Raw genomic sequence first — 199522 nt, 5'->3', positions numbered from 1 at the left:
CTCCGAAATTCCGCCCTTTTCGCCCAAAATCCGCAGTTTCCGATTTTACACTGAACGCGCCGATTCCCTGCATGGACACTGCAAAGAAATCCGCCGCCGAAGGCGCATAGTTGCGACTGCCGATCTGCAAAACGGCTACCGGATTCGTGCCGAATCTGGCGCATATCCCATACCGCCTAATGCGCGGCAAACGCGCCAGAGAAGCGCATGAGTTTCAACAATGGCCACGCCGTCAACATGCGCTGGCCGTGCAAGCATCAGAAAGCCGCAGGCGTCTCTATTCGCTGCCAAAGTCGCGACGGTGGAAGCGGACGAGCGGCCCGCCGGAGCAACCGCCAAGAGTCTGGCGTAGGCGGGCCGCTCGTCTGCGGTGAGGTAGTTTCGTTTATCGTTCCCGTGGCGACCAGTCATCGACCGCCAGTTCGGCCGCGAAGTCATGGGCGTCGTTCAGGGCGGAGCAGTGTCGTGGCAGTTGGGGCGAAAAATGCAGTTGGGATTGTAACGCCGCGCAGGCCAAAGCGCCGTTGGCGACCGAGGCTACGATGCCGACTGGTTCTTCTGCCTCTACATGCGCTTGCGTTCAGCCTTCGCTGAAGGCGCGAGCGGCTTCAGCGGTGTCGAGTGCTTCTCGCAGGAGTTTGATCTTTCCGGCCTCGGCGATAAGCAGGCCGGCATAGATTTGCCGGTAGGTCTTGCCCGTGTCGGGGACAAGCGCTTCGACATGATATTCGGCGAAGACCCTATCCGGGGTGTCGATCCAGACCGTGAGGTTCTTAAAGGCGAAATCCGGCACCTTCGCGAGGAGGCCCGCGATCAGCTTCTCGATCGCCGCCGGCCCTTGCGCATGAGCTTTCACCCACGGCAGCTCCAGCACGCCATCGTCGGCATAGAGCGACGCGGCCACGGCGGGGTCTTGGATATTGTCCAGATAGCTCTGGAGCAGTTCGCGCGCATTCTCCATTTGTTCAGTCCTTTCGGCGTGTAGCGATCACTATATTTGCTGGACGGGCTGCGCCCACGCTATTATATAGCGTTCACTATACGATGCGGAACCCGGCGACGATGGCGCGTCCACGCAAGCTTGATCTCGACCATGCTCTCGACGTTGCGACCGATCTGTTTTGGCGCAACGGCTATGAGGGCACGTCGCTATCCGATCTGACAAAGGCGATGGGCGTCACACCGCCCAGCTTCTATTTTGCCTTCGGCAGCAAGGAGAACCTGTTTAGGCAGGTCTATGAGCGCTATCGCGTCGGCCATCTCGCTTACACCTCCCGCGCGCTGGAGGAGCCGACTGCGAAGGAGGTCGCTGAGCGCCTTCTCTACGGCGCTGTCGAAGCGCAGACCGCGCCCGATCATCCGCCGGGCTGCATGGGCGTGAGCTGCGCGAGCCCAGGTCCGACGGGCAGCGATCCGATCCGTGATGATCTGATCGAAAGGCGACGTCTCGCCTGGGTCGGCCTGCGCGATCGTTTTGCAGCGGCGAAGGCGTCCGGCGACCTTCCGCCCGACACCGATGTCGATGCGCTTGCACGGTTCATAAATGTGGTCGGGCTTGGCATGTCGATCGAGGCGCAAGGCGGCGCCACCCGAGAGGAACTTCAGCGCGTGGCACGCATAGCGATGACCGCGTTGTCGGCCCCTGGAGGCATTTGATGGACCGCCTCGACGTGATGCGCTTGTTTGTTCGTGTCGTGGATACGGCAAGCTTCTCCAAAGCCGCCAAAGCGGAGGGAGTGGTTCAACCGACTGTCAGCAAGCACATCGCCGGTTTGGAAGCGCGCCTCGGGACTCAATTGCTCCGCCGCACTTCGCGCGGTTTGAGCCTGACTGAAGACGGCGAGGCTTTCTACGAATCGGCAGTCCGCTTGTTGGATGAGTTTGAGCGAGCCGAAGCGCGCGTCGGCAGCGGTCAGGTGTCGCCAGCGGGCCGCATTCGCGTGGCGATGTCGGCGGGCTTTGGACGCATGCATGTGCTTCCGCGCCTGCCGGCTTTCTTCGAGCAGTATCCCAACGTAACGATCGAGACCGACATCACAGACAGGTATGTCAACCTCATCGAGAATCGCATCGATGTCGCAATCAGGATCGGCTCGCTGTCGGATTCAAGTCTTGTCGCACGGAAGATTGCGACCGGGGAGACGGCGCTTATTGCCTCGCCCGATTATCTTGGACGGCGAGGAGAGCCGAGCACGCCGGCCGATCTCGCGGATCATGACTGCGTTACTTTCATGTTCGGCGGCGCCGTCAGGCCATGGGAGTTCTTGGGGCCTGATGGCCCGATGACCGTGGAGCCGGCAGGGCCGGTGAGAACGAGCGACGCCGAACATGTTCGCGTTGGCGTGCTGTCCGGCCTCGGCATTGCGCAAGCGCCTGCCTGGCTCTTTGCCGACGAACTGGCCACGGGCGCCGCAACGCGCATTCTAGAGAGCTACGCGCCGCCACCGCATTCGATCTATGCCGTCAGCTCTGCCGGTAGGCTTCAATCCAGTAAAGTTAGGGCGTTCATCGATTTCTTGGCACAGGCATTCGCCCAGGACGCTAGCCTGCGTCTGCGCTAGCGGCACATTCCGCCCCGGAATAGTTCGTATTCCCTATCAAGACCTACTGACGTTGGTTATGCGCGCCCACTTGCGCCGCTGTAACCCAGAGCGGCGGATCGTCGGTGTCACACTCCGATCGTGAGCGCGCTGGCAACGATACGGGAGCGCCTAGTGGCGGTAGCAGCGCGAATCCACGAGCATGGTCCTCCGAGCGTGCTGACCGTCGAAAGCGTGAAGGTCGGGACGCCGGGCTCTTCTGAAGTGCGCCTCCGCCAAACTGAGATCGGCCTCAATTTCGTTGACACGATGTTTCGTGATGGCACCTTCCCGCTTCAGCTCCCCGCAGTTCTCGGCATCGAAGGAACAGGCGTCGTTGATATTGTCGGCTCGGGCGTGACGGGGTTTCAGCCGGGCGATCGTGTCGCCTATTTTTACGCGCCAGGCAGCTACGCATCGGCGCGTTTAGCACCCGCCGACGCTCTGCTTCGCTTGCCAGAGGACATCAGCGAAGAGCAGGCGGCAACCTTTCTTGGCAAGGGACTGACTGCCTGGATGGCGCTTCGCCTTCTTCATCGCGTGGAGTCCGGCGAGACGATTCTCGTGCAAGGCGCCTCTGGCGCCACCGGAACGATCGTAACGCTGTGGGCGAAGGCTCTCGGTGCGACAGTGATTGCCGTGGTAGGGTCGCGCGAGAAACTTGGCGCCGCCGCGCTGAACACGGACGCGGCGCTGTGGTCTGGCGATCCGGAATTTCAATCCAAGGTGCGCGCCTTGGCGCCGGACGGCGTAGATGCCGTATGTGAGTTCGTCGGCAAGTCGACGATCGCGCAGTCCGTGGCGTCGCTGCGCCGCGGCGGCGTGCTTCTCACGATTGGCGCCGCGTCTGGGACTGCCGACCTCGACCAAAGCCAGTTGGCAGAGCGTCGCATCCGCGTCGCCGGAGGAAGCACCGTCCGCAACGTAAGCGGCGACTTGATCGCACAAGCGACCAACGAGCTGTTCGATGCCATTCGCTTGGGCTACTTCGCTTCCGTAAAGGCTAAGCGCTATCCGTTGCAGGCAGTTGCGACAGCGCATGCAGATATTGCCGCGCGGCGCATTGGGGGTCCGGCGCTGCTTATTGCGTCGCGCGACCTGGAATGAGCGCCGGGAAAGGCGTCGATTCCCGCATCTGGCTTCTCGCCCTCGGCGCATTCGCGACAGGCACCGACGCGCAGATCGTGGCCGGCATATTGCCTCATCTGGCCCGAGACTTGTCTGTGGGCCTCGGCACGGCAGGCATGGCCGTCGGCGTCTATTCGGTGGCTTACGCGCTTTCAGCGCCGATTCTCGCGGCGCTGACGGTGCAGTTCCGCCGCGATCGCGTCGCCGTAGCGTCTCTTGCCGCTTTCACGCTGGCAAATGCGCTTTGTGCGGTTGCCCCGAGCTTCACCGTGCTCGTCATCGCGAGGGTTCTTGCCGGCATTTTCGGCGGCTTGTTCATTCCCGCAGCCTACGCTCTCGCCGGTGAGTTCGCGCCGGCCGAGCAGAAGGGGGCGGCGCTCGGCCGTGTGGCGGTTGGAATCACGGGTGCAATTGTTGCGGGCGTGCCCCTTGGCGCGTGGGTGGGGGCAAACCTCGGTTGGCAAGGGGCATTCTGGTTGGTCACGGCGATATCCGCAGCAGCGGTTGCGGCTATCGCCATATGGATTCCGGCGCCGGGAGCGGCAAAGGCGCCAGCGACTCTCCTCGGCCGCTTTAAACCGCTCGTGCATCCGGCGATATTGATAGCGTTGCTTCCAACCTTGCTGTGTCTCAGCCTCAATGGCGGCGTCTACACCTATCTCGGCGCGCTGGTTCTCGCGCACGGCTATCCGACCAGCATGGTTTTGATTGCATTCTTCTCGTTCGGGCTCGGGGCGCTCGTCAGCAGCCAAACCGCCGGCCGGATCATCGATCGCTTTGGCCCAATCCCGCCCATGGTTCTCGCGTTGTTCGTCGGCGTTGGCGTGGCGCTGGTCTTCCCGGCCGCCATGAGCGCGGCTTGGTCAACGTGTCTCGCAAGTTTTGCTTTGGGCGCGGCGCCGTGGCCGGTCGTGCTCGGCCAGCAGCGCCGCCTCATGTCGCTTGCGCCGGAGCATGTCGAAGTCGTGCTCGCGCTCAACAATTCGTTTGTATATTTCGGTGTCGCTGCGGGCGCGACGTTCGGCAGCATTCTTCTCGAAAGAGGCTTCGGCCTCGACGCCATCCCCGCGTTTGGCGGGGCGTTTCCGGCCGCCGCTTTACTCGCTTTGATCGCGAGCGAGGCGTTCAATAGGAGGCGCGAAGAGAAGGACCGAAACTGAGCGCGGAGTTTTTTGACCTGTGGCGTGGGCCGTCACGCAGAGTCGCGCTTGCCAATGCCAGGGCCGGTCTCGCCTTTCAACTGTTGGACGAGCGAATACAAATTGCCGACACCCCAATGGTCGGTGATCTTGCCGTCGCGGACGCGCATGGCGTCGACGGCTTCAAAGTGAACCTCGCGGCCGGTGGGTTCAATGTCAAGGAACGTGCCGCGGTGTGTGCCGTAATAGACCTTGTATGTTGTGACCAAGTCACCGTCTGCACTCTGCCAATGGATTACGGCGTGGAAATCCGGGAAGGCCGCGCGCAGACCCTGGTAGAGCATGAGAACGCCGGCTTTATCGGCGCCGACGCCGGGCTGCGGCGTGTGGTCGACGAAGGCGTCATCGAAGAGTTTGTCGAACAGCGCCCAATCGCCGGCGCCCTGCACCTCCTCGGTATTGCGTCTGACGATCGCCTTGGCGGCCTCCGATCCAACAGTGGGCATGCGTCTGCTCCTCGAGCCGAACGCCTGTGCGTCCACCGCTGGAAGTGGTGCTTGCGGCGGAGATAGAAAGTCAGCGTCCGGAATAGAATGCATTCCGGCATGGAATGCTGGCGGCCGTGCGAGCAGGCAAGCCGGAGAGCGTAGCCGCCCGCACGACGCATGACATCAGCTCCCATCGGTATTCCAAGTCAGAATAGGATGTATTCTCAGGCAAAGCCTTCAGAATGTGCGCGCTGCGGCGCACCTCATGCTCGTGGAGCCGTTTCGGCCCACGTTCAGATGAACCGAGGGCCAAGCATATGGGGAAGCTAGACGGAAAGGTTGCGGTTATCACCGGCGGCAGCAGCGGGATCGGACTCGCGACCGCGCAGAAGTTCGTCGAGGAAGGCGCCTATGTTTTTATCGTCGGTCGCCGACAAAGCGAACTCGACAAAGCGAAGGGGCTGATTGGCCGCAACGTGACCGCTGTTCAGGGTGATATCGCCAATCTCGATGACCTTGATCGTCTGTATGAGACCGTGAAAGGCGAGAAGGGATCGCTCGACATAATCGTCGCGAATGCAGCATTCGTCGAACTCGTCACAATTGCCGATGTCACCCCCGAGCATTTCGACAAGACCTTCAATATCAACGCGCGTGGCACTTTCTTCACGGTGCAGAAGGCGTTGCCGTTGCTGAAGGACGGCGGGTCGATCGTGATCGTGGCCTCGACCGCGCACTTGATCGGCTCACCGCCTCACACGACCTATTCCGCTTCCAAAGCGGCGCAGCGCTCGTTCGCGCGCAATTGGGCGGCGGATCTCAAGGCGCGCGGCATTCGGGTCAATTCCCTGAGCCCCGGCCCCGTCGATACGCCGATCATCGACGGCCAGGTGAAAACCGCCGAGGAAGCCGCCGCTATGCGCCAGATGTTCGCCGACATGCTTCCGCTTGGTCGCATCGGTAAGCCAGAGGAGGTCGCGGCCGGTGTTCTTTTCCTCGCCTCAAGCGACAGCAGTTTCACGACGGGCATCGACCTGGTCATTGATGGTGGCCAAACGGGCATCTGACATAGTCGCGCGCCGCCCGCGGCAACCCCGTGTGCCGATTTGGCGGCGACGCGGAGGTGACTCGTGACGCCGAAAAATCCGATGTCCGAATTTCCCTACAACCGGGCGCTCATCGTTGGCGTCGGACCCGGCGTCAGCGCCTCTCTCGCGCGTCGTTTCGCGTGCTTGGGGGTCATCGTCTGTCTGGCCGCGCGCAACACCGACAAGCTCCGCGCGCTTTCGGACGAGACGGGCGCGGCGACCTACCATGTCGACGCGGCGGATGCGCAATCGATGGCGAAGCTCTTCATGGAGGTGGATGCGGATATTGGGCCGCCGGACCTCGTTGTTTACAACGCCGCCGCGCCCCTTCGCGGCAACCTCGCCGATCTGGAGCCGAGCGCGGTGCAGGCTGCGATCGCGACAACAGCCTTCGGGGGCTTCCTCGCTGTCCACCATGCGGCGAGGCGCATGGAGTCAGCGGGTCGCGGCGCGATCGTGCTGACCGGAAATTCAGCGAGCATCAAGGGCTTTCCAGGTTCAGCGGCGTTCGCGATGGGGAAGTTTGCGCTCCGCGGTCTTGCGCAGAGCGCCGCGCGCGAACTAGGCCCCAAGGGAATCCACGTCGCGCATGTGATCATCGATGGTTTCATTCGATCCGAACACCGTCCTGATCCCCCCGAGAAGCCCGACAGCACGCTTGACCCGGACGACATCGCGCAGAGCTACGTCGACCTCCTGTGTCAGCCGCGCAGCGCGTGGAGCGACGAACTGGTGGTGCGGCCATGGGTCGAAAAATACTAGGGCAACTGCCCATGGCGAGGCTCATTCCACGCTGGAATAGATCGTATTCTTCTACGGCCTCTACCGACTTTCTCGGCCAGCCCACACGTTTGTCGCTGGGAGCGCCCGTTGCCTGTTCAGAAGAGGGATTATGTCAAAGCTTGATGGGAAAGTCGCCATTATCACTGGCGGCAGCAGCGGCATCGGCTTCGCAACCGCCAAGCGGTTTGTGGCCGAGGGCGCTCGTGTTTTTATTACCGGGCGCCGTGAAAACGAGTTGAAGAAGGCGGCGCGCGAGCTTGGGCCGCAAGTCACGGCGCTTCGCGGTGATATCGCTGAGCTGGAGGACCTCGACCGCATCTACAAGAAAATCGCCCACGATGCCGACGAAATTGACATCGTCGTCGCCAACGCGGCCTTCGTGGAACTTCGCAGCCTAGAGGAGTCCGAGACCGCGCACTTCGACAAGATATTCGGCACGAACGTCAGAGGGACGTTCTTCACCGTTCAAAAAGCGCTGCCCCTGCTCCGGAATGGCGGGAGCATCGTGCTCGTGACGACATCGGGCCACGTCAAAGGCGTGCCGACCTATGGCAGCTATTTGGCGACGAAGGCCGCGCTGCGAGCATATGCACGCACCTGGGCCGCGGAGCTGAAAGACCGCAAAATCCGTGTCAACACCGTAAGTCCGGGGCCGATCGACACTCCCATTTTCGAGACCGTCCATAAGCGTAAGGATTTGGCCGACGGCGCCAGGGAGGCGTTCAAGAGCGCTATTCCGATGGGACGTCTTGGCACAGCGGATGATGTCGCCGCGTCGATTCTCTACTTAGCGAGCGACGATAGCAGCTTCACGACGGGCTTCGATCTATTCGTCGACGGCGGGCTCTCCCAGTTCTGAGAGAGAATATTCCTTCTGGGAATAGCTCGTATTCCGAGCCGCCGCCTTCTGGGATGGAACAGACATCACGAGATTCTCGCACACGCCACCGTAACGGCGCGGCGCACTTTTCTGGAGAAGTATATGACGAAATTGGCTGGCAAGGTCGCTGTCATAACTGGCGGAAGCAGCGGCATCGGGCTTGCGACCGCCAAGCGTTTCGGGGCCGAGGGCGCGCGGGTCTTCATCATGGGGCGCCGGCAGGCGGAGTTGGACAAGGCCATAGCGCAGATCGGCGGCAATGCGGTCGCGGTCCAGGGCGATGTGACCAAGCGCGGCGATATCGTGCGCCTCTACGACACGGTCAAAGAACAGGTTGGGCATCTTGACATCGTGTTCGCCAACGCCGGCGTGGGTGGCTTTACCCCGCTCGGCGAAGTCACCGACGAGTCGTTTGACGCAGATATAAACCTCAACCTCCGCGCCGTTCTGTTCACCGTGCAGGAGGCGTTGCCGCTTCTCCGTCAGGGTTCCTCCGTGATTCTCAGTGGATCAATCGCCGGAGCGAAGGGCTTTCCGGGAATGTCGGTCTACGGCGCGGCGAAAGCCGGTGTGCGCTCATTTGCGCGCACCTGGACGGCGGAGTTGAAGGCACGCGGCATTCGAGTGAACGTGCTCAGCCCCGGTCCGGTCGCGACGCCTCCGTTTCAGGCAGCGCCCAAGGAGGCGCAGGATCAGTTCGCCGAGGCGGTGCCGATCGGGCGCGTTGCGCAGCCCGAGGAGATCGCCGGCTTGGCGCTGTATCTCGCGAGCGACGAGTCCAGCTTCGTTGCCGGCTCCGAATTTTTCGTTGATGGCGGCGTCGCGCAGATATGACGCGAACCACGCCATCCATTTTCGATCCGGTTCGCCTGGGCGATCTGGAACTGCCGAACCGTGTGATCATGGCGCCGATGACGCGCAACCGGGCCATCGGCGCCGAACGAGCGCCGAACGTGTTGATGCGCGAATACTACAGCCAGCGAAGTGGCGCAGGTCTCATCATCAGCGAAGCAACGTCGGTGTCGCCGTCGGGCGTTGGCTATCCTCACACGCCGGGCATCTGGTCAATTGAGCAAACGGCGGGCTGGAAGTCCGTCGTCGAGGGCGTTCACGCGGCCGGCGGGAAAATCCTGCTCCAGCTCTGGCACGTTGGCCGCCTTTCCGATCCGATCTATTATGATGGCGCTCCACCGATCGCGCCGAGCGCTATTGCCATGGATGGGACCGTAAGCTTGCTGCGGCCCACTCGGCCTTATCCGATCCCCCGCGCGCTGGAGGCCAAAGAGATACCCGCGATCGTCGGGAGTTTTCGGAGTGCCGCTGCGAACGCAAAGGCCGCTGGATTCGACGGCGTCGAGATACATGGCGCGAACGGCTATTTGCTCGACCAGTTCCTGCAGGACAGCTCGAACAAAAGAGAAGACGCCTATGGCGGCCCGATCGAGAATCGCGCGCGCCTCCTTCTAGAAGTGACGGACGCGGTGACGGCGGTTTGGGGGCCAGGGCGGGTCGGCATGCACCTCGCGCCGCGTGGTGACGCCCAGATCAACGGCGACAGCGATCCGGAGCAACTCTTTGGATATGTCGCGGCGCAGCTCGGCCGGCGTAAGCTCGCCTTCATCTGCACACGCGAGGCGCCGACGGGCGCGCGCTTCAGCCCTGGGCTCAAAAGAGCCTTTGGCGGCGCTTATGTTGCGAATGAGGGGCTCACGTTTGAGACCGCGAGCGCGCTGGTTGCATCGGGCGACGCGGACGCCGTCGCTTTCGGCAAACCGTTCATTTCCAATCCGGACTTGGTGGCGCGCTTTCGCGCGGGCGAGAGGCTAGCGCCGTGGAAGGAGGATACCTTCTACGGCGAAGGCGCGGCCGGCTATACGGATTATCCAACGGCCGCCAAGAATGCTGAGGAACGATTGTGAGCGGGCTGGATGTGGAAATCTGGTCGGACATCGCATGTCCGTTCTGCTTGGTCGGCAAGCGGAATTTCGAGGTGGCACTCCGGTCCTTCGAGCAAAGCGCGGAGGTGAGCGTAACGTGGCGCAGCTTTGAACTCGATCCGGGTGCGCCCGCTGCTTACGAGGGTGACGTGTGGGACAATATCGCCCGCGCCTACAATATCGCGCGGGACGAAGCGATCTCCATCAACATGCGCACACAGCGCCTCTTCGCCGAGACGGGGATCGAGGCGAGGTTCGACCTTGTCTGTCCCGGCAATATGTTCGACGGCCACCGCCTGATTCACTTTGCGCGATCCCGCGGTAGGCAGGATGCGATGAAAGAACGTCTGCTGCGCGCCTACTTCGCCGAAGGCGAGTTGATCGCCGACCATGATGCGCTCGTGCGCCTGGGCGAAGAGGTCGGCCTAGATGCTGGCGAAGTGACGCAAATGCTGGCTACTGACGCATTCGCGGAAGATGTGCGCTCCGACGTGGCGACGGCGCGGCGGCTTGGCATCACTTCAGTGCCGCACTTTGTCGTGGACCGTTCTTTCGGCCTGGCGGGAGCGCAGCCACCGGAGGTCTTCCTGTCGCTGCTGAAGAGGGCTTGGAACGAGCGCCCGCCGCTGCCCGAGAGTGCGGGCGGCGAGGCTTGTGGCGTCACTGGCTGTTAGTCCGGATAATTGTCAGCGTCCGGAGGTCGGAGGGGCCGAAGGACACCTTTTGCGGCGAGGCTTGGTCGCGCCGGGCAAGTCCAGCGCATACGCGAACTTAGACGCTCTGTCGGGACGTGGTCGGATCATGATGGACCGGCCCGGACTTGTTGTTGGGGGTCGGAAGTCCTCGTAACGCGAAAGAACCTGCGGCTCTACGGACCATTCCTAGACAGTGTCGTCAGGAGGAAGCCGCGAAGTGTATGCCGCGAGAGAATAGAACGTATTCCGGCTCACGGCCTTCTGCCCATCGCATCGCGGCAACACCTAATTCGCGCGGCCGAAATGTTTTCGGCACCTGCGGCGAGAGAGGTTATCTATGTCGAAGTTGGATGGGAAAATCGCCGTCGTCACCGGCGGCAGCAGCGGTATCGGCCTCGCTACCGCCAAACGGTTCGTTGACGAAGGCGCGCATGTCTTCATCACCGGCCGACGCGCGGCCGAGTTACAGAAAGCCAAGGATCATATTGGGCGGAACGTCACCGCCGTCCAAGGCGATATCGGCAATCTCGATGACATCGATCGCTTATATGCGACGGTGAAGGCGGAGAAAGGCGCGCTCGATATCATTGTCGCCAACGCGGCCTTCGTCGAGCAGGTCAAGCTTGCCGACGCTACGCCTGAGCACTTCGACAAGACTTTCAACGTGAATGCGCGCGGCACCTTCTTCATCGTCCAGCGCGCCCTGCCTCTGCTGCGACGTGGCGGCGCAATCGTTTTGATCGGATCGGCCAACTGGACGAAGGGCCTGCCCGAATACACCGTCTATTCAGCCACCAAGGCGGCGATGCGGTCCTTTGCTCGCAGTTGGGCCGCGGATTTGAAAGATCGGGGCATCCGCGTGAACAGCGTGAGCCCAGGCCCCGTCGACACGCCGATTATCGATGGGATGGTCGCTACCCCAGAACAGGCGGCCGAGCTTAGGGCGGCTATGGCCGCAGCGATGCCAATCGGGCGGATCGCGCGTCCCGAAGAAATCGCGGCGGCGGCGCTTTACCTCGCCTCCGACGAAAGCAGCTACTCTATCGGCGTCGACCTCGTCGTCGATGGCGGTTTTAGCCAGCTCTGACCAGGAACGGCTAGCTCGCCATGATCGATGAAACAAATAGCGCAGTAGCGCTCGCCGTGCTGGCGGAACGTCATCCGGGCGAGAGCCGCGTGGCCGTCATACCGGACGACATCGCGCGGCTTCGGGGCAAGATCGCCTTTAGGGTGGAGCGCGGCGCTGGAGCGCGCGCAGGTTTCGACGATGCGTCATATGCAGCCGCTGGCGCGATAATTGTCGAGCACGCGCAGGCGCTGGCGTCTCCTACAATTGTCGCTGTGCGCGCACCGGAGCCGTCCGCGTTGCAACGTGGCGCAGTGCTGATTTCGCTCGGTGGTCGCGACGCGGCGCTCGGGCGGCGCCTGAGTGAGATGGACATCGCGCATCTTGGTTTGGAGCGCATGCCGCGCATCACCCGCGCGCAAAGCATGGATGTTCTCTCCTCGCAGGGTTCTATTTCGGGATACGCTGCCGTCATCGAAGGTGCGCGCACGCTCGGCGTGCTGTTGCCGATGATGACAACGGCGGCCGGGGGCATCAAGCCAGCCAAGATGATCGCGCTCGGCGCAGGTGTTGCTGGGTTGCAGGCGATCGCGACAGCGCGACGACTTGGCGCAGTAGCGCATGGCTTCGATGTGCGCGCCGCCGCGCGTGAGCAGGTCGAAAGTCTTGGCGGACGCTTCGTGTCCGTCGAGAGCCCGGCCGACAATGCTGATGCTGCTGGCGGCTATGCGGCCGAGCAGACCGCCGCCACGCAGCAAAAGCTTCGGGAAGCGCTCGCAGCGCATCTCTCGTCGATGGATCTCATTATCACCACAGCACAGGTGCCGGATCGCCGCGCGCCGATACTTATCGACGACCACACGGTTGCGGGATTGAAGCCCGGCGCGGTCGTTATCGATCTGGCGGCGGAAAGCGGCGGCAATTGTTCGCTGACTGCCCCCGACGAGGTCGTTGAGCGGAACGGTGTCCGCATCTTCGGGCCTACCAATCTTCCGAGTCTGATCGCGAAGGATGCCAGTCGGCTCTTCAGCGGCAACATCCGGGCATTGCTCACGCATCTGCTCCAAGTAGACGCGCGCTTGGTGCTCCGGCCGGAGGACGAAATCACCAACGCCTTGCTTGGTTCATCCCTGCGTATGGCAGTCTAACGGGAATGCACTCATGACATCCACCACGATTATGCAGTTGTTCGTTTTTATGCTGGCCGGCGTCGTCGGTTTCCAGATGATCACCCGCATTCCCCCATTACTTCACACGCCCCTCATGGCGGCCACGAACGCGATGTCCGGCATCTCGCTTGTTGCCTCCATCGTTTTGGCCGGCGCGGATTACGGTGTGACTGCAACGATCCTTGGAACCGTCGCTGTGGCAGCCGCCATGGCCAACGTCGTGGGGGGCTTCCTGATCACGGATCGAATGCTCGCCATGTTCAAACGCGCGCCCAGCGCACCGATCACTTCTGACGCTGGTGGAGCGTGATGAGCGAGTCCTTGATTCAACTTGCCTACATAGTCGCGGCGTTCCTTTTCATCGTCGCGCTGAGGTCACTCGGCAAACCCGACAGCGCCCGGCGCGGCATGCAACTCGCCGCCATGGGGATGTTGATAGCGATCGTCGCGACGCTGTTCGAGGCGCGTGTCATCTCCTACCAGTGGATCGCGGTTGGCGCTGTCGCAGGAACGATCATCGGCTATCCGCTCAGCATGTGGGTTCCGTTGACGGCGATGCCGCAACGGATCGCCTTCAGTCACGCATTTGGCGCGCTCGCGGCAACACTTGTCGGCGTCGGGGAATACTTGCACTGGCGATCGGCGGGAGGAGTCGGGCAAGCGCAGGCGATGGCGCTTGGATTTGAAGTCCTGTTTGGGGCGCTCACTGTCACGGGCAGCCTGATGGCGTTCGGCAAACTACAGGAAATTCTGCCCGGCCGCCCGATCACCTTCCCACTACAGAACGCCTTTAATATCGCGCTGATCGTCGTTGGTATCGCAGCGCTCGGCTGGCTCGTAATCGATCCATCGAACATCGTGGCCGCCGGCGCCCTACTGGTCATCGGCCTTACGGTTGGCGTTCTGCTTGTGCTGCCAATCGGTGGCGCCGACATGCCAGTCGTCATCTCGCTTATGAACTCGTATGCGGGGCTCGCGGCAGCCGCGACCGGCTTTGCGATCAACAGCAACATTCTCATCGTCGTCGGTGCGCTTGACGGCCTGTCGGGGTTCATCCTGTCGGTCGCGATGAGCAAGGCGATGAACCGTTCCTTCGCAAATGTCCTGTTCGGAGCTTTCGGGTCGCCCGGAACAGCAAGCACCGAAGGGGCGGCATCGACTGTGGGCGGCGAGATGACGGCGATCTCGGCGGAGGATGCCGCGCTACGCATGGCTTATGCTGAAAGAGTCGTGATCGTGCCGGGCTATGGCCTTGCAGTGGCGCAGGCGCAGCACCAGGCCCGCGAACTCGCCGACCTCATCGAAAAGCGAGGGGGGGACGTTCGTTTCGCCATTCACCCCGTCGCTGGTCGAATGCCCGGCCATATGAATGTGCTGCTGGCAGAGGCCGGTGTGCCCTACGACAAGCTGATCGACATGGAGGACATCAACGGGCGTTTCGCCGAAACCGACGTGACGTTGGTGGTCGGGGCCAACGATGTCGTCAATCCAGCGGCGAGAAACAATCCGGCGTCGCCGATTTTCGGGATGCCGATCTTGAAAGTGGATGAGTCTAGGTCGGTCGTTGTTCTGAAGCGCGGCAAGGGCACAGGATTCTCGGGGGTCGAAAACGATCTGTTCGTCGATCCCAAGACCTCCATGCTGTTCGGTGACGCGAAGCAATCGCTGCTGAGCCTCGGCCTTGAGGTGAAGAACGCATGAGCGATACGGTGTCGAATCCGCCATCGAAGTTCGCGCTTCCTGTCATCCTTCTCGCAGTCTTCGTGATGCCAATCGGGATATCCGGGACGGCGGTAGCATTGCCAGGAATCGCGCGCGATTTGGGCTCGAACCCCGCGCTGCTGCAGGGAGTGGTGAACGGCTTCAATGGGTCGTTCGCCGTTTTCATGCTGGTGTGGGGCGTTCTGTCGGACCGGATCGGCTATAAGATCACCTTCGTGATCGGAGCCGCGCTCATGGTCGTCGGTTCCGTGATCAGCGCGGCGGCTCCGTCCTTGCTGATACTCGATGTCGGGCGGGTGGTATGCGGCATCGCAGGCGCGGCGGTATTCGCCGGGGCATCGGCCACTCTCTCGAATGCCTTCCCGCCTGCCGTTCGTGGTCGGAATTTCGCGATTTTCGGGTCTACTCTTGGTCTGGGCGGCACTGTCGGGCCAACGCTCGCCGGGTGGCTGATTCCTGTTATCGAATGGCGGGGAATCTTCCTCCTGTATGGTGCCGTCGCGGCAGTCGCCTTCTGCCTGAGTCGCCATGTTCCTCATGCGCCTCGTCCAGAGACCCCGGCTGCGAAGGCAATCGACTTCTCATTGCTGCGAAACCCGACCTTCCTCGCGTTTGCTCTGGTCCCGGTCGCTGATGCGATCGGCTTCATGACACTCTTCACCTACCTCCCGGTGGCGTTGAGTGCGCAACACAATATGGATGCGCCCACCGCCGGGTCACTTCTGCTCCTGATGACGGTGCCGATCTTCGCGAGCCCGCTCCTGGTGGCAATGATCATGAAGCGCTTCCCCTCGGTGACCGCGATGTCGGTCATCTATGTGTCGCTGGGCGTTTTGCTAATCGGTGATTTCGGCATGTTCCTCTTGGAACCGTCGCTCCCGATCATCTGGATCGTGGTCCCCATGATCCTTCTCGGCTTTGGATGGGGATTGCCCGCAGGGCTTGTCGACGGCGCGGCGATCGGAGCGGTGCCGCGGGAAAGCAGCGGGACCGCCGCCGGCGTGTTGAATTTCTTGCGACTTGGCAGCGAGGCAATCGCGATTGGCGTCTACGCGGCTGCGATTCATTGGGTCATCGGCGGCGTCGTCAACGATCCGGCGCTCGCGGACCAGGTGGCCGCTGGCAATGGCGGGCATGGCGATGCTTATGCCGTGGCATTTCGCACGGTGCTTTGGGTGCTCATCGCGCTGACAGCCGCGACAGCGGTCGCGATTGCTGTGTGCCATCGTCTTAGTCTTAGGCGGGGGGCTGCGTGATGGATGCAACCCCGGCACACAAATGCGGCAGGTTGACAGACAACCCGCTTCTGCGTGGCCGCATCCCTATGGTCTCGCTCGTTCATACACTTACTGTCGCCGAGCATTTGAACTTCCGACATGCGGCCAACGCTCTTGGTGTCAGCCAGTCCAGCGTCAGCACACGGATTAAGACGCTTGAGGAAAACCTTGGCATCCTTCTGTTCGAGCGGCACGCGCGCGGCGTCCGGCTGACCGAAGCCGGCCGGCATTTCGTCGAGCGGGTGACGACCGGCATCGGCCATCTCGATCACGCCGTCAGGACGGCCGGCATGGTCGCGCGCGGCGAACACGGCCGCTTGCGCATCGGCATCCATGCGCTGATCCCTGGCAGCTTCCTCGCCAACCTGCTGGAGCAATACCGCGAACAGCACCCGGGCATCGAGGTCGAGATCGCCGAAAAAACAGCCCGCGATAGTGTCATGCAGCTTCGCGCCGACCGGCTCGACGTGACATTCATGGCGGGCTCGCCCGAGTTTCCTGATTGTCATTCCCGGCGGATATGGCGTGAACGGCTCATGGCCGCGCTGCCTTCACGCCACCTGCTTGCCGAGGGAACGGGCGTCACTTGGGCCGATCTGGCGAGCGAGACATTCATCGTCCGCTACGGTGGCACCGGGCCGCAGGTGCGTGACCATATCGTTCTGCGCCTTGCCAGCGGCTGCCCCGACCTCTCGATCCTGCGCTTCGACGTTGAGCGCGGCACATTGCTATCTATGGTGGCGCAGAGCTATGGCGTTACCATCGTCGGCGAGGCGACATCGCAGATTCACGCGCCCGGCGTAACTTTCCTGCCGATTCTCGACGAGCCGGAACCGCTCGCGTTCTCCGCAATTTGGTCTCCACACAACCGCAGCCCCGCGCTCCGAAACCTCCTCGACCTCGCGGGTAAGATGAACCGATCAGGCAAGGCGTAATATCATTGCCGAACGCACCGGCAGGAATTTGCAGAGGTATCTGCCACAGGGACATGGGCTGCCGACGCCCACGTAGCGGATTGGGAAAGTTTAAGTTGTGCCGAGGCGCGGAATAGACCGTCACCATAAGCTGATTTCTGCTAGAATCCGGTGCTATGAATCACCGCCCCAAACCCTCTGACGTCATGCGGGCCAAGCGCCCCTACCTCTATTCCGATAGCACCAATACGGATGCTTATCGGCTGAGCAGGTCAGAACTTAGCCATCATTTGGACACTCTGACTGATCGCAATCAGCACAAGGACTTTGAGAACTTCGCTCGCCAGCTTTGCGAGCGCGAAATATGCCCCAACTTGCGGCCGCAAACAGGACCGGAGGGTGGCGGAGACGGTAAGGTTGATACGGAGACCTATCCTGTAGATGGTCAGATTGCCGAGCGATGGTTCTTCGGGGATCGGGCGGACGGCAAAGGGAAATGGGGCTTTGCTTTCAGCGCAAAGAAAGATTGGGCAAACAAGGTCCGCTCAGATGTCAAAGGCATTGTCGAGACCAAGCGAGGCTATGAGAAGATATTTTTTGTTTCCAGTCGCCCAACGCGTTCCAAAGATCGGCTTCGGGTCGAGGACGAGCTGCGGGATACCTACGACGTTCCAGTGACCATCCTAGACAGGGAGTGGATTCTTGATCGCGTCTTTTCACATGGCCACAAAGACCTAGCCTTTGAATGCCTCGCGGCGGGAGAGCATGATCCAGATAGCGTTCAGCTTGGGCCAAATGACTTTAAGAATCAGCAGGCACTTGCGGAGATCGAAGAAGCCTTAGCACGCATGGGCAATACGCAGCCCGACTACACGCAAGCCGTTTCGGATACCTTTGAGGCCGCCATTCTTTCCAGGCGCCTGGAGCGGCCCCGATTTGAAACCGAAGGCCGGTTTCAGCGCGCAATCGAATTCGCGAAAAAATATGGCGCAAGCTATCAGCATCTGCGCGCTATCTATGAGCTGGCCTGGACACGGTTTTGGTGGTTTGACGATATTGAGGCGGCGCAGGACCTTTACGAGCAAGTTGAGGACCTCGCGTTCGCCACTGACCATGCCCAACATGTTAGCAAGGTTTGCAATCTGCATCAGTTGCTTGTGGGCCAGGTACTGCCCGGTCTTCAAGATTCAGAGTCCCTGAAGCTTCCAGAACGGTCTTCTCGCCTGAAGAAGAAGCTGGTTGCATTAGCTGGTGAAAAGGCCAGGCCGAACAACGCGCTTTATGCTGAAGCGCTCCTCTGGCTCTTTCGACTCAATGAGAACGCTCTGGAAGGCAATCGCGAAGACTTTGATGATATCTGGATTGGGCTGTCCAGCATCATCGACAGAGCTGCGGGATTGGGCGAGTTTCCTGCTGAAATGCTGGATTCGGTTATTGAGGCTCTTTCTCCTTTGGCCCCTGACAGCTCAGAGTTTGACACGCTCATCGAAAAACTCGCCGAGTTTATGGCCGAGCGGAGCAAGGAACTCAAAGCTGCTCGAATCTATCTTTCCCAAGGGGAGCGCAAGCTCGACGCTGAAAAGCCTATAGAAGGCATCAAATTCCTCGGGCGCTCCGTCGTCAACTTCATGAAGGAGGAAAGTCGTGAGGAACAGGGCCGCGCGCTCTATTGCCTTGCCGTCGGCTATCGCGGCGCCGGACTTCTATGGGCCGCAAGAGGAGCCGCGATGGGCGCGATCACCCAAGTATGCGCCCAGGCCGAGCAGGATGGCGAGATACCCGTAGAAGCGGTACCAACATTCAGCTTATTCACGATGATCGCGCTTCAACTGGGGCATGTGGCGGACTTTTTAAGCGGGATACAATTCCTTCGCGCTGCCAACAATGTATTGCCGCTCGACGATGCGAGCCGAGAGCGACTATCCAGGAAAATTCTTGAATTTGATCAGTTGCTGTCGTGCTTGCTATCGGTAATTTCAATCGACAACATAAAGCGGCTGACGGAGCTTCCCGACGTTTTTGAAGCGCTGCACCTCTTTACTGCCCGTATGGTTCTGCTCTACCGGCTGGGGCACCTGGACATATTGAAATCCGATGGCTCCATTCCTGAGGGCACAGAGGATTCCGACATCCACGATATGATGTCGATGATAGCCGCGCAGCCCGCATCCCGCGATCTGCCAAAACATATGGTTTTGCTGGGCAGCGATCTTACGAAGATTGAAGCACGAATTATGGGTATCAATTTTCAGATCGTGGCGGAGGGCGATCGGAACGGATTTCTGCTAGCCGAGGCGCACATTTCATTTCTTGAGGCATTCCTTTCCACGCTTCTCAATTCCGAAGCGTTCGCGCACAGGGAAGGCTTGCAAGTGGAAATCACACAAGCCGGTTCATTGAGCGAAGCGGGGATTGAATTTAACGCAACTCGCGGAAAAGTGGCAGTTGCATTGCCCGCTACCTGGGATGCGTCCGAAGTGGACAACCATGCGGAACTGAACGAGCATCTTGTAGAATTCGGCACTCATGTCCTGGTGAATTGCATCGTTCTGCGGGATCATAAAAAGGTGCTTGAAGAACTGCTGGGAATTGAGCGCGCTTTCGAACGCGCGATGCTGTTTTATCGAACGGGAATGTCACGCAGTCGGGCGTTAGGTGGCGATGTTGGCCAAATTGCGGACTGGAGCCACTTGGTCAAACGAACTTATTCGTTCCGGGAGGACGCCCCGCAAATCGAACCGAAAAAGCTGGCTGAGCAGCAGGGTGATGAAAACGCGAGGCTCGGTCTTGGCGAGTTGAATAGCCACCGCGATTTATCAGTTAGCTCAATTATCAACCAGCCACTCTGGGACAAAGCGGGGTGGCAGGGAATGATGTATGGCTATGTAGGTCCTGGCCAACCGCCGCTATTGGGTCTGATTTTCAGCAACGCCGAGATGGCGAATGCCATATTCGAAGAATGGCAGGATCGGTTCGGACGCGACGATGCGAATGACGAGATACGCATCAGCATTATCAAAGGAATCGACAGGAAAAATCCATATTACTATCGAGGCTGCATTAGCCGAGATATGGATGCGATCGCGAAGAATGACGCAAGGCGATTCATAAGTGTTGCTCGCATGACCACCATGACGGTAAGCGATCACAATAATCTAGAATTGTTCCTGCGCGCATTTTTGGCACTCGGCTACTACTTCCTTCTACCCGCGATCTTCGATGATGAGGGACAGCCTAAACTCCTTCCAGAGCGGGCAATTTTGAAGCGAAAGCTTAACGTGCGCGATGCCTGGGAAATCGGTCGTCACGATCTGGATTCTATGGCTGTTACACCCAAGGACGATGTCATTGTCCCAGATCACGAAAAATCGCCTCCGGTGCACGAACTTTTCGAATGGCGCCGAGAAATGGAATCCCGTCAGAAATGAGTTCGCGATGTGATTATGGACGAGCCCGTATGCTTCACGCAAAGCTAACGATCGCCATGCCGAAATTGTAGTCGCCGCCATTTCCGTTTCCTCCCCGAAATCGTTGACACGTGCGGCATACGGGGTGCGAGATGCGTTGGCGCTTACCATCGTTTTCCGAAAGCAAATCGATAACGAAGAGGATCAGGTCATATTTCTGATAGTTATGTCAGTTAGTTATCTCTGATTTCATGGTGATAATTAGAGGGCTATAGCGTAGACGTATTTATCATTTCCGTCTGGAACGGCGCTCCATATTACGATACGATCGAAAGCCGCGGTTCTCCGCGGCTTTCGTCGTTTTGGGCATGGTTGAAATCGCAGGGCGCGGTTGCCGTTTTGCGTGTCGTTGCAACTGAGAAACAAATTTACCGAGGCTCACATTCGAGTAGCCATTCAGCAGCTCGCCCGACGCGCGACTTCGTAATATATTCAGCCAAAACAGATCATTCTTCCTGTTTTTGCTGCTTCTACGACACTCAAAGTCAATTCAAGCGTTTTGGTTCCGCCCTGCGCATCAATTATTGGAGAAGCATTACGCTGGATGACGTCAATGAAATGGCGCAATTGCGGCACCAGCGGATCGTCTTGCGGAGTGATCACGCGGTGGGCGAGCAAAGGGTGGCCCCATTCCTGGGCGGTCTCGTGCCGCCATAGCTCAAGCCGCGGCACGGAAAGCGATCCCTCCGTGCCGCCGAAGAAGTAGCAGACCTCATCGGTCTGGGCGTAGAACTTGTTCTCGCCCGATGTCATCTCCCAGCTCCAAGGCGACGAGACGGTATCGGAGAGACTGAGCGTACCCAGCGCGCCATTCGCGAAGCGCAAGATGATGGCGGCGCTGTCCTCGACGGCGAACCCACGCATCGCGCTGGAGGAGACCGCCTGCACGCTGACGATTTCGCCACAAAGATTTCTGAGATCGTCGATGGCGTGAACCAGGTTGATCAGGATAACGCCGCCGCCGGCCTCACGCCTCCAGGCGCCGGCCCCTTCGAAATATCCACTGTCGGGCTTATGAAACCAGCAGAAGGCATGAACGACGGTCATGCGGCCCAGACGGCCGGATGCGATGATCTGCTTGGCCCGCCGGATGAGCGGGCTGTGGCGCCTGTGGTGCCCGACCAGCACGGCGACGCCGGTTGCTTCAGATGCCTCGACAAGCGCCTTGGCCGCTGCGAGATCATCCGAGACGGGCTTCTCCACGAGAACGGGAACGCCGCGTTTGACCGCAAGAAGCGCCCCCGGGACATGCAGCTTGTTGGGAGTTGCGAGAACGATGCCGTCAGGCTTGTCGTGCGCGAAACAGGCTTCGATGTCCTCGAAGTGTGCAACACCCATGGATTGGGCGAATTCTCGTGTTTGTGGCGATGGGCCGATGATCGCCGAAAGAGACGCTCGGGGCTCTGCGACAATCCGGGAGATATGCGCCTTGCCGATCGCGCCGGCCCCTGCAACGGCGATCCTTATGGTTGTCTGCATCGACGGCTCTCCCTCTGAATGTCGTTGCGGTGAGCGGTTAGGGCGACGAAATCGTTTCGAAATTCGCAAGGACGCGCGCCGGGTCGGGGTCATGGCCGGTAAAAAGGCGTATCTGTTCGATCGCCTGATAGACAACCATGCCGCCGCCGTTCCGGGCGGTCGCGCCAATGGCCCTGGCCTGCCGTACGAGTGCGGTTTCGCGTGGAAAGTAGATGAGGTCGAACACCCAAAGGTCCTGGCGGAGCAGCGTCAGCGGCAGAGGCGAGCCGGGATGAGCGTCCATTCCGATCGGCGTTGCGTTGACGAGGCCGTTGGCGGACTCGACGGCCCGGTCGATATCGCGTCCTTTGACGACCCGTCCTGCCCCGAACAGATCGCGGAGCAACCTCAGCGCGTTGTCCAGGCGGGCCTCATCGGGATCGAAAAGCTCCAGCCGTTCCGCGCCGGCCTTCAGCGTGGCAAAGGCTGCCGCCACGCCCGCGCCGCCTGCGCCCAGCTGCACGATCCTGCCGGTTGCCACGCCGCCCATTTGGCGCCGCAACGCTTCGGAGAAACCCTGCCAGTCAGTGTTGTGGCCGATACGCCGGCCATTGCGGAAGGTAACGGTATTGACGGCACCGAGCGCCTGTGCGTCATCCGACAACGAGCCCATCAGCGACACGACGGCTTGCTTGAAAGGATGCGTCACCGCCAGACCATCGAAGCCCAGGCGTTGCGCATTTTCGACGATCTCCGGCAGCGCTGCGGCATCGAGCCGGAGGGCGGCCAAATCGATAAGCCGGTAGACATATCGCAGGCCGAGTGCCTGCCCCTCGCTCATATGGATTTCGGGCGCAAGAGAACCCTGGATGCCCGTTCCGATCAGGCCGACAAGGAATGCGGGCTCAGCCGTCATCGAACCGTTCCTCCAATGGCCTCGTTCAGTGATGCGCCAGTATTTCGCCCAGGAACGCGCGTGCCCTGGGGTGTTGCGGACGCAGGAAAAAGTCCGCAGGGCTCGCCTCCTCGACAATCGATCCGTCGGCCATGAAGACGACACGATCTGCAACTTGTCGTGCGAAGCCCATTTCGTGCGTCACGCAGATCATGGTCATTCCCTCCTGGGCAAGACTGATCATCGTGTCCAGGACCTCCTTGACCATTTCCGGATCCAAGGCGCTCGTCGGTTCGTCGAAGAGCATGACTTTCGGCTCCATGCACAAGGCCCGGGCTATCGCCACCCGCTGCTGCTGGCCGCCGGACAATTGCGCCGGGTATTTGTCCGCCTGTTCGGGAATGCGAACCCGTGCGAGATACTTTCTCGCCAGCCGCTCGGCGTCGGCTTTTGAAGCCCCTTTGACGCGTATGGGGGCAAGCGTGCAGTTCTGCATGACGGTCATATGCGGGAAGAGATTGAAGCTCTGGAAAACCATGCCGATCTCCCGCCGGACCGCATCGACCGCCTTGCTGCCGGTTTCCAGACTGAATCCGTCCACGATTATCGAGCCCTTCTGGAAGGCTTCAAGTCCGTTGATGCAGCGGATCAGAGTCGATTTGCCGGATCCCGAGGGGCCGCACAGGACGATCTTTTCCCCTTTCCGGACGCTGAAATTGATGTTCTTGAGCGCCTGGAACACACCGAACCATTTGTTCACGTCGGTGAGCCGGATCAAAGGCGCGTCATTCTCGATAGGCATTGCCATTGATGGTTCCTGTTTGCTCGTTTGCCGGAAAGTGGCGCACGCCCTGCGTGTGGCGTGCGCACTCTGGGGCAATGCCGTTCGACTATTGGACGGTGTACGGAATGCCTTCCATACTTGCAGGGAATTCGGGCAGCGGCAGCTTCATCCATTTCTGATAGAGTTCTGCGAGCTTGCCGTTTTCCTTCAGCTCATCAAGAAAGGCGTTTACTGTCGCGTTCATTTCCTTGTCGCCGAGAATGGTGCCGGCGCCGTTCCAGCTCTGTGCGAGGATGAGCTTGTCCTCATAGAGGCCCGGACGCAGTTCTTCGAACCGGTCTATGAAGAACTGGTTCGCACCGATCGCCTCGACCTGGTTGGAGAGCAAAGCCTGGATCGTTGCCGAGTCATCGTCGAAGCGAAGCAAACTGCTCTCGGGAACCAGTTGCAGCAACTCCCGCTCCTGCGAGCTCGACTTCTGCGCTCCAAGGGTCAGCCCTTTCAGGTCGTCGGTCGACTTTATCTCCAGCGTTTTCGGCGCAAGCACCGTAACCCTGTCGCCAGCGTAGGGCTGCGAGTACTGAACCGATTGCGCACGCTCCGCGGTCATCGCGAGCGTCGCGAAAAGCACGTCCACCTTCCCGGTATTCAGCGACGGGATGCGGTCTGCGCTGGCCATGCTGACGAACGATACGGGCACGCCCAGCTTTTCCCCCAGCAGGCGAGCGATATCGGCGTCGTAGCCGTCATTCTCACCCCGGGTGTTCAAGAAGCCGAACGGAGGGTTCGCACCCTGTACACCGACGATGAGCCGCCCGCGCTCCTTGATCCTTTCAAGCGTCTGGGCCTGGACACCGCTGACATTCACGACCACCGCAACCGCGGCAGCGGCAAGCATGGAGACCCATTTTCCGTTTTTCGATTTGAAGAAATTCATACTCATCTCAGGCTCCTCACAGGACCTGGCCTTATCCGATCGCCAGGTGATTTTGCGGCACTTGTCCTTCCTCCCGAGGTAGCGCCGTTTCCCTCGGTATTGTTTCTCGGCCGAAAGGGACTTCGTCGGTTCTATCGGGTTCCGACCGAGAGTTTCTTTTCCAGAGCCGAACCGAGAAGCGACAACGGCCAGCACATCAGGAAGTAGATGATGCCGACCAGTCCGTAGACCGGCAGTGGCTGGAAGATCTGGTTCGAGATGATCTGCCCGCTTCGCGCGAGTTCGATGAAGCCGACGATCGACGCCAGCGACGTGCCCTTGAGCAATTGCACGAGAAAACCGATCGTTGCCGGAGTCGCGATCTTGAGAGCCTGCGGCAACACCACGTCCCGCATGCGTGAGACATAGTGCAAGCCCAGGGCGTTCGCGGCTTCGAACTGCCCCTTGGGCAGCGCCTGGATGGATCCGCGCCAGATATCGCCGAGAAACGCGCTCGCATGGGCCGTATAGGCTAAACCCACGGCGACCCAGGGATCGATGGCAACGCTGAGAAGGCCCACGCCATAGTAGAAGACGAAGAGCTGCAGGAGCAGGGGCGTTCCCTGAAACAGGGCGATATAGCCCTGGGTGACCAAGACGAGCAGCCGGGAGGCGGACGTGCGCGACAGAGCCACGATCAGGCCCATGAGGCCACCGCCGACAAAGCTGAGAGCAGTCAAGGCAATGGTCCATTTGAGACCTTGAAGCAGGAAGAAGAGCTCCTGTGGACCTATATTGGACATGGCTCCCTCCTACTTGACCGGATAATCGAACGAGCGTCGGCCGATTGCGGCGAAGAACGCCATGACGATCCAGGAAATCGCGAGATACATCAGCGTGATGACCAAGTAGATTTCGAGGCTGCGGAACGTCTCCGAATCGATGCGCTGGGCGACTGACGTCAGTTCGTATGCGGCTATCGACGAGCAGATGCTGGATGTCAGGGTCAGCATGATGAACTGGCCGGTCAGAGCCGGGTAAATGGTTCGCAACGCCGGCTTCAATATGATGAAACGAAATATCTGCCCCTTGCTGAGGCCCAGGGCGAAGCCGGCCTCCGTTTGCCCCTTCGGTATTGCGTCGACACCGCCGCGGATGATCTCGATCGCATAGGCTCCGCCGTTCACGCCGAGAGCAATCACGGCGGCGGACGTGGGACTGATGCGGATGCCCATGAACGGCATGGCGAAGAACAGGAAGAAAATCTGGACCAGAAACGGCGTGTTGCGGATAAGCTCCACGAATGTCATTGCGATCCAACGCAACGGCGGGACGTTCGACCGGCGCATCAAGACGCCGATGAGGCCGATGACCATCGCCAGCGCCATCCCGCTGGCGGCAAGCACGAGCGTTGCGACGCATCCCCACAGAAGATCCGGGAAGCGGTCGAAGACGACGGAGAAATTGAGTTTATACATCGGCTGAATGCCATCCCTGTCGTTTCAGCAGCCTCTTTTTCGGCGCAGCCCGGCACTTCAGAGAACGGCGTCGCCGCGTTCCACGACAATGCGCGTGCTTTCCGCGCAAGGAATTTGCAGCGATCAGCTTCAATGACTGCCCTCCCCTGTCGGGGCTGTTCCCACGCGCCCCGCCCGGCCTTGGCTCGCGCGAGCGCCGCGCATTGAGCCTTCCGGCCGATTTTATTCTGGTTCGTTACGCATACCGGGAGACCGGTGCCTGTTAACGGGTCTTCGGCAGCTCGATTCCGGCGAGATTTTCGAAGTAGCGCACAAGCTGCGTCTGGTCGGCGTTTTCATCCAGTTCACGGCCCACCTTCTCGAACAGGTCGCGGATAAGGCGGGTCATTTCTACCGGGGTACCGAGCCGATCCGCTTCGTCGATCGCCGCGGTCATGTCCTTCTTGACGGTGGCGATCGACGAACCGAAATCGAAATTGCGGGTGAGAACGTTCTGCGGCACCACCGTGTGGGTCAGTTCGTTCCTGCCGGTCCCGCTGTTCACCACTTCGAGCACCTGCTCCGGGTCGAGGCCGGCCTTGCCGCCGAAAACCAGTGCCTCGGCTGCAATCGTCAGATTGGCCGCGGACATGATGTTGTTGATCAGCTTCATGGTTTGCGCCTGACCGACGCTATCGCCGAACGGCACGATCTTGTTGCCATATGCCGAAATGACCGGTTCGACCTTCGCAATCGCCTCCGGCGGCCCCGACAGCATGATCGTGAGCGTTCCGCTTGCCGCGCGAAGCCGTCCTCCGGTCATCGGCGCGTCCACGGTGAGAACCCCCTTGGCGGCCAACGCCTGCTCGATTTCGCGCGCGAAGGATGGCCCCACGGTTCCCGTGATCACGCATATCCCCATGCGCGATCCTTGCAGAAGGCCGAGCGGCCCGTTCAGGATATCCCAATGGGATTGAAGTGTCGGCAGACACAAGAACACGATATCAGCCGTTTCGGCCAGGTCCTTGGGACTGTCGCATATCCGCGCACGCGCCTCGAACGAACCGGAGCGCTTTTCGTCGATGTCATAAACGGCTATCCTATGACCCGCCTTCACGATGTTCTCGGTGATGGGAAACCCCATCGCGCCCAACCCGGCAAAACCAATCATCACCTCTGACGTCATTGAAATTCTCCGGTATTCTTCGCCCAAGGCGCCGAGCGGAACGAATGTCATTGCTAGTGCCGGCCGGCGCTAGTACAGACCGGCTGTCGCCCCGCCGTCGACAGAGATCGAGACGCCCTGAATGTGCCGGGACTGCGGGCTGCAGAGAAAGCTCACGAGGTTGGCCACGTCCTCCGGCCGGCCGAGACGCTGGATTTTCTCGCGCTCCGCCATGGAGGCTATGATCTCCTCCTCCGTCTTGCCTTCCAATTCGGACCGGGTCCTGGCGATATCATGCAGTCGATCCGTGACGGTCGTGCCGGGGTGGATGGCGTTTACGACCACGCCATCCCGCATGCCCTGCTTCGACAAGCCTTTGGTAAAATTGGCGAGGGCGGCATTGACGGCGCCACCGATGAGGAAGTCCGGATCGGGCGTGCGGGCGAAACCGCCGACAATGTTGACGAGATTGCCCTTCGATGCGGCGAGAAGCGGCCACAGCGCCCTGGAGATCCGCATGGCCCCAAAGAATTTGAGTGCAAAACCGTCCATCCAGGTTTCGTCCGAGAGCGTCAGGAAAGATCCGCCTTTCGTTGCGCCCGCGCTGTTGACCAGCACGTCCACTTTGCCGAAATGTTGCATGGCAGCTTGCTTGACCCGCTCCGCCGCCGACGGTTCGGCCAGGTCGGCGGCACAATATTCAACGCGTGTGCCCGCACTCCTTACAGCGGTCGCAGCCTCCGCGAGCTTCGTCTCGGAACGCGAGACGAGAAGAATGTCCATGCCGTCGGATGCCAGCCTGGCTGCCACGGCGCGGCCTATCCCGCGGGAGGAGCCGGTCACGACGGCAATGCGGTTGCGGGTTTCACTCATCTTTTCCTCCATCAGTCCGGTACGATAGGTTGTACCGTGCCATCCTCCGATCCCACGCAGAAGAACACCATCACATTTTACATATAATTACAAGATCAAACTTGCATGCCGACGAACTTGGCTATTACAAGTATGGATCTGTCGGCTTGTGAAGCCCATCGATCAAGGGAGGAAGGAAATCCCCATGGACACGAAATCGACCAAGGAAGCCGCGAGAAAGTTGGCTGCGGCCTGGCTGGAGCGCTCGTCGCTGACGGAGATGCTCGCGGATGATCTGCGGCCAAAAGACAGGCAGGAGGCATACGCCATCCAGGACGAGATGGCCGCCATTATCGGCGAGCCGGTAGGCGGCTGGAAGATGGGGGCCACGAGCCCCGCCATTCAACGCCGGGAAGGACATTCGGGGCCGATCATCGGGCGCGTGTTTCGCGGCACCATCTTCGAGAGCCCCGCAAGCCTGCCTGCCGCCATGTTTCCCGATGCGCGGGTGGAAGGGGAGTTCGGCATCCGCTTTCTCGAAGACATGCCGCCGCGCCAGCAGCCGTACAGCGTTGCGGAGATTGCGGCCAAGGTGGAGTTGGTGCCGACGATCGAAATCATCGGCAACCGTTTCCCGAAGGGGCCGGACGCGCCCCGCCTGACGACCCACGACGAGATCGCCGACAACGGCACCGGCATGGGGCTCGTGATCGGAAAGGGAACGAGGAACTGGTCCGCGGAACAGATCCAGAATTTGACCATCAACATGTCGGTTGATGGTCTGGGGCCGGCGGAAAACGTGCTGGGCGACGACCGGTGCATTCCGCTGGAGGTGGCGGCGGAAACGGTCAACATTCTATCCCGCCGCGGCATCACGCTCGAGGCCGGGCAAATCGTATCGACCGGTGGCTGCACCATCCCCCAGCATGTGGCCCGAGGCTCGAGTTTCGTTGCCGATTATGGCGAACTGGGGCGGGTCGAAGGCACGTTCGTCTGAACGGGGTCGCTCTGATCCGCCGGACCGATCGGCGGATCAGAGCGACAGATCCAGCAATTTTCCCTCGAACACGCGCGCCCGTGCATTGGCGATGTGGGTTTCCATGGCCTTCTGGGCACCCACGGCATCCTTGGCCATGATGGCCTTGGTGATGGCGCGATGCTCGGCGATCACGAAATCGATCGCCCGGTTGGGCCCGGTCAGGCAGGTGCCGCCAACTCTCATGCCGATGGTGATGTGTTCCCGCAGCGCCGTCAGGAACTGCGTATAGTACCTGTTGTTCGCTGCCCTTGCGACTGCGAAATGGAAATCGAAATCGGCGCCGCCTTCATAGTCCGAGTTTCTCGCCGCCGTCTCCAGTCGCTCGGCGGCGGCCTTGATCTCGGCGATGGCGGCGTGATTGGCCCGAAGCGCCGCGTAATATGCAGCATCCCTTTCGAAGGAAATCCTGACTTCGTAGCAGCGCTGGATATCGGCGATCGTTCCGACTGCGCCGAAGCCGACCACGGGCTCGTGGCTGCTCACCTGCACATAGCTGCCCGAACCCTGGCGCGAATAGATGAGTCCGTCGTTGCGCAACCGCTTCAGGGCCGTGCGCACGACAGGCCGGGAGACGCCATACTCATCGGCCATCTCGTTCTCGCTGGGCAGGCGTTCATGCTGGGCAAACTCTCCCGAAGAAATCTTGCTGAAAAGCTTGTGATAGACATGGTCGCTCAGATCGACGCCCTGCCGTGCAGGAACGGACGACGCCTTTTCGACACCTGCAGGCTTTGTCGTTACAGGGGTGTCCATCGTCTCCTCTCGGTTCACCAAATCCCGTATTCCGGTCCGTTTGCCGCGGCCTTCCCATAGAGGGCGACCTCCCGGAAGCATACCCCGACATTGGTCGAGAATAAAGCCAAGCGGGCGATTTGGCGATGACATATTGAAAAGGTATCCTGCAACATGTTTTTATGGTTGTAAAAATATGTAGCATATTGTAACTAGCGTATCAGCCGATGGTGTTTGAAAGCGGAGAGGCCGCAATGCCTGTGGAGGAAGACAACGCCTATCAATGGGTTCCGACACCGGAACTGATCGCATCCACGCGACAGACCGAATTCCTCAGGCGGAACGGGTTGCGGACTTTCGAGGATATGGCGGAATGGAGCGAGCGGGATCCGTCGGCTTTCTGGGACGCGGTGATCCGCTATGGGGATCTGCAGTTCTACGAGCCCTATCACACCGTCATGGATGTCAGCGGCGGCATCGAATGGGCCCGCTGGTGCCTCGGCGGCAAGACGAACATGGTCTTGAACTGCATCGATCGGCACAGGAACACGCCCATCCATGACAAGACCTTCCTGATCTGGGTTTCTGAAACGGGTGACGAACGCACCTATACATACCGGCAGTTCGATGAACTGGTGTGCCGCTTCGCGTCGGTGCTGAAATCCCTGGGCGTCGGCATCGGGGATGTGGTCGCGCTCTACATGCCGCTGGTGCCGGAGGCCCTGGTCGGCTACTTCGCGACCGTCAAGCTCGGCGCTGTGGTCATGCCCCTGTTTTCGGGATTCGGGGCGGGCGCCGTGTCGGAGCGCCTGACGCTCAGCGGCGCCAAAGTCCTCCTGACGTCCGACGGCACCCTCCGGCGCGGCAAGCCTGTCGCGATGAAGGCTATAGCCGACGAGGCGGTGGGTGACCTTCCGATCAGCATCGTCACGGTCGACCGCCTGGGCCTTCCGTGCGGATTCAGGGATGGCCGGGACCATCGCTGGCAGGATCTTGTCGATGCTGGCGATCCGTCCTGGCCGACCCAGCCGATGGTGGCCGATTCACCGGCGGTCCTGCATTACACGTCGGGAACCACGGGGCGCCCGAAAGGGGGCATCTATACCCACATCGGCCTCGTCACCAAAATGGTCCTCGACCATGGAATCCTGACGGATTTCCGCGAAACCGACCGGCACTTCTGCATGGCCGACATGGGATGGATGGTCGGCTCGAAGCTTGCGACCCTGCCATCCGTGCACGGCGGCAGCCTCGTCATCGCCGAAGGCACGCCCGACTATCCGAATGTCGACCGCTATTGGCAGATTATCGAACGGTACAAGGTGACCAATGTCGAGCTTGCGCCGGCGTTGATCAGGCTGCTGATGACCTATGGCGACCAGGAGGTCACGAAGCATGACCTTTCGTCGCTCAGGATCGTGCTGACGGGCGGCGAATCGTGGACGGAGCGGCCCTGGCGCTGGCTGTTCGAGGTCGTCGGCAAGAAGCGGGTGCCTATTCTCAACAGCGCCGGCGGCACGGAGGTCAGCGGCTCCATCCTCAATTGCGATCTCCACCATCCGCTGAAGATCGGCTCATTCTCCATCGCCATCCCGGGGATGGGGGCCGACGTCGTGGATCTGGAAGGCAACAAGGTGCCTCCCGGCGTTTTTGGCGAACTGATCATGCGGCAGCCCTCCATCGGGCTCATCAAGGGTTTGTGGAACGAGCCCGAGCGCTACATCGACAACTACTGGCAGAAAATTCCCGGCGTCTGGGTGCATGGCGACTTTGCTTCCCGCGATGCCGACGGGGACTGGTTCCTTCATGGGCGATCGGACGACACGCTGAAGGTGTCCGGCAAGCGCGTGGGTCCCTCCGAAATCGAGAACGCCATCATGAATACGGGCCAGTTCAGGGAATGTGCCGTGATAGGACAGCCCAGCGAAAGCAAGGGCACGGCCATTATCGCGGTGTGCGTCCCCTTCAAGCAGGGATCCGACACCAGAGAGCTCGAGCGCCTGGCTTCCGATGCCGTCGCCAGGGAGCTCGGAAAATCGTTCAAGCCGGAGCGTGTCCTGATCGCCGCGGATCTGCCGAAAACCCGCAACATGAAAATCATGCGCCGAGCGGTCCGTGCCGCCGTCAACGGCGATCCCACGGGAGACACGTCGTCCCTTACCAATCCCGAGGCAATCGAGGCGATCCGCGCGCTGGCGCATGGATAGGCGGAGGACATCATGTACAAAGACATCCTTTACGCGGTGGACCGCGATATCGCGCAGATCACCATCAATCGCCCGCATGTCCTCAACGCCTTCACCCCCGAGACGCTGGACGAGATGCAGGATGCGCTCGCTGCCGCCGGTGAAGACAAGTCGGTGGGCGTCGTCGTCATTACCGGCGCGGGAGAGCGGGCGTTCTGCGCGGGTGGCGACATCAACTGGGAATCGACGGCGGAATTCCAGTCCCACGAATACGAACTGCATAACCACATCATCGATTGCCCCAAGCCGGTCATCGCTCGCGTGAACGGATATGCGATCGGCGGCGGCAATCACATGGCCTATGTCTGCGATCTCACGATAGCGGCCGACCATGCCATTTTCGGGCAGAACGGTCCCCGGGTCGGCTCGCCGGCCGCCGGATTTACGGTTGCATATGCGGCGGCCGTGCTGGGGCAGAAACGGGCCCGCGAAATGTGGATGACCTGCCGCCGCTACAGTGCGCAGCACATGATGGACTGGGGCCTGGTCAACGCGGTCGTGCCTTATGCCGAGCTGGACGATGAAGTCCGCCGGTTCGCCGACGGTCTCCTGAAGGCCTCTCCGTCCGTCCTGAAGCTGCTCAAGGCCAGCTTCAAGGAAGCGGTCAGGCCGATCGTCGGGTTGCGGCAGGACGACATGGGCCGCAAGCACATACCGGGCTATTTCGACACGGACGAGCAGCAGGAGGGCATTCGTGCCTTCAGGGAAAAGCGTGCGCCAGATTTCCGGCGTTTCAGGTAAGCGAGCCGGGACGCCATCATGAAAATAGCCAAAGCCGAAACGATAGCGCTGGGAATTCCATTCACCCACGGCGCCGAAACCGCCGGTTTCCGCGGCCAGAACTGGTCGCGGATATTCATCACCTTGATCCGCCTCGAGACCGATCAGGGCCTGGTGGGCTGGGGCGACGCGTTTTCCTACACGTGCTGGGGCGCGGTGAAATCAGCCTTCGACAGCTGCATCGCCCCTCTCGTGGTCGGCCGCAATGTCGGCGATATTGCCACCTTCATGCGGGAGGTTGCGCAGCCGCTGCATCTCTTCGGACAGAACGGCGTGATGCAGTATGCTCTTTCGGGCCTCGACATCGCCTTGTGGGACCTCAAGGCGAAGGCCGCAGGGACGCCGCTGCGGAACCTGCTCGGCCCCGGCCGCCATGAGACGGTTCCGGGCTACGCGAGCCTCTTCAAATACAACGATACGGATGTCGTTCGCGACATGTGTCGCCGGTCCCTGGCCATGGGTTTCAGGTCCGTGAAACTGCATGAAATGACGGTGGACAATGTCAGGGCGGCGCGGGAAGTTTGTGGACCTGCCACGCCCCTGATGGTGGATGTGAATTGTCCGTGGACGCCGGAGGAGGCCCTCCAGAGAGCAAATGCTTTCAAGGAGTTCGATATTCTCTGGCTGGAGGAGCCGCTCTATCCGCCTGACGACTACCCGGCGCTCGCGCAACTCCAGTCGAAAAGCGGTGTGGCTCTGGCGGCGGGAGAAAATGCCTGCGGCGCCGGCGAGTTCTCCCGCATGATAGAGGCAGGTGCCGTCACCTTCGTTCAGCCGAGCGTCACCAAGGTCGGAGGGATCAGCGCGTTCCTGGAGGTTCAGGCTCTTTGCGAAGCCAGGAACATCCAGATGAAGCCGCATTCGCCCTATTTCGGACCCGGCTTCGTGGCGACGGTCCATCTGGCCGCGGCCGGCACGCGCACCACGCTTGTGGAATGGTTTCTGCTCGACCTCGAAGCCAGCCTGTTCGGCGATAGAATGTTGCCCAAGGGCGGCAATTTCGAACTCAATCCCGGCCCCGGTCTCGGCGAAGGCCCGGATCCGGACGTCATCCACGACTACCGACTGGAGGTCGCCTGAGAGGAGCACGTGATGCGCTTGCGATCGCTATTGTTTGCGCCAGGAAACCAACCGAGGAAATGTGCCAAGGCTTTGGCCGGTGATGCCGACGCCGTGTGCCTGGATATTGAAGATGCCGTTCCCGAGGCTCAAAAGGCCGAAGCGCGCACAGCTATCGGCACCCTTCTGCAGGCCGGGCCCGAGCGGCCTTTCTACGTTCGGGTCAACGGCCTTCACAGCGATCACTCCTTTGCCGACTTCAAGGCCGTCGTGCGACCGGGTCTGAAGGGCATCGTATTGCCGCGCTGCGAAACGGCGGCCGCGCTGGCTACCGTCGATTGGTTGCTGTGTGCGCTCGAAACGGAGGCAGGTCTGGAACGCCATGCCATCGAGGTCATACCCACGATCGAAACGGCTTCGGGCGTGGCCAATCTCGGCGAATTGCGCAACCTTCCGCCTCGCTTCAGGCGCCTGTCTTTCGGCGCCTGGGACTACACGCTCGATACCGGCATCACCTACCGCAAGGATGAGGCCGATCTCCATCATGCGCGCGCGTCCATCGTCATGCAGTCCCGCGCAGCCGGGCTGGAGCCGCCGCTGGACACGTCGTTTCCCTGGATCGGCGACCTCGAAGCGTTGAGCGCGTCTGCCGCCCTGGCGAGGGACATGGGATTCGCCGGCAAGGCCTGCATCCATCCGGAGCAGGTTGCGATCGCGAATGCTGCCTTTACCCCGTCGGCGGAAGAACTCGCGGAGGCAAGGGAGATCGTGGATGGCTTCCGGGCGGCCGAGAGAATCGGCGAGGCGGCGGTGAAAGTCCGCGGACGGTTCGTCGATTATCCTATATACGAGAAGGCTCGTCGCCTGCTGGAACGGCATAGGGAGGTCTGATCGATGCGGCCGAATCTCTTCAAGGAACGACTTGCGAAGGCCGAGCCTCAGTTCGGTCTTTGGCTTGGATTGGCTAACGCCTATACGGCGGAGATCTGCGCGGGCGCAGGGTTTGACTGGGTGGTGATCGACGGGGAGCACGCACCCAATGACATCCGGTCGACCCTTGCGCAGCTCCAGGTCGTACAGGGCGCCGGCGCGCAATCCGTGGTCAGGCCGCCTTACGGTGACACCCCTATCATCAAGCAACTGCTCGATATCGGATGTCAAAATCTGCTGATTCCCATGGTCGAGACCGCCGCCCAGGCGCAGGCGATCGTGGCCGCCGTTCACTATCCGCCGCGCGGGGTGCGTGGCGTGGGAAGCGCGCTCGCCCGGGCGTCGGACTTCAACCGCATCCCGGACTATCTGGACCGGGCAGGAGCCGGCATCGGATTGCTGATCCAGATCGAAACCAGGCGAGGCGTGGAAAACATCGATGCGATCCTCAAGACGGAAGGTATCGACGGCGTCTTCATCGGGCCTTCCGATCTCGCTGCCGCGTTCGGCCATCTGGGGCATCCCGACCATCCGGAGGTTCAGGCCGTGATAGCCGAACTCGCCGATACCCTGAAAAGGGCGGGTATGCCCTTCGGAATCCTGGCGACGGCGGAAGCAGCGGCCCGACGATATCTGGAAATGGGCGCCAATTTCGTTGCGGTCGGAACGGATGTCGGCCTGCTCGTGCAGGGGTTGCAGCAGCTATCGGCACGGTTCAACCGGGCGACTGCGCCGTCGGCGCCATCGGGCTACTGACCGATCTCGACACCCTGCTCTACCCCCGCAGGCCCTGCCCCCGCCTGCGGCAGATTCTGCCGGTCGGCGGCGCAGACGAGGAGTTCGCCATAGGCGCGGCAGTGCGCGTCGCGATCGGGAATGGCCTCCCGGAGCCCGTCGCTTGCGCTCGGCAGCAGGACGCGGGCCTCGCCATCCCTGAACGGTGCCCTTGCGAACTGCTCGTCGGCGCACGACGGCGGCCGCTGCCAACGGGCGACGTACATCGTGTTGACGGGCAGAGCCGTTTCCGACGCAATCAGTATCGTGGCGACGGCCCGCACCTTCTCCTCCTCGCTCATGCCGCAAGCGAAACCGGGTATCAGGGTGAGTTCGCGGCTGTCGGCGAAAACGCGACGCAGGTTGGCGGCGTCTACCGGCCACTCGACGAACGCATGCCCCTCCAGATACCACATCAGCCCCATGCGCATCTCCACCGTGTCCCGAAGCTGAAGCAGCGCCGCGACCACGACGAGGCTCAGGCCAAGCCACTTCGGGCGCAGATGCAGCGCACCGAGCACCAGCGCGACCAGCAGGATGTAGGTGACGGCCCAGAACATGCGCGCCGACGACCTGAAATTGTCGAGGATGGCATTCGTCGGGTACACGTCCATGAACACGAGCGAGCCGATGCCGATGTTGTTGGAGAGAGACAGCACCCCCAGGCCGAGCGCGACCAGCAGAAGGCCCGCATGCCGGCGGAGCGGTTCTCCCAGCGACCGCGCCCGGAGCACGACGACCGTCAGCAGAAGAAACAGGATGCCGATGCCGAGGTAGTTATAGCCCTCCCACTCACTGCCCGGCGTCGTCTCGACCCGCGGCAGATCGAAGCGCAGCAGGGACGACCACGAGGGCCAGAAAGGGGAGAGCAGGTTCATGGCATAGGCGCCGAAGTGCCCCCCTCCCTGCGCGCCGGTGTAGCCGAGCACCTTGGCGACGAGAAGGGACGATGCCGCGAACGCGCCCGCATAGAGGCCCTGCGTCCACCACGTGCCATCGCGCCGCACGAGCGCCGTCACGGGAACCGCGAGCAGGATGGCGCTCGTCATGAAGAACAGGTACGGATGCACGAGAAGCGCCACGACGTTCAGCAGCAGCGCCGCCAGCCACCGCAGCGCCGTGCCGTGCCGCGACAGGTGAAAATATCCCCCCACGGCCAGCAGCAGGAGGAAATGCCCCGTCAGGGCGGCATGGCCGAAACGGTTCCACCACGCGGGGATGCACAGGGAAATGACGGCGATGCAAATCGCGGGAACGAGGCGCTTCTCCCCCGCCGCCCGCAGGCACCACACGGCGGCGACGGGCTGGAGCGCGAGGCTGATGGCGTACCACAGCAGGATGCCGTGAAACCCCTCCGGCAGCAGCCCGCGTATGGATTTCAGGATGATGGCGAAAATGGGGATCGCGTCGACGAAGGCGATGTTCGTGCCGTCAGGGGTGCCCAGATTCGCGGCGGTCAGCAGCGGCCAGCGCCAGTCGTCGGCGATGAAATACCGCTGTCCGGCGATATGCTGCGCCGCGTCGAGGAGGGGAAAGCCATCCGGCGGCGCAGCCGGGAAGATGAGCGCGGCCGGAAAAGTCAGCCGGCAGAAGTAAAGCCCCAGCGCCGCAGCGCCCGCATAGGCGATCAGCGCGACGACCGGCGGCGGCAGGCGAGGCCAGATCTCGTCCGTCCAACGTGGCTGCGCCACTGTCTGTTCCATCATGAGCGCCCGCATTGATGATCCGGATTCGGCCGCATCGCCATCGATGTCGTGGACCGGCTGGCTTGTGGCACAGGAGCATGAGCCTGTCAAAGCGGCAGCCGTCGCGGATCGCCCCTGGGGCCACGACGGAACAGGCGTGAAACGTCAGCTCGTCTCCCCCGCGATCTGCCGGGCTTCCGCCTTGATCGGCTTGTACTTGAAGACCGCGCGGATCACGCCGTGATCGTTGGTGCCGCTTTCCTTGTGGTCGTCGAAGCTGAGATGATCGTTGTTGACGGTCATGCCGTCGAACATCCACAGCCGGCGGCGGCTGTTGTCGTAAAATTCCTCGCTGACCAGGATGTGGTCGAGGGATTCCATCATGTCCTGGAAAATGTGGGTGTAGTACACGTCGCGCGTCGAACGGTATTCCTGCAGCGTCTGCGCCGTATAGAGGCTGACATCGCCGCCGCCCATGGAATCGCCGACGAGATAGCGTGGCTGCTCGGTCAGGATATTGGCCGTGTTGCTGTTCTGCGCGTCGTTGATGTCGCCGAGCACGACGACCGGCGTGCGCGTGCCCTTCATCTGCTCCGTCAGCATGAAACGCAGCGCCGCCGCCTCGGCGGTACGGCGGATGGTCGAGATCGCGGCGCCGAGGTTGTTCTGGTGCTTCTTGTAGACCTCGTCCGCCTTGAACCAGTCCTCGCGATAGACCTGTGTCGGGCTTTTCGATTTCAGGTGGCAGACATAGACATGCACCGGCTCCTCGTCCTCGCGCGGGCTCACCGTGAAGTGCAGCACCGGGCGGGAGAAGCGGTCGATGTTGACGCTGATGGCCGGCGTCTGCGGATCGTCGCCGGAACTTCTCAGAATGAATTCCTCCGGAAACTGCACGATCCATTCCGGCTCGCCCACGAGCAGGCCCTTGCGCACGATGGCCGCGCAGACGATGTGCGTGCCGACGGCGTCTTCCGGGACGAGCAGGTCGTATTCCCCGGCAAGGCCGGAGGCTTCGAGCGCGCGTGCGATCGACTCCCGGTGCCAGAGTTCCTGAAAGCCGAAGATGTCCGGCCGAAGCTGGCTGATGGTGCGCTGCGTCCAGTCGATCTTCCTGTCGTACTGCGCCTTGGTCCAGCCCTCCCGGTTGGTATAGATCGCCACGCCCGGCTCATTCAGATTGTAGAGGTTGAAAGTACCGATGCTCATGCGGGTAAGCTTCATGTCCGCCTCCTGCTATAACATCAAACCAGAAAGTGCGCGCACTTTCTGGAAAAATTTGATGCATTAACAAATGGATAGAGCGGCGGCGCGATTCCGGTCGAATGTTCCGCGGCTCCAGCCCCTCCAGATGCGATTCAGCGGGCACGACGATATCTCGGTTTCACGGGGGATGGCACCCCCTGCCCCGCCATTGCGACCCGGGCCGAACGCCCCGGCCGCCAAAATTCGGGCGAGGAAGCGGCATTGATGCGCGCCGGACATAAAAATACCGTTACCGGGCGGCATGGTGCGGACATGGATTTGCTGATTCCCTTTCTCGCCGGCGTGCTGGCTTATCTGTTATTCCGCCATTGGCTCAATAGTCGGGAGCGCTGACCGCCGGTCGCGCTTCCGGCGACCGCGGCCCGATCGCATGTCGATATCGGGGAGCGGGATGGCGTGCGCGCGGACAGCGCGACGCCGCCGGCCTTGCCGGAATCCCGAATTGAATCAGCTTCAGGGTTCCGCTGCGGCGATTTCGAGCGAGCGTTCGACGAGGGCGCGCAGGTCGTCGCCGACGCCGCCCGCGCAGCCGATCACCGGGCCGCCGTCGAGAAGCCCCGCGCCCGCGGGGGGGAACGGGGCCGTCCATCCGCCCGCCTCCCGGATCAGCAGCAGGCCCGCCATGCAGTCCCAGGCGTTGATGTGCGGCTCGTAATAGCCGGCAAGGCGGCCGCTCGCGACTTCCGCCAGCATCAGCGCTCCGGAACCGCTGCGCACGAACATCCCGCCCGCTTCGAGAAGAACGCGGATGAAGGCCGCGATGCGGCCGGCCGGAATGCGGAAATTGGCACCGACGCCGACGAGGGCCGAGTCTATGAAGGCGGCGGCGTCGACGCGCATCGGCCGGCCGTTCAGGAACGCCCCGCCGTGCTTGCGCGCCACGAAAAGGTCGCCCGTCGTCGGCCTGTGGATCAGGCCCAGGACCGTTTCCGGGCCGTCCATCACCGCGATCGAGATGCACCACTGGTCGAGCCCGTGCAGGAAGCAACTGGTGCCATCGATGGGATCGACCACCCAGAGGAAGCCCGAGGAACCGGCGACGAGCCCCTGTTCCTCGCCGAGAATGCCGTCGTCGGGAAAGACCTGGCCGATACGCCCGCGGATCAGCTCTTCCACCGCCCTGTCCGCCTCGCTGACGACATCCTGTCCGCCGAGCTTGGCCTCCGTCCGCAGGGACGAAGGATCGGCGAAGAAGGCGAGAGCCGCCCGGCCGGCGTCGAGGATGACGTCTCTCGCGAGGGCAAATCGCGGATCGTCGGGAAATTCGCTGATCATGGCTTCCTTGGAATCGGGCGGGGACGACATCAGGCGGGAACGAAACTCTGGCGGACGACCAAATCCGGGATGATGCGCTCGTAGGCGGGCGGCATGTCGGGCTCCGCGAGGCGGCGGCCGATCAGTTCGACCGCGCGGTCCGCCATGGCGATGGGGTCCTGGCGGAAGGTCGTCAGGCGGTAGCTGAGCCATGCGGCCTCCGGCACGTCGTCGAAGCCGATGACGGCCACGTCGCGCGGCACGGCGAGGCCGAGCTCCAGGCGGATGACATCCATCACCCCGAAGGCGATCTGGTCGTTCGCGCAGAAGACCGCCTGCGGCCGTTCCCCGCCGGCGAACAGGACACGCGCCGCGTCACACCCGCCTTCATAGTCCGAATCGGCGCCGCGTCCGATGGTGACACTGGCACCGAGACGATCGGCCTCTGCCTGGAAGGCGGTTTCGCGCTCGCGGATGCTCGGCGTGCCGGACGCCGATCCGGCGATGGCGAGCCGCGTCCGTCCGCTCCGCACGAACGCCGCCGCCGCCTTGCGCGAGGCTTCGGAATTGCCGGCACGCACGTGATCGGCGCCCGGTTCGGAACGGCCGATGACGACGAGCGGCTGACCGTTGCGGCGGGCGAGATCGAAGAAGCTTTCCGGCGGCGAGCCGGACAGGATCACGGTCGCCGCCGCCCGGTGGCCGATCAGCGTGCGCTGCGCCGCCAGCAGTTCCGTCTCGGTCTGGCCGGTGTTGATGAGCACCGGGATGTTGCCGCGCGCGATGAGCGCCTTGGCAAGCGCCGCGGCGAGATGGGCGCGGAAGCCGACTTCCGGCTTCGTCGCGACGATCCCGACCAGCCGGCTCTGGTTCGCGAGCACGCCGCGCGCCAGATCGTTCACCTGGTAGCCGAGCTCGCGGGCGGCCGCGAGCACCCGCTCGCGCGTCGCCGGGGCGACGCTCGCGCCGGGCGTGAAGGTGCGCGACACGGCCGACCGGGACACGCCGGCGCGTTGCGCCACCTGCTCGGCGCTGACGAAACGCATGCGCGGCTGCGGCTTGCCGTCTCCATCGACCATGCCCGTCTCCTCAGTGCCCGACGCGCGACAGGACGTCCGCCTTCAGGAATCGCTCGACGACGAGCATAAAGACCAGCGACGGGATCAGCAAAAGCAGCGCGGTGATGGAGGCGATCTGGTAGTTGCCGCCGGCGCCGGCGGTGTAGAGGAGCAGCGGCAGCGTCGTCACGTCCGGCGCGCCGACGAAATAGCTGCCGGTGAACTCGTCAAGGCTTTCGAGGAAGACGAAGATGGCGCTCGCCATCAGCCCCGGCGCGGCGAGCGGCAGCGTGATGTCGACGAAGGCGCGCAGCCGCCCGGCGCCGGCACAGCGCGCCGCCTGCTCCAGCTCGAGGTCGACGGCCGCGAAGGCCGCGGTCGCGATCCAGACCGCATAGACGAGCCCGTGCGAGACGTGCACCAGCACTACGCCCGCGATCGTGCCGTTGAGGCGGATCTCGTAGAAGATGCGCGCGATGTTGACGTAGACCGTGAGGTTCGGAAAGGCCTGCGGGATCAGGAAGGCGAGCAGGATCAGGCCGCGCATCGGCAGGTTCAGCCGCGCCAGAGCGTAGCCGGCCGGAATGGCGAGCATGAGCGAGACGACGACCGTGAGAACCGCGACGATGAGCGAATTCTGCAGCGATTCCATGGCACCGCCGCGCGGGGCGAAGACGTTTTCCCACGCGCTGAATCCGTATTGCAGCGGCAGCGTGTGCGGAAAATACCACTTCTCGGCCACCGTCCACAGCAGCATGTTGGCGAGCGGCCCGAAGATGAAGAAGGCGAGAACGCCCAGGATCAGGCCGCGCGGCACCCACCAGAGCGCGGGCGCGAGCCCGGCGAGGGACAGGGAGGAACCGGACCTGACGGAAAGGGATTTGGCCGGCATGCTCATGCGCGTTCCTTCATGCTCTGGCGCAGATAGATCCAGGCGACGGAGGCGGCGAGCGCCAGCGATATCAGGCCGAGCGCGTTGGCGACCCCGTAGTCGCCATACGCGTTGACGCGGAAGGCGATGTCGGCCGTCAGCATGGTGGGCGACTGGGCGTTGATCATCAGCGGCACGGACAACACCGACATCATCGTCACGAAGGACAGGATCAGGCCGACGGTGAGCGTCATCGTCACCTGCGGCACCAGGATCTCGAACAGGATGCGCGGCTTCGATGCGCCGAGATTGCGGGCGGCCTCGATCGTCTCGCGGTTCACGGAGGCCATGGCGCCGGCCACGAGCAGCGCGACGAAGGGCGTCTGCTTCCAGACGAAGGCGATCACGATGCCGCGCCAGTCGAGAAAGCTCTGCGCCTCCAGCGGCGTGATCAGGCCGAGGCCGATGGCGACATTGTTCATGATGCCGTTCTTGGCCAGAAAAGTGCGCAGGATCTGCCCGACGACGATGAAGGGAATGAAGAGCGGCCAGCGGTAGAGCCAGCGCAGGATGGCGACGGCGATCGGATGCTCGCCGAGCGTGAGGTAGCCGCCGATGGCGATCGCGGCCAGGCCCGTCAGGATGGTCGACAGGCTGACGATCAGCATCGTGAACACGATATCCCGCCTGTAGAGATCGACGCTCTTGGCGAAATTGTCCCAGCCGAAACCGCCGCCCTCCACCACGAAGGCGCCGATGGCCGACAGCACGAGCGGCAGGATGAAGAAGAGCGCGATCACCGCGAGCGCGGGCGTGACGAGGGCAAGGCCGAGAAGACGTCTGGGCACGGGACGAGACCTTTGTGGGACGGCTCCCCGGCCCGGCCGGGGAGCCTGGGAGGCTTACTTCACCGACCGCTCGTAGGCTTCGAGGATGGCGGTGTTGTACTCGGCGAGCGGGAAGGGCTTGCCCTTGGTGGCGAGGTCTTCAGGCGTGATGTCGACGAAGAGCTGGTTCCAGGTGGCCTCGTCGAGCTTCGCCTTCACATGGTCGGCGTCGATGCCGGGATACCAGTTGAAGCGCTTGACGATGCCTTCCGCCTGCACCTCGGGGCTGGTCGCGAGTTCGATGAACTTGCGCGCCAGATCCTTGTGGGCGGTCTTCTCGGGGATGACATAGTGCATCGGCTGGCCGGGCATGCCGGGCGCGGGCAGGACGAGCTTCAGGTCCGGCGGCAACTGGCCGTTGGCCTGCCAGGAATAGAACATGTCGACCCACACCGGCCCCATGGCGATCTCGCCGCGGCTCAGCAGGTCGAGCGTGCCGGCGTTGCCGGGCGTCAGCGTCGCGTTCTGCGTGAAGTCGGCGAGGCTCTTGAAGGCGCCGTCCCACTTCTGGGTTTCGTCTTCCTTGAAGGGGCCGGCCTGCAGGTTCTGCGCATCGCCGTCGCCGAAGGCGTAGACCCAGCCCATCACGAAGCTGACGCCGGAAGCGCCGCCCTTGATGCCGTTGTAGCCGAACTGCTTCGGATTGGCCTTCGCCCATTCGGCGAGCTCGTCATAGCTCTTCGGCGGGTTGGAGACGAGCGCCGGATTGTAGGCGATGGCGGTCTGGCTGTTGAACATCGGCATCACATAGCCGTCGACATCGGCGCCGAGCGCGTTCTTCGCGTTGTCGCGGGTGACGAGCTTGCCCGTCGAGATCGCGTCACGGTACTTGTCGAGGTAGCCCTTCTCGACCATCGGGCCGGCGAACTTCTCATGGACGACGGCGACGTCGACGTCCCAGGTGGCGCTGTTGGCGGCGGCCTGCGCGTCGAAGCGCTCGAGCAGCTTCTGCGAGCCGGCGTCGCCGGGGCCGGTACCGATGGCGCGCACGGTGTTGCCCGGATAGGTCTTTTCGAAGAGCGGGCCGAGATACTGGTTGATGTAGTCCACCATGTTCTGGTCGCCGGCCGTGGCGACCGTCAGTTCCTCGGCCCTGACGGGAAGGGCCGCAAGCACGACGGCAAGAGCCGCATAGGACATTCTCTTCATGACGGTATTCTCCAGCGTTGAACGGATCAGGCAGGCATCTTCCCGGCCGCGGTAGGGGTATCTTGCCGGGAACCTTGAACGACCGGAGGGCGGATATCCGGCCGGTCGAAGAGGAAAAGGGCATCGGAGGCGACATGCACATCCACGCGTGCGCCGGGGGCGAAGGCACGCGGGGCGTCGGCCAGGATCTCGGCCTCGCCGAGGCGGACGGTGTGGCGCCAGTGGCCGCCGGGATAGCTGACGGCGGCGATCTCGCCCCGGAAGACGAAGCCGTCCGCCTCCAAGGGTTCTGTGCCCGCCTCGTCGACGCGGGCGGCCTCCGGACGGAATCGCGCCTCGACCGCTCCGGAGCCCAGCGGGCGGCCGGCAAGCGGCACGCTGCCCTCGGCGTTGGCCGGCCCGGCGGCAATCACGAAACGGTCGCCCGCCGGCGCGCCGCTGAGCGGAACGACGTTCTCGGCGCCCATGAAAGCCGCGACGAAGGCGGAAGCGGGGCGGTTGTAGACGTCCTCCGGCGTTCCCTGCTGGGCGATCCGCCCGGCGTTCAGGATGACGATCCGGTCGGCCATGACCATGGCTTCCTCGCGATCGTGCGTCACGTGGACCGCGGTGATGCCGAGGCGGCGCTGCAGTGCGCGCAATTCGTGGCGCACGGCGAGCCGGATGCGGGCGTCGAGGTTCGACAGCGGCTCGTCGAGCAGCAGCACCTGCGGCTCGATGGCGAGCGCCCGGGCGATGGCGACGCGCTGGCGCTGGCCGCCGGACAGGGCCGAGGGCTTGCGATCGCCGAGGCCGTCGAGGCCGAGCATCGACTGGATCGCGCCGACGCGGGCGGCCCTTTCCGCCTTCGGCGTGCCCTTCAGGCGAAGCCCGTAGCCGATGTTCTGCGCGACGGTCATGTGCGGCCAAAGCGCATAGGACTGGAAGACCAGCGACACGCCGCGCCGGTCCGGCGGCAGATCCGTGACGTCCTGGCGGCGCAGCCGCACCCTTCCGGCCGTGGGCGAAACGAACCCGGCCAGCACGCGCAGCACCGTCGTCTTGCCGCAGCCCGACGACCCGAGCAGAGCGACGAATTCGCCCCGGCCGACGGCGAGGCTGATATCCTCCAACACCCGCGTGTCGCCGTAGCTGCAGGCGATGCCGTCGAGTTCGAGAAAGGTATCCGGCTGCATGTCCACTCCCGCTTGCACAGGTGTGCAATTCCGCTGGCGACTGGATAGAGGGTTTCGTTGACACCGGGATGACAGCGGGGCGATTTCGCCCCGCCCGGCCGGCCCCTCGTCGGGCTGGGAGCCCCAGCGGCCGTCGTGGATTTGTAACAAGAGGTGTCTAGCCTGCGTTCATCGATCCGATCTGGAAGGAGACTCCTGCAATGAAAGCGATCCCGAGACGCGCTGTTCTGAAGAGCGCGGCCGCCCTTGCGGGCGTTTCTCTCGCCGCCCCCTTCGTCTCGCGCAAGGGCTTTGCGCAAGGCTCGTCGGGCACGGTCAACATCTTCGCCTGGGCCGGCTACATCACCGACGAGCTGATCGCCGCCTTCGAGAAGGCCACCGGCATCAAGGCGAACTACACGCCCTACGGCACCAACGACGAACTGCTGAACCAGCTGCGCGCCAACCAGGGTGCCGGCTTCGACATCATCTGGCCGACCGTTGACCGCGTCCCGAACTACGTCGAGTTCGGCCTCATCCAGCCGATCGACGAATCGAAGGTCGAAGTGGCCCGCGTCCTGCCGAGCATCTGGAAGAACTCGGAAGCGTTCGGCGCGGTCGTGGACGGCAAGCGCTATCAGGTGCCCGCCGACTGGGGCACCGAGGCGCTCGCGTTCGACCGCGACAAGTCGCCGCTGGAATACGGCCAGGCTTCCTATGGCGACATCTGGAAGCCGGAGAACGCCGGCAAGGCCACCGTGCGCGGCCACTCCAGCCTCGTCGGCCTCGGCCTGTGGCTGGAGAAGGAAGGCAAGCTGCCGCGCCCGCTGCTCGACGCCTTCAAGACCCCCGAGGCGCAGGTCGAGATCTTCGACGTGATCCTGGCCGAAGCGATCGCGCGCAAGGGCAACATCGTGCAGTTCTGGTCGAACGAGAACGAGGCCCAGGGCGCGTTCCGCGTCAACGGCGCGACGATCGGCCAGACGTGGGATTCGACCGCCGCCGCGCTCGCCAAGGAAGGTCTGCCCGTCGGCTTCATCGCCCCCACGGAAGGCGCGCTCGCCTGGCTTGAGGGCTTTGCCATCCCCGTCGGCGCCAAGAACATCGATCAGGCCTACGCCTTCATCAACTGGTTCCTGACGCCGGAGGCCGGTGCGCTGTACTCCAACGCCACCGCGATCAACTCGACCGCCGTCGGCGCGGCCGACCTGCTGTCCGATCAGGCCAAGACCTTCTTCGCCAACGCCTATCCGGACGACGCGCTCGACAGGCTGTGGTGGTGGCCGGTGCAGGAGAACTGGTACGTCTCCAAGCGCAACGAATATCAGGACCGCTTCCTCTCGGCCTGATCCGCCCGGCACGGCGGGGCCGGACGCGCTTGCGCCACGGCCTCCACACCGGGGCCATCCACGCCCCGCCGGCTGTTTGCACATGATTTTTCCCGCCCGCGATACCGGCGGCCGGGGATCGTGCTATAGATGTCGTGTCGGCCTGACAGATTCGTCTGGCTGGCAGGAATTCGTTTTGAATCAGGGAATTGCGGGCCGCGACCCGATCGCCTTATCCCGTTTTCGGAGCGCGTATGCATTCGGTCGAGCTTGACAGGATCAACATGGTTTTCGGCACCACGCGCGCCGTCAACGATGTCTCCCTGACGGTGGGCGGGGGAGAGTTCTTCTCCATTCTCGGCCCCTCGGGCTGCGGCAAGACGACCGTGCTGCGGATGATCGCCGGCTTCCTCGAACCCACGTCCGGCAGCATCGCGATTGCCGGGCGCGCCATGAAGGGCTTGGGGCCGGACCAACGGCCGACGGCGATGATCTTCCAGTCGCTGGCGCTGTTTCCGCTGATGCCGGTGTGGGAGAATATCGCCTTCGGTCTGGAAGCGCGCGGCGTGGCGCGGGCGAAGCGCCGGGCAAGGGCCGAGGAACTGCTGGAACTGATCGCCCTGAAAGGCTATGGCGACCGCCTGCCCGGCGAGTTGTCGGGCGGCCAGCGCCAGCGTGTCGCCATCGCGCGGGCGCTCGCCATCGAGCCGCAGGTGCTGCTGCTCGACGAGCCGCTGTCGGCGCTCGACCTGAAGCTGCGCCAGCACATGCGGGCGGAGCTGCGCGCCCTGCAGAAGCGCACCGGCGTCACCTTCATCTACATCACCCACGACCAGTCCGAGGCGCTCGCGATGTCGGACCGCATCGCGGTCATGAACGGCGGATCGGTGGAGCAGGTCGGCACCCCGCATGACCTCTACGACAATCCCGCCACGCCCTTCATCGCCACTTTCGTGGGCGAGAACAACGCCTTCGCCGGCCGGGTGAGCGCTATTACGGACGGAATGGCGACGGTCGAGACCGGCACGGAAACCCTGCGCGGGCGCGCCGGGCCCGGCCTCGCTCCGGGCGCGGCGGCGAAGCTCTACGTCCGGCCCGAGGCGCTGGTCGCCGGCGGCGGGGCCGAAAACGGCCTCAGCGCGCGGATCGAACGGATCGATTTCGAGGGGGCCTTCGCCCTGGCTTACGGCACGCGGCAGAACGGCGCGCCGCTCATCGCCTCGATCGCCAGCACCGCCATGGCCGATGCTCCGCCGGTGGGCGCCACGGCGGCGTTCTCCTTCCGCACCGACCACGCGACGGTGCTGCCCGATGGCTGAGATCCTGCGCCGTTTCGGACACGGCCCCGGCACGGTCATCCTCGCTCTGGTCTTCCTGTGGCTCGCGGGCATGGTGCTGGCGCCCAACCTGATGATGATCGACTATGCGCTGCGGCCCAATCTGCCGCCGGCGCGGATCGGCGGGCCGGAGGACGTCTACTCGCTCGACAACCTCCTCTACCTGTTCAACGAGCAGGTGCACCGGGCGATCTTCGTCAAGACCGTCTGGGCGAGCGCGCTCGTTGCCTTCACCACCTTCGTGGTGTGCTATCCGCTGGCCTATTGGCTGGCGCAGCACGCCACCCGCAACCAGACGGCGCTGGCGCTGGTGGCGCTCACCATTCCCTTCTGGATCAACGAGGTGCTGCGCACCCTGGCGTGGTACATCCTGCTGGCCTATCGCGGGCCGCTGAACGCGCTTTTGACGGGCCTCGGCATCATTGACGAGCCGGTGCGCTGGCAGGGCGACGCTGGCGTGCTGGCCGGCATGGTCTATGCCTACATCCTGTTCATGCTGTTTCCGATCTACAACGCCATCGAAAGCCTCGACAAGGCGCAGATCGAGGCCGCGCGGGATCTGGGCGCGCCGGTGTGGCGCATTCACTGGCGCGTGGTGGTGCCCCATGCCAAGGCGGGCATCGCCACGGGCTGCGTCTTCACCTTCATGCTCGCGGCCGGCTCCTACGTGGCCCCGGCGCTGCTGGGCGCGCCGGGAAGCCGCTGGTTCACCGAGATCATCTACAACTGGTTCTTCGAGGGCGGCGACTGGAACCGAGGCGCGGCCTATGCGCTCGTGCTGCTCGTGCTGTGCCTGATCGTCGTGCTGGCCGCGCTCAGGCTTGCCCGCGTCAGCCTGGCCGAGGTGGCGAAATGAAGGGCGGCGGCTGGATCGCGAAGGCGCTGTTCCGTTTCTACATGGCGGCCTTTTTCCTGTATCTTTTCATGCCGCTCGCGGTGATGAGCGCGGCCACCTTCAACACCAGCCGCTTTCCGACCGTCACGCCGTGGCAGGGCACGACGCTGGAATGGTTCTCCGCGCTGTGGGCGGATGGGGCCATGTGGCATGCGGTATGGACCTCGGCGGCCATCGCCTTCTTCGTCGTGCTGGTCGCGCTGCCGGTCGGCACCGCGGCGGCGCTGCTGCTCACGGGCCTCAACGGCCGCGCCCGCAGCCTGCTCTACGCGGTCATGGTGTCGCCGCTGCTCACGCCCGGGGTGGTGATCGGCATTGCAACGCTCGTCCTGTGGCGGCAACTGGGCGTCGGCGGCGGCCTGTTCCTGATCGTCGTGGCGCAGACGAGCTTCATCATCTGCTATGTGATGCTGATGGTCACCGCCCGCCTCCAGCGTTTCGACCGGACGCAGGAGGAGGCGGCGCTCGGCCTCGGCGCTTCGAAGATCATGATGTTCCGCCGGGTGCTGCTGCCGTTCCTGAAGCCCGCGCTCGTCGCGTCGGCGTTCCTGGCACTGCTGCAGTCGATCGAGAACTACAACACGACGCTGTTCGTGCGCGGTTTCGAGACGCCGCTCACGGTCTTCATCGCCACCAAGGTCCGCACCGGCCTCACGCCCGCGGTCAACGCGCTGGCGCTCGTCATGATCGCTGCCGCCATCATCGGCGCCACCGGCTACGAACTCTCCCGCCGCAGGCAGGCGCAGCGATAGCCGGCCCACCCCGCCGGCGCGCAGCCATTCAGGGGTTTCAGGCGGCGTCATCCTCGGGGTGATGGGGGGTCCCGCGAGAGAATCACGCCGCGCCGACCCGGCTCCACGCACCGCATCCGCGCTATATTTCGTTCGGACAGTCACGCGGACATCGTGGCTGACGCCGCCCCAATAGATTTGATTGTACAGTAGGTTACGCACTGGAGGAACATTTAGCACGTCCCTCACGTTTAGGAGAGTGATACCTGGGTTGCAGGATTTCTTATTGGCAGAAGAAGTTCTCGCCTCTAGCTTACTAATAATGCGGTCTTATGACGCGCGCAGGGCACCCGACTTATGGAACGATCAGGGGACCCAGCCATGAAAAGGCGAGCGATCTATAGCAAATCCGGCAAACCGCGCGGCGCGGGCGGTATACCGTGGACTGCGCCCGGAGGCGGCGACCCGGTCTATATAGCGCCTCCCCAGGATGAAGGCCCGACGCTGCGGCAGCTTCTGGGCCGGTGGTGGGCGGGGCTCTACGGCCGCCACCAGGGCAAGCTGCTGGTGGCCGTCAGCGTGGCGACGACGCTGGGCGTGGTCGGCCTCTATCTTGCCCTGCAGCCGCCGGCGCAGCGTCTCACCCAGCGGCAACTGAATGCGGCGGTCAATTTCGCCCTGGAGGAACGGCCGCGACCACCATCGGTGAGTTCGCTGGCTTATGCCAAGATCATCGGCTCGGTGGTGCTGGTGAGGGGCTACGACCCGAAAGCAGAAAAGCAGCAAGCCGAAAAACAACAGACCGAAAAGCAGCAGGCCGAAAAGCCGAGCACCGAAAAGCCGCAAAGCGAAAAACCGCAGGCCGCAAACCCCGAGGCCGAAAAGCCGAACGACGGAACAAGGCAAGCCGAGGCCCCGAAGGCCGACCGCCAGCCCGCTCCCGATGCGAAGGCGGCTCCCGATGCGAAGGCGAAGGAAGGCGCGGACGAGGATCTGCATGAGAAGTCCACGTCCGTCGGCACGGGCGTCGTCATCGACGACGAGGGCACGATCCTGACCAACCTGCATGTCGCCCGCGCCGCGCCGCAGCTGCGGGTCGTGTTCTGGGACGGGACGGAATCGGATGCGACGATCATCGGCGCGCAGCCGGAAAACGACCTGGCGGTCATCCGGCCCTCCACCCTGCCCGACGATCTCGCGCCTGCGACGCTCGCCTCCACGGCCAATCTGCGTCCCGGCGACGACGTGGTGGCCGTGGGTTTCCCCTTCGGCATCGGGCCGTCGGCCTCCGCCGGGGTGGTCTCCGGCCTCAAGCGGCAATTCGGTGAGAAGGGTGGGCGGGTGATGACCAACCTCATCCAGTTCGACGCTGCCGCCAATCCCGGCAATTCCGGCGGGCCGCTGGTCAATGCCGACGGCGAGGTCGTGGGCATCGTCACCGCCATTCTCAACCCATCCGGCGCGCGCACCTTCGTCGGCATCGGTTTTGCCGTGCCGATCGAGAACGCCGCCTCGGCACTCGGGGAATCCCCGCTCTAGAACAGGACCGGCAGGAGCCATGAACCAACCCGCCATTACTTCCGCACAGGCCGCCTCGCAGATGGAGCATATCCTTTACGAGGTGAAAAAGGTCGTTGTCGGCCAGGATCACTTCCTGGAGCGCGTGCTGGTGGCCCTTCTGGCCGAGGGGCACCTGCTGGTCGAAGGCGTGCCCGGCCTCGCCAAGACGCTCACCGTCAACACGCTGGCCCAGGCGATCCAGGGCACGTTCCGGCGTATCCAGTTCACGCCGGACCTCGTGCCGTCCGACCTCATCGGCACCCGCATCTACAACCAGAAGACCGGCGATTTCACCACCTCGCTCGGCCCGGTCTTCGCCAATCTGCTGCTCGCGGACGAAATCAACCGCGCCCCGGCGAAGGTGCAGAGCGCCCTGCTCGAGGTGATGCAGGAGCGGCAGGTGACCATCGCCGGCGAGACCCACAAGGTGCCCAATCCCTTCGTGGTCATGGCCACGCAGAACCCGATCGAGACCGAGGGCACCTATCCCCTGCCCGAGGCGCAGGTCGACCGCTTCATGATGAAGGTTCTCGTCGGCTATCCCAGCGAGGAGGAGGAGTTCGTCATCGTCTCGCGCGTCACCGGGGCGACGCAGGCCGTGGCGCGGGTCACCGATACCGGGCAATTGCTCGCCCTGCAGGCCCGCTGCCGCTCGCTCTATGTCGATCCGTCCCTCATCCAGTTCGCCGTGCGGGTGGTGGCGGCGACCCGCGACCCGGAAAAGGCCGGCATCCAGGATCTGGGCCGGCTGATCCTTTACGGCGCGTCGCCGCGCGCGACCATCAACATGATCGCGGCGGGACGGGCGCTCGCCTTCCTGCGCGGCCGCGACTACGTGCTGCCGGAGGATGTGATCGACGTCACGGCCGACGTGCTGCGCCATCGCATCGTCCTGTCTTACGAAGCGCTTTCCGAATCCATCTCCGCCGACCAGATCGTTTCCCGGATCCTGACGGCGATCCCGGCACCCGAAAAGCCATTGGAGGCCCATGTCCGCATCGCCGCATCAGGCTGAATCCCTTCTGCGCCGGCTGGAATGGACGGTGATCCGGCAGCTCGACGGGCTGCTGCAGGGTGATTACCGCACCCTGTTCCGCGGCTTCGGGCTGGATCTGGCCGACCTGCGCGAATATCAGGCCTACGACGATGTGCGCCACATCGACTGGAACGTGACGGCCCGTACCCAGACGCCCCACGTGCGCGTGTTCAACGAGGATCGCGAGGTCACGGCCTGGTTTCTGGTCGACCTCAGCCCGTCGGTGGATTTCGGCTCGGGCGATGTCAGCAAGCGGCAGATGCTGAGCGAGTTCACCGCCGTGCTCGCGCGGCTCCTGACCCGGCAGGGCAACAAGGTCGGGGCGGTGCTCTACGACGGGCTCAACGATTTCGTCGTCCCGCCCCGCAGCGGGCGGCTGCATGTGCTGCACATGATCGACAAGATCCAGGCCCACCCGCGCCTGCTGCGCGCGCCCCAGACCGATCTCGGCGGCTTTCTCGGCCGGTCGCTGGCGGCGATCAAGCGGCGGTCGCTGATCTTCATCGTATCCGACTTCATCTCCCGGCCCGGCTGGGAAAAGACGCTGAACCAGCTGAGCCGGCGCCACGAGGGCGTGGCGGTGCGGCTGACCGACCCCCTGGAGGCGGCGCTGCCCGATATCGGGCTCTGGGTCTTCCAGGATGCCGAAAGCGGCGAGCAGGTGTTCGTCGATACCGGCGACCGGGGTTTTCGCAGACGCTTCGCGGCCGAGGCGGCGCGGGCGGAGGAAGCCCTGCTCGACGCCTTTTCGAGTGCCGGAATGGATGTTCTGGAGCTCTCCACCGGCGACGACCTGGTGGATGCGATCCTGCGTTTTGCCGACCTGCGCAAGGTTCAGTCGCGGCTAGCCGGCGGCGGGGTGCCCGCACCTCCGGCCGCCCGCGGCGCCGAAAGCGCGGCGGATACATTGGGGGGGAGATGAAACGGGCAAAGGCAAAGGAACGAACCGGGTGATGCCATGACGTTTATCTGGATGGACATGCTTTGGCTGCTGTTGCTTGTTCCGATCCTGATCGGGTTATACGTGCTGATGCTGCGGCGGCGAAAGCGAACGGCCCTCCGCTATGCCAACCTCGCCATGGTCAAGCAGGCGCTCGGCCGGGCGCCCGGCTGGCGCCGCCACCTGCCGCCCGCGCTGCTGCTCATCGCCATTGCCGTGCTGATCCTGGCCGTGGCCCGGCCTGCGGCGGTGGTGACGCTGGCTTCCTCGCGCGCCACCATCATCCTGGCCGTGGACGTATCCGGCTCGATGCGCGCCGGGGACGTGGCGCCGTCGCGCATCGCTGCCGCCCAGAGCGCCGCCAAGCAGTTCATCGCCGATCAGCCGGCGGACGTGCAGATCGGCATCGTCGCCTTCGCCTCGGCGGCCTATCTGGTCCAGGTGCCCACCATCGACCGGGAGGCGCTGTACCAGGCCATCGACCGTTTCCAGACCCGCTATGGCACGGCGGTGGGATCGGGCGTGCTGACCTCGCTCGCCACGATCTTCCCGGACGAGGATTTCGAAACCGGCCAGAACAATCCCCGGCTGGGCGTGCCGATGGGCGACAACCGGTCGCGCCGCTCCCAGAGCCGGTCCCTGGACGAGCAGGCCGCCGAGGAAAAGCCCGAGCATATCCCGGTGGAGCCGGGTTCGTACCGGAACGCGGTGGTGATCCTGCTGAGCGACGGCGCCACCACCACCGGCCCCGATCCGATCCAGGCCGGGCAGACCGCCGCCGACTATGGGGTGCGGGTCTTCACCGTGGGCTTCGGCTCGCCGAACGGCGACGTGGTGGAGTATGAAGGGCGCTCGATGCGCACCCAGCCCGACATCGAGACGCTCAAGACCATCGCCCGGACCACCGACGCCCAGTTCTTCGAGGCGCAATCGTCGGACGATCTGGCGCAGGTGTACAAGTCGCTGTCGGCAAGGCTCATCAGCGAGAAGAAACTGACCGAGATCTCGTTCATCTTCGCCGGCGTCGGCGCCCTGTTCGCCCTGCTTGCCGGCGCCCTGTCGCTGCTCTGGTTCGGCCGCGTGGTCTGAATGCACGTGGCCTGCAGCGGCCGGCCCTCGGGAGGAAGCCGGCGGCAACGTCAGGATTGATTTGCCCACCTTCAGGACTTGCGGAAGACGGCTCCCAGCATGGCCCCTATCGCAATCCCGAATCCGATGCCGACGCCGATATTGTCGAATATCGTCGTGCCGGCAACGGTGCCGAGCCCGACCCCCATCGCGATCCACAATCCCATGGCACTCCCCGTCCTCGCGGTTCGAGCCGCCGCCGGGCGACGATCAGCGTTGCAGAATATCGGTCGCGCGATGCGCTTCGTCGACGCCGTCGATGAGGAACGCCTCGCCTTCCGCGTTGCGAAGCCGCTTCGGCAGGATCGCCCGGTAGGCCGGCGAGCCATACCAGTCCCGCGCGGCCTGACGATCCGGAAAGGCGATGACGATCAGATCGCCCGGAAAGACGCCCTCCAGCGGCTCCTTCTCGCCGCCATGGATGACGAACCGCCCGCCGAACGGCGCGAGCGTCGCATCGATCGATTCCAGATAGCTGACGATATCGTCATTCATGTCGACGTTGCGCAGATGCGCCACCGCGTAGGTCGTCATGTCCGTTGCTCCCTGTCATGTCGCGCTAGCGCTATTCCAGCAAAAGTGGACACCACTTTTGCGTCCGGAATTGCGTAAAAACAAAGAGATAGAGCATTTTCGCAATTCGGAGAAAAGCGGAAGTGCCCTATATCCCGCTCGGGAGCTTCGAGCGCATCATCTCTTTTCTGTCGATCCTCTCCCCGTCCACGATGAAGGTGCCGTCGCCAACGGCATGGAGGGTTCTCTTTTCCGTGCGGGACGTGTCGAAATAGGCCGCGACGCCCTCGAGCACCACGATGCTGTGCTCATCGACGAAGTCGACGACGCGGCACTCGATATTGGCGAGACATTCCTTGATGAGCGGCGCGCGGACATGTCGTGCCTTGAGAGGGGTGAGAGGGAACTTCTCGAATTTGTCCGTGTCCGCTCCCGAGCACGTGCCCACCCCGATTGCGGTATCGATCATCTCCACCGTGGGGATCGCGATCACGCACTCGCGCGTTTTCCGCAAAGCCGCGTAGGAATGGTTCCAGGGCCCCGTGGTCATGGCAAAGTTCGCCGAGAACCCCAGCACCATGGTCCAGGTGATGGTCATCACGTTGGCCTTCCGGCCGTCATGCGTCGCGACCAGGACGACCGGCCCCGATTCCACCAGGGTGAACGCCTTGCTGAGTGGCAGACTTTCCATGTCCTGCTCCCCGTTGCAGGGCCATCTATACCAGCGCAGTCCCCGGATTGCCAGCGCGGCGGGGATCATGGCGGATCGCACCCGGGCTTCCGGTGCGGACGGCCGGCCGGAATGGCGACGCTGCAGTCGAACGACCCCGGCGCCCTCCCCGCATCAGGTTGAGCGGCGGCTCGCGCTTCGGAACGCGTCGCGAACACATGCAGAAGGCCATCAGTATGTCGAACTCCATGCATCAAATGCTCTAAATTATGGCATCAAAACTTGTAATCCGCCTGGAAACATGCCAGCTTTTAAATCAAGGCGACCGTCGAGAGTCATATAATTGAAAAAAAACTGTCATAATGACTCCCCAGACCAAACCCGCGTCCGTGAGGTTTTTTCGGGCAACAACCGGGTGAGATATTATGTCGACGGGGCGGACGATCGGCCCGCCGTCGTGCTCGTCAACGGCCTGACGCAATATGCCGACATGTGGCGGGATTACGCGGCGCATTTCACCGCCCGGGGACTGCGCGTGGTGCGCTTCGACATGCTCGGCCAGGGGGACTCGGACAAGCCGGCGCTGGGGGTGCGCTTTGCCGACCACTGGCGCACCATTGAGGCGGTGCTCGATCACCTCGGCGTCGAGCGGGCCCATGTGGGCGGCATCTCCTTCGGCGGCACGGTTGCGGTGCAGTTCGCTTGCGAACGCCCCGAACGCTGCGCGAGCCTCGTTGCCATGAGCTGCTTCGCCGAGATGCCGCCCCAGCTCTATATGCTCGGCTGCAATCTGTACGAGGCGCTGGTCCAGACCGGCCTGCCCTCGATGCAGCGCTGGCTGATGCCCATGAACATGAGCGACGAATGGCTGGCGGAGAACGCGACCGCCCTGCCCGAGCTGATGCGGCGCGGCTACGTGGTCAACGATCTCTTCGCCCTGCAGAACCTCATGGAATCGGTGGCGGCGTTCGAGCCGATCACCGGCCGTCTCGGCCGCATCGACTGCCCGGCGCTGATCCTGAACGGCGAGCACGACTTCTTCACGCCCCGCAAGTGCCACGAAGTCCTGCGCCGCGGCATCGCGCACTCGCGCCTCGTCATCGTCCAGCACGCCTACCACGCCTTCACCGTCGAGAAGCCGCGGCTGACGATACGGCTGATCGAGGCCTTCCTCGATCTCGTCGTGGCGGGAGCCTGGCCGGGCGACCAGAGCGTGTGGATCTCGGCCGAGGGGCCCGAGGAGCCCGAGCCGTGGTTTCCCTGCCGGGGCGATCACCTGCGCGCCCTGCCGCTCTTTCCGCCCCGTTCCGGACCGGAGGCGCGGGATGTTTCTTGAGCGGTACGACCGGATCCGCGCGCACATCGCGGCCGAGGGCTTCACCCCCGCGACCCAGACCCGGATCGCGCTCTATCTCGGCGCAGTGAAGGCGGCGGGCCTGCCCTTTCTCGTCGGGGCGACGGCGCTGCCGGCCGAGACGCTGCAATGGCAGGCGATGAACGAGCAGTTCTTCCGCGAGAGCGAGGCGCTCGCCCTGCTCGCCCGGGTCACCAACTGGGAGTTCGATCCCTGGATCTACGCCCAGATCGCGGCCGTCGTCACGCCGCTTCAGGCCGAGACGCTGCGCGCGTCGATGGCCGGCGACCCGACGGGGCTCGACTCGCTCGCCCTCGGCCACGCGCGGCTCGCGACGGTCCGGCTCGCGCCCATCGTGCCCCAGGAGCTGATGCTGGAGCCCTTCGCCATGGCGCTGCTGCGCATCGAGCAGGAGAACGGGCGATTGCTGCAAACCCAGATCCGCCTGCTCAAGGACGGGCTCGAACGGATCCCCCGGGAACGGCGGGAGGAAGCGGTCGCCGTTGCGACCCGACTGACGCGGGAGGTGCACCGGCACTTCCTCGACACGCTGGCCTGACGGCCGCGCCTGCCGTAACCGACCGTCCGCATCGGCGGCGGGAGTGTACGATTCATGGCATCTCCATCTATCTATTTGATTTTACATTACAAATTCGCCGGCCCTCTTGACGCCCTCCGGGCCCATGGCTCAGATTGACCATCAGGACTTCCGGCCGGATGGGCAAAACGCCCGGACACACCGGCCGCATTCCAGGGGGGAATCCGTGCTGAAGAACCGCATTCTGGCCTGCGCGCTCGCGGGCACTCTCATCGTGCCGATGGGCCTTGCGCTGCCCATCGACCGGGCAGCCGCCCAGCAGCAGATACTCGACATCACCGCCCGCTCGGCGGTGGCTGCGCATGACGCGCTGAAGCAGACCGCGGTCCTGCCGGATTTCCGCATCGGCGGCACCTATGATCTCGACGATCCGGCCTCCTGGGAGAACGGCGGCGTCGGCGGCGTGACGCTGGAGAGCCTCGGGGCCGATCCGCTGCGCCTCGGCTATATTGCGCTCGGCACGCCGAAGACCGACGCCGAGGGGCGGATCATCAACGCCGTGGTGATCCCGTCGTTCTATTCGGGCGATTCCACCTCGATGTACGATCAGTGGGTCGAGGGCAGCGCGCTCTCCGGCGGGCCGGTCGTCGGCCCGGGCAAGCTCATCGACACCGACCGCTTCTACGTGGTGATGTTCGACGCCATCGGCCTGTGGGGCGCCTCCAAGCCCTCGGACGGGCTCGGGCTGAAATTCCCGCTCTACAGCTATTACGATCAGGTGCAGGCTCAGTACCGGGTGCTGCGCGACCAGCTCAACGTCGGCCGCGTGGCGCTCGTCACCGGCGTCTCCATGGGCGGCTCCCAGACCCATCTGTGGGGCGTGATGCACAGCCCGAGCGGCTTCGTCAGGGCGGTGATGCCCATCGGTGGCACCACCCAGGAGGACGGCGGCGATCCGGTGCGGGCGTGGCTCTTCCAGCTCGCCACCGCCGCGCTGGAGAGCGATCCGGTCTGGAAGGAGACCGGCGGCGACTATTACGACCGGCCGAAGGACCAGCACCCGAACCAGGGCGTGGCCTTCCACTGGTCGGTGCTCAGCCAGAGCGGCTTCGACCTCGGCTACCGGGCCACCCAGCCGTGGGAGACGGTCAAGCGCGACGTGTTCTTCTGGAACCCGCCCACGCCCGAAGCCGGCGCCGGCATGGCGGCGATGGCGCAGAACTTCGATGCGGTCGACCTGCTGTACCGCAACCGCACCGGGCTCGACTACAACATCAACGACGATCTCGGCCGCAGCCGCGCTGATACGCTGGTGCTGCACGTCAAGAACGACAACTGGCTGGTTTTCCCGCTGGCCGAGCGGGCGGCGGAGCGCATCCCCGGCGCGCGGCTGATCGGCGAGGAAAGCCCGCTTTCCCACTACGCCGTCTTCGGCATGCCCAACAATCAGGCCGCCAATCCGATCTTCCGCGATTTCCTCCAGACGGTGGCGATCGGCGCCGAGACGCCGGACGTCGAGCTGCCGGACTGGCGCATCGCCTCGGTCGCGAAGGATATCGACCCGCAGCGCTCGTTCTGGAAGGAGGAGATCACCTACCCCTTCCCGGTGAAATTCACCACCGGCAAGGATTCGCTGGGGCGGGAGTGGCAAATCGGCTACATGGACGAATACGCGGGGAAGGATCCGAACTCCCGCACCCTCGTCATCATCCACGGCAAGGGCGCGTTCGGCGCCCATTACGGCAACATCATGACCTATGCGCTGGCGAAGGGCCTGCGGGTGGTCGTGCCGGACCTGCCGAGCTACGGCCAATCAGGGCCGGGGAACCTCGCTCTCGACGAGTCCCGCTCCATGGCGAACATGCGCGAGGCGATCCACGACGCGCTCGGCAGGATCGGCGTCGAGAAGGCCGCCTTCTTCGGCCATTCCATGGGCGGGCAGTTCGTGCTCGGCTACGCACTGAACTGGCCGGACCAGGTGGAGAGCATCATCCTGGAGGGACCGGCGGGACTTGAGGAATTCCCGCGGGAGGTGCCGATCGGCGGCGGCGAGACGGTCGACGCCTTCGACCCCGCCCTCGCCAACCAGGGCCAGAAGTGGCGCGAGGTCTGGAAGCCGCTGGGCCTGTTCGATGCCGAGTTCAACCGCACGCCGGAGGAGGTGGAGGACTTCTTCAACTGGCGCAAGCGCGACGCGGCCGGCAATCCAAGCCCCGCCTCCACCGGTTATTTCCTGCGCGAGACGCCCTATGCCCGCCTCCACACCGACCAGCGCATCGCGATGATCAAGGGCAACCCGCGCGAGTTCGACCAGTGGGTGGCGGCCTTCATCTGGGATATCCACAGCATGGTGGCCGAGAACCTGAAGGACGATCCGGACAACCTCTACCGCCGGCTGCCGCAGATCAAGGCGCCGATCTTCCTGACCTTCGGCGCGCGCGAGCCCTTCATCCCCTCGACGCCGCTCAACGGGCTCACCGACATGGCGAACGAGGTCATCACCCCGTTCGCCGAGCGGCTGGCCGCCGCAGGCAACCCGCCGCTGGTCAAGGTCTATCCCGGCGCCGCGCACTTCATCCACACGGACGAACCGGTGCGCTATCCCCGCGACGTGGTCGACTTCGTGCTGACAGGCAAGGTCTCCCTGGCCGATCCTCTCATCACCGACGCGCTGATCAACGGGACGGCGAAGGAGGCCGCCGCGGCCGACAGCGCCGGGTCCGCGGCCACCACCGAGGGGCTGAGCAAGTAGAGGCGAGGCAAGCAAGAGGCGGGACAAGCGGGAGGCGGACATGGCGAGGATCGATATCGGCGGGGGCCTGCATCTGGGCCTGCGCGTCTGGGGCGAAGGGCCGGTGCGGGTGGTCTTCATCCACGGCAATCTCGCCAGCAAGGAGTGGTTCGAGCTCACCGCGCCGCACCTGCCGCGCGACCTGACGGTGACCGCGCTCGACTGGCGCGGCTGCGGCGACAGCGACCGGCCCGAGCCCGGCCCGGACTACGCCGCCTACTCCATGGAGCAGCACGCGGCCGACATGCTGGCGGCGCTCGATGCCCTCGGGATCGGGCGCTGCCATCTCGCCACCCATTCGACCGGGGGCTACATCGCCATGCTCATGGAACTGGCCGCCCCCGGCCGGTTCCAGAGTATCCTCGACCTCGACCCGGTGCCCCCGGCGGGGCTGCCCTTCGACGCCGCCGGCACTGCCGTCTTCGAGGCCATGCAGGCGGCAAAGGAAGTGACCCGCGCGGTGATGGCCTCGGCCGCGCCGACGCTTTTCGCCCCGGACAGCCTCGCCCAGGGCGCGGTCCCCGCCCTCACCGTGCCGGCGAGCAGGAGGGCGAAGCTCTTCGAGCGGATCGTGGACCGCACCTTCGGGCTTCCGACCGGCATCTGGCTCGGCACGCCCCACCACCTGAACCGGGCCTATCAGGCGGGCGGGCTGACCGCCCGGATGGGCGAGATGACGGCGGAGCGGCTGATCGTCTGGGGTGAGCTCGATCTCTGGATCCCCGAGGCGGGCGTGGAAGCGATGGCGGCCGGCCTGCCGAACGCGCGGCTCGTGAAGGCGCCGGGAGTGGGGCATTCGATGAACATAGAGGCGCCCCGCCTCTACGCCGGCTATTTCAGCGCCTTCTTCTCCGGAAGGGAGCCGCCGCCCTGAACGGCGGCGCCGATGCGGATTTTCTGTCCCCCGCGCTAGGCCAATTCAGCGTACCTCGCGGCGTTCTCGTGCAGTATCTCCAGGATCGCATCCCTGACCGGGTCGCGCACGTCCCTCATCCATGCAACGGCGAGAGGGAGTTTCCGCAATTGCGGCAGGCCCTCCCTGTCGAGAGAGAGAAAATGGACGCCGCTCATCGCCAGCTTCGACGTCCAGCGCGGGACGATGGCGAATCCGATTCCGGCCGCGACCATGTTGACGATGGTCTGCTTTTCATCAGCGACCTGCGCAATGCGCGGATGCAGACCGGCCTCGGCGAAGACGTCCAGCGTGAGGTCATAGCTATGCGGCCGGGAACGGCGGTCGGGAACGATGAGCGGCAACTCGGCGAGATCACGCACGGAAACCGAGGATCTCTCGGCCAGAGGATGCGTGGACGGCGCCGCGACGACGGCGGTTTCGAAGAATAGCGGCTCAACCACGAGATGGCGGCTCATGCCCTCACGCGGCCGGATGAACGCGATGTCCAGGCGGCCGGCGAGAAGCTTGGGAACGAGACGGACCGACTTGTCCTCGACGAGCTCGATGACGATGCCGGGCCTCAGCGCCTGCAAATCGTGCAGCAACGTCGGCAGCAGGCCGGCGGCGGCGCTGTCGACGGCGCCGATGCGGCATGTCGCGGATCGCCGGCGCCGGCCGGCCCGGAATCGTTCGGCCAGGCCGTCGAGGCCGGCAAGCAGCGGGCGCACCTCCTTCAGCAGCGCGACGCCGTCCTCCGTCAAGGCGACGCTGCGCGTGGTGCGGCTGAAGAGCGTGCTTCCGAGCGATTCCTCCAGCAGCCGCACATGCCTGCCGACCGAGGCCGGAAGCAGTCCCATTTTCTGCGCGGCGCGGCCGAAATGCAGCTCTTCCGCCACCGCCACGAAGCACCTCAGTTGCTCAAGCTCCATCGGCCGTCTCACCTATTGTTGCATTTATTTATATAATTATTTGCGCGTTGAGAAGGGCGACGGCGTCGCCATAAGGTCACGACGGGCGCGCGGCGCCCCTGCGGTCCAACGCTGCATTCAATCAGTCGAAACGGAAATCGGACATGCGCCACTACACTATCGCAGCGATCCCCGCCGACGGCATCGGTCCGGAAGTGATCGACGCCGGCATCACGGTGCTCAGAAGTCTCGAACAGCGCCTCGGCGACGTGACATTCGGCGTGGAGGTTTTCGACTGGGGCTCCGACTACTACAGGAAGAACGGCGTGATGATGCCGCCGGACGGGCTTGAAAGGCTGAAGAAGTTCGACGCCATCTATTTCGGCGCGGTCGGCGCGCCGGACGTGCCGGACCACATCACCCTCTGGGGCCTGCGCCTGCCCATCTGCCAGGGGTTCGACCAATACGCCAACGTGCGGCCCACGAAGATCCTCCCCGGCATCACGCCGCCCCTGCGCAACTGCGGTCCGGGCGATCTCGACTGGGTGATCGTCCGCGAGAATTCGGAAGGCGAGTATTCCGGCCATGGCGGGCGCGCCCATCGCGGCCTGCCCGAAGAAGTCGGAACGGAGGTCGCGATCTTCACCCGCGTCGGCGTCACCCGCATCATGCGCTATGCCTTCAAGCTCGCGCAGGCGCGGCCGCGCAAGCTGCTCACCGTCGTCACCAAGTCGAACGCCCAGCGCCACGGCATGGTCATGTGGGACGAGATCGCCGCCGAGATCGCGCAGGAGTTTCCCGATGTCACCTGGGACAAGATGCTGGTCGACGCGATGACGGTGCGCATGACGCTCAAGCCGCAAAGCCTCGATACCATCGTCGCGACCAATCTGCACGCCGACATTCTGTCGGACCTCGCCGGCGCGCTCGCCGGCAGCCTCGGCGTCGCCCCCACCGCCAACATCGATCCGGAGCGCCGTTTTCCGTCGATGTTCGAGCCCATTCACGGCTCGGCCTTCGACATCACCGGCAAGGGGATCGCCAATCCGATCGCCACCTTCTGGACAGCGGCGCAACTGCTCGACCACCTCGGCGAGCCGGAGGCCTCCACGCGGCTGATGCGCGCCGTCGAGACAGTCACCGGGGCGGGTATCCTCACGCCCGACGTCGGCGGCAACGCGACGACGCAGGAAGTCACGGACGCCGTCTGCGACGCCATCTACGCGTCGAACCTGTAGAGGCGCATGCGGTCACCGGCCGGCGGGAACGGCCCGCAGGGTTCAGCCGCGCTCTTGCGGGGTCGCCTTGCGCGTTCTGTCGATCCCGTTCAGGATGTGGTCGCGGGCGGCGACGAATGCCTTGAGGCTGTCGCGCTCGGACAACGCGTCGACAATCGCCTGGTGCTCGGCGTTCGACGTGCCCAGCACGTCGGGGCTCGCGAGCGCGCGATAGCGCTGGATGTGCAGTTCCCGCACGAAACTCTGGTAGATTTGCGCCAGCCGCGTGTTCCCGCTCATCCGGGCGATCTGCTGGTGGAACTCCAGATTGATCGGATAGTACTCCCGGACATTGTCGGCCTTGGCGAGATCGTCCATGCGCGCAAGCAGGTTCCGCAGCGTCGCGATTTCCTCATCGGTGATTTTCGCCGCGAGCAGCATGGCCATGCAGCCGAATACCCCCGCGCGCGCGACGGAGAGGTCCTGCGCCTCGTCGTTCGACAGGGAGCGAATGAAGAAACCGCGGTTGGGGATGATCTCGATGAGCCCGATCGCCGCCAGCGCGCTGCACGCCTCCCGAATGGGGCCGCGGCTGACGCCGAGCCGCTGGGACAGGGCATTCTCGTTCACGCGCTCGTTCGGTTTGATCTCGCCATCAATGATCATTCTCTCGATTTCGGCCTGAACCACGTTGGCCAGCGACCGGGTGCGCAGGAAGTCAATCGCAGAGAGATTTTGGGGCAAGTTAGCAGAATCGGACATAGCCAAGCCAGTATGGTTCCGGAGATATCAAGCGTCGCGGTTCGCGACCCGAATAGCGACACGACAATCTTTCGACGATAAGCGGCAACGGCGAGAAAAACCATATCGTTACCCTCGCCGCCATTCCCTTATGCCCCGAAACGATACGGCACCGTGGCGTTTCTATACCACTGCCGCCGCCCACAATCCATCTCGCGGGGTTCAATCCCCATCCTGGGATGAGGTCTGCTCAAGGAGCAGCGCCCTATCCGCGCGCGTTCATCTGGGAGCCGCCGAGCAGCGGCACGCGATTGGCGACGAAGACCACCGCGAACGAAACCGCCAGCAGGATGATGCCGAGGACGCAGATCGCCCCCAGATCGCCGCTCTCGTTCAGATCGTAGATGATGACCGACACCAGCTTGGTGTTGGCGGTCGTCAGCAGGATCGTCGCGGACAGCTCGCGAATCGTGCCGACGAACACGAAGCACCATGCCGCAACGACGCTCGTGCGCAGCAGCGGCGCCGTGATGTCCCACAACGTGCGCAGGCGCGACGCTCCCATGATGCGTCCGGCATCCTCCAGTTCCGGATGGATGCCGGCGAAGGAAGACGACATCTGCTGATAGCCGGCGGGCAGCTCGATGGTCATGAACGCGATCAGCAGGATCCACAGCGTGCCGTAGAGCTGGAACGTCGGGTTCGCGTAGCTCAGGAAGAGCCCGACACCCAGCACGATGCCCGGGATCGCGACCGGCGCGGTGGCGAGGATGCCCAGAATCCCGGCGCCGGGCACCGAGCGCCGCGTCACCAGATAGGACACGACGAGCGCCATGGCGGTGACGATGGTCGCCGTCAGCACGCCCAGCAGGAACGTGTTGCGCAGCGCAAGCTGGGTGGCCGAGAAGTTGAACAGCACGAAATACCAGTGCTTGAACGTGAAGGTTTCCAGCGTGAGCGGATCGCTCGCGGTATTGACGAACGCCGTCTTGAAAATCGCCCCATAGGGCAGGATGATCGTCAGCGAGAGCACGCTGAATACGAAAGCCACGGCGGCCCATTTCCATGAGCCGAGCGCGACGATCCGCGGCGTGCCGCTTTTGCCGCCGAGCACGGTATAGCCCTTGCGTCCCAGGATGGCCTTCTGGGTGCGCAGCAGCACGACCGTGATGAGCAGCAGCGGAATGGCGGCGGCGGCGGCGAGCCCGAGCTGCGGCGGGAACTGGAAGAGGCTCCAGATTTTCGTCGTGATGACGTGGAACCCCGCCGGCAGGGCGATGATGGCGGGAGAGCCGAACATCGTCAGCGCCTGGAGGATGGCGATCAGCGTGCCGGCGAGCATCGCGGGCAGCACCATCGGGATGGTTACCTTGCGCAAGGTCGTCAACGCCCGTCCCCCCAGGATGGCGGAGGCGTCCTCCAGGTCCGACGGCACCTTGTCGAGCGCGTTCGCGACGAGCGTGAAGACATAGGGAAAGGTGAAGCAGGCTATCGCGAAGATCAGCCCCGAAAACGTGTAGATGTTGACGAGCACGTGCTCGGGGCCGAGACCGAAGAGCTGTCTGTAGAGGATGTTGACCAGCCCGCTGTTGGGGGCGGCCAGAATTTCGTAGGCGATGGCGCCCAGAAACGGCGGCGTGACGAACGACGCCGTTACCGCCATGCGGATATAGCGGCGCCCCGGCAGATCCGTCCGCGCGACCAGCCACGCCATCGGCGTGGCGACGACACAGGCCAGAATGCCGACCCCCAGGGACATGGCGATGGCAACGCCATAGGACCGCAGGATCGTCACGTCGGTGACGAGGGCGGTGAAGTTCTCGAACGTGGCGCTGCCGTCCACGTCGCTGTGAACGCTGTAGTAGAAGAGCCAGAAAAGCGGCAGAATGACGAGGACGCCCAGGACAAAGGTCAGAAGGACGAACGTCGGCCATGAGAGATCGATTTTCAGGGTGCGCTGCATGGTCGGCTTGGCAATCGTGATATTTGTCATAGCGGCTGATACCATCTGTCGAGGCATGCCACCCTGGATGGCCACGCCCGTATGTCGCCAATGTCACGCGGGCCGCACGGCATCCATTCTGCCGATTTGGCGACGTGCAACCCGGGTTCCCGGACGTTCGCGGCTTTGAAGATCCCGGCAAACGTCCGGCAATTCGGCTCCCACCCGCGGTTCTTCCCGATCAGGCCCCAGCGCTCGACCGGAAGAACACGCGGGGATGAACGACGTCACGTACCGAAGTAACGTTCGTACCTCGATTTGATGTCCCGGATCTGTGCTTCCAGCGCCTCCGGATCGGAGTGAAGGAGCTTGATGGCCGAGAGCGGTATGCGCCCCTCCTTCTCCTTGACGTCCGGATGGAAGGACCGGAGGCCGCCGAAGTCGCTGTTGAGCTGCTGCGCCTCCTGCGAGAACAGGAAGGCATAGAAGAGCTTGGCGGCGTTCGGGTTGGGGGAGTTCTTCAGTATCGCGGCATTGCCGACGGCAAGCGGCGTGCCTTCTTCCGGATAGACGATCTGGATCGGAATGCCCTCGTCCTGAAGGCGGAACACGTTGTATTCGTTCCCGTCGAGCTGCACCGCGCGTTCGCCCTGCGCCAGCTTCTTGGGCGGTTCGGTCGACGACTGAACCTGCATGACCGACTGCGCGCCCAGCTTCTCGAAATAGTCCCATCCGAGCAGGTCGGAAAGCACGTGGGTGGACGTCATCACGGTGCCGCTGTAGCCGGGATGCGCCTTGACCGCCTTGCCCTTGAAACGCGGGTCGAGCAGATCGGTCCACGTCTTGGGCGCCTCCTCGCTCGGCAGCAGGTCGCTGCGATAGGCGAGCACCGCAAGGTGTGCGCGATAGGCGGCAAACTGGCCATCGGGATCGCGCTCGTCTTCGGGCCATTTATCGGCCACGACCTGCGGCACCGCCGGCTCGAGCCAGCCCTGGCGCTTGAAGTAATTGAAATGGACCGCGTCGGACGTCTCGATGACATCGGCGTTGTAGATGCCCGACGAGTATTCCTGTCCGATGCGCTGGAAGACGCGCTCGGACCCGGCCCGCTCCACCTGTACCTGAATTCCCGGATATGTCTGCTTGAACAGCTCCGCCAGCTTTTCCGCCACCGTGACGTCGGTTGCGGTGTAGAAGACCACCTTGCCCTCGGCGCGGGCGGCCTCCTCGAGTTCCGGGGTTACGCTGTAAGGCGCCGGCGGTTCCGCCGAGGCTCCGCCCCCCAGCACCAGGCTTGCGGCGAGTGCCGCGGGAAACACGAATGCTTTCAACATCGACCCATTCCTCCCGTTGTCATCTGAAAAATTCCGGCCTTTCGCGGCTTCTGTTTTGTTGGATGCAGGCCCCATCATGGCCCGCATCGGCTCGTGGGCGTGCTCCGCACGTATTCGCGGAGACAGGACATCGGATCTCGTCAGCGATCCAGCGCCCGGCATTGCTCAGGCGGGAACCTGAGCCAGACGTTCGTCCCCTCGGACAATTCAACGCGGACGGGCGCTATGGCGCGCACGACGTCGCCGTCGTCGATCTTCACCAGATAGTCGCGGTAGGAACCCAGATAGATGTGACGGGTGACCTGCCCGGAGGCGACGTTGGTTTCGTCAGACGCGGGCTTCTGCGCCAGTATCTCCACGTCATGGTGGCGGATGGATACGGCCGTCTGGCCGGACGAGGCGACCGTGCCGCTGTCGCAGCGCAGCACGATGTTGCCCGGACAACGCACCGCGCCGTCGTCCACGCGCGCGCCGGACAGGATGTTGGTGCCGCCGATGAAGCGGGCGACGAACTCGGATTCGGGACGCGCGTAGATATCCTCCGGCGAGCCCGCCTGCTCGATGCTGCCATCGTTCATGACGACGATGACATCGGCCGTGGTCATCGCCTCGATCTGGTCGTGCGTCACGTAGACCGTCGTGTAGCGGAACTCGTCGTGCAGCCGCCTGATCTCGAACCGCATCTCCTCGCGCAGATTGGCGTCGAGATTGGACAGCGGCTCATCGAGGAGCAGGATCTCGGGCTTGATGACCAGCGCCCGGGCCAACGAAACCCGTTGCTGCTGTCCGCCCGACAGCTCGCCCGGATAGCGATCGGCAAGCTTCGACAGCTGCGTCGCCGCCAGTATTTCCCGAACCCGCGCCGCCGTGTCGGCTTTGGACATCTTCCGAAGCTTGAGGCCGTATGCCACGTTGTCGAACACCGTCATGTGCGGCCAGAGCGCGTAGCTCTGAAAGATCATCGACATGTTGCGGCTTTCCGGCGGCACGGTGGCGCCCGCGGTCGACACCACCTTCCCGCCGACCTTTATCTCGCCGCCGTCCGCCGCGACGAACCCCGCGATGAGACGAAGAGTGGTGGTCTTGCCGCAGCCCGACGGCCCCAGAAGGCAGACCAGCTTGCCCCGCTCGACGGACAGATCGACCCCCTTCACAACCGTCAGCGCACCATACCGCTTGGTCAGCCCGGCCAATTCCAAAAATGACATAACTCCTCCCACCCGCTATTGTTCAGCACAGTCGATCTTTGCCGACGCCAAGAATGCAAATACCTGTAATATACGACAGAAGCAACGAACCAGGCTATCTCTGAATTACAATATACAATTACGCCATATCCTGAAACTGCCATCAACTATACTTATCCGGCTCCGGGCGGGCAGTGGCCTTCCGCCGCCGAGCGGCCCTGTCCCGCCCCTGCGCGCCGGGGCAGGCGCCTAGGCCATGAAAGCCCCGCCGTTCACGTGGAAGACCTGCCCGGTGATAAAGCGCGACCTTTCCCCCGCGAGCTGGCCAACCATTGCCGCAACGTCGTTCGGTGTCCCGTAGTGCCCGAGAACGGTGCTGCGCTTGTGATGATGGAGGGGGGCGTGGCCATCGCGTTCCGTTTCTATCAGCCCCGGCGAGACGCAGTTAACGGTTATTCCCGACGGACCGAGTTCGTGGGCCAGCGCCTTGGTCAGTCCGACGAGCCCCGCCTTGGCGGTGACCACATGGAGGCGGTTTGCCGCGCCGGTATGCGCCGTCAGGCCGCCGATCGTGATCACCGCGCCGCGGCGGCTATTGCGCAGCTCCTGCAGGGCGGCCTTGACCAGCAGAAATGCGCTGTCGAGCGTCACCCCCATCACCGAGCGCCAGTCCTCATGGCTGATCGTCTCGATGGCGCCCTCCGGCCGGATCGCCGCGTTGGCCACGACGATATCGAGCCGCCCGAAGGCGGATACCGCAGCCTGCACGAGTTGGGGCGCCGTTTCCGGCTCAAGAAGATCGCCCAGGAAGACCAGCGTCTCCCCTCCCGCCTCGCGGACCAGCCGGGCGGTTTCCTCCGCGCCGACCCGGTCGCGCGCGTGGACGACGACCGAGGCTCCAAGCCGCCCGAGCTCGATGGCGATGGCCCTGCCGATGTTGCGCGACGCACCCGTGACAATGGCAACGGGCGCGCTTCCGTCATTCCCGGAAAAAGATTGTTCAGGCATTGAAGTCTCCCGAGGCGGGCGCACCGCGCAGGGTGGCATCCATCAACAATGGAGGTTCGAACGACAATGATACCCTGCATCGTCACGGTATCGATTTTTTGTAAATTGTCAACAATAGTCAATCAAGAAAATTGTCGTTCATCCCTGTCATTCCATCAGGGCATCGCGGCACGCGTGTGGCGCGCCGGTCTGCGATGGCGGCGCGCCGCCGGTCGCTCCCAGGCGGGGATGGCTGCTGGCCCGCAGGCTTTTCATGCTCCGCCGCCTCGCTGCTCCAGCGCGGCCACGATGCCGTTCGTCATGTCCGCTGTTCCGCCCGTGCCGCGGATGTCGCGCGTGCGCGTGCGCGGATCGGCCAGCGCGACGGCGATCGCGTGCTGCATGCGGCGGGCGGCGTCGAGCGCCTGGGGAATGCCCCGGTTGTGCCCGAGCCACTCGACCAGCATGCGCGCGGACTCGATCATGGCGAACGGATTGGCGATGCCCCTGCCGGCGATGTCCGGCGCGGAGCCGTGGGTGGCCTGCGCCATCGCATGCGCCCCCTCGCCGATGCACAGCCCGGGCGCCATGCCGAGCCCGCCCACGAGCCCGGCCGCCTCGTCGGTCAGGATGTCGCCGAACATGTTCGTGGTCACCACCACGTCGAAAACCTGCGGTTCGCGCACGAGGCGGGTGGCCATCGTATCGACGATCACCTCATCCACGGCGACATCGCCGAACTCCCGCGCGACGCGGTGACACTCCTCGACGAACATCCCGCAGCCGAGCTTGAAGACGGTGTCCTTGTGGACGATCGTCAGGCGTTTGCGGCGGCGCTGGGCTATCTCGAACGCCGCCCTCGCCACGCGCGCGGAACCGGCGCGGGTGATGACCCGCACGGAAATGGTCATGTCCTCGGTCGGCCGGAACTCTCCCGTCCCCGCGACGACATTGCGGTCCGGCTGAAAGCCCTCGTTGTTCTCGCGCACGATCACGAGGTCGATATCGTCGTAAAGCGCCCCCAGCCCCGGAAACGAGCGCGTGGGACGGACGTTGGCGAAGAGGCCGAAGCGCTTGCGCAGGATGGGATGAGGATTGATGGCGCCGGGAACCTTCGGATAGGCCTGATGGCCGATGGGTCCGAGGATGAAGCCGTCCATGGCGAGAAGAGCCTCGATCGTGCCTTCCGGAAACGTCGAGCCATGGCTGTCGAGCGCCGAGCGGCCGATGGGAAGATGCCGCCAGTCTATCTTCAGCCCCGCGACGGCAGCGGCGGCCTTGGTGACCTCGACCGCCGCGGGCACGATTTCATGCCCGATGTCGTCGCCGTTGAGGACGCCGATCGTGAGATGGGATGTCATTGCGTTCTCCCCCTTTGAACTGGCGGCCCATGGCCGCTCCGGAATGGTGGACCGCGCAGGGCGGTCATTCGATGCCGCCGCCGATGGACCGTGATACGTATTCGAACAGGCGCAGCGTGACCGGAACGGTGGCCATCACGATCGCTATGCGCATGATCTGGAACGCCGTGACCGCCGTGACGTCGAGATGCATGGCGGCCGCAGTGATCGCCATTTCCGTGATCCCCGCCGGCGCCACCGCCAGAAGGCACGTCGTGAAGGACAGCCCGGTGATCGACGCGAGCAGACGGGCGAGCGCGGCGGCGGCAACGATCATGAACACCGTGATGGCCAGAGCCGACAGCGCAAGCCGCGGCAGGCGGCCGACGATCGAACGCTTGAACCGGCAACCGAGCCAGATCCCGATGATCACCTGCGCCGCGACCAGCAGCGGGGCAGGCATGGCGAAAGGCCCGTAACCGGTCGCCGCCGCCGCGCCCCCGAGCACGGCCGGCGCCAGGAAGCAGCCGTTCGGTATCCTGAGCGGGTTGATGGCGAGCGCCAGCGCCCCCGCCGCGACCAGCAGCAACATCGACGGCAGGATCTCGCGGGAGGCCAGCGCCGTGCCGGCGACGTTTCCCTCCGCCCCGAACAGCATCACCAGGATGGGTACGGTGGAGACGATCGTGACGACACGGATGACGTGAACCACGGCCACCGTCTCGCTGGCCGCCTTCATCCGTGCCGCCAGCACCGCCATCTCGGCCATGCCGGCGGCAGTCGTGGCGAAGAACGCCGTCCTCCTGTCGATATGCGCGGCGCGCCCCAGCATCAGGCTGGCAAGCGCGGTGACCGCGATGGTCACGGCCGAGGTCAGTGCGGTCCACGGTATCAGGCCCGCCGTGGCGTGCAGGGTGTCAGGGGTGAAGTGGAGACCGATCGACAGACCGACGACGACCTGCGCGCCCGCACGGCTGAACGGCACCGGCGCGACCGGCAGCTTCAGCAACGTCGCCGCCGCGCAGACCATCAACGACCCCAGCAGGAAAGGCAGGGGAAGACCGCCCGCCCAGGCCAGCGCCGCGCTGCTCATCCCCGCCAGCAGGCCGAGAGCGCAACGGCCGGGAGCGGGAATGCTCCGGGCCACCGCATCCGATCCCTCCTCCGGATCCATGGCGGCCTCAACCGGCTGCGATCAGATTCCTGGACAACTCGTCGAGATTGGGCAGCGTTTCCAGATCACGCACGAGGTCCACGATCCTCTCGGCCCGTTCACGGCCGACGCCCGCGAAGGCCGCGTTCTCGCGGAACTTGTCCGCCACCTCGTCATAACTCATCGGAAAGGCCGGGCTGCCCTTGCCGAAGTCCGCGCGGCCCGAGATCCTGCGTCCGTCGTTCAGCTCGATGTCGATGATCGTCGTCATGAGGTGGTAGCCCGCCGCCTCGGCGTCGTCGTCCACGACGAAATCGATTTTCTCGATCAAGGCCTTCACGTCGTCGCGGGCGACCGTCTCGTCGGTGAATTCGTTGAGCCCCGCCTTGCGTTCGAGCAGCAGGATCGCGACGCAGAATTCCATCGAGAACTTGGCCTGCAGCTCGTCCTTCGGTCGATGGTGGATCAGCGCGTTGGGCATGTTGGAATTCGTGCCGACACGGACATGCTTCACGTCCCCGGCGCGGATATCATACTCCCGGATCAGCCGCAGGACTTCCGTCATGCCCGGGTGGGTCAGCGATCCCGAAGGATGCGGCTTGATCGACACGCCGGGCGATACGAAGGTCCACGGCGCGCCGAGCTTGTTGTAGATCGCGTCGATGTCGTATCCGCCGCCGGCGGCGCTGAAGAACCCGCGCGGCGCTTCGAGAATGCGCGAGGTCGCGGTCCATCCGTAAGACGAGAACTGCGCCGCGGCGACGCCGGATTCCGAAGCGCGCCCGGCATGGAAGGGCTTCGTCATGGTGCCGAAGTTCTCGCGCAGACCCGCCGACTGGCTGCCCGCGATGGAAAGGGCGCGCAGCGTCCGATCGATATCGAACCCGAGCAGCTTCGAAGCCGCCGCCGCCGCCGCGAACGTGCCGCAAGTGGCGGTGGCGTGAAAACCGGTCTGATAATGGCGCGGCGCGATCGCCTCCGCGATCTTGCATTCGACCTCGACGCCGAGGTGGTAGGCGAGCATGAAATCGAGCCCGGAAGCACGCACCTCCTCGCCCACGGCGAAGGCCGCCGGCAGCGCCGGCGCCGTCGGATGCGTCAGCAGGCCGTAGACGCGGTCGGTAGCGACGGCGAGCTGGGTGTCGTCGTAGTCATCGGCATGGATTCCCACACCGTTGGCGAAGGCGGCGAGGCGGGCCGCGACCTTGCGGCCACCGCCAATGACGGTCGCGCCGCCCTCGCCAAGCCGCAGGTCCTGCAGGTGCTGGCGGACGAGCGCCCCGCTCTTCGCCACGGAGCCGGACAATGCCAGCCCGAAACCGTCCAGAATGGATTTCTTGCCAAGAGCGACAAGCTCCTCCGAAAGGCCTGCGGCGGACGTCTCGACGATGAATCCGGCGACGTATCTGGTCAGTTCAACGTCAGGAGTGCTGTGCTGGCTCATTCTGTTCCTCTCCGCTGGTCAACCGCTCGTCCGAGAGCCCTCATCCGGGAATCTTGGTGAGCATGAATCGGTTACTGTAAACTGTCAACAATATGCGAGGGTATTTTGCCTTGGTCGAGGCTCGGCGTCTGGATGCATCAGGCCGAGGCGAGCCGGCTTGCCAGGGCGATGGCTGCCTCGAACGCGCCGGTATCGGCCACGCCCTTGCCCACGATATCGAAGGCCGTTCCGTGCGCCGGGGTGGTGAAAACGATGTCGAGTCCTGCCGTGACCGTCACGCCACGGCCGAATCCGCGCAGTTTCGTCGCGATCTGTCCCTGGTCGTGATACATGGCGAGAACGCCGTCGTACTCTCCCGCAAACGCCTTCAGATAGACGGTGTCGGCGGGGAACGGCCCCTTGCAGCCGTAACCTCGCGCCGCCATCTGCGCGACGGCCGGTCCGATGATGGTGATTTCCTCGTCGCCGAACAGGCCGTTCTCGCCCCCGTGCGGATTGAGCGCCGCCACGGCAAGGCGCGGGGCGGCGATGCCCGCCTTGCGCATCGTGGTCACGGCGAGTTCGATGGCCCGGGTGACCGCCTCCGGCGTGATCTGCCCCACCGCCTCCCGCAGCGCCACGTGCGACGTGACGCGCGACATCCACTGACCGTCGAGCACGTTCATCTCGCTGAACGGACCTTCGTGCCCCAGCAGATGGGCGAACATCTTGTGTTCGTCGGGGAAGCGCCAGCCGCCATCGTACATGGCGCGCTTGTTCAGCGGCGCGAAGGAGATGGCGTCGACGGCACCCGATTTCGCCAGCTCGATGGCCCGCGCCAGCGTGTCGCCGGTCGCCTGGCCGGCCCCTGCGCTGCCACGGCCGGGCGGATAGAGGTCCGGGTCCATGTTGCCCAGATCGATCACCGGAACGGCGTCGTCCTGCCAGTCGGCCTGGCGGGGATGGTCGACCGGGCGGATGGCGAACGATACGCCGGCCTGACGCATCCCGAGCGCGAGCACGCGAACGTCGCCGACGACGATGAGACGGGCGACATCCTTCATGCGGCCGTCGTGAACGACGCGGGCCAGCAGTTCGGGGCCGATCCCGGTGCAATCCCCCGGCGTCACCGCGATAATGGGCAGGGCAGACATGGAAACTCCGTCTTTCGGTCGGTTGCGCTCAAGGGGACGGGAACGGGGACGCCTCACCCCGCGGGCGCCGCGAGCGCCGCGGCAACGGCCTTGCCGCAGGTGACGGTGTCCGCCCGGCCCCCGAGATCACGCGTGCGCAGCGCCTCGTCGACAAGAACGCTCTCGATGGCCGCGACGATGGCGTCGTGCGCCTCGGGATATCCGAGGTGGTCAAGCATCATCGCCCCAGCCCAGATCTGCCCGATCGGATTGGCGACCCCCTGCCCCGCGATATCGGGCGCCGAACCGTGCACCGGCTCGAACAGCGACGGGAACCGCCACTCGGGGTTGATGTTGCCGGAAGGCGCTATGCCGATGGTGCCGGTGCACGCCGGGCCGAGGTCGGAAAGGATGTCGCCGAACAGATTGGACGCGACGACGACGTCGAACCGATCCGGATTGAGGACGAAGTGCGCGCAGAGGATGTCGATATGGTACTTGTCCCAGGACACATCCGGAAACGACCGGGCCATTTCCTCGACGCGCTCGTCCCAATATGGCATGCTGATAGAGATGCCGTTCGATTTCGTGGCGGACGTCAGGCGCCTGCGCGGCCGCTTTTGCGCCAGGTCGAACGCATAGCGCAGCACACGGTCGATGCCGTAGCGGCTCATGACCGTCTCCTGCAGGACGACTTCGCGCTCCGTGCCGACGAACATCCTGCCGCCGACGGACGAATACTCGCCCTCGGTGTTTTCCCGCACGATGAGGAAGTCGATATCGCCCGGCGCCCGACCCGCGAGCGGCGAACGGACCCCCGGCATCAGCCGCACGGGGCGCAGATTGACGTACTGATCGAACTCGCGACGGAACTGAAGCAGTGATCCCCACAGCGACACATGATCGGGAACCTTGTCCGGCCACCCCACGGCACCGAAGAAGATCGCATCATGGCCCCCGACAATCGCCTGCCAGTCGTCGGGCATCATCCTGCCGTGGCGGGCATAATAATCGCAGGAGGCAAAATCGAAATGCTCATAGGCAATGTCGATACCGAACAGGGATGCAGCGGCGTCGAGCACACGCAAACCTTCCGGAACGACTTCATTGCCGATCCCGTCCCCGGGTATGACGGCGATTTTGAGCGCTCGCGCCGACATGCACACTCCCCTGTTTCATTGTCTCGCGGGCACGATTTGCGCGCCGGCCACGCCATGCCAACCCGCCATCGAACCGCCATCGAACCGCCATCGAACCACCTTGGCCGACAAGCTATTGAATGACGCCCATATTGTCAACTATCGACTGTTGACAATTTTAGGCCGTTCCTGTTTATCGTCCGGGAGGGGACCCAAAGTCGAGGAGTTCATGATGACACCGACGCAACATGCCAAATCGCAGACAGGAGAGCAGGCAAGCGAGGCTTGCAGAACGTTGATGCGCGGCTTCCGATACGAGCGCGTCGACACCGGGGGCGCCACGATCAATGTCGCCATCGGCGGCGAAGGACCCGCGCTGCTGCTTCTGCACGGCAATCCGCTGACGCATGTGAGCTGGCATCGCATCGCTCCGAAGCTCGCGGAAAACTTTACCGTGATCGCCCCTGATCTGCGGGGCTACGGAGACAGTTCGAAGCCCGACGGCGGCGAGGATCATGCAGCGTACTCCTTCCGTGCGATGGGCGAGGACAACTTCGCGGTCATGTCCCATTTCGGCTTCGACCGCTTTCATGTCGCGGGCCATGACCGCGGCGCGCGCGTGGGGTTCCGCATGGCTCTCGATCGTCCCGAGCGGGTGACGCGGCTGATTGCGCTCGATATCGTGCCGACCCACCATGTCCTGAACAATGTCTCGCTCGGCTGGGGGCTCGAGTCGTATCACTGGTTCTTCATGGCGCAGAAGGCCCCGTTCCCGGAGCGGCTTATCACGGCCGAGCTCGACTACTACATCGATTACAAGCTCAACAAGAAGGGCGTCGGCCTGTCGATCTTCGATCCGCTTGCCATGCAGGAATACAAGCGATGCACGACGCCCGAGCAGATTCACGCCGTCTGCGAGGACTACCGGGCGACCGTCAGCGTCGACCTCGCCATCGACACGGCGGACTATCTGAAACGCCGCATCGACTGCCCGGTGCTGGTGCTCTGGGGCGAGAACAGCCATTGCGGCCGCCATTTCAAGCCGCTCGAGGCATGGGCGCCCTGGGCCGGCGACCTGCAGGGCAAGGCGCTGCCGACCGGACACTACCCGGCGGAACAGCGTCCCGACCTCGTCTATGAGGAGTTCCTGCGTTTCCTGCCCATTTAGAGCAAAACGCATCAAATTTATCCAAAAAGCGGTACCCATTTTTGGGTTTGATGCAGCAGCGCAGCGTGGCATCCCGCATCGAACGGCATCAGCGGGAGCGCGGGATGGCCTTCTTGAGCGCCTGCCGCTTGTGACGCATCCTCAGCGCGGTGGCTACCGAACTCGTCGGGCGGTCTCCGGTAGCCTCCTTCTCCGCGAACAGCCAGTCGATGAAAACCTGCACGATCGGAGCAGAGCGCATCTCGTTGCGGCAGATGACGTAGAAATCGTCGGTCGCCGGCACGGACAGGCCGAACGGCGCGATCAACTGGCCGCGCGCCAGAAGACCGCTGACCGTTACCGTGTCGCCGAGCGCCACCCCGTGTCCGTGCAGGGCCGCGCCAATGGACAGATGGGCATCGCTGAAATAGTGGCGCGGCCCGCGCTCCAGATCGAGCGCGTCGGCGGCGGTCAGCCATGTCCGCCATTCCTTGCCGTCGTCGCCGTGCAGCATGACGTGATTGGCGAGGTCGCGGATGGTGCGCAGCGGCCGGTTGTTGATCAGCGTGGGGCTGACGACCGGGAACAACTCCAGCCCCGACCATTTGCGCTGCCAGCAATCGCTCCAGTTTCCCGTGCCGTAGTGCAGGCACACGTCGATCTCCGGCGCATGGACGTCGAGCGGATTGTTCGAGCCGGTCATCGTCAGCCTGACATCCGGATATTTCGAGATGAATCTGTTGAGGCGCGGCACGACCCACAGCGAAAGCAGCGCCGGCACGCAGGACAACGACAGCGTGCCCGAGCTCATCGGCCGCGTCAGGCGCTGGGTGGCCGCGGCTATGCTGTCGAAGGCGCTCGACACCGCAGGCAGAAGTTCGGCCCCGTGCGGGGAAAGCCTGAGACGGTGACCGGCCCTTTCGAAAAGCACGACGCCGAGCGAGCGTTCGAGAGCGCGGATCTGGTGGCTGATGGCACCGTGCGTCACGTTGAGTTCGACTGCCGCCTTGCTGAGCGATCCGTGGCGTGCGGTTGCCTCGAAAGCCCGCAGCGGATTGAGCGGGGGGAGTCGTTTCATCAGCAATCTCTTTGTTAGTTTTTCTCATACAGTATCCTAAAATAATATCAATTGATTTCCGATCTTCCTTCTTCGATCATTCACTAGTGGCAACTGTGAAACGGGTTGGGCAAGCTCGAACCAAGAGGGAAGAAACGATGAGCTTCGACCAGGAAAAGCTCAACGCATTGCGCGCCAAGTATGGCGAGAGTCATGGCGGGGAGCTGTTTGATCCGAAATTTCGCCGTGTCGCTGAAAAGATCTTTTCCGAGAACGGAACGCGCGTCGCGCCCTACTCCGGCATTCCGACGTTCCTGGCAGCTCCCCACCGCGAGGTCTCGGCCGTCGACCCCGACTTCGGCGATCTGCAGGTGGCGATCGTCGGCGTTCCGATGGATCTCGGGGTCACCAACCGCACCGGCGCCCGGTTCGGACCGCGCGCGCTGCGCGCCATCGAGCGCATCGGGCCGTATAATCATGTCCTCGACTGCGCGCCCGTCCACGAATTGAAAGTCGCCGATATCGGCGACGTACCGTTCCGCAGCCGCTATCATCTGGAACTCAGCCATGAGGATATCGAGCGGCGCATCGGTCACATCGTCGAGGCTGGCGTCATCCCGCTGTCGGTCGGCGGCGATCATTCGATAACCCACCCGATCCTGAGGGCAATCGGGAAGGAACGCCCGGTCGGAATGGTCCATATCGACGCGCATTGCGATACGGGAGGCGCCTACGATCTGACCAAGTTCCACCATGGCGGACCGTTCCGCAATGCCGTGCTCGACGGGGTTCTGGACCCTGGCCGTACGATCCAGATCGGCATTCGCGGATCATCGGAATATCTCTGGGAGTTCACCTATGAGTCCGGAATGACCGTCATTCATGCCGAGGAAGTCGCCTCGAAGGGCATTCCGGCCATCATCGAGAAGGTATGGCAGGTCGTCGGCGACGGCCCGACGTATCTGTCGTTCGATATCGACAGCCTCGATCCGTCGTTCGCTCCGGGTACCGGCACGCCGGAAATCGGGGGCCTCAGCACGCGCGAGGTTCTGGAGATCCTGCGCGGATTGAAGGGGCTCAATCTCGTGGGCGGAGACGTCGTCGAGGTCGCGCCGCAATACGATGCAACGACGAACACGGCACAAGCCGGTGCACAAATACTGTTCGAAATTCTAAGCATCATGGTGTTCAGCCCGTCCATCAAGCGGGAACATTGAGTTTCCCAGTATCCGGAGGATCACAAGGCTTAGAACAGTCAGCAAAAAACAACCTGAACAAAAGAGGCGGAAATGATCAATCGATACATGAAACGCAGGCAATTCCTGCAGCTTTCGGGGGTTGTGGGGAGCATGCTGGCAGCGCCGGCGATATGGACGTCGGCGAGGGCCCAAAGCAGGCAAGTGGTCTTCTGTTCCTGGGGAGGAGCCTATCAGAAGGCCTTGCGCGAGGCGATTTTCGATCCTTTCGAGAAGGAGACCGGCATCAAGGTCATCGATACCACCGCGCCGGCCATCGCGCAGGTCAAATCCCAGGTCGATACCGGCAATATCGAGTGGGACGTCATCGAGGGCGGCAGCCGCTGGTATCCCGTGCTGGTCAAGATGGGCCTCGTCGAGTCGCTCGAGTCGATGGATTTCAACCCGGACGGCATCGTGCCGGGCGCCGTGCTGAGCCACGGCCTGGCGCCGACCCTGGTAAGCTTCACGCTCGGATACAACACCCAGAGAGCGGGGACGGACGGCGCCCGCAACTGGGCCGATTTCTGGGATGTGCAGAAATATCCCGGCGCGCGCTCGCTCGGAGCGGACGTGACCTATAACCTCGAGTTCGCGCTTCTGGCCGATGGTGTTGCCGTGGACGCGCTGTATCCCCTCGATGTCGAGCGGGCCTTCCGCAAGCTTGAAGAGATACGGCCGCACATCAGGACGTGGTGGAAGCAGGGCGACCAGCCGGTACAGATGCTGTCGCGCGGAGAGGTGGTTTATTCCTCCGGCTGGGCATCCCGCTTCCTGCTGGCCGGGAGCCAGGGTCTGCCGGTCGGCAACAGCTGGGAGCAAGGCTCGTTTTCGCCGTCCTTCTTCATGGTCATGAGCGGCGCGAAGCACAAGCCGGAGGCGCATGAACTGATCCGCTACGCGATGCAGGCCGATCCTCAGGCCGCGGTGGCCAAGCTCATTCCGGTCGGCGTTTCCAACGAAGCCGTGCATCAGATGCTGCCGGCGGAGGTTCTGCAGGGCATGCCCACCGCCGAGGACAACTTCAGGCAGCAATGGCCCCTGCAGGGCGAATGGCTGGCTGAACACTATGACGCGGTCAATGACCGCTGGCAGAAGTTCATGCTCGGCTGAATGTCTTCGATGCTGCCCACCATGCATGGAAGTCTCGATGTGGAACTCCGCTCGATCCGGAAGACCTATGGCCGCGGGCCCGCAGCCGTGGATGACGTGTCGCTCGTCGTCCCCGGCGGACAGTTCGCGACCTTCCTGGGGCCGAGCGGATCGGGCAAGACGACGACGCTGATGGCCATCGCGGGGTTCGTTGCTCCCGATGCCGGCGATGTGCTGATCGGCGGGCGCTCGATGACGTCCGTGCCTCCCCACAAGCGGTCCATCGGCGTCGTCTTTCAACACTACGCGCTTTTTCCGCATATGACGGTGTTCGAAAACATCGCCTATCCTCTCCGCACGCGCCGCATGCCGGCCGAAGAGGTGCGAACGAAGGTTCAGAAGACGCTGGATCTCATCAGGTTGCCCGATATCGGCACGCGCTATCCCCGTGAGCTTTCCGGCGGCCAGCAGCAGCGGGTGGCGCTCGGCCGCGCGCTCGTGTTCGAACCGAGCATCATGCTGATGGACGAACCGCTGGGCGCGCTGGACCGCAAGCTGCGCGAGCAGATGCAGATCGAACTGCGCGCGCTCCAGCAGACCCTCGGCATTACGACCATTTCGGTGACTCACGATCAGGAAGAGGCCATGGCTCTGTCCGATCTCGTGATCGTCATGAAGGACGGCAGGGTCGAGCAGCAGGGAACGCCGCGCGAGCTCTATGAGCAACCGCGCACCCCGTTCATCGCCGATTTTCTCGGCATTTCGAACCTGATCCCCGGCGGCATCGACAACGTGCGATCCGCCCAGGTCTTCAAGACATCGGACGGCCTGTCGTTCAGCATCGGCGACATTGCCCCCGACACCTCCACCGCTTCACATTTGATGATCCGGCCGGAGCGCGTCCGCTGGACGGATGATGGACCGCTCGACGTGACCGTCGAGGGCCGGGTCTCGGCCGTGGTTTATCTCGGGTCGCAGATCCGCTGCCATCTGACCCTGGCCAATGGATCGGAGCTGGTGTCGATGCGCGTCAACCGGCCCGGGCTCCGGCCCCCTGAGGTCGGCGAGGTGGTCACCGTTGGATGGAGGCACGACGATGCCATCCTCCTCTGAGCCGAAGGCGCCGCGGCTGACCTTTTCCTATGGGCTCGCTGCATTGCCGCTCGGGGCGGTGATGCTCTTCTTCTTCGTCTGGCCCATAGGCGAGATCCTCGTCACCAGCATCTGGGACAGCGGGATCACCCTGGCCCACTACACCCGCGCGTTCGTGGACCCGATCTATCTGCGGGTTCTGTGGACGACGATCAAGATCAGCGCCCTGACGACCGTGATCTGCCTGCTCGTCGCGTATCCATTTGCCTATTGCATTGCAAGCGCCTCGCCGCGCGTGCAGAAAATCCTGCTCGGGCTCGTCATGTTGTCCTTCTTCATCAGCCTGCTGGTCAAGAACTACGCCTGGACGCTGCTTCTTCAGGACATGGGGCTGATCAACAGATTTCTCATCGACAGCGGCCTGATAGAGCAGCCGCTTCCCTTGATGTACAATCTGTTCGGGGTCCTGGTCGCCATGGTCCACGCGCTCATCCCCTTCATGATCCTGCCGCTCTACAGCACGCTCTCCGGTCTCGATCCGCGGCTGCGCCAGGCGTCCCAAAGTCTGGGCGCGGGAGGTGTGAGAACCTTCCTGCGGATTACCCTGCCGCTGAGCCTGCCAGGCGTCGGGGCCGGCTGTTTCCTGGTCTTCATCGCGTCGCTCGGCTTCTTCATCACGCCGGCGTTGCTGGGAAGCCCGCAGGAGACGATGCTGTCGAACCTGATCGACAACCAGATACGCACCACGCTGAACTGGCCCTTCGGATCGGCCCTGGCCACGATCCTGCTTGGCGTCGCGTTGCTGATCTATCTCGGCTACGCGTATTTCTTTGGCATCGACAAGCCATGGGAGCGCCGATGAAAGTTCTGGCAACGATCTATTGTGCGCTGGTCATGCTCTTTCTGCTGGCCCCGGTCCTGGTGCTAGTGCCGCTGTCCTTCGACAGTTCGATCGTTCCGAGCCTGCCGCCGCAGGAATGGTCGCTTTCCCAGTATCGGCAATTCCTGACCAGCACGCCCTGGCTGGCGGCGGCGGGCGTGAGCCTGCGCGTGGCTTTGGCGACGATGGTCATCGCGCTTCTGCTCGGCACGCTGGCATCCTTCGTGCTCGTTCGCGGACGCTTCCGGGGGCGCAACGCGGCAAGCGTGCTGATGCTGTCGCCGCGCTTCGTTCCCATCATCATCACGGCGCTGGCTTTCTACGCCCTTCTGGCCAAGCTGCGTCTCGTAGGCACCCAGGCAGGACTCGTCATTGCCCATACGGTGATGGCCATTCCCTATGTGATCATCATCGTTTCGGCCACGTTGCGCGATATCGATCGCGCACTGGAGCAGGCTTCGATGAGCCTTGGAGCCGGTCCCGCCCGCACGACATCGAAGATAACCCTGCCCCTCATCCGTTCCAGCATGGTGAGCGCGGCAGTCGTCGCCTTCATCGTCTCCTTCGATGAAGTGGTGGTGGCGATATTCATCTCCGGCACGCAGGCCGCGACGCTGCCGAAAAAGATGTGGGATTCGCTGGTCTTCGAAATGGAGCCCATGCTGCCCGCGATATCGACGCTCATCCTGGCCGTGACCTTCTCCCTGTTCGTCCTCATCGCCTGGGCGCGGCGGATACTGGAGCGCCATCAAGACGGCCGGTTTCGACCGGGCATTCCCGAACCATAAAATCGAGAGGAGGTTTCCATGACGTTGAACTATTCCGGCCTGGGATCGCATAGAGACATCCCGCTTTACGAGGAGTTGACCTCACACGACGTAGCAGATGCGGCGAAGGCGGGCGCACACGTCATCGTCGTGGCAGGGGCGACCGAACAGCACGGCGGCCATCTGCCGCTGGGGACGGATACCTATCAGGGGCTGGAGACGGCCCGGCGCGCGGCCTTCGATCTGGCCAGGGAAGGCATTCCGCTTCTCGTCGGTCCCGCCATTCCTTTCGGCCCGAAACCCTTTCTCAGCGAGTCGCCGAAGAGCTTTCCCGGCACCATCAACCTGTCGCACGCAACGGCGAGGGCCGTCATCGAGGAGGTTTGCCGCGAGCTGGTGGGGCACGGCTTCCCGGTGGTCTACCTGCTCTGCTCGCATGCCGAGCACGATCCGATCCTGCAGATCGTCGCCAAGGAGATCTCCGACACCACGGATGCCAGCGTGGTCACCTTGCAGTGGCTCGTCGGCATTCAGCCCGGCTACAAGGGAATGATGAAGTCGGAAAGGCCGCAAGGACATGCCGGTGAAGGCGAGACGGCGCGCATGTTGGCCAGCGCTCCCCATCTCGTCCGTCTGGACAAGGCCAGAAGCTATCACCCTCATCTGCCGGACACGGCCGCTCCGCACGACAAGATGCCCTATCTCGGTGGAGCCATCGGCCGCTACAAGTACCCGGCAAAGGTTTTTGCGGGCTTTGAAGACGGTATCTGGGGAGACCCTCAGAACGCCACCGCCGAGGTAGGCGAAAAGTCTTACGCGTTGATCAACGACTGGGTGTGCGCCGCAATCCGGTCGGAATGGCAGCTCTGGAATAGCTGACAGCCGCGTATCGGGCGGGAACAAGGCCGTGGCCTGCCAGCCACGACGGGCTCGAACACGCAGAAGAACGTCGTTATCTCAAGAGAACGCCGTTATCTATGGCGTCGAGAGAGGCTGTCGGCGAAGGCGCGTTGCCAGCATCCGCAAACGCGCCCTCCGCCCCGTGGTGGCTTCGGATCGCGGGGCGAGACGGATGGCAGTCGCCATGCAGGCAATATCGGCCGCCCGGCGGCGGCTTCCTTGGGCGCAGCGCCCTATTCAGCAAGAGGACGGCGCCGACATGGTCCATTCCACGCCGGGCTTACGGCTCTCGGCAGCGTTCGATCCGGGCAACACCAAGGCCGCGGTGCGCGGCCTCGTCGGCGATGGGGCAGGCGTGCGCTGTCTCAGCGCCGCTTGTATATCCCGCGGAGGGCCTTCTCGTCGATCCCAAGCGTCCGCAGCGCCTCAGTCGGCGGGCAGCGATGCGCCTCGACCGCGACGGCACATTCATGCGCGGCGCTGAACAGCCTTACGCCCTCCTTCAGGCCGCCGAACAGGCGCAGAAACCATCCGGTGTTTACGGGGCGAGCAACAAGCGTTGTCATCTTTCATCTCCATTGCAAGTGCAGCATATATAATGCTGCAACGCAGCAACAGAAAGAGCGACACAAACAAACCTGCCATGTAACAGCCGCATGACGAACAGACAGCGCCCATTTTCATCATCGATTGCTTTTTGGACTTATTGTTAAATATACTTCTTATTATGAAAGTATCTTTTGATTGACAGAAATCAATTTCTATTGAATAATACATATATACTTACATTTTTTATTATAAATATACTTGTATAATTATTTTCTATGAATCAATAATGAGATATTTTATTTCAAGCGGATATCAATATCAGAAGTTTCCCATATCTTCATCGCTCTATCCCGGCCGCTTGGATGCGGATATCTGTGCACCTGCACACTGTCTGGCGGGCCGACGGAACCGCCTAGCGGCCGGGTGCGAGACTCACCCCGCCGCCTCGATTGCGGAGGCCGTTGCAGGCGCGATTTCGCGCCCGCTGTCAAAACCGTTCAGCCGGGGGCGGGAGTGGCCGCCGGCCCGATCAAGCCCGCGTTGTCGAGTTCCAGCAACGACCAGCCGAGCTTCAGGAGATCGCGCGAGCGCGCATCGCCGATGACACGCGCTGCCTGACCGATGAACTTCTCGTCGATCTCCGCATTGGTCAGGGGCCGGTCGATGCTGCCGACAGCGTGTTCGACATGCTTGTCGAAGCGCCGGCCATCGGCGAGCGTGACGGTGATGCGGACTGCGTCCTCGGCCACGTCGCCGCTCGCCTCGGCGCGCACCCGGTCGCGCAGCGCTACGATCTGCGGGTCGCGGGCCGCCTGGTCCGTGAAGGCGGCAGGTGAGCCGTCGCCGTGAAGCAGCGCGAAAGCGGCGGCGTGATAGACGCTGAACTTGCTCTCGAGCCCGGTATGCGGCGTCTTCTTGCCGGTCAGCTCGAGGACGAGCGGGTGCGTCACCAGCTGCACGCTGTCGATGTCGGCTGTCGCATCGCCGAGCTCCTGGCGCAGCTGGCGGCAGCCATCGATGGTCGGGTGGATGACGATGCCGCAGGCGAAGGGCTTGTAGCTGTTCAGCGCCGCCTCCCAGCGGTCGCCCAGCCCGTCGAGGATCTCCGAATAGTCCTGCTTGGTCGACAGAACGCTGGCGAAGCCGCGCGGCGCCTCGATGGCCCGCTCGGAACTGTCAAAGCCCGCCGCCGCGAGGAAGGCCGCGGCAGCCCCGTTCTGCGCCGCGCGGCCGGGGTGGAAACTCTTGCACATGGTGCCGAACATCTCGCGCAGGCCCGACGATTGCGTCGCCGCGATGCCCAGCGCCCACGCCGTCTGCCGCGCGTCGAGCCCCAGCAGCCGGGAAACCGCCGCGGCTGCGCCGAAAACGCCGGTCGTGCCGGTGATGTGCCATCCGCGATCGTAGTGATCCGGATAGATGGCATTGCCGATCCGGCATTCGACCTCGATGCCGACGATGAGCGCGGTCAGCAGATCGCGGCCCGAAACCGGGCGATATTCGCTCACCGCCATCAGCGCCGAAGCCACCGGTCCGGCGGGATGGATGATGGTCTTCAGATGGGTGTCGTCATAATCGAGGACATGCGAGCTGATGCCGTTCAGCAGGGCGGCGTGCAGGACGTCGAAGCGCTCGCCGCGCCCGATGACACCGGCCTGCGGCGCGCCCGAAAACGGCCGCAGCGCCGCAATCGCACGATCCACCGTCTCATGATCCGCCCCTCCAACAGCGCAGCCAAGCCAGTTGACGAAGGTGCGCACGCCCTCGTCGTTCACGGCATTCGGGATGTCGGACGCGGTAAGGCGGACGATCCATTCGGCAAGATGGCGGGTGACTGGGGGATGGGACATGTCGACTACCTCAATGCTGTCTCGGGCGCCGGCGGGATACCCGTTCCGGCTTTCTGGTTCAGGACGATGTTGCTCGCGCGTTCGCCGCCTCGATGCCGCGATCCGACTGAATGCGCCGGAACCCGTTCAGGACGTGAGCGCGGCCGGCGATGAAGGCGCGCAGGGGATCGCGCGCGGACAGGGCCTTGACGATATCGGCATGCTCGCGGTTGGAAACGCCGAGATTGTCGCCGGCGGAAAGCGCCCGGAAGCGCTGGACGTGCAACTCGCGCGCAAATCCCTGATAGACGGAGGCCATGCGGCGGTTGCCGCACATCTCACAGAGTGAATCATGGAAGCGCAGATTGACCGGATAATAGGCGCTCACGTCCCAGAGCCGCGCGATCTCCTCCAGTTCGGCGACGAGACGCGACAGTTCGGCCACCTGCGCGTCCGTCACCCGTTCGGCCAGGGCACAGGCTATCGACGCCAGCGCATAGGCGCGCGCCTGCGCGACGTCGTGCAGTTCCGTCTCGTCCAGCAGGCGGACGAAAAGGCCGCGATTGGGGATGTAATCCAGGAGGCCGATCGCCGCCAGCGCGCGGCACGCCTCGCGGACGGGCGCCCGGCTGACGCCGAGCTTCTGCGCGAGACTGAGCTCGTTGATCCGTTCGTTGGGCGCAAAATGGCCGTTGACGATGAGCGCCTCGATTTCGTGGCGCACGACATCCGCCAGCGAGCGCGCCTTCAGAAACTCGATCGCCGAGAGGCCCGAGGCACCGGGAGGAAATTCGTTCATCGTGACACTCCATCGGCATCGGAACGGGGCGAGCCGGTCGGAATCTGCGGCGGGGTGTTTGCCTCTGCCATGTTCTTCCCTCTCTCCTCGTTCACGCTGTCTGGGTCTCGGAAGAGCGCCGGTGGCGCCGGATTTCGGCCGTCAGGGCCAGAACGATGACCAGCCCGGCGCAGATCAGCAGGCCGAGACTCAACGGATTCTGGATGAAGACGCTGTGATCGCCGTTGGTCAGCAGCAGCGACCGGCGGTAGTTCGACTCCACCATGTAGCCGAGCACGATCCCGAGGATCAGCGGCAGCGCCGGGAACTTCAGCAGGCGCATCACATAGCCCATCACGCCCGCCCCAAGCACGATCCAGAAATCGAACAGACTGTGGTTGATCGAATAGATGCCCGACAGCACGATCATCAGGATGCCGGCCGTGAGATAGGGCTTGGGCTGGTTCACCAGCCATATGCAGGGCGTCAGGATGAGGATGCCGAAAAGCAGCATGAACAGGTTGGAGACGAAAAGCCCGCCGAAGAGGCCGTAGACCAGGTCCGGCCGGTTCGCGAGCAGCATAGGGCCGGGCTGGATGCCATGGATCAGCAGCCCGCCCAGCAGGATCGCCATGGAGTTCGACCCGGGAATACCGAAGGTGAGCGTCGGCACCAGCGCGCTGGAGGTGACGGCGTTGTTGGCGGCCTCCGGGGCGACGACGCCCTCCTCCGAGCCCTTGCCGAACAGTTCCGGCGTCTTCGACCAGCGCCTGGCTTCGTTGTAGGACAGGAAGGCCGCCACCGTGCCGCCAGCTCCGGGGATCGGCCCCTCGATGATGCCGATGCCGGTGCCTATCGCCTGCGCCCGGCGCAAGCGCCACAGGGTCTTCAGGCTGGGCAGCTTCACCCGGCGGACGGTGTTGCTGATCTGCTGGCCCGCGAGGGGGTCGTCGCGTTCGGCGACCTTGCTCATCAGCTCGGCGACTGCGAAGACGCCCAGCATGACGAAGATGTAGTCTATCCCTCCCAGCAATTCCGCCTCGCCGAACGTGAACCGGGTCACGCCCGACAGTGGATCGGTCCCTACCGTGGCGATGATGAGGCCGATGACGCCCATGATCATGCCCTTGATTAGGGACCCCTCCGAGAGCGCGGCGATGATGCTCAGCCCCAGGAAGGCAAGCGCGAAATAGGCCGGCGGCGTGAACAGCAGCGCGATACTGGCAAGCGGCTTCGTCAGCAGCACCAGGCAGATCAGGCCGACGAGGCCGGCGATCGTGCCCGCGACGAGCGACAGGCCCAGCGCCTCGCCGCCCCTGCCCTGCTTGTGCATGGTATAGCCGTCGATGACGGTGGCGGCAGCCGCGTTGGTGCCGGGCGTGCGGATGAGGATGGCCGGTATCGAACCGCCGTATTCCGCGCCGATATAGACGCCCGTCAGCATGACGATGGCGGCGAGAGGCGACATCTCGAAGGTGAACGGCAGAAGCAATGCCATCGCGATGGACGGAGAGAGACCAGGCAACGCGCCGCCGAGGATGCCCCACAGGACGCCGCCGGCGGCGGCAGTGAGAACCGGCAGGGACGTTACCGCAGCCCAAGCGTAGTTAAAGCCATCCATTGGCGTTTCCGATCCTGAAGCGTGCTGGACGAGACCCGGCCCCGAAAGGGCCGGGGCTCAACTGAACAGGGAAGGCCAGAAGCCCGCCGGCAGGGGGATCTGCAGAATCTTGACGAAGATGACGTAGCAGACCGCCCCGCCGCCGATGGCGAAGTACAGGGTCTTCAGCGACGGCTTGAGCCCCGAGTAAGTAGCCACCACACCCAGAACCAGGGCCGCAGACAGCGCGTAGCCAAGGAACGGAAGCAGGAGCAGATAGGCTGCGCCGATACCGATGAGCCCGAATGCGCGCAGATGGCTTGCCGGCGCCTCGTCGTCTTCGGCGGCCTCGGCCTGCCTGACAGCGGCGCCGGAACGCCGCTGCTTTCTCATGTCCATGTAGGTCTGGACGGCCAGACAGATGGACAGCACGGCCAGGGTGACGGCAAGCAGCTTGGGCAAACCGTCGGCTCCGACATGGCCGGCAAGGGGACTTCTTGGAAGAGCATCCGCCCCGAGCCAGTAAACAATTGCGAAGACGAACAATATCCCCGATACAGCAAGTGTGGCCCGCATTGGATCCTCCCTTGATCCTGTCCTAATCGGTGATGTTGTATTCCTTGAAGAAGGCCGTCATCTCCTCGGCGAACTCAGCCGTGAACGCGCGCGCTTCCTCCTGATTCATGAAGGCCTTCTGCACGCCCTCCGCCTCGTACCAGGCCTTGAACTCGGGATCCTCGAGCAGCTTCTGGACGCCCTCCTCCCACGCCGAGACGATTTCGGGCGCCAGCCCCTTGGGACCGGCAAGGCCGCGGAACTTGCGCACCACCAGATCGATGCCCTGTTCGCGCGCTGTCGGCACATTCTCCAGAACGGGCACGCGCTCCTCGGTATAGGTCGTGATGACGCGCATCGCTCCCGCCTCGATCTGCCCGCGCAATTCGGCGATCTCGCCGATGCCGAAATTCGCGGTTCCGTTGAGGACGTTGAGTATCACGTCACCGCCGCCGTCATGGGTCAGGATGACGACATCCGTCTTCGTGAGCGCCTTGAACTGCTCCATGACCTGCCGATCGAGCGAACCCGGCGTGCTCACCGCGGCAATGACCCGGCCCGGCCGCTGCTGGGCGTCCTCGATGATGTCCGAAAGGTTCTTGTAGGGGCTGTCGGCGCGGACGAAGACCACCTGCGGATCGTAGAACATGTTCAGGATCGGATCGAGGTCGCTGTATCCCGCCTGCGGCTTGCTGAGCAAAGTGGTGATGATGTAGGACGGCGTCGTGCCATAGATCTGGCTGCCATCCTTGGGACCGGAAACGAGCGCCGCCATGGCGCGCGCGCCGCCGCCGCCCGTGATGTTCTCGACCACGAAATTGGTGCCCATGATGGAATTGAGCTGCGTGGCCAGCCGCCGCAAGAACACGTCGGTGCCGCCGCCCGCGCTGGAATGGGTGACGAGCTTGACCGGGGAAACGGGGTAATCGGCCTTGACCGGCGCGGTCATGAACGCGACGGCGGAGATGGCGGCGAATAGAGCCGTGAACAACTTGCGTTTCATTTCAACCTCCCTGGAATTTTCTTCCGCGCGCTTGCGGATGCGTGCCGCAAGCGACATTTATCGTTCCGCCCCAAGCGATACGGAGGGGCGTTTCACGCCAGATACAGACCTCCGTTGACGTGGAACGTCTGCCCCGTGATAAAATCGCCGGCGGAGCCGCAGATGGTCATGATGACCTGCGCCACATCCTCGGGGAGCCCTTCGCGGCCCACCAGCGGCTTGCCGCCGGAAGGCAGCGCAATGCCCCGCCCGGACGAGACGGACCGCTTGCCGCCGATCTTGCCCGGCGCGACGCAGTTTACGGTGATGCCCTGCGGCGCGAACTCCACCGCCAGAGCCTTCGTCAATCCGACCAGCCCGGCCTTGGCCGTCGCCACGTGCGCGCGCTCGATCGCGCCCGTGTGACCGCTGACGCCGCCGATGTTGATGATGCGGCCATGCCGATGCCGCACCATGTGCGGGATCGCCGCACGGCTGCACAGGAAAGCGCCGTCGAGGATGACGGCCATGATCTCCCGCCACTCGGCGAGGGTCATCCCGGTGAAGGCCGCCTCGCGGCGGATGGCGGCGTTGTTGACGAGGATGTCGAGGCGGCCGAAGCGATCGATGATGGCATCCGTCATCCCGGCCACCGCGTCCTCGTCGGTCACATCGGCGATCTGGACGAGTGCCCGAGACCCCAGGCGCTCGACGTCGCGCGCCGTCGCCTCGGCCTCCTCGCGGGAGGAACGGGCATTGATGACGACGCTGGCCCCGGCCCCGGCGAGGGACAGCGCGGTCGCCCGCCCGATCCGGCGCACGCTTCCGGTCACGAGCGCAACCTGCCCTTCCAGCGGACGGCCGGGGTCGTACTGCCCCGACGGCCGAGCAACCGGCACGCATTCTTCACCCATTCGCCCCTCCCGATCCCCGGACGCCCCGGGATGGCTGCCCCATTGCCACGCCATCTTTCTTCGGCCATTGCACACAGCAGTATGCAATAAAATTCAATACAAGCCCATACTACATATCTCGCTTCGCGGATTTTTTGTCAATTGTCGACAATCATTTTGTTGGAGACGGCCCCAGCCAGCGCCGGAGCATCGCATCGACCGCGACGAACAGGCCGATCCTGCGGAAAAGGCGGAAGAAATGCTGGCTGAACGCGTTGACGGTAAACGATCTGACGATATGGAAAGACGTGACCAGCGCCACGTTGAGGTGCAGCAGTTGCGCTGTCAGCGCCATCTCGGCCAGCCCTCCCGGCGCAGCGGCAAGCGCCGTGCTCGACAGGTCGATGCCCGTCGCCAGATGCAGGAGAACCGAATAGCCGAAAAGCAAGACCGTCATCACCGCAATGAAAACCACCGTCATGACGCAGACCCGCGGCAGTTTCACGAGGCTTGCGCGTCTGAAGCGCGCCCCAATCGAGAGGCCGATCAGGAACTGCCCCAGCGCGAAAAGGGCATAGGGCATGCGCCCGTCGATGAAGCCGGAGGCTGCGATCGCGCCCGACCCCAGCAACCCGCCTATCATCCACGGATTGTTCATGCCGGTGCGGCGCACCAGGAACACGCAGATGCCGGCCGACAGAAGCAGGACGGCCACTTCCAGCGGCGCCACCGGCAGGCGGCCGGACGCTTCGGACATCCCCCCATCGACGCCGAAGGTGAGCAGCAGCGGCGGCATGATGCAGACCAGCAGCGCCACCCGGATGGTCTGGGACAGCGCCACCGGCTCGCGCTCGGCCCCTTCCTTCTCGCCGGTGCGCGCCATCTCCGCCAGTCCTCCGGGCGTGAGGCAGAAGAAGGCGGTGGTGGCGTCAAGCCTGCTGGCCCGCGCATAGGGAATGCAGAGCAGCGCCGTCATCAGGATCGACACCAGCGCCGTCACCACCATGGCCGGAAACCAGGTCAGGATCAGCCCGAGGGATTCGACGGTGACATAGAGGCCGACCGACGTGCCGACCAGCAGCTGGCCGAGTTGCCGGCCCCGCCGGGAAGCAAGCACGTCGACGCCGAGAAGCGATCCTATTGCCGTGGGAACCAACGCTCCGAGCAGCCAGGCGAGAGGCAACCCGGCCGTAGACGCCAGATAGCCGCTCGCAGCCGCGGCCGCGAGAACGGCCAGCGCGGGCAAGTGCTTCATTGTATCGGGTCCTTCCGCGCGGCGAGGCGCACCAGTTCGCTGACGTCCTCCAGCAGGTCGAGCCCGCCGACGGCCGCGGCCAGCCTCTCCGCGGCCGTCTCACCGATCACCGGCGCGGCATTGGCGAGGAATTTCGCGGCAAGCGCATCGTCGCTCATCGGATTGTCGGCGGTTCCGCTGGCGTGCTCCACGCGATGGCTCCGGCGACCGTCGTCGTCGAGAATGACGGTCGCCTCCGCCTGATCCCGGCCCAGCGCCTCGTCGGTGACGACGTCGAAGAGGGCCGCGAAAGCCTGCACGTCGGGCCGCATCGCCCGCGCGTCGGAGAACTGCGCGACGCCGGCCGCGCGGTCGAGGAAGGCAACGGCGGCGGTATGCGTGAGGCTGAACTTCGACTTCAGCCCGGAGCGCGGTTGAGCGACCCCCGTGATCGAGACCGCCGCCGGATTGACGCGGAGTTCCACGGCGCGCACGCGCGCGGGATCCCCGACCGCATTGCCGAGCGCGATCATGGCATCGATGGCCGGATGGAGCACGACGCCGCAGGCGTAGGGCTTGTGGCCGTTGCGCAGGATCTCCCAACGCGTCCCGAGCCCGTCGACCAGAGCCTCCTCGCTGGTCTCGCGGCTGTAGATGCGGCAGAAGCCGCGGCGGCCCTCGAGGATTTCGTCGGAGCCGTCGAAACCGTTCCCGGCCAGCAGGGCAGCCAGAAGGCCGCTGGAGGCGGCCCTGCCGGCATGGAACGACTTGGCCATGGTGCCTCTGTTCTGCTGCATGCCGGAAGCCTGCGTGGCGGCCAGGGCGATGGCGTTGACCGTGCGCGGCGCATCGAGAGCCAGCGCCCTGGCTGCGGCTACGCCCGCCGCGATCGTTCCCAGCGTGCCGGTCAGGTGCCAGCCGCCGGCATGGTGGAGGGGGGCCGCCTGCCCCGCGCGCACTCCCGCCTCGAAACCGAGCGCATAGGCGAGAACCAGCTCCCGGCCGCTCATCCGCCTCGTATCCGCGAGCGCCAGCAAGGCCGCGAGGATCGGCGAACTGGCGTGGAGGATCACGCCGCCCATATGCGTGTCGTCGAAATCCAGCACGTGGCCCATCTGGCCGTTGGCGAGAGCAGCCTCCGACATCCCCAGGCGCAGGCCGCGGCCGATCACGCCCGCAGTCCCCGCAGAACCGAAAGCCGCGGCCGTGCGCAGCAGGATGTCGACGGAAGGATGGGTACTGCCGGCAAGCGCGCACCCCATCCAGTCGAGCACGCCGCGCCGGGCGGCGTGCACGGCTGTTTCCGGAAGATCCTCGAATTCGGCCGCCACGATGAACTTGGCGAGGCGCCGCGTAAGCCCCAGCCCCAGCGCGGCCGCTCCATAGCCGACGCCCGCGTTTTCAGAACCTTGCATTCCGTTTCCCCCTCCCCGACAGTGAACCGCTCCGACGGTCATGCCTCGCCGACGAAGTGGACGGAGCATGCGTCGTTGACACGTGGAATGGCAGTGTATTACTGCATGCAAGTGCATACTAGCCACGACGGCCAGTTGGCAACCTCGCGCCGGCCACCTGCACCGGCCGCCTTCACCGGCAAGGAGTCTCCATGTCAGGCTCGCACAGCACCGGCCCGTCCGCCATCGCACGATCCCTGTCGGAATATGTCGCGCATGCGCTCGACACGCCTCTTCCCGATGCCGTCATCGGGAAGACCAAATGCCATATCCTCGATACGTTCGCGGCCATGCTGTCGGGCTCGCGCCTCAAGGTCGGCCGGCTTGCGACGGCTTTCGCCGGGGCGCAGGGAGGCCGGCCGGAAGCGACGCTCGTCGGCACCGCCGAGCGCGTGCCCACCGTCGTTGCGGCGCTTGCCAACGGCATGTCCGCCCATGCCGATGAAACGGACGACTCACATCTGCGCGGGCGCTTTCATCCCGGCTGCGGCATCCTTCCCGCCGCCTTCGCAGCCGCCCAGGCTCGCGACGCCAGCGGAACCGATCTCATCCACGCCGTGGCGCTCGGCTACGATATCGGCGCACGCGCCGTGATGTCGCTCGGCTTCGCCCGCCCGGACACCGCCCGCCACAGCAGCCACAGCATCGGCCCGCTGTTCGGCGCGACCGCCGCCGCCGCCGCTCTCATGCGGCTCGACCCAGCCGGCGTGCGCCATGCCTTCTCCTATGCCGCCCAGCAGGCATCCGGCATTCCCTTCTGGCAGCGCGACTCGGAGCACGTCGAAAAGGCGTTCGACTTCGGCGGCATGGGCGCGCGCAACGGCGTGACCGCCGCCGCGATGGTGGCCGCCGGCTTCAGCGCGGTGGAAGACCCCTTTGCCGGACGCCACAACTTCTTCACGGCCTTCGGCGAGGAGCCTGATCCCGACATCCTCGTCCGCGAACTCGGCGAGCGCTTCGAGATCCTCGACGCCACGATCAAGAAATGGTGCGTGGGCTCGCCCATCCAGTCGATTCTGGATGCGGTGACGGCGCTCGTCGATACGCACGGGCTGCGGCCGGAAGACGTCGCCGAGGTCACCATCGTCACCTCCGACGACCGCATCCACATCATCGACAACCGGACCATGCCCGCCGTGTGCGCGCAGCACCTTGCCGCCCTCGCGCTGGTCGACGGCACGGTCACCTTCAAGAGCACGCACGACGAGGCGCGCATGGACGATCCGGCCGTCCTGGCGATGCGCCGCCGCATCCGGCTGGTTCCCAGCGCCGAGCTCACGGCCGCGCGCCCGGCGCGCCAGGCCATCGTCGAAATGACGCTCAACGATGGCAGCCGCCTCTCTCACCACGCCAGGACGGTTCGCGGAACGCCCGACAATCCGATGGCAACCGGCGAGATCGTGGCGAAGGCGGTCGACCTCGTCGAGCCCATCCTCGGCGCGGAACGCGCGCAGGACCTCGCGCGCACCGTCATGGAGCTGGAGCGCCTGCCGTCAGCCAACGGCCTGCACGCCCTGCTGGCCGTCAGCGACCAGAGCGCGCTCCGATCAAATGGAATCATTTGATCGATAAGAATCGCTCGAAATCAAAGAGTTAGAGCATGTCAGCGTTTCCGCGAAACGATGACATGCTCTAAGGGCCGCAGCCGGCTTGCATCCCGCCGCCCCCATCTCCATCGTATGCGTCTGGATACAATGGTCGCCGTGATGAATCGACCTGTTCCTGCGTGGATGACATCGGGCCCGGTTCGGGCTAGAAGGAGCGCTGGCGTCGGCGACGGCGCCATTCCGTTCCTGTCAGCCGGGTAACCTCATGGCCGAAGTTGCATCGAAATTGCGTGGCGAGACCGCCTATACGCGCCTCAAGAACGAGATCGCCAACGGCGAGATGGCGCCCGGCAGCCGCGTGCGCGAGGTGGAGATCGCCGAACGGCTGAAGATCAGCCGCACGCCCGTCAGGGAAGCGTTGCGCCGTCTCGAGGCCGATGGTCTCATCACGCACGTTCCGCATCTGGGCGCGGTCGTCGCCAAGCTGGATCATCAGGCGGTCATCGAACTCTACGGCATGCGCGAGGTTCTGGAGAGCACGGCGGCGCGCTACGCCGCAAGGCATGCGTCGGAAGCGGAGGTTCAGGATCTCGCGGACATCGTCGCCACCGAGATGGACCACGCGGACAATCCCTCCGCGCTGGCGCAGATCAACCGCACGTTCCACGCCGGCCTCTACCACGCGGCCCACAACCGCTTTCTGCTCAAGGCGCTGGGCTCCCTGTCGGATGCGATGATCCTGCTCGGCGGCACGACGCTTTTCGTCGATTCACGCTCCGTCACCGCCCATGAGGAGCATCTCGCCATCGTCGGTGCCATTGCCGCGCGCGATGCCGATGCGGCCGAGGAGGCGGCACGCCTTCACATCCGCAATGCGCAGCGGGCGAGGTTGAAGCTCCTCCGTGCCGAGATGATGGACGGCAACGGGCCGAATGCGGTCGAGGCCGATGCCGCGGGGAGTGGGGACCAGAAGAGCCGGCAAGGATCGGCAGCGTAGCCGGCCCGCCGGGCACCGTCCGTCATGGCCACTGCGGCGGTCCCAGGGCTCAAGCGTTTGCCGATCGCAGCGCGCTCCCGAGCACCTCGAACACGCGAGGATCGCCCATCTGCGCGGCGTTGAAGCGCATGAAGCCGGAAGCCGTCTGCGAGATGCTGAACACGTCGCCCGGTGCCAGCACCACGCCCTCCCTGAGCGCGGCGTGGGCGACTGCCGCGGCATCGCGGCCGTCGGGCAGGCTGCACCACAGATAGAAGCCGCCGCGCGGCATCAGCCAGGGAGAAATGCCGAGCGTCTCCAGCCTTGCGGCGGTATCCCGTCTGGCGCGGGCGAGCCGCCGGTGCAGGGCCTGCAGATGCTTGCGGTAGCTGCCGTCGCTGAGCGCGGCGAAGACCAGCTCGGCGGCGACGGGGCTGACGCCGCCGAAGCTCGTCGCCACCTGCAGGTCGATCAGCGCCTCGATCCACTCCGGCCGGGCAGCGATGTAGCCGCACCGGATCGAGGCCGAGATCGTCTTGGAGAAGCTGCCGATGCGCACGACGCGCGACAGCCCGTCGAGCGCGGCCAGACGCGGCGATTGATCCGGTTCGAAATCGGCGAAGATATCGTCCTCGACGATCGTCATGTCGTGCGCCGCCGCGACATTCAGCAAGCGATGCGCGGTCTGCGGCGACAGCGTCGCCCCCGTGGGATTGTGGAGCGCGGAATTGGTGATGTAGAGGCGCGGACGATGCGCTGCCGCTGCCTCGCCGAAACGCTCGACGTCGGGTCCGGCCGGGGTATAGGGAACGCCGACGACCTCCGCCTGATGGGCGCGCAGAAGCGCCTGGAAGTTGAAGTAGCAGGGATCGTCCACCAGCACGGCGTCACCGGGCCTGAGGAGGAAGCGGCAGACGAGGTCGATGGCCTGCGTGCCGGAGCCCGTGAGCAGAATCCGGTCGGGGCCGGTGTCCAGACCCTCCCCGGCGAACTGGCGCGCCAGCAGGCTGCGCAGGTGCAGCGGGCCGCGCGTGGTGCCGTAGTCGGAGAGAATCGTGTCATCGGTCCTGGCGAGGCTTCTCATGGCCCGGCGGATCGCGGCGTTCGGCATCCAGCCGGCCGGCAGCCAGCCGCAGCCGGGCTTTGCCGTCGCCGCCTCGGCATCGAGCGACTGGCGCGAGACCCAGAAGGGATCGAGCTCACGGTCGAGCTTCGGGCCGATCTCGGCCAGCGTCAATGGCGCGGCCGCACCCGTGACATAAAAGCCGGAGCCCTGCCGGGAACGAATCAACCCCTCCCCCGCAAGCCTGTCGTAGGCTTCGACCACGGTCGAGGGCGACACGCCCATGGCGGCGGCGAAGGCGCGGATGGACGGCAGCCGGTCGCCTGTCGTCAGCGCGCGGCTCGCGACCCTCGCCCTGATCGCCTCCATCACCGCCAGCGTGCGCGTCGTCGAACGCTCCTGCACCGTTTCACCTCCCTGGTGTATGGCAATCATAAGCCATACAGTTTGTTGAAATTGTACCGAAGTGTTGCTGTCACCGCCAGTCACAACCGGCTAGAGCGTGTTCCGATCCGGCGGAATCGTCTGATCGATAAGAATTCACTCTGGGTTCCGTCGCGGAATGGAGACGAGATGAAAACGACGACGGCAGGCTGGGGCAGCGGACTCATGGGCGTTCTGATCTTCAGTGGCTCGCTTCCGGCCACGCGGGTGGCTGTCGGCGGGCTGTCGCCGCTCTTCCTGACCTCGGCGCGCGCGGTGATCGCCGCGTCGCTCGGACTGGCCATGCTCTGGCTGCTGGGGCAGAGGCGGCCCGCGCGGGGCGATGTCGGGCCGCTGGCGATCGTCGCCCTTGGTGTGGTGGTCGGCTTCCCGCTGCTGACGGCGCTCGCGCTTGAGCACATCACCTCCGCACGCTCGATCGTCTTCATCGGCCTCCTGCCGCTCTGCACCGCGATTTTCGGCTGCCTGCGCGGCGGCGAGCGGCCGAAGCCGGCGTTCTGGCTGTTCTCGATCGTCGGCGGCATGCTGGTTGCCGGCTTCGCGCTGGCCGAAAGCGCGCCCGCCTCGCTGACGGGCGATCTGCTCATGATCGCGGCGGTCCTGCTCTGCGGCCTCGGTTACGCCGAGGGCGCCAGGCTGTCACGCAGCCTGGGCGGCTGGCAGGTGATTTCGTGGGCGCTCGCCCTGTCGGCGCCGGCGATGGCGCTGCTGGCGCTGGCGACGGTCCCGGCGGACTGGCGCGCCGTCGACACGGCGGCCTGGATCGGGCTCGCCTATGTCTCCGTGTTCAGCATGCTGGTCGGCTTCGTCTTCTGGTATCGCGGGCTGGCGCTCGGCGGCATTGCCGGGGTCGGTCAGCTGCAGCTTCTCCAGCCCTTCTTCGGCCTCTCGCTGGCGGGGGTGCTTCTCGGCGAACCCGTCGGCTGGACGATGATCGCCGTCACCGTCCTCGTGGTGCTGTGCGTCGCAGGTGCCAGGCGCTATGCCTGAACCGCCGCAGCAGGACGGCCGCGATCAGCCGAAGATGCGCTTCAGCCAGGGCGGCATGTGGAAAACGCTCATGAGCAGGTACATCAGGGCCATGCCGCTCAGCGGCAACGCGTCGTTCGCGGCCGTGCAGATGGAGGCGGGTTCCCCGCTCATGCCCGCGAGCAGCGCCATGGTCGCGAAGGTCGGCATGGCCGCGAGGCTCAGCCAGCCGGCCGCACCCGGGGCGTGCGCGTCGGACGGTCCGCCGGAGGGGCCGGCAGTTTCATGACGGGCCGGAATCATGACGTCGAACCTCGCTCGAAGCGCTCAACCCTGCCCGTATTCGTCGCGGCGGCGCCACCACACGCCCGCCTCGTTGCGCCCCCTGGGTGTGCGGTCGAGCCACTGGTACATGCTCCACAAGCCGTCGAGCCCGCGCGCATAGGCGGAATAGGTGTGGTAGACGACGCCGTCATCGCGCGCGAAGGCGCTCATGCCCGGCCTGTCGCGCGTATAGGTGGCGACGTCGGTTCCCGTCATGGCGGCGATCTCCGCGACCGGCCCCTCGCCGCCGCGGGACTTCCACGCCTGAACGGTCTTTCCGGCGAGCGGCTGGCGGGGCGTTGCGGGCTCGCGCCGGTAGTTGTATTCGATGCCGCCCTCCTGCTGCTGCTCCTCGGTGAACCACACGTTGAAGTCGGCATTGAAGTCGCTGGCGGAGGAGGACACCCAGTTGAAGGTCCAGCCCATCCGCCGCCTGTAGGCCAGCAGCTTCTCGATGGGAGCCCGCGACACGACCGCGAACGCGACATCGTGATTTTCCAGGTGAACGACGCTGCCGTCGAACCCGTCCGCGAGCGCCGAGCATGAGGGGCAGCCCGCCGCGTAGTCGGGGCCGAACATGAAATGGTAGATCAGGAGCTGCGAGCGTCTCCCGAAAAGGTCCGCGAGCGAGCAGCTCCCGTCGGCGGTGTCGAAGCGGTATTGCCTGTCGACCCGCACCCAGGGCAATTCCTGCCGCTGGCGGGCCAGTTCGTCGCTGCGCTGCGTCAGCGCCTTCTCTTCCTTGAGCAGGGCGAGCCGGGCCGCCAGCCATTGCGCGCGTGTCCCGATGGTGTGCTGTGTCATCTCTTGCCTCATTCGTATCGATACGGCTTGCCGATTGCCGGTCGTCGCATAGGCTAGGAGCGCCCGTCGAAAGGTGGGAGTGACAAGTGTGACGGGATTGACGGATTGACGATCGACATGGACCCGATGATCGCGACGGCAGCGCGTGCGCTTGCGGCGGGCGATCCCCTCGGGGCGCTGAACGCGGTGGCGCTGCGCGAGGACGCGCCCGCCCTCGCCCTGCGGGGCATTGCAATGGCACAGCTTGGCGACCTGGACCGGGCGAAGGCCCTGTTGCGGCGCGCGGGGCGCGCCTTCGGTCCGAAAGAGGCGGTGGCCCGCGCGCGATGCATCGTCGCCGAGGCCGAGATAGCGCTCGTCTCGCGGGACCTCGGCTGGCCGGCGCGGGCGCTGGACGCGGCGCGGGCGACGCTCGAAGCCCACGGCGACCGGCTGAACGCCGCGCATGCGCGCAATCTCGAGGTGCGGCGCCTGCTCCTGATCGGCCGTCTCGACGAGGCCGAGCATGCGCTCGTCGGGCTCGATCCCACGCCGCTCCCGCCCGCATCGAGGGTGGCCCGCGAGCTGGCGGTCGCGGGCATCGCGATCCGGCGACTGCGGAGCCAGGCGGCGCGGGCCGCCCTCACCCGCGCCGGACATGCCGCCCGCGCGGCGGGCATCGTCGCGCTGACGGCGGAGGTCGAAAGCGCGTTCCTCATGCTGGATACGCCCGCCGCGCGCCTGATCGCGCGCGGCGAGGAACGCCCCCTCCTGCTGGAGGAGGTCGAAGCGCTCATGGCGTCGGGCGCGCTCGTCGTGGATGCGTGCCGCAATGTCGTGCGGGATGCCCGCATGGTCGTCCCGCTCGCGACCCGGCCGGTGCTGTTCGCGCTGGCCCGCGCCCTGGGCGAAGCCTGGCCCGCGGACGTATCGCGGGACAGGCTCATCGCCCTCGCCTTCCGGGGCAAGCACGCCGACGAGTCCCACCGCGCGCGGCTGCGCGTCGAGATGGGCCGGCTTCGCGCGGCCCTCGGGGCGCTGGCGGAGGTGAGCGCGACGACGCGCGGTTTTGCGCTGGCGCCGCGCCACGCGCGCGAAACCGTCGTGCTGGCGCCGCCTGTCGAGGAGCAGCACGCGGCGGTGCTCGCCCTGCTTGCCGACGGCGAGGCGTGGTCGAGTTCGGCGCTGGCGATGGCGCTCGGTGCCAGCGCGCGCACCGTGCAGCGGATGCTCGGGCAGCTGTCGGCGGCGGGCAAGGTGCAGTCGTTCGGCCGCGGGCGGGCGTGCCGCTGGGTGTCGCCGCCAGTGCCGGGTTTCCCGACAGTCCTGCTACTCCCCGGCCCGCCGCCGGGCCATTAGGATGCGCCACAGGGCGCATGGCCGGGGGTCAGGCGCGGGCTGGGGCGTCGTCACTGCGACGCGTGATGGCGGCCGTGAGACGCGCCGCCAGGGTGGCGCGCGCATGGAATGCGTGGAAGAGACCGATGGCATCCCCCCCCCCCGCCCGATCACCGGACGGCGATTGCATGGATGAACAACGCCGTCGCCACGGTGGAGGCGATGGTGCGGACATGGTTCCAGAACGTCCAATCGCCGAGATAGCGCGCCCACACGTCCGCCCCGTCGACGCTCGCGGGATCGACGGCCGCAAGGGCATTGTTGAGCGGGACATTGAACACCATCGTGCAGACGAACATGCCGACAACATAGATGGCGCCGCCGGCGAGCATCGCGAAGGAGCCCGCCTCGCCCCATTGGAACAGAGCAACGATTACCAGGACAAGACCCGCAAGGCTGGTGCCGAAAAATAGAGGCATGAACGGCGAGCGCACGATCACGGCATTGATGGCATTCATCGCTGCGATGCCGGCCTGCGCCTCGATGCGGCCGAGCGCGGTCATGACGAAGGTGGAAAACGCGAAATAGAGCCCCGCGATCAGGCCGCAGCCGATGGCGGAGAACCAGAGCAGAGCGGTGGTGATCGCATGGACCATCGTCAGGCCTCCCGAACGCCGGTTGCGGCGGTATGACGGATAGGGGAAAGAGATCGGCCAGCGCGGCCACACGGCGCGTGTGGAACCTCTCGTGGAACGGCGGCGGAGCGACGCCGCCGTTGCCGGTACATTCGTTGGCCGATATCGCCGCCGCACGCGCGCCGCGCCGCAACGGTCGTACAGGGGACGAGCGGCGGATCAGCCCTCGAAGGTCGAGATCCACCACACGTTTCCGGCCCCGTCCCGCACGCCGCCGCGGCGGTCGGTGTCTTCCGCGTCTTCCGCGCGCGTGGGCGCCTGCACCGAGGTGGCGCCGAGGGCGAGCGCCTTGCGGTAGGCCGCGTCGACGTCCGGGACATAGACGTGCAGCCAGACCGGGAACGCCGGATACTCCTCCGTCGCCTGCGAGAGCATCACGGTGCTGTCACCGATCCTGTACTCGCCATGCCGCAGCGAGCCGTCCGGGCGCTCCAGCTTCATCAGCTCGACGGCGTCCAGCACCTCGACGGCGAAATCGATGACGGCCGCGGCATCCTGCGCCATGATGTAGACGGAGACGTCCGGCCGCCCTTCTGGCTTATAACCTGTTGATTTCATTTTTATTAATGCTCCCTGTCCGGAACCGTCGAAGCCCGGCTCTCTGCCGCGACGCAGCGGATCACGCCGCGTCGGCGGCGCTTTCGATGGCGGCGATGTCGATCTTCTGCATCGTCATCATGGCGGTCATGGCGCGTCGTGCCCGACCGGCATCGGGATCCTTTATCAGCGCCATCAGTCGGCGGGGGGTGATCTGCCAGTACAGGCCCCAGCGGTCCTTGACCCAGCCGCAATCGCCCTCCCGGCCGCCGTTGGCGACGATGGCGTTCCAGAGGCGGTCGGTTTCTGCCTGGTCGTCGGTCAGGATCTGGAAGCTGACCGCCTGGGTGTGCGGGAACTGGGCGCCGCCGTTGAGGCCGAGATAGGCCCGGCCGGCCAGGGTGAACTCCACGACCAGCACCGTGCCGGCGGGCCCGGACGGCGTGTCGACGGGGCTGTGGAGGACGGTATCAATGCGGCTGTCGGGCAGCAGGGAGGTATAGAAGGTCGCGGCCTCCTCGGCGGCGCCGTCATACCAGATGCAGGGGACGATCTTGTCGCTCATGGTGCGGTCTCCTGCCTGGTGTTGATCAGCCAGTCCTTGCCGAAGCGGTCGCGCGTCGCGCCGAAGCCGGGCGACCAGAAGGTGGCGGCGAACGGCATCTGCACGATCCCGCCCTCGGCGAGCGCGTCGAAGACGCGGCGGGCCTCGTCGACCGTGTCGAAGTGCAGCGCGATCGAGCCGGAGGCCGTGCCGGCGCTCGTGCCGTCCCCGCACGCGCCGGGCGGCGGGCTGTCGGAGCCCATGATCGCCTGATCGCCGACCTCGAGCCAGGCGTGGGCGATCTTGTCCTTCCACTCGGCATCGACGGGCGAATCCGGTATCTCGCCAAAGGTGAACAGGACCAGCCGATCGGCCCCGAGTATCCTGGCATAGACCTCGAAGGCCTCGCGCGCATTGGTCTCGAAGGTGAGGTTGGGGGTGATCTTCATGACGTTGTCCTTTTCCTTGTCGGTCAGGCAGGGGTGAGGGCGAAGGAGCCCGTGCGCACGGGTCCCGCCCGCTCATAGGTTGAAATGACGACCCCGGTGGTGGAGTTCCGGCTCCCGGTCAGTTTCAGGCCGACATCCTTCGCCCCCTCGCGGAACAGGCGCTTTCCGGAGCCGAGGATCACGGGGAACGTCAGCAGGGTGAAGCGATCGACGAGATCGGCCGCCAGCAGCGACTGGAGCAGATCGGCGCTTCCCTGCGTCAGCAGGTCGGGCCCGTCCTCGGCCTTGAGGCGGCGCACCGCCTCGACGGCGTCGGGGCCAATGGCGTGGCTGTTGTTCCAGCCGAGCGGCCCGGGGCTGCGGGTCGCCACGTATTTGGTCATGGCGTTCAGGCTGTCGGCGAAGGGGCTGTCCTGGACCCGGGGCCAATAGGCAGCGAAGATGTCGTAGGTCTTGCGGCCGAGCAGCAGGGCGACGGGGTCGGCGAAGCTCCGGCCGACCGTCTCCCCCGTCACCGCGTCCCTATGAGGCACGATCCAGCCGCCGTGGGAGAAGCCGCCCGACGTGTCCTCTTCCAGCCCGCCCGGCGCCTGCATGACGCCGTCCAGGCTGAGGAAGGCAGCCACTATCAGCTTGCGCATGATCAGCTTTCCTGCGCGTTGACGAAGGCTTCGGCCCCCTGTGCGGCGGCGACCGGGTCCATCCACACGACTTCCCAGATGTGGCCATCCGGATCGGCATAGTTGCGGCCATACATGAAGCCGTAGTCCTGGGTGGCGTTCGGATCGGCCTTGCCGCCCGCCTTCGCGGCGGCGTCGACCCTTGCATCGACCGCCTCGCGGCTGTCCGCAGTGAGGCAGAGCAGCACCTGGGCGGTCTTGTGGGCGTCCGGAATCGCCCGGTCGGTGAACGTCGCCCATTTCTCGTGTGTCAGCAACATAGCATGAATGGTATCGGAAAACACCATGCAGGCGGCCGTCTCGTCCGAGAACAGCGGGTTTCGGGTCCCGCCCACGGCCTCGTAAAAGGCGGTCGAGCGGGCGAGGTCGGTCACCGGCAGGTTGACGAAGATCATCTTGGGTGCAGAAGCCATAGCGTTGTCCTCCTTGTTTGGTTTGCAAACCATACGGCCTCATGTTATAAATGGCAACCATGAAGTTAGAAAAAATAACTGAAAAGTCCCGCCGCTACGACGATGCCTGCGGAACGGCCCACGGGCTGGAGCTGCTGGGTGAACGCTGGACGCTGCTGGTCGTTCGCGAGCTGATGCTGGGGCCAAGGCGCTTCGGCGATCTGCGGCGCGATTTGCCGGGGCTGAGCGCCAATGTGCTGACCCAGCGGCTGGAAACGCTTGAGGCGAACGGGGTGGTGCGCCGGCGTATGCTGGCGCCGCCGGCCTCGGTGCAGGTCTACGAGCTGACCGACTGGGGCTATGAGGCCGAGCCCATCATCCAGACGCTGGGCCGCTGGGCCGTGCGCTCACCGGGCCACGATCCGAACCAGCCGATCAGCGCGGTCTCGATCATGCTGTCGTTCCGCACCATGTTCGCGCCCGGCGTGCGGCCGGGCTTCGACGCCGTGATCGGCTACCGGACGGGCGAGCACCGGTTCCGCATCGTGGTTGAACCGGACGCGCTGACGGTGCGGCGCGTGGAAACGATCGACGATGCCGACGTCATCTTCACCGGCCCGCCCGAGGCCCTGGGCGCCGCCGCCTACGGGCCGGGTCTCGCGGCGATGGAGGCGGCAGGGGCCCTGCGCCTGGAGGGGTCGCGCGAAATCGCCGAGCGCTTCCTGGCCCTGTTCGAACTGCCGCCGAAGGTGGAAATCTAGCAATTGGCACTGAACGCGGCCGGGCCGCGCTCATCCGCCGCCGATGAGCACCCCCGCGCCAAAGACCAGCGCGCCGCCCAGCACGACCTGAAACACCGCGCGCAGGAACGGCGTTTCCATGTAGCGGTTCTGGATCCAGGCAATGGTCCAGAGTTCGATGAAGACCACGACAAAGGCAATCGCCGTCGCCGTCCAGAAATCGGGGATCAGATAGGGCAGTGCATGTCCCAATCCCCCGAGCGTGGTCATCACCCCCGAGGCGAGCCCGCGCTTCCACGGGCTGCCACGCCCCGACAGCACGCCGTCGTCGTGGGCCGCCTCGGTGAAGCCCATCGAGATCCCCGCCCCCACGCTGGCGGCAAGGCCGACGAGGAAGGTGGTCGAGGTGTCCTGCGTGGCAAAGGCCGTGGCGAAAATCGGCGCCAGCGTCGAGACCGACCCGTCCATCAGCCCTGCGAGCCCCGGCTGCACCCAGGTGAGGATGAACTGCCGCCTTTCCGCGAAATCCTCGCCGGCCTTCGCGTCCGCGCCCAGATGGGCGACCTCCAGGGCCTCGGCCGTTCTTTCATGGCTCGCTTCCGCAGCCGCCAGATCGCCCAGCAGCTTGCGCGTCTCCGCGTCCGCGGTCCGTGCGGCGGCGCGGATGTAGAAGGCTTCGGCTTCCTTCTCCATGGCGGCCGCCTCACCGCGGATCGTGTCCAGCGAGAGGTTGGCCGACAGCCAGACCGGCTTGCGCGTGTAATAGCCTGCAACATGCTCGCGCCGGATCAGCGGGATGACCGGGCCGAACCGCGTCTCGTGCAGGTCGATCAGGCTGCGGCGGTGGGCATCCTCCTCGACAGCCATGCCCTCGAAGATGGCGGCGGTGTCGGGGTAGTCACCGCGCAGCTTCTCGGCATATTGGCGGTAGATCCGGGCATCGTCCTCCTCGGATGAAATGGCGAGCGCGAGTATCTCCTGCTCGCTAAGATCCGAGAAACGGCGGCGGGACGACAGGGCGGTCAGCACGACGGGCTCCTTTTTTAGAATAATTCTATAAATATGCCGTCGCACCGCAATTGCCAAGCTGGTTGTGCGCGGCACAATGAAGCCGGCCGCGCCGTATCGTCCTCGGCTGCTGCATCCCGGATCACCGTCGGGCGGAGCCACCCCGGCCCGCGGTCTCCGCATAACGTCTGTACCCGCTCAGTCCCGTTAAGTAGACTTGCGATTAAGTAGACTTGCGTTTCCCGCCGCTTCGACAGCTTCAGCAGGAGGCACCATGACAAACCGTTCGGGCGTGCGCTACGGACATCTCCTGGGCCAGTGCCTTTGCCACGGCGCAGAGGCGCGGCGCGTGATCTGCACCGTCGAGGAGGCGTTTTCGCGGCGCACCGTGCTCAAGGGCTTCGCCGCCGCGGTGGCGGGAAGCGCGCTCGGGCGGACGGCTCCGGCCGCGGCCGGGACCTCCCCCGCGACCGTGCTAGCCAACGCCCGCATCTTCGACGGCGTCTCCGCCGGGCTGATCGACGGCCGCGACATCGTCGTGGCCGATGGCCGCATCGCGGCGCTCGTCGCCCGCGCGGATGCCCCCGGCGACGCGCGGACGATCGACTGCACCGGCAAGGTGGTGATGCCGGGCCTCATCGACGCGCACTGGCACAGCTTCATGGCCGCCCTGCCGCAGGCCATCGCGATGACCGCCGACGCCGCCTACATCCACCTGCTCGCGGCGCAGGAGGCCGGACGCACCCTGCTGCGCGGCTTCACCAGCGTGCGCGACGTCGGGGGACCGACCTTCGCGCTCAAGCGGGCCATCGACGAAGCGCGCTTTCCCGGGCCGCGCATCTTCCCTTCCGGAGCGATGATCTCGCAGACCGCCGGCCACGGCGATTTCCGTTTCCGCAGCCAGATCCCGAGCACGCCGACATCCCCCCTCAGCCCGGCGGAACAGGAAGGCATCGCCATCATCGCCGACGGCGTGCCGGACGTGCTGAAGCGCGCCCGCGAGCAATTGCTGCTCGGGGCCAGCCAGTTGAAGATCATGGTCGGCGGCGGGGTCTCGTCGCTCTACGATCCGCTGGATTCGATCCAGTTCACCGCGCCCGAGATCAGGGCGGTGGTCGATGCGGCTTCGGACTGGGGCACCTACGCCTGCGCCCATGTCTACACGCCCGAAGGCATTGACCGCGCCCTCGCCTGCGGCGTGAAGAGCATCGAGCACGGTCAGCTTGCCGACGCGCCCACCGCCAGGCGCATGGCCGATGCCGGCGCGTGGTGGAGCCTCCAGCCCTTTCTGGCCGACGAGGACTCCAACCCCCAGGCGACGCCGGAGCAGCAGGCCCAGCAGCAGGCCATCGCCGAGGGCACGGTTCGCGCCTTCGAGCTCGCCCGGCAACACGATGTGAAGACCGCTGTCGGCACCGACATCCTGTTCAGTCCGGCGAAGACGGGGACGCAGGGCCGGCAGATCGCCAAGCTGGCGCGCTGGATGCCGAATGTCGACGTGCTGCGCCTCGCCACCAGCCGCAACGGCGAGCTGCTGGCGCTATCGGGCGCGCGCAACCCCTATCCCGGCAGGATCGGGGTCATCGAGGCCGGCGCCCATGCCGATCTGCTCGTCGTCGACGGCAATCCTCTCGAGGACATCGGTATCATCGGCGAGCCGGACCGGCGCATGGCGTTGATCATGAAGGCCGGCACGATCTACAAGAACACGCTGAACGCATGAGGCCGCTGCCGTGCCTCCCGCGACGCGAGCTGTCGTCAGCGCCCGACGATGACGGGGATGCGCGTGGCCGGCGGCGTGTTGCGCGAGCGGTGGCTGCGCACGATGCCATCGATGACGGTCATGCCGACGCCGGGGAGATCGCCCAGTTCCACGCTTTCCAGCAGGTTCCGGCCCGGCGAGTGCTGCGCCTTGTCCAGGATGACGAAGTCCGCCGCGCGGCCCGCCTCGACGAGCCCGACGTCGAGATTGCGCATGCGCGCCGTGTTGCCCGTCGCCAGGCAGAACGCCTGCTCGGCGGGAAGGCCGCCGAGGGAGGAGAGCAGCGAGATCATGCGCAGGATGCCGAGCGGCTGCACGCCCGAGCCCGCCGGACCGTCGGTGCCGAGGATGACACGGTGCAGGTCGCCCATCTCCCGCGCGATCCGAAGCGTGTAGAGGGCCGAGCGCTCGTTGCCGTTGTGGACGAGTTCGAGGCCACGTCTGCAGCCCTCGCAGATGCAGCGGATCTGCTCGTCCGGCAGGGCGGTGTGGCCGCCGTTGATATGGCCGACGACATCGGTATCCGCCTCGAGCACCACATCCTTGTCGATCAGGCCCGATCCGGGGATCGACGGTCCGCCCGTGTGGATGGTCGACTGGATGCCGTACTTGCGCGCCCAGCCCACCATCCGGCGCGCGGTCGGCCCGTCCTTGACGCCGCCGAGGCCGACTTCGCCGAGGAGCTTGACGCCGGCCGCCGCCAGTTCCCTGAAATCGTCCTCCACCATGTCGGGCTCGATCACCGGCGCGCCGGCGTGGATCTTCACCCCGCCGGGACGGAAGTTGGTGAAGGCGCGCTGGGCCGTGATCGCCAGCGCCTTGAGGCCGACGACATCGCGCGGCCGGCCTGGGTAATGGACCTCACCAGCCGAGATCATCGTCGTGACGCCGCCGTTCAGCGTGCTGTCGATCCAGTTGAGCTGGCTCTGGCGCGGCGTCCAGTCGCCGGCGACGGGGTGGACGTGGCTGTCGATGAGGCCGGGCGCGACGGCACAGCCGTTGGCATCGATCAGCGTCGTCGCCCCTGCGGTGTCGACGTCCTTCTCCCGCCCGACCGCCGTGATGCGTCCGTTGTCGGCGACGATCGTATCCGCGTCGAGAACGGGCTGCTCCAGATCGCCGCTCAGCAGCAGTCCGATGTTGCGAATGACGAGCCTTGTCGGTTCGCCTGTGGCCGCGGGCACATCGTGCGCCATGTTGATCCTCCTCCATCAGCAAGGCCGCCGGCGCACCGGGCGCCCGCGGCGGATTCAACCGTTCCCCAAAGGCGGCGTCAGCGTTCGGCGAACGCCTTCTCGATCACGAAATGGCCGGGCGAGCCGCTGCTGCCTTCGTCGAAGCCGAGCCTGTCGACCAGCGTGCGCAGATCGGCCATCATCGAGGGCGAGCCGCAGATCATCACCCTGTCCGTCTCCCTGTCGAGCGGCGGCAGGCCGATATCGGCGAACAGCCTGCCGCTCTCGATCAGCGCCGTGATGCGCCCCTCGTGGCGGAACGGCTCGCGCGTGACCGTCGGATAGTAGACGAGCTTTTCCTTTACTTCCTCGCCCAGCAGTTCGTGCTCCGGCAACGCCCTGGTGATGAGGTCGGTATAGGCCAGCTCGTTCACCCAGCGGGTACCGTGGACGAGCACCACCTTCTCGAACTGCTCGTAGGTTTCGGGATCGCGGATGATGGACAGGAACGGCGCCAGACCCGTGCCCGTGCCGAGCAGATAGAGCCGACGCCCGGGCAGCAGGTTGTCGAGCACCAGCGTCCCCGTCGACTTGCGGCCGACGATGACCGTATCGTCCACCCGGATGTGCTGCAGTCGCGAGGTCAGGGGGCCGTTCGGCACCTTGATGGAAAAGAATTCGAGCGTGTCCTCCCAGTTCGGGCTGACGATCGAATAGGCGCGCAGCAGCGGCCGCCCGTCGACCCTGAGGCCGATCATGGTGAACTCGCCGGTGCGAAAGCGGAAGCCGGGATCGCGCGTCGTGGTGAAGCTGAACAGCGTATCCGTCCAGTGACGGACGCCCAGAACCTGCTCGTTGAAGAAATTGCTCATGATAGCGCTCGTAGCGGGCGGCGGGAAATCACAGGGAAGCCGGCTGCGCGGAGAGAAGCGCGGCCTTGCCGGCCCTCTCCTTCCACGCGTCGGCATCCGCCGGCGGTTGCCCCTTTGCGGTGATGTTGGGCCACACGCCGGCATATTGCGCGTTGACGGCAACCCAGGCGGACGCCCGCGGATCGGTATCCGCAAAGATGGCCTCCGCCGGACATTCCGGCTCGCACACGCCGCAGTCGATGCACTCCCCGGGATGGATGACCAGCATGTTTTCTCCCGCATAGAAGCAGTCCACCGGACAGACCTCGACGCAGTCCATATAGGTGCAGCGGATACATCCCTCGGTCACGACATAGGCCATGAGAACCCCCTCATCAAACCCTCGGAGCTGGCATTTTTGTTTGTATACAAATGAAAATGTACGGGCAATCGCAGGTGCTGTCAATCGGCCTTGGGCAGAAATGGCGGCGGATTTTCCGGGCAGGAAACAAGGTCAATGCCGTTTTCATGGGCAGCACGAAACCTGCTGCGCGCAACGAAACGCGCGGCTCACGGCCGAAGCAGAAGGACTCGGTTCATGGAAGTTCCGCAACGGGCTTGCACCCCCCTCAATGGTCTCCCGGAGAGGCGCGCAGAAGGGCGACCGTTTCCGCCACGTTCCGCCACGGAGGGGCGTCGGGAGCGAATTTTGCCCGTATGTACGTCACGAGTTCCGCGATCTGGCGGTCGTCGAGGCTGTCGCGGAACCCCGGCATGTCGGCAAGGTCGGCCACGGCGGGCACCGGAATCCCTTCCAGAACGATCCGGATCAGGTTATCGGGAGCTGCCGCATGAACGTTGGTGTTCAGGGCAAGTGACGGCCGCACGCCGAACGTCGTCCCCGCCTGCGCCGCTTGGGCGTTCGCGGCATGGGTGCCGGTCGCATGGCACGCCGCGCAGGCGCCCTCGAAAATGCGCCCGCCAAGGCTGTCCATGGGCCGCAGGGCGGCGTTGCTGCGCGCTTCCAGTTTGGCCGCGACCGCCGCCGGATCGGCCGGCGCTCCGCCGGCGAAGGACGCCAGATAGACCGCCATGGCGCGGATATCCGCGTCCGGCAGCTCGCGCAATTCGCGCACCACCGGGGCCATGGGGCCGGCGGCCGCGCCGTGATAGCGGGAGAAGCCCGTGCGCAGATAGGCGTAGAGCTCTTCCTCGTTCCACGGAATGGGCGCCTTCGACAGGGTGTTGAGGGCCGGCGCCTCCCAGCCGTCAACGACGCTGCCGGCGAGATACGACGCGCCGCCTTTCTCGGCGCCGAGCGCGTTGCGGGGCGAATGGCAGGCGCCGCAGTGGCCGAGCCCGTCGACGAGATAGGCGCCGCGGTTCCACTGCGCCGACCGGGCGGGATCGGACTCCCTCTGGCCGGGGCGCAGGAACAGCATGTTCCAGCCCGCCATCAGGGCGCGGATGTTGAACGGGAACGCCATCCGGCTTTCGGGCGTGCGGTGTTTCACCGGCTCCTGCGACATGAGAAACGCGTAGAGCGCCTGCAGGTCGGTGTCGCTCACGCGCGTGAAGGCCGTGTAGGGGAAGGCGGGGTAGAGGTGCCGGCCGTCGCGCGAGATGCCCTCCCGCATGGCGCGCTCGAACGCCGCGTAGGACCAGTTGCCGATGCCGGTCTCCGGATCCGGCGTCAGGTTGGTCGTGTAGACCGTGCCGAAGGGCGTTGCCATCGCCCGCCCGCCGGCGTTGACCGGGCCGTCGCCCACGGTGTGGCAGACCGCGCAGTCTCCCAGGGACGCGAGCACCCTGCCCCGCTCCACCATCTCGGCGGAAAACGAGCCGCGGTCGGGCGGCGGGATCGGCGCGATGGCGCTGCGGAACGGCAGCGTCACGCCCGCCATGCCCAGAGCACCCACGACCGCCGCCCCGGCAAGACCGAACCACGACCGCCAGCGCCGCGCGGGCCGTAGCGGCGGTACGGGCGGCTGCGTTTCTCCGGCGAGCGCCGCCCGCACGCGCTCGGGCGTGAAGGGTGGCTCGCGCATGCGCACGCCGGTGGCGTCGAAAATCGCATTGGCGATCGCGGCGGCGCCGGGCACGGAAGCCGATTCACCGCTGCCGAGCGGCGGCTCGCCGGGCCGTTCCATCAGCACCACCTTGATCACCGGCAGTTCCGGAAAGGTGATAATGGGATAGGCGCCCCATTCCCGGCTGGTGACGCCGTTGGCGTCAAACGTCACCTCCTCCTTCAGGGCGCGGCTCGTGGCCTGGATGACGTTGCCGTGGATCTGGTGTTCGATGCCGGCCGGGTTGATCGACTGGCCGTTGTCCTGCCCCACCACCACGCGCGAGACGTGGACATCGCCGGTCGCCCTGTTCACCTCGACTTCCGCAATCCACGCCGACCACGCAGCGCCATAGCCGGGGAACTTCGAGTGAACGTAGAGCGCGTAGGCGAACCCCTGGCCACGCACGACATTGCCCTCCACGATCTGCAAGCGCGGCCCGGTGCGCGTTTCCCATCCCCCCTTCTGCGCCACCTCCCTGACGAGGTCGGCCGCGCGCGTATCGTGCAGGTAGCGCAGGCGATAGGCGACGGGGTCGACCCCAGCGGCGGTAGCCAGTTCGTCGATGTAGCTTTCATGCGCGAAGCTGTTCGGCAGGGCGGAGACGCCGCGCAGCCACGACGCCCGCACGATCGGCGCCATGTCGTGCACCTCGACGCGGATGTTGTCGTAGGCATAGGGCGGGATGGCCGTGCGGTCGCCCATCTGCATGACCGGGTTGTCCGCGGGCACCCTGCCTGTCAGCAGCAGCGCCAGCGTCACCGCGCCGTTGGACGGATAGCGGGTGGAAAAGTCGTAGGCCGCCGGCGATCCGTCGGCATCGAGACCGCCCCTGACTTCCATGAGCTGCGCGGCGCCCTTGGGCTCCCAGACGTGCTCCTGCTCGCGCGTCAACTGCACCCGGACCGGGCGGCCGACCGCCCGGGCGAGCAGCGCGGCGTCCGCGGCGACATCGTCGGCGCAGTTGCGGCCGTAGCATCCCGCCGCCTCGAAGCGGATGATCTCGACCGCCTCGTCCGGCAGGCCGAGCAGCAGGGCGATGTCGCTACGCAGGGGATAGGGGTTCTGCGTGCCCGACCACACCCTCGCCCCCGCGTCCGACACCTCCGCCACCGCGCAGGAGGGGCCGATGGACGCGTGCATCTGGTAGGGCCAGACATAGGTCCGGTCCATGGGCACGGCGGCATCGGCGCGCGCGGTCTCGACGTCGCCCCTGTCGAGAAGGCGGCGCGTTTCGTGCGGATTGGCGCGCAGCGCGCCCGCGAGATCGCTCATGTCCCGCAACGGCGGAACGGGCTTCCAGACCACCTCAAGGCGGCGCGCGGCCTCGATGGCCTGCTCCTCCCGCTCCGCCACCACGCCGACGAAGTCGCCCACGGTCACCACCGCCACGACGCCCGGGACGTCCGCCACGGATGCCTCGTCGACGCGGACAAGGCTCTTGCCGATGAAATCGCCCGCGTCCATCCCCGCATAGGGCGGACGCACGACGCGGCCGTGCAGCATGCCGGGCAGCCGCACGTCGTGCACATAGGTGAAGGCGCCCGTGGCCTTGGCGGGGATGTCGACGCGGTTGATGCGCCGGCCGACGATCCTGTATTCTCCCGCCTGCTTGACCGGCACGTCGTCGGCGAGCATCAGGCGGTCGCGGCGCCCGCGCAGCAGATCGCCGTAGGAGATGCCGAGGTTGCCGTTTCCGCGCGGCCGGACGACGCCTTCCTCCACGGTGAGGTCGTCCGCGGGACGGCCGAGCGTCTCGGCCGCCAGCGCCACCAGATGCCGACGCGCCTGCGCGGCGGCGCGGCGCAGCGGCACGGACGAGACCTGGATGGAATCGCTTGCGATGGTCGCGCCCTGATTGGGCGTCGTACCTGTGTGCCCGAGGACCATCTCCACCTGCGAGAAGGCGACGTCGAGCTCCTCGGCCACGATCTGCGCCAGCGCGGTGCGGATGCCGGTCCCGAGGTCCACATGGCCGTTGAAGGCGCTGACCGCGCCCGTCTCGTCCATGAACAGCAGCAGGTCGAGGCTGCCCGGCGGGGGCGGTGGCGTGGGCACGAGACCGTGCACGGCCGGAGAGGGGCGCAGCACCGCCAGCGAATTGGGGCTGTCGAGCAGCGCCTGCCGGTCGGGGCGCGGTTCGGTCATGGCGCCGCCTCCCCCGTGCGGATGCCGGCGCCGAAGGCCGGGTCCTCCCTGAGCATGCGGGCGGCGCGCATGACGGCGCGCACGATCTCGACATGCGTGCCGCAGCGGCACAGGTTGTAGCGCAGCGCCGCGCGCACTTCGTCCTCCGTCGGGTCCGGATTGCGGGCGAGGAAAGCCGCCGCGGTCATGATCATGCCGTTGAGGCAATAGCCGCACTGCGCCGCCTGATCGGCGACGAAGGCCGCCTGCACAGGATGCGGCGCGTCGATGCCGCCGAGCCCTTCCAGCGTCGTCACGTGACGGCCGGCCACGGTGCCGAGCGTCGTGACGCAGGAGCGGCAGGTCTTGCCGTCGACCAGCACCGTGCAGGCCCCGCATTCCCCGAGCCCGCAGCCGAACTTGGGGCCGTTCAGCGACAGGTCGTTGCGCAGCACGAAGATGAGCGGCGTGCGGGCCGGCAATGCGAATGCGTGCGGGACACCGTTCACCGTCAGCCGGATCGGACCGTTCATCGCCAAGCCATTCATCGCCGAGCCGCGGCGTGTGAAACGGCCGTCGACGCCCGCCGTGCACGCTCCACACCCATGTCCGCGCCTCCTCGATGTCCGACCTCGCGGACGATCCGCCGTCGGCAAGGCGCCAAGACGCCGCAACGGCATGGCAAGCCCGCCGATTGTTCGCTTCATGACCCGCTATCCGGCCGGCGGCCCGTGGCCGCGACCCCTCTGTTTTCTTGATTGTTTCTACACTAATGAAATTCCGTCAAGCGCCGAACTGCACAATTCGGCACCCGGGATCCGCCCCGGGACACGGGAGGACCCTCCCGATATGCAAACAACACATTGATATAGATCATATTTTTTGATCGTGCCGATGTTTTCCGCTCCCCGCCTCATTCTTGCGCTTGACATCCGATCCGCCTCACCATTTCATTAGTGTACGTACAAACTGTCGCCGCCGACGAGCGACAATCCGACAGGCGGGAACGAACCTGCCGTGCCATGGAGCGGGAAAATGGTAGACCTTCCACCCACCCGGGCGGCCGCCCCGGCGGCGGACGACAAGATCCGCTGCGATGCCTGTCCGGTCATGTGCTACATCAAGCCCGGCATGACGGGTGCCTGCGACCGCTATGCCAACGAGGCGGGAGAACTGGTGCGGGTCGATCCGCATGTCATCCTCGACCGCGCCCTCACGCAGGGCGGCGTCGTGGTGCCGTTCAACCAGGACGGCGACTGGGACGGACGGATCGTCAGCGATGCGGCGAAGTTCGTCACCGCCGTGGGGTCCGGCACCACCTATCCCGACTACAAGCCCGCCCCGTTCATCGTGTCGTCGCAGGTGGACGGCGTCGACATGGTCACCGTCGTGACCGAGGGCATCTTCAGCTACTGCGGCGTCAAGCTCAAGATCGACACGGATCGCTTCATCGGCCCCGAGCAATCGGTGGTGCGCGCCGGCGGCGAGGCCATCGGCCATGTGACGACCAGCGAATACGGTTCGCAGATGCTGTCGCTCGGCGGTGTCCATCATCTCACCGGCGGCTCGAAGAAGGAGGGCCGCGTCACCTGCGAGGCCCTGCTCGACCTGTGTAACGGCAAGGCGGTGGAACTGGCCGTCGACGGCGGCGCCAGCATCGTCGCGCAGGCCGGCAAGGCGCCGATCATCGACGACGTACCGGAAGAGCGCATGCGCGTGGGCTGCGGATCGGCCACCATCGGCATGTTCGCCCGGCAATGGTTCGGCAAGGCCGACGAGGTGGTCGTCGTCGACGATCACATCACCGGCGTCCTGTCCGAGCATCAGGCGGGCAAGCTTCTCAGCGTGCGCGACAGCGGCATCAGGATCAAGGGACGCCGCTCGACGCCGGGCCGCTACTTTCAGGTGGCGGAGCCGGGCTCCGGCTGGGGCGGCACGAACATCTCCGATCCGCTGTCGATCCTGGGGCCGTTCGACCCCAAGCACGCCTGGCCCGGCCTGCGCCTGCTGCTCGTCTCCACCACGGGCGAGCATGCCGGCTACTACGAGCTCGACGAGGAACTCGCGCCGGTGGAAAAAGGCATGCCGGCCGACTTGCTGCAATCGGTCGACCGCATCCGCGAGAACTGCGAACCGGCGCTGACGTCGGTGCTGTTCATGGCCGGCGCCGGCGGCTCGCTGCGCGCGGGCGTGACGGAAAACCCGGTGCGGCTGACGCGCTCCGTCAAGGATGCGCTGACCTATGTGAGCTGCGGCGGCGCGCCGGTCTATGTGTGGCCGGGCGGCGGCATCACCTTCATGGTGGATGTCACGCGCATGCCGGAGAACGCCTTCGGCTATGTGCCGACGCCGGCGCTGGTCGCGCCGATCGAGTTCACCATGCGGCTGGCGGACTACGAGGCGCTCGGCGGGCATATGGACCACGTGCGCCCCGTCTCGTCCATTCCGCAGGGCGGCGACGGCCGGCGCGAGATCGCGCCGCGGGCGGACAACCCGTGGCCGCTGTCGCAGAACGTCACCCGACGCGCATTCGGGTGAGGCGGCCATGCCGGACCGTGCCGCCATGCCCGTCCCTCCCGCGCTCCGCCCTCCCTCCGGCCCGCAGGCGGCCATGCTTGCGGACGGCCGCAGGCTGCATCTGAACGAGGGACCGATCGACCTCGTCATCGAGGCCTGCGGCAGCGCGGCGGCGGTTGCCCGCGCCTACGAGGCCGCGATGCGGCGCTTCGACGGCCTGCTCGCGGACCTGTGCGGGGAGCTGCCCCTGCTGCGCCGGCCGGTCCTTCCCGGCGACGGGTGCCCGTTGCAGGGACGCGTGGCGCGCCGGATGTGGAACGCGGTAGCGGCCGTCGAGCCCCATGCGGGCTTCATCACGCCCATGGCTGCCGTGGCCGGCGCCGTCGCCGAGGAGGTGCTCGCAGCCATGCGCGACGCCGCCGAGCGTCAGGACGGGCTGACGCGCGCCTATGTCAACAACGGCGGCGACATCGCCCTTTTCCTCGCGCCGGAGCAAACGTTCACCATCGGCCTGGTGGATCGCCCGGACAGGCCCCGCGTGATCGGCACGGCGACGCTCGACGGCGCTTCCCCGGCGAGAGGCGTCGCGACGAGTGGCTGGCGCGGCCGCAGCTTCTCGCGCGGCATCGCGGACGCGGTCACCGTGCTTGCGGCCTCCGCCGCCGCCGCGGACGCGGCCGCGACCGTCATCGCCAACCGGGTCGACCTGCCGGGCCATCCCGGAATCCGCCGGACGGCCGCCCGGGAGTTGCAGCCCGACAACGATCTGGGCGACATTCCCGTCACCGTCGCCGTGCCCGACCTGCCGCCCGCCGACCGCGACGGCGCGCTGCGGCGGGGGCTTCTGTGCGCCAAGGCGCTCGTCGCGCAGGGCCTCATCGTCGCGGCGACGCTGCATCTTCAGGGACGCAGCGTCGCCACCGGACCGGGAGATGCACCACAGCCGGGCTTCCACCCCGGCCGGCTCCCGCCATCGCTTTCGCCAGTCAACCCCCTGCCAGGAGGATGCGCGTATGCCTGAGGTCCAAATCCGCAAGCGTCTCATCGTTACGGAAGAGATATTCCACGAAGGCGGCCCCGTGGCCGCAGTCCCGCGCCGGCGCGCCGCCGCCATCGCGGTGATCGAGAACCCCTATGCCGGCCGCTACGTCGAAGAGATCACGGGTTTCATGGAGGATCTGCGGCCGCTGGGCGAGGCCCTGGCACGGGACCTCGTGGCCGCGCTCGGCGGCAATGCCGGCGCGATCGACGGCTATGGCAAGGGCGTCATCGTCGGCGCGGCGGGCGAGCTGGAACACGGCGCGCTGTGGCACGCGCCCGGCGGCTATGCCATGCGCGAGGTGCTGGGCGACGCGCGCGCCATCGTGCCGTCCACGAAGAAGGTGGGCGGGCCGGGTACCCGGCTCGATGTGCCGGTCACCCACATCAACGCCTCCTACGTGCGTAGCCATTTCGACGCGATCGAGATCGGGGTGCCCGATGCGCCGCGCGCCAGCGAACTGGTGCTGGCGCTGGTGATGACCATCGGCCCGCGCATCCACAACCGCGCCGGCGGCCTCGCCGCACAGGACATCGAGGGAGAGGACGGACTGAGATGAGCACGCCCGATACACCCGCACCCGCCGGGCACGCAGACATCAGCAAGATCGTGCGCAAGATCGTGACGGTGGTCGAGGAAACCCATGCCGAGCTGGGCCGGCCCATCTCTCCGCCCACGCGCCGCGCCGCCGCGCTCGCCGTGATCCGCAATCCCTTTGCGGGGCGGTATGTCGAGGACCTTGCCGAACTCGTCGCGATCGGCGAGGAACTCGGCGGCCTTCTCGCCGGGCGCGCGGTCGCGGCGCTCGCCATCGACGGCGCCGAGGCGCAGAGCTACGGCAAGGCGGCGCTCGTGGGCGAAAACGGCGAGCTGGAACACGCCGCAGCGATCCTGCATCCGAAAATGGGCACGCCGGTGCGCCGGGTGCTGGGCAAGGGCGCGGCGCTCATCCCCTCGTCCAAGCGTCGGGGCGGCCCGGGAGCGGAACTCGACATCCCGCTCGGCCACAAGGACGCCGCCTATGTCCGCAGCCATTTCGACGGCATGCAGGTGAGCATCAACGATGCGCCGCGCGCGGACGAGATCGTCGTCGCCGTCGCGGTGACGGATTCCGGCCGCCCCCTGCCGCGCGTGGGCGGGCTGACGGTCGACGAGATCAAGGGGGAGGACGGCTTGCGCTAAAGCATCAAGCCAAAAAATGGGGACCGTTTTTTGGCTAGATTTTGATGCGTGAACAAAGAGATATCGCGGCGACACCGATCCGGATTGTCTGTTCGCCGCGCTAGAACAAAGTGGCCAGGACGCGATGGCGCGGCGTTGAGCCGCCGGGCTTTTGCCGCTCTCGGTCACGACAAGGAGGCCAAGTTACATATACAATGATACGAAGGGCGCCGGACATCGCGCACGACTTGATGTCGAAACAACATGCTTCATGATTGGAGGGGATAAAGGTGGTCACGATTTCTGACTTGAAAGCATTGGGTTTGAAGACAATCGGCCTCGCGCTGGCCGCCTCGCTGGTCACCGCCGGGATGGCCCGCGCGCAGCAGGGCGAGATCAAGATCGGCGAGATCAACAGCTATTCCGCCCTGCCCGGCTTCACCGAGCCCTATCGCAAGGGCGTCGCACTTGCCCTGAAAGAGATCAACGACGCCGGCGGCATCAAGGGCAGCAAGCTCGTCGTCATCCACAAGGACGACGCCGGCAGGCCGGCTGACGCGCTGACGGCGGCCAACGAACTGGTCTCCCGCGACAACGTCGTTCTGCTTGCCGGCGGCTTCCTGTCCAACGTGGGCCTTGCCCTGGCCGATTTCGCCAAGCAGAAGAAGGTGCTCTACCTCGCGGCGGAGCCGTTGTCGGACGCGCTCGTCTGGTCGAAGGGCAACGACTACACCTTCCGCCTGCGGCCGTCGAACTACATGCAGGCGGCGATGCTGGCCGAGGAGGCGGCCAAGCTGCCGGCCAAGCGCTGGGCGAGCGTCGCGCCCAACTACGAATACGGCCAGTCCTTCGTCGCCGTGTTCAAGGAGCTGCTGACGAAGCTTCGCCCGGACGTGGAGTTTGTCGCCGAGCAATGGCCGCCGCTCGGCAAGATCGACGCCGGGCCGGTCCTGCAGGCCATCGACGCGGCGAAGCCCGACGCCATCCTGAACGCGACCTTCGCCGCCGACCTCGTCAAGTTCGTGCGCGAGGGCAATACGCGCGGCGTCTTCAAGGACCGCGCCGTGGTCAGCTACCTGACCGGCGAACCGGAATATCTCGATCCGCTGAAGGACGAGACGCCGGAGGGCTGGATCGTGACCGGCTATCCCTGGTACGGCATCGACACGCCCGAGCACCAGGCGTTCCTCGAAGCCTACCAGAATCTGCACAACGACTATCCCCGCCTCGGCTCGATCGTGGGATACTCGACGATCAAGAGCGCCGCGGCGCTGCTCGACCGCGCCGAGGATACCAGCACCGAAGCGCTGGTGGAGGCGGCGAAGAATCTGGAAGTGGACACGCCCTTCGGTCCCATCGTCTACCGGGCCGGCGACCACCAGAGCACCCTCGGCGCCTATATCGGCAGGACCGCCGTGGTGGACGGCAAGGGGGTGATGGTGGACTTCGCCTTCCGCAAGGGGGAGGATTATCTGCCCCCAGAGGAAGAAGCCGCCAAGCTTCGCCCGCAGAACTGATACCGGACGCCGGCCGGCGCCTGGAAGCTGGCCGGCGAAAACGGGCCATTCCGTTGTGCAAGTGCGCAGGCATGCCTGTGAACGGTGTCACTCGCGACGACCGCATCGATCCGAGAACCGCGCCCAGAGAAAGGTCGAACTGTGGATTTCTTTCTGGTTCAAGCCCTTAGCGGCCTTGCCAGCGCCGCATCACTATTCCTCGTCGCGTCGGGGCTATCGATCATCTTCGGTGTGACGCGCATCACGAATTTCGCGCATGGCGCTTTCTACATGCTCGGCGCGTATGTGGCCTTCACGCTGACCGACCGTTTCAGCGGCGCGTTCGGTTTCTGGGGCTCCATCCTGCTCGCCTCGCTCATCGTCGCGGCCCTCGGCGCGCTGATGGAGATGGTCCTGCTGCGCCGCATCTATCAGGTGCCGGAGCTGTTCCAGCTGCTCGCCACCTTCGGCGTGACGCTGATGGTGCAGGACCTCGTCGTGCTGATCTGGGGGCCGGACGACCTGATGGGGCCTCGCGCGCCCGGCTTCAGGGGCGCCGTCGAGGTCTTCGGCCGCATGGTGCCGGCCTACGATTTCCTCCTCATGGCGCTGGGGCCCGTCGTGCTCGGGCTGCTGTGGCTGCTGTTCCACCGCACGCGCTGGGGCGTGCTCGTGCGCGCCGCGACCCAGGACCGGGACATGGTGGCGGCGCTCGGCGTGAACCAGAAGTGGCTGTTCACCAGCGTGTTCGCGCTCGGCGTCTTTCTGGCCGCGCTCGGCGGCGCGCTGCAGCTTCCGCGCACCACCGTCACCCACGGCATGGACCTGTCGATCCTCGTCGAGGTCTTCGTCGTCGTGGTGATCGGCGGCCTCGGCAGCGTCACGGGGGCGTTCCTGGCCGCCATCCTGGTCTCGGAGCTGAACGCCTTCGGCATCCTGCTCATGCCGAAGATCTCCCTCGTGCTGGTGTTCCTGGTCATGGCGGTGGTCCTCGTGCTGCGTCCATGGGGCCTGTTCGGCAAGCCGACGAGGCCGGCGCGGCCGGCGGCCGGCATCTCCGTGCGCCCGTGGCAGCCCTTCTCGCCCCTTGAGCGCGCCGTCATCGCAGCGTTCATCCTGCTGGTCGCCGCCCTCCCCCTCGTCATCGGCAACTATGGCCTGACGGTCGGCGCCGAGATTTTCATCTTCGCGCTGTTCGCGGCGAGCCTCCACTTCATCATGACGGTGGGCGGCCTCGATTCCTTCGGTCATGCCGCCTATTTCGGGCTGGGAGCCTACGGCGCGGCCTTCCTTACCGTGCTCGCCGGCATGCCCATGGAAGTGGCCCTGCTCGTCGGCCCGCTCCTCGGCCTTGCCGGCGCGGTGCTGTTCGGCTGGTTCAGCGTGCGCCTCTCCGGCGTCTATTTCGCCATGCTGACGCTCGCCTTCGCGCAGATCACCTGGTCGATCGCCTTCCAGTGGATCGAGGTCACGGGCGGCGACAACGGCATGCTCGGCGTATGGCCGGCGGCCTGGGCGTCAAGCGCCGCGGGCTTCTACTGGCTCGCGCTCGGCATCGCGGTCGCGGGCATTGCGGCGCTGAGAACGCTGGTGTTCTCGCCCTTCGGCTATGCCCTGCGGGCAGCGCGCGACAGCGCGCTCCGGGCCGAGGCGATCGGGCTGAAACGCGTGCACCTGCAATGGCTCGCGTTCGTGATCGCCGGCACCTTCGCCGGCCTCGCTGGCGCGCTCTATGCCTTTCTCAAGGGCTCCGTGTTTCCCGACCTGCTCGGCATCCCGGTTTCCATCGACGGCCTCGTGATGGTGCTGCTCGGCGGCGTGGAGACCGTATCGGGCGCGGTCGTCGGCGCGGTCGTCTACAAGGCGCTGGCGATATGGCTGATGAGCCAGACGGAGCTTTCCAAGCTGGTGCTGGGCGGCGTGATCGTCGCCATCGTGCTGCTCTTCCCGCGCGGCATCGTCGGCACCATCGAGGACCTGCGCCATCGCCATCTGCCCGCTCTCCTGCACAGGCGGGCGGCCCGCAACCCGACGGCCGTAACGCCCAAGGCGGAGGCGGCACGATGAATCCGTTGCTGAAAGTCGAGGGACTGACCAAATCCTATGGCGGCGTTCACGCCGTGCGCGGGGTGTCGTTCGAACTCGAGGCGGGACGGATCCTCGCCCTGATCGGCCCCAACGGCGCGGGCAAGAGCACCTGCTTCAACATGCTGAACGGCCAGATCCGGCCCGATTCCGGCGCCGTCCTGCTGGATGGCGTCAGCATCGTCGGGCTTCGCCCCGCCGCCATCTGGCGGCGCGGGGTGGGACGCACCTTCCAGATCACCGCCACCTTCGCGTCGATGAAGGTGCGCGAGAACGTGCAGGTCGCGCTGCTGTCCTTCCACAACCGCGCCTTCAGCTTTCTCGGCTTCGCCGGCGACATCCATCGCGGGGAGGCCGACGCGCTGCTGTCGCTCGTCGACCTGCTCGACCAGGCGGACAGGCCCTGCGGCGAGCTCGCCTATGGCGATCTCAAGCGTCTGGAGCTCGCGATCGCGCTCGCCAACGCGCCCCGCCTGCTGCTGATGGACGAACCCACGGCGGGCATGGCGCCGAAGGAGCGTGTCGAGCTGATGCGCCTGACAGCCGCCATCGCCCGCGAGAAAAACATCGGCGTGCTGTTCACCGAGCACGACATGGATGTGGTGTTCGAGCACGCCGACAGCGTCATGGTGCTCAACCGGGGGCAGTTCATCGCCCACGGCACGCCGCAGGAGGTGCGCCGCGATCCGCACGTGCAGGCCGTCTATCTGGGCGAGGGCCTCCTCTACGACGCCCGCCACCGCGAGGGAGAGCCGGCATGAAGCTCGAGGTCTCCAACCTCAACACGCATTACGGTCCCGCGCATATCCTCTTCGATGTCGCGCTTGCGGTGGACGCCGGCGAGGTCGTGGCCCTGCTGGGGCGCAACGGCGCGGGCAAGAGCACGACGTTCCGGTCGATCATCGGCCTCGTGCCCGACCGCACGGGCAAGGTGGTTTTCGAGGGGGAGGACGTCTCGCACCTGCCCACCTACGAGATCGCCCGCCGCGGGGTCGGCTACGTGCCCGAGGACCGGCGCATCTTTACCGAGCTCACCGTGGAGGAGAACTTCGAGGTGGGCCGCCAGCCGCCGCGCGAGGGCGTGGCGACCTGGGACCCCGAGCAGATCTACACGCTGTTCCCCAACCTCGGCGAGATGCGCAAGCGTCCCGGCGGCGAGATGAGCGGCGGCGAGCAGCAGATGCTCACCATCGGCCGCGCCCTGATGGGCAACCCCTCTCTGGTGCTGCTCGACGAGCCTTCGGAAGGGCTTGCCCCCAAGATCGTCGAGCAGATGGCCGACGCCATCCTGACGATGAAGAAGCAGGGCCTGGGCATCCTCATCTCGGAGCAGAACCTGCATTTCGCCCGGCTGATCTCGAACCGCGTCTACATCATCGAGAAGGGCCGCATCCGCTTTTCGGGCACGCTCGCCGAACTGGAGGCGCAACCCGAGATCCGCAACGCCTATCTGGCGGTCTAGCGACCAACCAGCGCGGCTCCCGCCGTGGCGGCAGACACGGCGTTTCACATCTCCGGTATCTTTATCGCCGGATTTCTTTTGACTATAAATACCTGCGCGGCAAGGTAACGCCGTGACGCGCGAAGGAAGAAACGGACGGGCGGGGCGGAAAGCGCTGGCCTCCCTCCCCGCAGGACGCCAAAACGCGCAGCAGCACAGGACGGGTATCCGCAATGCAGGATCCGCTATCGGCCGGACGCCCCCGCCGACGGAGTAAAAAGGAGAGGCCGCCCTATATCCTCGACGATCAGGTCGGCTTCATCTTGCGTCAGGTGGCGCAGCGGCACGGCGCCATCTTCGCGAGCCGTATGACGGACGACCTGACGACGACTCAGTGGGCGGTGGTCGCCAAGCTGGCCGAGATCGGCCCCTGTTCACAGAATCTGCTGGGGCGCCTCACCGCCATGGACGCGGCCACCGTCAAGGGCGTCGTCGACCGCCTGGTGCGGCGCGGCCTCGCCCGCACCCAGCCCTCGCCGGAAGACGGTCGCCGGCTGCTCATCCTGCTGACCGAACAGGGCGAGGAAGTCTATGCGCGCGCGACCGGAAAAGCCTTCGAAATCAGCGAGGAAACGCTCGCGCCGCTGAGCCCCATCGAGCGCGACCTGTTCATCGCCATGCTGAGGCGCATGTGCTGAACCGGCAGCCGAACGCTGCCGACGGTCGGAAATCCCCAGGAAAAATCGAGTCTACGCCGCCCGCATGGAAGCGGCATGACAAAGACGTGCGCAACACTTAAGAACGGCGTGTTCTGGCATTTCGATCCGGGAGGCACCAATGTTCGGCGAGGCAGACAAACGGCTTGCGGCAATCCGGCGCTTGCTCGCCCACGTGGCGGAGAAGCTGGCGGAGAAGCTGGCGGAGAAGTCGGCCGGGGAGACGACTCAGATCGATCTCACCGTCCGCCTGTGGAACGGTGAATACGTGCCGCTTAGCGCCGGGACTGCGGGCGACGTCGCCGTGGTCATCCGCTCGCCGGAGGCGATCACCCGGCTGGTGCGCTCGCCACGCCTGACGACGCTCGTCAATCTGCTGGGAGCGGGCGATATCGACATCGAAGGCGGCACGCTGCTCGATCTCGCCGCCCGGCGCGGCGCGGCCGGCAAGCGGCTGTGGAGAGAGCTCGACAAGGGGCTCGTCCTGCGGTCCCTGCTGCCGTTCCTGCTCGGGTCGGGCCGGCCGGCGGGCGGGAAGGCGGGTGCGAAGACGACCCTGGCCTACGCCGGCGAGCAGACGGAGAAGGACGCGCAAGGGCGCGACAACAAGGCGCTGGTGCAGTTCCACTACGATGTGTCCAACGCCTTCTACCGGCTCTTTCTCGATCCCGAGATGCAGTATTCCTGCGCCTATTTCCCCACCTGGGAAACGGGCATCGAGGAGGCGCAGCAGGCCAAGCTCCACATGATCTGCCGCAAGCTGCGCCTTCAGCCCGGCGAGCGCTTCCTCGACATCGGCAGCGGCTGGGGCGGGCTGATCTGCCACGCGGCGCGCCATTACGGCGTCCGGTCGCACGGCGTGACGCTGTCCCAGGCGCAGTTCGACCACACGCGCGAGAAGATCGAGCGTCTCGGCCTCGGCGACCGCGTGACGGTGGAGCTGAAGGACTATCGCGAGCTCGACGGCACGTTCGACAAGATCGCCTCCATCGGCATGTTCGAGCATGTCGGGCTCGACAATCACGCGGCCTATTTCGCCAAGCTGCATGCGCTGCTGCGTCCGCGCGGCCTGCTGCTCAACCACGCCATCACCCGCCCGGCCAAGAAATCGCAGCGCGCCTTCCGGCGCAAGCGGCCGGAATACGCGGCGATCATCAATTACATCTTCCCGGGTGCGGAGCTCGACCACATCGGCGGCACCGCCACCAGCATCGAGCGGCACGGCTTCGAGGTGCACGACGTGGAGGCGTGGCGCGAGCACTATGCGCGCACGACGCGGCTGTGGTGCGAACGGCTCGCCGCCAGCCGCGAGGCGGCGGTCGCGGAGGTGGGCGAGGCGAAGACGCGGCTGTGGCTTCTCTATCTCGCCGGCGTATCGCTCGGCTTCGAGCGCGGCACCATCGGTATCTTCCAGACATTGGCCTCGAAGCGAACCCGCGGCCCCTCCGGCCTGCCGCCCACGCGGGCCGATCTCTATGCATGAAAAACGACAAAGCGGAATCGCGCGCGTCTCATTTCGGTGAAAAGAACCGGCCGTATTCCTGCAACTCGGCGGTCCGCGCGGCGATCACCTCCGCGCGGCATTCGGCGAAGTTCAGCACCTGCCCCCTCCCTTCCCCAGTCGCCATTGGCGTAGAAGTTACAGGAGGATTCCTTGTAGGTGTTCCAGAGGCGCTGCTCCGCCAGGAGATCGCTCTTCGTCTGGCCATCGGTTTGGCCGTAGACCTGATGCCATGTCTTGTTCAGCTTCGCGTCTTCGCGCGCGATCCACTCTCCGCCGCACTGCGCCCACGCCGTGTTGGTCCCGTCAGACTTTTCCAGGCATTGATCGTAGAGGTCGTCAGCCGCGGCCGGTGCGGCCGTAACGGCCAGAAACACGCTGATTGCAAACGTCGGTCTGAAAAAAGATCGCAAGGCGCTTCTCCGCATATCCATCCGCAACGCAGCCGGGACTCCGGATGCCGGAATGCCCGCCGCCGAACGGTACGTCCACTCTTTCATCTCTATGATGACGGCCGGGTCGGTTTCAAGCCTGCGTCCTGGATCCCCGGTGCCCGCCTCGAAAAGATGGCCACGACCAGACGGTCTTGACTTGGAGTGCGCTCTAACCCGTAACTTCCCATGCGTCGTGACGAAGAAGGGTGCTCATGAAGATCGGCGAACTGGCGAAGCGTTCGGGATTGTCGGCCCACACCATCCGCTACTATGAACGGATCGGGCTGCTTCCCTACGCCGATCGGGACCGGTCGAGCCAGCGTGATTACGACGCGTCGATCCTGATCTGGATCGAGTTCCTCGGCCGCCTGAAGACAGCCGGGATGCCGATCCGGGAGATGCTGCACTATGCGGCCTTGCGGGAGCGCGGCGCCGGTACGGAGGCGGAGCGCCGCGCGCTGCTGGAGCAGCACCGGGAGCGCGTGCGCGTCCGCATCGCCGAGCTGCAAGCCTGCCTTCTCGTCCTCGATACCAAGATCGCCGGCTATGCCGGCCCGGACAAGAGGATGAAGGAATATGACGCAACTCCACCAGAGCGCCGGCGAAAGCCGGCTCGAACGCGGGCGGCGCGCGCTCGCTGACATCGACGGCGAGGCCGGCGGGAATGTCGTCGCCGCGCTCGCGGACATCGCCCCGGACTTCGCGACCTATCTGATCGAGTTTCCCTTCGGCGACATCTACAGCCGCCCCGGCCTCGACCTGCGCGCGCGGGAGATCGCCACCATCGCAGCCCTGACGGCGATGGGCAATGCCGCTCCGCAACTGAAGGTGCATATCGAAGCCGGCCTGAATGTCGGGCTTTCGCGCCAGGAGATCACCGAAATCATCATGCAGATGGCGGTCTATGCGGGCTTTCCGGCGGCGCTGAACGGCCTGTTCGCGGCAAAGGAAGTATTCGCGCACCGGGGAGGCGACGGAGAAGCCGCCGGTTGATCGTCACTCGTCGTTGGCGGCCCCGATCCCGAAACTGGCTTTGGCATCATCGCTCATCAACGCATACGACCATGTCGGTTCGTAGGTGAGACGAACCTCCACCCCGCCGACCCCGTCGACGGCGGCGGCGCAGGCGCGTGCGCCGTCGACCAGATAACCCGTGGCCGGGCAACCCGCCGTCGTGGTCGTCATGGTGATCGACACGGCGTCATCGTTACCGACCGCGATGTCGTAGACGAGCCCGAGATCCACGATATTATAGCCGAGTTCGGGATCGATCACGCCCCGCAGCGCTTCCCTCACTCTCGCGGCGAGCGGATTGGCCGTCGCGGCCGCCGCGTTGTCGCGTGCGCCTGCGACGCGCACGCGGATCTCGTAGGTGCCGCGATCGGGCGAGAAGCCCCCGCGCCATGCATGGCCGCGCTTCGCCAGTTCGGGAAAGAGGAACAGGGGCTCCCGGACGAGCAACGACGCCAGCACCTGGCCGGGCGCGAGCGTTTCGAGAGCGGCGAGAATGCGCACCATCGGCTCGGGCGGGTCGAGATCGCGGTTGTCGAGATACTGCACGGGTTCCGGCCAGTCCGCCTCCCCGGCCGCAGTCGGCACGCGCTGCCCTGCCTCACGCGCCTCTCCCGTGGGACGGAACAGCACCTCCCAGTCGCCGCCCGCGAGCTCCCTAGCCTCGTGGCTGAACCCCCGGACGCCGAGAACGTGGAACAGGGGCACGGGCTTGAAGGGAGCGTAAAGGCGCAGGCCCTGATCGGGCGCCAGCGACTCGATGGCTTCCATGATCTGCGCGAAGGGATCCTCGCCGGCGCGAAGGATCGGGCGGACGTCGAGATCGACGAGTGTCTGTGTCATGGTCACTGGCAGCCTCTCAGATGCGGACAGGCGATGAGCAGGTAAGGGCGGCGCACGCCGTCCAGCATGCGCTTTTCAGCGGCGACGTCCGACAGCAGACGCGCCCGCAGGAGTTGCGCGGCAATCCCGATCGTGGCGGCCATCATGACGCCGGCGGCGATCCTGAAGGCGGCGCCGTGCGCGCCCAGCAGCGCCAGCGTCGCGCCCCACGTCGCAAGATAGTAGAGGAGGAACCATTTGCGCGCGCGCGGCTCGACGACGAGATCCTGCACCCGGGGGGTCGGCGTCTTGCCGAGCACGGGGCCGTAGCACTCGAGCCAGGTGACGAACGCCACGATCTTGTAAAGCTTGGAAAGCCCCAGACCCGTGAGCCACCCGAACACGAAGAGAAAGGCCACCGCGCCGATCTGCTCCACGAAGCGGCCAAGAACGGCGAGGACCAGCGCCAGCACGACCGACGCCGCGAGGGAGATCAGGGCGATGGACGCCATCCTGCTGTTCAGCTCGATGACGCGGCGCTTGCGGGCGCGATAGATGCCGACCATGTCGGCGCCGTAGAGCGCCAGCGCAATGACGCCCAGCACGGCGCCGAACATCAGCACCGGCGCGAGAGGAAGGTCGAGGAGCACGGCAGCGACCCCGCCGCCCGCCGTGACGGCCAGCGCCGCCGTGCCGAGCCGGAAGACGGCGCGCGGCCGGGCGCCCTCCGGTTCCGGCGCGAGCATGAACATCGCCAGCAGCCGGTAGCTGACGCCCATCGCCGCGAATGTCAGCCAGCCGCCGATCCCGGCCGCGACGTGCAGCGCCAACCCGTTGCCGGCGATGGCGAGGAGCGTTTCGGAGGCGATCGGCATGGCGAAGGCGGCGCCGAACAGCGAGCCGAACGCAACCGTCACCCCAAGGGACAGCAGCGCCACCGCGACGAAACGCGCGGGCAGCGGCAGCGGCCTCGCCCGCCACAGCGTGCGGCCGAGATTGTAGAGCACGAGGGCGAAACCGGCCGCAAGCGACGTCGCGGCATAGGGGAGAAGGGACGGAACGGACGCGAGGCTTCCCGCCAGCTGCAGAAAGCCGGCGAGCAGCATGCCGAGACCGGCGAGCAGAAGCACCAGCGCCGGGAGCGCCAGCCTGTCGCTGTGGAGCGGGCGCGCGACGAGAACCGGGACGAACTGGAGCAGCGCGCCGCACATCAGCAGGCTGAGCCAGCCGACGACGGTGACGTGCACGAGAACGAGCGTCTCCGGCGCCCGGATCGCCGCCGCGGGAAAGCCGAATCCGGCGGCCATGAGGCCTTCGCCGAGAAGCAGCGCGGCAAGCGCTGCGGCGAAGTAGGACATGGTCCAGCGCGAGAGAGTGGCACCAAGCATGGCTTTCCCCGGTTGAGCGCGCTTTCCGGCGACATCGGACGCGTAAGCAGATATCTTATTTATATGGAGCGGCAGATCCGCTTCCGTTCGATCGTCCGTCGTTCGAATGTGCCAAGCATTGCCAATGATATCCCTGACCAAAGTCAAGAATATCCGGCTTATGCGCGCCATCGTTCCCGATGCGGGAGAGAACGGAAACGAAGCCCGCCAGAGCACGATCCGACTTTACGGGCTCGGCTCATGTTCTGACCATCGTCGATATCGGTCGAGTTCTTTACCACCGGATCATTCCATTTGACCGGCGGGCGCTCCGGCCGGCAGGCCGGGCATCTCGTGGATTGCGGCGTGCGCGGCGTTGCGGGCGCGCGCCACCCAGGCCGCCCCTTCCCGGCCGTGGTGAAAGCCGTTCGACAGCGGTACCGCCGGATAGACCTTGCGCAGGCGGGCGATACCCTCCTCCCCGTCGCATCGGCCTGTCAGGACATCGTCGTAGATGCGCGCGACCGCCGCCATGTCGCAGTCCTGGGGCGACAGCCGGAAGCGCGACAGGCCCGCCGCCGCCAGATCGCGCAGATCCTCCAGCAGCGACTGGCAGGTGTGCGAGACCGTCTGCACGCCGTTGAGCGCCAGGAACGGCTGCCCATCGAGTGTCCGCACCGGCAGACCATCGGGGTCCTCGCCGCAGACGAAGCGGCAATTGTCCTTGATGTTCCCCTTCGAGCGGGCATGAGCGCAGCGCGCGGAAATCGCCAGCGGCACGCGGCCGAAGGCGAAGATCTCGAAATCGATCCCCGGCGTATCCGCGACGATCCGGTGCACGGCGACGGCCGGCAGTTCCGGCGGCAGGCAGATGACGTCCGCCCCCCGCCCGGCCAGCAGGCGCGCCGTGGCGGCGTTGTAGACGTTCACCATCGGGCCGACGACATGCGGCCTGCCGTGCAGCATGCCGAGCGCCGCGAGATCGTTCGCCTCCACGGGGTGGGAGGCGTCATCGATCATGGCGCGCACGTAGCGGCTTTCCCTTTCCGCCGTCACCAGCGCCAGCGTGGACAGCACCACCCGCTTGCCGGCCCGCTCCAGCCGCCCGATGACCTCGGCGAGATACGGCTCGAAAAAATGCAGCCGCTTGGAGCAGACCGTCTCGCCGATGAACACGTGGCCCACCGGCGCTTCATCGGCGATGCGGCAATAGAAGTCGCGCCACTTGCCGCCTTCCCACAGATAGAGGACGGGACCGAGCGTCAATGTCGGCTGCGGGGTCGTCAAGGTCTCACCTCCAGCGTTTTTCGTAGGCGCCGGCGGTGGTGCGGTTGCCTTCGCTCAGGAGGCGCAGCCGGGCGAGTATCCGCCCGCGCTCCTCGGCGGAGGCGTCGAGCGCGCGGCGCAGGGTGGAAACGACCTCGGCCACATAGGCCTTGCCGCGCTGGCGGCCCTCGATCTTCAGCGCGCTCACGCCGGCGTCGCGCAGCCTGTCGATCTGGTCCATGACGTCGAGGGACACCGGGTCCTCGAAGGCGTAGCCGTCCTTGTCGCCGACGTTGAAGCGGCCCTTGCACAGGGTCGGATACCCGGCCGCCTCGCCGGCCGGGAACCGGTTGATCGTGTAGTCGCCGAGCACCGACACCAGTTCGTCGCCGTCGCGGCGGTACTGCACGTGGCTCGGGGGCGAGCAGACGCCGTTCATGTTCGGCGACTTGCCGGTGGCGTAGGACGACAGCGCGCATCGCCCCTCCGCCATGACGCACAGCCCGCCGAAGACGAAGATCTCGATCTCGCAGCGGATCTGGCGCGCGAGGCGGGCGATGTCGTCGATGGTCAGCGTGCGCGGCAGCACGACCCGTTTCGCACCGAAGGCGTCGACGAGAAAGTTGACCGCCTCGGCGTTCGAGGCGGAGGCCTGGACCGAGACATGGATCCGCTGCCCGGGCCAGGTTTCCGCGACATGGGCCATCAACCCGAAATCCGCGAGGATCAGCGCATCGGCGCCGGCCGCCACCGCGTCCGCCGCGGCGCGATACCAGATGTCCTCGTGTCCCGCCCGCATGAAGGTGTTGAGCGCCACCAGCGTCTTGACGCCATGGCCCCTGGCGTGGGCGATGGCGCCCGCCAGCTCCTCGCGCGTGAAGTTGAGGCCCGGGAAGTTGCGGGCGTTGGTCTCGTCGCGGAACCCGCAATAGACGGCATCCGCGCCGGCGTCGACCGCTTCCCGGAACGCAGCGGGCGTGCCGGCCGGGCAGATCAGCTCCATGAGGTGTTCTCCTCGGCAATATTCCCCTCGGCAAGGACGCGGCTTCGAACGGCGCTCGCCGCCCGGCTGACGAGCGGCGCGAACGGCCCCGCCATGGCGCCGAGGTCGTCCGGCAGGTCGATGTCGCTGTCGTCGAGCGCGTTGCGCAGCGCCAGCATCGCTTCCATGTCGCCGGTGACGGTGAGATCGCGCGAGAAGAACAGCGCGTCCGCATCCTGCCGCCCCTCCAGCAGCGCCAGCAGCATGAAGAACGGCCCCTCGACGGCGGCATCGGCCTCGGGATGCTCCGCCCCGCGGCAGACCGATACGGCGGGCCGCGCGGGCTCGACGAGAAAGGCCCATGGCAGATCGGTGGGCCGGAACGCATAGCGCTTCGCGCGGTGCTCGCCGAGCCGCGCGAACAGGCCCTCGTGCCGGCGCACGATCTGCGCCAGCATGACCGCCGCCGCCCGCCGCACCGCCGGCAGCGGCACGTATCGCATGAGTGTGGAGAAAGGGGTCGGGACCAGAATCATGACCGTTGCCGTCCTGCGAGTCGCCGAAGCAGCCTACGCCCCGGCCGCGTCAGCGTGTTTGCGCCGGCTCAAAGACAAGACCGTTTGCCCGGGCCACATCGCCCGGATGATGCATGACGACACCACGGCGACACGCCCCGTTGACCTGCAGGGGTTCATGAGCATGCTCGAACGGCGCGGCCGGCTCAGGCGGATCGCGCGCCCGGTTTCGCTCGTGCACGAGATCACCGAGATCCACCGCCGGGTTCTGGAAACCGGCGGGCCGGCGCTGCTGTTCGAGAAGCCGGTGGACGCCGCGGGCAAGGTGCATCGCATCCCGCTTCTGGCGAACCTGTTCGGCACGCGGGAGCGGATCGAATGGGGCCTTGGCATCGACCACGGCGGGCAATACAGCAGCCTTGCGGCGCTCGCCGCGATGCTCGCCGATCTGCGCGACCCGCGCCCGCCGCGCTCCATGGACGAGGCCTGCGGCCGGATGCCGATGCTGCGCGCCGCACTCGCCATGCGGCTGCGGCAGGTCGGCGGCGCGCCGGTCCAGCAGGTGGTGCTGCGCGGGGCGGACATCGACATGGGCAGCCTGCCGGTGCAATGGTGCTGGCCCGGCGAGCCCGCGCCGCTCGTCACCTGGCCGCTGGTGATCACCCGCTCGCCGGACGATCCGTCCGATATCAACGTCGGCGTCTACCGCATGCAGGTGCTGGGGCGGGACCGGCTGATCGTGCGCTGGCTGGCGCATCGCGGCGGCGCGCGCCACCATCGCCAGTGGCAGCGGCGGGGGCTCGACATGCCGGTCGCGGTGGCTGTCGGCGCCGATCCGGCGACGATCCTCGCCGCCGTCATGCCGCTGCCGGAAACCATCGGCGAGCTCGCCTTCGCCGGCCTGCTGCGCAAGGCGCGCACGCGCGTCGCTTCCGCCGTGACCGTTCCGCTGCCCGTGCCCGCCAACGCGGAAATCGTTCTGGAAGGCACCGTCTCGGCCACCGAAACGGCGGCGGAAGGCCCCTACGGCGACCATACCGGCTACTACAACGCGGTCGAGCGGTTTCCGGTCATGAGCCTGTCGGCGCTCACCATGCGGCGCACGCCTGTCTACCTCTCGACCTATACCGGACGGCCACCCGACGAGCCGTCCCGGCTGGGCGAGGCGATGCTGGACCTGTTCCTGCCGCTGGTGAAGCGCCAGTTCCCGGAGATCGCCGATCTGTGGATGCCGCCGGAGGCCTGTTCCTACCGCGCCATGGTGGTGTCCATCGACAAACGCTACCCCGGCCATGCGCGACGCATCATGATGGGCCTGTGGTCGATGCTGCCGCAATTCACCTACACCAAGCTGATCATCACGGTCGATCCGGATATCGACGTCCGCCAGTGGGAGGACGTCGTCTGGGCGCTGTCCACCCGCTTCGACGCCTCGCGCGACGTGACGATCATCGGCGATACCCCCGTCGACTACCTCGATTTCGCTTCCCCCCGGGAGGGGCTCGGCGGCAAGATGGGGCTTGACGCAACCCGCAAGATCGGCCCGGAGACGGACCGGGAATGGGGCCGCGTGCTGGCCATGACGCCGGAGGTGTCGCAGCGGGTCGATGCGCTGTGGAGCGAGCTCGGGCTCGGGGAGCGGCCGGGGGAGCGGCCATGAGTGCGATGCGGGTCGTCGTGGCGGTGACGGGCGCCTCCGGCGCGCCGGTCGCCGTGCGCATCGTCGAACGGCTGGCCGGGACGGCGCAGGTCGAAACGCATCTCGTCATCTCCCCGGCCGCGCAACGGACGATCGCGCACGAGGCCGGCGAGACGGCGCTGGAGCGGATGATGCGGCTTGCCGGCGTCAACCATGCGCCGGGCGACATCGGCGCCTCGATCGCCAGCGGCTCGCTGCCAACGGCGGGCATGATCGTCGCGCCCTGTTCCATGCGCACGCTCGGCGCGATCGCCCACGGCATCGCCGACAATCTCATCATCCGGGCGGCGGACGTGCATCTCAAGGAGCGCCGCAAGCTCGTGCTCGTGACGCGGGAGACCCCGCTGCATCTCGGGCATCTGCGCAACATGGTTGCCGTCACCGAGATGGGCGCCATCGTCATGCCGCCGGTTCCCGCCTTCTATCACCGGCCACAGAGCGTAGCAGAACTCGTCGACCACATCGCCGCCCGCGCCATCGACCAGCTCGGCCTGCCGTTCGGCCCCCTCGCCCGCGCGTGGCAGCCGCCGACCACCGCCGGCGCTTGAGACCGGGTAAGAGACGGAAATCCTCAGACGCAGCTGCGCCCGGTGCTCATGGGCCAGCGTTCCCTCTCGGCCTTGCCGAGGCCTTCCTCGACCAGCGGGGTGTGGTTGTCGATCCACGCCGTCGGCCGCGCGAGGCGCGAGAGCCGGTCGGTATTGGAGAGGCGCACGCGGTTGCCGTCGACGACGACGCCATAGGCATCGAGCTTGGCGAAGGCGCGCGAGAGGTTCTCGGGCGTCATGCCGAGGAGCGACGCCAGCACGCGCTTCTCGTGCGGAATGGTGACATCGATCCCGCCGCCCTGGCGCACCTGCAGCGTGACCAGATAATTCGCCAGCCGTTCAACGGCGCTGCGCAGCTTGAGATTCTTGACCGCACGCACCAGGCCCCGATAGCATCCCGACAACTCCTGCGACACGTCGAAGCAGAAGGTGGCGTCGCGCTGCATGCCGCGACGCAAGGCATTGCCGGGTATCATCAGGATTTCGGAACGGTCGAGCGTCGTCGCGCCCATCAGCGCCGTGGTGTCGAGCACGACGGCGGCCAGAATGAAGGTGGACACGGGCCGCAGCACGGCCAGCGTGGTCTCCTTCTCCTTCCAGGTGCCCTGAAGCTCGACCTGCCCGTCGAGCAGCACATAGAGAAAATCGACCGGATCGCCCTCGAGCAGCAGCGTCGTCCCCGCCGGAAAGCGCTGCAGGAAGGCTCCGCCCGTAACCTCCTTGAAGGTCTCGGCATTTGCCCCGGCGAAAAGAGGCAACGCCTTGACACGCTCCATGTCCGTCATACGCATGGCTGTGAATGGCTGCTTCGCGGTTCGTCGGCCTACAGGGTATGGCTTGATTTCCATCAAGCATCGCAACCGTATCGATATTATTAGAACATGTCAAAATATGCGTCATGAACTGGCGTTGTTCCGATGGCCGCTTAACAAAAAACGCCGCCCGCAAGATCACGATCAAGTTTAGATGGATTCTGGACCATGGTCACGACGGCGCTTGATTGCGGTCAAGTCCGATTGCCGCCCTTCGGGTGATGGTGCCGGCTGATGGACAGATTCCGGGTGGCCGGCGGGCATGCTCCCGCCGGTGCCACGCCGGAGACAAGTCCGCGAGGGAGCCATCATGACCACATTGGACCAGCCGGCTCAGGGTGCCCGTTCCGCATTGTGGATGAGCACCACGGCCTTTACGGCGTGCTTCGCCGTCTGGACGATTTTCTCGATCATCGGCATCGACATCCAGCGCCAACTCGGCCTCAGCGAGACCGAGTTCGGCCTGCTCGTCGGCACGCCCATTCTGACCGGTTCGCTCATCCGCCTCGTTCTCGGCGTGTGGACGGATCAGTTCGGCGGCCGCGTCATGCAGCTCATCGTGATGCTGTCGGCGGCGGTCGCGACCTTTCTGCTGGCCTATGCGCAAACCTATTGGCAGTTCCTGATCGCGGCGCTCGGCATCGGCATCGCCGGCGGCTCCTTCACCGTCTCCACGACCTATGTATCGAAGTTCTTCCCCGCCCGCCTGCAGGGAACGGCGCTCGGCATCGTCGGCGCCGGCAACGTCGGCGCGGCCGTCACCAAGTTCCTGGCGCCCGTCGTCATGGTCGCCTTCGGCTGGAACGTCGTCGCCCAGGTCTGGGCTGTGGCGCTCGCGGTCGTCGGCATCATCACCTTCCTCACCACCCGCGACGATCCCGATCTCGCCGAGCGCCGGCGCACCGGCGCGAAGCCGCGCCCCTTCGCCGAGCAGTTCGCGCCGCTGAAGAACATCCAGGTCTGGCGGTTCTCGCTCTATTACTTCTTTGTCTTCGGGGCGTTCGTGGCGCTGTCGCTGTGGCTGCCGCGCTATCTCGTCGCCAACTATCATTTCGACGTCAAGACAGCCGGCCTCGTCGCCGCCGCCTATTCCGTTCCCGCCTCGCTGTTCCGCATCTACGGCGGGCACCTGGCCGACAGGGTGGGCGCACGCAAGGTCATGTACTGGACGTTCTCCGTCTCCGTCGTCACCACGTTCCTGCTGTCCTATCCGCCCACGACCTACGTCGTGGACGGCATCCGCGGACCGATCGATTTCCGCATCGAGACGGGGCCCGTGGCCTTCGTCGTCATCATCTTCGTGCTGGGCTTCTTCATGAGCCTGGGCAAGGCCGCGGTCTACAAGCACATCCCGATCTACTACCCGAAGGATATGGGGGCGGTCGGCGGGCTCGTCGGCATGATCGGCGGCCTCGGCGGCTTCATCCTGCCCATCGTCTTCGGCCTGTTGAACGATCTGACCGGCATCGCGCAGAGCTGCTTCATGCTGCTGTTCCTGATCGCCACCGTTTCGCTCGTCTGGATGCATGTCGCCATCCGCCAGATGGAGGCCGAAGCCGCGGGCGTCCCCGCCCGCGATCTGCCCGCCCTGCCGGAGATGCAGCCGATCCACACCGCCGCGACCGCCGGCGCGCTCAAGGGCGCGGTCATCGAGGACTGGCGGCCGGACGATCCGGTGTTCTGGGAGGAAACCGGCAGGAGGATCGCCACCCGCAACCTGTGGATATCGATCTCGGCGCTGTTCCTGTCGTTCGCGGTGTGGATGGTGTGGTCGGTGGTGGTGTCGCAGCTGCCGCGCATCGGCTTCGATCTCACCACCAACCAGCTCTTCTGGCTCGCCGCCGTGCCCGGCCTGTCGGGGGCGACGCTGCGCATCTTCTACAGCTTCATGGTGCCGATCTTCGGCGGGCGGCTGTGGACGACCCTGTCGACGTGGTCGCTGATCCTGCCGGCGCTCGGCATCGGCTTTGCGGTGCAGAACCCCGAGACGCCCTACTGGATCCTGCTGCTGCTCGCGCTGCTGTGCGGCTTCGGCGGCGGCAACTTCGCCTCGTCGATGGCCAATATCGGCTTCTTCTTCCCGCGCTCGCAGAAGGGCAACGCGCTGGCGCTCAATGCCGGGCTCGGGAATCTGGGCGTCAGCGCCATGCAGTTCCTGGTGCCGATCGCCATCACCTTCGCGGTGTTCGGCAGCCTCGGCGGCGCGCCGCAGACCATCGTCAGTGACGGCGAGACCACGACGCTGTTCCTGCAGAACGCGGGGTTCATCTGGGTGCCGTTCATCATCGCCTCGGCGTTCGCGGCGTGGTTCGGCATGAACGACCTCGCCGCCGCCAAGGCCTCTTTCGCCGAGCAGGCGGTGATCTTCCGGCGCACCCACAACTGGATCATGTGCTGGCTCTACACCGGCACGTTCGGCTCGTTCATCGGCTTTTCCGCCGCCTTCCCGCTGCTGTCGCGCATCCAGTTCCCGGAGGTGAACGCGCTGCAGCTCGCCTTCCTTGGCCCGCTCGTCGGCGCGCTCGCGCGCTCGTTCAGCGGCGGGCTCGCCGACCGGGTCGGCGGCGCGAAGGTCACGCTCGGCGTGTTCGCCGCCATGTCGGTGGGCATCGTCGGGGTCATCTGGTTTGCCGGCATGGGGTCGTTCACGGGCTTTTTCGCCAGCTTCATCCTGCTGTTCATCGGCAGCGGCGTCGGCAACGCCTCCACCTTCCAGATGATCCCGGTGATCATGCGCAAGGAGGTGGCGCGTCTCGAGCCGCACCTGTCGCGGGAGGAGGCCGTGCAGGAGGCGGCGCGCGAGAGCGCCGCGATCACCGGCTTCACCTCCGCGATCGCGGCCTATGGCGCATTCTTCATCCCGATGGGCTTCGGCCTCTCCCTCTCGTCCGCGGGCACCGCCGTGCCGGCGCTCGCCATCTTCCTGGTGTTCTACATCTCGTGCCTGGCGATCACCTGGTTCGTCTACGCGCGCCCCGGCGGGCTGCTGCACGATGAGGAGAACCGGCCCAGACCCGGCACACCGACACCCCATCCCGGCCCGCTGACGGCGCACTGACAAGGAGCTCCACAATGAGCCATACCCTCGATCGCCTGCTGTTCTTCACCCGCAAGACGGAGACTTTCTCCAACAAGCACGGGGTGCTGACCAACGACGACCGCTCGTGGGAGGAGGCATACCGCAACCGCTGGCGGCACGACAAGATCGTGCGCTCCACCCACGGCGTGAACTGCACCGGCTCCTGCTCGTGGAAGATCTACGTCAAGGGCGGCATCGTCACCTGGGAGACGCAGCAGACCGACTACCCGCGCACCCGCCCCGACCTGCCCAACCACGAGCCGCGCGGCTGCTCGCGCGGGGCGAGCTACAGCTGGTATCTCTATTCCGCCAACCGGGTGAAGTACCCGCTCATCCGCTCCCGCCTGCTGCGGCTGTGGCGCGAGGCGCGCGCCACGCGCACGCCCGTCGCCGCCTGGGCCTCCATTCAGGAGGACGCCGCGAAGCGCAAGGATTATATCGAGGTGCGCGGCGCCGGCGGCTTCGTGCGCGCGCATTGGGAGGAGCTGACCGAGATCATCGGCGCGGCCAACGCCTACACCATCAGGAAATACGGCCCGGACCGCGTGTTCGGCTTCTCGCCCATCCCGGCGATGTCGATGATCTCGTATGCGGCGGGCGCGCGCTACCTGCAGCTGATCGGCGGCGTCTGCGGCTCGTTCTACGACTGGTACTGCGACCTGCCGCCCGCCTCGCCGCAGACGTGGGGCGAGCAGACGGACGTGGCCGAGAGCGCCGACTGGTACAATTCGAGCTTCCTCATCCTGTGGGGCTCGAACGTGCCGCAGACCCGCACGCCGGACGCGCATTTCTATACGGAGACGCGCTATCGCGGCGCGAAATCGGTCGTCATCTGCCCGGACTATTCCGAGGCGTCGAAGTTCGCCGACCTGTGGATCGCCGTCAAGCAGGGCACGGACGCGGCGCTCGGCATGGCCTTCGGCCACGTCATCCTGAAGGAGTTCCACGTCGACCGGCAGGTGCCCTATTTCCGCGAATACGTGCGCCAATACAGCGACCTGCCGCTGCTGGTGCGGCTCGTGCCCAGGGACGGCAGCTATGTGCCGGACCGCCTCCTGCGCGCCTGCGACTTCACCGACGATCTCGGCGAGGCCAACAATCCGGACTGGAAGACCGTCGCCATCGACGAGGTCTCGGGCCGCATCGTCGTGCCCAACGGCTCCATCGGCTTCCGCTGGGGCGAGGACGGCAAGTGGAACCTCGAACGCGCGGCCGCAGGCGAGGCCGTCACGCTGCGCCTCGGGCTCAAGGGCGTGCATGACGCGGTGGCGGGCGTGCGCTTCCCCTATTTCGGCGGCACGGCGAGCAACGGCTTCGCCGCCACCGACCACCCCGACGTGCTCACCCGCAACGTGCCGGTGAAGCGCCTCGCCTTGAGGGACGGCGAGGCGCTGGTGGCGAGCGTCTACGACCTGTTCCTGGCCAATTACGGCGTCGATCAGGGTTTGGGCGGCGATCACATGCCCGCTTCCTACGACGACGTCGCGCCCTATTCCCCCGCCTGGGCGGAGGCGATCACATCCGTGCCGCGCGACCAGATCATCGCCACCGCGCGCGGCTTCGCCACCAATGCCGAGAAGACGAACGGCAAGTCGATGATCATCATCGGCGCGGCGATGAACCACTGGTACCACATGGACATGAACTACCGCGCCGCCATCAACATGCTGGTGCTGTGCGGCTGCGTCGGCCAGTCGGGCGGCGGCTGGTCGCACTACGTGGGGCAGGAGAAGCTGCGCCCGCAAACCGGCTGGGTGCCGCTCGCCTTCGCCACCGACTGGGCGCGCCCGCCGCGCCAGCAGAACTCGACCTCGTTCTTCTACGCCCACACCGACCAGTGGCGCTACGAGACGGTGGCGACGAGCGAGATCCTGTCGCCCACCGCGCCGGACGGCGACTGGGCCGGCGCGTTCATCGACTACAACGCGAAGTCCGAGCGTCTCGGCTGGCTGCCCTCGGCGCCGGCGCTGAAGACCAACCCGCTCGACGTCGCCAGGGCCGCCGCCGCCGAGGGCGTCCCTGGCGGCGAATACGTGGCACGCGAGTTGAAGGCCGGGCGGCTCGACATGTCGTGCATGGACCCCGACCATCCGCAGAACTGGCCGCGCAACATGTTCGTCTGGCGCTCGAACCTGCTCGGCTCCTCCGGCAAGGGGCACGAATATTTCCTCAAGCACCTGCTCGGCGCCTCCCATGGCGTGCAGGGCAAGGATCTCGGCGAGGCGGGGCGCGAGAAGCCGCGCGACGTCGCATGGCGCGACGAGGCCCCGCAGGGCAAGCTCGACCTCCTGGTGACGCTCGACTTCCGCATGTCGACGACCGCCGTCTATTCCGACATCGTGCTGCCGACGGCGACGTGGTACGAGAAGAACGACCTCAACACCTCCGACATGCATCCCTTCATTCACCCGCTCGGCGCGGCGGTGGATCCGGCGTGGGAGGCGCGCTCGGACTGGGAGATCTTCAAGTCCATCGCCAGGGCGTTCTCGGCCGTCGCGCCGGAGGTGCTGGGCAAGGAGCAGGACGTGGTGCTCACCCCCATCCAGCACGACAGCCCCGGCGAACTCGCCCAATCGCTCGACGTGCGCGACTGGTACAGGGGCGAGTGCGAGCCCATCCCCGGCAAGACCATGCCGGCGGTCGCCGTCGTCGAGCGCGACTATCCCAACGTCTACAAGCGCTTCACCTCGGTCGGCCCGCTGATGGCCAAGGTCGGCAACGGCGGCAAGGGCATCGCCTGGCGGACGGAGCACGAGGTCGATCTGCTGAAGGCGCTCAACGGCGAGGTGCTGGAGGAAGGCCCGACGAAGGGCCTCGCGAAGATCGATACCGACATCGACGCCTGCGAGGTTGTGCTGATGCTCGCGCCCGAGACCAACGGCGAGGTGGCGGTGAAGGCATGGCAGGCGCTCGGCAAGCTCACCGGGCGCGATCACACCCATCTCGCGGACCCCAAGGAAGACGAGAAGATCCGTTTTCGCGATATCGTCGCCCAGCCGCGCAAGATCATCACCTCGCCGATCTGGTCGGGCATCGAGAGCGAGCACGTGTGCTACACGGCGGGCTACACCAACGTCCACGAGCTGATCCCGTGGCGCACCATCAGCGGCCGCCAGCAGCTCTATCAGGACCATCCGTGGATGCGGGCCTTCGGCGAGGCGCTCGTCGTCTACCGGCCGCCGGTCGATCTCAAGACAACCCACGTCAAGGGACTCAAACCCAACGGCGAAACCGAGATCATCCTCAACTTCATCACACCCCACCAGAAATGGGGCATCCACTCCACCTACACCGACAACCTCCTGATGCTCACCCTCAACCGGGGCGGGCCGGTGGTGTGGATCTCCGAAACCGATGCGGCGAAGGCCGGCATCAGGGACAACGACTGGGTGGAGGCGTTCAACGCCAACGGCGCGCTCACGGCGCGTGCCGTGGTGTCGCAGCGCATCCGCGAGGGGACGATATTCATGTACCACGCGCAGGAGAAGATCGTTAACACGCCCGGTTCCGAGATCACCGGCCAGCGCGGCGGCATCCACAATTCGGTGACCCGCACCATCCTCAAGCCCACGCACATGATCGGCGGCTACGCCCAGCTCGCCTACAGCTTCAACTACTACGGCACCGTCGGCTCCAACCGCGACGAGTTCGTCGTCCTGCGCAAGATGAAGACGATCGACTGGCTCGAGGAGCCGCTGACCACGGGGGAATCGGTTGCAGATAAGGAGCTCACCCGATGAAGATCCGCGCGCAAATCGCCATGGTCCTCAATCTGGACAAGTGCATCGGCTGCCACACCTGTTCCGTCACCTGCAAGAACGTGTGGACCAACCGCGACGGCGTCGAATACGCCTGGTTCAACAACGTCGAGACCAAGCCCGGCATCGGCTATCCCAAGGACTGGGAGAACCAGAAGCGCTGGAACGGCGGCTGGCGGCGGCGCAGGAACGGCCGCATCGAGCCGCGCATGGGCGCCAAATGGCGCATCCTGTCCAAGATCTTCGCCAATCCCGACCTGCCGGAGATCGACGATTATTACGAGCCGTTCGACTTCGACTACGCCCACCTGCAGACCGCGCCGGAGCTGAAGGCGTTCCCCACCGCCCGGCCGCGCTCGAAGATCACCGGCGAGCGTATCGAGAAGATCGAATGGGGGCCGAACTGGGAGGAGATCCTCGGCGGCGAGTTCGAGAAGCGGGCCAGGGACTACAATTTCGACGGCATAGAGACCGAAATCTACGGCGCCTATGAAAACACCTTCATGATGTATCTGCCGCGCCTGTGCGAGCACTGCCTCAACCCGACCTGCGTCGCCGCCTGCCCGTCGGGCGCGATCTACAAGCGGGAGGAGGACGGCATCGTCCTCATCGACCAGGACAAGTGCCGGGGCTGGCGCATGTGCGTGTCCGCCTGTCCCTACAAGAAGATCTACTACAACTGGGACTCCGGCAAATCCGAGAAATGCACCCTGTGCTATCCGCGCATCGAGGTGGGGCAGCCGACCGTCTGCTCGGAAACCTGCGTGGGGCGCATCCGCTATCTCGGCGTCCTCCTCTACGACGCCGACCGCATCGAGGAAGCCGCCTCCGCCGAGAAGGAGCAGGACCTCTACGAGGCGCAGCTCGGCCTGTTCCTCGATCCCGACGATCCCGCCGTCATCAGGCAGGCGCGCGCCGACGGCATTGCCGAGGCGTGGCTCGAGGCCGCGCGCCGCAGCCCGGTCTACAAGATGGCGATCGACTGGAAGATCGCCTTCCCGTTGCATCCCGAGTACCGCACGCTGCCCATGGTGTGGTACGTGCCCCCGCTCTCGCCCATCCAGTCGGCGGCCGCCGCCGGCGTGCTGGAGATGGACGGCGAGATGCCGGACGTCAAAAGCCTGCGCATCCCGGTGCGTTACCTCGCCAACCTGCTGACCGCCGGCAAGGAAGCGCCCATCGAACTGGCATTGCGGCGCATGCTCGCCATGCGCGCCTTCATGCGCGCCAAGACCGTCGAGGGCGTCATCGACCATCCGGCGGCCGAACGGGTGCAGCTCACCGCGGCGCAGATCGAGGAGATGTACCGCTATCTCGCCATCGCCAATTACGAGGACCGGTTCGTGATCCCCACCGTGCACCGCGAGACCAGCGAGGACGCCTTCGACCTGCGTGGCGATTGCGGCTTCACCTTCGGCAACGGCTGCGGCCCGGGCAATTCCGACGTCGGACTGTTCGGCAAGCCGAAGCACCAGCACGGCCACACTCCGGCCGACACCCCGGTGGAGGCATGACCATGGCGCGACCGCTCCCCTCCCCCCGAACCTACCGGGCGCTGGCCGCCTTCCTGTGCTACCCTACGGAGGACACCCAGATGTCCGTCCCGGCGGTCATGGACGTCCTCCGCACCGAAAGCGGCCTGCCGGACCATCTCGTTGCGGCGCTGGACAGGCTCGCGGGCGAACTCGCGGCCGGCGACCTCCTCACCCTGCAGGAGCGCTACGTCAAGCTGTTCGACCGCACCCGCTCGCTGTCGCTCAACCTCTACGAGCACGTCCACGGCGAGAGCCGCGAGCGCGGGCAGGCGATGGCGGCGCTCAATGCCCTCTACCGTTCGCGCGGGCTCGAACCGTCGTCGCAGGAGCTGCCGGACTACCTGCCGGTGTTCCTCGATTTCCTCGCCACCCGCCCGGCGGGCGAGGCGGCCCCGCTGCTCGCCGAGGCGGCGCATGTGCTGGAGGCGCTGGCGGAGCGGCTGAAGAAGCGCGCCAGCCCCTACCGGGCGGTGTTCGGCGCGCTCACCGCGCTCGCCGGCGAGCGCGCCGACCGGGAGGCGCTGCGCGCACTGCTCGCCGAACCCGACGAGGACCCCGACGACCTCGACCAGGTCGACAGGGCATGGATGGACGAGCCGGTCAATTTCGGCCCCGGCGAGGCCGGCTGTCCGAAGGCCGACAGCTTCATCCGCCAGATGAACAAGGGAGTGTGAGACATGGCCGCAGAACCCATCACTGCCGCCGGCGACATCGGCTGGATCACGCAGGCGGTGTTCGGCTACTATCCCTATATCGCGCTGACGACGCTTGCCGTCGGCTCGATCGTCCGCTTCGACCGCGAGCAATACACCTGGCGCTCCGGCTCGTCCCAGCTCCTGCGCCGCAAGCAGCTCGTCTGGGGATCGACGCTGTTCCACTTAGGGATTCTCGTCGTCTTCTTCGGCCACTTCGTCGGCCTGCTGACGCCCATTCAGGTGTTCGACTTCATCGGCATCGGCCACGGCCAGAAGCAGGTGCTCGCCATCGTCGTGGGCGGCGTCGCGGGCATCGCCTGCATGGTGGGGGCGCTGATGCTGCTGCACCGGCGGCTGTTCGATCCGCGCATCCGCCAGACGTCGTCGTTCTCCGACATCGCCATCCTCATCCTGCTGACGGCGCAGCTCGCGCTGGGGCTCCTGACCATCCCGGTGTCGCTGCGGCACCTCGACGGCGGCGAGATGGTGAAGTTCATGCTCTGGGCGCAGGGTATCTTCAGCCTCCGCCCCGGTGCCGCCGCCTACGTCGCGGATGCGCACTGGATCTTCAAGGCGCACCTCTTCATCGGCCTCACCATCCTGCTGGTGTTTCCGTTCACCCGCCTCGTGCACATGCTCTCCGCGCCGGTCTGGTATCTCAACCGGCGCGGCTGGCAACTCGTGCGCACCCGCCGCGATCTCGGCAAGGCGAGACATCCGGAGCCCGCGGAATGAGAAGCGTCCCCTGCATCGTCATGGACGGCGTCGAGATTCCGGAGGCGCTGATCGCAGCGGAAGCGCAGCACCATCCCGCCCGGAGCGCGAAGGCGGCGCGCGAGGCCGCCGCCCGGGCGCTCGCCGCCCGCGCCCTGCTATTGGCGCGGGCGCGGGAACTCGGGCTTTCGCCGATACCGGAACGGGATGACGAAGGCCGCGAGGAAACGGCGGAGGAGGCGCTGATCCGCGCCGTTCTCAGCCGCGAGGTGGAGGTGGAACCGGCCGACAGCGCCGCCTGCCTGCGCTTCTACGAGGCCCACCGCGACAGCTTCCGCGCGCCCGACCTCTACGACGCGGCCCACATCCTGTTCGCGCCCGACCGCGACGCCGACGACGCGCACGGGGCTCTCCACGACGCCCGCCTGCGCGCCGAAGCGGCGTTGCAGCGCCTTGCCCGCGAGCCGGAGGCCTTCGCCGACATCGCCCGTGACGCGTCCGACTGTCCCACCGGCAAGGCGGGCGGGCATCTCGGGCAGATGCAGACCGGCGACCTCGACCAGGCGGTCGAGGCGGTGCTCGCCGCGCTCGACGAGGGCGAGATCGCGCCGGTGCCCGTGCGTTCGCGCTACGGCTGGCACATCCTGCGGCTGGACCGGCGGGTGCGCGGCGCGGTGCTGCCTTTCGCCCATGTCCATGAGACCATCCGGCTCCATCTCGACAGCCGGGCGTGGGTGCGTGCCGCCGGCCGCTACGCGCGGGAGCTCGCGGACCGCGCCCAGGGCAAGGGCATCGTCGCCTCGCTCACCGACGAGGGCGCGGTGGCCAAGCCGACGCTGACGCTCGGGCAGGTGCTGGGCGCGGACGCCGCCACGCTGACGCGGTTCGAGGCATGGCTTGCCGGTGCCGATCCCGACCTGCTCGCCCGCGCGCGCAGTCTCGCGCAAGCGGAGGGCGCGGACGTGGCCGGCTTCGTGCAGCGCGAGGCGCGCGCTTTCGTCGCAGGCGCCGGCGACGAGGCATGGACGTCGCTGATATCGGCCGCCCGGAACGGCTCCGACCCGGTACTCGCCGCCCTGCGCTTCATGTTGCGCAGCAAGCTGGTGCCGCCGAGGCGCACGCGCACCGTGATCCGGACGACGTGAGCGCGGGCCGCGCCGGCCGCATTCCGTCTGCGCGCCCTGGGCGGAGGATGCCGGCATCCGTCCGCACGTGTATGATGGCGCTCGCACATCGCGGGGCAGCAGCCGAACTGGAGGGCATGTCATGAAAGTCAGCGCGCGCAACATACTCGAAGGCACGATCGTCGAAATCGTGAAAGGCGCGACCACCGCCCATGTGCGGATCGACGTCGGCGGCAAGATCATCACCTCGTCCATCACCAACGAAGCCGTGGACGATCTGAAACTGCAAGTCGGCCAGCACGCCTACGCCATCATCAAGGCCTCCGACGTCATCGTCGGAACGGATTGAGCCGCGCACGGCGGCGTGTCATATGGCGAGGACGGAGACTTCCTCGCCCGCGGGCAACGGGCCGGCGTCGGCCGCGCGCCGGATGAGGACGTCGCTCGCGCCCAGCGCCGCCTGCGCGCTCGAATCCTGATTGCCGACGAAAACCGCGCCGCCCTCGCGCAGTTGCCCGCGGTAGAAGGTCTCGCGGCCGCCCACTTCCGGCGCGTTCTCGCCGAGGCGCGCCTGCCGCCATTGCCATGCGACGGCCGGCGCCCGTCCCGACAGTCCCGCCAGCAGCGGGGCGAGAAAGAGCCGCGCCGTCACCAGCGCCGAGCCCGGATTGCCGGGCAGCCCCACGACGATGCGCCCCTGCGCGCGGCCGAGCCACACGGGTTTCCCCGGCTTGATGGCCACCTTCGAGAACACGTATTCCAGCCCGTGGCGGCGAAACATGTCGCGCGCGTAGTCGCGCTCGCCCACGGAAGCGCCGCCCGACACGACGACGATGTCGCTGTCCGCCAGCGCCTTGTCCGCCGCCTCTTCGAGCGCCTCGATAACGTCCGCGACGCGATGGCGCCGGACGACCACGCCGCCATGGGCTTCAGCCAGCGCCGCGACGCCGATCGACACGCTGTCGGGGACCGCCCCCAGCCGCTGATGCGCGGTGCCCGGAACCGCGAGTTCGTCGCCCGTGGCGAGGATGGCGACGCGCGGCCGGCGCACCGCCCACACCTCGCCGACATCGGCGCCGGCGGCGGCGATCAGCGCCTGGGGCGTGAGCACGATGCCGGTCGGCAGGACCGTCTCGCCGGCGAAGAAGTCCGAACCGGCGGCGCGGATGTGCCGCCCGCCCGACGGCGGCCGGCTGAAGACGGCGAGCCCGTTCGACTGGCTGACCTCCTCCTGGATAACGACGCGGTCGAAACCGGGCGGCACCTGCGCACCGGTAAAGATCCGCACGCACGCGCCCGCCCCGGCGCGGCCGGCGAACGGCCGTCCGGCACGGGATTCGCCGGCGATCCGCAGCTCGACCGGTGCGCGGGCGACATCCTCGTCGCGCACGGCATAGCCGTCCATGGCGGACGTGGGAGCAACCGGCGTCGTCCGCGATGCGACGACGGGCCGGGCGAGAACGCGGCCGGCCGCCTGTTCGACCGGCACCTGCTCCGCCTCGAGGGGCGTCGCCTGCTGCCGGACAAGTGTGACGGCTTCGTCGTATGAAATCATGTCGCTGCCTGCCAATCGTCCCAACGCCCGCCGGATCTCGGCACGAGGCGCACATCGCCGCAACGCACGGCCTTGATCCTCATAGCAGGGCGGAGACCGGGACGGCTTGTCGGCAATCAAGCGCACCTATGATACAGCTCAAACGACCCCGGACGGTACAAGATTTAGCATTTAGCGCAGCGTGCGGAGCAGGGGGCGGACGAGGCCCGTCCACCCCGCATCGGGAACAGCATTCGTCCACGCCGGAGTTCAAAGCCAATGAGCGACCACAATCACCACGCCGGGCACGGCGACCACCATCACGGCCATGCGCACGCCCCTCACCATGCCGGCGCCGCTGCCGCAGGCGCCACGCATGCCGCCCACGGCGGCCACGACCATGCCGCCATGATCGCGGATTTCCGGCGCCGTTTCTGGGTGTCGCTGGTGCTGACGCCGCCCGTCCTTTTCCTGTCGCCCATGATCCGGCACTGGTTCGGGCTCGGCGAGGCATCGCCGTTTCCGGGCAGCGACTGGGTGCTCTTCGCCCTGTCGACCATCGTCTACGTCTATGGCGGACGGCCGTTCCTGACCGGCTTCACGTCCGAATTGCGCGACCGGCAGCCCGGCATGATGACGCTCATCGCGCTGGCGATTTCCGCCGCCTATTTCTACTCCGCCGCCGTCACCTTCGGCCTGCCCGGCGAAGCCTTCTACTGGGAGCTGGTGACGCTGATCGCCATCATGCTGCTCGGCCACTGGCTTGAGATGCGCTCGGTGATGGGCGCGTCGCGCGCGCTGGAGGAACTCGTCAGGCTGCTGCCCGATACGGCGACGATCCTCGACGCGGACGGCACGACGCGGGAGGTTCCGGTCACGGCTCTGAAGGCGGGCGAGCGCGTTCTCGTCCGCCCGGGCGGCAGGGTCCCGGTGGACGGCAGGATCGTCGAGGGCGCGACGTCGTTCAACGAGGCGATGCTCACCGGCGAGTCGCGGCCCGTGTCCAAGGCGCGCGGCGACAACGCCATCGGCGGCGCGATCAACGGCGCGGGTTCGGTCACGATCGAGGTCACCGCCACGGGGGACGACACCTATCTCTCGCAGGTCATCAATCTGGTGCGGGAAGCGCAGGCGAGCCGCTCGCGCACGCAGGACCTCGCCAACCGCGCCGCCGCGTGGCTGACCTATATCGCACTCGGGGCGGGTCTCGGCACGCTCGTCGTCTGGCTCTCGCTCGGCCAGTCCTTCGCCTTCGCCGTCGAGCGCATGGTCACCGTGATGGTGATCGCCTGCCCGCATGCGCTCGGGCTTGCCGTTCCGCTCGTGGTGGCGGTGAGCACGTCGCTCAGCGCCGGCAACGGCCTGCTGATCCGCGACCGCGCCGCCTTCGAGCGCGCGCGCCATCTCGATGCCGTGGTGTTCGACAAGACCGGCACCCTCACCGAGGGCCGGTTCGGCGTCAGCGATATCGTGCTGCTGGCGGGGGATGACGAGGCGACGGAACTGCGCTACGCCGCCGCCGCCGAGAGCCGGTCGGAGCATCCCATCGCCCAGGGCATCGTCACCGAGGCGAAGCGGCGCGGGCTCGACCTGCCGCAGGCAAGCGACGTGCAGAACCTCACCGGCGAGGGCATAGCGGCAACGGTGGAGGGCGAGGAGGTGCGCATCGTCAGCCCCGGCCACCTCGCCCGCCAGGGCAAACCGGTCGGCGGCAACACCGTCGCGTCGCTGGAGAGGCACGGCAAGACGGTCGTCGTGCTGGTGCGCGGCGGCGAGCCGCGCGCGCTCATCGCACTGGCGGATATCGTGCGCCCGGAGTCGCGCGACGCCGTGGCGGAATTGAAGCGGCTCGGCGTACAGCCCTTCATGCTGACCGGCGATGCCGCAGGGGTTGCGAAAAGGGTTTCGAAGGAGCTCGGCATCGCCGACTATTTCGCGCAGGTCCTGCCCGATCAGAAGTCGGCAAGGATCAAGGAGCTTCAGGCGCGCGGCCTGCGGGTCGCGATGGTCGGCGACGGCGTCAACGACGCGCCCGCCCTGGTGCAGGCCGATCTCGGCGTCGCCATAGGCGCGGGCACCGACGTGGCCGTGGAATCGGCCGACGTCGTTCTCGTCCGCAGCGATCCCCGCGACGTGGCGGCGATCCTCGGCCTGTCGCGCGCCACCTACCGCAAGATGGTGCAGAACCTGATCTGGGCGACCGCCTACAACGCGTTCGCCATTCCGATGGCGGCGGGCATCACCTTCGGCACCGGCTTCCTGATGACGCCGGCGGTCGGCGCGGTCTTCATGTCGGCGAGCACCATCATCGTCGCGATCAACGCGCAGTTGCTCAAGTTCTACCGCACCGGGACGTGAGGAGCGGCTAACGGGTCATGCCTCGCTTTCGCTGAAGACCTCGTCGCGGCGCTGGCGGATCTGCGGCAGGAAGACCAGCACGAGCACGGCAAGCGCCGCAAGCAGCAGCCCGGCGCTGATCGGACGCGTCACGAAGGTCATCGGGTCCCCCCGCGACAGGATCATCGCCCGGCGCAGGTTCTCCTCCAGCAGCGGCCCCAGCACGAAGCCCAGAAGCAGCGGCGCCGGCTCGCAGCGCAGCTTGGACATGACGTAGCCGAGCAGCCCGAAGAAGGCGACGGCATAAAGGTCGAACGTGTTCGAGGCGACCGAATAGACCCCGATCGAGCACATCGCCATGATGATCGGGAACAGCACGGAATACGGCACCGTCAGCAGCTTCACCCAGAGGCCGATCAGCGGCAGGTTCAGCACCACCAGCATCAGATTGCCGATCCACATGCTGACGATGATGCCCCAGAACAGCGCCGGCTGATCGGTGACCACCTTCGGGCCCGGCACGATGCCCTGGATGATCATGGCGCCGACCATCAGCGCCATCACCGGATTGGCCGGAATGCCGAGCGTCAGCAGCGGGATGAAGCTCGTCTGCGCGCCGGCATTGTTGGCGCTCTCCGGTCCCGCCACGCCAGCGATCGCGCCGCGGCCGAATTCCTGGGGCGTTTTCGACAGCTTCTTCTCGACCGTATAGGAGGCGAACGAGGCCAGGATCGCCCCGCCCCCCGGCAGGATGCCGAGAACCGAGCCCACGCCCGTGCCGCGCAGCACCGGGCCGATCATGGCGCGGAACTCGTCGCGCGTCGGCATCAGGCGCTCGATCTTGCGGGTGATGACGTCGCGCTCGCGCTCATCCTCGAGATTGCGCAGGATCTCCGCGATGCCGAAAACCCCGACGGCGAGCGCCACGAAGTTGAGCCCGTCGGCATATTGCGTGATCCCCATCGTGAAGCGCGGCGTGCCGGTGTAGATGTCGGTGCCGACCATGCCGAGCAGCAGGCCCAGCACGACCATCGCCAGCGCCTTCAGGACGGGGCCGTGGGCGAGCGCCACCGACATCACGAGACCGAGCACCATCAGCGAGAAATAGTCCGCCGCCCCGAACTTCAGCGCCACGGCCGTCAGCGGCGGCGCGAAGATCGCCACCAGGAAGGTCGAGACCGTGCCGGCAAAGAACGACCCGAGAGCCGCCGTCGCCAGCGCCGCGCCGGCCTTGCCCTTCCGCGCCATCTGGTAGCCGTCGATCGCGGTCACCGCCGATGAGCTTTCGCCGGGCATGTTGATCAGGATCGCCGTGGTCGAGCCGCCATACTGCGCGCCGTAGTAGATCCCGGCCAGCATGATGAGCGAGCTGACCGGCTCAAGCTGGAAGGTGATCGGCAGCAGCATGGCGATGGTCGCGGTGGCGCCGATGCCCGGCAGCACGCCGACCAGTGTGCCGAGAAGCACGCCGCACAGGCAAAAGAACAGGTTGGCGAGCGATGAGGCAACGCTGAGACCGAGGGCAAGATTGTTCAACAGATCCATGAAGTGCCCCTCAGAACTGGGCCCAGGAGAACGGGATCCACGGGCCAATTCGCCGGAAAGGCAGGCTGAGGCCGTAGCTGAACATCAGCGTCGACAGCGCGGTCACCACCACCGCAAGGACCAACGCGGGCACGGGCCGCATCTTGACCGAGGCCTGCGAAGCGATCAGCGTCGTGACGAACAATGCAGGCACGAACCCCAGGCCGCGCACCGTGAGGCCGAAAAAGATCGGCGCGGGCAGGATGAACAGCATCCCGCGCCAGGCGATCGAGCCGAAAGGCTCGCCTGCGCGGCCGAAGGATTTCACGAAGACGAGCAGCCCGAGCAGGAACAGAAGCCCGGACAGCACCACGGGGAAATACCCCGGCCCCATCCGGACCGCGGTGCCAAATTGCAGCTCCGTCGCCTGCCAGCCGAAAAACGCGGCCGCCGCCATCAGCAGGATGCCTGTGACGAGATCCGTATTGTCTCTGGGTTTTGTGGACATGCGCTCTGTCGCCTCCCGATGCGCCCCGCCGCACTTGCCGGTCTGACGCGTTGTCCGCGCGCGAACCGGCAGGGCGGCGGGGCATTGCGGATCAGTCGGCGTAAACGCCCGCGGCCTCGATCACCGGCCTCCAGCGCTCGATCTCGGCCTCGAGCTTGGCCTTCAACGCCTCGGGCGTCACGTCCTCGGCCGGCGAGGGGGCCGTTCCGAGATCCGCCAGCGCCTTGCCCAGCCGCTCATCCGCGAGCGCGAATTGCAGCGCCCGCGACAGACGCACGTTCACCTCGGCGGGCGTGCCTTTGGGCGTATAGACGCCGTGCCAGATCGTGACTTCGAGCGCCTTGAGGCCGCTTTCCGCGGCGGTCGGCAGGTCGGGGAACAGAGCGAGCCGCTCCGGCGTGGTCACCGCATAGGCCTTGACCGTGCCGCCCTGGATCTGCTGCGTCGTATTGGTGGTCTGGTCGCACATGATATCGACCTGCCCGCCGAGCAGATCGGTCATGGCCGGCCCCGTGCCCTTGTAGGGCACCGTCACCAGCGGCACGTCCAGCGACTGCATCAGCAGCATGCCGCACAGATGCGAGGCCGAGCCGATCCCCGCATTGGCCAGGGTCAGCGAATCCGCATTGGCCTTGACGTGGTCGATGAAGCCCTTGAAGTCGTCCGGCGGGAAATCCTGCTTGGCCACGACCACCATCGGCACCTCGGTCACGAGGCCCACATACTCGAACGCCTGCAGCGTATCGTAGGCGAGGTTGCGATAGAGGGTGGCCGACGTTGCCATGCCGATATGGTGCAGCAGCACCGTATAGCCATCGGGTTCGGCTTTCGCGACCTGACCCGCGCCGAGCGTGCCGCCCGCGCCGCCGACGTTCTCGACGATGACCTGACGGCCGAGATCGACCGACATGCGTTCCGCCACCAGACGCGCCACGGTATCCGTCGGCCCGCCCGCCGAGAAGGGCACGACCATTGTGATGGGACGTTGCGGGAAATCCTGAGCAAAGGCGGGCGCGCTCAGCATTGCGACGGCGCACAAGGCGCCGATGAGCCTGGAAACAACCATGATTCCTCCCCATTTCCGGCTTGATGGCGCATATGTTTCCAAATGCGCGGCCGATATCGATAGGAGAAAGATTGCGGTCGCCCGGCGCCTTCGCCAGATGCAATCGGCATCCCCGACCCTGCTTTAGTGCCCCGAAGCATAAAAATGGGTGGAAACGGGGACAAGATGAGTTTGAAATGGGTGAATATCCACCCATTTAACGTCGTCAGGATGTCTCGCCATCGGCGGCATCCACAAGCAGGCGACGGTCGAGTCTGTATTTGCGCATCTTCTCGTAGAGCGTCTTGCGCGAGATTCCCAGCGTCTCGTAGACCGCCCTCAGCCTGCCACCATGGGCGGCGATTGCCCCCGCAATCAGGCTGCGCTCGAATTCGGCGACGCGTTCGGGCAGGCGCGCACCCTGTGCGCCGCCGGCATAGGGGTCCTCCAATCCGAGCACGAGACGCTCGGCCAGATTGCGCAGCTGGCGGACATTGCCGGGCCAGTCCTGGGCGGCAAGCCCCGAGAGATAAGCGGGCGGCACCTCGCGCTCGGCCAGCTTGTGACGGGCGGCGGATTCGCGGACGAGCTGCAGGAACAGCAGCGGGATGTCCTCGCGGCGCGCGGACAGCGGCGGGACGTGCAGGACGGCCACGTTCAGCCGCCAGAACAGGTCCTCACGGAATTGCCCGGTGGCGACGAGGGTCGCCAGATCGACCTTGCTGGTCGCGACGAAGCGCACGTCGAGCGGCACGGGATCGTTCGAGCCGAGACGCGTGATGAGGCGCTCCTGCAACACCCGCAGCAGCTTGGCCTGCAGCTCCGGGGGCATCGAGCCGATCTCGTCCAGAAGCACCGTGCCGCCGCGGGCATGTTCGAACTTGCCGTAGCGCGCCCGCAGCGCCCCGGCAAAGGCCCCGGCCTCATGACCGAACAGCTCGCTTTCGATCAGGGCTTCGGGCAGGGCCGCACAATTGATCGCGACGAAGGGCCGCCCCGAACGGGCCGAGATGTCGTGCAGCGTTCGCGCCACGACCTCCTTGCCCGCGCCCGTGGGTCCGATGATCAGCGCATCCGCGTCCGAGGCGCCGATGGCGCGCAGGCGATGGCGCAAGTCGACCATGGCCTGCGTGCGCCCCGGCAGCCGCGCCTCGACGTCGTCGCGCTTGCCGGCGACGGCGCGCAGGCGGCGGTTCTCCAGCACCAGCGCGCGGTGGCCGACCGCGCGGCGGATGACATTGGCCAATTCCTGCACGACGAAGGGTTTCTCGATGAAGTCATAGGCGCGCCGGCGGATCGCCTCGACGGCAAGCTGGACCTCGGCATGCCCGGCCACCAGGATAACCGGAATGTCCGGATCGACCTCGTGCAGCCGCCCGAGAAGCGTCATGCCGTCCACGTCCGGCATGTGCAGCTCGGTGATCACCACTCCCGCGAAACCGGGGCCCGCAAGCGCCAGCGCCTCCTCGCCGGAGCCCAGCGCCTCGACGGCGAAGCCCGCCATTTCGAGTGCCTGCGCGGTCGAGCGGCGCAACGGCTCATCGTCGTCGATCAGGAGAACACGCTCGATCATCGTGCCGCCCCATCCCCTCGTTCCGCGCGCAGGCGATGCGGCTATGGCTGTCGTGCTGACCCAGGCGCTCATCAAGCCCAGCCGTCGGCCCGCGGCCAAGATTCGCTCCCGGCCGTCGAAACCGGCCATGCTCGTAGCATTGTAATGGGCTGATTTTGCCGCGCAACTCCCGTTTTCAGGACCGGACGGGCAGCGGCCACGTCATCCCGGCGGGTTGCGGTCCGCCATGACGCAGAGCAGTTCGAACAGCAGCGTCGCACCGGTCAGCGCGGTGACGCCGGAGGGATCGAGGGGGGGCGAGACCTCGACCAGATCCGCGCCGATGATGTCGAGGCCGGCGAGGGAGCGGACCATGGCCTGCGCCTCCCGCGTGGTCACACCGCCGATCTCGGGAGTGCCCGTGCCCGGGGCGAACGACGGATCGAGCACGTCGATATCGAACGAGACATAGGTCGGCGCGTCGCCGACGATGCGCCGCGCCTCGGCCATGACATCCGCCACGCCGCGCGCCATGAACTCCTCGATGAAGATGATCCTGATACCGGCATCGCGGGCGAAATCGTAGTTTCCCGCCTCCGAGATCGCCCCCCGCACGCCGATCTGCACCATGCGCGCGGGATCGAGCAGCCCTTCCTCGACGGCGCGGCGAAACGGCGTGCCGTGATTGTAGCGGTTGCCGAAGAAACTGTCGTACGTGTCTGAATGGGCGTCGAAATGAATGAGGCCCGACGGTTCCCTGACGATGCCGCGCAGGATGGGCAGCGTGACCAGATGGTCGCCGCCGACCGCGAGCGGTCTTGCCCCGGCCTCACGGATGGCGGTGAAAAACGCCGTTATCGTGTCCAGCGCGCCGTGCAGATCGAGCGGACTCACTGCCACGTCGCCGCAGTCGCCAACGCGCGCGCTGTCGAACGGAGAACGCCCGGTGACATGATGGGCACGCCGGACAAGGCTCGACTGGTTGCGGATTTCGCGCGGCCCGTGGCGCGCGCCGGTGCGGTTGGTGGTGCCGCCGTCGAAGGGAATGCCGATCAGGGCGATATCGACCTCGGCGGGACGCGCCATCGGCAGGCGCATGAAGGTCGCGGGTCCGGCGAAGCGCGGCACGCTTCCGGAATCGAGTGGCTGAAAATCGGCAATGCTCATCGCGCTGTCTCCTTCATGCGATCGGGTCGCGGGCCCGAATGGGCCGTCGACGATTCATGCTGTCCGCCCTCTCGCGATCCCGGTGTGGTGGGCGGTGCGCCAGGCATCCTTCCGCCCTGCCCGTTCCGCCGCGAGGCAGAACAGGGCCTCCGCCAGCAGGCGGCCGGCCAGGACGCTGGTCGTGCCGCTGGCGGAATCGAAGTCCGGCGATACCTCCACCAGATCGAAGCCGGCAAAGCCGTCCCTCGCCGCAATCCTGACGCCGCGGATGATCTCGCGGGCGGTCAGCCCACCTGCTTCGGGACTGTTCGTGGCCGGCGCGAACGCGGGGTCGACGCCGTCGATATCGAGGCTGATGTAGAGACGCGCACCGTCCCTGCCTGCGATCCGGCGCGCGTGCTCGGCAACGGTTTCGATGCCCAGGCGTTCGACCTCCTCCATCGAGAACACGGTGATGCCGAGGGTGCGATAGAGCGAGGTCCATTCCGGCAGGTTGCGCGGTCCGCGCGCGCCGATCACGACGATGCGGCGGGGATCCACCTTGTCGAGCTCGGCGATGCGCAGCAGGGGCGAGGCACGGGTGAGACGGTCTCCGGCGAAGGATTCGCTGAGATCGAGGTGGGTATCGAAGACGATCAGCCCGAGGGGCGTATCGCCGGCTGCCGCCACGGCACGCACGGCCGGATAGCTGATGCCGTGATCGCCGCCGATCGTCAGCGGGATCGCTCCGCCGGCCAACACGGACGCCAGCCGCGACTCGAGGCGGGCGTAGCTCGCGGCGTTGTCGCCCGGAACGACGTCGATATCGCCGATGTCGGCGACGGACACGTGCGCCGACAGGTCGAGGTCCCAGTCGAGACTGTAGGTGCCGTAGAGAAGGGAATACTTGCGAATTTCCTGGGGAGCGCGCCGCGTCGCGCCGCCGCGAAAGGTCGCGATCCCGTCGAAGGGCATCCCGACCACGACCGCGTCGGCAGCAAGCCCGGCGAGATCGGCCACGTACGGGAAGGCCATGAAGGGCGGCACGTCGCCATAGATGCGGGGAACGCCTGCGGGGCTCAGAGCCTCTCTCATGATGTCATCCTGCACTTCAGTTCGAAAGCAGACGGTGAAGGGGCGATATCCGGCACGCCGGCACGCCGGCACGGGTCATGCGTCCGAGATCTGGTAGCCGCCGGCGGCGGCCGGCGGCGCCGGATCCGCCTGGAACAGCATGTTGCGCTGCCGCCAGGTATCGAGGAACTCCCGCAGGCGGGCGCTCTGCGGCTGCATGAAGAGCGTCGATGGCTTGCCCTGCTCGATGATCCTGCCCTGGTCCATGAAGACGACACGGTCGGCGACCTGGGCGGCGAAGCCCATCTCGTGGGTCACCACCACCATGGTGATCCCCGCAACCGCCAGTTGCTTCATGGTGTCGAGAACCTCGCCGACGAGTTGCGGATCGAGCGCCGAGGTGGGTTCGTCGAACAGGATCACGTGCGGCCCCATCGCCAGCGCGCGGGCAATGCCGACACGCTGCTGCTGGCCGCCGGAGAGCTGCGAGGGATAACGGCCGGCGAAATCGCCAAGGCCGACCCGCGCCAGCGCGTTCTGCCCGATTTCCCGCGCCTTCGCGTCCGGAACGCGCTTGGACAGGCGCAGCCCCAGCGTCACGTTGTCGAGGGCCGTCATGTGCGGCCACAGGTTGAAGTGCTGAAAGACCATGCCGACGTTGCGGCGCACGTCGTCGATGTTGCGCTCGCTGTCGCGGACCATGCCCGCAGCGCTCTTCCTGTAGCCGAGCAGCCGGCCCTCGATCTCGATTTCGCCGCTGGTGTACTCCTCGAGGAAGCTCATGCACCTCAGCAACGTGCTCTTGCCCGACCCCGACGGCCCGATGATGCAGACGACCTCCGACGGGTCGATGTCGAGCGTGATGCCCGACAAGGCGGTAAACGTACCGAATTCCTTCGTCAGATTCCGTACCTTGATGACGGGCGTGGTGTTTTCAGTGGCCATCGCTTTCATCCTGCGCTGTAGGACCGCCTCTAGAATCGAACGCGCCGCTCGACAAACTTGCCGAGTTGCGCGACCGCCTCCACCAGCAGCCAGTAAAGCAGGGCAGCGGCGAGGTAGGGCTCGATGACGGCATAGGTTTCGTTGACGAACTGGGTCGTGTTCTTGGTCAATTCTGCAACGGTGATGATGGAGAGCACCGCCGATTCCTTGACGAGAATGATGATCTGATTGACCGTCGGCGGCGTGATCATGACCAGCATTTGCGGCAGCTTGATATGGCGGACGATCTGCAGGCCCGTGAGCCCCGCCATGCGGGCCGCCTCGATCTGGCCATTCGGGATCGACTGGAAGCCGGAGCGGAAGATTTCCGCGAAATAGGCGGCGCTGTAGAAGCCGAGACCGAGGACACCCACGGTCGCGGCCTCCATCCGCAGGCCGATGCCCGGTCCGCCGTAGTAGAGCACGAACAGGAGGATCAGGATCGGCAGGCCGCGCATGACTTCGATATAGCCGCGGACGGCCCAGCGCAGCGGCGCGACGGTCGTTCCCCCGAGGCAGGCGAGCACCAGCCCGACCGCCAGCCCGAGAATGCTGGCGAGCGCGCAGATCCAGGCGGTCGTCGCCAGACCGGCCAGCATGAGCGGTCCGTATTGCAGCCACAGGTCGAGGAGCCTCGTCATGTCTCAGGCCCTCCCCGCCATCCGCTGCTCCGCCACGCGGCCCGCCAGTGAGAGAAACAGATTGATGACGATGTAGATCATGGCGGCGGCGGTGTAGATCTCGAACGGCCGATAGGTCGCCGCCACGATCTGCTGGCTCACCCGCATCAGCTCCGTCACCGCGATGACGGAAACCAGCGAGGAATTTTTCAGGATGCTGATGGTCTCGTTGACCAGCGACGGGATGACGAGGCGGAAGATCTGCGGCACGAGAATGTGCCGGCGCGCGGCCCATTTGCGGATTCCCACCATGCGCGCCGCCTCCATCTGCCCCGGAGGAATGGCCAGAAGTCCGCCGCGGAAGATCTCCGCCTGAAAGGCGATCGTATTCAGCGTGAGCGCGACGATCGCCGCCAGTATCGGCGCGACGTTGATGCCGATCAGCGGCAGCAGATAAAAGATGATCAGCAGTTGCACGAGGATGGGCGTCCCGCGCCAGGCGCTCTGATAGAGACGACACAGACGACGCAGCCACCCCCTCGATGAGGTCACGCCGAAGCACAGCAGGAGACCGAACGGCATGCCGAGGACGATCGCAACCCCGGACACCAGGATCGTCATGCCCGCTCCCTGAAGCATGAACGGCAGATTGTCCCATATGAGGGCGGCCATGGCCATCTCGCTTGATCTTGTGGAACCGGCTCCGGGCCGGAAACCGGAAGGGCTTGCCTCGCGAGGCGGGCAAAGCCGCGCGGCCTCGCCCACCAGCGTCGCGGGACGAAAGCGGTGTCCGCCGCTTCCTCAGCTCTGCGGGTCCGGCAGGGCGTCGGTCGGCAGTTCCATGGTGAAGCCGAACCACTTCTCCTGAAGCTTCGCCACCGTTCCATCGGCGGCGAGCTTGCGGAACTGCTCATCGACGAGATCGGCGAGCGCCTTGCTGTCCTCGTCCTTGCGGAACGCCCAACTGAAATAGGTCGGCGCGCCGAACGTCGCGCGCGCGGCCTCGAACACGTCTCCCCTCTGGGTCTGGAGATAGAGCAGATTGGGCAGCGAGTTCACGACCGCGTCGGTGCGCCCCGCGGCCAGATCGGCGTAGGCTTCGTTGAAATCGACGTAGGTCTGGATGTTGGCGATCGGCGCGAGCCCCTTCGCCTTGAGCTCCTCCGAAAGGGCTTGCGTTCCCAGCAGCTGGGCCGAGCCCGCCTGCGTGCCGACCCTCTTGCCGCTCAGGTCCTCCGGCTTTTCGAGGGAGGTGTCGCCCTTGCGCTTGACGAAGGAAAAGGTGGCGTCGGCAATGGGCAGCGACAGGCGGTAGGTGTCGAAACGCTGCTTGTTCACGGTGATGGCCGTGATGATGGCGTCGAACTTGTCGGTCTGGAGCCCGGGCAGCAGGCCCTGGAACGGCAGGTCGAGCTGCGTCACCTTCACATCGGGCAACGCTTTCATGACCTCCGTGAACAGGTCCACGCCGTAGCCGACGATCTTGCCGTTGTCGACGAACTCGAACGGAGGATAGCGGGCTTCCGAGCCGATGGTGATCTCACCCTTCTCCTTGATCCTGTCCAGAAGATCAGCGGCAATGGCGCCGCCCGCCGCGACAGTCGAGAACGACGCGGTCAACACCATCACCATGGTTAACTTCAGAGCGGAGCGCATGACATTCTTCCTTTCATTGTTCCCATCTGTTTTTGATATTTGATATTCCGAGTCCGCTGCATCCGTGAACGCGGATTTCTTCTCTCTCCCGTCAGTCCCGCATGGGATCTTTTCCGCCGCCCGGTCCGGCCGGAAAAAGCACCCGCCGACCGAAGCACGTCAGCACGTCTCGCAGATGCAGGATGTCAGGATTGACGCTTTGATAAATATGGAAGGAATAGACTATACATCGAAATTTATGATATATGAGCATTTGCGATATCGTTCAGCAATGTGAGTGCTCGGGAGGCAGCCTTGCGTTTGTCGGCTTCCGATATACGGGCGCTGAGGGTCTTTCGTTCAGTGGTGGAGCACGGCGGGTTCACGGGCGCCCAGCTCGCGCTTTCCATGAGCCAGTCGACGATCAGCTTCCAGATCAACGCGCTGGAGGAACGGCTCGGGTTCTCGCTGTGTCAGCGCGGCCGGCGCGGGTTCGAGCTCACGGACCGCGGCAGCGCCGTCTACGAATACTCGCATTCACTGACATCGGCGCTGTCGGCGTTCGAGCGGCAACTGGGCGAGCTGCGGTCCCGGGCGACCGGCGTGCTGCGCGTCGGCATCGTCGATGCGACCGCGACCGATCCGGTGCTCGGCATCGACGACGTCATTCACCAGTTCATCGGCAAGGCCAGCGAGGTCGAGTTGCGGATCACGATCGGCACGCCCGAGCAGCTGGTCGCCGATATCGCCAAGGGAGGCATCGATTTCGCGATCTCCCCGCGCATCAAATCACTGCCGGGCTATACGCAGGTCGTCTTCCACCACGAGCTGAACTCGCTGTATTGCGGCAGCCGGCATCCGCTGTTCGGCAGGAAGCTTGTGACCAAGGCGGATGTGGAGGCCTCACGTGTCGTGGTGCGGCCCTATGCGAACAAGAACGAATTGCGGCATATTCCCAACGCCACGGTGGGCGCCAACGCCTCGAACATCGAGGCGCAGGCGATGTACATCCTGAGCGGTCATTTCCTCGGCTATCTGCCGGACCATCTGGCGGCCGTCTTCAGGGAGGCCGGCCGGCTGCGGCAACTCCTCGTTCCCGAGGCGCAAATCCGCTCGCCGTTCGTCGTCGTCGCGCCCAAGCACAAGAAAGCCTCGCTCGCGCAGCGGATCTTCGTGCAGGAGCTGCGCAAGCGGGCGGGGAGCAGCGGCACGGAATAGAGAGGTTCGCATTGATGTTGGAACAGCGCCTGCCGTGCAAGCCTCTCTAATTTTTATAGTTTTCCGCAGTTTGCGATTCAGGGTGATGCCGCGGCAAGCGTTCAGCCCCCGAGGACGGGCTCCTCGTCATCGATCCGGAAATGGGCGTCCGTCGGCACGCACGCCTCTCCGTTGATCGGGACAAGGTCTTGCGGACAGGCGGAAAACACGACGATCAGATCCATCTCCGCCCGCAGCGAGACGTAGGACCCCGGCCGCGACACCGGCGCCTCGAACGAAACGGAGCCGTCCGCGCCGAAGGGGATGTTCATGAACAGGTTCAGCGGCGACGGCGTTTCCGGCGGCGCGAGGCCGAGCGCCGCGAGGGCCGCCGCCAGATTGTCGGTGCAGTTGTCGTGGTGGCCGACGTGCCCGAGTTGCTCATAGCGATAGCGGTCGCAGGCGGCGATGAGCGTATCGTGCACGCCGCCCGAGGTGTCCTGCGTCAGGGTCAGCATGGGCCGCCGCCTGTTGCTTCGCATCGTGTCGCCGGCCACGGGATTGATCTTCAGAATGGCGCCGCGACTGTGTTCCACCGACATGAACTCGCCGATGTCGTCGGCGCAAAAGGCCCAGGTGTCCACGACCTGGCTGCCGTGGGTGTTGATGACGGTCACCACCTGCCCGCGCCCGACACGCGCCGCAACACCCTTGCGCGCCGGAATGAGCCGAACCGTTCCCGTGGGAGCATTCTCCTGCATCGTCCCCTCCCCGCCTGTCACGCCGTGGCGGCTCTTGCAACGAAAACATAGCCGAGGAAGTTCAGCAGCACCTGCGCGGCCAGAAAGCCGGTTATGCCCGAAGGGTCGTAGGCCGGCGCGACCTCGACGAGGTCGATGCCGACGACATCGCCCCGCCTTGCCAGACCTTGCAGGATTTCCATCACTTCATAATACAGGAAACCGCCGTGGCTCGGCGTCCCCGTGCCCGGCGCGATGGACGGATCGAAGCCGTCGATATCGATCGTCACGTAGTAGCGGGCGCCGGCCGGGATGCTTGCCAGCACCCCTTCGGCGCCGAGCCTGCGCGCCTGCCGGACGGACAGAATGGTGGAGCCGCGCCCACGGGCGTCCTCATAGCCCTCCCGGGCGGTTGAGGAGACGTTGCGGACGCCGATCTGGGTCAGGCCGCTGACATGGGCCTGTTCGGCCGCGCGGCGCATCGGATTGCCATGCCCCTCACGCACCCCGTGGCGCTCGTCGACGAAATCGAGATGAGCATCGATCTGGACGATGTGGATCGGCCCGTGGTCGCTGAAAGCTCTGACGCACGGAATGTTGACGGCATGGTCTCCGCCGAGGACCACGGGCAGCGCGCCCCTTTCGAGGATCTTCCTCACCGCCCTTTCGGTATTGGCATGGCTTGCGGCGGTGTCGGTATGCACGATATCCGCGTCGCCGATATCGACAATGCGGACCTCGTCCAGCGGCAGATAGACCGCGTCGTCCTCGTGGTCGTAGGCACCGGCATGGCCGAAGGAAAACAGCGTCGACGCCTCGCGGATCGCACGCGGACCGAACCGCGCGCCGGCGCGATACTGGGTGCCCATATCGAAAGGCACCCCGAGGACCGCGATGTCGGCGTCGATCTTGTCCCAGTCGAGACAGAGCGGACGCTTGCCGAACGTGCAAATCCCCACGAACGGCAGATCGAGCCGTCCGCCCTCATAGCCATGGTCAGACATCGGAATTCTTTCCTGTTCACATCGTTGCCGCCGGTTGGACCGGCTTGACTTGTTTCCTCCCGTATCAGAACAGCCTCGCACGCTGCGGCTACACCTATCCATAACGAACAATTGGCGTTTATATCGATCTTGCCGATGTATCGTACCTGGAGCCGGTCAGCGTCCTTGCCCCGGCTTCACCGCAGCTCCGGGTCCAGCGTATAGAGCTCGGTGGCATGGCCGACGCCGCGCAGCGCGTATCGGCCGACGGAGACGAAGGCGCGCTGATCGGAAGCCGGCAGGTTGGCGTAGAAGGCGGACGAGATCAGGTTGTCCCTGTCGACATGCCGGCACATCGTGACGATGCGGCTGACTTCGTTGACGGCGGGACCCACCACCGTGAAGTCGAGCCGCTCGCTGCTGCCGATGTTGCCGTAGAAGACCGTCCCGATATGCAGCCCGACATAGACGGCAATCGGCTCCTCGGCCCGCTCGCGGCGCTCGCGATTGACATGGACCAGCCTCGTGCGGAAATCCGTTTGCGCGTGCAGCGCCGCGCGACAGGACTCGACCGGGTCGTCGCCGTTGAAGATCGCCAGGATGCCGTCGCCGATGAGCTTCAGGACGTCGCCCCCGTTCCCGCGGATCGCCATGGTCGCCGCCTCGGCGTAGTCGTTCAGAAGCGAGATGATCTCCTGCGGCGCGATGCGCTCGCTCGTCGCCGTGTAGCTGCGCAGGTCGGAGAACCAGAGCACCGTCCTGATCTGGTCCGGCACGCCGCGGGTGATCGCGCCGTTCAGCACCCGGTCGCCCGCATCCCGGCCGAGATAGGCGTGGACGAGATTGCGGGTCGTCTGCGCCAGAGCGGCCGACTTGACGGCGAGCGCCAGCGTCGGAACGAGATCCTCCAACGCCTCGATATCGGCACCCGAAAACCCGGAAGGCCGCTTCGTCGCCCACTGGGAATAGACGCAGTCGAGTTCGCCGATGACATTGTCCTTCGAGAAGCGGTGAGCACTGGCGAGATAATCGGTATGGCCCGCCAGGCGGAGCTCGTCGAGCAGCGAAAAGCGGAACGCCGCATCCCGCTGCAGATGCCCGCGAAAATAGGTCTCGCCGCTTTCCAGCAACATATAGAAGGTGGAGTTGCGCCAGTTCTCCGCCGGCTCTCCGGAATCGGTGCGGCTATACTCGAATATCCGGCTTTCGCCGGCATCCTCGTCCCATCGAAAGCCCTTGCCCTCGAAGATCGGGTGGAGCGTATCCGCGAACACGATCCCGTGGCTCAGTTCCAGTCCCGCCGCACGGCACCTGATGCAGAATTCGCCGAGCAGCGTCGTCAGATCGAGGCCTTCGAGACCCTGCTGAACCAGCCAGACGTTGATGCTGCAAACATCGGATTCCTGCATATCCGCGCTCCGTCTGCATGAGCCGCCCGCCCGAACGCCTTCGGGCCCGCGCACAATAGTCTCGGCCGCGCAGGTTGATCCAGGGTTTTCTGCGCGCGGCATCCGGGGGCGCATCCGGGCGAGGAAGTCGCGATCTGCGGCGCGCTCCGCCGACGAAACCGGGAACGGAGCCGGTTGTGTGCGGCGAATAGTCGATGATAATAACGCACGGCATCAGGCAACCACGGATATGCGCACATGGCAGGCGAAACGCATGGCATCTATCTCCTGCCGATCATGGCTCTGCTCGGTTCAGCCATCGTCGCGGCCCCTCTGTTCCAGCGGCTCGGTCTGGGGTCGGTGCTCGGCTATCTGGCGGCGGGCCTCGCCATCGGGCCTTTCGGCGCCGGCCTCCTCAACGAGCCCGACCAGCTTCTGCAGATAGCCGAACTGGGCGTGGTGATGTTTCTCTTCATCATCGGGCTTGAAATGCGGCCGTCGCGCCTGTGGAACCTGCGCCACCAGATTTTCGGCCTCGGTCTCGTTCAGGTCGTCGTCTGCGCCGCGCTGCTCACGGGCGTCGGCGTGGCGGCGGGTTTTCCGGTCGCCGCCTCCTTCGTTTCCGGCGCGGGCTTCGTTCTCACCTCGACCGCCATCGTCATGCGGCTCCTGATTCTCTCGATGGCCGTCACGCCGCTCGTCATGGCCGACGTACCCGTGCTGGCGCGCGCCGGCGACCGCCGCCACGCGCTCGATCTCGTCCGCGCCGGTGCGGATTTCCAGATCCGGGAGACGTTCGAATCCGCCATCCAGCTCGGCCAGCAGGCCATCACCGTTCTGGGGGCCGAGCCGGAGGAAATCGTCGCGTTCACCGACCGCATCCGGGATCGCGATCAGCGGCGGCTCGACCTTGAACTCGAGGGCGAGGAAGCCGCCGCCCGCGTGCTGTTCAGCGGACGCGCCGACAGGGCCGGCATCGACCTGCCGGACATTTCGCTCCAGAAGCCGGATTGAGGTGCCAATTCTTGCTCCTCACCGGAGCGGCCCGGCGCCCCGCCGGTGCCGGGCCGCCCTCTGCGTCAGGCGCGGACGAACGCCAGAATGTCGGCGTTGACCAGGTCGGGATGGGTCGTGGCGACGCCGTGCGACAGGTTCTCGTAGACTTTCAGCGTGCCGTTCTTCAGCAGCTTGATCGCCTTGCGCGCCGAAATGTCGATCGGCACGATCTGATCGTCATCGCTGTGCAGGAGCAGCACCGGCACGTCGACGCTTTTCAGGTCCTCGGTGAAATCGGTCTCCGAGAACGCCTTGATGCCGTCGTAATGGGCCTTGGCGCCGCCCACGATGCCCTGCTGCCACCAGTTTCGGATGACACCTTCGGACGCCTGCGCGCCCGGCCGGTTGTAGCCGTAGAACGGACCGCTGGCGACATCGAGATAGAACTGGGCGCGATTGGCCGCGAGCTGGGCACGAAAACCGTCGAAGACCTCGATCGGCAGGCCGTCGGGATTGGTGTCGGTCTTCGCCATGAGCGGCGGCACCGCACCGATCAGCACCAGCTTCGCCACGCGGCCCTCGCCGTGGCGGGCCACATAGTGCAGTGCCTCGCCGCCGCCGGTGGAATGGCCGACGTGCACGGCGTTGCGCAGGTCGAGATGGGCGACGACCTCGGCGATGTCGGCGGCATAGTGATCCATGTCATGGCCGTCCGACACCTGGGCCGAGCGGCCATGTCCGCGCCGGTCATGGGCGACCACGCGGAAGCCCTCGGTGAGGAAGAACAGGAGCTGGGCGTCCCAATCGTCCGCGCTCAGCGGCCAGCCGTGGTGAAAGACGATCGGCTGCGCGTCCTTCGGGCCCCAGTCCTTGAAGAAAATATCGACGCCGTCCTTCGTGACAATGGTGGGCATGATGTTGGTTCCTTCATGTCGGGTTGCATGGTTTGAAACCGCGACCGGTGCGAACAGCTCTCCGGTCGCGCAACGACATCCGGCCGCACTGCCGAAGCCCGGCGCCGCTTGCGCATCGCACCGGGAAGGACGCACGCAGGCTGCTGTGCCGCCCTCCCGGCCTGAAAAACCTGATACGTCAACGGATGGATAGCGCAGCGGGGCCGTTTCCGGCCCGTGTCCGCTGCGCTATTGCACGGCCGGGGCGACACGCTCCCACAGGTCGTTGAAGGCGATGCTATCATAGAAGGCCGATGCCTTTGTGATCCTGCCGTCATGGATGTCGAGAAACCAGGCGTAGGTGTTGACGTAGGGTTTCCCGTCCCGCGCCGTGCCGGCGGCGTCGAAGAAGACGATGACTGTATCGCCCTCGGCGTAGATGTTGCGGATCGTCGGCTTCAGGCCGCCGGGCACGCGCGCGTTGAACGGCCGGATGACCTCGCTCAGGAAGGCCTCGCGGCTGCCGTATGCCTTCGACGCCAGCGAGTTGCCGGTGATGGTCCAGCTGGCGTCCTCGGCGAGCAGATCATAGGGCCCGCCGGTGCCGGCCGCCCATTCGGCGAATTTCGCTTCGACCAGGGCCTTGTTCCGCGCCTCGCGCTCCGGTGTAGTCTGTCCCAGGGCAACGTCTCCCATCGCTGCGGTGAAAAGAAGAACTGCGGCTGTGACGGTGCTTCTCGACATGGCTTGCTCCCTGAAGTCGTATCGTGGACGTCGCGCCGCGCCGGATGCGGCCGAAGCCTCCCGGCGCGGCGGCCATCATGACCGGGGAGCGGCCTCAGATCTGGTTCTCCCACGCGGCAAGCTGATGCTGCTTCAGCATATCCTCGATTTTCTGCCGCACCACGTTGCGGAACTTGCCCGTGTCGGCCGGCACGATCTCGATCATCCGGTCGATCATCTCCTGCGCGTCCATCTTGCCTTCGGGGGTGGCGAAGAAATCGTCGAAGCCCTTGCGCAGGTCCGCCCGCTTGGTGAAGTGCTTGTCGTCGTCCAGCCAGCGGAAGGGTTGTCCGCCATGGTCTCGTTATAGCCGGTGTAGTGAGCGCCGGGATTGATGGTCTGCACCTTGATGCCGCAGGCGGACAGCTCCTGCTGGAGCGCCTCGGCGATCGCCTCGATCGCATGCTTGGTGGAGACGTAGACGCCCCAGTTCGCCGGCGTGAAAAGGCCGCCCATCGAGGAGGTGAACACCACCTTCCCCTTCTTGCCCTCCGAGACCCAGCGGCGCAGCACGCCCTGCGTCAGCAGGAGCGGCAGGAACACGTTGACCTCGTAGTTCCGGCGCACCAGATCGATCGGGATCTCCCAGACCGGGCCGGCCTCGCCCATGCCGGCGTTGTTCCACAGCACGTCGAAATCCCATGCCTGCGCCTGGGCGGTGCGCTTTCCCTTCCACAGGAGCTTCAGCCGGCTGTCGAGCAGTTCGGCCGTCTCGCGCAGGCCGTGCGGCTTGACGCGGGCGGCCGCAAGCTCCAGCGCGATGCCGTCGACCTTGCGGCAGATCTCGGCGACGACCGGCGCGTCCGCGTCGCTCAGCTCTCCGGGATAGCCGCTCGCCACGGCCCGCTCGACGAAGAAAAGGCGGAAGGGACCCAACTCGCTGAAGGACGCCGATGGCGAGATCATGCTGCAACCTTCACGTATGCGCTGCCCGAAAAAGGGAAGGCGTATCGTGGACAACCCTGCCCGATGCACCGTCGGGGTCATCGCGGGTCATTGCTCCCCGCGCCGGGCGAACGGATGCGACAACCGTTCGCCTTCGCCGTCTTACGCCAGCCTGTAGCTTATGCATAGATGACCGGCGCACGCCATACACCAGCATGGCAGGGCAACCCGGCGCCCCGGAGGTTCATCCGACCTGCGGCCCGATCGCGGCGGAGAATGACATTTCCTCAAGCCCGACCGCGAACGTGCAAACCGATATGGCCGACGCGCCGGCTTCCTGCTGAATGACGGCAGGAAAGGAACAGGCAATGCGGCTGAAGGGAAAGTCGCCCCGCCGGGGGATCACGGGGCGGTGGCCAGGCGTTTGAACGCGCCCTGCGCCGTTGCGATCAGCCGGCCGTCCGCCGCCGCGACCTCGCCCGAGGCGAAGAAGATGCCACGGCCGCCGCCGACGACCCTGCCGCGGGCAACCACCTCGCCCGCGGCGACACCGTCGAGATAGCCGATGTTCAGGGTGAGCGTCAGCGCCCCGCCGACTGCGTCACTGCCGGCCTGCCGTGTCCCCGCGTAGCCGCAGGCGACATCCAGCATCGTGGCGATGACCCCGCCATGCAGCCGGCTCTGCCGGTTCAGGTGCCGTTCGTCTATGGTCAGCCCGAAGTCGGCTTCTCCCGGCTCCCACCGCAGCAGGCGCACGCCCAGATGCTGCAGAAGCGGATTGCGCAGCGTGTCGACCGCCGCCATCTCGATCTCTATCTCTGTATTGTCGTTGGTCATGTCGTCTCCTGCAGGCGGCACCATCTTCCGGTCCGTCTTCCTGTTGACGCGTGAGTCGTTGCGCGGAAGTGATATCCGTTTTTGGGGCTCATGCGCCAGAGCATGCCCGAGGGCGCGGAAACCGTCTCCGGCGTCGGCGCTCTAGCCGCTGCGGCCTCTCCCCGACATCACGGCGTTGCGCTGCCTCAGATGGCAGCCAGGACACACAGCTTGACAACGAATGCCCCCAGACCAGCGGACGGCGCCGGAGGACATCGGTTTATCCCCGCGTGTGCGGGGAACACACCTGGATCACGAGGTCGTAGAAGGTCCGGGGCGGTTCATCCCCGCGTATGCGGGGAACAGATCGCGGTGACCACAGGCGCCAAGCAGGCACTCGGTTCATCCCCGCGTGCGCGGGGAACAGCCCATTTGTACGCCGTTGTCTCGCAAAATATTCACGATGTCAAAGAAGCTGCCGGCGCCGGCGGGCACGTTCATGCCACGTCGAACTTGACGCCCTGGGCGAGCGGCAGGGTGCGGCCGTAGTTGATGGTGTTGGTGGCGCGGCGCATGTAGGCCTTCCAAGCATCCGAACCGGACTCGCGGCCGCCGCCCGTTTCCTTCTCGCCGCCGAAGGCACCGCCGATCTCCGCGCCCGAGGGGCCGATGTTCACGTTGGCGATGCCGCAATCGGACCCGCGCACCGAGAGAAACGTCTCCGCCTCGCGCAGATCGTTGGTGAAGATCGACGACGACAGCCCCTGCGGCACGGCATTGTGCAGGTCGAGCACGGCGTCGAAATCGCCGTAGCGGATGACGTAGAGGATCGGCGCGAACGTCTCCCTCTCCACCGGGCCGGTGTGGGCGGGAATTTCCACCAATGCCGGGCGCACGTAATAGGCATCGGGACCGAAGCCGGCGTCGACGCGCTCGCCGCCGGAGACCGAAGCGCCGCCCGCCCTCGCCTCTCCCAGCGCCGCCTGCATGGCCTCGAAGGCCGCCCCGTCGATCAGCGGACCGACGAGCGTGCCCTCCTCCAGCGGGTTGCCGACGGGTACGGACTCATAGGCCTTCTTCAGCCGCGGCACGAGGCTGTCGTAGATCCCGTCGTGCACGAACAGGCGGCGCAGGGTCGTGCAGCGCTGGCCCGCCGTGCCCATGGCGGCGAAGGCGACCCCGCGCAGCGTCAGGTCGAGATCGGCCGAGGGTGCGACGATCGCGGCATTGTTGCCGCCGAGCTCCAGGATCGAGCGGCCGAAGCGCGCCGCGACGCGGGGACCGACCGTGCGGCCCATCGCCGTCGAGCCCGTGGCCGAGACGAGCGGCACCAGCGGATGGTCCACCAGCACCTCGCCGACGTTGCGGCCGCCGATGAGCACGGCGGACAGCCCCTCGGGCGCGACGCCGCCCGCTTCCCCGAAGCGTTCGAGCGCGCGCGTGAGCAGCGCATCGGTGGCGAGCGCCGTCAGCGGCGTCTTCTCTGACGGCTTCCAGACGATGGCATTGCCGCAGACGAGCGCCAGCGCCGCGTTCCACGACCACACGGCCACGGGGAAGTTGAAGGCCGAGATGATGCCGGTGACGCCGAGCGGATGCCACGTCTCCATCATCCGGTGCTCCCCGCGCTCGGTGGCGATGGTGAGGCCGTAGAGCTGGCGCGACAGGCCGACCGCGAAGTCGCAGATGTCGATCATCTCCTGCACTTCGCCGAGCCCCTCGGAGGTGATCTTACCGACCTCGATGGAGACGAGGCGGCCGAGCGCCTGCTTGTGGGCGCGCAGTTCCTCGCCGAAGAGCCGCACGAGTTCGCCGCGCCCAGGCGCGGGCACGAGCCGCCACGCGCGGAACGCGGCATGCGCGCGGTCGATGGCGGCCTTCGCCTCCGCCGCGCCGACCTCCGGCACCGCAGCGACGGTCTCGCCGGTGATCGGCGAGCGGGCCTTGAGGGTACCCCCGGTGTAGCGGGCAGAGTCGACGCCGAGTTCCGCCAGCAGCGCCGGCACTTCCGCAGCGAAAGACGGGGATGGAGCGGATTGGGACGACATGGCAAGTTCCTTCTCTCTATCCAGTTCTAGACGGAGCGCGTGACGCCGCCGTCGACGCGGATGTTCTGGCCGGTGATGTAGGCGGCTCCCTCCGAGGCGAGGAAGGCGACGGTTGCGGCGATCTCGCCGGTGCCGCCGTAGCGCCCCAGCGGAATGCGCGCGCGTATTTCCTCCTTCTCCGGGAAGCTGTCGATGAAGCCGGGCAGGATGTTGTTCATCCGCACGTTGTCCCCGGCAAAACGGTCAGCGAACAGCTTGGCGTAGGACGCCAGGCCGGCGCGGAACACCGCCGAGGTGGGAAAGGCGGGGTCCGGCTCGAAAGCGGCGAAGCTGGAGATGTTGATGATGACGCCCGACCGCTGGCGCACCATCACCGGCGCGACGAGACGCACGGGGCGGACGACGCTGAGCAGATAGACGTCGAGACCGCGGTGCCAGTCCTCGTCGGTGAGGTCGAGAAGCGGCCCGCGCGGGCCGTGGCCCGCACTGTTGACCAGCACGTCGATACGCCCCCAGCGCGCCAGCGCCGCATCGACCAGGGCTTGCAGATCCGCCTCCGATTCGTTGGAGCCGGTCACGCCGATGCCGCCGAGTTCCCCGGCGAGCGCCTCGCCGCGGCCCGACGGCGAGAGGATGCCCACGTGATAGCCGTCGGCCGCGAGCCTGCGTGCCGCCGCCGCTCCCATGCCGCTGCCGCCGCCCGAAACGAGCGCCACCTTTCCCGCCGTCATCCTCTCCTCCATGGTATCGACCGGTTTTCGTCCATCCGGCGCAACACCGCCGGCAAAACACGATATCATGCTTCGGGCGATGTTTCCGGCCTGCCCGGACGCGGGGAGGATTCATCCAAGAGCGAGAATGGGGCCATCCAGAAGCCGCATCAGATCGCCGAAATATCCTTCGGAGCGGGCGGTCTGGGTGGGGTCCGAGGTGATGGCCACCGCCAGCGCGCGATCCGGATGGGCCGCGATGATCTGTCCGCCGAAGCCGCGGGCGATGGTCCAGCCGGTCGGGCTGAGGAACCAGCCGTAGCCATAGTCCAGCCCGGACCAGGGGGAGCGGGTCCGGGGCGCGCGCGAGGCGTCGACCCAGTCGCGGGTCACAACCTGCTCCCCGTCATAAAGGCCGCCGTCACGCATCAGGAGGGCGATGCGCAGCATGGCCTCGGGCGTCAGCGCCATCTCGTTGCCGCCGAGGTAGTAGCCCTGGGGATCACGGGTCCAGGGGGAGATCGTCACGTCCAGACCGTTCCCGAGGCGCTCGCGCGCGAGCTGCAGCAGGCTTTGCCCCGTGGCCACCGCGATCGCCGCCCCGAGCACATGGGTGGTGCCGGTCGAATAGATCATCCGGCCGCCGTTGGGGCTGATCCGTGGCTGGCGCAGCGCATGGCGGACCCAGTTGTCCGAACCGATCCAGGCGCCGTAGTTCGGCCCCGAGGTGCTTTGCAGCCCGGCCCTGAGCGTCACCAGATCGGCCATGGTCAGATCGGCGGCGCCTTCGGTCGCATCGGCGGGAATGAGGCCGGGCGCGACATCGCCCAGCCGCGCGGAGATCCCCGCGATCTCGCCCCGTTCGATGGCCGTGCCCAGGATCAGGGCGAGGATGCTCTTGGAGCAGGACTTGATGTTGGCCGCCCGCCGCAGGCCCCGGCCGCGCGGCGCCTCGGCGAGGATGGTCTCGTCGCCGCGCCGGACCATGACCGCATGCAGCTGCGTCAACCCGGTCGCGGCGGCCCTCGCCGCTTGCACGCCGGCGGTCTGGGCCCGCAGCACCGCAGGGGCGGCGAGCCCACCGGCAAGGGCGAAGGAAAACAGGCGGCGCGAAAGCATCTGGCATCTCCGATTGGGCGCGGGCTCCCCTCGCGGCGCATCATGTCAGGTTTGGGAAGGGGGAGAAACGGCCTCATGGGCGCCAGTGCGCCGGTTGCCCGTCACGTCTCGGTGAAATGTCAGCGCCCACGGACGAAGCGCACGCCTTTCGTCAGGTCGCTCGCGAGTTCGAAGCCGTCGTTCCCCATGCGGAGGCTGAACAGCCATGGACTGTTCCATGGCGACGTGCGCCAGATGTCGTGCAGGGTGCCCTCATGCGGCCTGGCCAGCAGGACATCCCCGCCGCACGGGACGAGCCGCGTGCTGCAAAGGCCGAACGGCGAGCGCAGCACGAGATGCGGCGCGTCGGCTTCTCCCCCCACCTCGGCAGCGAGATCGAGGTCGATGCCGCGATAGCTGCCGCGCGGATCGCCGGGCGCCACGGCGCCGGCGCGGCGGTAGATCCGCCGGTTCGCGAAACGGGTCGCGATCAGGGTATCCGCGTCCGGCAACGAGAGCGCGAACGGCGGGATCGGCATCAGCGGGACGACGCTGTCGCCCGTTTGCGGATCGTCCGCCTCCATGAGCGGCACGCGGCCCGCCGTCGTCGTCATGGTCGCGTCGCCCTCGCCGGCGCCGATGTCGAGGACGTGCGGGCCGTCCTCCTGTCGCCAGAGCCCCTGCGCGCCCTCCAGCCGCTCGCGCCACGGCGCGCCGAGGAGCGGCCGCGCGGGGGCGCCGAGCACGACCTCCAATATGCGCCGCGTCAGCGCGAACACCGGCAGATCGTCGCGGTTGGCGAGCAGGACGACGCCGGCGTCGTGGTCCGGCAGGCGGACGGATTCCGAGCGCGCGCCAACCACCGAACCGCCATGGCCGATGCCGGCGAGACCGCGATACAGCGTCCGCACCAGGCCGAGACCGTAGGGGGACGAGCACCCGCCGGCGAGGCGGTACGGGGCCTCCATCCGCGCCACCGTCCCGCCGCGGACGGCCCCCGGCGCCCGGAGATGGCGCTGCCATGTCACCATGTCGCGCAGCGACGAGACGAGCCCACCCTCGCCGCCGATCGCGGCACCGGAGAAGGCCCGCAGCCACGCGCCGTCGGGGCCGCGCCGGTAGTGGCCCGACAGGCCGGGGACGATCTCGTCGTCGCGCAGATGCAACCTCGTGTCCGGCATCCCGATCGGGTCGGTGATGTAATGTGCGAGCAATTCCGCGAAGGAGCGGCCGCTCGCCGCCTCGATGACGTCGGTGAGCAACAGGAAGTTCGAATTGCTGTAGAGCAGGTCCGTGCCCGGAGGGACGTTGAGCCCCGTGGACGACGCGACGACCCGCCGCTCCAGATCCCGCGAGACCGGCCCGAGAACGGTCACGCCCGAGAGGACCATGAGATCGAGCATGTCTCGGATGCCGCTGGTGTTGGTCGCGAGATGACGCAGCGTGACGTCCGCCCACACCGCCGGCACCCAGGGCAGATGGCGGGTGAGCGGGTCGTCGAGCGCAAGCTTCCCCTCACGTTCGAGCAGAAGCGCGATATAGGTGGTAAATTGCTTCGTCTGTGAGCCGATCCGAAGAATGGAACACTCGCCGAGCCGCATGCCGTGGGCGAGTTCGGCCAAGCCCCAGGCGGCCTGATGCACCACCTCGCCGCCGCGCAGAACCGCGAGCACCACGCCGGGGTCGGCTTCCCCCACAAGGGGCTGGATGAGGGCGTCTATCCGCTGCCGCTGTTCGTCGTTCAGGTCCGTCATCGCGGCCTCCCCGGTCAATCTGGCGCATGCATCATTATAGACACGGATGCACGATGATCCGACGAAATCCGGTGACAGGCCGATCACGGTTCGGCGCGCGGGAGGCAGCGACCGGTCCGGCGCTCACGCCAAAAGCTACAATAAAACAGCGAAAACCCGCCTGATATCCGGACCGGTGCAATAAGGAAGCAATGGAGCGGGGCTCAAATGCGTAAATCGGCCAAAACGAGCATGTATTGCGTCAGGCTGCCACGGGGAAAGACTATCGCGTGGAAAGATGACACACTGCACATTCGGAACAAGGCCGACGAGCTGAAAGGCGACGCCGTTGTCCGCGATTGTTTCGCTCGACGCGGAGCGCCGAACCCTGTACGCGGCACATGAGGTCGCGCGCTCCACGCGCGAACTCCTCTTACACGACCTTTGCGCAACAAAGCCCTTTGCTCTCGGAGGGCATTCCGAATGATGCCATGTCTTGGGCAAATACGCACGAAACATAATCCGCGCGATTACCTTGATCTTACGCTGTCAATGTAACGATTCAATGAATACCCTCCAATTTTAGGACTCCTTATTCTAAAAATTTTCTTTGACATACAGGATATTAACGACTAGTATCCGCAAAAATAGAATATTCACAAATTTTCTGTGGTATTTACCGGACCGTGCGGTACTGCAAGGTACCGCGTGCCGGTTGTTAGATGGTGTTCTGCAGGGGTTTGCTGGTATGAATAATAATTCTATTCCACCACTAACTACCAGTAAGCACCTTTCCTCCGATGATGTTGGGTTCAGGATCGGTCATCAACTGGCAAAAAGGTGGCTGCCGCATATTGAAGATCGGGTTCCGGCAGGTGTCCATCGCCTGTTTTGCCTTCCCTTCGCCGGCGGCGGAGCGAGCGCCTTTCACCTGCTGCGCCGCGAAGCGCCGGACTGGCTCGATGTCCAGCCGGTGCAGTTGCCCGGCCGGGAAAACCGCTTTCCCGAAGCGCCCCTCGACAAGCTCGACGATATTCTCAGCGGCCTCCGCGGGGCGTTGGCGCCTTTTATTCACGAACCCTATTCACTGCTCGGCTATTCTTTCGGGGCCCATGTCGCCCGCGCCCTGGCCGACGATTTCCTGCACAGGCGGCTGCCGCTGCCTCAGAAGCTGATCGTCGCCGCCCACCGCGCCCCGGGCGAGCCCAGCCGGCGCGTGGCGGTGCACAAGCTGCCGTCCGATCTGTTCTGGCGACAGCTTGCGCAATACGAAGGCACGCCCGCCACGGTGCTGCACAACCGGGAACTGCGCGCGATCCTGGAGCCGATGCTGAGGGCCGATTTCGCCGTCAGCGCCTCTCCCTTACCCTCGTCGGGCCCCATTCCCTCGCCGATCGTCGCGCTGGCGGGAAGCGACGATCCCTTCGCCGGCCCCCATGAGATGGCGGGCTGGGCCAGGGAGACACGCGGCAGCTTCAGGCTGGTGGTCGTGGAGGGCTCGCATTTCTTCATGCGCAGCAACGCGAGCGGTTTCACGAACCACGTGTTCGGCCAGCTCGCTGACGTGGCGCCCCGGCACGGCGGGCGGACGACGTTGCCGGATGCGCCAGGCCCTATCTTTCAGGGAAGTCCGGCGATCAATGCATAACGCTCCCAACGGCCATGCGGGATCCGCTGCCGGCGCCCTATCGGGCGCTGACTCCGTTCTGCCACTCGGCCGCCGCCTGTCGCATGGCCTCAAGGACCTGTTCTCCCTCTATGGCCGGGATCGTCCCCGCCATGCCCGTCATCGTCTGCGCCATGAACATCGCGTTGAGCACGGCTTCCTCGATGCACTCGACGACACCGAGAAACAGCGGGTCGAGGCTTTCATTCGCGTGCCAGTCCATATGCGATATGGACTTCTCCGGCAGCGGACCCGGGCCCTTGGCGGTGCTGAACGCGACGAACATGTCTCCAGAGGCGTTGCCGGAGGGCGTGCCGCCGCGTCCGATGCCGATCCCGCCCCGGCGCGCCATGCGTTCGAGCTGGGTCGGATACAGGGGCGCGTCCATGGCGATGACGCCGATGATGGAGCCGCTCTCCCGGCTGACCCCGCGCTCATCCGGCATGAAACGCCCGACGGGCAGGCCGAGGATCTGGAACCACGGACGAATGCCGTGGTTGGCCTGCACCAGGGCCCCCACGGTGAACGTGCCCGCGGGTGTCTCGACCCGGCGCGAGGCCGTGCCCGTGCCGCCCTTGAAGCCGTAGCATATCATGCCGGTGCCGCCGCCGACGTTGCCTTCGGGCACGGGGCCGGAGCGGGCCGCCTCGATCGCGGCGATGACGTCGTCCTCGCCGACATGCTGGCCGAAGATGTCGTTCAGATAGCCATCGAAGGTTTCCGCCGCCACCGGTATCAGCCAGCTCTCGTGCGCCAGCTTGTCCCGAAACTTGCGGATGAACCAGCGAGCGGCGGCGTGGTGGGCGAGCCCCATCGAAAAAGTGTTCGTCAGAACGATGGGGCCGGACAGCCAGCCGGCCTCGCGCACCCAATGGGTGCCCGTCATCTCGCCCGCGCCGTTCTGGGAGAAGAAGCCCGCCCAGACGGGGTTCACGACCTCGGCGCCCGAACGCGGCAGCACCGCCGTCACCCCGGTGCGCACGGGCGTGTCTCCATCCCGGATGAGGGTCGCCACGCCGACCTCGACGCCGGGGACGTCCGTGATGGCGTTCAGCGGACCCGGTATGCCAGGCAGTTTCAACCCCCACTCGCGGGCGCGCTTTCTGGGAGATTGCGGCGATGCCGCCGTCGTTTCAGTCGATTTCGTCATGGGTCCTCCATCGCGGTCAGCCTTCCAGCACTCGCCAAATCCCATCCTGCCACATTTTATATATCAGAATTAACAAGCTTATCCCGGCAAGCTGTGCAATGTAACAATGGTACATGAGACACAATTAACGATCGTATCGTCACAATAACAGTCGTCTTTTGCAAATATACCGGAGGAACAGCCTTGCCGAACCTCGTCAGCAAAACGCTTGGTCAAGCCCTTGTCGCCAGCGCCGAGTCGGATCGGGGAATCACTTATATTACGTCCGGCAAGCATTCGGACTTCCTCACCTACGCCGAGTTGTACGGCAGGGCGCGCCGCTGGCTCCACCGCCTGCGGCAGGCCGGCGCCGAGCCGGGCGACGAGGTCCTGATCGTCACCGACGACGTGCCCCTGTTCACGGCCGTGTTCTGGGCCTGCGTGCTTGGCCGGATCGTCGCCGTTCCGGTGTCGACGCCGACGGGCGACGAGGGGGCGCTGAAGATCCTGCATATCTGGCAGGTTCTCGACCGTCCCTGGCTCGTGGCGGATGCGCGCGTGGCGAACCGTGTCGGTGATTTGTCGGCGAAGCTCGGGGAGCGCAAGGTCCGGAGTGTGGCGGAGATCAAAACCCGCTCCATCGCGGCGGCGGATGCGGATTGCGAGGGGCCTTGCGCCGACGTGGTCGAGGCGCGACCAGGCGATCTCGCCTTCGTGCAGTTCTCGTCGGGATCCACTGGAACCCCCAAGGGCGTGAAGGTCACCCACGCCAATCTCGCCGCAAACTGCGCTGCGGGTCTGGAAAGGGCGGGTCGGCCCGGCACTCGGGAGCGTTTCGTGAGCTGGATGCCGCTGACGCATGACTTCGGCATCATCTGGTTCCACATCATGCCGACGCTCTTTGGCATCGATCACGGGATCATTCCCACGAAGGTGTTCGTGCGCAATCCGCTGATCTGGATGCAGGCGGCGTCGGATCTGCGCGCGACCATCACCGGCGGCCCCAACTTCTCCTACCGCCATTTCCTCAAGCACTTCGACCCCGCCACCACGCACGACTGGGACCTGTCCAGCCTGCGCGTGATCATGAACGGCGCCGAGCCCATTTCCTGCGCGCTCGCGCACGAATTCCAGAAGGCTCTCCATCCCTACAAGCTGCCGCAGACGGCCATCACCCCCGCCTATGGGCTGGCAGAGGGCACGCTGGTCGTCAGCATGGCCCCGCCGGAGGAGGAACTCGTCCAGGTCGTCGTGGAGCGCGACCATGTCAGCCCGGGCTCGCTGGTCCGCGAGGTCGCGCCGGCATCCGGCGAGGCGACGGAACCGGGCAACCCGGCCATGGACTTCGCCGACACCGGCCACACCATATCACACGTGCAGGTGCGCATCGCCGACGACGAGGTGGAGCAGGACGACGGCGTCGTCGGCAGGATCCAGATCCGCGGGGCGAGCGTCACCTCCGGCTACTACAACAACGAGGCGGCGACCGCGGCCGCATTCACCTCCGACGGCTGGCTGGATACGGGGGATCTCGGCTTCACACGCAACGGACGCCTCGTCGTCACCGGGCGCCGCAAGGACGTGATCATCCTCAACGGCGTCAACTATTACCCGCAGGACATCGAACGGGTGGCGAGCGGCGTGAGCGACCTCGATCTCAACATGGTCGTGGCCTGCGCCATCCCGAGGAAGGCTACGGGCGACGAGCGGGAGCACGTGGCGCTTTTCGTCCTCCACCGCCGCGACACGGCCAGCTTCGCGCCCTTGGCCGCCGACATACGCGCCACCGTGCTGCGCGAGATGGGCATCCCGGTGGACTACGTGCTGCCGGTCGCCAGGATACCGAAAACCACCAGCGGCAAAGTGCAGCGCTTCCAGCTCGTGCAGCGCTTCATCGCCGGGGAGTTCCGCGACGCGCAGGAGCAGCTCGCGGCCATCGAGGCCGCCGACGGCGCCGATCTGCGCGCGGCCCTCGCGGCCGGCGACGAAGCCCGCCTGAAGAACGGCCTGCGGGACATCGCGGGACGGATCGTCGCGGGCGCCGCCATCGCCGACGACCGGCCGCTGATGGAATGCGGCTTCACCTCGCTGCGGCTCGTGGAGCTGGCCCGCCGGCTGACGCTGGCGCTGCCGGTCGCCGTTCCGGTCACGCTGCTTTTCGAGAAGGCCACCGTCGGGGCGATCGCGCAAGCCCTGCTGGACGGGCAGGCGGCAGGGCCGGAGGCGCACACGGCGCCGGAGCGCGCCGCGCGAACGGGCGGGGCGGAGCGGCGCATCGCCGTCACCGGCCTGGCGCTCAGGCTGCCCGGCGGCGTCGAGACCCCCGAAGCATTCCGCGCGATGCTGCAAGAGGGCCGCGACGCTATCACCGCGCGGCCGGCCGGCCGCTGGCCCGCGCTGCCCGCCGGCACCTACGTCACCGACAACGGCGGCTATCTCACTGATATCGAGACCTTTCCCGCCCGTTTCTTCAACCTGACGCCGGTCGAGGCCGAGGCCGTCGATCCGCAGCAGCGCCTCCTGCTCATGACGGCATGGGAGGCGCTGGAGGATGCGGGCATCGACCCCACCGCGCTGAAGGACACGCGCACCGGCGTCTACGTCGGCGTCAGCGCCGGGGACTACGTCCAGGCGCAGGCGCGGACCGGCAGGCTGGACGACATCGGCCCCTACGCCTTCACCGGCACCATTCCGAGCGTCGCCGCCGGCCGGGTCGCGTATGTCCTCGGATTGCAGGGGCCTGTGCTGGCGGTCGACACGGCGTGCTCGTCGTCGCTCGTCGCCCTTCATCTGGCGGTCAGGGCGCTGCGCAACGGGGAGTGCGAGCGGGCGGTCGTCGCGGGGGTCAATCTCATCCTCAGCCCGGAGCAGCATGTCGGGCTGTCGCGCATGAACGCCCTCTCGCCCGACGGGCGCTGCAAGACCTTCGACGCATCGGCCGACGGCTACGGCAGGGGCGAGGGTTGCGTCGCGCTGGTGCTGGAGCGCGTGCGGGAAGAAACGCCTCCCGCGCGGGTGCTCGCCTACGTGCGCGGCACGGCCATCAACCACGACGGAGCGTCGAACGGCCTCACCGCGCCCAACGGCGCGGCCCAGCGCGCGGTGATCGCGGGAGCCCTGGCCGATGCCGGCCTTTCCCCCGCCGACGTCAGCTATGTCGAGACCCACGGCACGGGCACCCCGCTCGGCGATCCCATCGAGCTCGCGGCTCTTGCCGAGGTCTATCGGCAGGGCGGCGGGGACAAGCTCCTGATCGGCGCCGTCAAGACCAATATCGGGCATTGCGAGGCGGCGGCCGGTCTCGCCGGCGTGGCCAAGGTCCTGGTGTCGATGGAAGCGGGCCTGCTGCCGGCCACGTTGCATCAGCACACGCCGAACCCGATCGTTCCGTGGACGGATATGCCGGTTGCCGTTGTGGACCGGCTGCAGCCGTGGCGCGCCGGCGACGGGCAGACGAGGCGCGCCGGCGTCAGCGCGTTCGGCATGAGCGGCACCAACGCCCATGTGGTGCTGGAACATGTGGTGCTGGAACATGCCGAAGAACCCGCCGCCGGCAGCGAGACCCCTCCCTCCGTGTCGCGTCCCGTCGTTCTGCCACTCGCAGCGCGGTTCGCGGAGGATCTCGCCCCCCTTGCCGACCGCTATGCCAAGGCGCTGGCGAAGAGCGATGCGGCCCGCCTGCACGATCTCGCCAGAACGGCGGCGTGCGGCCGCGCGGCCTTCGGGCACCGCATCGCGGTCGTGGGAACGTCTGCCGACGATCTCGTCGGCGCGTTGCGCACCGCCGCCGCGCGTGCACCGGCGAGCCGCATGCCGTCGAAGCTCGTTTTCCTGCTGCCCGGCCAGGGGGCCCACGCCCCGGAGGTGGTGCAGCACCTCTACGATCACGAGCCCGTGTTCCGGGACACGCTGCGGGCCGCCGAGGCGGCGCTCGCCGATCATCTCGACCGGCCGCTGACCCGGATCCTGCTCGGCGGCGAGGCGGAGCTGCTGGCGCGCACGCGCTACAACCAGCCGGCCAGCGTGGCACTTTCGCTCGCGGTCGTGGCCCTGCTGCGCAGCTTCGGGATTGCGCCGGACGCCATCGTCGGCCATTCCGTCGGTGAAATCGCCGCCGCCGCCATTGGCGGCCTGACGACGGCCACCGAGGCGCTGCGCTTCGCCGCGTTGCGCGGCGCGGCGATGGACCGCCTCCCCGGCGGCGCGATGGCCGCGGTGCAGGCGGACGCGGCAACGGTCGCCGACAGTCTCGACGGCCTGGGCGAGGCCGTCTGCGTCGCGGCCTGGAACAGCCCCCGTCACGTCACCCTGTCCGGCACGCACGAGGGCATTGCCGAGGCGTCGCGGCGTCTCGCCGGGCGCGGCTGCCGGGTTGCCCCGCTCCCCGTCTCCCACGCGTTCCACAGCGCGATGATGGACGACGCGCTGGCAGAGATCGGCCGGGCGGGGAGCGATCTCCCGCTGGCCGATGCGGCCTGCCGGATCGTCTCGTCGTTGACGGCGGCGCCCCTGCTTCCCGACGATCTGCGGGACGGGTCGCACTGGGTGCGCCACGCCCGCCAGCCCGTCGCCTTCGCCGGGGCGCTCGCGGCGGTGGCGGAACCCGACCTGACATTCATCGATCTCGGCGTACGGCCCGTTCTCGCTCCCCTCTGCGCCGCCACCCTGCCCGGCGCGCGGGTGCTGCCGTGCTTCTCCGCCCGGGCGGAATCCGCGACGGCGCAGGCAGACGAGACGTTGCTGCGCCTGGTGGCCGCGCTTTACGAGGACGGCCATGCGATTGCCTGGCCCGGCGTCTTTGCCGGCCGGCCGGGGCGGATCGCCGCCGCGCCCACCTATCCCTTCCAGGGACGCACCGCCGTTCTGCCCACGAGCCGCAGCGCCATTTCCGCGACACCCGCCATGCAAACCCCCGTCATGCAAACCCCCCTCATGCAAACCAGCGCTCCCCCCCACGCCGCGCCGAATGTCCCGCCCGCGTCCCCCGCCGCCGCGCACGGCGCGGTGAGCGATACGATCAAATCCATCCTGCGCGGCATCGCTGGCCTTGCCGCCGAGGAGATCGAGCCGGACGCGTCATGGTTCAGCCTCGGCCTCGACTCCCTGCTGGTGGTGCAGTTGCAGCAGGCGCTGGCCCGCGAGTACCGGATCGAGCTGCCGCTTGCCGAGGTGATGGAGCACGGCGACACGCTGAACAAGCTGACAGGCCTTGTCGCCGGCCTCGCGAACATTGCGCCCGCAACGGCACCGGAAATCGCCGCGAATGCCGCTGCCGGCCTTCCGCAGACTGTCGCGCCCCCGCCGGCAGCCGCCGTGCCGCCGCCCGCGGCCGCGACCGACAGCGGCGTCAGCGGCCTCATGGCCCTGCAGATCGAGGCCATGAGCCGGTTGTTCGAACAGCAGCTGGGCGTTATCCGCGCGCCCGTTGCCGCGCCTCCCGCACCCGTTGCGCAGCCGCAGACCCCGCCGCTGCCGTCTCCCGCCCGCGAGGTCAAGCACGAGGTGAAGGGTCTGTTCAAGGCGGACCGCAGCCAGCGCAAGGTGCTGGACGCCGCGCGGGCCGGCCATGTCGCGCGTCTTGCCGAGGCCTTCAACGCCCGCACCCGCGCCTCGAAGGCCCACACCGCCACCTTCCGCGACGTCTACGCCAACCCGCGCGCGGTGATCGGCTTCCGCCCCGAATGGAAGGAGCTCAACTACCCGCTGCATGTCGAGTCCGCTTCGGGCGCCTGGGTGTGCGACATGGACGGGCACCGCTATCTCGACATCACGATGGGCTTCGGCGTGACCCTGTTCGGACACGACCCGGCGTTCGTGCGCAAGGCCCTGCATGCCGAGATCAATGCCGGATATCCGGTCGGCCCGCAAACGCCGCGCGCGGGCCGGATCGCCCGCAAGATCCGGGAGATGACCGGAGCGGAGCGCGTCGCCTTCTTCACCACCGGCTCCGAGGCCGTGATGGTCGCCCTGCGGCTCGCCCGCGCCAGGACGGACCGGCAGAAGATCGTGATCTTCGTCAATTCGTACCACGGCACGTTCGACGGCCTGCTGGCCGCCGGCTGGGCGGATGGCGAGCGCATCAACACCATGCCCGTCAGCGACGGCACGCCGGAGGGCATGGTCGAGGACGTGATCGTGCTGCGCTACGGCGATCGGGCCGCTCTCGACGTCATCGCGCGCCATGCGGACCGGATCGCCGCCGTCGTCGTCGAGCCCGTGCAGAGCCGCGACCCGGCGGTGCAGCCGCGCGAATTCCTGCACGACCTGCGCCGGCTGACCGAGGCGCGCGGCAACGCCCTGATCTTCGACGAGACGATCACCGGCTTCAGGGTACACCCGGCCGGCGCCCAGCACCACTTCGGCGTGCGGGCGGATATCGTCACCTACGGCAAGGTCATCGGCGGCGGCCTGCCGATCGGCGTCGTCACCGGCAGGGCCCACTATCTCGACGCGGTCGACGGCGGCAACTGGACATACGGCGACGACAGCGTCCCCTCGGCGCGCACGGCCTTCGTCGCCGGCACGTTCAACGCCCATCCGCTGACCATGGCGGCGGCGGAAGCCACGCTCGACTTCCTGAAGGAGCGGGGCCCCGCCCTGCAGGAAGCGCTGAACGCCCGCACGGCGGCGATGTGCGACGAGCTGAACGCCTATTTCGCGGCCGAGGACCTGCCGATCCGGATGGTCCATTTCAGTTCGCTGTTCCGCTTCGACTTCGCCGACGACACGGAAATCCTCAACTATCACCTGCTGAAGAACGGCGTCTTCGTGTGGGAGGGGCGCAATTGCTTCCTCTCCACCGCCCACGGCGACGAAGAAGTGCGCTTCCTCATCGACGCCGTGAAGAAGAGCGTCGATGAGATGCGCGAAGGCGGCTGGCTGCCGCCGCGCGATGGGGACGGGCCTGCGCCCGAACCGGCCTCCGGCATCCTGCCGCTCGGCCGGGGGCAGCGCGAGATACGCGCGCTCATCGAGGCGCACGCCGAGGCGACCTTCGCCTATAACGAGATGATCGCCTTCGCGCTGACCGGCCCGCTGGATATCGCGGCGCTGCGGCGCGCCCTCGCCCGGCTCGTCTCGCGCCACGACATCCTGCGCGCGGTCCGGGTGGATGACGCGGGCTACCATCTGGCGCGCGATGCCGCCGTGCCTTTCGTCGAGGAGACCGTCGCCGGCGAAAGCGGGGTCGAAGAGCGGCTGGCGCGAGAACTCGCGTCCCCCTTTGATCTGGCGAGCGGCCCTTTCGTCCGCGCACTGCTGCTTGCGGAGGAGGGCGCGGCGCGGCACGTCTTCGCCCTCATCGTCCATCATATCGTCGCCGACGGCTGGTCGCTGGGGCTGCTGGCCACCGAACTGTCGCAGCTCTATGCGGCCGAACGGCGGGACGAACCGGCCCGCCTGCAGCCGGCGACACCCTTCAGCGACTTCGTGGCGTGGACGCGCAAGCTGGCGCCCGACGATACGGCCGCGGTCTCCTCGCCGGTGCTGTTCGCGCGCACGGGTGCCCTGCCGCAGACGGGTGGCGGACGGCTTCACCGGCGCGCGTCCCGCGATGGCGGGCAGGACGTTTTCGCCCGCGTCAGGGATTATGCACGGGCGCATGAGGTAACGCCGTTCACGGTGCTGCTCGCCGGCTACGCGCTGCTGCTCGGGCGGCTCGGCAACCAGTTGCGGGTCACCGTGGGCGTGCCGGTCGCGGGGCATGCGGCGGCCTCGCAACCCGTCATGGTCGGCATGGCCTCCACCGTCCTGCCCCTGACGCTGGAACTCGCTCCCGACGCGTCCTTCGCCGCTCTCGTCGCCGAGACGCACCGGGCGATGAACGCCACCCGCAAGCAGGTGAACGCCCTTCTCGCCGACGCGGAACCCGAACACAGCGTCCACGTGAACGTCCTGTTCAACCTCGATCGCGGGTTCGCCCTCGCCTTCGACGGCCTCGTCCTCGACTGGATCTCTCCGCCCGTCCGCCATCCCAAGAAGGACCTGTTCCTGAACCTGATGGAACTCAATGGCGACACGCTGATAGACCTCGACTACGACGGCTCGGTGGCCGATCGGGAAACGGCCGGGCGGTGGCTCGATTCCTATCTCGCCATTCTCGACGCCGGCACCCGCGCGCCGCAGGAGCGGCTTGCCGCCCTGCCGCTCTCGCAGGCCGAGCGCGCGGCGCAGCAGACGGCGGAAGCAGGCGGGAAACGGGTCGTCGACATCTTCCGCGCCTCAGCCCCCATTGGCGTGGCCGGGGCGGAGCAGCGGCGCGCGGCATCGGGCGAATGGGTGGACAACGGGGAACTCGCGCGGCTGACGCCGGAGGGAACCGTGGCCGCCATCGGCCCGGCGGACGCATTTGCGCGTTCGCTTGCGGGGTTGCGGGATCTGCGGGAAATGGAGCGCGTCCTCAAGGCCCATCCGGCGGTCGAGGATGCTGCCGTCGGGCATGACGGCGACAGGGGTCTCACCGCGTTCATCGTGACCGACGCCGGCGCGGATCTCGCGGCCATGGCCGCCTACGCCGCGCTCGGCCTGCCCGCGCACGCCCGCCCCGACGCCTTCGTCGCCTGCACCGCGCTGCCCCGGCGCGCCGACGGCGCGGTGGACCGGGACGCGCTGGCGGGGCTGGAAGGGCCGCGCGTTCCGGCCCGCCTGCTGATCAAGCCGCGCACGCCGGCGGAAGCGACGATCGCCGGCATCTGGGCTTCCGTTCTGGGATTGCCCGAGGTCGGCGTGACGGAAAGCTTCTTCGATCTGGGCGGACACAGCCTGAAGGCGCTCGCCATCCTGTCGCGCGTCGCCGGGGTGTTCGGCCGCAACGTGCCCCTGCAGACCTTCTTCGAGAATCCCTCCGTCGCCGGCCTCGCGGCGAGCCTCGCCACGGCCGGCACGCATGCCGCCATCGCGCCGCTTCCCGCCGCACGCGACTACGCGCCGGCGGCCGCGCAGGCCAGCCTCTGGATGCTGCATCAGTTCGATCCGGACCTGACAGCCTACAATATCGGATTCGTCCTGCGGCGGGCGGACGGCGGCTTCGACACCGACGCCCTGTCCCGCGCCCTCGCCAGGCTGGCGCTGCGCCACGAGAGCCTGCGCACGGCGCTCGTCGACGTCGATGGCCTGCCGCGCCAGCGCATCCTGCCGGAACCCGCGCTCGCCCTCGCCACCCGAGAGGCGGGGGGCCTCGATGCCGATGCGCTCGATGCGATCATCACGGCGGAGGTCGACAGGCCGTTCGCCCTCGACCGCGCCTCGCTCTGGCGCGTCCTGCTGCTGCGGGATGACGCCCCGAACGGCGCCCGTGCCGCCTGTGTCGTCACGCTGCATCACGCCATTGGCGATGTCTGGTCGGTCGGCGTCTTCGTGCGCGATCTGCTGGCCTTCTATGGCGAGGAGACGGGCGCGGCGCCCGCGAACCTGCCGGCCCTCTCCGTCCAGTACAAGGATTGCGCGGCAGCGGCCGCCGCCGCGAGCCACGAGGCGCATCTCGCCTACTGGCGTGACACGCTCGCCGGCGCGCCCTATCTGGAACTGCCCGCGGACCGTCCCCGCCCGGCGCGCAAGACGTATGACGGCGCGCACGTCATCTTCCAGCTTCCGGCGGCGGAATCGAACGCGCTCAAGGCGCTCGCCGCGGCGCACGACGCCAGCGCCTTCACCGCCGTGACCGCCGTTTTCCAGACCCTGCTCGGCGCCGTCACCGGGGTGGACGATCTCGTGATCGGCACGGTGACCGCAGGCCGCGACCATCCGGAGACCGCGGACCAGATCGGCTTTTTCGTCAATACGCTCGCCCTGCGCGGGCGCATCGACCGGAACAGGGATTTCCGCGCGCTGCTCGATGCGACGCGCAAGACGATGCTGGCCGCGAACGAACATGGCGCGACGCCCTTCGACCAGGTGGTGGAGGCAACGGGGCAGCCGCGCGATCCTGCGCGCAACCCGCTGTTCGAGGTCGTTCTGGTGATGGACGACCGGGACGAGATTGCCCGCCTGCTCGCCGGCACCGGCATGAGCCTCGAGGAAGTGGACACCCCCACCGCCCAGTTCGATCTCACGCTCTACGTCACCGACGGCCCGGACGGCCTGCGCGTCAACGCCACCTACAACACGGCACTCTTCGACCGCGCGCGCGTGTCGGGATGGATGGAGCGCCTGTCGCGGCTGGTGCGCGACATCTGCGCCGCCCCGCGCAAGCCGCTCGCCGAACTGCCCGCCTTCCGCGACGAGGCCCCGGCGCTGCTGCCGAGCTTCCATCAGGAACGCCTGTGGTTCGTGGACAGGTTCGAGCGCGGCGTGCTCTATCCCGAAGGCCCCACCTACTACAACATGCCCGTCATCGCGCGCGTCGAGGCCCCCCTGGACGCAGAGCGGCTCAGGCGCGCCGCCGCCCGGCTGGCGGCGCGGCACGAAATCCTGCGCATGGCGCTGGTGACGATCGGCGAGCGGCCCTATCTCCGGGTCCGGCCCGACGCCGTGCTGCCGGTCACGATCCGGGAAGGCTCCCCGGCCAGCGGGCTCGCGCTGCTGGAGGAGGAGTCCCGGCGTCCGTTTTCGCTGGACGAGGCGCCGCTGGCGCGCCTGACCGTCTTCCACGAACGCAACGGCAGCACGTCGATCGCCGGAACCTGGCTCGCGCTGACGGCGCACCATGCGGTGGCGGACAAGCGCAGCCTGCACCGGCTGATCGAGGAGCTCGCGCTCATCTATGACGGCCGTGAGGCGGAGCTGTCGCCCGCCCCTCCGTTCAGCCACGCCGTCGCCGCGCCGGAGCGCCGCGCCCAGGGCGACCACCAGGCGGACGCCGCCTACTGGCAAGCGACGCTGAAGGATCTCCCGGCCCTCGTCCTGCCGACGAACAGGCCGCGACCGGCCATCCATACCTACACGGCCGATCGCGCGGCGGGCTGGATCGACCGGGAAACGCTGGCGTGCATCGACGCCTTCGCCGCCGCCGAGGGCCTGTCGCGCCGCGACGTCCTGCGCGCGTGCTTCCAGCTCCTGCTCTACCGCCTCTCCGAACAGGTCGATGTCGTGATGGGCGAGCCGGTCGAGCCGGCCGACGACGGGGCGGGCGCGCTGGGGCCGCTGTCGAACCTGCTGCCGCTGCGCGTCGCGATCAACCCGCGCGAGAGCTTCTCCGCCTTCGCCCGCCGCTCCGCCGCCCGCCATGCGCAGGACGCGGACCACGCGACCATGCCGTTCGATCTCGCCGTGCTGGCCGTCAACCCGAAGAACGACATGAGCCGCACCGCGCTGTTCGACGTCCTCTTCCATTACGACGCGGCGCCGGCGCCGAGCGTCAGGGGCTGGAGTCGGGTCGACACCGGGCTCGGCTGGGGCAAGTACGACCTCGTCCTCTCGCTCGCCGACGAGGCCGACGGCCTGTCGACGAGCCTCGTCTTCAACCGCGACCTGTTCGACGCGGAAACCGGCGCGGACATGAGCGAACGCTTCGTGCGCCTCGTGTCGGCGGCGATGGAAATGCCGCGCCGCGCGGTATGCGAGCTCGACATCATGCTGCCCGGCGAGCGCGCGGCCCTGCTCGCCCGCGCGCGCGACGTCGCGGACTATCCCCAGCATCTCACCCTCGTGGCCGCCTTCGAGGCGATGGCGGGCGCCTACGAGGAGCGCATCGCCGTCAGCGACGCGACGCGCGACCTGACGTATGGAACGCTGAACAGGCTGGCGAACCGCCTCGCCCATACGCTCAAGAGCGCCGGCGTGCGGAGCGAGGAGCTCGTGGGTCTGCTGGTGGGCCGCACCTGGCACGTGCCGGTCGGCATGCTGGGCATTCTGAAGGCGGGCGGGGCCTACCTGCCGATCGACCCCACCTATCCCGAAGACCGCATCTCCTTCATGGCGGCGGACAGCGGCCTGCGCGTGCTGGTCACTGACCAGGCGCACGAGCGCCAGGCCCGGGACATCGCCGGCACGCACCTGCAGGTCGTCGTCATCGGCGAGACGGCGGGCGGCGCGGGCGACAGCGCCGAGGAAAACCTTCCCGCCCGCCCGGAGCCGCACCATCTCGCCTATGTCATCTACACCTCGGGCTCCACCGGCCAGCCCAAGGGCTGCCTGATCGAGCACCGCAACGTCATCCAGCTCTTCTTTCACGCCCGCCGGCCGTTCAGCTTCGGCCCGCTCGACGTCTGGACGATGTTCCACTCCCCCTGCTTCGATTTCTCGACCTGGGAGATCTACGGCGCCCTGCTGTTCGGCGCCCGGCTGGTGATCGTGCCCCACGCGCTGACGCGCGACCCGCCCGCCTTCCTCGACCTGCTCGCGAGCGAGGGCGTCACCATGCTGAGCCAGACGCCCACGGCCTTCTACGCGCTCATCGACGCCACGCTGGAGCGCGGCCGGCCGCCGCTCAATCTGCGGGACATCGTCTTCGGCGGCGAGGCGTTGCTTCCGACGCGGCTTGCGCGGTGGCGGGAGCGCTATCCAGAGGTGCGCCTCGTGAACATGTACGGCATCACCGAGACAACGGTTCACGTCACCTTCCAGGAGATCGGAGCGGACGAGATCGCGGACGGGCGCAGCGTCATCGGCGTGCCCCTGCCGTCCTACGGCGTGCTGCTCGTCGGGCCGGACCTGTCGCTTCAGCCACGCGGCATCGCGGGCGAGATCCTGGTCAGCGGGCACGGCGTGGCGCGCGGCTATCTCAACCGCCCGGAACTGACCGCCCAGCGCTTCATCGCACACCCCTCCCTGCCGGGCGTGCGCCTCTACCGGTCCGGCGATCTCGGGCGGCTGGGGAGCGACGGCGAGCTGCTGTACCTGGGACGCATCGACGATCAGGTGAAGATCCGTGGCTTCCGCATCGAGCTCGGCGAGATCGAGCGCCAGCTCATCGCCCATCCCGCCATCCGCGACGCCGCCGTGGTCGCGGATGGCGGGATGGGGGCGGAAGCCGCGTCCGCCGGCGCGGGCGCTTCCTCGGGCGACAGCCTCACCGCCTTCATCGCGCTCGACGATGACGCCCGGCCGGAGGGGAACGGCGGCCTGGCCCGGGAAGCGCTGTTCCACTATCTGGCCGACAAGCTGCCCGACTACATGATCCCGGCGCAGTTCGTGAAGGTTGCGGCCATTCCGCTGACCCCGAACGGCAAGGCGGACCGCCGCAGGCTCCGCGCCCAGGGGGGCGAGGTCCTCGGCGCGCAGTCCGGCGCGGCGCCGTTGACCGCGCTGCAGCAGCAGGTCGCCGCGATCTGGTGCGAGGTGCTGGACCTGCCCTCCGTCAGCCTCGACGACAATTTCTTCGAACTCGGCGGCCACAGCCTGAAGGCGAACCAGACCGTCGTGCGTCTGCGGCAGCGGCTCGGGGCGTCGCTCGACCTGCGCGACTTCTTCTCGTCCAAGAGCCTGCGCGTCCTGGTGGAACTGATCGAAAGCCGCGCCGGCGGCGAGGCGAAGACCATATCACCGGCGCCGGCGGCGGCCGACTACCCGCTCTCCCCGGCCCAGCGCCGGCTTTTCATGCTGCAGGCACAGCAGCCGGAACTGGTCGCCTACAACATGGTCGGCGCAATCGCCATCGACGGCGCCGTCGATGTCCGGGCCTTCTCCCGTGCCGTCGACGGGCTCCCCCTGCGCCATGAAATCCTGCGTACGCGCTTCGTCATGAAGGGCGGCGCGCCGCGGCAGGAAATCCTGCCGCCGGCGCCCGGTCAGGTGTTCTTCGAGCACGCGGAGGGCGATGAGGATGCCATCGATGCGCTGACGGAGCGCGCGTTCCATCATGTCTTCGATCTCGCGAAGCCGCCCTTGCTGCGGCTGCATCTCGTCTCCCGCTCCGGCGGCGAGGCTCCCCGGGCGACGCTCATCGTCAACATCCACCACGTCATCTGCGACGGCTGGTCGGTGAACGTCCTGCTGCGGGACATCGAGGCGTTCTACCGGGCGGCGTTGGAGTATCCGCACGCGGGGCCGCAGGAACTGCTTTCCCTGGCGGGCCGCGAGCCGCTGGCCATCCAGTACAAGGACTATGCCGTGTGGCAGGAGGCAGGCGGGGCGTGCGCACAGGACGACGCGGCGCGCGCCTACTGGCTCACCCGGTTCGAGGAGGGAGCGCCCGTTCTGGAACTGCCGACCGACAGGACGCGCCCCGCCCGGCCGAGCGGCCGCGGCGCGATCGCGGCGATCGTCCTGACGCAGGAACTCACCGACGGCCTGAACCGCCTCGCGCGGGATGCGGACACCGGCCTGTTCACCGTTCTGTCGGCGCTCGTGCGCCTGCAGCTGGCGCTGCTGTCGGGCGCGGAGGACATCGTGGTCGGCACGCCGGTCGCCGGCCGCGACCAGCTTGTGCTGGAAGACCAGATCGGCTTCTACCTCAACATGCTGGCCCTGCGCGGCGCCGTGCGCGACGAGGTGTCGTTCGAGGCCATGCTGGCGCAGGAGCGCGCGCTCGTGCTCGACGCCTTCGCGCACCAGTCCTATCCGTTCGATGCGCTCGTCGAAACGCTGGCGGACGTGCTGGGGGACGCGCGCGCCGGCGGCCACCAGCCGCTGTTCGACGTGATCCTGATCCTGCAGAACAACGATCCGGTGCGGATAGACCTCGCGGGCGCGCGGGGACGCGCGCTGCGCGACACGACGGTCAGCGCGAAATACGATCTGAACTACATGTTCGAGGAAAAGCCGCACCTCGAACTGCTGCTCGAATATGCGAGCGACCTGTTCGACCCGCCCACGGCCGCGGCCATCGCGGCGCAGTATGTCCGTCTGGTCGAGGAAGTCGTCGGCAACCCCGGCGTGACCATCGCGGAGCTGCGCAGCCGCCTGACCGGGGACGGTCCCCTTCCCGGCCTCCGGCCGGAACCGGGAGACGGAACGGCCGACAGCGGCGCGGCTTCCGGCCACTCACCCGCAGACTTTCTCAATCAACCGGATTCATGGTGATGTGCGGCATCGTCGGACACCTCAGACGCCACCCCTTCCCCGTGCCGGGCGACCTCATCGGCCGCATGAGCGAGGCCGTCCGTCATCGCGGGCCGGACGACGACGGCTACTACAGCGACGATGCCGTCAGTCTCGGCTTCCGGCGGCTGTCGATCGTCGATATCGAGGCCGGCCGGCAGCCGATGTATGCGGCGGACGGGCGCATCGTCGCCGTCTGCAACGGTGAGATCTATAACTATGCGGAGCTGCGCGCCGAGCTGGAAAGCCGGGGCCACCGGTTCCGGACACGCTGCGATACCGAGCTGGTGCCGGCGCTCTTCGCCGAATACGGGCCGGAATTCCCGCGCCGCACCAACGGCCAGTTCGCCTTCGCCGCGTTCGACAGGGAGACCCGCCGCCTCGTGCTCGGGCGCGACCATGTCGGCATAGCGCCGCTGTTCTACGCGGAGCGCGACGGACTGCTGCTGTTCGGATCCGAGATCCGGGCGATCCTGGCCCACAACAGCATCGACCGCGCGGTCGACCTGACCGCGCTCGACCAGATCTTCACCTTTCCGGGCCTCATATCGCCGCACACGATCCTCGCCGGGGTGCGCAGCCTGCCGCCCGGCCATGTGCTGATCGCCGACCCGGGCCGGGACTGGCGGACGGTCAAGTACTGGGATCTCGACTATCCGCACGCCGAGGACATCCGCGACCGGCCGCCCGGCGAATGCATCGAGGAACTGGACGCAGCGCTGCGGCAGGCCGTGCGCTACCGGCTGCAGGCGGACGTGCCCGTGGGGGGCTATCTGTCCGGCGGGCTCGACAGCTCGCTGATCGCCGCCATCGTCCGCGACCTGACGGGGGAGAGCGAGCGGCATACGTTCTCCATCACCTTTCCGGACCGCGCCATCGACGAAAGCGCTCCGCAGCGGCTGATGGCGGAACGGCTCGGGACCCGCCACCACGAAATGGAGGTCGACCCGGCGCTGCTGTCGCGCGGGCTGCCGGACATCGTGCGCTGGGCGGAAGCGCCGCTGCGCGAATCCTACAACGTCTGCTCGCTGATGCTGTCCGGCATGGTCCGCGACGCGGGCCTGAAGGTCGTGCTGACCGGCGAAGGGGCGGACGAGCTGTTCGGCGGCTATGTCGGCTACCGGCTCGATGCGGAACGGGGAACGGGCGCGCCGGCGGGCAACGCGCTCGACGACCTGATCGAGGCCGAATGGCGGGAGCGGCTGTGGGGCGATCCGGACTTCTTCTACGAGAAGAACTACGCCGCCCACCGCGAGTTGCGGCGCGATCTCTACGCCGAGCCGCTCGCCGAGCAGTTCGACGATTTCGACTGCCTGGCGGAATCACCCGTCGATCTCGACCAGATCCGCGGCCGCCACCCGTTCCACATCCGCTCCTATCTCGACTTCAAGCTGCGCATGGCCGACCACCTGCTCGCCGACCACGGTGACCGGGTGAGCTTCGCCAATTCCGTGGAGGCGCGCTATCCGTTCCTCGACATCGGCGTCATCGCCGCCGCGCGGCGCATCCCCCCCGCCCTCATGGTGCACGAGGGCGAGGAGAAGCACGTGCTCAAGCAGGTCGCCCGCCGCTACCTGCCCGACGAGATCGTGGGCAGGAAGAAATTCAGCTTCGTCGCCCACAGCAGCGCCCGCCTGCTGCGCGAAGGCGCGCCGCAGGTCACCGATCTGCTCGACGAGGAGCGCGTGCGCGCCGACGGCTATTTCAACCCCGATACCGTCTCCCACCTCAAGGCGCACTATCTCGACCCGAAAGCGGACCTCAACCAGACGTTCGAGGATGACCTGCTCATGGTCATGCTCACGTTCGGCCTGCTCCGTGAACAGCTTTCCCTGCCGCAGCTCTCCTGACGGACAAGACACATGCAACGCAATTCTTATGTGGAACAGTTCGCATTCCAGGCATCATCCCGGCCCGACGCCGTCGCCCTCGCACATGAGGACGGGACGCTCGCCTATGGTGCCCTCGATGCGCAAGCCAACCGCATCGCTGCCACGCTGAGCCGTCAGGGCGTGGGCCGCAACGCCATCGTCGGCCTGTTCCTGCCCGCCGGGCCGGACTATGTCGCCGCCCTCCTCGGCGTGGGCAAGGCGGGCGGCGCCTTCCTGCCGCTGCCGCCGGACCTGCCGGAGAAGCGGCTGCGCAACTATCTCGACAAGGCGCGGACCCGGTTCATCGTCACCGACGCCGCCCATGCCGGCGCGTTGCGGGAACGGCTGGGCGCGACGCGGGAGCCCGGCGAGGCGGAAGACCGTTTCCTGATCACGCTGATCGAGGATTGCGCCGGCGAGTCCGGCGAATTCACGCCCGCTCACCGGATCGGCCCGACGGACCCCGCCTATGTGATGTTCACCTCGGGCTCCACCGGCGCGCCCAAGGCCATCCTCGGCTCGCACCGCAGCCTCTCCCACTTCCTGCGCTGGGAAATCGGGGAATTCGGCCTCGACGACACGACGCGCGGCTCGTGGCTGGCGCCCGTCACCTTCGACGTCAGCCTGCGCGACATTCTGGTGCCGCTGATGACGGGCGGCACGCTCGTTTCCACGAGCGAGGAGACGCGGACATCGCCGCGCCGCCTTGCCGATACGCTGCGTGCGGCCGGGGTGACGCTCGTCCACTGCGTGCCGACGGTGCTGCGCCTCCTCACCCAGGAACTCGCGGGCCGCGGCGAGGCCGAGCCCCTTGCGGCTGATCCCTTGCCCGCCCTGCGCTACCTGCTGGTGGCGGGCGAGCCGCTGTTCGGCGCCGATGTCGCCGCGTGGCGCGCGGCCGCCGGCGGCAGGGCCGAGGTCGTCAATCTCTACGGCCCCTCGGAGACGACGCTCGCCAAGGTCTTCCACCGCGTCGGGGAGCTCCCCGCGGATCCGAGGCGCGTGCTGCCCATCGGCAGGCCGCTGCCCGACACGCGCGTGCTCGTGCTGACGCGGGGCCGGGCCTGCGCGCCGCAGCAGATCGGCGAGATCCACATCGAGACCGCCTATCCGTCGCTCGGTTATCTCGGCGACCCGGAGCTGACGCGCGAGGCGTTCATCGAGAACCCGCTCGGCGGCGACGGTCCGCTGCTCTACAGGACCGGCGACCTCGGCCGGCTCCTGCCGGACGGCACCGTGGAATGCCTCGGCCGCCAGGACAACCAGGTGAAGATCAACGGCGTGCGCATCGAACTCGGCGAGGTCGAGACCGTGCTGCGGAGCATTCCCGGCATCAAGGCCGCCGCCGCCGCCGTCCATCCCGGCGCGGGCGAGGTGCCGGTGCTCGTCGGCTACTACGTGCTGGACGACGGCGATGCCGGCCCGCTGCCGACGGAGGCGCTGCGCCGGGAGCTCGACCGGAGCCTGCCCGCCGCCATGCAGCCGCGCGTGCTCGTGCCGCTTCCCGCCCTGCCGACCACCATCAGCGGCAAGCTGAACCGCAAGGCCTTGCCGCGCCCGGAGGAACTGTTCTACGCCCAGCACGGATACGTGGAGGCCGGAACCGCGACCGAAACGACCCTTGCCGCGATCTGGGCCGAACTGTTCGGCCTCGAGCGGATCGGCGTGGAAACCGGCTTCCACGATTTCGGCGGCGATTCGCTGCGGGCGATCCGGGCGGTGCAACTGATCTACCAGGCGCTGTCGGTCGAGGTCAGTCTCAAGGACTTCTTCGAGGCCTCCACCATCCGCGCGCTGGGGCGGCTGATCGACGCCGCCGGAGGGCGCGACAGCGCGGTGGAAGGCGCCGCTGCCACCGCCGGCATCGCCCGCGCGCCGGATGCGGAGAGCTATCCGGTGACGTCCTCGCAAAGCCGCCTGTGGCGGCTGGACCGGCTCGGCGTCGCGCCCACGGCCTATAATCTTTTCGATGCCTATGAACTCACCGGCCCGCTCGACGTGGCGCTGCTGGAGGAGGCGTTCCGGCGGCTGATCGCACGCCACGAAGCCCTGCGCACCACGTTTCGCGAGGATGCACGCGGAGAAGCGGTGCAGATCGTCCACGACAGCCTGCCGTGGCGGCTGGAGCAGGTCGACCTGCGCGGCGAGCCGGACCCGGCGGCCGCGGCAGAGCGGCTCGCCGCCGCCAACGGCGAACACCGCTTCGACCTCGTCGCCGGCCCGCTCATGCGGGTGGTGCTGGCGCGCCTGCCGGACGTGGACGGCGCGCCCGTCCACGTGCTCCTGTTCAACATGCATCACATCGTCGCCGACGTGTGGTCGCTCGGCGTGCTGGTGGACGATCTGGCCGAGATCTACCGCGCCCTGCGCCACGACCGCCGGCCGGAGTTGCCGGCGCTGGCGGTGCAGATGCGCGACGTCGCGGTGTGGCAGGCGGAGCGGGTGGCAGGCGGCGCGCTCGATGACGACCGCGCCTACTGGCTGCAGCGGTTCGAGACGCCTGTCGCGCCGCTGGAGCTGCCGCGCGACAGGCCGCGCCCGCCGGTGCAGACGCTCAACGGCGGCACCATCCGCTTCGTGCTCGACGCGGGGCTCCTCGGCGCCATCGAGGCGCTGGCGCTCAAGGCCGGCGTCACGCCGTTCGTGGCGCTCACCGCGCTGACCAAGGCATTCCTGCACCGCTACGGCGGCCAGCGGGAACTCGTGCTCGGCTGCCCCGTCGCGGGGCGGCGGGACAGCCTGCTCGACAACCAGATCGGCTATTACGTCAACATCCTCGCCCTGCGCGACAGCCTCGCAGCCGGCGAAAGCTTCAGCGCCTTCCTCGCCCAAGTCGCCGGCACCGTCAGCGAGGCGCTCGTCCATCAGGACTACCCCTTCGACCGGCTGGTCAGCGAACTGCCGCTCGGGCGCGACATGAGCCGATCGCCGCTCTTCGACGCCATGATCGTGCTCCAGAATTTCGCCCAGTCCGACCTGGCGCTGGAGGACGTCGCCGTGCGGCCCTTCGGCGCGCGCAACGCCTGGAACTTCTCGCGCTACGACCTCGTCTTCCATTTCCAGGAGGAGGACGGCGCGCTCGTGCTCGACCTCAACTACAACAGCGACCTGTTCGACACCGACCGCGTGGCGCGCATGGGGGCGCAGTTCGAGGCGCTGGCGCGCGCGGCGGTGGAGGAGCCTCAACAGCCCGTCGACGCGCTCTCCCTGCTTCCCGCCGCCGAGGCGGAGCGGATCGCAAGCTTCGCCGCCGGACCCGCGGCCACGCCCGCCCACGGCACCATCGTCGCCGCCTTCCGCGCCGCAGCCAACGCGCATCCGGAGCGGCCGGCCGTCGAGGACGAGGCGGGACGCAGCCTCACCTATGCCGCCCTCGACGCGGTCTCCGACCGGCTCGCCCATACCCTCATGGCGCGGGACATCGGCGTGGGCGATCGCGTCGCGGTCCTTGCCCGCCGCTCGCTGGAATCGGTCGCGGCCCTCATCGCCATCGTCAAGGCCGGGGCGGTTTATGTGCCGGTCGATCCCGAACTGCCCCGCACGCGCATCGATCTCATGCTGGATGAAGCGGACTGCCGCCTCGTCCTCGCCGATACGGACGCCGACCGGCTCGACGGCGCGGACCTGCCGCAGATCGCCGTCGCCCCGATTCTCGCGGACGGCGGCGCGGCAGCCGCCCCCGTGGACCGGAGCGCGACGGGCGAGGTCGCCTACGTGATCTTCACCTCGGGATCGACGGGAACGCCCAAGGCGGTGATGGTGGAGCACGCCGGTTTCGTCAACATGTCGCTGGCGCAGGTCGAGGCGTTCGGCATCACGGCGGACGACCGGGTGCTGCAGTTCGCCTCTCCCTCCTTCGACGCCTCGCTCGCCAACATCTTCATGGCGCTGTTCGCGGGGGCGGCCGTGGTGCTGCCGGCGCGCGACACGATCGAGAACACCGAGGTGTTCCGCGACGCCCTCACGCAAAGCCACACCAGCGTGGTGACGCTGCCGCCCACCTATCTGCGCGCCCTCGACCGCGCGCCCCTGCCGGGCCTGAAGGTGCTGATCACCGCCGGCGAGGCGGCGCCGGTGGAGGATCTCGTCCACTACAGCGGGAGCCTGCGGGCCTTCAACGCCTATGGGCCGACGGAGTTTTCCGTCTGCGCCACCATCCATCGCGTGCGGCCCGACGAGGCGGGAGCGGCGCGCCTGCCGATCGGCCGGCCGCTGCCCAACACGGCCGTCCATATTCTCGACGCGGACCTCGCGCCCGCGCCCATCGGCGTGCCGGGCGAGATCTGCCTCGCCGGGCTCGGCCTCGCGCGCGGCTATCAGAACGATGCCGGGCGCACGGCCCGCGCCTTCATCGTCCATCCGCGAACCGGGGAGCGCCTCTACCGCACCGGCGACATCGGCGCATGGCGGGCGGACGGCATGGTGGACTGCATCGGACGTCTCGACGAGCAGGTGAAGGTCGCCGGCCACCGCATCGATCCCGGCGAGGTGGAGGCGGCGCTGCGCGACGTGCCGGGGCTGCGCGACGTGCACGTCGCGACGGTCGCCCGCGACGACGGCAGCACGGCGCTCGCCGCCTACTACTGCACCGACGACAAGGTGGAGCTGTGGCCGTCGGTCGCCGAATTCTACGTCTATGACGACGTGGCCTACGGCGCCATGGCGTCGGACGAGGGCCGCAACGCCCGCTACCGCGACGCCTTCGCGCGCCACCTGCCGGGCAGGACCGTGGTCGACATCGGCACGGGACCGGTCGCGATCCTCGCGCGGCTGGCGATCGAGGCCGGGGCGCGCAAGGTCTATGCGGTGGACCGGCTGGAGGCGACGGCGCGCAAGGCCCGCGAGACGGTGGAGAAGCTCGGCCTTTCCGACCGGATAGAGGTCATCCACGGGGACGCGATGACAACGGAGCTGCCGGAGAAGGTGGACGTCTGCATTTCGGAGATCGTGGGCGCGATCGGCGGCGCGGAGGGCGCGGCGCAGATCATCAACAGCGTCCGGCGCCTGCTGAACGACCCCGCGGCCATGCTGCCGCAGTTCAGCGATACGCGCATCGCCGCCCTGTCGCTGCCGGCGGACAGGATCGCGGCGGGCTTCACGGACATCGCGGCCCATTACGTGGAGAAGATCTTCGCGGAAGTGGGGCAGCCGTTCGACCTGCGCCTGTGCCTGAAGAATTGCCCGCGCGAGGCCATCGTCTCGGACGACGGGCCGTTCGAATATCTCGACTATGTCCGCGACGTGCCACTGGAAGCCGACGACGGGATGACGCTCACCGTCACGCGCGACTGCGAGCTGACCGGCTTCCTGGTCTGGCTGCGGCTCGGCGTCGACAGGGACGCGGTCGTCGACATCCTCGACAATCCGGGTTCGTGGCTGCCCGTCTACCTGCCGGTTTTCGATGCGCCGGTGGCGGTCGCGGCCGGGGACACGATCGCGCTCACCGTCAGCCGCCGCCTGTGCGCGAACGGCTTCAACACGGACTACATCCTGGACGGCGCAGTCCGCCGGGCGGGGCGCGAGGCCGTTCCCTTCCGCTACGCGAGCGCCCATTTCGGCGGCGGGTTCCGGCGCACGCCCTTCTATGAGCGGCTCTTCCCCGACGGGACGATCGTGCGCCAGGAAGCGCCCTCGGCCGCCGGGCTGCGCCAGCATCTGCTGAACCGGCTGCCGGCCTATGCCGTGCCCGCCTGGTTCATCCGGCTCGAGGAGATGCCCGTCACGCTGAACGGGAAGGTGGACAAGGCGGCGCTGCCGCCGCCGGCCGCCTCGGCTGCGCCGTCTTCGGCACCGGCCGAGCCGGCCGCGCCGCTGGAAGCGGACATCCTCGCGATCTGGCGCGCGGTGATGAACCGCGACGATATCGGCACGGGCGAGGACTTCTTCTCGCTGGGCGGCGATTCCATCCGCGCGA

At 66.2% G+C, this 199522-nt stretch carries 164 protein-coding genes and 4 pseudogenes (1 of these 168 only partly in view); 79 read left to right on the top strand and 89 right to left on the bottom strand.

Annotated features, from left to right (window positions below; all coding sequences use genetic code 11):
• Nucleotides 1-394: 394 nt before the first annotated feature.
• Nucleotides 395-502 (top strand): annotated as a pseudogene (locus ACUSIJ_RS06390) (DUF3363 domain-containing protein); the annotation flags it as partial.
• A gap of 78 nt (nucleotides 503-580) precedes the next feature.
• Here the strand turns inward: ACUSIJ_RS06390 and ACUSIJ_RS06385 are convergent.
• Entirely contained in the window at nucleotides 581-961 is a 381-nt protein-coding gene (locus ACUSIJ_RS06385) for a nuclear transport factor 2 family protein (RefSeq protein ID WP_449307540.1), read from the bottom strand.
• A gap of 83 nt (nucleotides 962-1044) precedes the next feature.
• On the opposite strand from ACUSIJ_RS06385, the gene ACUSIJ_RS06380 reads away from it, so the two are divergent.
• The 4 genes from ACUSIJ_RS06380 (at nucleotide 1045) to ACUSIJ_RS06365 (ending at nucleotide 4867) form a co-directional block, all read left to right on the top strand.
• Nucleotides 1045-1656 (top strand): TetR/AcrR family transcriptional regulator, encoded by a 612-nt coding sequence (locus tag ACUSIJ_RS06380; protein ID WP_449307539.1) that lies wholly within the window; start codon nucleotides 1045-1047, stop codon nucleotides 1654-1656.
• Nucleotides 1656-2561, top strand: coding sequence for a LysR substrate-binding domain-containing protein (locus tag ACUSIJ_RS06375; RefSeq protein WP_449307538.1), 906 nt, complete (start codon nucleotides 1656-1658; stop codon nucleotides 2559-2561). Before ACUSIJ_RS06380 ends, ACUSIJ_RS06375 begins: the two co-directional genes overlap by 1 nt.
• Nucleotides 2562-2756: 195 nt before the next feature.
• A complete protein-coding gene (locus ACUSIJ_RS06370; RefSeq protein WP_449307537.1) occupies nucleotides 2757-3686 on the top strand; it encodes a zinc-binding dehydrogenase in 930 nt (309 codons plus the stop codon).
• Nucleotides 3683-4867 carry an MFS transporter gene (locus ACUSIJ_RS06365; RefSeq protein ID WP_449307536.1) on the top strand — a complete coding sequence of 395 codons (1185 nt, stop codon included), beginning with the start codon at nucleotides 3683-3685 and terminating at the stop codon, nucleotides 4865-4867. The genes ACUSIJ_RS06370 and ACUSIJ_RS06365 overlap by 4 nt, the downstream gene beginning before the upstream one ends.
• Before the next feature lie 32 nt (nucleotides 4868-4899).
• Here the strand turns inward: ACUSIJ_RS06365 and ACUSIJ_RS06360 are convergent, their stop codons facing one another.
• Nucleotides 4900-5352: an ester cyclase gene (locus ACUSIJ_RS06360; RefSeq protein ID WP_449307535.1), complete on the bottom strand. Its 453-nt coding sequence runs from the start codon at nucleotides 5350-5352 to the stop codon at nucleotides 4900-4902.
• A 299-nt stretch (nucleotides 5353-5651) separates the two neighbouring features.
• Here ACUSIJ_RS06360 and ACUSIJ_RS06355 point away from each other — a divergent pair, with 299 nt between their 5' ends.
• From ACUSIJ_RS06355 to ACUSIJ_RS06295, 13 genes are all read left to right on the top strand, one after another.
• Nucleotides 5652-6401, top strand: a complete 750-nt coding sequence (locus tag ACUSIJ_RS06355; protein ID WP_449307534.1) for an SDR family NAD(P)-dependent oxidoreductase — start codon at nucleotides 5652-5654, stop codon at nucleotides 6399-6401.
• Nucleotides 6402-6482: 81 nt separating this feature from the next.
• Complete coding sequence (locus ACUSIJ_RS06350; RefSeq protein ID WP_449307550.1) at nucleotides 6483-7184, top strand: SDR family NAD(P)-dependent oxidoreductase; 702 nt, start codon at nucleotides 6483-6485, stop codon at nucleotides 7182-7184.
• Nucleotides 7185-7314: 130 nt separating this feature from the next.
• Nucleotides 7315-8064: an SDR family NAD(P)-dependent oxidoreductase gene (locus ACUSIJ_RS06345; protein WP_449307533.1), complete on the top strand. Its 750-nt coding sequence runs from the start codon at nucleotides 7315-7317 to the stop codon at nucleotides 8062-8064.
• Nucleotides 8065-8187: 123 nt separating this feature from the next.
• A complete protein-coding gene (locus ACUSIJ_RS06340; protein ID WP_449307532.1) occupies nucleotides 8188-8919 on the top strand; it encodes an SDR family NAD(P)-dependent oxidoreductase in 732 nt (243 codons plus the stop codon).
• Complete coding sequence (locus ACUSIJ_RS06335; RefSeq protein WP_449307531.1) at nucleotides 8916-10004, top strand: alkene reductase; 1089 nt, start codon at nucleotides 8916-8918, stop codon at nucleotides 10002-10004. The genes ACUSIJ_RS06340 and ACUSIJ_RS06335 overlap by 4 nt, the downstream gene beginning before the upstream one ends.
• On the top strand, nucleotides 10001-10696 hold the full coding sequence (locus tag ACUSIJ_RS06330) for a DsbA family oxidoreductase (RefSeq protein ID WP_449307530.1): 696 nt from the start codon (nucleotides 10001-10003) through the stop codon (nucleotides 10694-10696). Before ACUSIJ_RS06335 ends, ACUSIJ_RS06330 begins: the two co-directional genes overlap by 4 nt.
• 358 nt (nucleotides 10697-11054) lie before the next feature.
• Nucleotides 11055-11804 (top strand): SDR family NAD(P)-dependent oxidoreductase, encoded by a 750-nt coding sequence (locus tag ACUSIJ_RS06325; RefSeq protein WP_449307529.1) that lies wholly within the window; start codon nucleotides 11055-11057, stop codon nucleotides 11802-11804.
• A gap of 20 nt (nucleotides 11805-11824) precedes the next feature.
• A complete protein-coding gene (locus ACUSIJ_RS06320; protein ID WP_449307528.1) occupies nucleotides 11825-12931 on the top strand; it encodes an NAD(P) transhydrogenase subunit alpha in 1107 nt (368 codons plus the stop codon).
• 13 nt (nucleotides 12932-12944) lie between these two features.
• Nucleotides 12945-13262, top strand: coding sequence for an NAD(P) transhydrogenase subunit alpha (locus ACUSIJ_RS06315; protein ID WP_449307527.1), 318 nt, complete (start codon nucleotides 12945-12947; stop codon nucleotides 13260-13262).
• Nucleotides 13262-14653, top strand: coding sequence for an NAD(P)(+) transhydrogenase (Re/Si-specific) subunit beta (locus ACUSIJ_RS06310; RefSeq protein ID WP_449307526.1), 1392 nt, complete (start codon nucleotides 13262-13264; stop codon nucleotides 14651-14653). The genes ACUSIJ_RS06315 and ACUSIJ_RS06310 overlap by 1 nt, the downstream gene beginning before the upstream one ends.
• On the top strand, nucleotides 14650-15930 hold the full coding sequence (locus tag ACUSIJ_RS06305) for an MFS transporter (protein ID WP_449307525.1): 1281 nt from the start codon (nucleotides 14650-14652) through the stop codon (nucleotides 15928-15930). Before ACUSIJ_RS06310 ends, ACUSIJ_RS06305 begins: the two co-directional genes overlap by 4 nt.
• Nucleotides 15931-15998: 68 nt before the next feature.
• Complete coding sequence (locus ACUSIJ_RS06300; protein ID WP_449307549.1) at nucleotides 15999-16886, top strand: LysR family transcriptional regulator; 888 nt, start codon at nucleotides 15999-16001, stop codon at nucleotides 16884-16886.
• Between the two features lie 155 nt (nucleotides 16887-17041).
• Nucleotides 17042-20293, top strand: coding sequence for a hypothetical protein (locus tag ACUSIJ_RS06295; RefSeq protein WP_449307524.1), 3252 nt, complete (start codon nucleotides 17042-17044; stop codon nucleotides 20291-20293).
• 471 nt (nucleotides 20294-20764) lie between these two features.
• On the opposite strand, the gene ACUSIJ_RS06290 is transcribed toward ACUSIJ_RS06295, so the two are convergent.
• The 8 genes from ACUSIJ_RS06290 to ACUSIJ_RS06255 form a co-directional block, all read right to left on the bottom strand.
• Nucleotides 20765-21880 carry a Gfo/Idh/MocA family protein gene (locus ACUSIJ_RS06290; RefSeq protein WP_449307523.1) on the bottom strand — a complete coding sequence of 372 codons (1116 nt, stop codon included), beginning with the start codon at nucleotides 21878-21880 and terminating at the stop codon, nucleotides 20765-20767.
• Nucleotides 21849-22706, bottom strand: coding sequence for a shikimate dehydrogenase (locus tag ACUSIJ_RS06285; RefSeq protein ID WP_449307522.1), 858 nt, complete (start codon nucleotides 22704-22706; stop codon nucleotides 21849-21851). The genes ACUSIJ_RS06290 and ACUSIJ_RS06285 overlap by 32 nt, the downstream gene beginning before the upstream one ends.
• Nucleotides 22707-22731: 25 nt before the next feature.
• Nucleotides 22732-23487, bottom strand: coding sequence for an amino acid ABC transporter ATP-binding protein (locus ACUSIJ_RS06280; RefSeq protein WP_449307548.1), 756 nt, complete (start codon nucleotides 23485-23487; stop codon nucleotides 22732-22734).
• Nucleotides 23488-23575: 88 nt separating this feature from the next.
• Complete coding sequence (locus tag ACUSIJ_RS06275) at nucleotides 23576-24412, bottom strand: transporter substrate-binding domain-containing protein (protein ID WP_449307521.1); 837 nt, start codon at nucleotides 24410-24412, stop codon at nucleotides 23576-23578.
• 125 nt (nucleotides 24413-24537) lie between these two features.
• The gene (locus ACUSIJ_RS06270; RefSeq protein WP_449307520.1) at nucleotides 24538-25188 is read right to left on the bottom strand and encodes an amino acid ABC transporter permease; all 651 of its coding nucleotides are present in this window, start codon (nucleotides 25186-25188) and stop codon (nucleotides 24538-24540) included.
• 9 nt (nucleotides 25189-25197) lie between these two features.
• Entirely contained in the window at nucleotides 25198-25863 is a 666-nt protein-coding gene (locus tag ACUSIJ_RS06265; RefSeq protein ID WP_449307519.1) for an amino acid ABC transporter permease, read from the bottom strand.
• A gap of 262 nt (nucleotides 25864-26125) precedes the next feature.
• On the bottom strand, nucleotides 26126-27079 hold the full coding sequence (locus tag ACUSIJ_RS06260; RefSeq protein WP_449307518.1) for an NAD(P)-dependent oxidoreductase: 954 nt from the start codon (nucleotides 27077-27079) through the stop codon (nucleotides 26126-26128).
• 18 nt (nucleotides 27080-27097) lie between these two features.
• Nucleotides 27098-27880: an SDR family oxidoreductase gene (locus tag ACUSIJ_RS06255; protein WP_449307517.1), complete on the bottom strand. Its 783-nt coding sequence runs from the start codon at nucleotides 27878-27880 to the stop codon at nucleotides 27098-27100.
• 184 nt (nucleotides 27881-28064) lie between these two features.
• Between ACUSIJ_RS06255 and ACUSIJ_RS06250 the strand changes: the two genes are divergently transcribed.
• Nucleotides 28065-28856: a 2-keto-4-pentenoate hydratase gene (locus tag ACUSIJ_RS06250; protein WP_449307516.1), complete on the top strand. Its 792-nt coding sequence runs from the start codon at nucleotides 28065-28067 to the stop codon at nucleotides 28854-28856.
• A gap of 36 nt (nucleotides 28857-28892) precedes the next feature.
• On the opposite strand, the gene ACUSIJ_RS06245 is transcribed toward ACUSIJ_RS06250, so the two are convergent.
• Nucleotides 28893-29651, bottom strand: a complete 759-nt coding sequence (locus tag ACUSIJ_RS06245) for a FadR/GntR family transcriptional regulator (protein ID WP_449307515.1) — start codon at nucleotides 29649-29651, stop codon at nucleotides 28893-28895.
• 233 nt (nucleotides 29652-29884) lie between these two features.
• On the opposite strand from ACUSIJ_RS06245, the gene ACUSIJ_RS06240 reads away from it, so the two are divergent.
• From ACUSIJ_RS06240 to ACUSIJ_RS06220, 5 genes are read left to right on the top strand one after another with little or no spacing between them, the layout of a single operon-like run.
• A complete protein-coding gene (locus tag ACUSIJ_RS06240) occupies nucleotides 29885-31837 on the top strand; it encodes an AMP-binding protein (RefSeq protein WP_449307514.1) in 1953 nt (650 codons plus the stop codon).
• A 12-nt stretch (nucleotides 31838-31849) separates the two neighbouring features.
• Nucleotides 31850-32617 (top strand): enoyl-CoA hydratase-related protein, encoded by a 768-nt coding sequence (locus ACUSIJ_RS06235; RefSeq protein WP_449307513.1) that lies wholly within the window; start codon nucleotides 31850-31852, stop codon nucleotides 32615-32617.
• Nucleotides 32618-32635: 18 nt separating this feature from the next.
• Nucleotides 32636-33736 (top strand): mandelate racemase/muconate lactonizing enzyme family protein, encoded by a 1101-nt coding sequence (locus tag ACUSIJ_RS06230; protein WP_449307512.1) that lies wholly within the window; start codon nucleotides 32636-32638, stop codon nucleotides 33734-33736.
• A gap of 12 nt (nucleotides 33737-33748) precedes the next feature.
• Nucleotides 33749-34606 carry an HpcH/HpaI aldolase/citrate lyase family protein gene (locus ACUSIJ_RS06225; RefSeq protein ID WP_449307511.1) on the top strand — a complete coding sequence of 286 codons (858 nt, stop codon included), beginning with the start codon at nucleotides 33749-33751 and terminating at the stop codon, nucleotides 34604-34606.
• A gap of 3 nt (nucleotides 34607-34609) precedes the next feature.
• Entirely contained in the window at nucleotides 34610-35401 is a 792-nt protein-coding gene (locus ACUSIJ_RS06220) for an aldolase/citrate lyase family protein (protein WP_449307510.1), read from the top strand.
• Here the strand turns inward: ACUSIJ_RS06220 and ACUSIJ_RS06215 are convergent.
• Together ACUSIJ_RS06215 and ACUSIJ_RS06210 are read right to left on the bottom strand one after the other, a co-directional pair.
• On the bottom strand, nucleotides 35395-37125 hold the full coding sequence (locus ACUSIJ_RS06215) for a DUF6311 domain-containing protein (protein ID WP_449307509.1): 1731 nt from the start codon (nucleotides 37123-37125) through the stop codon (nucleotides 35395-35397). The two genes, ACUSIJ_RS06220 and ACUSIJ_RS06215, sit on opposite strands and share 7 nt — an antisense overlap.
• A 144-nt stretch (nucleotides 37126-37269) precedes the next feature.
• On the bottom strand, nucleotides 37270-38328 hold the full coding sequence (locus ACUSIJ_RS06210) for an endonuclease/exonuclease/phosphatase family protein (protein WP_449307508.1): 1059 nt from the start codon (nucleotides 38326-38328) through the stop codon (nucleotides 37270-37272).
• 246 nt (nucleotides 38329-38574) lie between these two features.
• Here ACUSIJ_RS06210 and ACUSIJ_RS06205 point away from each other — a divergent pair, with 246 nt between their 5' ends.
• Nucleotides 38575-38703, top strand: coding sequence for a hypothetical protein (locus tag ACUSIJ_RS06205; protein WP_449307507.1), 129 nt, complete (start codon nucleotides 38575-38577; stop codon nucleotides 38701-38703).
• Nucleotides 38704-38823: 120 nt separating this feature from the next.
• Here the strand turns inward: ACUSIJ_RS06205 and ACUSIJ_RS06200 are convergent, their stop codons facing one another.
• Genes ACUSIJ_RS06200 through ACUSIJ_RS06175 form a run of 6 tightly spaced genes read right to left on the bottom strand, consistent with a single transcriptional unit; the run spans nucleotide 38824 to nucleotide 44764 of the window.
• Nucleotides 38824-39645, bottom strand: coding sequence for an inositol monophosphatase family protein (locus ACUSIJ_RS06200; RefSeq protein ID WP_449307506.1), 822 nt, complete (start codon nucleotides 39643-39645; stop codon nucleotides 38824-38826).
• A gap of 29 nt (nucleotides 39646-39674) precedes the next feature.
• The gene (locus ACUSIJ_RS06195; RefSeq protein ID WP_449307505.1) at nucleotides 39675-40703 is read right to left on the bottom strand and encodes a LacI family DNA-binding transcriptional regulator; all 1029 of its coding nucleotides are present in this window, start codon (nucleotides 40701-40703) and stop codon (nucleotides 39675-39677) included.
• Nucleotides 40704-40713: 10 nt separating this feature from the next.
• Nucleotides 40714-41574, bottom strand: coding sequence for an ABC transporter permease (locus ACUSIJ_RS06190; RefSeq protein ID WP_449307504.1), 861 nt, complete (start codon nucleotides 41572-41574; stop codon nucleotides 40714-40716).
• A gap of 2 nt (nucleotides 41575-41576) precedes the next feature.
• Nucleotides 41577-42401, bottom strand: coding sequence for an ABC transporter permease (locus tag ACUSIJ_RS06185; RefSeq protein ID WP_449307503.1), 825 nt, complete (start codon nucleotides 42399-42401; stop codon nucleotides 41577-41579).
• Between the two features lie 54 nt (nucleotides 42402-42455).
• Nucleotides 42456-43589 carry an ABC transporter substrate-binding protein gene (locus ACUSIJ_RS06180; protein WP_449307502.1) on the bottom strand — a complete coding sequence of 378 codons (1134 nt, stop codon included), beginning with the start codon at nucleotides 43587-43589 and terminating at the stop codon, nucleotides 42456-42458.
• Between the two features lie 26 nt (nucleotides 43590-43615).
• A complete protein-coding gene (locus ACUSIJ_RS06175; protein WP_449307501.1) occupies nucleotides 43616-44764 on the bottom strand; it encodes an ABC transporter ATP-binding protein in 1149 nt (382 codons plus the stop codon).
• A 200-nt stretch (nucleotides 44765-44964) separates the two neighbouring features.
• Between ACUSIJ_RS06175 and ACUSIJ_RS06170 the strand changes: the two genes are divergently transcribed.
• The 8 genes from ACUSIJ_RS06170 to ACUSIJ_RS06135 all read left to right on the top strand — a co-directional run bounded on the left by ACUSIJ_RS06170 (nucleotide 44965) and on the right by ACUSIJ_RS06135 (nucleotide 53659).
• Nucleotides 44965-46092, top strand: coding sequence for an extracellular solute-binding protein (locus ACUSIJ_RS06170; protein WP_449307500.1), 1128 nt, complete (start codon nucleotides 44965-44967; stop codon nucleotides 46090-46092).
• Between the two features lie 233 nt (nucleotides 46093-46325).
• Nucleotides 46326-47390, top strand: coding sequence for an ABC transporter ATP-binding protein (locus ACUSIJ_RS06165; RefSeq protein WP_449307499.1), 1065 nt, complete (start codon nucleotides 46326-46328; stop codon nucleotides 47388-47390).
• Nucleotides 47383-48264, top strand: coding sequence for an ABC transporter permease (locus tag ACUSIJ_RS06160; RefSeq protein WP_449307498.1), 882 nt, complete (start codon nucleotides 47383-47385; stop codon nucleotides 48262-48264). The genes ACUSIJ_RS06165 and ACUSIJ_RS06160 overlap by 8 nt, the downstream gene beginning before the upstream one ends.
• Complete coding sequence (locus tag ACUSIJ_RS06155; RefSeq protein ID WP_449307497.1) at nucleotides 48261-49055, top strand: ABC transporter permease; 795 nt, start codon at nucleotides 48261-48263, stop codon at nucleotides 49053-49055. The genes ACUSIJ_RS06160 and ACUSIJ_RS06155 overlap by 4 nt, the downstream gene beginning before the upstream one ends.
• Before the next feature lie 360 nt (nucleotides 49056-49415).
• Nucleotides 49416-50573, top strand: a complete 1158-nt coding sequence (locus ACUSIJ_RS06150) for a trypsin-like peptidase domain-containing protein (RefSeq protein ID WP_449307496.1) — start codon at nucleotides 49416-49418, stop codon at nucleotides 50571-50573.
• 19 nt (nucleotides 50574-50592) lie between these two features.
• Nucleotides 50593-51609 (top strand): AAA family ATPase, encoded by a 1017-nt coding sequence (locus ACUSIJ_RS06145; RefSeq protein WP_449307495.1) that lies wholly within the window; start codon nucleotides 50593-50595, stop codon nucleotides 51607-51609.
• A complete protein-coding gene (locus tag ACUSIJ_RS06140) occupies nucleotides 51584-52552 on the top strand; it encodes a DUF58 domain-containing protein (RefSeq protein WP_449307494.1) in 969 nt (322 codons plus the stop codon). The genes ACUSIJ_RS06145 and ACUSIJ_RS06140 overlap by 26 nt, the downstream gene beginning before the upstream one ends.
• Before the next feature lie 36 nt (nucleotides 52553-52588).
• Nucleotides 52589-53659 carry a VWA domain-containing protein gene (locus ACUSIJ_RS06135; protein WP_449307493.1) on the top strand — a complete coding sequence of 357 codons (1071 nt, stop codon included), beginning with the start codon at nucleotides 52589-52591 and terminating at the stop codon, nucleotides 53657-53659.
• A 71-nt stretch (nucleotides 53660-53730) separates the two neighbouring features.
• Here ACUSIJ_RS06135 and ACUSIJ_RS06130 read toward each other — a convergent pair whose 3' ends face one another.
• From ACUSIJ_RS06130 to ACUSIJ_RS06120, 3 genes are all read right to left on the bottom strand, one after another.
• Nucleotides 53731-53865 carry a hypothetical protein gene (locus tag ACUSIJ_RS06130; protein WP_449307492.1) on the bottom strand — a complete coding sequence of 45 codons (135 nt, stop codon included), beginning with the start codon at nucleotides 53863-53865 and terminating at the stop codon, nucleotides 53731-53733.
• A 43-nt stretch (nucleotides 53866-53908) separates the two neighbouring features.
• Nucleotides 53909-54232: a DUF1330 domain-containing protein gene (locus ACUSIJ_RS06125; RefSeq protein WP_449307491.1), complete on the bottom strand. Its 324-nt coding sequence runs from the start codon at nucleotides 54230-54232 to the stop codon at nucleotides 53909-53911.
• A gap of 127 nt (nucleotides 54233-54359) precedes the next feature.
• Nucleotides 54360-54902: a flavin reductase family protein gene (locus ACUSIJ_RS06120; protein ID WP_449307490.1), complete on the bottom strand. Its 543-nt coding sequence runs from the start codon at nucleotides 54900-54902 to the stop codon at nucleotides 54360-54362.
• Between the two features lie 394 nt (nucleotides 54903-55296).
• On the opposite strand from ACUSIJ_RS06120, the gene ACUSIJ_RS06115 reads away from it, so the two are divergent.
• The 4 genes from ACUSIJ_RS06115 (at nucleotide 55297) to ACUSIJ_RS06100 (ending at nucleotide 60438) form a co-directional block, all read left to right on the top strand.
• On the top strand, nucleotides 55297-56217 hold the full coding sequence (locus ACUSIJ_RS06115) for an alpha/beta fold hydrolase (protein WP_449307489.1): 921 nt from the start codon (nucleotides 55297-55299) through the stop codon (nucleotides 56215-56217).
• On the top strand, nucleotides 56207-56794 hold the full coding sequence (locus tag ACUSIJ_RS06110) for a hypothetical protein (RefSeq protein WP_449307488.1): 588 nt from the start codon (nucleotides 56207-56209) through the stop codon (nucleotides 56792-56794). The genes ACUSIJ_RS06115 and ACUSIJ_RS06110 overlap by 11 nt, the downstream gene beginning before the upstream one ends.
• A 205-nt stretch (nucleotides 56795-56999) precedes the next feature.
• A complete protein-coding gene (locus tag ACUSIJ_RS06105; protein ID WP_449307487.1) occupies nucleotides 57000-59525 on the top strand; it encodes an alpha/beta hydrolase in 2526 nt (841 codons plus the stop codon).
• A 40-nt stretch (nucleotides 59526-59565) separates the two neighbouring features.
• The gene (locus ACUSIJ_RS06100) at nucleotides 59566-60438 is read left to right on the top strand and encodes an alpha/beta fold hydrolase (RefSeq protein WP_449307486.1); all 873 of its coding nucleotides are present in this window, start codon (nucleotides 59566-59568) and stop codon (nucleotides 60436-60438) included.
• A 35-nt stretch (nucleotides 60439-60473) separates the two neighbouring features.
• Here the strand turns inward: ACUSIJ_RS06100 and ACUSIJ_RS06095 are convergent, their stop codons facing one another.
• Entirely contained in the window at nucleotides 60474-61388 is a 915-nt protein-coding gene (locus tag ACUSIJ_RS06095; RefSeq protein ID WP_449307485.1) for a LysR family transcriptional regulator, read from the bottom strand.
• A gap of 143 nt (nucleotides 61389-61531) precedes the next feature.
• Between ACUSIJ_RS06095 and ACUSIJ_RS06090 the strand changes: the two genes are divergently transcribed.
• Nucleotides 61532-62605: a tartrate dehydrogenase gene (locus ACUSIJ_RS06090; RefSeq protein WP_449307484.1), complete on the top strand. Its 1074-nt coding sequence runs from the start codon at nucleotides 61532-61534 to the stop codon at nucleotides 62603-62605.
• Between the two features lie 42 nt (nucleotides 62606-62647).
• On the opposite strand, the gene ACUSIJ_RS06085 is transcribed toward ACUSIJ_RS06090, so the two are convergent.
• The 10 genes from ACUSIJ_RS06085 to ACUSIJ_RS06040 all read right to left on the bottom strand — a co-directional run bounded on the left by ACUSIJ_RS06085 (nucleotide 62648) and on the right by ACUSIJ_RS06040 (nucleotide 74984).
• A complete protein-coding gene (locus ACUSIJ_RS06085; protein WP_449307483.1) occupies nucleotides 62648-63346 on the bottom strand; it encodes a GntR family transcriptional regulator in 699 nt (232 codons plus the stop codon).
• Nucleotides 63347-63590: 244 nt separating this feature from the next.
• The gene (locus ACUSIJ_RS06080) at nucleotides 63591-65318 is read right to left on the bottom strand and encodes an ABC transporter permease (RefSeq protein WP_449307482.1); all 1728 of its coding nucleotides are present in this window, start codon (nucleotides 65316-65318) and stop codon (nucleotides 63591-63593) included.
• 236 nt (nucleotides 65319-65554) lie between these two features.
• Nucleotides 65555-66601, bottom strand: coding sequence for an extracellular solute-binding protein (locus ACUSIJ_RS06075; RefSeq protein ID WP_449307481.1), 1047 nt, complete (start codon nucleotides 66599-66601; stop codon nucleotides 65555-65557).
• Between the two features lie 140 nt (nucleotides 66602-66741).
• Nucleotides 66742-67809 carry an ABC transporter ATP-binding protein gene (locus ACUSIJ_RS06070; protein ID WP_449307480.1) on the bottom strand — a complete coding sequence of 356 codons (1068 nt, stop codon included), beginning with the start codon at nucleotides 67807-67809 and terminating at the stop codon, nucleotides 66742-66744.
• Nucleotides 67810-68037: 228 nt separating this feature from the next.
• Nucleotides 68038-68796: an SDR family NAD(P)-dependent oxidoreductase gene (locus ACUSIJ_RS06065; RefSeq protein WP_449307479.1), complete on the bottom strand. Its 759-nt coding sequence runs from the start codon at nucleotides 68794-68796 to the stop codon at nucleotides 68038-68040.
• A gap of 251 nt (nucleotides 68797-69047) precedes the next feature.
• Entirely contained in the window at nucleotides 69048-70136 is a 1089-nt protein-coding gene (locus ACUSIJ_RS06060; RefSeq protein WP_449307478.1) for an isocitrate/isopropylmalate dehydrogenase family protein, read from the bottom strand.
• A gap of 64 nt (nucleotides 70137-70200) precedes the next feature.
• Nucleotides 70201-71289 carry an AbrB family transcriptional regulator gene (locus ACUSIJ_RS06055; RefSeq protein ID WP_449307477.1) on the bottom strand — a complete coding sequence of 363 codons (1089 nt, stop codon included), beginning with the start codon at nucleotides 71287-71289 and terminating at the stop codon, nucleotides 70201-70203.
• A gap of 7 nt (nucleotides 71290-71296) precedes the next feature.
• Entirely contained in the window at nucleotides 71297-72712 is a 1416-nt protein-coding gene (locus ACUSIJ_RS06050; protein WP_449307476.1) for an MmgE/PrpD family protein, read from the bottom strand.
• A gap of 137 nt (nucleotides 72713-72849) precedes the next feature.
• Nucleotides 72850-73845, bottom strand: coding sequence for a PdxA family dehydrogenase (locus tag ACUSIJ_RS06045; RefSeq protein ID WP_449307475.1), 996 nt, complete (start codon nucleotides 73843-73845; stop codon nucleotides 72850-72852).
• A gap of 53 nt (nucleotides 73846-73898) precedes the next feature.
• A complete protein-coding gene (locus ACUSIJ_RS06040; protein ID WP_449307474.1) occupies nucleotides 73899-74984 on the bottom strand; it encodes a tartrate dehydrogenase in 1086 nt (361 codons plus the stop codon).
• Between the two features lie 277 nt (nucleotides 74985-75261).
• Between ACUSIJ_RS06040 and ACUSIJ_RS06035 the strand changes: the two genes are divergently transcribed.
• Nucleotides 75262-76131: an alpha/beta fold hydrolase gene (locus tag ACUSIJ_RS06035; protein ID WP_449307473.1), complete on the top strand. Its 870-nt coding sequence runs from the start codon at nucleotides 75262-75264 to the stop codon at nucleotides 76129-76131.
• Between the two features lie 88 nt (nucleotides 76132-76219).
• Here the strand turns inward: ACUSIJ_RS06035 and gcvA are convergent, their stop codons facing one another.
• A complete protein-coding gene (gene gcvA / locus ACUSIJ_RS06030) occupies nucleotides 76220-77191 on the bottom strand; it encodes a transcriptional regulator GcvA (RefSeq protein ID WP_449307547.1) in 972 nt (323 codons plus the stop codon).
• Nucleotides 77192-77325: 134 nt separating this feature from the next.
• Between gcvA and speB (ACUSIJ_RS06025) the strand changes: the two genes are divergently transcribed.
• The 6 genes from speB (ACUSIJ_RS06025) (at nucleotide 77326) to ACUSIJ_RS06000 (ending at nucleotide 83112) form a co-directional block, all read left to right on the top strand.
• Nucleotides 77326-78384 (top strand): agmatinase, encoded by a 1059-nt coding sequence (gene speB, locus ACUSIJ_RS06025; protein ID WP_449307472.1) that lies wholly within the window; start codon nucleotides 77326-77328, stop codon nucleotides 78382-78384.
• Nucleotides 78385-78471: 87 nt separating this feature from the next.
• Nucleotides 78472-79515 (top strand): ABC transporter substrate-binding protein, encoded by a 1044-nt coding sequence (locus ACUSIJ_RS06020; RefSeq protein WP_449307471.1) that lies wholly within the window; start codon nucleotides 78472-78474, stop codon nucleotides 79513-79515.
• Complete coding sequence (locus ACUSIJ_RS06015) at nucleotides 79516-80607, top strand: ABC transporter ATP-binding protein (RefSeq protein WP_449307470.1); 1092 nt, start codon at nucleotides 79516-79518, stop codon at nucleotides 80605-80607.
• Nucleotides 80591-81448, top strand: coding sequence for an ABC transporter permease (locus tag ACUSIJ_RS06010; RefSeq protein WP_449307469.1), 858 nt, complete (start codon nucleotides 80591-80593; stop codon nucleotides 81446-81448). The genes ACUSIJ_RS06015 and ACUSIJ_RS06010 overlap by 17 nt, the downstream gene beginning before the upstream one ends.
• Nucleotides 81445-82254 carry an ABC transporter permease gene (locus ACUSIJ_RS06005; RefSeq protein WP_449307468.1) on the top strand — a complete coding sequence of 270 codons (810 nt, stop codon included), beginning with the start codon at nucleotides 81445-81447 and terminating at the stop codon, nucleotides 82252-82254. The genes ACUSIJ_RS06010 and ACUSIJ_RS06005 overlap by 4 nt, the downstream gene beginning before the upstream one ends.
• 18 nt (nucleotides 82255-82272) lie before the next feature.
• Complete coding sequence (locus tag ACUSIJ_RS06000) at nucleotides 82273-83112, top strand: creatininase family protein (RefSeq protein ID WP_449307467.1); 840 nt, start codon at nucleotides 82273-82275, stop codon at nucleotides 83110-83112.
• 386 nt (nucleotides 83113-83498) lie between these two features.
• Here ACUSIJ_RS06000 and ACUSIJ_RS05995 read toward each other — a convergent pair whose 3' ends face one another.
• From ACUSIJ_RS05995 to ACUSIJ_RS05955, 9 genes are all read right to left on the bottom strand, one after another.
• Nucleotides 83499-83699, bottom strand: coding sequence for a hypothetical protein (locus tag ACUSIJ_RS05995; protein WP_449307466.1), 201 nt, complete (start codon nucleotides 83697-83699; stop codon nucleotides 83499-83501).
• 480 nt (nucleotides 83700-84179) lie between these two features.
• Nucleotides 84180-85532: an MmgE/PrpD family protein gene (locus ACUSIJ_RS05990; protein WP_449307465.1), complete on the bottom strand. Its 1353-nt coding sequence runs from the start codon at nucleotides 85530-85532 to the stop codon at nucleotides 84180-84182.
• 58 nt (nucleotides 85533-85590) lie between these two features.
• Nucleotides 85591-86310, bottom strand: a complete 720-nt coding sequence (locus ACUSIJ_RS05985) for an FCD domain-containing protein (protein ID WP_449307464.1) — start codon at nucleotides 86308-86310, stop codon at nucleotides 85591-85593.
• A 91-nt stretch (nucleotides 86311-86401) separates the two neighbouring features.
• Nucleotides 86402-87910, bottom strand: coding sequence for a tripartite tricarboxylate transporter permease (locus ACUSIJ_RS05980; RefSeq protein WP_449307463.1), 1509 nt, complete (start codon nucleotides 87908-87910; stop codon nucleotides 86402-86404).
• 57 nt (nucleotides 87911-87967) lie between these two features.
• Nucleotides 87968-88465, bottom strand: coding sequence for a tripartite tricarboxylate transporter TctB family protein (locus tag ACUSIJ_RS05975; protein ID WP_449307462.1), 498 nt, complete (start codon nucleotides 88463-88465; stop codon nucleotides 87968-87970).
• A 22-nt stretch (nucleotides 88466-88487) separates the two neighbouring features.
• Nucleotides 88488-89447 (bottom strand): Bug family tripartite tricarboxylate transporter substrate binding protein, encoded by a 960-nt coding sequence (locus ACUSIJ_RS05970; protein ID WP_449307461.1) that lies wholly within the window; start codon nucleotides 89445-89447, stop codon nucleotides 88488-88490.
• A 92-nt stretch (nucleotides 89448-89539) separates the two neighbouring features.
• Entirely contained in the window at nucleotides 89540-90340 is an 801-nt protein-coding gene (locus ACUSIJ_RS05965; protein WP_449307460.1) for an SDR family NAD(P)-dependent oxidoreductase, read from the bottom strand.
• A gap of 151 nt (nucleotides 90341-90491) precedes the next feature.
• Complete coding sequence (locus ACUSIJ_RS05960) at nucleotides 90492-91574, bottom strand: AbrB family transcriptional regulator (RefSeq protein ID WP_449307459.1); 1083 nt, start codon at nucleotides 91572-91574, stop codon at nucleotides 90492-90494.
• Nucleotides 91571-92968: an MmgE/PrpD family protein gene (locus ACUSIJ_RS05955; protein WP_449307458.1), complete on the bottom strand. Its 1398-nt coding sequence runs from the start codon at nucleotides 92966-92968 to the stop codon at nucleotides 91571-91573. The genes ACUSIJ_RS05960 and ACUSIJ_RS05955 overlap by 4 nt, the downstream gene beginning before the upstream one ends.
• A 191-nt stretch (nucleotides 92969-93159) precedes the next feature.
• On the opposite strand from ACUSIJ_RS05955, the gene ACUSIJ_RS05950 reads away from it, so the two are divergent.
• Together ACUSIJ_RS05950 and ACUSIJ_RS05945 are read left to right on the top strand one after the other, a co-directional pair.
• The gene (locus ACUSIJ_RS05950; RefSeq protein WP_449307457.1) at nucleotides 93160-94572 is read left to right on the top strand and encodes an MmgE/PrpD family protein; all 1413 of its coding nucleotides are present in this window, start codon (nucleotides 93160-93162) and stop codon (nucleotides 94570-94572) included.
• 247 nt (nucleotides 94573-94819) lie between these two features.
• A complete protein-coding gene (locus ACUSIJ_RS05945) occupies nucleotides 94820-95551 on the top strand; it encodes a GntR family transcriptional regulator (RefSeq protein WP_449307456.1) in 732 nt (243 codons plus the stop codon).
• A 49-nt stretch (nucleotides 95552-95600) separates the two neighbouring features.
• Here the strand turns inward: ACUSIJ_RS05945 and ACUSIJ_RS05940 are convergent, their stop codons facing one another.
• Nucleotides 95601-96962 carry an aminotransferase-like domain-containing protein gene (locus ACUSIJ_RS05940; RefSeq protein WP_449307546.1) on the bottom strand — a complete coding sequence of 454 codons (1362 nt, stop codon included), beginning with the start codon at nucleotides 96960-96962 and terminating at the stop codon, nucleotides 95601-95603.
• 204 nt (nucleotides 96963-97166) lie between these two features.
• Here ACUSIJ_RS05940 and ACUSIJ_RS05935 point away from each other — a divergent pair, with 204 nt between their 5' ends.
• A complete protein-coding gene (locus tag ACUSIJ_RS05935) occupies nucleotides 97167-98027 on the top strand; it encodes a DMT family transporter (protein WP_449307455.1) in 861 nt (286 codons plus the stop codon).
• Between the two features lie 24 nt (nucleotides 98028-98051).
• Here ACUSIJ_RS05935 and ACUSIJ_RS05930 read toward each other — a convergent pair whose 3' ends face one another.
• On the bottom strand, nucleotides 98052-98309 hold the full coding sequence (locus ACUSIJ_RS05930; protein WP_449307454.1) for a hypothetical protein: 258 nt from the start codon (nucleotides 98307-98309) through the stop codon (nucleotides 98052-98054).
• Nucleotides 98310-98333: 24 nt separating this feature from the next.
• Complete coding sequence (locus ACUSIJ_RS05925) at nucleotides 98334-99134, bottom strand: DUF899 domain-containing protein (protein ID WP_449307453.1); 801 nt, start codon at nucleotides 99132-99134, stop codon at nucleotides 98334-98336.
• Between the two features lie 117 nt (nucleotides 99135-99251).
• Between ACUSIJ_RS05925 and ACUSIJ_RS05920 the strand changes: the two genes are divergently transcribed.
• The gene (locus ACUSIJ_RS05920; RefSeq protein ID WP_449307545.1) at nucleotides 99252-100472 is read left to right on the top strand and encodes a helix-turn-helix domain-containing protein; all 1221 of its coding nucleotides are present in this window, start codon (nucleotides 99252-99254) and stop codon (nucleotides 100470-100472) included.
• Between the two features lie 149 nt (nucleotides 100473-100621).
• On the opposite strand, the gene ACUSIJ_RS05915 is transcribed toward ACUSIJ_RS05920, so the two are convergent.
• The 6 genes from ACUSIJ_RS05915 to ACUSIJ_RS05890 all read right to left on the bottom strand — a co-directional run bounded on the left by ACUSIJ_RS05915 (nucleotide 100622) and on the right by ACUSIJ_RS05890 (nucleotide 103769).
• Nucleotides 100622-101107 (bottom strand): anthrone oxygenase family protein, encoded by a 486-nt coding sequence (locus tag ACUSIJ_RS05915; RefSeq protein ID WP_449307452.1) that lies wholly within the window; start codon nucleotides 101105-101107, stop codon nucleotides 100622-100624.
• Nucleotides 101108-101305: 198 nt separating this feature from the next.
• Nucleotides 101306-101704, bottom strand: a complete 399-nt coding sequence (locus ACUSIJ_RS05910) for a VOC family protein (protein ID WP_449307451.1) — start codon at nucleotides 101702-101704, stop codon at nucleotides 101306-101308.
• Between the two features lie 61 nt (nucleotides 101705-101765).
• The gene (locus ACUSIJ_RS05905) at nucleotides 101766-102248 is read right to left on the bottom strand and encodes a VOC family protein (protein ID WP_449307450.1); all 483 of its coding nucleotides are present in this window, start codon (nucleotides 102246-102248) and stop codon (nucleotides 101766-101768) included.
• A complete protein-coding gene (locus ACUSIJ_RS05900; RefSeq protein WP_449307449.1) occupies nucleotides 102245-102676 on the bottom strand; it encodes a VOC family protein in 432 nt (143 codons plus the stop codon). Before ACUSIJ_RS05900 ends, ACUSIJ_RS05905 begins: the two co-directional genes overlap by 4 nt.
• A gap of 23 nt (nucleotides 102677-102699) precedes the next feature.
• Nucleotides 102700-103317, bottom strand: a complete 618-nt coding sequence (locus tag ACUSIJ_RS05895) for a dihydrofolate reductase family protein (RefSeq protein WP_449307448.1) — start codon at nucleotides 103315-103317, stop codon at nucleotides 102700-102702.
• Between the two features lie 2 nt (nucleotides 103318-103319).
• A complete protein-coding gene (locus ACUSIJ_RS05890; RefSeq protein ID WP_449307447.1) occupies nucleotides 103320-103769 on the bottom strand; it encodes a VOC family protein in 450 nt (149 codons plus the stop codon).
• A 59-nt stretch (nucleotides 103770-103828) separates the two neighbouring features.
• Here ACUSIJ_RS05890 and ACUSIJ_RS05885 point away from each other — a divergent pair, with 59 nt between their 5' ends.
• Nucleotides 103829-104509, top strand: coding sequence for a winged helix-turn-helix transcriptional regulator (locus ACUSIJ_RS05885; protein ID WP_449307446.1), 681 nt, complete (start codon nucleotides 103829-103831; stop codon nucleotides 104507-104509).
• 30 nt (nucleotides 104510-104539) lie between these two features.
• Here ACUSIJ_RS05885 and mbfA read toward each other — a convergent pair whose 3' ends face one another.
• A complete protein-coding gene (mbfA, locus tag ACUSIJ_RS05880; protein WP_449307445.1) occupies nucleotides 104540-105517 on the bottom strand; it encodes an iron exporter MbfA in 978 nt (325 codons plus the stop codon).
• 253 nt (nucleotides 105518-105770) lie between these two features.
• On the opposite strand from mbfA, the gene ACUSIJ_RS05875 reads away from it, so the two are divergent.
• Entirely contained in the window at nucleotides 105771-107219 is a 1449-nt protein-coding gene (locus ACUSIJ_RS05875) for an amidohydrolase family protein (RefSeq protein ID WP_449307444.1), read from the top strand.
• Between the two features lie 35 nt (nucleotides 107220-107254).
• Here the strand turns inward: ACUSIJ_RS05875 and ACUSIJ_RS05870 are convergent, their stop codons facing one another.
• The 5 genes from ACUSIJ_RS05870 to ACUSIJ_RS05850 form a co-directional block, all read right to left on the bottom strand.
• A complete protein-coding gene (locus tag ACUSIJ_RS05870) occupies nucleotides 107255-108454 on the bottom strand; it encodes an amidohydrolase family protein (RefSeq protein WP_449307443.1) in 1200 nt (399 codons plus the stop codon).
• A gap of 77 nt (nucleotides 108455-108531) precedes the next feature.
• Nucleotides 108532-109305: a ferredoxin--NADP reductase gene (locus tag ACUSIJ_RS05865; RefSeq protein WP_449307442.1), complete on the bottom strand. Its 774-nt coding sequence runs from the start codon at nucleotides 109303-109305 to the stop codon at nucleotides 108532-108534.
• A gap of 28 nt (nucleotides 109306-109333) precedes the next feature.
• Nucleotides 109334-109666, bottom strand: a complete 333-nt coding sequence (gene fdxA, locus ACUSIJ_RS05860) for a ferredoxin FdxA (RefSeq protein ID WP_449307441.1) — start codon at nucleotides 109664-109666, stop codon at nucleotides 109334-109336.
• A 247-nt stretch (nucleotides 109667-109913) separates the two neighbouring features.
• Nucleotides 109914-113501, bottom strand: coding sequence for a molybdopterin cofactor-binding domain-containing protein (locus ACUSIJ_RS05855; RefSeq protein ID WP_449307440.1), 3588 nt, complete (start codon nucleotides 113499-113501; stop codon nucleotides 109914-109916).
• Complete coding sequence (locus tag ACUSIJ_RS05850; RefSeq protein WP_449307439.1) at nucleotides 113498-114013, bottom strand: (2Fe-2S)-binding protein; 516 nt, start codon at nucleotides 114011-114013, stop codon at nucleotides 113498-113500. The genes ACUSIJ_RS05855 and ACUSIJ_RS05850 overlap by 4 nt, the downstream gene beginning before the upstream one ends.
• A gap of 502 nt (nucleotides 114014-114515) precedes the next feature.
• Between ACUSIJ_RS05850 and ACUSIJ_RS05845 the strand changes: the two genes are divergently transcribed.
• The 10 genes from ACUSIJ_RS05845 to ACUSIJ_RS05800 all read left to right on the top strand — a co-directional run bounded on the left by ACUSIJ_RS05845 (nucleotide 114516) and on the right by ACUSIJ_RS05800 (nucleotide 125418).
• The gene (locus tag ACUSIJ_RS05845; RefSeq protein ID WP_449307438.1) at nucleotides 114516-116018 is read left to right on the top strand and encodes a 6-hydroxynicotinate reductase; all 1503 of its coding nucleotides are present in this window, start codon (nucleotides 114516-114518) and stop codon (nucleotides 116016-116018) included.
• Between the two features lie 7 nt (nucleotides 116019-116025).
• Complete coding sequence (locus tag ACUSIJ_RS05840; protein ID WP_449307437.1) at nucleotides 116026-117018, top strand: UPF0280 family protein; 993 nt, start codon at nucleotides 116026-116028, stop codon at nucleotides 117016-117018.
• A complete protein-coding gene (locus tag ACUSIJ_RS05835; protein WP_449307436.1) occupies nucleotides 117011-117595 on the top strand; it encodes an amino acid synthesis family protein in 585 nt (194 codons plus the stop codon). The genes ACUSIJ_RS05840 and ACUSIJ_RS05835 overlap by 8 nt, the downstream gene beginning before the upstream one ends.
• Before the next feature lie 38 nt (nucleotides 117596-117633).
• Nucleotides 117634-118218 (top strand): amino acid synthesis family protein, encoded by a 585-nt coding sequence (locus tag ACUSIJ_RS05830; RefSeq protein WP_449307544.1) that lies wholly within the window; start codon nucleotides 117634-117636, stop codon nucleotides 118216-118218.
• Between the two features lie 350 nt (nucleotides 118219-118568).
• Nucleotides 118569-119714: an ABC transporter substrate-binding protein gene (locus ACUSIJ_RS05825; protein ID WP_449307543.1), complete on the top strand. Its 1146-nt coding sequence runs from the start codon at nucleotides 118569-118571 to the stop codon at nucleotides 119712-119714.
• Between the two features lie 141 nt (nucleotides 119715-119855).
• Entirely contained in the window at nucleotides 119856-121760 is a 1905-nt protein-coding gene (locus tag ACUSIJ_RS05820; RefSeq protein WP_449307435.1) for an ABC transporter permease, read from the top strand.
• Nucleotides 121757-122539: an ABC transporter ATP-binding protein gene (locus tag ACUSIJ_RS05815; RefSeq protein WP_449307434.1), complete on the top strand. Its 783-nt coding sequence runs from the start codon at nucleotides 121757-121759 to the stop codon at nucleotides 122537-122539. The genes ACUSIJ_RS05820 and ACUSIJ_RS05815 overlap by 4 nt, the downstream gene beginning before the upstream one ends.
• The gene (locus ACUSIJ_RS05810) at nucleotides 122536-123240 is read left to right on the top strand and encodes an ABC transporter ATP-binding protein (protein WP_449307433.1); all 705 of its coding nucleotides are present in this window, start codon (nucleotides 122536-122538) and stop codon (nucleotides 123238-123240) included. Before ACUSIJ_RS05815 ends, ACUSIJ_RS05810 begins: the two co-directional genes overlap by 4 nt.
• A 212-nt stretch (nucleotides 123241-123452) precedes the next feature.
• Entirely contained in the window at nucleotides 123453-123917 is a 465-nt protein-coding gene (locus tag ACUSIJ_RS05805; RefSeq protein WP_449307432.1) for a MarR family winged helix-turn-helix transcriptional regulator, read from the top strand.
• Nucleotides 123918-124056: 139 nt separating this feature from the next.
• Nucleotides 124057-125418 (top strand): class I SAM-dependent methyltransferase, encoded by a 1362-nt coding sequence (locus ACUSIJ_RS05800; RefSeq protein ID WP_449307431.1) that lies wholly within the window; start codon nucleotides 124057-124059, stop codon nucleotides 125416-125418.
• On the opposite strand, the gene ACUSIJ_RS05795 is transcribed toward ACUSIJ_RS05800, so the two are convergent.
• Nucleotides 125409-125849 carry a lysozyme inhibitor LprI family protein gene (locus ACUSIJ_RS05795; RefSeq protein ID WP_449307430.1) on the bottom strand — a complete coding sequence of 147 codons (441 nt, stop codon included), beginning with the start codon at nucleotides 125847-125849 and terminating at the stop codon, nucleotides 125409-125411. The two genes, ACUSIJ_RS05800 and ACUSIJ_RS05795, sit on opposite strands and share 10 nt — an antisense overlap.
• Before the next feature lie 233 nt (nucleotides 125850-126082).
• On the opposite strand from ACUSIJ_RS05795, the gene ACUSIJ_RS05790 reads away from it, so the two are divergent.
• Together ACUSIJ_RS05790 and ACUSIJ_RS05785 are read left to right on the top strand one after the other, a co-directional pair.
• Nucleotides 126083-126511, top strand: a complete 429-nt coding sequence (locus ACUSIJ_RS05790) for a MerR family transcriptional regulator (RefSeq protein WP_449307429.1) — start codon at nucleotides 126083-126085, stop codon at nucleotides 126509-126511.
• On the top strand, nucleotides 126447-126863 hold the full coding sequence (locus tag ACUSIJ_RS05785) for a carboxymuconolactone decarboxylase family protein (RefSeq protein ID WP_449307428.1): 417 nt from the start codon (nucleotides 126447-126449) through the stop codon (nucleotides 126861-126863). Before ACUSIJ_RS05790 ends, ACUSIJ_RS05785 begins: the two co-directional genes overlap by 65 nt.
• 3 nt (nucleotides 126864-126866) lie before the next feature.
• Here the strand turns inward: ACUSIJ_RS05785 and ACUSIJ_RS05780 are convergent.
• From ACUSIJ_RS05780 to ubiT, 6 genes and pseudogenes are all read right to left on the bottom strand, one after another.
• Nucleotides 126867-127160, bottom strand: a pseudogene (locus ACUSIJ_RS05780) (metal-sulfur cluster assembly factor); the annotation flags it as partial.
• Between the two features lie 36 nt (nucleotides 127161-127196).
• Nucleotides 127197-127724 (bottom strand): annotated as a pseudogene (locus ACUSIJ_RS05775) (DUF2249 domain-containing protein); the annotation flags it as partial.
• A 2-nt stretch (nucleotides 127725-127726) separates the two neighbouring features.
• The gene (locus ACUSIJ_RS05770) at nucleotides 127727-129091 is read right to left on the bottom strand and encodes a hypothetical protein (RefSeq protein ID WP_449307427.1); all 1365 of its coding nucleotides are present in this window, start codon (nucleotides 129089-129091) and stop codon (nucleotides 127727-127729) included.
• 285 nt (nucleotides 129092-129376) lie between these two features.
• Complete coding sequence (gene ubiV / locus ACUSIJ_RS05765) at nucleotides 129377-130357, bottom strand: ubiquinone anaerobic biosynthesis protein UbiV (RefSeq protein ID WP_449307426.1); 981 nt, start codon at nucleotides 130355-130357, stop codon at nucleotides 129377-129379.
• Between the two features lie 4 nt (nucleotides 130358-130361).
• Nucleotides 130362-131339, bottom strand: a complete 978-nt coding sequence (ubiU, locus tag ACUSIJ_RS05760) for a ubiquinone anaerobic biosynthesis protein UbiU (RefSeq protein ID WP_449307425.1) — start codon at nucleotides 131337-131339, stop codon at nucleotides 130362-130364.
• Nucleotides 131330-131854, bottom strand: a complete 525-nt coding sequence (gene ubiT, locus ACUSIJ_RS05755) for a ubiquinone anaerobic biosynthesis accessory factor UbiT (protein ID WP_449307424.1) — start codon at nucleotides 131852-131854, stop codon at nucleotides 131330-131332. Before ubiT ends, ubiU begins: the two co-directional genes overlap by 10 nt.
• Before the next feature lie 109 nt (nucleotides 131855-131963).
• Here ubiT and ACUSIJ_RS05750 point away from each other — a divergent pair, with 109 nt between their 5' ends.
• Together ACUSIJ_RS05750 and ACUSIJ_RS05745 are read left to right on the top strand one after the other, a co-directional pair.
• Entirely contained in the window at nucleotides 131964-133493 is a 1530-nt protein-coding gene (locus ACUSIJ_RS05750) for a UbiD family decarboxylase (RefSeq protein ID WP_449307542.1), read from the top strand.
• A complete protein-coding gene (locus tag ACUSIJ_RS05745) occupies nucleotides 133490-134080 on the top strand; it encodes a UbiX family flavin prenyltransferase (protein ID WP_449307423.1) in 591 nt (196 codons plus the stop codon). Before ACUSIJ_RS05750 ends, ACUSIJ_RS05745 begins: the two co-directional genes overlap by 4 nt.
• Nucleotides 134081-134103: 23 nt before the next feature.
• Here ACUSIJ_RS05745 and ftrB read toward each other — a convergent pair whose 3' ends face one another.
• On the bottom strand, nucleotides 134104-134871 hold the full coding sequence (ftrB, locus tag ACUSIJ_RS05740; RefSeq protein ID WP_449307422.1) for a transcriptional activator FtrB: 768 nt from the start codon (nucleotides 134869-134871) through the stop codon (nucleotides 134104-134106).
• A gap of 331 nt (nucleotides 134872-135202) precedes the next feature.
• Between ftrB and ACUSIJ_RS05735 the strand changes: the two genes are divergently transcribed.
• The 7 genes from ACUSIJ_RS05735 to ACUSIJ_RS05705 all read left to right on the top strand — a co-directional run bounded on the left by ACUSIJ_RS05735 (nucleotide 135203) and on the right by ACUSIJ_RS05705 (nucleotide 146146).
• A complete protein-coding gene (locus tag ACUSIJ_RS05735; protein WP_449307421.1) occupies nucleotides 135203-137950 on the top strand; it encodes a nitrate/nitrite transporter in 2748 nt (915 codons plus the stop codon).
• A gap of 14 nt (nucleotides 137951-137964) precedes the next feature.
• Nucleotides 137965-141711, top strand: coding sequence for a nitrate reductase subunit alpha (locus ACUSIJ_RS05730; RefSeq protein ID WP_449307420.1), 3747 nt, complete (start codon nucleotides 137965-137967; stop codon nucleotides 141709-141711).
• Nucleotides 141708-143243: a nitrate reductase subunit beta gene (gene narH, locus ACUSIJ_RS05725; RefSeq protein WP_449307419.1), complete on the top strand. Its 1536-nt coding sequence runs from the start codon at nucleotides 141708-141710 to the stop codon at nucleotides 143241-143243. The genes ACUSIJ_RS05730 and narH overlap by 4 nt, the downstream gene beginning before the upstream one ends.
• 2 nt (nucleotides 143244-143245) lie before the next feature.
• On the top strand, nucleotides 143246-143938 hold the full coding sequence (gene narJ, locus ACUSIJ_RS05720; protein ID WP_449307418.1) for a nitrate reductase molybdenum cofactor assembly chaperone: 693 nt from the start codon (nucleotides 143246-143248) through the stop codon (nucleotides 143936-143938).
• A 3-nt stretch (nucleotides 143939-143941) separates the two neighbouring features.
• Nucleotides 143942-144694, top strand: coding sequence for a respiratory nitrate reductase subunit gamma (narI, locus tag ACUSIJ_RS05715; RefSeq protein ID WP_449307417.1), 753 nt, complete (start codon nucleotides 143942-143944; stop codon nucleotides 144692-144694).
• Complete coding sequence (locus ACUSIJ_RS05710) at nucleotides 144691-145818, top strand: peptidylprolyl isomerase (RefSeq protein WP_449307416.1); 1128 nt, start codon at nucleotides 144691-144693, stop codon at nucleotides 145816-145818. The genes narI and ACUSIJ_RS05710 overlap by 4 nt, the downstream gene beginning before the upstream one ends.
• Nucleotides 145819-145939: 121 nt before the next feature.
• Nucleotides 145940-146146 carry a TOBE domain-containing protein gene (locus tag ACUSIJ_RS05705; protein ID WP_449307415.1) on the top strand — a complete coding sequence of 69 codons (207 nt, stop codon included), beginning with the start codon at nucleotides 145940-145942 and terminating at the stop codon, nucleotides 146144-146146.
• Nucleotides 146147-146164: 18 nt separating this feature from the next.
• Here the strand turns inward: ACUSIJ_RS05705 and ACUSIJ_RS05700 are convergent, their stop codons facing one another.
• Nucleotides 146165-147352, bottom strand: coding sequence for a molybdopterin molybdotransferase MoeA (locus ACUSIJ_RS05700; RefSeq protein WP_449307414.1), 1188 nt, complete (start codon nucleotides 147350-147352; stop codon nucleotides 146165-146167).
• 258 nt (nucleotides 147353-147610) lie between these two features.
• Here ACUSIJ_RS05700 and ACUSIJ_RS05695 point away from each other — a divergent pair, with 258 nt between their 5' ends.
• Entirely contained in the window at nucleotides 147611-149689 is a 2079-nt protein-coding gene (locus ACUSIJ_RS05695) for a heavy metal translocating P-type ATPase (RefSeq protein WP_449307413.1), read from the top strand.
• 15 nt (nucleotides 149690-149704) lie between these two features.
• Here ACUSIJ_RS05695 and ACUSIJ_RS05690 read toward each other — a convergent pair whose 3' ends face one another.
• The 10 genes from ACUSIJ_RS05690 to ACUSIJ_RS05645 form a co-directional block, all read right to left on the bottom strand.
• On the bottom strand, nucleotides 149705-151213 hold the full coding sequence (locus ACUSIJ_RS05690) for a tripartite tricarboxylate transporter permease (RefSeq protein ID WP_449307412.1): 1509 nt from the start codon (nucleotides 151211-151213) through the stop codon (nucleotides 149705-149707).
• Nucleotides 151214-151223: 10 nt separating this feature from the next.
• The gene (locus ACUSIJ_RS05685) at nucleotides 151224-151700 is read right to left on the bottom strand and encodes a tripartite tricarboxylate transporter TctB family protein (RefSeq protein WP_449307411.1); all 477 of its coding nucleotides are present in this window, start codon (nucleotides 151698-151700) and stop codon (nucleotides 151224-151226) included.
• Between the two features lie 91 nt (nucleotides 151701-151791).
• On the bottom strand, nucleotides 151792-152766 hold the full coding sequence (locus tag ACUSIJ_RS05680; RefSeq protein WP_449307410.1) for a tripartite tricarboxylate transporter substrate-binding protein: 975 nt from the start codon (nucleotides 152764-152766) through the stop codon (nucleotides 151792-151794).
• Between the two features lie 205 nt (nucleotides 152767-152971).
• Complete coding sequence (locus tag ACUSIJ_RS05675) at nucleotides 152972-154318, bottom strand: sigma-54-dependent transcriptional regulator (RefSeq protein ID WP_449307409.1); 1347 nt, start codon at nucleotides 154316-154318, stop codon at nucleotides 152972-152974.
• A gap of 201 nt (nucleotides 154319-154519) precedes the next feature.
• On the bottom strand, nucleotides 154520-155464 hold the full coding sequence (speB, locus tag ACUSIJ_RS05670) for an agmatinase (protein ID WP_449307408.1): 945 nt from the start codon (nucleotides 155462-155464) through the stop codon (nucleotides 154520-154522).
• Between the two features lie 54 nt (nucleotides 155465-155518).
• Nucleotides 155519-156538 (bottom strand): agmatinase family protein, encoded by a 1020-nt coding sequence (locus ACUSIJ_RS05665; RefSeq protein WP_449307407.1) that lies wholly within the window; start codon nucleotides 156536-156538, stop codon nucleotides 155519-155521.
• 75 nt (nucleotides 156539-156613) lie between these two features.
• On the bottom strand, nucleotides 156614-157462 hold the full coding sequence (locus tag ACUSIJ_RS05660; protein ID WP_449307406.1) for an amino acid ABC transporter ATP-binding protein: 849 nt from the start codon (nucleotides 157460-157462) through the stop codon (nucleotides 156614-156616).
• 29 nt (nucleotides 157463-157491) lie between these two features.
• Nucleotides 157492-158142, bottom strand: a complete 651-nt coding sequence (locus tag ACUSIJ_RS05655; protein WP_449307405.1) for an amino acid ABC transporter permease — start codon at nucleotides 158140-158142, stop codon at nucleotides 157492-157494.
• A 3-nt stretch (nucleotides 158143-158145) separates the two neighbouring features.
• Entirely contained in the window at nucleotides 158146-158793 is a 648-nt protein-coding gene (locus ACUSIJ_RS05650; RefSeq protein WP_449307404.1) for an amino acid ABC transporter permease, read from the bottom strand.
• Nucleotides 158794-158922: 129 nt separating this feature from the next.
• Nucleotides 158923-159777: a transporter substrate-binding domain-containing protein gene (locus ACUSIJ_RS05645; protein ID WP_449307403.1), complete on the bottom strand. Its 855-nt coding sequence runs from the start codon at nucleotides 159775-159777 to the stop codon at nucleotides 158923-158925.
• Nucleotides 159778-160071: 294 nt separating this feature from the next.
• Here ACUSIJ_RS05645 and ACUSIJ_RS05640 point away from each other — a divergent pair, with 294 nt between their 5' ends.
• A complete protein-coding gene (locus ACUSIJ_RS05640) occupies nucleotides 160072-160974 on the top strand; it encodes a LysR family transcriptional regulator (protein ID WP_449307402.1) in 903 nt (300 codons plus the stop codon).
• A 101-nt stretch (nucleotides 160975-161075) separates the two neighbouring features.
• Here ACUSIJ_RS05640 and ACUSIJ_RS05635 read toward each other — a convergent pair whose 3' ends face one another.
• The 3 genes from ACUSIJ_RS05635 to ACUSIJ_RS05625 form a co-directional block, all read right to left on the bottom strand.
• Complete coding sequence (locus ACUSIJ_RS05635) at nucleotides 161076-161714, bottom strand: DUF1989 domain-containing protein (protein ID WP_449307401.1); 639 nt, start codon at nucleotides 161712-161714, stop codon at nucleotides 161076-161078.
• Nucleotides 161715-161731: 17 nt separating this feature from the next.
• Nucleotides 161732-162697 (bottom strand): agmatinase, encoded by a 966-nt coding sequence (gene speB / locus ACUSIJ_RS05630; RefSeq protein WP_449307400.1) that lies wholly within the window; start codon nucleotides 162695-162697, stop codon nucleotides 161732-161734.
• Nucleotides 162698-162873: 176 nt separating this feature from the next.
• Complete coding sequence (locus ACUSIJ_RS05625; RefSeq protein ID WP_449307399.1) at nucleotides 162874-164085, bottom strand: adenylate/guanylate cyclase domain-containing protein; 1212 nt, start codon at nucleotides 164083-164085, stop codon at nucleotides 162874-162876.
• 237 nt (nucleotides 164086-164322) lie between these two features.
• On the opposite strand from ACUSIJ_RS05625, the pseudogene ACUSIJ_RS05620 reads away from it, so the two are divergent.
• Nucleotides 164323-164736: pseudogene (locus ACUSIJ_RS05620) on the top strand (cation:proton antiporter domain-containing protein); the annotation flags it as partial.
• A 407-nt stretch (nucleotides 164737-165143) separates the two neighbouring features.
• Here the strand turns inward: ACUSIJ_RS05620 and ACUSIJ_RS05615 are convergent.
• The 8 genes from ACUSIJ_RS05615 to ACUSIJ_RS05580 all read right to left on the bottom strand — a co-directional run bounded on the left by ACUSIJ_RS05615 (nucleotide 165144) and on the right by ACUSIJ_RS05580 (nucleotide 174047).
• The gene (locus ACUSIJ_RS05615) at nucleotides 165144-165974 is read right to left on the bottom strand and encodes an alpha/beta fold hydrolase (RefSeq protein ID WP_449307398.1); all 831 of its coding nucleotides are present in this window, start codon (nucleotides 165972-165974) and stop codon (nucleotides 165144-165146) included.
• Between the two features lie 228 nt (nucleotides 165975-166202).
• Nucleotides 166203-166649, bottom strand: coding sequence for a nuclear transport factor 2 family protein (locus ACUSIJ_RS05610; RefSeq protein WP_449307541.1), 447 nt, complete (start codon nucleotides 166647-166649; stop codon nucleotides 166203-166205).
• A 261-nt stretch (nucleotides 166650-166910) separates the two neighbouring features.
• On the bottom strand, nucleotides 166911-167642 hold the full coding sequence (locus ACUSIJ_RS05605) for an SDR family NAD(P)-dependent oxidoreductase (RefSeq protein ID WP_449307397.1): 732 nt from the start codon (nucleotides 167640-167642) through the stop codon (nucleotides 166911-166913).
• A gap of 381 nt (nucleotides 167643-168023) precedes the next feature.
• Nucleotides 168024-168458: a PaaI family thioesterase gene (locus tag ACUSIJ_RS05600; protein ID WP_449307396.1), complete on the bottom strand. Its 435-nt coding sequence runs from the start codon at nucleotides 168456-168458 to the stop codon at nucleotides 168024-168026.
• A 476-nt stretch (nucleotides 168459-168934) separates the two neighbouring features.
• Nucleotides 168935-170485 (bottom strand): L-piperidine-6-carboxylate dehydrogenase, encoded by a 1551-nt coding sequence (gene amaB, locus ACUSIJ_RS05595; protein ID WP_449307395.1) that lies wholly within the window; start codon nucleotides 170483-170485, stop codon nucleotides 168935-168937.
• A gap of 26 nt (nucleotides 170486-170511) precedes the next feature.
• Nucleotides 170512-171216: an SDR family oxidoreductase gene (locus tag ACUSIJ_RS05590; protein WP_449307394.1), complete on the bottom strand. Its 705-nt coding sequence runs from the start codon at nucleotides 171214-171216 to the stop codon at nucleotides 170512-170514.
• Between the two features lie 111 nt (nucleotides 171217-171327).
• Nucleotides 171328-172314 carry a serine hydrolase domain-containing protein gene (locus ACUSIJ_RS05585; RefSeq protein ID WP_449307393.1) on the bottom strand — a complete coding sequence of 329 codons (987 nt, stop codon included), beginning with the start codon at nucleotides 172312-172314 and terminating at the stop codon, nucleotides 171328-171330.
• A 119-nt stretch (nucleotides 172315-172433) separates the two neighbouring features.
• Nucleotides 172434-174047: a serine hydrolase domain-containing protein gene (locus ACUSIJ_RS05580; RefSeq protein ID WP_449307392.1), complete on the bottom strand. Its 1614-nt coding sequence runs from the start codon at nucleotides 174045-174047 to the stop codon at nucleotides 172434-172436.
• Between the two features lie 727 nt (nucleotides 174048-174774).
• On the opposite strand from ACUSIJ_RS05580, the gene ACUSIJ_RS05575 reads away from it, so the two are divergent.
• The gene (locus ACUSIJ_RS05575; RefSeq protein WP_449307391.1) at nucleotides 174775-175674 is read left to right on the top strand and encodes a thioesterase II family protein; all 900 of its coding nucleotides are present in this window, start codon (nucleotides 174775-174777) and stop codon (nucleotides 175672-175674) included.
• 37 nt (nucleotides 175675-175711) lie between these two features.
• Here ACUSIJ_RS05575 and ACUSIJ_RS05570 read toward each other — a convergent pair whose 3' ends face one another.
• Entirely contained in the window at nucleotides 175712-176842 is a 1131-nt protein-coding gene (locus ACUSIJ_RS05570) for a DmpA family aminopeptidase (protein WP_449307390.1), read from the bottom strand.
• 183 nt (nucleotides 176843-177025) lie between these two features.
• On the opposite strand from ACUSIJ_RS05570, the gene ACUSIJ_RS05565 reads away from it, so the two are divergent.
• The 3 genes in view from ACUSIJ_RS05565 to ACUSIJ_RS05555 are tightly spaced (at most 12 nt apart) and all read left to right on the top strand, a layout consistent with a single transcriptional unit that may run on beyond the window.
• On the top strand, nucleotides 177026-191719 hold the full coding sequence (locus ACUSIJ_RS05565; protein ID WP_449307389.1) for an amino acid adenylation domain-containing protein: 14694 nt from the start codon (nucleotides 177026-177028) through the stop codon (nucleotides 191717-191719).
• Complete coding sequence (gene asnB / locus ACUSIJ_RS05560) at nucleotides 191719-193587, top strand: asparagine synthase (glutamine-hydrolyzing) (RefSeq protein ID WP_449307388.1); 1869 nt, start codon at nucleotides 191719-191721, stop codon at nucleotides 193585-193587. The genes ACUSIJ_RS05565 and asnB overlap by 1 nt, the downstream gene beginning before the upstream one ends.
• A gap of 12 nt (nucleotides 193588-193599) precedes the next feature.
• Nucleotides 193600-199522 carry the 5' portion of an amino acid adenylation domain-containing protein gene (locus ACUSIJ_RS05555; protein ID WP_449307387.1) on the top strand. It continues 1502 nt past the right edge of the window, so only the first 5923 of its 7425 coding nucleotides appear in the window; the start codon lies at nucleotides 193600-193602; the stop codon falls past the right edge of the window.

It is taken from the genome of Pseudochelatococcus sp. B33, assembly GCF_053570585.1.
The sequence above is the reverse complement of the archived record's forward strand: the minus strand, read 5'-3'. Positions and strand labels throughout refer to the sequence as shown.

What these genes read in the sequence shown, in the direction of transcription:
- speB (WP_449307408.1), bottom strand. Translation starts at nt 155,464, where the DNA reads ATGAGCATTGCCGATTTTCAGCCACTCGATTCCGGAAGCGTGCCGCGC.
- ACUSIJ_RS05855 (WP_449307440.1), bottom strand. Translation starts at nt 113,501, where the DNA reads ATGACCGAACCGCGCCCCGACCGGCAGGCGCTGCTCGACAGCCCCAAT.
- ACUSIJ_RS06275 (WP_449307521.1), bottom strand. Translation starts at nt 24,412, where the DNA reads ATGAGTATGAATTTCTTCAAATCGAAAAACGGAAAATGGGTCTCCATG.
- ACUSIJ_RS06270 (WP_449307520.1), bottom strand. Translation starts at nt 25,188, where the DNA reads ATGTCCAATATAGGTCCACAGGAGCTCTTCTTCCTGCTTCAAGGTCTC.
- ACUSIJ_RS05615 (WP_449307398.1), bottom strand. Translation starts at nt 165,974, where the DNA reads ATGCCCACCATTGTCACGAAGGACGGCGTCGATATTTTCTTCAAGGAC.
- ACUSIJ_RS05790 (WP_449307429.1), top strand. Translation starts at nt 126,083, where the DNA reads ATGAAGATCGGCGAACTGGCGAAGCGTTCGGGATTGTCGGCCCACACC.
- ACUSIJ_RS06010 (WP_449307469.1), top strand. Translation starts at nt 80,591, where the DNA reads ATGCCATCCTCCTCTGAGCCGAAGGCGCCGCGGCTGACCTTTTCCTAT.
- ACUSIJ_RS06210 (WP_449307508.1), bottom strand. Translation starts at nt 38,328, where the DNA reads ATGAAGCTTACCCGCATGAGCATCGGTACTTTCAACCTCTACAATCTG.
- ACUSIJ_RS06295 (WP_449307524.1), top strand. Translation starts at nt 17,042, where the DNA reads ATGAATCACCGCCCCAAACCCTCTGACGTCATGCGGGCCAAGCGCCCC.
- ACUSIJ_RS06125 (WP_449307491.1), bottom strand. Translation starts at nt 54,232, where the DNA reads ATGACGACCTACGCGGTGGCGCATCTGCGCAACGTCGACATGAATGAC.
- ACUSIJ_RS05995 (WP_449307466.1), bottom strand. Translation starts at nt 83,699, where the DNA reads ATGACAACGCTTGTTGCTCGCCCCGTAAACACCGGATGGTTTCTGCGC.
- amaB (WP_449307395.1), bottom strand. Translation starts at nt 170,485, where the DNA reads ATGTCGTCCCAATCCGCTCCATCCCCGTCTTTCGCTGCGGAAGTGCCG.
- ACUSIJ_RS05625 (WP_449307399.1), bottom strand. Translation starts at nt 164,085, where the DNA reads ATGCAGGAATCCGATGTTTGCAGCATCAACGTCTGGCTGGTTCAGCAG.
- ACUSIJ_RS05770 (WP_449307427.1), bottom strand. Translation starts at nt 129,091, where the DNA reads ATGCTTGGTGCCACTCTCTCGCGCTGGACCATGTCCTACTTCGCCGCA.
- narI (WP_449307417.1), top strand. Translation starts at nt 143,942, where the DNA reads ATGGCCGCAGAACCCATCACTGCCGCCGGCGACATCGGCTGGATCACG.
- ACUSIJ_RS05710 (WP_449307416.1), top strand. Translation starts at nt 144,691, where the DNA reads ATGAGAAGCGTCCCCTGCATCGTCATGGACGGCGTCGAGATTCCGGAG.
- ACUSIJ_RS06085 (WP_449307483.1), bottom strand. Translation starts at nt 63,346, where the DNA reads ATGTCCGATTCTGCTAACTTGCCCCAAAATCTCTCTGCGATTGACTTC.
- ACUSIJ_RS05895 (WP_449307448.1), bottom strand. Translation starts at nt 103,317, where the DNA reads ATGCGCAAGCTGATAGTGGCTGCCTTCCTCAGCCTGGACGGCGTCATG.
- ACUSIJ_RS05650 (WP_449307404.1), bottom strand. Translation starts at nt 158,793, where the DNA reads ATGGCCGCCCTCATATGGGACAATCTGCCGTTCATGCTTCAGGGAGCG.
- ACUSIJ_RS06040 (WP_449307474.1), bottom strand. Translation starts at nt 74,984, where the DNA reads ATGTCGGCGCGAGCGCTCAAAATCGCCGTCATACCCGGGGACGGGATC.
- ACUSIJ_RS05875 (WP_449307444.1), top strand. Translation starts at nt 105,771, where the DNA reads ATGACAAACCGTTCGGGCGTGCGCTACGGACATCTCCTGGGCCAGTGC.
- ACUSIJ_RS06140 (WP_449307494.1), top strand. Translation starts at nt 51,584, where the DNA reads ATGTCCGCATCGCCGCATCAGGCTGAATCCCTTCTGCGCCGGCTGGAA.
- ACUSIJ_RS06195 (WP_449307505.1), bottom strand. Translation starts at nt 40,703, where the DNA reads ATGGTCGATGGAGACGGCAAGCCGCAGCCGCGCATGCGTTTCGTCAGC.
- ACUSIJ_RS06255 (WP_449307517.1), bottom strand. Translation starts at nt 27,880, where the DNA reads ATGAGTGAAACCCGCAACCGCATTGCCGTCGTGACCGGCTCCTCCCGC.
- ACUSIJ_RS06250 (WP_449307516.1), top strand. Translation starts at nt 28,065, where the DNA reads ATGGACACGAAATCGACCAAGGAAGCCGCGAGAAAGTTGGCTGCGGCC.
- ACUSIJ_RS06205 (WP_449307507.1), top strand. Translation starts at nt 38,575, where the DNA reads ATGCGCGCCGGACATAAAAATACCGTTACCGGGCGGCATGGTGCGGAC.
- ACUSIJ_RS06000 (WP_449307467.1), top strand. Translation starts at nt 82,273, where the DNA reads ATGACGTTGAACTATTCCGGCCTGGGATCGCATAGAGACATCCCGCTT.
- ACUSIJ_RS06170 (WP_449307500.1), top strand. Translation starts at nt 44,965, where the DNA reads ATGAAAGCGATCCCGAGACGCGCTGTTCTGAAGAGCGCGGCCGCCCTT.
- ACUSIJ_RS05735 (WP_449307421.1), top strand. Translation starts at nt 135,203, where the DNA reads ATGACCACATTGGACCAGCCGGCTCAGGGTGCCCGTTCCGCATTGTGG.
- ACUSIJ_RS05885 (WP_449307446.1), top strand. Translation starts at nt 103,829, where the DNA reads ATGAAGTTAGAAAAAATAACTGAAAAGTCCCGCCGCTACGACGATGCC.
- ACUSIJ_RS06095 (WP_449307485.1), bottom strand. Translation starts at nt 61,388, where the DNA reads ATGGAGCTTGAGCAACTGAGGTGCTTCGTGGCGGTGGCGGAAGAGCTG.
- ACUSIJ_RS06310 (WP_449307526.1), top strand. Translation starts at nt 13,262, where the DNA reads ATGAGCGAGTCCTTGATTCAACTTGCCTACATAGTCGCGGCGTTCCTT.
- ACUSIJ_RS06320 (WP_449307528.1), top strand. Translation starts at nt 11,825, where the DNA reads ATGATCGATGAAACAAATAGCGCAGTAGCGCTCGCCGTGCTGGCGGAA.
- ACUSIJ_RS06360 (WP_449307535.1), bottom strand. Translation starts at nt 5,352, where the DNA reads ATGCCCACTGTTGGATCGGAGGCCGCCAAGGCGATCGTCAGACGCAAT.
- ACUSIJ_RS05965 (WP_449307460.1), bottom strand. Translation starts at nt 90,340, where the DNA reads ATGGGTGAAGAATGCGTGCCGGTTGCTCGGCCGTCGGGGCAGTACGAC.
- ACUSIJ_RS06100 (WP_449307486.1), top strand. Translation starts at nt 59,566, where the DNA reads ATGGCGAGGATCGATATCGGCGGGGGCCTGCATCTGGGCCTGCGCGTC.
- ACUSIJ_RS05610 (WP_449307541.1), bottom strand. Translation starts at nt 166,649, where the DNA reads ATGGGAGACGTTGCCCTGGGACAGACTACACCGGAGCGCGAGGCGCGG.
- ACUSIJ_RS06325 (WP_449307529.1), top strand. Translation starts at nt 11,055, where the DNA reads ATGTCGAAGTTGGATGGGAAAATCGCCGTCGTCACCGGCGGCAGCAGC.
- ACUSIJ_RS05835 (WP_449307436.1), top strand. Translation starts at nt 117,011, where the DNA reads ATGCCTGAGGTCCAAATCCGCAAGCGTCTCATCGTTACGGAAGAGATA.
- ACUSIJ_RS05825 (WP_449307543.1), top strand. Translation starts at nt 118,569, where the DNA reads ATGGCCCGCGCGCAGCAGGGCGAGATCAAGATCGGCGAGATCAACAGC.
- ACUSIJ_RS05665 (WP_449307407.1), bottom strand. Translation starts at nt 156,538, where the DNA reads ATGAGAGAGGCTCTGAGCCCCGCAGGCGTTCCCCGCATCTATGGCGAC.
- ACUSIJ_RS06005 (WP_449307468.1), top strand. Translation starts at nt 81,445, where the DNA reads ATGAAAGTTCTGGCAACGATCTATTGTGCGCTGGTCATGCTCTTTCTG.
- ACUSIJ_RS06015 (WP_449307470.1), top strand. Translation starts at nt 79,516, where the DNA reads ATGTCTTCGATGCTGCCCACCATGCATGGAAGTCTCGATGTGGAACTC.
- ACUSIJ_RS05660 (WP_449307406.1), bottom strand. Translation starts at nt 157,462, where the DNA reads ATGGCCACTGAAAACACCACGCCCGTCATCAAGGTACGGAATCTGACG.
- ACUSIJ_RS05920 (WP_449307545.1), top strand. Translation starts at nt 99,252, where the DNA reads ATGGACCCGATGATCGCGACGGCAGCGCGTGCGCTTGCGGCGGGCGAT.
- ACUSIJ_RS06215 (WP_449307509.1), bottom strand. Translation starts at nt 37,125, where the DNA reads ATGATGGAACAGACAGTGGCGCAGCCACGTTGGACGGACGAGATCTGG.
- ACUSIJ_RS05800 (WP_449307431.1), top strand. Translation starts at nt 124,057, where the DNA reads ATGTTCGGCGAGGCAGACAAACGGCTTGCGGCAATCCGGCGCTTGCTC.
- ACUSIJ_RS06350 (WP_449307550.1), top strand. Translation starts at nt 6,483, where the DNA reads ATGTCCGAATTTCCCTACAACCGGGCGCTCATCGTTGGCGTCGGACCC.
- ACUSIJ_RS05850 (WP_449307439.1), bottom strand. Translation starts at nt 114,013, where the DNA reads ATGAACGGTCCGATCCGGCTGACGGTGAACGGTGTCCCGCACGCATTC.
- ACUSIJ_RS05985 (WP_449307464.1), bottom strand. Translation starts at nt 86,310, where the DNA reads ATGAACGAATTTCCTCCCGGTGCCTCGGGCCTCTCGGCGATCGAGTTT.
- ACUSIJ_RS06335 (WP_449307531.1), top strand. Translation starts at nt 8,916, where the DNA reads ATGACGCGAACCACGCCATCCATTTTCGATCCGGTTCGCCTGGGCGAT.
- ACUSIJ_RS05910 (WP_449307451.1), bottom strand. Translation starts at nt 101,704, where the DNA reads ATGAAATCAACAGGTTATAAGCCAGAAGGGCGGCCGGACGTCTCCGTC.
- ACUSIJ_RS06180 (WP_449307502.1), bottom strand. Translation starts at nt 43,589, where the DNA reads ATGAAGAGAATGTCCTATGCGGCTCTTGCCGTCGTGCTTGCGGCCCTT.
- ACUSIJ_RS06245 (WP_449307515.1), bottom strand. Translation starts at nt 29,651, where the DNA reads ATGGACACCCCTGTAACGACAAAGCCTGCAGGTGTCGAAAAGGCGTCG.
- ubiT (WP_449307424.1), bottom strand. Translation starts at nt 131,854, where the DNA reads ATGATTCTGGTCCCGACCCCTTTCTCCACACTCATGCGATACGTGCCG.
- ACUSIJ_RS05840 (WP_449307437.1), top strand. Translation starts at nt 116,026, where the DNA reads ATGCCGGACCGTGCCGCCATGCCCGTCCCTCCCGCGCTCCGCCCTCCC.
- ACUSIJ_RS05990 (WP_449307465.1), bottom strand. Translation starts at nt 85,532, where the DNA reads ATGTCCCATCCCCCAGTCACCCGCCATCTTGCCGAATGGATCGTCCGC.
- ACUSIJ_RS05865 (WP_449307442.1), bottom strand. Translation starts at nt 109,305, where the DNA reads ATGAGCAATTTCTTCAACGAGCAGGTTCTGGGCGTCCGTCACTGGACG.
- ACUSIJ_RS06160 (WP_449307498.1), top strand. Translation starts at nt 47,383, where the DNA reads ATGGCTGAGATCCTGCGCCGTTTCGGACACGGCCCCGGCACGGTCATC.
- ACUSIJ_RS06070 (WP_449307480.1), bottom strand. Translation starts at nt 67,809, where the DNA reads ATGTCATTTTTGGAATTGGCCGGGCTGACCAAGCGGTATGGTGCGCTG.
- ACUSIJ_RS05600 (WP_449307396.1), bottom strand. Translation starts at nt 168,458, where the DNA reads ATGACCAACGACAATACAGAGATAGAGATCGAGATGGCGGCGGTCGAC.
- asnB (WP_449307388.1), top strand. Translation starts at nt 191,719, where the DNA reads ATGTGCGGCATCGTCGGACACCTCAGACGCCACCCCTTCCCCGTGCCG.
- ACUSIJ_RS05655 (WP_449307405.1), bottom strand. Translation starts at nt 158,142, where the DNA reads ATGACGAGGCTCCTCGACCTGTGGCTGCAATACGGACCGCTCATGCTG.
- ACUSIJ_RS06075 (WP_449307481.1), bottom strand. Translation starts at nt 66,601, where the DNA reads ATGTTGAAAGCATTCGTGTTTCCCGCGGCACTCGCCGCAAGCCTGGTG.
- ACUSIJ_RS05730 (WP_449307420.1), top strand. Translation starts at nt 137,965, where the DNA reads ATGAGCCATACCCTCGATCGCCTGCTGTTCTTCACCCGCAAGACGGAG.
- ACUSIJ_RS05870 (WP_449307443.1), bottom strand. Translation starts at nt 108,454, where the DNA reads ATGGCGCACGATGTGCCCGCGGCCACAGGCGAACCGACAAGGCTCGTC.
- ACUSIJ_RS05705 (WP_449307415.1), top strand. Translation starts at nt 145,940, where the DNA reads ATGAAAGTCAGCGCGCGCAACATACTCGAAGGCACGATCGTCGAAATC.
- ACUSIJ_RS06240 (WP_449307514.1), top strand. Translation starts at nt 29,885, where the DNA reads ATGCCTGTGGAGGAAGACAACGCCTATCAATGGGTTCCGACACCGGAA.
- ACUSIJ_RS05930 (WP_449307454.1), bottom strand. Translation starts at nt 98,309, where the DNA reads ATGATTCCGGCCCGTCATGAAACTGCCGGCCCCTCCGGCGGACCGTCC.
- ACUSIJ_RS06285 (WP_449307522.1), bottom strand. Translation starts at nt 22,706, where the DNA reads ATGACGGCTGAGCCCGCATTCCTTGTCGGCCTGATCGGAACGGGCATC.
- ACUSIJ_RS05645 (WP_449307403.1), bottom strand. Translation starts at nt 159,777, where the DNA reads ATGCGCTCCGCTCTGAAGTTAACCATGGTGATGGTGTTGACCGCGTCG.
- ACUSIJ_RS05955 (WP_449307458.1), bottom strand. Translation starts at nt 92,968, where the DNA reads ATGCAAGGTTCTGAAAACGCGGGCGTCGGCTATGGAGCGGCCGCGCTG.
- ACUSIJ_RS06045 (WP_449307475.1), bottom strand. Translation starts at nt 73,845, where the DNA reads ATGTCTGCCCTGCCCATTATCGCGGTGACGCCGGGGGATTGCACCGGG.
- ACUSIJ_RS05680 (WP_449307410.1), bottom strand. Translation starts at nt 152,766, where the DNA reads ATGGTTGTTTCCAGGCTCATCGGCGCCTTGTGCGCCGTCGCAATGCTG.
- ACUSIJ_RS06220 (WP_449307510.1), top strand. Translation starts at nt 34,610, where the DNA reads ATGCGGCCGAATCTCTTCAAGGAACGACTTGCGAAGGCCGAGCCTCAG.
- ACUSIJ_RS06300 (WP_449307549.1), top strand. Translation starts at nt 15,999, where the DNA reads ATGGTCTCGCTCGTTCATACACTTACTGTCGCCGAGCATTTGAACTTC.
- ACUSIJ_RS05935 (WP_449307455.1), top strand. Translation starts at nt 97,167, where the DNA reads ATGAAAACGACGACGGCAGGCTGGGGCAGCGGACTCATGGGCGTTCTG.
- speB (WP_449307400.1), bottom strand. Translation starts at nt 162,697, where the DNA reads ATGTCTGACCATGGCTATGAGGGCGGACGGCTCGATCTGCCGTTCGTG.
- ACUSIJ_RS06165 (WP_449307499.1), top strand. Translation starts at nt 46,326, where the DNA reads ATGCATTCGGTCGAGCTTGACAGGATCAACATGGTTTTCGGCACCACG.
- ACUSIJ_RS06305 (WP_449307525.1), top strand. Translation starts at nt 14,650, where the DNA reads ATGAGCGATACGGTGTCGAATCCGCCATCGAAGTTCGCGCTTCCTGTC.
- ACUSIJ_RS05845 (WP_449307438.1), top strand. Translation starts at nt 114,516, where the DNA reads ATGGTAGACCTTCCACCCACCCGGGCGGCCGCCCCGGCGGCGGACGAC.
- ACUSIJ_RS05700 (WP_449307414.1), bottom strand. Translation starts at nt 147,352, where the DNA reads ATGATTTCATACGACGAAGCCGTCACACTTGTCCGGCAGCAGGCGACG.
- ACUSIJ_RS05805 (WP_449307432.1), top strand. Translation starts at nt 123,453, where the DNA reads ATGCAGGATCCGCTATCGGCCGGACGCCCCCGCCGACGGAGTAAAAAG.
- ACUSIJ_RS06135 (WP_449307493.1), top strand. Translation starts at nt 52,589, where the DNA reads ATGACGTTTATCTGGATGGACATGCTTTGGCTGCTGTTGCTTGTTCCG.
- ACUSIJ_RS06280 (WP_449307548.1), bottom strand. Translation starts at nt 23,487, where the DNA reads ATGCCTATCGAGAATGACGCGCCTTTGATCCGGCTCACCGACGTGAAC.
- ACUSIJ_RS06175 (WP_449307501.1), bottom strand. Translation starts at nt 44,764, where the DNA reads ATGCAGCCGGATACCTTTCTCGAACTCGACGGCATCGCCTGCAGCTAC.
- ACUSIJ_RS05575 (WP_449307391.1), top strand. Translation starts at nt 174,775, where the DNA reads ATGAATAATAATTCTATTCCACCACTAACTACCAGTAAGCACCTTTCC.
- ACUSIJ_RS05580 (WP_449307392.1), bottom strand. Translation starts at nt 174,047, where the DNA reads ATGACGGACCTGAACGACGAACAGCGGCAGCGGATAGACGCCCTCATC.
- ACUSIJ_RS05940 (WP_449307546.1), bottom strand. Translation starts at nt 96,962, where the DNA reads ATGGAGGCGATCAGGGCGAGGGTCGCGAGCCGCGCGCTGACGACAGGC.
- ACUSIJ_RS05890 (WP_449307447.1), bottom strand. Translation starts at nt 103,769, where the DNA reads ATGGCTTCTGCACCCAAGATGATCTTCGTCAACCTGCCGGTGACCGAC.
- ACUSIJ_RS06375 (WP_449307538.1), top strand. Translation starts at nt 1,656, where the DNA reads ATGGACCGCCTCGACGTGATGCGCTTGTTTGTTCGTGTCGTGGATACG.
- ACUSIJ_RS05745 (WP_449307423.1), top strand. Translation starts at nt 133,490, where the DNA reads ATGAGTGCGATGCGGGTCGTCGTGGCGGTGACGGGCGCCTCCGGCGCG.
- ACUSIJ_RS06035 (WP_449307473.1), top strand. Translation starts at nt 75,262, where the DNA reads ATGCGCGGCTTCCGATACGAGCGCGTCGACACCGGGGGCGCCACGATC.
- narJ (WP_449307418.1), top strand. Translation starts at nt 143,246, where the DNA reads ATGGCGCGACCGCTCCCCTCCCCCCGAACCTACCGGGCGCTGGCCGCC.
- speB (WP_449307472.1), top strand. Translation starts at nt 77,326, where the DNA reads ATGAGCTTCGACCAGGAAAAGCTCAACGCATTGCGCGCCAAGTATGGC.
- ACUSIJ_RS05635 (WP_449307401.1), bottom strand. Translation starts at nt 161,714, where the DNA reads ATGCAGGAGAATGCTCCCACGGGAACGGTTCGGCTCATTCCGGCGCGC.
- ACUSIJ_RS06365 (WP_449307536.1), top strand. Translation starts at nt 3,683, where the DNA reads ATGAGCGCCGGGAAAGGCGTCGATTCCCGCATCTGGCTTCTCGCCCTC.
- narH (WP_449307419.1), top strand. Translation starts at nt 141,708, where the DNA reads ATGAAGATCCGCGCGCAAATCGCCATGGTCCTCAATCTGGACAAGTGC.
- ACUSIJ_RS06110 (WP_449307488.1), top strand. Translation starts at nt 56,207, where the DNA reads ATGTTTCTTGAGCGGTACGACCGGATCCGCGCGCACATCGCGGCCGAG.
- ACUSIJ_RS05970 (WP_449307461.1), bottom strand. Translation starts at nt 89,447, where the DNA reads ATGAAACGCAAGTTGTTCACGGCTCTATTCGCCGCCATCTCCGCCGTC.
- ACUSIJ_RS05685 (WP_449307411.1), bottom strand. Translation starts at nt 151,700, where the DNA reads ATGTCCACAAAACCCAGAGACAATACGGATCTCGTCACAGGCATCCTG.
- ACUSIJ_RS06355 (WP_449307534.1), top strand. Translation starts at nt 5,652, where the DNA reads ATGGGGAAGCTAGACGGAAAGGTTGCGGTTATCACCGGCGGCAGCAGC.
- ACUSIJ_RS05605 (WP_449307397.1), bottom strand. Translation starts at nt 167,642, where the DNA reads ATGATCTCGCCATCGGCGTCCTTCAGCGAGTTGGGTCCCTTCCGCCTT.
- ACUSIJ_RS05915 (WP_449307452.1), bottom strand. Translation starts at nt 101,107, where the DNA reads ATGGTCCATGCGATCACCACCGCTCTGCTCTGGTTCTCCGCCATCGGC.
- ACUSIJ_RS05975 (WP_449307462.1), bottom strand. Translation starts at nt 88,465, where the DNA reads ATGCGGGCCACACTTGCTGTATCGGGGATATTGTTCGTCTTCGCAATT.
- ACUSIJ_RS06055 (WP_449307477.1), bottom strand. Translation starts at nt 71,289, where the DNA reads ATGGATCCGGAGGAGGGATCGGATGCGGTGGCCCGGAGCATTCCCGCT.
- ACUSIJ_RS05750 (WP_449307542.1), top strand. Translation starts at nt 131,964, where the DNA reads ATGCATGACGACACCACGGCGACACGCCCCGTTGACCTGCAGGGGTTC.
- ACUSIJ_RS06050 (WP_449307476.1), bottom strand. Translation starts at nt 72,712, where the DNA reads ATGAGCCAGCACAGCACTCCTGACGTTGAACTGACCAGATACGTCGCC.
- ACUSIJ_RS05945 (WP_449307456.1), top strand. Translation starts at nt 94,820, where the DNA reads ATGGCCGAAGTTGCATCGAAATTGCGTGGCGAGACCGCCTATACGCGC.
- ACUSIJ_RS06225 (WP_449307511.1), top strand. Translation starts at nt 33,749, where the DNA reads ATGCGCTTGCGATCGCTATTGTTTGCGCCAGGAAACCAACCGAGGAAA.
- ACUSIJ_RS05815 (WP_449307434.1), top strand. Translation starts at nt 121,757, where the DNA reads ATGAATCCGTTGCTGAAAGTCGAGGGACTGACCAAATCCTATGGCGGC.
- ACUSIJ_RS06380 (WP_449307539.1), top strand. Translation starts at nt 1,045, where the DNA reads ATGCGGAACCCGGCGACGATGGCGCGTCCACGCAAGCTTGATCTCGAC.
- ACUSIJ_RS06315 (WP_449307527.1), top strand. Translation starts at nt 12,945, where the DNA reads ATGACATCCACCACGATTATGCAGTTGTTCGTTTTTATGCTGGCCGGC.
- ACUSIJ_RS06155 (WP_449307497.1), top strand. Translation starts at nt 48,261, where the DNA reads ATGAAGGGCGGCGGCTGGATCGCGAAGGCGCTGTTCCGTTTCTACATG.
- ACUSIJ_RS06120 (WP_449307490.1), bottom strand. Translation starts at nt 54,902, where the DNA reads ATGGAAAGTCTGCCACTCAGCAAGGCGTTCACCCTGGTGGAATCGGGG.
- ACUSIJ_RS06265 (WP_449307519.1), bottom strand. Translation starts at nt 25,863, where the DNA reads ATGTATAAACTCAATTTCTCCGTCGTCTTCGACCGCTTCCCGGATCTT.
- ACUSIJ_RS05980 (WP_449307463.1), bottom strand. Translation starts at nt 87,910, where the DNA reads ATGGATGGCTTTAACTACGCTTGGGCTGCGGTAACGTCCCTGCCGGTT.
- ACUSIJ_RS05785 (WP_449307428.1), top strand. Translation starts at nt 126,447, where the DNA reads ATGACGCAACTCCACCAGAGCGCCGGCGAAAGCCGGCTCGAACGCGGG.
- ACUSIJ_RS06020 (WP_449307471.1), top strand. Translation starts at nt 78,472, where the DNA reads ATGAAACGCAGGCAATTCCTGCAGCTTTCGGGGGTTGTGGGGAGCATG.
- ACUSIJ_RS06200 (WP_449307506.1), bottom strand. Translation starts at nt 39,645, where the DNA reads ATGATCAGCGAATTTCCCGACGATCCGCGATTTGCCCTCGCGAGAGAC.
- ACUSIJ_RS06260 (WP_449307518.1), bottom strand. Translation starts at nt 27,079, where the DNA reads ATGACATTCGTTCCGCTCGGCGCCTTGGGCGAAGAATACCGGAGAATT.
- ACUSIJ_RS05950 (WP_449307457.1), top strand. Translation starts at nt 93,160, where the DNA reads ATGTCAGGCTCGCACAGCACCGGCCCGTCCGCCATCGCACGATCCCTG.
- ACUSIJ_RS05925 (WP_449307453.1), bottom strand. Translation starts at nt 99,134, where the DNA reads ATGACACAGCACACCATCGGGACACGCGCGCAATGGCTGGCGGCCCGG.
- ACUSIJ_RS05695 (WP_449307413.1), top strand. Translation starts at nt 147,611, where the DNA reads ATGAGCGACCACAATCACCACGCCGGGCACGGCGACCACCATCACGGC.
- ACUSIJ_RS05675 (WP_449307409.1), bottom strand. Translation starts at nt 154,318, where the DNA reads ATGATCGAGCGTGTTCTCCTGATCGACGACGATGAGCCGTTGCGCCGC.
- ubiU (WP_449307425.1), bottom strand. Translation starts at nt 131,339, where the DNA reads ATGGAGCTGATCTGCCCGGCCGGCACGCCCGCTGCGTTCCGGGAAGCG.
- ACUSIJ_RS06150 (WP_449307496.1), top strand. Translation starts at nt 49,416, where the DNA reads ATGAAAAGGCGAGCGATCTATAGCAAATCCGGCAAACCGCGCGGCGCG.
- ACUSIJ_RS05960 (WP_449307459.1), bottom strand. Translation starts at nt 91,574, where the DNA reads ATGAAGCACTTGCCCGCGCTGGCCGTTCTCGCGGCCGCGGCTGCGAGC.
- fdxA (WP_449307441.1), bottom strand. Translation starts at nt 109,666, where the DNA reads ATGGCCTATGTCGTGACCGAGGGATGTATCCGCTGCACCTATATGGAC.
- ACUSIJ_RS06385 (WP_449307540.1), bottom strand. Translation starts at nt 961, where the DNA reads ATGGAGAATGCGCGCGAACTGCTCCAGAGCTATCTGGACAATATCCAA.
- ACUSIJ_RS06145 (WP_449307495.1), top strand. Translation starts at nt 50,593, where the DNA reads ATGAACCAACCCGCCATTACTTCCGCACAGGCCGCCTCGCAGATGGAG.
- ACUSIJ_RS06080 (WP_449307482.1), bottom strand. Translation starts at nt 65,318, where the DNA reads ATGACAAATATCACGATTGCCAAGCCGACCATGCAGCGCACCCTGAAA.
- ACUSIJ_RS06190 (WP_449307504.1), bottom strand. Translation starts at nt 41,574, where the DNA reads ATGCCGGCCAAATCCCTTTCCGTCAGGTCCGGTTCCTCCCTGTCCCTC.
- ACUSIJ_RS06340 (WP_449307532.1), top strand. Translation starts at nt 8,188, where the DNA reads ATGACGAAATTGGCTGGCAAGGTCGCTGTCATAACTGGCGGAAGCAGC.
- ACUSIJ_RS06060 (WP_449307478.1), bottom strand. Translation starts at nt 70,136, where the DNA reads ATGACATCCCATCTCACGATCGGCGTCCTCAACGGCGACGACATCGGG.
- ACUSIJ_RS05690 (WP_449307412.1), bottom strand. Translation starts at nt 151,213, where the DNA reads ATGGATCTGTTGAACAATCTTGCCCTCGGTCTCAGCGTTGCCTCATCG.
- ACUSIJ_RS06130 (WP_449307492.1), bottom strand. Translation starts at nt 53,865, where the DNA reads ATGGGATTGTGGATCGCGATGGGGGTCGGGCTCGGCACCGTTGCCGGC.
- ACUSIJ_RS05570 (WP_449307390.1), bottom strand. Translation starts at nt 176,842, where the DNA reads ATGACGAAATCGACTGAAACGACGGCGGCATCGCCGCAATCTCCCAGA.
- ACUSIJ_RS05585 (WP_449307393.1), bottom strand. Translation starts at nt 172,314, where the DNA reads ATGCTTTCGCGCCGCCTGTTTTCCTTCGCCCTTGCCGGTGGGCTCGCC.
- ACUSIJ_RS06230 (WP_449307512.1), top strand. Translation starts at nt 32,636, where the DNA reads ATGAAAATAGCCAAAGCCGAAACGATAGCGCTGGGAATTCCATTCACC.
- ACUSIJ_RS06345 (WP_449307533.1), top strand. Translation starts at nt 7,315, where the DNA reads ATGTCAAAGCTTGATGGGAAAGTCGCCATTATCACTGGCGGCAGCAGC.
- ACUSIJ_RS06065 (WP_449307479.1), bottom strand. Translation starts at nt 68,796, where the DNA reads ATGCCTGAACAATCTTTTTCCGGGAATGACGGAAGCGCGCCCGTTGCC.
- ACUSIJ_RS05590 (WP_449307394.1), bottom strand. Translation starts at nt 171,216, where the DNA reads ATGACGGCGGGAAAGGTGGCGCTCGTTTCGGGCGGCGGCAGCGGCATG.
- ftrB (WP_449307422.1), bottom strand. Translation starts at nt 134,871, where the DNA reads ATGCGTATGACGGACATGGAGCGTGTCAAGGCGTTGCCTCTTTTCGCC.
- ACUSIJ_RS05905 (WP_449307450.1), bottom strand. Translation starts at nt 102,248, where the DNA reads ATGAGCGACAAGATCGTCCCCTGCATCTGGTATGACGGCGCCGCCGAG.
- ACUSIJ_RS06090 (WP_449307484.1), top strand. Translation starts at nt 61,532, where the DNA reads ATGCGCCACTACACTATCGCAGCGATCCCCGCCGACGGCATCGGTCCG.
- ACUSIJ_RS06235 (WP_449307513.1), top strand. Translation starts at nt 31,850, where the DNA reads ATGTACAAAGACATCCTTTACGCGGTGGACCGCGATATCGCGCAGATC.
- ACUSIJ_RS05900 (WP_449307449.1), bottom strand. Translation starts at nt 102,676, where the DNA reads ATGAAGATCACCCCCAACCTCACCTTCGAGACCAATGCGCGCGAGGCC.
- ACUSIJ_RS05810 (WP_449307433.1), top strand. Translation starts at nt 122,536, where the DNA reads ATGAAGCTCGAGGTCTCCAACCTCAACACGCATTACGGTCCCGCGCAT.